This is a genomic window from Citrobacter youngae, assembly GCF_003818115.1.
Classification (GTDB): Bacteria; Pseudomonadota; Gammaproteobacteria; order Enterobacterales; family Enterobacteriaceae; genus Citrobacter; species Citrobacter youngae.
On the sequence record NZ_RPOI01000004.1, the window covers coordinates 57,028 to 287,713 of the forward strand.

The following is a 230,686-nucleotide window of genomic DNA, read 5'->3' on the forward strand; positions in this document are numbered from 1 at the left end:
GGTTGGGCACATGCGCACGCAGGCCGGACCAAGCTCGTCAAAACTGCACAGATCGCATTTCACCGCGATGGCGCGAACGCCCGGAACCCAGTCCAGCAGCGTGCTCACACGCGCAGGCGCTGGCGGAGCCGGAGGCGCTTTTGGCGTATTGGCGTTCGCCGGGATGTGCAGCGGACGGCTGCCGGAAAACTCAATCGCGCCGAACGGACAGGCGATCCCGCACAGTTTGCAGCTTACGCACAGGCTTTCATTCAGCTGTACGGCGCCATCAACGCGGTTAATGGCATTAACCGGACACACGGTGGCGCAAGGCGCATCTTCACACTGGTGGCAAAGCTGCGGCGCGGATTCTTTTTCATTTAACATCACTTTCAGGCGCGGCATTGACTGCAGGCCATGCTGGCGATGTGTCTCTGAGCAGGCGGCTTCACATGTGTGGCAGCCAATACAAAGAGTGGAGTCAGCAATTACAAAACGATTCACCAGGCATTCCTCAGGTGATAGTCATTTTTGACGAAAACATGTCTGTAAAATGTCATTTCGACATTTTTCGACATGCCCATTCCCTAAACCGTCGTGATGCAGAACAAACCGCATCATGACTCAAGTGGGCAACACCCGAGGCTTAAGCCGGGTTATGTCCTTCAACCAGCTGGCTTAAATTCATCGGCATATTGTTTTCAACCGCGGTGTACAGGCTGTCGTAGACGCTGGCGATTTTTTCGAGATAGTGCTCCAGCACCTGCTCGCGATCGCGGTTGCTGATGCGCTCATCGACTTTACCGTCGAGGGTCAACTCTGCCTGTGCAATCAGTTGCTTATCATCACCGTCTTTCGTTTCAACGTAGTACTCGATGGTGTGGCTGTTAAAGCCGTCCGCCAGCGTGACGTAGATAGTGAAGTGTTCAAAAAGGACAAAGCACAAATCCTTGTCCGGCGCGCAGCTCATCGCATGATGCAAACGCGCTTTTGACAGGGTGATCCCCTGAACCAGCGAGTTGCAGTAGATACGCCACTGGTCCTGTAGGCGACGATGCCGTTCAGCGATGTAATCGGCTTTTTCGCTTATTTCCCAAATAGTCATGTCAGGTTACCCGTTTAGCAGAGATGAACAGCCTTAAGCACATTTCATGCCAAAATTAATATTGTTTATTTTCATATGGTTATGGATTCATGGTGCGATGACGACATGTCATTTCGTCATCGTCGACATTGTCACGAACGTGAAAATTCAACCTGGCATGTTTATTGCTTTTAAAACGGCAACATCTTAGGAGGCGATATGCACGAAATAACCCTCTGCCAACGGGCACTGGAATTGATTGAACAACAGGCCACCCAACACGGCGCAAAGCGGGTAACTGGGGTCTGGCTCAAAATTGGCGCATTTTCTTGCGTAGAAACCAGCGCTCTCGCCTTTTGTTTTGATCTGGTATGCCGTGGCACCCTTGCAGAAGGTTGTAAACTCCACCTCGAAGAACAAGAAGCCGAATGTTGGTGCGAATCTTGTCAGCAATACGTCACGTTGCTGACGCAGCGCGTGCGTCGGTGTCCGCAATGCAATAGCGATATGCTGAGAATTGTGGCCGACGATGGCTTACAGATTCGAAGAATTGAAATAGGCGACGCCGAAGACTAATTCCGGTGACACCTGCCAGGCCGGATAAGGCAAAGCCGCCACCCGGCAACAGATATACCGCAAGATAAAGATCAGGAGTGAGCGATGTGTACGACATGTGGTTGCGCTGAAGGCAACCTATATATAGAGGGTGATGAACATAACCCCCACTCGGCGTTCCGCAGCGCGCCATTTGCCCCGGCGGCTCGCCCGGCACTGAATATTACCGGTGTGAAAACCTCCAGTTTCGCACCGAGCCAGACCGCTGAAGGCGATCTGCACTACGGTCACGGTGAAGCAGGCACCCACGCGCCAGGCATGAGCCAGCGCCGCATGCTGGAAGTCGAAATAGACGTGCTGGACAAAAACAATCGTCTGGCCGAGCGCAACCGCGCCCGCTTTGCTGCCCGTCAGCATCTGGTACTGAACCTTGTCTCAAGCCCTGGCTCCGGTAAAACGACGCTGCTGACCGAAACGCTGATGAAGCTGAAAGACAGCGTGCCATGTGCCGTCATTGAAGGCGACCAGCAGACGGTTAACGATGCCGCCCGTATTCGCGCCACCGGCACCCCCGCAATCCAGGTCAACACCGGTAAAGGTTGTCACCTCGATGCGCAAATGATTGCCGATGCCGCGCCACGTCTGCCGCTTGATGACAACGGCATTCTGTTCATTGAGAACGTTGGTAACCTGGTCTGCCCGGCCAGCTTTGACCTTGGCGAGCGTCATAAAGTCGCCGTGCTCTCTGTTACCGAAGGCGAAGATAAGCCGCTGAAGTACCCGCATATGTTTGCGGCTGCATCACTGATGCTGCTCAACAAAGTGGATCTGCTGCCTTACCTCAATTTTGATGTTGAAAAGTGCATCGCCAGCGCCCGGGAAGTGAACCCGGATATTGAAATCATCCTGATTTCCGCCACCAGTGGTGAAGGGATGGATCAATGGCTGTCATGGCTGGAGAATCAGCGATGTGCATAGGTGTTCCGGGTCAAATCCGCACCATTGATGGCAACCAGGCTAAGGTCGACGTTTGCGGTATTCAGCGCGACGTCGATCTGACGCTGGTCGGTAGCTGTGATGAACATGGCCAACCGCGCCTCGGCCAGTGGGTACTGGTTCACGTCGGTTTCGCCATGAGCATCATTAATGAAGCTGAAGCGCGCGACACGCTCGACGCGCTGCAAAACATGTTTGACGTTGAGCCGGATGTCGGCGCGTTGCTGTATGGCGAGGAAAAATAATGCGTTTTGTTGACGAATACCGCGCACCAGAACAGGTGATGCAGTTGATAGAGCACCTGTGTGAACGTGCCGCCCACCTCCCCTACACTGCTGAACGCCCACTGCGCATCATGGAAGTTTGCGGGGGTCATACCCACGCAATCTTCAAGTTCGGTCTCGACCAGTTACTGCCTGAAAACGTCGAGTTTATTCACGGTCCAGGCTGCCCGGTGTGCGTTCTGCCGATGGGCAGAATTGACAGCTGTGTCGAAATCGCCAGCCACCCGGAAGTGATTTTCTGCACCTTTGGCGACGCGATGCGCGTCCCGGGTAAACAAGGTTCTCTGCTACAAGCCAAAGCGCGCGGCGCGGATGTCCGTATCGTCTATTCCCCAATGGATGCGCTGAAGCTGGCCGAAGAAAACCCAACGCGCAAAGTGGTGTTCTTTGGCCTGGGTTTTGAAACCACCATGCCGACAACCGCCATCACTCTGCAGCAGGCCAAACAGCGCGATGTGCAGAACTTTTACTTTTTCTGCCAGCACATCACCTTGATCCCAACGCTGCGCAGTCTGCTGGAACAGCCGGACAACGGTATCGACGCCTTTTTGGCGCCGGGTCACGTCAGTATGGTGATTGGCACTGACGCCTATAATTTCATTGCCTCAGATTTCCATCGCCCGCTGGTGGTCGCCGGTTTCGAGCCGCTTGATCTACTGCAAGGCGTGGTGATGCTGATTGAGCAGAAAATAGCGGCCCAAAGCCAGGTTGAGAACCAGTATCGCCGCGTGGTACCGGATGCCGGTAACGCGTTAGCCCAGCAGGCTATCGCCGACGTATTCAGTGTGAACGGCGACAGCGAATGGCGAGGTCTGGGCGTGATCGAATCATCCGGCGTTCACCTGACGCCTGACTATCAGCGTTTTGACGCCGAAGCGCATTTCCAGCCTGCGCCGCAGCAGGTCTATGACGATCCGCGCGCCCGTTGCGGAGAGGTACTGACTGGTCGATGCAAACCGCATCAGTGCCCATTATTTGGTAAAACCTGTAACCCGGAGACCGCATTTGGTGCCCTGATGGTCTCCTCCGAAGGCGCATGTGCCGCCTGGTATCAGTATCGTCAGCAGGAGTGTGAAGCATGAACAGCGTACAACTCGCCCACGGTAGCGGCGGTCAGGCTATGCAGCAGTTGATCAACAGTCTGTTTATGGAAGCATTTGCGAATCCGTGGCTGGCGGAACAAGAAGATCAGGCGCGTCTGGAACTGGCGCAACTGGTCGCGGAAGGCGATCGTCTGGCGTTTTCAACCGACAGCTACGTTATCGATCCGTTGTTCTTCCCTGGTGGCAATATCGGCAAGCTGGCTATCTGTGGTACGGCTAACGACGTGGCGGTCAGCGGCGCGATCCCACGCTATCTCTCCTGCGGTTTTATCCTCGAAGAAGGTTTACCAATGGAGACGCTGAAAACCGTCGTTAACAGCATGGCGGCCACCGCGCGCGAAGCGGGCATTGCCATCGTCACCGGCGACACCAAGGTTGTACAGCGCGGCGCGGCGGACAAACTGTTTATCAACACCGCCGGAATGGGCGCGATCCCGGCTAACATTCACTGGGGTGCCCAGACCCTGAGCGTGGGCGATGTGCTGCTGGTCAGCGGTACGCTTGGCGATCATGGTGCAACTATCCTTAACCTGCGCGAACAGTTGGGTCTTGATGGCGAGCTGGCCAGCGACTGCGCGGTATTGACGCCGCTTATCCAGACGCTACGTGATATTCCCGGCGTGAAGGCGCTGCGTGACGCGACCCGTGGCGGCGTGAATGCGGTCACGCATGAATTTGCCGCATCATGCGGATTCGGCATTGAGCTGTCTGAAGCGGCCCTGCCCGTGAAGCCCGCGGTGCGTGGCGTTTGCGAACTGCTGGGTCTGGATGCGCTCAACTTTGCTAACGAAGGCAAGCTGGTGATTGCCGTTGAGCGTCAGGCCGCTGAAACGGCACTTGCCGCACTGCGCGCGCATCCGTTAGGACGCGATGCCGCAATGATTGGCGAAGTGGTAGAACGCAAGGGTGTGCGTCTTGCCGGACTGTACGGCGTGAAACGAACACTCGATTTACCACACGCCGAACCCTTACCTCGTATATGCTAATAGCCCATTAGCGGCAACGTGTAGGCCGGATAAGCTGAAATCGCTATCCGGCAACAATTTACGACTTATACCTATAATTCATTTACCGTTTTCGCACCGTTCTGCGGTGCTTTTCCTGGAAAAGCAATATGTCGTATACACCGATGAGTGACCTCGGACAGCAAGGCCTGTTCGATATTACTCGTACATTATTACAGCAGCCCGATCTCCCGTCTCTTAGCGAGGCGCTTTCGCAGCTGGTCAAGCGTTCAGCGCTGGCCGACTGTGCGGCTATTGTCTTATGGCAGGCACAAACGCAGCGTGCGCGTTATTTTGCGACGCGTGAAAATGGTAAACCCATCGATTATGAAGACGAAACGGTACTGGCCCATGGCCCGGTACGCCGTATTTTGTCTCGCCCCGATGCGCTGCACTGCAACTATCATGAGTTTACGGAAACCTGGCCACAGTTGGCTTCAGGTGGACTGTATTCTGAATTTGGCCACTACTGCCTGCTGCCGCTGGCGGCGGATGGACGCATCTTTGGCGGCTGTGAATTCATCCGCAACGAAGATCGTCCGTGGAGTGAAAAAGAGTACAACCGGCTGCAGACCTTCACCCAGATAGTCGGCGTCGTTGCGGAACAAATTCAGAGCAGAGTCAGCAACAACGTCGATTACGATTTGCTGTGTCGCGAACGTGACAACTTTCGTATCCTCGTCGCCATCACCAATGCGGTGCTCTCCCGCCTGGACATTGACGAGCTGGTCAGCGAAGTCGCCAAAGAGATCCATCACTACTTCGACATTGATGCCATCAGCATCGTGTTACGCAGCGATCGCAAAAACAAGCTCAGCATTTATTCCACCCACTATCTGGATGAACATCATCCGGCGCACGAACAAAGTGAAGTGGATGAAGCAGGTACGCTTTCTGAACGCGTTTTCAAAAGCAAAGAGATGCTGCTGATTAATCTGAGCGAACGCGATACGCTCGCCCCTTACGAACGGATGCTGTTCGAAACCTGGGGCAACCAGCTACAGACTCTGTGCCTGCTGCCGCTGATGTCCGGCAACACGATGCTTGGCGTGCTCAAACTGGCGCAGTGTGAAGAAAAAGTTTTCACCACCGCCAACCTGAAACTGTTGCGCCAGATTGCCGAACGCGTAGCCATTGCGGTAGATAACGCGCTTGCCTATCAGGAGATACATCGCCTGAAAGAACGTCTGGTCGATGAAAACCTGGCGCTGACCGAGCAACTGAACAATGTGGACAGTGAGTTCGGCGAAATTATCGGTCGCAGCGAAGCCATGTACAGCGTACTCAAACAGGTCGAAATGGTGGCGCAGAGCGACAGCACCGTATTGATTCTGGGTGAGACAGGTACGGGTAAAGAGCTGATCGCCAGAGCGATTCATAATCTGAGTGGCCGTAACGCCCGCCGGATGGTGAAGATGAACTGCGCGGCAATGCCTGCCGGATTACTGGAAAGCGACCTGTTTGGTCACGAACGCGGCGCGTTTACCGGGGCCAGCACACAGCGAATTGGGCGTTTTGAACTGGCGGATAAAAGCTCGCTGTTCCTCGATGAAGTAGGTGACATGCCGCTGGAGCTACAGCCTAAGCTGCTGCGCGTACTGCAAGAGCAGGAATTTGAACGCCTGGGCAGCAACAAGCTGATCCAAACCGACGTTCGGTTGATCGCCGCCACTAACCGCGATCTGAAAAAGATGGTTGCCGATCGGGAATTCCGTAACGATCTGTATTACCGGCTGAACGTTTTCCCAATCCATTTACCTCCGCTGCGCGAGCGCCCGGAAGATATCCCACTGCTGGTGAAAGCCTTTACCTTTAAAATTGCTCGCCGGATGGGACGCAATATCGACAGTATTCCTGCGGAAGCGCTTCGTACCTTGAGCAGCATGGAGTGGCCGGGTAACGTGCGCGAACTGGAAAACGTGGTGGAGCGCGCGGTTCTGCTTACCCGAGGCAACGTGCTACAGCTGTCCCTGCCGGATATTGCCGCGTTGACGCCGTCCGCACCGCCGGTAGCCACCGAAGTTGCGCAGGACGGCGAAGATGAATACCAGTTGATTATGCGCGTCCTGAAAGAGACCAACGGCGTGGTTGCCGGTCCTAAAGGTGCTGCGCAGCGATTGGGGCTAAAACGAACCACGTTGTTGTCGCGTATGAAGCGATTAGGTATTGATAAGGATGCGCTGGTTTAGCCATTGTGGCTATACTGGGTGATAACTCAACGAAAGGAGGCAGTATGGCGGTATCAGCACGTAATCAATTAACCGGTACAGTCAGTGCAGTTGCCACTGGTGCAGTGAATGATGAAGTTGAACTGACGCTGGCTGGCGGCGCAAAACTGGTCGCGATTGTGACCCATAGCAGCCAGCAGGCACTGGGTCTGGCGAAAGGAAAAGAAGCCATTGCGCTGATTAAAGCGCCGTGGGTGACGCTGGCAACTGAAGACTGTGGCCTGAAATTCTCTGCCCGTAACCAATTTGCCGGTAGCGTTTCACAGGTAACCGAAGGCGCCGTTAACGCCACCGTACACATCAAAACTGATGCCGGTTTTGACATTGTCGCGGTCGTGACGAACGAAAGTCAGCAAGAGATGAAACTGAGCCAGGGAAGCCGGGTCATCGCGCTGATCAAAGCCTCGGCCATTCTTATTGCCACCAAAGCGTAACCGCCATCCGGTACCGGATAGTTAAATTGCCCGATGGCGCTACGCTTATCGGGCCTACGCGATAGGTGAGCCTGCGCTTGCTGGCCGGATAAGGCATCGCCGCCATCCGGCACAAAATAACCAGATTACTTCTTGCGCTGATATTTCTCAGGTAATTCCGGGACGGGACGCTTGTCATCAATCAGATGGCGAACGGTCAGAATCGGGTGACGCCAGAGCATTCTCGGCCCGGCCCAACGCATAATTTGCTTCATCTCTTCGCGTTTAGCAGGTTGATAGCAGTGTACCGGACACTGTTTGCAGGCCGGTTTTTCCTCGCCAAACACGCACTTGTCCAGGCGCTTTTGCGCATAAGCAAACAACGCATCGTAATGCCCCTGTTCATCTGAAGCTTCCGGACACTGGCTTTCGTACAGCGAGATCATCTTTTGGATCGTCATTTTTTCACGAGCAATACGTTTGCCGGACATGATGCCTCCATAATTAAGTTGCATAAATAATACACCTTAATCATGAAGGCAACCAAGACCCGAGTACCGCTTACTCGTCACAACGGCTAAATAGCCCTGCGTTTATAAGGACGGTAGTGCGGTAGCCAAAAGTTATCTTTAATACTCTGCGACAGCGCGTCGTCGCTCATCTTCTCTGCCACACCCGACTGCTGTGCCGCCTTACCGACCTCAAAGGCAATGCTGCGGGTCACCTCGCAGATTGTCCCAATCTCCGGCAACAGAGCGCCTTCCCCGTTACGCACCAACGGGGAAGCATCGGCCAGCGCACGGCTTGCCGCCATCAGCATAGCCTCTGTTACGCGTGTCGCGCCGCTGGCGATAGCCCCCAGACCGATGGCCGGGAAAACATACACGTTATTGCACTGCGCCACCGGAATGGAGCGTCCATTAAATTCAATCACACCGCAGGGACTGCCGGTCGCAATGATGGCCTGTCCCTCGGTCCAGCGAATGATATCTTCTGGTCGCGCTTCCATTCTCGAAGTGGGATTCGACAACGGCATAACAATCGGACGGTCGCAGTATTGGTACATCGTGCTAATTACCTCCTGCGAGAACAATCCAGCCTGACCCGACACCCCCAGCATAACCGCCGGTTTGGCATTGTGGATCACCTCCAGTAACGACGGTGCCGGCCCCTCATACTGCCAGTCAGAAATTTCCTCGGGCGACTGCGCCAGCGGTTGCTGGAAATCAGCTAAGGCATTATTGGTGGTCATCACCAGACCGTCGCGATCCACCATAAAAATGGTCCGTCTGGCTTCAGCCTGGCTCATTCCTTCACTGATGCGACAGGCAATAATATGCCGGGCAATCCCACATCCCGCAGCCCCCGCCCCCACAATTACGATTGATTGCTGACGGAAGTCACGACCGCTGCCTCGGCAGGCAGCAACCAAAGTCGCCAGAGCCACCGACGCCGTGCCCTGAATATCATCGTTAAAACAGCACAGCTCATCGCGATAACGGTCCAGCAGCGGTACCGCGGTATGCTGGGCAAAATCTTCAAACTGCAGCAGAACGTTAGGCCAGCGCCGTTTTACGGCAGCAATAAACATTCCAATAAATGCGAAATAGTCTTCACCAGTTATGCGCGGATGACGCCAGCCGATATAGCGCGGATCGTCCAGCAGTCGCGCATTATTCGTGCCGACATCCAGTAAAATAGGTAGCGTATTCGCCGGATTTACCCCGCCACAGACGGTATAGAGCGACAGTTTCCCGATAGGAATTCCCATACCGCCAACGCCCTGGTCGCCCAGACCCAGAATGCGCTCACCATCGGTGACGACGATGACCTTGATATGGTGCCGTGGAATATCATGCAAAATATCGTCAATACGATCGCGATCGGGCCAGGAGATAAAAACACCGCGCGCACGACGATATATCCACGAGAATTTTTCACAGGCGGCCCCGACTACCGGGGTATAAACGATGGGCAGCATCTCTGGAAGATACTTTTTCAGCAGGTAATAAAATAACGTTTCGTTGGTATCCTGGATATTACGCAGGTAAATATGTCGAGCGTTGTGGGACTCAGCCTCAAGATATTGTTGATACGCCCGTTCGGCTTGTTCATCAATATTCTCAATGGCGCAAGGCAGTAGCCCACTCAGGTTAAAGTCGTGCCTTTCTTGCTGCGTGAAGCTGCTTCCCTTGTTTAATAACGGAGATTCAAGCAGTAACTTCCCCGTAAACGGGACGTATAAAACATCGTTTGTCACGTTGCCATCCATAAATTACAACCAGATAAAAAATAAGAGCCTGCATTAGCAGGCTCTCGGGATTCAAATTAGGACATAGTTGGCAACCAGCATCGCCGCAATACCGGCCAGCGCTGGAAGCAGCGTTCTTCTGACGATCATAAACGGTGAACATTCTCCTGCTTTACTCACCGCAATAATGATTCCAGCCACTGGGGACATTGAGCGCCCCATTCCCGCCATTAACTGCATAGGCAGGATCATATTGACGGCGCTCTCACCAAATTTTGCTGCAATGGAGGGGGCCAGTCCGGAGAAGGAGAAAAAGGCGGCAACACCAGAGCCGGTCAGGACGGCGGTGACGCCCACCAGCGCGGTCATCACCAGCGTCATGCTGGTAAAGCCCAGACCTGCGTTTTGCACTGACTGCAACAGGTAGTCCACCGCGCCAATTTTCTGCAGCCCCTGGGCATAGATATCCGCACATACCAGCAAGGAAACGATACTGGTAAACATGCTGCCCATGCCTTTGAAAAAGACCTGTATTCCTTTACAGCAGCTTTTAAAATCGCGAGTGGTCGCCAGTTCGAAGAAAAATGCGACAACTGCGCCGAGGATCATCGCCGTGACCACATCAATTTTGATGGATTTGATAACCAAAGGGCTAAAGACCAGCACCAGCACCACAGGCAGGACCGGCAGCAGCGCATAAATCGCCGGCACTTTGCGGCCCTCTTCTTCCGCTTGCGCGACGCTTTGCTCGCCCGGTACGAAGCCATCTTTTTTGTCGAAATACTTCGCGGTGAAGTAAATCACCACCGCCACGGCCAGCATAACCGCCACCGCAACCGGCATCTGGTAATGCGCGAAATAGATAGCGCTTTCCATGCCGGCATGCTTCGCCGCCAGATTCGCCGTGCCTACCGCAGGCCCCAAATCCATAAACGCGCACAGGCCAATCATCGCGGCCGCAGAGGCTTTACTGACCCCGAGGCGAACCAGAACCGGGAAGAATGTCACCAGCAGCAACATCGCCAACCCCGCCGCACTTGAAATTGCCACGTGCAGAAGCTGCGCGCAGATATACCCCAGCGCAAGGATCAGGTAAGGTGCTTTAATCACCTGTAGCGGACGAATGCACATATTGACCATCGCATTCGACGCTTTAATGTGATCCATATAGCTGGCAAATCCCCCCGCCGCCATAATGATAAGACCGATACCCGCAATTTGTGTGGTAAGCGACTCTTTGGCAAAGCTAAAGATATCCAGCCAGGTTGACCCCGTGGATTTCGCTTTATCATAGAGAATGCTGTTTTCTGGATAAAACAGTACTGTGATGGTCAATAATGCCAGTCCAGCGAGTAATAAAACAGTTTGCGGCTGATAATTTTTAACAATTAACCATGCAGCAATAACTGTTATCACTATTGCTATAATAAACGCCGTCATAATAACAATTCCTATGCCATACAAATCTGGTAGGGTTACCCGTCATATCATCATAGCTTATGCAGGATACCGGGAAATCACATCCATATATAAGCAGTTATAATATGTACGTAAATTTATCGTATTACATACTCAAATATTGAGATTTAATTGTAATGGGTTGTGTGGTTGTAAAATACGGGAAAGGTGTTTTCCCACCTCTTTTTGTGAGTAAGATCGCAACTCATCTGAATACGGTCACATCCTCCAAAAAAGGCTGGATGCGGGTTTCCAGGATATTCATTCAATGATTGACGTCGAAAGCGTATTACCCTATAACAGCGTTGATATACAACAGCCATCGGGTGTTATCTATGTACAAAAAAAACACGTTAAGTCTGGATGAGTATAACTCACTTACTCTTAATATGGGCGATCTTACAGAATCTGAGTGCCGACTTAATGAGTACATTAATAAGCACTTCAATGAACTCCCCTATCATGGCATTGTTGATCTCTCGCAGAATGCGATGGTAAGTAAAGCTACTATCGGTCGATTCCTGAATAAAATAGGTTTTACCGGTTATGCCGCTTTCCGTAAAGCATTAGACATTACACTGTCAAAAAATAAACTATCAGCACCTTTTGAGAAAAACATCAAACTGCGTAACAATTCCAGCATCACGACAGAAAGTATTGTTACTGATTTCACGCATAAAATATCAACGTTATTTAGTCAATTTAAAAATAATATCGATATTGAAAGCCTGAATGCGTTTATCGATCTGGTATTAAACAATCAACGCCATATTTATGTCGTCGGTCCTTCATCTTCTCATGCCATGGCGACGCATTTTTGTACGTTGCTAAAGTACTTTCGCAGCGATATTACCCTATTACCAACAGACATCAGCGAACTCCCCAAATGCCTCATCAATATCAAGGAGGAGGACGTCCTGATTGTGTTCTCTTACTATCGATTTAACCGGGTCGCGCTCAATATTGCAAAATGGTTCAGAAAAAAGAATGCCGTCGTAGTGTTGGTGACCAACTCAGAGGCGAACCCTTACGGTAAGTTCTGCGATCTGCAGTTTGTTCTCCCAAGCGACGTACATTCCATTTTTCAAAGCCGTATTCTTGGCTTCTTTTTTATCGAACTCATTCTGCATCTGGCTTATGAGAAAGGAGATAGCGAGGGGAATTTTGCCCAACTGGAAGAATTGTTCGTCTTCTTCGAAACATTTTCTGCATCGGCTCATAATACTTAGCGCTGCCAGCCGCCAGGAGAGTTATCCCGCCCGGCAGCATGACGAATCAGGCAATCTCTGCGGTTTTCACGCGATCGAACTCAGCAATTGTTTCCGCAATGAGCGCATCGTTAGCCCCGATATATGACAGCGGCTCACAGGCGGCGGTAATTTCTGCCACAGACAATGACGCGCGGATTTCCGGGCTAGCCTGTACGATCTCCATGAAGCAGTGCTCGCCGGTTGCATGCTTCAGCAGGTTTTTCACCAGGTTATAAGCGGACTCTCTGCCAATTTTGGCGGCAAGTTTCATCGTCAGCGATTCCGACATAATAAAGTGCTTCGAGCAGTCAAAATTAGCGCGCATCTTCTCTTCATTAACAATGAGATGCGAAAGCAGATTTTTTGCGCGCATCAGGCTGGTCGATAACGCATTAGAGGCCTCCGGGAGGATCGTCCAGTTCAGTACCCGCATTGAGGCGGCTCGCACATCCTGTTGATCCAGCATTGCTGGCGCGCCGGAAGCATACATCCACCCCATCCTTGCCAACGTTTGCATCATGTTACTGGCGCGCGGATTCACTTTGTGCGGCATCGTGCTTGACCCGCCGCCGCCTTCTCCTTCAAGCACTTCGGCAATCGGCGTGCGTCCCATGGTTTCGACATCGTTAGCCAGGCGACACAGCGTGCCGTGGATAAGAGCAAAAAACTGCACAACCTCAACAACCGCATCCTGGCTGGCATTATTAATCCCGCAGGGCACGTTCAGACCCAGCGCTAACATCAGCCGCTTGCGCGTTTCCATTCCCTGCTCGCCCACAGAAGCCAGGTTGCCTACCGCACCGCCAAAGAGTCCGGTAACGGCGCGCGGATACAGCTGCTGGAGCCTTGTCAGGTGGCGGTTTATCTCCGCCAGATAACTGCAAACATGCAGCCCCCACGTCGTTGCAGAGGCATCCACCGAATTGGTGCGAGCAACCATTACCGTACGAGCATGTCGTAACGCCATCGTTTTCATGGTTTCGCCAACATCAAGCAATTGCTCACGCAATAGCCGCAGCGTTTGCTGCAATCTCATCGCCATGCCTGAGTCGAGTAAATCCTGAGTGGTGCATCCCCAATGCAGAAACTGACTTACCAGCGGCGTTCCGCTGGCGGAGATCTGATCGATCAGCGGTTTTATCGCCATGCCGACCGTCTGTGTTTCCTGCGCCAGCGCTGGCCAGTCTATCTGTATTTCCCGACAGGTTTGTTCAATTTCAACGGCCGCCTGTTCAGGGATAATCCCCAACTCACTTTGCACGCGAGCGACCGTCGCCTCAAAGCGCAACCAACAACGCAGCAGATTGTCGTCAGACCATATTTCCCGCATCCTGGCCTGAGTGAACAATGATGAATAAAGGTCAGAATCAAATACCGTTGTTTGCTTCCCGTACATACAGCGCCTCTCCGGCCAATGAATGCGTGATAATCGAAAATGTGATTAATCAATTTTGCGGGATCTGTCTGCCAATTTATAGGGGAAAATAGTATTCCCACCCCAAAAATAATTATGAGAATACAACTTTCCCATTTTAGCTTTTCTATCCAGTAGAAATGCGATGCACTTCACAGTAATTTTTAAAATGTAGATCAAATAGCCGTAATATTTCAAAAGAATCGTTCATAAAATATTAGAATCATTAATATAATAGCAAATATAGAGATATTTATGCGTGAATAATCACATTTCATTACGAGAAAAAATGATTCCCATACCGCTGCCATTCCTTTTCCACAAACAATTATCCCGCTGTGAACTTTATTTTATGGTCAGGAAATTAATGCAAGTTTGAGGGATGACATGAAGCTAAAAAATTATTCACTAATATTACTAATGGGTATGAGTTCCTCGGCGTTCGCCTTAAACGTCTATAATAAGGACGGAAATACGCTGGATATTTATGGCCGCGTTGAGGGAAAAATTGCGAGTGGCCAGAATTCATTTGCTGGTAGCGAAAGCCGAAGCGATCTGGGTGGCCGTGTCGGTATTTATCTCACCCGGGATCTGGACCTTCTGCCAGAAACTAAAATCGTGGGGCGCCTGGAATGGCAGGTGCGTACCGAAAAAAATGATAACAATACCGGTGAAAGCGATATGGAGGCCCGTTATTCCTATGTCGGCCTGTCAAATAAAACATGGGGCGAGCTGATCACCGGGAGAACCAAGAACCCGTTGTATCAGGTGATGAAAATGACCGATAAGTATAAAAACTTCACCCCCAATATCTACAGCTATGGTATTACAACCATTGATGATTCTTACCAGTTCAACCGACAGGACGGCACCGTTCAGTGGAACGCCAAATTTGCCGGTAACGAAATCCAGCTGGCATGGGTCTCCGGTAACGGCAACAGTGATAACGAAGCGCTGGATTACGGGGCAATGGCCAGCTATCGTAAGTCTTTCAAATTTGGCGATTTTAGGATTACACCTGCGATAGCGGCCAGTCGTTACAAACGACAGGATGGCGTAGTGACCACCGATGGGCGTAATCAAAACGATCAAATTATGGGAGGATTACAACTCAGCTATAAAGCCTATGAAGTCGCGGTAACCGCATTGCGTACTTCTATTTCTCGCGATAACAAAAGCGATAATAATTATAAAGGGATGGATTCACTCATTTCCTACAATTTTGGCACCGTCAAGGTTCTCACCGGATATAGTTTTTTAAATGAAGATGGTAAAGATATTGCTGAAAAAGAAGACTGGCGTGCTGAAGCGCAATTAACATTGGCTGAAGATACGTGGTTATCATTTACTTACGATAAAGAGTTCGCCAGTAAGAACAAAAAAACCAATGATGACGCGCTCATCGTTGGGCTCCGTTATGATTTCTAAGAGATAAAAAATGAAAAAGATAACATTGCTTGCCGCAGCGACGACCCTCGCATTAAGTAGTCTCTGTGCTCACGCGGATACGTTATTAGCACCTTCCGCACATGCGAAAATGGATGGCGAGAATAAAATTGTCGCGCTTTATGGTAACTCTTTCACTTTCTATAACAATAATATTAATACCCGCCTGCGGGATTTAACGCAGTCCCTACTGCCAGACCATGCCAAAGGCTATAAGTATCGGGGGATCACGATTTCCAGCGGTCATTTAGGCTGGCAAATTGAGAATATGCGCTATCAGAACACGCTACAGAAATGGGATGTCGTCATCCTGCAGGGGAACTCAACAGAAACGATTTCAAAGAAAGAAAGTACCCGACAAAACTTCGTGGACTCTGCAACCCAAATGGCTGAGATGGCGCATAAAGCCGGTGCAAAAGTTGTCTATTTCATGACCTGGCCGAAAAAAGACAAACCCGAAGATAGCCAAAAACTGGCAGATGCTTATATCTCGATTGCGCAAAAAACGGGGGGATATGTGGCTCCGGTAGGTCTGGCTTTCGAGAAAGCACGTAAAACGCACCCAGAAATTAACCTGTATTATCATGATGGTGTACATCCTTCGATTTCTGGAACGTATCTCGCTGCCTGCGTATTCTTCGCTACCCTGTATAACCAGTCTCCAGTCGGCGGCGCGCTCCCTGTTGATACGGACATGACCCCAGCCACCGCCAAAGTGTTACAACAGGTAGCATGGGAAACCGTCACCGAGTTCCAAAAGTCATAATCACCGGGTTATTCGTTCCCAACACGCCGGCAATCGTACCGGCGTAAAACACATTATCCCCCATCTATTCCTTAGCACCCTACGCAAATAAGAATTATTTTCATTTATTTATGCCATGTGCTATATAACATAGCAAAGGCTATATTCGATGATAAATTAACCACTTTGTTGTGAGGGATACTATGCCGCATCTGCCTCGTCTGAAGTCAGTTCTCCTTGCCAGCCTGTTGACGGCACTTACGCTGTCGCCTGCCTGGGCGAAAGAAAAGTTCAAGGTCATCACGACGTTTACGATCATTGCTGATATGGCAAGCAATGTGGCAGGCGATGCGGCAGACGTCAGTTCAATCACCAAACCCGGGGCAGAGATTCACGAATACCAGCCCACGCCAGGCGACATTAAGCGGGCGCAGGGCGCGCAGTTAATTCTCTCTAATGGTCTCAATCTGGAACTCTGGTTTACCCGCTTCTACCAACATCTGTCCGGCGTACCGGAAGTGATGGTCTCAAACGGCGTAAAACCGATGGGCATCAGCGAAGGGCCATACAATGGAAAACCCAATCCGCATGCCTGGATGTCAGCAGACAACGCACTGATTTACGTGGATAACATTCGCGATGCGTTAATGAAATATGACCCGGAAAACGCAGCGACCTACCAGAAGAATGCCGATCGCTATAAAGCAGAAATTCAGCAAACGCTCGCGCCGCTCCAGGCCGAACTTGCCAAAATTCCTGCCGATAAACGCTGGCTGGTCACTAGCGAAGGGGCGTTCTCCTATCTGGCGCGCGATAACGACCTGAAAGAACTGTACTTATGGCCGATCAACGCCGATCAACAAGGTACGCCGAAGCAGGTACGCAAGGTGATCGATACCTTACGTGCGCATCAGATCCCCACGGTATTTAGCGAAAGTACCGTGTCCGACAAACCCGCGCGTCAGGTAGCCCGGGAGTCTGGCGCACATTACGGCGGCGTGCTGTACGTCGATTCACTCAGCGCTGCCGACGGCCCGGTCCCGACCTATCTGGATCTACTGCGCGTCACCACACAAACCATTGTTAACGGCATCAATAACGGCCTTGGGAGTCAACCATGAGTCAATCTGCGATTACCGTGAATCAGGTTACGGTGACGTATCGCAACGGCCACACCGCACTGCGGGATGCTACGTTTCAGGTTCCGGGCGGCTCGATTGCCGCGCTGGTTGGTGTCAACGGTTCCGGGAAATCAACACTGTTTAAGGCGTTGATGGGGTTTGTCCGGCTGGCACAGGGGGAAATCTCTATCCTGCAACAGCCGGTCAACAAGGCGCTAAAACAGAATCTGATTGCTTATGTGCCCCAGTCTGAAGAGGTGGACTGGTCATTTCCGGTACTGGTGGAAGATGTGGTCATGATGGGACGTTTTGGCCATATGGGCTGGCTGCGTCGGCCAAAGGCGCACGATCACGCCTGCGTGGATGCTGCACTGGCGCGGGTCGATATGCTGGAATATCGCCATCGCCAGATTGGTGAACTGTCCGGTGGTCAGAAAAAACGCGTTTTCCTGGCAAGGGCCATTGCACAAGATGGGCAGGTCATTTTACTGGATGAACCCTTCACCGGCGTGGATGTAAAAACCGAGGCCCGTATCATCGACCTGCTGCGCGAATTGCGTGATGAGGGCCGAACCATGCTGGTCTCCACCCATAACCTGGGCTCGGTCACCGAGTTTTGTGATTACACGGTAATGATTAAAGGCACCGTGCTGGCAAGCGGTCCAACTGACACCACCTTTACCACCGAGAACCTTGAACAGGCATTTAGCGGCGTTCTGCGTCACGTCGCATTGAGTGGGGGTGAGCAGCATGTGATTACCGATGATGAGCGCCCGTTTATTTCGCGCCGCGCGGCACGCGAGGGGGAATAGTCATGAACTGGCTGACAGAACCCTTTGGTTACCAGTACATGCTCAACGCCATGTGGGTTTCGGCGATGGTCGGCGGCCTGTGCGCGTTCCTCTCATGCTACCTGATGCTCAAAGGCTGGTCGCTTATTGGCGATGCGCTATCGCATTCCATCGTCCCCGGTGTTGCCGGGGCATATATGTTAGGGCTTCCCTTCGCGCTGGGGGCATTTCTTTCCGGGGGACTGGCTGCGGGCAGTATGCTGTTTCTCAATCAGCGCTCACGCCTGAAAGAAGATGCGATTATCGGACTGATTTTTTCGTCTTTTTTCGGTATCGGGCTGTTTATGGTGTCGCTCAATCCGATGTCGGTGAACATCCAGACCATTATTCTCGGTAACGTGCTGGCGATTGCGCCGGAAGATATTTTGCAACTGGCGATCATCGGCGTCATCTCACTGACTATCCTGCTGCTGAAGTGGAAAGACCTGATGGTGGTCTTTTTCGATGAAAACCATGCACGCTCTATTGGTCTGAATCCTGGTCGGCTGAAGCTGCTATTTTTTACGCTGCTCTCCGTTTCCACCGTTGCTGCACTGCAAACCGTCGGCGCATTTCTGGTCATTTGCCTGGTGGTCACGCCTGGCGCGACCGCATGGCTGTTGACCGATCGTTTTCCTCGTCTGCTGACGATCGCTGTAGCTATCGGTAGCCTGACCAGCTTTTTCGGCGCCTGGCTGAGCTACTGGCTGGACGGCGCAACCGGCGGAATTATCGTCGTACTGCAAACACTGTTATTCCTGCTGGCGTTCGTTTTTGCGCCCAAACACGGTCTGCTGGCAAACCGCCGCCGCGCCCGGCAGGTGAACAAGGAGTCCTCATGTTCTTAACCACATTACTGGAACCCTTTCAGTTCAGCTTTATGGTCAACGCGCTGACCATCTCCGTTATCGTCGCCGTCCCCTGCGCGCTGCTGTCGGTATTTTTGGTGTTGAAAGGTTGGGCGCTGATGGGGGATGCCATGAGCCATGCGGTCTTTCCGGGGATTGTACTGGCCTGGATTGCGGGTATTCCGCTGGCGATTGGCGCTTTTGTCGCCGGATTGTTCTGCGCGGTCGCCACCGGGTATCTTGACGATAATAGCCGTATCAAGCGCGATACCCTGATGGGGATCGTCTTTTCCGGTATGTTTGGCGCCGGACTGGTGCTGTATGTGTCAATCCAGTCTGAAATTCATCTGGACCATATTTTGTTCGGTGACATGCTGGGCGTTTCGCTGGGCGACATTGCGCAGACTGCGGTTATCGCTTTGGGGATAGCGCTTATCATCGGGCTTAAATGGAAAGATCTGCTACTGCATGCGTTCGATCCGCACCAGGCAAAGGCCAGCGGTCTTAACACCACACAGCTGCATTATGGTCTGCTGTGTATGATAGCCCTGACTATCGTCGCGACGCTAAAGTCGGTAGGTATTATTTTGTCGATCTCCTTGCTGATTGCCCCCGGTGCGATTGCGATTTTAATGACGCGCAGGTTCGCCCAGGCATTATTACTGGCTACCGCCATATCGGTTGCAACGTCATTTCTGGGTGTATACCTGTCATTTTTCATCGACAGTGCCCCCGCGCCGACCATAGTCGTTTTATTTTCCCTGCTGTTTGTCATCACCTTTATTTATTCAACGCTGCGCGATCGGCGTTTAGAGAATCAACTTCAGCTGCATGATGTATAAATAATGCTTCATGATATGTCAGCTAATGATGCTTATGCCTCTAAAACCTCGTTTCCGCATCCTGACGGGTATTATCGATATTCAATAAGATAAAAAAGAGTAACCACGAAATGAATGAGTAATTTGATACAAACTTCACCAGCCACACTTCAATGGTACATTGGGGTGTGGTGTAAATAGACCCGTTTTAGTTCCAGGCATTTTTTGAGATCCCGGCCAGATAATAGTGCTGTCGGTATTCCTCCGGTGTCATATTGTTCAGTGATTCATGCGGGCGTTCACAGTTATATTCAGATAACCATTTCTCCGTGATTTCCCGCACTTCATTCAGCATTCTGAACAGATAAAAATCGGGTATTTCTGTACGGTATGTTCGGTTAAAGCGCTCAATAAAAGCGTTCTGTGTCGGCTTACCCGGCTGGATAAACTCCAGTTTTACTGCATGTTTCTCTGTCCATTCAGCCAGTGCCAGTGAGATAAATTCCGGACCATTATCCATGCGTAGCGTGACCGGATCGCCGCGATTTGCCGCGATCCTGTCGAGCACACGGACCACGCGCAGAGCTGGCTGATTCAGTTCGATTTCAATCGACAACGCCTCACGGTTAAAGTCATCAACGACATTGAACGTGCGAAAACGACGGCCACAGACCTGGGTATCAGGCATAAAGTCGACAGACCAGTTCTGGTTCAGACTCCGGCAGGCCCGACGGAGAAGCTTTAATTCGTGGAGTTTAAAACGTGCAGCAAACGAGAGAAGTTGTGGAAAGTTACCAATTTTAAACTGAACAAGTTTACCAGTCGGGGACTCGCGTAACGGTAGGAAAAAGACTTCATCCAGGTGGCACCACATGAGAGACGTAAACCACGATTTTCGCCCACGTCAGCTTCATCTTTGCCACCAGGCTTCATCATTTTTACCGCTTTAAACGAAAGTGGCTTTCCCTCTTGTTTTACTACCATAAAGACTCCGTTATCATGCACCTTATGCAGTCATGAATTCCTACTGTTAACTGTAGGATTTCATGATATTCGATGAGACAACGTGAAACCTAATGATAACCATAAAATTCACTAACTCATTAAAAATTAAGAAATATGGACATCACACTCCAATGAGTACAATAGAAAATCTAGACTCTCACACCCCCATGATGCAGCAGTACAAATCAACAACCTTAACCTATTGATTTTAAATCAATATAAATTCTATTATTAAATTCAAGCTACAAATGAGCTACAAATTACAAAAGCGATATACATATCGCTTTTACATAGGTTTTATTAAATTATGAGTATGATATTCTCCATGGATTCAGAAAATATTTATCAAAAAATATCAAAGTCTTTTCTTGCTCTGTTTTATTTCACTTTTTAAATTTTCTGACATAACTGGAGAAAGAACGCTTTCTTCTTTTTTTGCAATTAAAGCCGGTATATTTATATTATCACAATCAAGATTATCTCCCCACCAATGCATGAATTTGTTCACTGCAGGTGTCATACCCTCTTTAACCTCATGATATTCATCATTAGTAAAAATAGAGGATATTAACTTCAAGTTATCAACTTCGATTTTCCTTACAACTATTATAAATATATCTTCTGTAGGAAACAAATCAGTTTCTTCCAAGGTAATATTTAAGTTATCAAGTATCTCACTCATAAGTACATTAACCTCATTGAATGCTTTTTCATATTTACCCATTATGACGCTCCTTTTATTTGCATTATTGCCAAACATTAGATAGAGGATATATTTTAAATGTCAAGTATAAAACAATAAAAAATTTATAAATATTTTTATTATTACAGACATGAAATACAAAATCTTAATTGAGGTATAATCTCATATGGATAGCCTCCTTTGGTTTTACACCCTGATCCAGATATCATATATAAATGTTTTTTTGCTCGTAATGCACACAATCGAAGCAGAAATTTCAGCACTTCGCCTGCACTACAGGAGAAGCTTTTAAAAACATTACAAGCGAAGCTTTCAGCATTTTTGAAAACACAACTGCTACATTATTTTTTCTTTATTATAACTGAAGCAAGGGCTAACTCTGCGAAGCCGCTGCGCTTGCTTCTTCGAGTTCCCCTTGCTTTTCTTCCCTTCGGTTAGAAAAGACAGCAAACCTCTGCCAACCTTGCATATCAATAATTTTACTCAGGAAAATATCATATATACTTCTCTTAAGCATTTCTTCCAAAAATAACCCCCTCACTTTACAAACGACTTGACACATCATTTTAGCTTGCCCCCCTATTCGTTTAGAATATTAACACCCGATGAATTTTAATGACCAAGTAAAGATTTTCACCATGACAAAAAAATTAATAACTAAACGTGATGTAAGTATATTAAGACAGTTTTTTGATTACAAATTTTTGTATCTTTTGCTTTATCTTCCTGTAAATATGCAAGAAGAGGATAGAGTGAAGGATACAGAAAATTCTCACAGTTATGTAGTATGGAACTCACTTGGTGTTAGTCCGAGTAGTAGAAATTCACCCAGACAAACATTAACAGCTATACAGCAATTATGCCTATGACCGTGACTCCATTGAGGACCGACGACTGACATCAACAACCCTGTTACAAGGCACTTACCCCATGAGTCATTGCACTTGCTGAGCTAAACGAACACACTAAAATCAGATAATAATTAATCGCTTTCTAAGCTCGTAACAAGCGGAACTTTAAGGCAAAATAGGGCTACCATCCTAATTCACGAAGTTACGCTAATGGCAAGAAAACCTAAAGAAATCAAAACAGATCCGTTAGAGGTCATCCTGTGGAAAGCGGCAGACAAACTGCGTAAAAACATTGATGCAGCCGAGTACAAGCATGTCGTGCTGGGCCTCATTTTCCTTAAGTATATTTCTGATTCTTTTGAATCTCATTATGAGTTGCTGAAGGCTGGTGAAGGCGAGTTCGCAGGCGCTGACCCGGAAGATAAAGACGAGTACACCGCTTACAACATTTTCTTTGTCCCTGAGCTTGCACGCTGGAACTATCTAATATCTAAGGCCAAGCTACCCGAAATCGGTAAGCTGGTTGATGATGCGATGGAGCTTATCGAAGCGGGTAACCCACAGCTAAAAGGTGTGCTGCCGAAAGTCTACGCCCGCCAGAACCTCGACGCCACTGTGCTGGGTGAACTGATAGATCTGATTGGCAACATTGCACTGGGAGATGCCAAAGCGCGTTCTGCTGATGTATTAGGCCACGTATTCGAATACTTCCTTGGTGAATTTGCACTGGCAGAAGGTAAACAAGGTGGTCAGTTCTATACACCAAAATCCATTGTAAGCCTGCTTGTTAACATGCTTGAACCTTATAAAGGCCGTGTCTTTGACCCTTGCTGCGGTTCCGGTGGTATGTTCGTTCAGTCAGAAAAATTTGTTGAAGCGCATCAGGGAAATATTGACGATATTTCGATTTACGGTCAGGAATCCAACCAGACCACTTGGCGTCTGGCAAAAATGAACCTAGCTATCCGGGGTATCAATTCAGAACACGTCCGCTGGAACAGTGAAGGCTCATTCCTTAACGATGCCCACAAAGATCTAAAATCTGATTTTATCATTGCCAATCCACCGTTTAACGTGTCTGACTGGTCCGGTGAGCAGCTTCGTGGCGATGCCCGTTGGCAATATGGTATCCCACCTACCGGGAATGCTAACTTTGCCTGGATGCAGCATTTTCTGTATCACCTGTCGCCAAAAGGTCAGGCTGGCGTTGTGCTGGCAAAAGGGGCTTTAACCTCTAAAAGTTCGGGTGAAGGTGATATTCGTGCTGCACTGGTGAAAGACGCTAATGTAATTGACTGTATCGTTAACTTACCTGCAAAACTGTTTCTGAACACCCAGATTCCTGCCGCATTATGGTTTATGCGCCGTGACAGGGAAAACAGCAGTCAGTATCGAGATCGCAGTAAAGAAATTCTGTTTATTGATGCCCGTAACTTAGGCCATTTAATTAATCGTCGTAGCAAAGTGCTTTCTGACGAAGATATCAAAACTATTTCAGATACCTACCATAACTGGCGTAACAAAGGTGGTGACTACGAAGATGTGGCGGGTTTCTGTGCATCTGTCGATATCAATGAAGTCGCTAAACTTGATTATGTGCTGACTCCTGGCCGTTATGTTGGCCTTGCTGATGAAGAAGACGATTTCGACTTTAAAGAACGGTTTACAGCTCTTAAAGCTGAGTTTGAGGCACAACTCGAAGAAGAAGCGCGTCTGAATAAGGCTATCGCTGATAATCTGGCGAAGGTAGTGTTATGAGTGAGTGGAAGAAAGTTTTATTAACGGACGTGTCAGTTAAAATTGGTGATGGTTTACATGGAACACCAATTTACGATGAAAGTGGAGATTATTACTTTATAAATGGTAATAATTTACTCCACGGTAGGGTTTTTATTAAACCTGAAACAAAAAAGATCACTAAGGCTGAGTTTGATAAAATAAAAAAAGATTTAAACAGTTCAACCTTATTAATATCGATTAATGGCACTATTGGTAACGTGTCAAAATATGCATACGAAAAATGTGCTCTCGGTAAAAGTGTTTGCTATATAAACTTGGATGAAAATATCATCCTTAGAGACTACTTTTACTATGAATGCTTATCAGATAACTTTAAATCCTATCTGGATAATATAGCTACTGGAACAACTATACCTAACGTTCCTTTGAAAGGGTTACGTTCTTATGAGTTTAGGATCCCACCGATTACAGAGCAAAAAGCCATCGCCTCTGTACTGTCCTCTCTTGATGACAAAATAGATCTGCTTCAACGCCAGAATAAAACGCTGGAATCTATGGCTGAAACGCTGTTTAGGCAGTGGTTTATTGAGGAAGATGCGGACGATTGGGAAGTAATACCATTAGGCAAGGTTGTCAATATTGCATATGGCAAGAACTTACCGACTTCGAAACTTACAGAATCCGGTTATCCTGTATTTGGTGGAAACGGGCAGATAGGCTTTTACCATAAGTATTTATATGAAAAACCACAGGTTTTAGTTTCATGTCGAGGAGAGGCTTCTGGCAAGGTAAATATAAGTTTACCGAATTCATTTATCACTAACAACTCCTTAATCCTCGAACTTATAGATAATGGAATTACTTTTGAATACTTGAAGTATTACAGCCTTAATTATGATTTCAAATTGCATGTTTCCGGTTCTGCCCAACCACAAATTACCATTAATGGCTTGTTTAATGCAGATTTTAAATTCCCGCCATTAAATAAAATATTATTTTTTTCTTCCATAGTTAAAAGCTCAGAGTTAAAGATATTCCAAAACTCTGTCCAAATCAATAAAATTGAAAACCTTCGAGACACGCTTCTTCCAAAACTAATGAGTGGTGAAGTACGAGTTCAGTATGCAGAAGAAGTAATCTCGGCAGTAGTATAAAATAATTAAGCGGGTGTGCAGCCCGCCCTCTGGTTAAACAGCAATAAGGACAGTACGCATGGCAAAGATGACCGAATCCGATATCGAAGTAATGGCGATTGAGTACCTGCAAGGGATGGGCTATGAATATGTTTACGGCCCGGACATTGAACCCAGTGGAATCAATCCGTTACGTAGCTATCAGCAGGTTGTCCTTGAAGATAAGGTGCGTACTGCCTTGCAACGACTAAATCCACACCTCAGTGAGCAGAAATGCGAGGAAACTCTAAAACAGATGATGCAGATCAGCACACCTGATCTGATGGCAAACAATCTGGCCTTTCATCGCCTGTTGACCGAAGGAATCAATATCGAAGTCAGCAAGGATGGTAATGCACAAGGAGAGCTTGCCTGCCTGATCGACTTTAACGATCCCACTAATAATGAATTCCTGGTCATTAATCAGCTCACCATCAAAGAAGGCAACCATACCCGCCGACCGGACCTTATTTTATTTATCAACGGTCTGCCATTAGTTGTTATTGAACTAAAAAATGCTACTGACGAAAATGCTACGGTATTAGGTGCTTATAACCAGATTAAAACCTATCAGAACCAAATATACAGCCTGTTTACCTACAATGCGTTTAATGTGATATCTGACGGATTGGAAGCCAAAGCGGGAACAGTTTCTGCTGATTTCAGTCGTTATATGACGTGGAAAACCGCTAATGGTAAAACTCCAGCTACCAGTACCCAACCGCAGCTTGAGGTTTTATTACAGGGGTTGCTTAATCCTATAACGCTCTTGGATGTGATCCGCCACTTTATCGTGTTTGAAGCCAGTAAACATGAAGACAGCAAAGGCATTATCAGTATCCGCACTGTTAAAAAAATGGCTGCTTATCACCAGTACTACGCTGTCAATGCAGCAGTACTTTCCACTATTCGTGCCTCGGCTGTAAATGCAGATTCCCCCTCTGCCGAAGTGGCACTGCGCCAGCAGGGACGTAACAGTAAAGATCTCGTTAATGCACAAAAGACCGGAGATCGCAAAGCGGGCGTAGTCTGGCATACCCAAGGTTCCGGTAAATCGCTTTCGATGGTGTTTTATACTGGGAAGATTGTACTGGCGCTGAATAATCCAACAGTGGTAGTGATCACTGACCGTAACGATTTAGATGATCAGCTATTTGGTACGTTTTCTTCTGCCACTCAGCTACTTCGTCAGACACCAAAACAGGCCAACAACCGGGAAGAACTCAAAGAAAATTTGCGTGTCGCCTCTGGTGGAGTGGTGTTTACCACTATTCAAAAATTCCAGCCTGATGAAGGCGGCAATATCTATGAGCTACTATCAGATAGAACCAATATTGTCGTTATCGCTGATGAAGCACACCGTTCTCAGTACGGTTTCAGTGCCAAAGAAGTTGACGTAAAAGACAGTGAAGGCAACGTAACAGGTAAACGCACTGTTTACGGCTTTGCCAAATATATGCGTGATGCCTTGCCCAATGCGACCTATCTTGGCTTTACCGGAACCCCCATAGAAAAAACGGACGTAAACACACCTGCTGTTTTTGGTAACTACGTTGATATCTACGATATCTCACAGGCAGTAGAAGACGGTGCGACCGTGCGTATCTTCTATGAAAGCCGTCTTGCCAAAATTGCCATCAGTGACGAAGGTCGCCAGCTAATTGAAGACTTCGACGATGAGTTTAACGAAGACGAACTGACGCTTACCCAGAAAGAACGGTCTAAATGGGCCAGAATCGAAGGTTTGATTGGCAGTTCAAAACGTATTAAAGCCATTGCGGTGGATATGGTTCAGCACTTTGAACAGCGCTTAAAATCTAATGCCGATCATGGCAAGGGCATGATTGTCACCATGTCCCGTCGTATTGCTGCTGAACTTTATAAAGAAATCATACAGTTAAAACCTGAATGGCACAGCGATGATCTAAATGATGGCGTGATTAAGGTCGTCATGACCTCTTCTGCTGCTGACGGACCAGAAATCGCTAAACACCACACCACAAAAAAAGAACGTCAGGTTTTGGCTAACCGTATGAAGGATGACGACGACAAGCTGAAACTGGTGATAGTGCGTGATATGTGGTTGACCGGCTTCGACGCTCCCAGCATGCATACGCTGTATATCGACAAACCAATGAAAGGCCACAACCTCATGCAGGCGATTGCCCGTGTGAACCGTGTGTATAAAGATAAGATAGGCGGTCTGGTTGTTGACTATCTGGGCATTGCCTCTGATTTAAAAGAAGCCCTCTCCTTTTACTCTGATGCAGGTGGACGTGGTGATCCTGCTGAGGTTCAGGAAGAAGCCGTAACGCTCATGCAGGAAAAGCTGGAAATCTTGGAAGGCATGATGCATGGCTACGATTACAAAGCTTACTTTGCCGCAACGACCTCACAACGCCTGACAATTATTCTTGAATCAGAAAACCATATTTTAGGGCTGGATAACGGTAAAGGTAAAATGCGTTTCCTGGCTGCGGTTGCAGCCTTGTCGCAGGCATTTGCATTGGCGACACCGCACGATAAAGCAATGGAAGCGGCACCCGAAGTAGCATTCTTCCAGGCCGTAAAAGCCAGACTGAATAAATTTACTGAAAACTCAGACGGATCAGAAGAAGAACACAATGACAGTCTGGAAGTTCGGGTAAAACAGACTATCGATCAGGCTCTGGTTACCGATAAAGTTGTTGATATTTTTGACGCTGCTGGGATACAAAAGCCAGATATTTCCGTTCTTTCTGAAGAATTCCTTCAGGAAATGAAGGATTACCAACACAGAAATATTGCTTTGGAAACGCTTAAAAAACTGCTTTCTGACGAGATTAAGGTTCGCTCGAATCAAAGTATCACCCAAGGCAAAAAACTGATTGATATGCTGACCTCTGCAATCAATGGCTACCAGAACAAGGTACTGACCGCAGCGGAGGTAATTGATGAGCTAATCAAGCTTGCCAAGACTATCCAAGAATCTGACAGCCTTGCCAGCCAGTTAAACCTCAGCGCTTATGAATATGCCTTCTATTCTGCTGTTGCAGATAACGACAGTGCTCGCGAGTTAATGGAAAAGGAAAAACTACGAGAACTGGCAGTCGTACTTACAGAGGCTATCCGCAACAATGTCAGTCTTGACTGGACAGTGAAAGAAGCAGCAAGAGCAAAAATTCGCGTGGTGGTAAAACGTCTGCTCAAAAAATATGGTTATCCACCCGATATGTCCTTGCTCGCCACAGAGACCATTTTGAAGCAGGCTGAACTTTTAGCTGGAGAATTAGGAAAATTATTCCCCTAAATTTTTAACATACAAACTATTTTAAGTTATACAGGAGAAGCTAATGGATAGCAGGCCATATCTTAAAACAGTACTATATATACTATCACTATGGCTTCTATTTTTATCATTATTAATTATGTCCTACGATAAGGTTTTGATAAAAAATGTGTGGGACTATATTTTTACTGAAAACTTTACTTTCTCAATCTCGTCATTGAAAGTGAGAAATATCGTTTTCATAGTTAGTTTGATTTTCATTTTTATTGGTGCAATTATTTTAATAGTCCTTGCAAATAGCTTTGGTTCGGGTTGGTCTGTTGCATGCACTGTCTCGGATATTAGCAATGAAAACCATGAACATTTAGAGTTTTTAACCACTTATATAATGCCCTTAGTTTTCACTGATGTCGATAGTAAGAGAACTGTATTAAATTTAGGGTTGATGATATTTGTAATCGGCGCAATATACGTAAAGACAAACCGGTTTTATTCTAACCCATCACTTGCAATACTCGGATTCAGAATATACAAAGCTAATGTTCATGACCGTGGAGTGAAAAAATGCACAATAATCTGCCGCAGTGTTCTAAAGAGTACAGATAATATAAAGTATATAAAAATCGACGATGAAACTTATTTGGCTAAAATAGTGTAGAGGTCATGACATGTTCACTAACATTGAAAATATTTTAAAATCGAAACGCATCTCTGGTGAAGCTTTTTTTGTTGCTGATGTTCAAGGTACGATAGATATATTTAAGGTTAACCTTGAACCTGATGCTGAAAAAGATCTGACCACTTCATTTTCTAAAAGCTTAATCAATAATATTATTGAACCTAACAGAGGTAAAGTGGCCGTTCCACTTGTATCCACTTTATTAGAAAGAGATAAGCAAGTTTTCGAATATGATCACTTAACAATTAATCACCTCCCAATTGAATTTACTAAAATGAACAACGTGCTAAATTTCGGTGTCAATGGGAATGCAACACAGTTTGATTTTGCAACACAAAGCCTCACATCGGTAAAAGCCGTAATTTACCACCTTTGTGATGGTAATGGAAACAGCGTAGTCATTTACCAACATAAATATCCTGTTTCTCTACATAAGAAAACAAAAAAATCTTTCTTGAGTCTAAATGGCAGAACCTTAGATAAGATCACTCATGACAGTATTGATATAAATGACACTATTGACTTCTTCTTTTTTCAGAATAAGTACTATGCGCTAAACATTAAGCTTCTTGAAAGAATGTATGGATTAGAAAGTGTAATAGATAATCTTGCAAATAACTCAACGCCATTAATAATAAACCTTGGAATTGTTAATACACAAGGTATGCCAGTGCCACTAGATATTTTCAAGGATATGTATAAAGACAGAGCATTTATGCGTAGACTTGCTATGGTTTCAAAAGGGAACTTAGTAAAAACGGGAGTTTCAGTCCCTCAAATACAACAAGTCATGCAAAAATTCCCTGTATTTCAACGGAATATTGATCTAACAGGAGGATTAATAAACCTTAATACTAAAGATCAAAAGAGATATTTTATCCGACTTCTAAATAATGAAGCATCTTTTGCAGCACTTGATAACTCGCCCTTCCTGGCTGTTGAAAAAGACTCCGCTGCATAAATTTTAAATGAGCATCCTCAAGCCGAATAACTTAAAGGATGCTCTTCCAATTTTAATAAGCATTATCAACAGCAAAAAACCTCATAAAAAACACTACTCATTTAATTTCCAATATCAATAAGAACACGAATAATCACCATTATATTACTTGATCTTTTATATATCCTATAGCATAACTTTCCAAAGTATTAATATCTTAGCCTCTAATTATGTTCTTTATGCAGGGCAGCTCCCATCTGCAATATTCTTCCATACATTTAAAATATCTTTTTACTTACTTAAACAATCCAAACACAAACCAAAACATAGATAAATAATCTTATGAAAATAATTAATCCACATCACATAGGATAACCTTATCGGCCCATGTTCCATTAAGCTAAGAATAACCTCAAACAAACCAAATTAGATACATCCTTAATAAAACAAAAATAAATTTGAATACCGTAAAATCTGGTGTTATTAATATCTTGAAAACAACAGAAAGGAGATAAAAAAATGAAACCAAACGAAAGTAATAAAAATAACCTCTTCCGTGTAAAGTCAAAAAATGGTGTCCTTCGTTGCCTTAAGGCTGGCGTGGATATAAATATCTGTAATGATAAAGGTCAAACTGCTCTTTTTACCTGTAATGTACCCGAAGCTATACAGGCAATGATTGACGCTGACATTGACATTCACCACTTAGACAATGACGGAAACAATGCATTGTTTTATGCTCAAAATATAGAGACGGTGGAACTTCTTGTCAGCAATGGAATTAATGTAAACCACAGAAACAAGTCAGGCACCCTTGCCATACAGCATATTAATGTTTCACCTGGGTTAATAAAATATCTTATCAAAGCAGGACTAGATATCCATGCCAAAGATAGCTATGGCAATTCCTTTCTTTTCATTCCATTTGAAGGATATGTGTACGATGCACTAATTGAGGCTGGTTGCGACATTAATCATAAAAATATAAGTGGACAGACAGCATTCGATCACTGGCAGTCAGAAAATAATAGCATAGTTGGTAAATATACGCACTGGGAATCTAAAAATGATAACTACATGCGCTTCCTTATCCGTAATATTCACCTTACAAACAGTTCAAAAATTGTATTCAAGAACATTACATTTAAATCAATTGAGCTGTTGTCATTGCTTATAAAACAAAAAAATGAATTTGAGATAAGTGATAAATGTATCATAACACCAACAAATGCCGACGCTAAAAAATTAATTTTACAACTAAAGAAGCTGACAGACATTAGTCATGTTTGGTTTTACATAAGCAGTACATATCTACTGACGCACTATGCAGGAAGACTGCTAATTAAATGGTTAATACGTAATGATATAAAAGTTGATATAGAATCGCTAAAAGAACGCTACTTCTATGAAGAAATCCTCCAGGAAAAATCACAGAGAGAGCAAAAGGTTTTACGAACAACGCTTCAACCAGTTACCTGTAAAGCAATTGCAAAAAAAAGATTATGAATTGAATCTGCCTGAACACTCTCCCCTTGGCTTTAACCTTTAGTCAGATAGCCAAGGGGCGCTAACATCATTAATTTAATACAAAGCCCCACATTGCACCTTAGCACTTTGATAAATTTATTTTTTAAAACACCCTCATCGCCAATTCATACAATATCAATCACTACTCTCAAACCAAATCAATCAAATAAAACACAGCACTTTTTGATAAAAACAATATAACAATGAAAAACAACACCTTATATGAAATATAATAAAAATATAACTATTTAATTAAATAAATATAAAAATATATTTGCATTTTGTTTATTTAATAATATATATTTCCTTTGTTAATTAAATAAAGGAGAACTAAAATGAATAAAACAAACTATCCAAGCCTGACTAACTATCTCGCCAAAACAAAAAAGAACGCAGATCTTTATAGATTATATAATCCACAATTTTCTTTTTTCTGCAAAAGTGACACTCAGGAGCAAAGATTTTATTTCGATTATTTCTCAAGACATATGGTCTCGAAGAGAAATATTTTAACCGTATTCTCTATCTATACATTCACCTCTTATAACATGAACAAAAAAGAGACAATAAAAAATTTCATTCGATTTCTCAAAACGACGAATGAAAGTACATTCCATAATGCTTTTTCATTTCGCGGTGGTAACATTTTGTATGTAAGCAACAAAAACATGTTGAAAGAGATCTCATGGTTTTCACTCGCTCGAATTTACGAAGACATTAAAAAAATAAAGGAATATAAAACCAACCATGACAACTATATCAGATTAGTCGCTTAACAGAGGAGAAAAATCATGAATAACAACGCAATAAATGCATTACTCTCTTGTAAAACTCCAAAAGACATTCAGGCTTGCATTAATGCAGGCTCCGATATTAATACACTGGATTCGTTTGGAAGAAATATACTGTTTTACTGTAAAAACCCAAGAATGATTGACACTCTGGTTAAAGCAGGAATAGATTTTAACCATGCTGACAACTATGGTCACAATGTTTTGTTTAACCAGCGAAATCCTCACATACTGAAAAAATTGATTGATTCCGGCGTAGATATACACCACAAAAATGGTCTCGGCCAAACCTGTTTATGCTCGTTAGCTGATAATATATCCTGTTGCAAAACCCTGATCAATGCTGGAATTAATGTCAACAATGTGGATAAATGCGGAAGAACAATACTTTTTTACGTAAAAAATCACTCTATCTTTGATTTGATGGTACAGGCCGGTTGCGATATAAACCACAGAGATAACCAGGGTCACGGTATTTTTGAAATTTGCCATTCATTAGGCGATTTCAAAGCCAAAATGCTCATTCGTCATATTAGTATGAAGGATAGCAGTCCAGTAATTTTCAACTACCTCAACAGCGAAAGTCTGCAGATAATGGATTTGCTTCAGAAGAAAAACCTTAACTTTACTATCTCTGATAACTGTCAGGTTTATCTAAGTGCCAATGAAAATGAAATGAGCTCTTTCTTCAGTGAACTAAAGAAGAAGACAGATATCAGCAACACACATTTTCGCCATATTGTACTGCGAGGTTATGATTTACGCGGGGACATTGAAACCATTAAATGGTTTATCCGCAATGACATCAAAATAGATAAAAAACAACTGGAACAGCATATTCGACATGATGAGATTTGTAAATATATAGCAGAACATGAGAGAAAGAAACTTAGCGAAATTATGAAACAAACAATCTCTTTAATGCCAGTAAAACGTAGATTGTAACCTCCGCCCCTCCTCACTGTCATAATGAATTTAATATGAACCCTATTTTTACCCAGAGCAGATTACCTAATTAGCAATCTGCTCCACCTCTCTTATTTATAAATTTCGACACTGCCTTGACTTATTTTACCAATGCGCTAACTGTAGATCATGAACACATTTTAAAAAAGGTTAGATATGCATAAAAATGAAAGTAAAGAAGATCTATCAAGAAGCTCAAGAAGAGGTAAATTCCATACAGCAAAATATTCACCTAATGAAGTTCGAACTCACTGCGTCAGCGTTCGGTTAAACGAAGAAGAATTATCTATTCTCGATAGTAAAAGAGGCCCTTATAAAAAAGGGGAATGGCTAAGAATGGCATCCCTCAACAAACTCCCACCGGTATTACCTGAAATCAATCGTGAAGCATGGATTAAACTCGGCAACCTTTCACAGGATTTAAACCGCCTGCTGAATCATCTCGACAGCAAAAGCCCTGACAGCGAACTGACCCGTACAGAACTCTTTGCCCTGCGCAGACAAATAAAAACTCTTCGCGATCACCTTATTCCTACAACCTTTCTGGAGTCAGACCGATGAAAGGCATGCAGAAAATAAAAAGGGGTAAACAATTCGCTGGTGTGATTCTCTACAGCCTGAAGCCAGGTTCTCACCACAAAATCACGCCTTATGTTATCGGTGGCAACATGACGGGCAGCGCTGCTGCAGAGCTTATAAATGAATTTGAAGGCACCCGACTGCTGCGTCCCGATGTCGCCAAACCTGTCTGGCATAATTCGCTTCGCCTGCCAAAGGGTGAGAATCTGTCAAACAGACAGTGGGCAGCATTCGCTGACGATTATATGGCCCGAATAGGCTTCACTGACACCCATCTTCGCTGCTATATCATGCACGATGATCCGGATGGGCAGCATATTCATATCATTGCAAGTCGTATTAACATGGTCGGTGGAAAACTCTACCTGGGGAAAAATGAAAATCTTATCAGCACGCGGATTATCAGTGAGCTGGAGAGAGTACACGGTCTCACCGAAACTACGAGTGTAACGGGTAGTCACCGCCAGGATAATAGGAAGCCTTCCCGTAATGAACTGATGATGGCAGAACGCACAGCAGCTCCCTGCCCTAAGTCACAGTTGCAGGCCCTTATCGACAATGCATTAACCCCCCGTCCCGATTTACTATCCTTTGTCCGCTTACTGGAACAGGAGGGAGTGAGCTGCAAACCCAATATCGCCACAACGGGTAAAATGAATGGATTTTCATTTCAGTACCAGGGCATCGCCTTTAAAGCCTCTCAATTGGGTAAAAAATATGGCTGTCCTTCCCTGCAAGCACTGATTGATTTTACGCCAGAGCATCTTACTGTACTGAAAGAAGCACAAAAGCCGACAGAACCTAAAATTGCGCCAGTGCCAGTACCAGTGCCAGTGCCAGTGCCAGTGCCAGTGCCAGTGCCATCATGCGAGTCTGAAGAACAGGCTGCAAACCGGGAAACGATTCTTGAGAAAATCCATCAGCTTGAAGAAAAAATTCGACTGGAAAGACAACAGGAGACAGTGGGTATCATTCAGCTCAGGAGCAAGCTGCACAATACAACCCGTCAGATACCCCGCCAGCGTCGCCTGAAGGCGTGGCTTTTACTACTCAGCCAAATTGTTGTACTTCTAAGGCGCAAGGGACTGTCACTGCTGCATGCCACAATACATCATTTCCGCAAGATTCTTCATCTGCACCTATTAGAACCCATTCCTTTCACAGCCGGTCATTCCCTTCAGGAACAATCAGTTAGTAATAACCAGCACCTCACACCATAAGAATCACTAGTTTATAATGTAATGATAGTCAATAAATTATTGATCGTTTATATAGATCGATAATTTGATTACGATAGCTAAAATCTATCACAAAGCAATCATCGATCGGTACAAGCAATTTTACTAAAGCGGGTCATTCATCGAAAATGTTCAAAAATACATCACCTTAAATCAGGCCATGGAGTCATGATGGATAATAAAACGATTAGCTGCCCCTTCTGCTTTACACAAAGCCCACATGGTGTGCGGGTTTGCAAAGGCTGTCATGCAAAAGTGGCCTATGGTGAAAGCCCGCTCAGTGTGGCATTCCTGTTTCAATTCGTGGCATTAGCTATCGCTTGGTTAGTATTTTCATTGACCGGCAGTACTCCTGTCTCAGTCATTACGTTTTTTGCCAGCGTCATTATTCTTATCTGCATTATTAAACAGAAATATGCAGACAGAGTTGTTTTTATACGGTGATATTAATTTCATACCACCGCAAACATAAAAAATTAATATGAGAGAACTTATGAACAGATTCATGATTTCTGTGTTTTTTATTTCTTCTTTACTTATTTCTGGCTGTTCAACATCAGGCAACCAGCATCTAAAAAAAGAAACATCACAAAGTCTGCAGTCGAAAATCATCAAAAATAAAACAACGAAATCAGAAATCATTACCGCATTCGGTCAGCCCGAAACCAAAACTACACTTGATAGTGGCAATGAAGAATGGACTTACTCGATGGACAACAATCAGTTTGATGCCACCACATTCATTCCCGTGATTGGACTGCTGACAGGGGGTTCACAGACGCAGGCCAAAACGCTGGAAATCGAATTTAAAGGCGAAACGGTCAGCAATTGGACGTTCTCTGAAAACAGCAGCAAGATGAAAACCGGTCTTATTCAATAACGTACTCTACAGTCTGGGATTATTTTATGAAAACATATGCATTTACCACACTCATTGCGTCCATTTTTTTGCTGAGTGGCTGTACCGGTGAACCGTCTGAGCAGGATATTTACACTGCGATGAATAAGGTCGTGGAGCAGACGAATGCCATCGTTAAATCCATAGCAGGTAAAGATGTCCCGAAAGACGCACTGCGCGAATTAAAATCAGTCAAAAAGCATGACTGCGTAGAAGTCTCTGATAAAAGCTATAAATGCAATGTGACGGCTATTGTCGATAACGAAAAGCGTACTGCTGCTGTAACCCTTGTCAAAACGGATGATGGCTGGCAGGTCGTTGATAAGTAAACCCACCTTAAAACCATCACGACAGGCGGGACGCCAACTGGGTGGCTCCTGCCTTTTTAATACTCGATTATGACCTGCCGGAAACGCCAGCTCCATTTCTCTCCACCATTCAGCATCCCATTCCTTGTACACGCTGCTGCCGCTATCAAAGTCTTTTCCTGATCACTGAGACTGGCGGAGTATAAGCCAGAGAGCCTGCAATGCGTTTCTTTTCATACTGAGCCAGCAAATCAGCATAAATATGCTCTGCTTCGTCCAGATTGCCTGAAATATAATTCACAAGTGAATTCAGGCAATGCAGCAACGTGTCGCTATTTGCAAGCTTCCTGAGCAGCGTTGTGTTCAGAGTCGAAACGACTCCTGTAAACATCTGCATAATATTATCTACGTGATAACATGAATTACGGTACTGCGCCCGTGAATAAAAATACTTCAGATGATACCCTGCGAAGAGAACATAAAGTTTTTTATAAAAGGCATTGTTATTAACGCTGTTGTGATGATGGGTTATAAATTTATCAACAACATGTATAAATTTTTCCTCCTGTGATAAAACATTAATAGCACTCATGATTTCCTCCATTCTTTTGTTTTTATAATTAAGTACTATCATCTTAAAAATTAAAATCAATAGTAAAATTAAAATATTTTATTATTGATATATATTTTACCCCCATAAGTAAAAATAGCTTTTACTGTACTATGGTGTGTCTACCCGACTGTATTACTATTTCATATTTCAATTATCAGAGTTATTTCCCTATTGCTGATAAGAAACCCACAGGAATATTTTTTGAGAGCGTGCTACGCACTGGCTTACGCCCCTACTACCGATAAATGTTAATTATTTTTACCAAACAGTTGAAAAATCGTAATTTTGTCTCCCTGGCAGCGCCGCTGAGTGCCCACAGCACTCACTCGCTGAAGCAGAAAGGATTTTTCCGAAGGGTCCCGGCGTGAGCCGTAGTCAGCAGACGGGTAAAATCATGTATCTGTGTTCGCTTTCCCGATCAACTCAGACTCCTGATTTTTTTGCGCGAAGCGTATTTGTAATGACAGTTAACCTCAGTTCTATGAACTCGTGCGCGAAGCGTATTTATACTTTCAGAAAATACTGTAGTAATGTTCTGAAGCCCAATGGCGCAACATACAGTTGCGCAGGCTTCATTTCAGAAATGATATTATGTAAGAAAAACAACAATAAAAGTATTTTCATCAGGTACACCAAGGCCTTGAGTGTCGATCTAATGTAAAACTGTGGTTTCTTATTTCTTTATCACTCTTTTATCTTGCAGATCAAAATAGGAAATTAATCAATAAAATCATATCATTACGCAAAATCTGCTGTTGTTAATTTCAGCACCAAAAATCATTAATTACATACCAGGTGATGGTGAAATTTAGTACCCCTTGTTTTAAATCTGATAACCCATTACCCCCTACTAAATAATAAACTTAAAATTTAAAAGTAAATATAATTAAAATAATATCACTAACCAAGTTGACAAATGAATTAAACATGCCATATCTGTAATTACAAAAATAAAAAAGGAGCCATTATGTCAATCACAAGTGTTGTATTAACTAAAGAACAGAAATCCATTATTGCAGAAGCATTAGAGGTTATGCCCGAAGATCTGGAAGAGATAAAAATTAAAGCAACCAGCTATAAAAAGACGTCCTTCAGGGACGATTTCTCAATGATCTTTAAAGGTAATATGGCGACACTCGCCAGAATGGATTTGACGCCCACAGCATTTAAAATTGTGCTTTATCTCTTCTCAGCCATTGATTACGGTAATATTATTCCTGATTTTTCACAGTCACGTACTGCTAAAGAGCTTGGACTGAATAAATCAAATGTTTCACGTGCATTCAAAGAGTTATTTGGTAGGAAAATACTTATTCGTGACACCATAGATAATCAGGTATATCTGAATTCAAACTTGTGCGTTAAGGGAATTCCTCGTCGTTTCAATGAAGATCTGATGGATAAATTCAGAAAATCCAGACTGGAGACAGAAGACTTTGCCAATTCGTTTAATTTTTATCGTGCCGGGAGTAAAACAAAGCCGGTTAAAAAATCCAGAAGAAGATATCCTGAAGACGGAATTCCATTTGATTGAAATAATAAACAATGCTGTTGAAAATTTACACTTCCGCAGATAATGATTTCCCAATACAAATTCAACTTTATATTGGGAATAAAACTAATCATAAGATATCATTAAGTATATGACGTTCTTGTTCAACTTCACATGATTTAATCATCCCACTTAGTACTCTAACAAAAACGTCATTCCATTTCTGACGCTCTCTCGAAGTATGCCAGTTCTCAAACAACACTTTTTCAAGAGAGATCCAAATAACTTCTGCGCGAGAGGTATTTAATAGCTCCTTGAATACTTCGTCAGATACAGTAAGAGCATGAGAATAGATTTTATTATCAATAGTCCAGAAAGGCTCTGGCTTGGTAAAATCAGTCAAAGAAGCAAAAGCCAACCCACGGATCTGTGCTGCTTCCATTGTGCTGTTCACTTTATGATGATCCCGCCATGTTCTTAAATCACCTAAAAGATAATTTACTCGTTGATTCCTTGCCTTGCTGTCTTCTGCCTGGTATTGAATATAAGCAGGGCCATTACCAGTCTGGCGATAACGAGCCAATGTTTTGACACTTACACCAAGATAAAGGGCCGAAACTTCAGCACTCAGGGTTGCATCATCTGGCATACTACCAAATAGCCGCCATACTTCGGCGTATTCCCTTAAAGTATCAATAGTACTCATTCCTTATTCTCCTGATTTTCTGGCAATGGTGGGTACTTCGCCGAAGCCAAAAGTGTATTATACAATTCTGGTGACGTCATCAGCATATGAAGCTCAATCAGTTGAAGAGCTTCAAATACCCGCTCTTTATCAGGCTCAGCATATCTTTCAGTAGGGTCTGTGGTATTACGGTGGTTAAGCAATCTTTTCACCACTGCATACGAAGTAAGCCCTTCTGCAACTCGACCAAAGGTTCTTCTTAGATCGTGCATTCCCAGCTTCATTATTCCAGCTTCCTGGCAGATATACTCGCGCAAGCTTTTACTGTCAGAATAATGTCCAACCTTGCTTCGTGATGAACGAGCCGGAAAAACCCATTTGCGTTTATCTGCCCGTATTTCGGTATCGTTGACGATATCTCGTCGGTCTTCCAGAATTCTCTTTGTAGCATCACAGATTGGAAGCTCATGGTCGTTACGATTTTTCGTGTCGTAAAAGCGAATAACCCGGTTTTCGAGATCGACATAGCTTGTCGTTCTGACTTCCTCTTCTGTCAGGGCCTCTCGCCAGCACAGTGTTGCTGTCTCTTCTTTCCTGGCTCCTGTCAAAATGGTCAGCAACAGATAATCACAACCCAAACGATTAAAACCTCGCTTATTGTGTAATGCACCTAGAAACCGTCCCAAAGTATCTTTGGGGGACAATGGATTTCGTACGCCCTTGGCACGATAGCTATCTTCCAGCTCAGATCGTGTTCTGAACTTCTTCTGTACCTTTAAAATTGAAAAAGGATTATAGGACAACGAAGGTTGTCGTTGCTGGGTCTGAGCATTCCCAGCTTCTATCTCGATTGCGTGTTTTACAGCAACATTGGCCCACCTAAAAGTCTGTTCTGCTGCTGTTCTGGCTCTTGAAGCAATCTCGTCAAACTTCCGAAGGATTTCATTACCAGTAAGATCCTTGATTCGAAGGTTCCGCCATTCTTTTAACCGACTCTCAGCTTTGTCTAACACATTGAGAGTGTTTGGTTTAGCAGGTTTTGTTCTGCCAAGTAAGTGACTCCTGTATTGGGCAAAAGCTTCACTCACAGTCAATTCAGCCAGATCGAGTTCCCTTTTAATCTTGTTGGGATTTCTCTTTGTTGCAATCATTGTCTGAACCAACTGCCGAGCTGCCTCACGGGCTTGATCGATACTTGGAAAATCAGACACATTTCCAACCTTTACTTTCAAGACAGAGCTTGGCTTCTTACCCTCACTGACATTACGATCTGACGAGGCTACTCTTCGCTGGATTACATAGGTTTTTTTCGTCAAACTGACCTTCACACCGAAACCAACAGGCGAATCTCGATGATCGTCAAAAACTATGTAAGGTTTTTGGTCAGGGTTAGCTTCGAAAACGACTTTTCCAGAGCTACTGAGCTCAGGCTTAACATTGATACTTAACTTATTGATAATAAAAGCCTGATTGAGAGTTGTTTTCAAAGTATCACCACCATTTGTAGCCCAGAGAAGGAGTAAAACCAATCTATCACGTCTTGGGCTACAAGTGAGCTACAAATTTATGGGTTTATGTGGGTTTAAAAGGGTTTTACCTGGGGCCACATGAGCACTTGAAAGAATTAAAAAACGAGCAAAATCAATATGAATGAGTCTATTGACAAGGATCTATCAGACCACACGCCAATGATGCAGCAGTATCTCAAGCTGAAGGCTCAGCACCCGGAGATCCTGCTGTTTTACCGCATGGGCGACTTTTACGAACTGTTTTATGACGACGCGAAACGTGCGTCGCAGCTGCTCGATATCTCGCTGACCAAACGTGGCGCATCGGCAGGCGAGCCCATCCCGATGGCGGGCATTCCCCACCATGCGGTGGAAAACTACCTCGCTAAGCTGGTCAACCAGGGGGAATCTGTCGCTATTTGCGAGCAGATTGGCGATCCAGCAACCAGCAAAGGGCCGGTTGAACGCAAAGTGGTACGCATCGTCACACCGGGCACCATCAGCGATGAAGCACTTTTACAGGAACGTCAGGACAACCTGCTGGCCGCCGTCTGGCAGGACAGTAAAGGCTTTGGCTACGCCACACTGGACATCAGCTCCGGGCGTTTTCGCGTCAGTGAACCCGCAGACCGTGAGACGATGGCTGCGGAACTACAGCGCACCAATCCTGCCGAATTGCTGTATGCCGAGGATTTCGCAGAAACGTCGCTGATCGAAGGCCGTCGCGGCCTGCGTCGTCGTCCGCTGTGGGAGTTTGAAATTGATACCGCCCGCCAGCAGTTAAACCTGCAGTTTGGCACACGGGATCTGATCGGCTTTGGTGTGGAAAACGCGCCGCGTGGATTATGCGCTGCCGGCTGCCTGCTGCAATATGTAAAAGATACCCAGCGCACCTCACTGCCACATATTCGCTCCATCACCATGGAACGCCAGCAGGACAGCATCATTATGGATGCCGCCACGCGCCGCAATCTGGAAATTACCCAGAACCTGGCCGGTGGCGTAGAAAACACGCTGGCATCGGTGCTCGATTGCACCGTGACGCCAATGGGTAGCCGTATGCTCAAACGCTGGCTGCATATGCCAGTCCGCGATACGCAGATACTGATCGAGCGCCAGCAGACCATCGGCGCGCTGCAGGATTCCACCAGCGAATTGCAACCCGTACTACGTCAGGTGGGCGATCTGGAACGTATTCTGGCACGTCTGGCACTGCGTACCGCGCGCCCACGCGATCTGGCGCGGATGCGTCACGCCTTCCAGCAATTACCGGAACTGCGCGCTCAACTGGAAAACGTAAACAGCGCTCCCGTACAGATGCTGCGCGAGAAAATGGGCGAGTTCACGGAACTGCGTGAACTGCTGGAGCGTGCCGTGGTTGATGCCCCGCCAGTGCTGGTACGCGACGGTGGCGTTATCGCACCGGGCTATAACGAAGAGCTGGACGAATGGCGAGCGCTGGCTGATGGCGCAACCGATTATCTGGACAGACTGGAGATCCGCGAGCGCGAGCGCACCGGCCTGGACACATTGAAAGTTGGATTTAACGCCGTCCACGGTTACTACATTCAGATCAGTCGTGGACAGAGTCATCTGGCACCGATTAACTACGTACGCCGTCAGACGCTGAAAAATGCCGAGCGCTACATTATTCCTGAGCTGAAAGAGTACGAAGACAAAGTTCTGACCTCAAAAGGCAAAGCGCTGGCACTGGAAAAACAGCTGTATGACGAGCTGTTCGACATGCTGTTGCCGCATCTGGCTGATTTACAGCAGAGCGCCAGCGCACTGGCAGAGCTTGACGTGCTGGTCAACCTGGCCGAACGCGCTTATACCCTGAACTACACCTGCCCGACATTCAGCGATAAGCCCGGTATCCGTATTGCAGAGGGTCGCCATCCGGTGGTGGAACAGGTGCTGAGTGAGCCGTTTATCGCCAACCCACTTAACCTTTCCCCGCAGCGGCGGATGCTGATTATCACCGGGCCAAATATGGGCGGTAAAAGCACCTATATGCGCCAGACCGCGCTGATTGCGTTGCTGGCCTACATCGGTAGCTATGTGCCGGCACAAAAGGTAGAAATAGGTCCAATCGACCGTATCTTTACCCGTGTGGGCGCAGCGGATGACCTCGCATCCGGTCGTTCAACCTTCATGGTAGAAATGACCGAAACGGCCAATATTCTGCATAACGCCACTGAGAACAGCCTGGTGCTGATGGATGAGATTGGGCGCGGGACCTCAACCTATGACGGTTTATCTCTGGCCTGGGCTTGTGCTGAAAATCTGGCGAATAAAATCAAAGCACTCACGCTGTTTGCTACCCACTACTTCGAACTGACTCAGTTACCGGAAAAAATGGAAGGCGTAGCGAACGTACATCTGGATGCGTTAGAGCATGGCGATACCATCGCCTTTATGCACAGCGTACAGGATGGCGCGGCGAGTAAGAGCTATGGTCTGGCGGTCGCGGCACTGGCTGGCGTTCCGAAAGAGGTTATCAAACGCGCACGGCAAAAACTGCGCGAGCTGGAAAGCATCACGCCAAACGCCGCGGCAACGCAGGTTGATGGGACGCAGATGTCACTGCTCAGTGCACCGGAAGAGACATCACCTGCCGTTGAAGCACTGGAGAATATTGACCCGGATTCGCTGACGCCGCGCCAGGCACTGGAGTGGATCTATCGGTTGAAGAGTCTGGTGTAATACTCGTGATGCCGGATGACGGCTCCGTCTCATCCGGCCTACGGCCTGATTTGTAGGCCCGATAAGCACAGCGCCATCGGGCAAATTTACCGGGCGGGGCTTCGCCTCGCCTGCATTTTTGATTAGCGCTTATCTTCCGCCAACAGAGGGGGGATACTTGGCACCATCGGTGCTTCATCAATATCCTTCTGCGTCATGCGAAACGCCTGCGGGTAGTGCTCACGGCTGGTGCGACGTAGCGGTTCAGTATTACGCCAGGTGTACAGACAATGCTGGCACTGATATACCGTCCAGACGCCTTTTACCGGCGAGTTCGCCATCACTTCAATATGTTCATCGGCACAACGTGGACAAATCATCTACAACTCCTTATTTACGGTTAGCCAGCATGGCGGTCAGCTTTTCAGCCCAGGCTTTCGTTTCCGGTAAATCACATACCGGCTGGCTGTAGTGCCCACGGTTATCCGGCGCGACCGGCGTGGTGGCATCAATAATTAACTTGTCGGTAATCCCCGCCGGACTGGAACCCGGATCAAGCTCCAGCACCGACATATTCGGCAATTGCACCAGATCCCCCGCCGGGTTAACCTTCGACGACAGCGCCCACATCACCTGCGGTAAGTTGAACGGATCAACATCCTCATCAACCATAATCACCATTTTCACGTAACCCAGACCGTGCGGCGTGGTCATCGCCCGCAACCCTACCGCACGGGCAAAGCCGCCGTAGCGTTTTTTGGTGGAGATAATCGCCAGCAAACCGTGGGTGTACATGGCGTTCACCGCCTGCACTTCCGGGAATTCTGCCTTCAACTGTTGATACAGCGGTACACAGGTTGCTGGCCCCATCAGATAGTCGATTTCCGTCCACGGCATCCCGAGATACAGCGATTCAAAAATAGGTTTACTGCGATAAGAGACTTTATCAATGCGCACCACAGTCATGTTGCGCCCGCCAGAGTAGTGCCCGGTAAATTCACCAAATGGCCCTTCTATTTCACGCTTGCGGCTTTCAATGACCCCTTCGAGGATCACTTCTGAACCCCACGGTACGTCAAAACCGGTGAGCGGTGCGGTGGCGATCGGGTACGGGCTTTCTCGTAGCGCCCCCGCCATTTCGTATTCAGATTGATCGTACTTCAGCGGCGTTGCCCCCATCAGAGTGATGATCGGATCGTTGCCAAGGGTGATCGCAATCGGTAGATCCTCGCCGCGCTCTTCAGCCTTATGCAGGTGCAGCGCAATATCGTGCATCGGCACCGGTTGCAGGCCCAGCTTACGCTTGCCTTTTACTTCCATACGGTAAATACCGACGTTCTGCTTACCGAAATTGTCGACATCCAGCGGATCGCGCGAAACCACGCAGGCTTTATCAAGGTAGAAACCACCGTCGCCATCGTTCAGACGAAACAGCGGCAGAATATCAAACAGGTTGATATCGTCACCGTCGACGCTGTTTTCCGCCCACGCCGGGTTGGCACGACGCTCCGGCGTAACCGGAAATTTATCCCAGCGGCGAATGAATTCATCGATCTGTTTTTTCACCGGCGTATTCGGTGGTAAACCCAACGAGATTGCATGGTTCTGCCAGGAGCCGATAGTGTTCATTGCCACACGGGCATCGGTAAATCCACGAATGTTGTCAAACCACAGCGCAGGCGCCCCGTCGCCAATACGTCCGGTGGCATTGGCAGCCGCTGCTAAATCCGGTTCGGCGTTCACTTCTTCACTGATTTTCAGCAATTGTCCCTGGTCGTCCAGCGCCTGCAAAAAGCTACGCAAATCATCAAATGCCATTACTCATTCTCCTGTAAAAAATTCTGCGCCTGCCGTAACCCCTGCCAGCGACGGGCGTTTGGGTGTTCCAGACCAAACTGATCGAGAACGCGAGCGACAATGTGCTGCGTAATGTCATCGACCGTTTGCGGATGGTTGTAAAACGCGGGCATCGGCGGAACCATTGCGACGCCCATACGGGAAAGTGCGAGCATATTTTCCAGATGAATGGTGCTCAGCGGCATTTCACGCGGAACCAGCACCAGCTTGCGCCCTTCTTTCAGCACCACATCAGCGGCGCGCCCCACCAGGCCTTCCGCGTAGCCTGCGCGAATACCGGCCAGGGTTTTCATGCTGCAGGGGATAATGATCATGCCGTCAGTGCGAAACGAGCCAGAGGAAATACTCGCTGCCTGGTCCGCCGGATGGTGGCAATAGTCCGCCAGCGCAGACACATCGTTAACGCTGTACGGCGTTTCGAGCTCAATCGTCGTTTTAGCCCACTTCGATAACACCAGATGCGTTTCCACTTCCGGCATTTGCCGCAGCGCTTGTAGTAGCGCCACACCAAGCGGCGCTCCCGTTGCCCCGGTCATTCCTACGATGAGTCTCATTCAACCTCTCAATATTGTTCGTGTACGAACATTTTGCATAACATACTCCCACAACCGACTCCGGGCAAGGACACCTGGCACAGATAGCTAAAGTCGCGCTTATTAAAAAATCACGCGTTACCCGCTATGATAGAGACCGATCGTTTGCCCGGAGTTCCCATGGAGTTACGAAATACCGCGTTTCACTTACTACGTCAGCTTTTTCAAAAGCATACGGCTCGCTGGCAGCATGCATTACCGGAACTGACCAAACCTCAGTACGCAGTGATGCGGGCCATCGCTGAACAGCCCGGCATTGAGCAGGTTACCCTGACCGAGGCTGCAGTCTGTACCAAGGCGACGCTTGCGGAAATGCTGAGCCGGATGGAAAAACGCAATCTGGTCAGGCGTGAGCACGACCCGGCGGATAAGCGTCGGCGGTTTGTTTATTTGACCGCGCAAGGAGAAGCGTTACTGGCCAGCGCAACCCCGTTGGGAGATAGCGTGGATGATGAGTTTCTGGGCCGACTTAGCGGGGAAGAGCGCGAACAGTTTACGCAGTTGGTGCGTAAGATGATGAACTGATTTGCCGGATGGCGACGTAAACGTCTTATCCGGCCCACAAAGCCCTGCTCTCCGTAGAGCCTGATAAACGCAGTGCCATCAGGCAACAAACAAAGAAAAAGGCCAGCCTCACCGAGACTGGCCTTTCTTGATAGAACTTGTGCTTACTCGCGGAACAGCGCTTCGATATTCAGCCCCTGTGTCTGCAGGATTTCACGCAGACGACGCAGGCCTTCAACCTGAATCTGACGAACACGTTCACGGGTCAGGCCAATTTCACGGCCCACATCTTCCAGTGTCGCAGCTTCGTACCCCAGCAGACCAAAACGACGTGCCAGCACCTCACGCTGTTTGGCGTTCAGTTCGAACAGCCATTTGACGATGCTCTGTTTCATATCATCGTCTTGCGTGGTGTCTTCCGGACCGTTTTCCTTTTCGTCGGCCAGAATATCCAGCAACGCTTTTTCGGAATCGCCACCCAGCGGGGTGTCTACCGAAGTAATGCGCTCGTTGAGTCGGAGCATACGGCTGACGTCATCAACCGGTTTATCCAGTTGTTCCGCAATCTCTTCTGCACTCGGTTCGTGATCCAGTTTATGCGACAACTCACGCGCGGTACGCAGATAGACATTCAGCTCTTTTACAATGTGAATCGGCAGTCGGATCGTACGGGTTTGATTCATAATCGCCCGTTCGATCGTCTGGCGGATCCACCAGGTTGCGTATGTTGAGAAGCGGAACCCGCGTTCCGGGTCAAACTTCTCGACGGCACGGATAAGCCCCAGATTGCCCTCTTCAATCAGGTCCAGCAATGCCAGACCACGATTGCCATAACGACGAGCAATTTTCACCACCAGACGCAGGTTACTTTCAATCATGCGGCGGCGAGAAGCGACATCTCCACGCAGTGCGCGACGCGCAAAATAAACTTCTTCTTCGGCTGTTAACAGTGGCGAATAACCAATCTCACCAAGGTAAAGCTGAGTCGCGTCCAACACACGCTGTGTGGCCCCCTGCGATAACAGCTCTTCTTCAGCCAGGTCGTTATCACTGGGTTCCTCTTCACTCAAGGCTTTCTCATCAAAAGCCTCTACTCCGTTCTCATCAAATTCCGCATCTTCATTTAAATCATGAACTTTCAGCGTATTCTGACTCATAAGGTGGCTCCTACCCGTGATCCCTAACGGAACTAGCACGTGAAAGCCTGGTTCCGCCGAATTATCGCTGCGGTAAATAGCGCAGCGGGTTTACGGATTTCCCCTTGTAACGAATTTCAAAATGCAAGCGTGTAGAACTGGTTCCGGTGCTACCCATGGTAGCTATCTTCTGCCCCGCCTTGATTTCTTGTTGTTCCCGGACCAGCATTGTATCGTTATGGGCGTAGGCACTCAGGTAATCATCGTTGTGTTTGATGATAATAAGATTACCGTAACCACGCAGCGCATTACCGGCATATACGACGCGTCCATCTGCGGTCGCGACAATAGCCTGTCCTTTGCTGCCTGCAATGTCGATCCCTTTATTGCCACCTTCGGTAGCTGCGAAGTTTTCGATCACTTTGCCGTCAGTCGGCCAGCGCCAGGTAGAAATCGGCGAACTGGTAGAAGTTGAGCTTGCAGTCGATTCGGTTGCACTAACTGCCGGAGCCGTTACAGGCGCTGTGACGACGGTCCCAGCAGGCTTGTTGTTCGGCAACATTTTGTTAGCACTTTGTTCACCTGAATCCTCAGAATACGTAATTGTTGGTTTCGAAGCAACAGCAACGGTGGAATTTTGTGCAGGGTTGGTCACAACTCCTTGCTGTGCTGCATCCGCCTGGGTGATGGCATTACCACCGGTAATCGGTGCACCCGACGCGTTGCCCACTTGCAGAGTTTGTCCGACATTCAGGCCATACGGGGCCGGAACGTTATTGCGTTGTGCGAGGTCACGGAAATCGTTCCCGGTAATCCAGGCAATATAGAAAAGCGTGTCGCCTTTCTTAACAGTATAGGTACTGCCACCCGTATAGCTACCTTTCGGAATATTCCCATACTGACGATTGTACACAATCCGCCCGTTTTCCATCTGGACAGGCTGTTCTGCAACCGGCTGAACCTGTGTTGGCTGAGTCGCCGGGCGTTGCACCGGTTGGATCTGTGGCGTTTGTTGTACTGTCGCCGTTGATCCCATTTTTGGTGGAGGCGTGATCAGCATGCCGGAGCTGGTGTTCGATGATGCATTGCCGCCAACAGAGCTGACTGGCGCTGGTGGATTCGAGGTGTTTGAACAACCTGCCAGCCATAACGAAACCAGTGACAATGCCGCCATGCGGCGAACGGTAAATTTGTGGCTTCCCGCGCTCATTTATCCCCCAGGAAAATTTGGTTAATACCCAGTGACGTAATCACCGTGCAAGGCATCGGACTGGACACTGGAAAACGTGACCACGATACGCTTACTAATTCCAGAATATCCAGGAAAACTCCAGGTATTCAGCAGCGTTAGCTACGCCAGCTCCCCTTTGACTAAGGGAACAAAGCGTACGGCCTCCACGGTGTCGATAATAAATTCGCCTCCCCGACGACGCACCCGTTTCAAAAACTGGTGCTCATCGCCCACGGGCAAGACGAGAATGCCGCCTTCATCCAACTGCATCATCAATGCCGTTGGGATCTCCGGCGGTGCTGCCGTCACAATGATAGCGTCAAACGGAGCTCGCGCCTGCCAGCCTTGCCATCCATCACCATGACGGGTCGAAACATTATGTAAATCAAGCTGTTTCAGGCGACGACGCGCCTGCCATTGCAAACCTTTAATGCGCTCAACAGAGCACACGTGCTGCACCAGATGAGCCAGGATCGCCGTCTGGTAGCCAGAGCCGGTACCAATTTCCAGCACCCGAGACTGCGGTGTTAGCTCCAGCAGCTCGGTCATGCGAGCCACCATATAGGGCTGTGAGATAGTCTGCCCCTGGCCAATCGGCAGGGCGATATTATCCCAGGCCTTATGTTCAAACGCCTCATCAACGAACTTTTCACGCGGCACGGCGGCGAGCGCATCCAGGACATGCTCATCTCTGATGCCCTGCGCACGTAATTGTTCAAGAAGAGTGTGTACGCGTCTGCTTACCATTGCGTGTCGGCTCCCACGCTGTCTAACCAGTCAGAAACCACCTCATGCGCGCCATATGCGGTTAAATCGACATGCAGCGGCGTGATGGAAACATAACCTTCATCAACGGCAGCAAAATCCGTATCCGGACCGGCATCGCATTTTTCGCCCGGTGGTCCGATCCAGTACAGCGTATTGCCGCGGGGGTCCTGCTGTGGAATCACCTGATCCGCCGGATGGCGGCTGCCGCAGCGGGTAACGCGAATACCTTTGATCTGATCCAGGGGTAAATCCGGCACGTTGATATTCAGAATGCGACCGGTGCGCAGCGGTTCGCGGCTTAACGCGCGTAAAATCCGGCAGGTTACTGCGGCAGCAGTATCGTAGTGTTTATGCCCATCGAGTGAGACCGCCAGCGCAGGGAACCCCAGATGACGACCTTCCATCGCCGCCGCCACGGTACCAGAATAGATAACATCATCACCCAGATTAGGACCCGCGTTAATACCAGAAACGACAATGTCCGGACGCGGACGCATTAATGCGTTCACGCCCAGATAGACGCAGTCGGTGGGTGTCCCCATTTGTACAGCGATATCGCCATTATCATAGGTAAACGTGCGAAGTGAAGACTCCAGCGTCAGCGAGTTAGACGCGCCACTGCGGTTACGATCCGGGGCAACCACCTGTACGTCAGCAAACTCACGCAGCGCTTTCGCCAGCGTTTGTATACCGGGCGCGTGGACCCCATCATCGTTACTCAGCAATATACGCATAATCACCCATTGTGTTAATAAGTTCCCTTACAACACTGGTGGCGAAGCTACCTGCCGGTAGCCAGAAGCGCAACTCAACGGTTACGTCATCCCACCAGTTCCAGCTTAATTGTTGTGGATACAGCAACATAGCGCGGCGCGATGCCTCAACTTTCTCGCGCAATAACAGAGACTGTAGCGCGGTTTCGTCAGCAATAGCGGCTTCTTCAAACGCCAGCGCATCGCGCTGAGTTCCCCACTCACCGCTGCCCGGCAATGCCGCTGTTATCATCAATTCTTTCTCATCGACGCGACGCTGTAATTCAGTTTGTTCTTCCTGTGTGGCGACAAACCAGCTTCCGCGTCCCGACAATTGTAGCGCATCGCCGTCAACAACTTGATTAAAGTCTGTTTTTTTCAGGCGTTCACTGACTATCTGATTAAACAACGCGCTACGGGCCGCCGACAACCAAAAACTGCGTTTATTGCGATCGCGCACCGGCGCATCGCTTTGCGCCCAGCGCAACGCCCCTTGCAGGTTGCTGCCGCCGATACCAAAACGCTGAGCGCCGAAATAGTTCGGTACGCCGCGCTCGCTAATCGCCTGTAAACGCGCTTCAACATCATCACGCTCGCTCACTTCACGCAACACCAGCGTAAACGCGTTGCCTTTCAGCGCCCCTAAACGCAGCTTACGCTTGTGGCGCGCGTACTCCAGCACTTTACAGCCTTCAAGCTCAAATTTGCTTAAATCAGGCATCGCATTGCCCGGTACACGCGCGCACAGCCACTGTTCCGTGACCGCATGCTTGTCTTTCTGGCCAGCAAAGCTGACTTCCCGGGCGTGAATTTTCAGGAATTTCGCCAGCGCGTCAGCGACAAAACGGGTGTTACAGCCGTTTTTCAGGATACGCACCAAAATGTGCTCGCCTTCGCCATCCGGTTCAAAGCCTAAATCTTCGACGACGACAAAGTCTTCCGGATTCGCTTTCAGAACGCCATGGCCTTGTGGTTTGCCATGGAGATACGTCAGATCTTCAAACGCAGTCATTTCGTTGCCTTAATGAGTAACGCCACCGCTTCACAGGCAATCCCTTCCCCACGCCCGGTAAAACCGAGTTTTTCCGTGGTGGTCGCTTTCACGTTAACATCATCCATATGGCAGCCGAGGTCTTCGGCAATAAACACACGCATTTGTGGAATGTGCGGCAGCATCTTCGGCGCCTGGGCAATAATTGTCACATCCACATTACCAAGCGTATAGCCTTTGGCCTGAATACGCCGCCAGGCTTCACGCAATAATTCACGACTATCTGCACCTTTAAAGGCCGGGTCGGTGTCCGGGAATAGCTTACCGATATCCCCCAGCGCAGCCGCGCCCAGCAGAGCATCGGTTAACGCGTGTAACGCCACGTCGCCATCAGAATGCGCCAGCAATCCTTTTTCATACGGGATGCGCACACCACCAATGATAATTGGGCCAACTCCTCCAAAAGCGTGTACGTCGAAACCGTGTCCAATTCGCATTATGCCTTCTCCTGATATACACAACATCCTGCAGGCTGCCTCGTTGCAGCGTGAAGGATGAGGTGTCTAGATAGTTCGGGTCAGATAAAATTCCGCCAGCGCCAGATCTTCCGGGCGGGTGACTTTAATGTTGTCAGCGCGTCCTTCGACCAGCAGCGGATGAAAGCCGCAATATTCCAGTGCCGAAGCCTCATCCGTAATGGTTGCGCCTTCGTTGAGCGCTCGCGTCAGGCAGTCGTGCAACAGCTCGCGTGGGAAAAACTGCGGCGTCAACGCGTGCCATAAATCGGTGCGTTCGACCGTATGAGCAATCTCGGTCTTACCAGGCTCGGCACGTTTCATTGTGTCGCGTACGGGAGCCGCCAGGATACCGCCGATACGGCTGGCTTCACTTATTGCCAGTAAGCGGGCTAAATCATCCTGGTGCAGGCACGGACGTGCGGCATCATGCACCAGTACCCACTGAGCCTCCCCTGCGGCTTGCAAACCGGCAAGGACAGAATCAGCACGCTCGTTGCCGCCATCCACTACGGTAATTTGCGGGTGCGCAGCAAGTGGAAGTTGGGCAAAGCGACTGTCGCCTGGGCTGATAGCGATGACGACTCGCGTCACCCGGGGATGAGCCAGCAGCGCATCCACCGAGTGTTCAAGAATGGTTTTATTGCCAATAGAGAGATACTGCTTAGGACACTCTGTTTGCATTCGGCGGCCAAACCCGGCAGCCGGCACCACGGCGCAAACGTCCAATAAAGTGGCTGCCATGTTAAATCCCTGGACGGTTTATCGATTGTTTTGCCCTGCAGTCTGAGCACGTTTAGACGCGTCAGGCACCAGACGATAAAAGGTTTCGCCCGGCTTAGTCATACTGAGTTCGTTGCGCGCACGCTCCTCAATAGCCTCTTGTCCGCCATTGAGATCGTCAATTTCAGCAAAGAGCTGATCGTTACGCGCTTTAAGTTTCGCGTTTGTAGCTTGCTGCGCAGCAACATCATCGTTGACGCGACTATAGTCATGTATGCCGTTCTTACCGAACCACAGCGAATACTGCAGCCAGACTAATAAAGCCAGCAACAGCAGCGTTAGTTTACCCATCCTGCCCCCTGAAAAACGGCATTTACATCCCATAACTTCCGCAGACAACTTTACATCAACGGTCGGGAATGCCGCGACAACGCGGGCAAATGTACCACATTTGCCCGTTGTTACGTATACCCCGTGTAAGGAGAACATAATCTCATTGTTGGTTACGGTTTGAATTAGAGCTGCCGTTATGCGGCACCACTCACCATGAAAAAAGGGAAGTGAACCTAGCCCAGTAGCCACAGGAACAATGCGCCAAACATCGACCCGACCACCAGCAGGGTAAACGTAACGCTTAGCAGCAGCCGTCCCTGCATAAGCGAATGCAGGGCAATACCCGCCACAATGGCGACGGGCAGCAACGCGAGGAAAAAGGGCCAGGTATAAATGAAAAAAAACAGTGTATTAGGGCCATACATCAGACACGGGAATCCCAGCGCCAACAACCACGCAATAAAACCGACCACGGCCCCCGGTAGTGACCAGGTGGTTTCGTCGTCGGCGGCGAAGGTATCTGACTCTGTAATAGTAATGTTATGGCTGTTACGCATATCTAATCCTGTGACCGTGACTGACCGGGCATGTGAGCTCGGGTGTCTCAGGATCTGATAATATCTTCCTGCCTCAGCAGGTCTAATAATTGGGGTACCAAATTTGTTACCAATTGTTCACCATCAAGATGAATTTCTGGCGATTCAGGCGCTTCGTATACCGAATCAATGCCAGTAAAATTGCGCAACTCACCCGCCCGCGCTTTTTTATACAGCCCTTTTGGATCACGTGATTCACAGGTCGCCAGCGGCGTATCGACAAACACCTCTATAAAACGCCCTTCGCCAACCCGCTCACGAACCATTTTGCGCTCGGCGCGATGCGGTGAAATAAAGGCGGTCAACACCACAAGGCCCGCATCCACCATCAGGTTAGCCACCTCACCAACCCGACGAATATTCTCCTTACGATCGGCATCGCTAAATCCAAGATCGCTACACAGACCGTGGCGCACGTTATCGCCATCCAGCAGATAAGTGCTAACCCCCAGCTTGTGCAACGCTTCTTCCAGCGCTCCCGCCACCGTGGATTTACCCGAACCAGAGAGTCCGGTGAACCACAGCACAACACCACGATGCCCGTGGTGTTGCTCCCGCTGTTGCGGCGTAACAGGATGGGCATGCCAGACGACGTTTTCGTCATGCAGCGCCATTATTTTCCTCCCAGCAGATCGCGCGCACCCCAGTGTGGGAAATGGCGACGCACCAGCGCATTAAGCTCCAGCTCAAACGCGCTGAACTGGGATGTCGTGGCCTGCTCCTGGACGATCGGCTCGCGTACCAGTCCAGCCCCGACGGTAACGTTAGTCAGACGGTCAATGATAATCAGGCCGCCCGTGACCGGATTATGCTGATAGGTATCCAGCACCAGCGGTTCATCAAAGGTCAGATTAACCAGGCCGATGCCGTTTAGCGGCAGCGCTTCAACGTCACGTTGGGTAAGGTTATTAATATCGACCTGATACTCCACGCTATCAACACGCGCACGCGTCTTCTTGCCCGCCACTTTGATGTCATAGCTTAGCCCTGGCGACAACGGTTGTTCCGCCATCCACACCACATCAACGGCAGCGCTTTGTACCGCCGGCAACGCTTCACCGGCATCAAGTAACAGGTCGCCACGGCTGATATCGATCTCATCTTTCAGCACCAGGGTAATGGCTTCACCCGCGTGCGCTTCCTGCAAGTCGCCATCGAAGGTCACGATCCGCGCTACGCTGGACTCAACGCCGGACGGTAGCACTTTGACGCGCTGTCCCACCTTCACTCTACCGGAGGCCAACGTTCCGGCATAACCACGAAAATCAAGATTTGGGCGGTTCACATACTGCACCGGGAATCGCATCGGCTGAGTATCGACAACGCGCTGGATTTCAACAGTTTCAAGCACTTCCAGCAGCGTCGGGCCGCTGTACCACGGCATGCTGAAACTTTGCGACGCCACGTTGTCACCTTCCAGTGCTGAAAGCGGTACAAAACGGATATCCAGGTTGCCCGGCAACTGCTCTGCAAAGGTCAGATAATCTTCACGAATCCGGTTAAATGTCTCTTCGCTAAAATCCACCAGATCCATTTTGTTGATCGCAACGATCAGATGTTTTATTCCCAACAGCGTGGAGATAAAGCTGTGACGACGCGTCTGATCCAGCACGCCTTTACGTGCATCGATCAGCAGGATCGCCAGATCGCAGGTCGACGCACCGGTTGCCATATTGCGGGTGTACTGCTCATGGCCGGGGGTATCCGCAATGATAAATTTACGCTTCTCGGTAGAGAAATAACGGTAAGCCACGTCGATGGTGATGCCCTGCTCACGCTCGGCCTGCAAGCCATCAACCAACAGCGCCAGATCGAGCTTTTCGCCCTGGGTACCGTGACGTTTACTGTCATTGTGCAGCGATGAAAGCTGATCTTCGTAGATCTGTCGGGTATCATGCAACAAACGTCCAATCAGGGTACTTTTCCCGTCATCCACGCTACCGCAGGTTAAAAAGCGCAGCAGACTTTTGTGTTGCTGGGCAACCATCCAGGCTTCAACGCCGCCTTCATTAGCAATTTGTTGTGCAAGTGTCGTATTCATGGCGGCTCCTTAGAAATACCCCTGACGTTTCTTCAGCTCCATGGAGCCCGCCTGGTCGCGGTCAATCACGCGCCCCTGACGTTCACTGGTGGTTGAGACCAGCATCTCTTCGATAATTTCCGGCAGCGTCTGCGCGTCTGACTCCACCGCGCCAGTGAGCGGCCAGCAGCCGAGCGTGCGGAAACGCACCATGCGTTTTTTAATCACTTCACCGGGTTGCAGATCGATTCTGTCGTCATCAATCATCATCAACATGCCATCGCGCTCAAGCACCGGACGCTCTGCGGCAAGGTACAGCGGAACAATGTCGATGTTCTCCAGCCAGATGTACTGCCAGATATCCTGTTCCGTCCAGTTAGAGAGCGGGAATACGCGAATGCTTTCGCCTTTGTTAATCTGGCCGTTGTAGTTATGCCACAGCTCCGGACGCTGGTTTTTCGGGTCCCAGCGATGAAAACGATCGCGGAAGGAATAGATGCGCTCTTTCGCGCGCGATTTCTCTTCATCACGGCGTGCGCCACCGAATGCTGCGTCAAAACCGTATTTGTTCAGCGCCTGCTTCAACCCCTCGGTTTTCATAATGTCGGTATGCTTGGCGCTACCATGGACAAACGGGTTGATGCCCATCGCCACCCCTTCCGGGTTTTTATGCACCAGAAGTTCGCAGCCGTAGGCTTTTGCCGTACGGTCACGAAACTCATACATCTCGCTGAATTTCCAGCCGGTATCAACGTGTAGCAGAGGAAACGGCAGTGAACCAGGATAAAACGCTTTGCGCGCCAGATGCAGCATTACGCTGGAATCCTTGCCGATGGAATACATCATCACCGGATTCGAAAACTCGGCGGCCACCTCACGAATGATATGGATGCTCTCCGCTTCCAGTTGCCGCAGGTGGGTAAGTCGTTTTTGATCCATAACCGTTCCTATGTATTGCCGTTATTTTGCTAACGAAGTTCAGATAACCTGACTATAGGGAGGGCAAGAGAGCGAATGAAATTACGAATTGGAATGAGTAGTTCCTCAAAGGAATAACGATTTGGAAAAGCAAAGTTCAAAAAGTGCTTAAGCCGCCGGATTTCGGGCATTTAGGAGCAAATGAAATTGTTTTACCTCGATCACAGTTTCATACTAGCGGCTGAAAATTTCTGCTTGGTATTTAAGGACTCATTATGTTTTCCGCAACGCGCCACCTTATTGCTGCCATGGCGCTCGGCGCGTGTTTTATCCTTCCTGCACAGGCAACATCCTCCAGACCTGGAGATATCGCAAATACTCAGGCCCGATATATCGCAACATTCTTCCCTGGCCGCGTGACGGGCTCTCCGGCAGAAATGCTATCTGCTGATTATTTACGTCAGCAATTTCAGCAGATGGGCTATCGCAGTGATATTCGGACGTTTAATAGCCGTTATGTTTATACCGCCAAAGACAACCGTAAGAACTGGCATAACGTTACGGGCAGCACCGTCATTGCAGCGCATGAAGGCAAAGCGCCGCAGCAGATTATTATCATGGCGCACCTCGACACTTACGCCGCGCTGAGCGATGCCGATTCCGATGCTAATCTGGGCGGATTAACCTTACAGGGCATCGACGATAACGCCGCAGGTTTGGGTGTCATGCTGGAATTGGCTGAAAAACTTAAAAATGTGCCGACACAGTACGGCATTCGGTTTATCGCCACCAGCGGCGAGGAAGAAGGCAAACTCGGCGCAGAAAATATCCTCAAGCGCATGAGTGCGGCTGAGAAGAAAAATACGCTGCTGGTTATCAACCTCGATAACCTGATCGTCGGGGATAAGCTCTACTTCAATAGTGGGAAAAGAACCCCGGAAGCCGTACGAAAACTGACGCGCGACCGGGCGCTGGCAATTGCACACAGCCGCGGTATCGTCGCCAGTACCAACCCGGGCCTGAACAAAGACTATCCGAAAGGAACCGGATGTTGTAACGATGCCGAGGTCTTCGACAAAGCGGGAATCGCCGTGCTCTCGGTAGAAGCAACCAACTGGAACCTGGGTAAAAAAGACGGCTATCAGCAACGCGCTAAAACCGCCTCTTTCCCCGCAGGTAACAGCTGGCACGACGTGCGTCTGGACAACCAGCAGCATATTGATAAAGCGCTTCCAGGCCGGATTGAACATCGCAGCCGCGACGTCGTACGCATCATGCTGCCGCTGGTAAAAGAACTGGCGAAAGCAGGTAAATCCTGAAGAAGAAGCCCGGTAAAATGTAAACGTTACCGGGCTTTTAGCCGTTACCCTTCGTGCAGCCCGCACTCTCTTTTCAGCCCAAAGAACCGCGTCTCTTCTTCCGCCATCCCCGGCTCCCATTTGCGGGTGGTATGGGTATCGCCGACTGACAGATAGCCTTGATCCCACAGTGGATGATACTTCAGACCGTGTTTTTGCAGATACTGGTATACCGTACGGTTGTCCCAGTCGATAATCGGCAGCACTTTAAATACGCCACGCTGAATAGCCAATACCGGTAAATGTGCACGGCTACCGGACTGTTCGCGGCGCAGACCCGCAAACCAGGTTTGTACATTCAGTTCTTTCAGCGCCCGGTTCATGGGTTCGACTTTGTTGATGTCATTGTATTTCTCAATGCCTTCGACGCCCTGTTCCCACAGCTTACCGTAGCGTGCCTCCTGCCAGGCGGCGCTCTCTTTCGCGCGATAAACCTGGAGATTCAGCTTGAGTTTGTCCGTTAACTCGTCAATAAACTGGTAGGTTTCCGGGAACAGATAACCGGTATCGGTCAGGATCACCGGGATATCCGGGCGAACCTGGTTCACCAGATGCAGGCTGACCGCCGCCTGAATACCGAAGCTTGATGACAGAACATATTCGCCGGGCAGGTTTTCCAGCGCCCACGCCACACGATCCTCGGCACTCAGTTTTTCCAGTTCGGCGTTGGTTTCTGCCAGTGCTAATACGCGTTCGACTTTCGGCAGTTCATTCAGCGTGTTTAGATCGAGTTTGGACATAAGTTCCTCGCTGTATGCCTTGCCTGATGGCGCTGCGCTTATCAGGCCTACCGTCTGCGTAGGCCTGATAAGGCATTTATGCCGCCATCCGGCAATTCATGTTATTCCCAGAAATCACGCGCTGGATCGAGCACCGGGCGAATGATGCCCGCACGCACCGTAAAGTCGCCGAAGCCTTCACCCGCTTCACGCTCTTTCGCCCAGCGCCCAACCAGTTCGTCAACGGCGTCGAGAATTTCCGATTCCGTAATGTTTTCGCGATACATACGCGGAATACGTGTTCCCATGCGGTTACCGCCCAGGTGCACGTTGTAGCGCCCCGGCGCTTTGCCCACCAGCCCCAGCTCGGCCAGCATTGCGCGGCCACAGCCGTTCGGGCATCCCGTCACACGCATCACGATATGCTCGTCAGGAATGCCGTGTTTTTCCAGAATCGCTTCCACTTTGTCGGTGAACGACGGCAGGAAACGCTCGGCTTCGGCCATCGCCAGCGGACAGGTCGGGAACGACACGCAGGCCATCGAGTTTTCACGCTGCGGTTTCACCGAATTCATCAGCCCATGATCGCGCGCCAGCTTCTCTACCTTCGCTTTCTGGCTTTCCGGTACACCGGCAATAATCAGGTTCTGGTTAGCGGTAATACGGAAATCGCCTTTGTGGATCTTCGCGATCTCCAGCAGGCCGGTTTTCAGCGGACGGCCCGGGTAATCCAGAATACGGCCATTTTCAATAAACAGCGTCAGATGCCAGTTATTGTCGATCCCTTTCACCCAACCAATCCTGTCGCCACGACCGGTGAACTCGTATGGGCGGATCGGCTCAAATTTGATCCCCGCACGACGCTCCACTTCCTCTTTGAACGTGTCGATACCAACGCGTTCAAGGGTGTATTTGGTTTTAGCGTTTTTACGGTCGGTACGGTTGCCCCAGTCACGCTGCGTCGTCACCACCGCTTCCGCCACCGCCAGCGTGTGTTCAAGCGGCAGATAGCCAAATTCGCTCGCCGTACGGGCGTAGGTTTTCTTATTGCCATGCTCAATCGACAAACCACCGCCGACCAGCAGGTTAAAGCCTACCAGCTTGCCGTTTTCGGCAATCGCCACGAAATTCATATCGTTGGCGTGCAGATCGATATCGTTCTGCGGCGGGATGACGACTGTGGTTTTAAACTTACGCGGCAGATAGGTCGCCCCGAGGATCGGTTCTTCGTCGGTGGTCGCGACTTTTTCCTGATCGAGCCAGATCTCCGCATAAGCGCGGGTGCGCGGCAGCAGATGTTCAGAAATTTTCTTCGCCCACTCGTAGGCTTCGGCGTGCAGCTGCGATTCATACGGGTTGGAGGTGCACAGCACGTTACGGTTCATGTCGTTGGCGGTCGCCAGTGCGTCCAGCCCCACCGAATGCAGCATCTGATGCACCGGCTTCACGTTCTTCTTCAGAATGCCATGGAACTGAAAGGTCTGACGGTTGGTCAGACGAATACTGCCGTAAATGGTGTTATCAGCGGCAAATTTGTCGATGGCCTTCCACTGGGTTGGGGTGATCACCCCGCCCGGCAGACGGCAGCGCAGCAGCATCGCGTGGCGCGGCTCCAGCTTCTGCTCGGCACGTTCGGCGCGAATATCGCGGTCGTCCTGCTGGTACATGCCGTGGAAACGGATCAGCAGGAAGTTATCGCCATGGAAGCCGCCGGTCAGGCCGTCGTTCAGGTCTTCCGCGATGGTGCCGCGCAGGAAATTACTTTCACGCTTCATGCGCTCGGCGTCAGTCAGTTTGCCTTCGACCACTAAAGGCCCTGGGTATTTTTCGCTCATTAGTAGACATCTCGCTGATAACGGCGCTCAACGCGCAGCTCACTTAAAAATTCATCCGCCGCTTCGATGTCCATTGCACCGAATTCAGCAATCACTTCCAGCAATGCCTGCTCAACGTCTTTCGCCATGCGATTAGCGTCGCCGCAGACATAAATGTGGGCACCGTCATTGATCCAGCGCCACAGTTCCGCGCCCTGTTGGCGCAGTTTGTCTTGTACGTAGATTTTTTCTTTTTGGTCACGCGACCAGGCGAGATCGATCCGGCTCAACACGCCCTCTTTGACGTAGCGCTGCCATTCCACCTGATACAGGAAATCCTCGGTAAAGTGCGGGTTGCCGAAGAACAACCAGTTTTTACCTTCTGCGCCATCGGCAGCACGCTGCTGCATAAAGGCACGGAACGGTGCGATACCGGTACCCGGGCCAATCATGATAACCGGCGTCTGCGGGTTCGCCGGCAGGCGGAAGTTATCGTTATGTTCGATGAAGACGCGAACTTCGCCTTCTTCTTCCACACGATCGGCGAGGAAGCTGGAGGCACCACCGGCGCGGGCGCGGCCTTCAATGTCGTAACGCACGACGCCAACAGTCACGTGCACTTCACTTTCGACTTCCGCCTGGGAGGAAGCAATGGAGTACAGACGCGGGGTCAGCGGGCGCAGAAGATCAACTAACGCCTGAGCGTCCAGTTGTGCCGGGGAGAAACGCACCATATCGACGATTGGCGTGGTGGCGGCGTAATGCTGCAACTGCGCTTTATCGCCCACCAGCGGCAGCAGCGATTCACTGCGCGTCAGCGTGGCGTAGTTTTCCACGATATTGGCGGTGTTGACCGTCAGCTCAAAGTGCCACTGTAAGGCTTCTGCCAGCGGCAGCGTTTTGCCATTAACCGTGACCGGTTCATCACCCTTCAGCCACAGCAGCTCTGCCAGCTCTTTGACCAACGCGGGATCGTTCTGATACCACACGCCCAGCGCGTCGCCCGGCTGGTAGCGCAGGCCGGAATCGCCGAGATCGATTTCGATATGGCGCACATCTTTTAGCGAGTCGCGACCGGTGATTTTCTGATTCACCGCAAGTGACGCCGCCAGCGGCGCTTCTTTGGTGTACGGGCTGGTGTGTACTTCGTTTACCGCACCACTCGCAGCAACTTGCACAGACGGTGCAGCCGGCGCACGCGCTTTCAGAACCTCAACCAGACGCTCACGCCACTGCGCGGCAGCGGCCTGGTATTCGACATCAGCATCCACCCGATCCAGCAGGCGCTCGCCACCCAGTTCAGCCAGCCTGCTGTCGAAATCTTTCCCCGCCTTGCAGAAGAACTCATAGGAGGTATCGCCCAAACCAAACACGGCAAAAGCGGTGTTCTCAAGCTTCGGCGCTTTTTTCGAAAACAGGAATTTATGCAGCGCCACGGCTTCTTCCGCCGGCTCACCTTCCCCTTGCGTCGACGCCACCACGATCAGTAATTTTTCATTGGCGATTTGTTTGAATTTATAGTCGCCAGCGTTGATCAGAGTAACGTTGAGCTTCGCAGCGATCAAATCATCGCGCAGGGCTTCCGCCACACGACGCGCATTACCGGTTTGCGAGGCGGAGATAAGCGTAATACCGGGCATTTCAGCAGCAGGCGCAGGGGCCGCCGCATTGCTGCCAGGCTGCTGATTCAGCACGCCCCAGAAATAGCCAGAAACCCACGCGAGCTGTGCGGGAGTGAAGTCAGTCGTGGCTGCCTGAAGGCGTGCCAGTTGCTCCGGATTTAGCGGTAGCAAAGCGGAAGGTGGGGCCTGTGTCGTCATGCGTTGTCATGTTCCAGTAAGCAAAGCGGATTTCAGCAATAAAACCCAAACTGAAGATAAGGTTAACGGCGGGGATAGTAACAATTAAAGAAGGGATAGAAATAACAAATAACCAAATGGACTAACCTGTTTTAGTTATAGTCATTAACGACAAAAACGATTTAATAACTATATGATATATAAATAGTTATCAAACATTAACAGCGTAAATATGACGTTCTGATGCTTAGCGCCCTTTTAACTAATGATAAAAATTGTACTTTACGGTACCCTACGGCGGTTTTTCGCATTCTTGAGAGTAAAAAATGTCCACCACCTTGTTTAAAGATTTCACCTTCGAAGCCGCTCACCGCCTGCCGCATGTACCAGAAGGGCATAAATGTGGCCGCCTGCATGGTCACTCATTTATGGTGCGTCTTGAAATTACCGGTGAAGTCGATCCGCATACCGGTTGGATCATGGATTTTTCTGAGTTAAAAGCGGCGTTTAAGCCGACCTACGACAGACTCGATCACTACTATCTGAACGATATTCCGGGCCTCGAAAACCCAACCAGTGAAGTGCTGGCAAAATGGATTTGGGAGCAGGTTAAACCGGTGGTTCCACTGCTGAGCGCAGTAATGGTAAAAGAAACCTGCACAGCAGGCTGCGTGTATCGCGGCGAGTGATCCCGACCTTGCCGGATGGCGACGCACCGCGACTGATCCCGGCCTACCTTATTAGCAAGCGTAGGCCGGACAAGCGAAGCGCCCCGGCAAAACTTATCAGGCAATATTCAGATATTTGTGGGTTTGCATCGACAAACGCCAGTTACGCGCAATACAGGTATCAATACACAAACGCGTCGCATCTTCTTTCTGACTGATTGGCTGTAGAGCGATGATGCGTGGTTTTTCGTCGCTCAACGTGGCCAACAGTTCATCCAGTGCTTCAATATCGCGAACGCGACCAACCGGATGTTTGATTTCATTCGCGCGCTCCAGTGCCTGCGACAGCACATCATAACCGCCGCGCATATTTACCTTCGGCGATACGGTCACCCAGGTATTCGGCGTACAGCGCACTTCATGGGTGCCGCTGGTTTCAATCTGGCAGCTAAAGCCGTTCTTTTCCAGCAGGTCAGTCAACGGCATCAGATCATGAATGCAGGGCTCACCACCGGTTATCACCACATGACGGGCGGTATAGCCCTGACGCTGAATAACAGCCAGCAGATCTTCACTGCTCGCCGCACCCCATTTATCACTCTCTTTCGTCTTAGCCAGGATGCTGTACAGGGAGACTTCCCGATCCTCAAGCTTATCCCAGGTGTGTTTGGTATCGCACCAGGCACAGCCAACCGGGCATCCCTGTAAACGAATAAAAATGGCGGGGACGCCGGTAAAGTAACCCTCACCTTGCAGGGTCTGGAACATCTCGTTAATCGGGTACTGCATAGTCATCTCTGTTTAGGGTTATGGACGCGTATTATTGCAGATTTGCACGCTCAGGTCTTGCCCCCGGCTGCGCTGTCCCCTGAGTTAAAAATCATGAAACATGATCTCGTGTTTGCACCTGCAATGATCGAAGAGCTGTGATCTAATTTCATAGCTGTTCAGGCAGCGTTTTGATGTAACAAAATATTATTGATAATAACCTTATAAAAATAGTATAAATATTTTAAAAGTAAAATATTTCAAGCATGTACAAACGGAAACATGAAATTATGAATTTATTAGCATCACGCATAGTCAAATTCGATCCGCGGTATCTTTTTATATTAGAATAGGCTTAAGAAACCTAAACTTACGCTAATTTTCCATTTAATCTCCGTTTAATTATCCGCGCCTAGAATCCAGTCAACCACCCCTAATGAGACTGCATTCATGAATACACTATTAATTACTGGCGCAACCGGTTTTTTGGGCGGAGCCGTTTTAGAAAACATTCTGAATCAGACAAATGGATTTAATCTGCTGCTTTTAGTTCGTGCCAGTAATGATGTATCTGCGCTGGAACGGATAAAGGAAAATCTGCGCAAATTCAATATTGCAGAAGAAAAATTGGCAACACTTAGCCCGCGGAATATCCTGTTGGGTGATTTAGTAGAACCTGAAGCGTTTCTTAACGACCCGCGTCTGGGCCAGGTTACTCATGTCATCAATTGCGCCGCCGTCGCCTCTTTTGGCAACAACCCGCTTATCTGGAAAGTCAATGTCGAAGGAACGCTGAAGTTCGCCCGGAGAATGGCCTGTGTCGGCAGCCTGCAGCGTTTTCTTCACGTTGGTACAGCAATGTCATGCTCCCCAGACCCCGATTCACTGGTGGCCGAAAGTGCAGAGTTTCGCGAGCGTGCTGAGCATCTGGTTGAGTATACGCACTCTAAATCCACGATAGAACGTCTGATACAACAGGAATGCCCAACATTACCACTGGTTATCGCGCGGCCTTCGATCGTTGTTGGCCATACTCATCACGGCTGTAAACCCTCCAGCAGTATTTTCTGGGTATTCAGCATGGGTCTGATGCTACAAAAATTTATGTGTTCGATGGAAGACCGTATTGACGTGATCCCGGTTGATTATTGCGCCGATGCATTGCTGATGTTACTGAGCAGTCCACTTGCTCGCGGTGAAGTGGTGCACATCTCAGCAGGAGAAGAAAATAGCGTGAGGTTTGCAGATATTGATAACGCGATGGCATCTGCGCTGGAACAAGCTCCCGTCGGCAATAAATACGCACAGGTCAGCTATGAAACGCTGGTCCAAATGCGCCGTGAACTGAAGAATATTTTTGGCCCCTGCAACGAACGACTAATGCTGAAAGCCATGCGTCTTTACGGCGCGTTCGCAACGCTGAACGTGCGATTCAGCAATGATAAGCTGCTCAGCATGGGGATGCCGAAGCCGCCGCGTTTTACCGATTACATTGAGCGCTGTGTACAGACGACACGTGGGCTGACTATTCCACAGCAAATGGCAGTGGACTTTAAATAGGTTGCTATTGTGCAGGCAAAAAAATGCCAGCCCGAAGGCTGGCATTTTTAAATCAGAGAAAGAACAGGATTACGCCTGACCTTTGATCTCTTTACGACCGTTGTACGGAGCTTGTTCACCCAGAGCTTCTTCGATACGAATCAGCTGGTTGTACTTAGCAACGCGGTCAGAACGGCTCATAGAACCTGTTTTGATCTGGCCTGCAGCGGTACCAACAGCCAGGTCAGCGATGGTAGCGTCTTCAGTTTCGCCAGAACGGTGAGAGATGACAGCGGTGTAGCCAGCGTCTTTCGCCATTTTGATCGCAGCCAGAGTTTCGGTCAGAGAACCGATCTGGTTGAATTTGATCAGGATGGAGTTAACGATGCCTTTTTCGATGCCTTCTTTCAGGATCTTGGTGTTGGTTACGAACAGGTCGTCACCAACCAGCTGGATTTTATCGCCCAGTACTTTAGTCTGGTATGCGAAACCGTCCCAGTCAGACTCGTCCAGACCATCTTCGATGGACACGATCGGGTACTGTTTGGTCAGTTCTTCCAGGAAATGAGTGAATTCTTCGGAGGTGAATGCTTTGTTGCCTTCGCCAGCCAGAACGTATTTACCGTCTTTGTAGAATTCAGACGCTGCACAGTCCATCGCCAGAGTGATGTCTTTGCCCAGCTCGTAGCCAGCTGCTTTAACCGCTTCAGCGATTACCGCCAGAGCTTCAGCGTTGGAACCCAGGTTCGGCGCATAGCCGCCTTCGTCACCCACTGCAGTGTTCATACCTTTGGCTTTCAGAACTTTAGCCAGGTTGTGGAACACTTCAGAACCCATACGTACAGCTTCTTTCAGGGTTTTAGCGCCAACAGGCTGAATCATGAATTCCTGGATGTCGACGTTGTTGTCAGCGTGCTCACCACCGTTGATGATGTTCATCATCGGAACCGGCATGGAGTATTTGCCCGGAGTGCCGTTCAGTTCAGCGATGTGTGCATACAGCGGCAGGCCTTTAGCAGCAGCTGCTGCTTTGGCGTTCGCCAGGGACACAGCCAGGATGGCGTTTGCACCGAAGTTGGATTTGTTTTCAGTACCGTCCAGATCGATCATGATCTTGTCGATGCCAGCCTGATCTTTAGCATCTTTACCCAGCAGAGCCTGAGCAATCGGGCCGTTAACAGCTGCAACAGCTTTCAGTACGCCTTTACCCATGAAGCGGGATTTGTCGCCATCGCGCAGTTCCAGTGCTTCGCGGGAACCAGTAGAAGCACCTGACGGAGCTGCTGCCATACCAACGAAACCACCTTCCAGGTGTACTTCGGCTTCAACAGTCGGGTTACCACGGGAGTCGATGATTTCACGACCGATGATTTTAACGATTTTGGACATTAGGTTTTCCTCAGTACAAGTTAAACTAAAACTCCAGACAAACAATGCACCCTGATGGGTGCATTGCCGTTCTAACTTTTTACTTCTTACTTCGCCTGACGCTTCTGATGTTCACTGGCGGCTTTCACAAAGCCGGCGAACAGCGGGTGTCCATCACGTGGCGTGGAAGTAAATTCCGGGTGGAACTGACAGGCCACGAACCACGGATGATTCGGTACCTCAATGATCTCGACCAACTGATCATCACCGGAACGGCCTGCAACACGCAGACCCGCAGCTTCAATCTGTTTCAACAGCATATTGTTGACTTCGTAGCGGTGGCGATGGCGTTCAACAATTGTCGGCGTACCGTACAGTTGACGAACCAGACTCTCATCGCTCAGCTGACACTGTTGCGCACCAAGACGCATTGTGCCACCCAGATCGCTCTTCTCGGTACGGACTTCGACGTTGCCGTCTTCATCACGCCATTCAGTAATCAGGGCCACCACCGGGTACTTACAGTCTGGCACAAATTCTGTGGAGTTGGCGTTGTCCATTCCCACGACGTTACGAGCAAACTCAATCAACGCAACCTGCATACCCAGGCAAATGCCCAGATAAGGAATATTGTTCTCACGCGCAAAGCGCGCTGTCGCGATTTTACCTTCAACACCACGGTAGCCGAAGCCGCCAGGAATCAGGATTGCATCAAGACCTTTCAGGATCTCAACGCCGCGCGTTTCGACATCTTGCGAATCAATCAGCTTGATGTTGACGGTGACACGATTCTTCAAGCCACCGTGCTTCAGCGCTTCGATAACTGACTTATAGGCATCCGGCAGTTCAATGTACTTGCCGACCATACCAATAGTCACTTCGCCTGCCGGATTCGCTTCTTCGTAGATAACCTGTTCCCATTCTGACAGATTCGCTTCCGGACAGTTCAAGCTGAATCGTTTACAAATATAATCGTCAAGGCCCTGAGATTTCAACAGGCCCGGAATTTTATAGATGGAATCGACATCTTTCAGAGAAATCACCGCTTTTTCCGGAACGTTACAGAACAATGCAATTTTCGCACGTTCATTAGCCGGAACTGCGCGATCGGAGCGACAAATCAGGATATCTGGCTGAATACCGATAGAAAGCAGCTCTTTTACCGAGTGCTGAGTCGGTTTAGTTTTGACTTCACCTGCCGCCGCCATGTACGGAACCAGCGTCAGATGCATAAACAACGTGTGCTCACGGCCAATTTCTACGGCCATCTGGCGAATCGCTTCAAGGAACGGCAGAGATTCGATATCGCCAACGGTTCCGCCGATTTCAACCAGAACAACATCATGACCTTCGCCGCCTTCCAGAACGCGTTCTTTAATGGCATTCGTGATGTGCGGGATAACCTGAACGGTCGCGCCCAGGTAGTCGCCACGGCGTTCTTTACGCAGAACGTCGGAGTAGATACGACCGGTGGTGAAGTTGTTACGGCGGCTCATTTTCGTACGAATGAAACGCTCATAGTGACCCAGGTCCAGGTCGGTTTCAGCGCCGTCTTCGGTAACGAACACTTCCCCGTGTTGGATAGGGCTCATAGTACCTGGATCGACGTTGATGTACGGATCCAGTTTCATCATGGTTACATTGAGGCCACGGGCTTCAAGAATGGCTGCCAGGGAGGCTGCGGCAATGCCTTTTCCCAGAGAGGATACGACCCCGCCGGTCACAAAAATATAGTTCGTTGTCATGCTGGACCTGAGAAGTTAGGGTGAAACGATGGAATTACCAAGACGGGAAAGTAGTATACCCGAACATGACGAGCGCCACAAACTTTCATTATTCCTCCTCTTCACCAGGCTCACATTAACATCGGGAGTGAGAAAATAGCCCCTTTGGGGTAAATGTTTTTGACGTAAATCAAGCGCTTGTTATTTAAAAAATCACACAAATCGCCCTTGACCGACGAAATCCCTTAGAGATCAATTTCCTGTCGTTTTACCTGTTGCCAGACTTCTTCCATTGTTTCCAGATCAACACCTGTCATTTCCAGACCGCGGGCAGCCACAATTCGCTCAACCTCACGAAAACGGCGCTCGAATTTTTCATTCGCTTTCTGCAAAGCAGTCTCTGCTTTAGTGCCTAAATGACGGGCCATATTGACCGTGGCAAACAGCAGGTCGCCCATTTCCTCCTCCAGTTTAGCCTGGTCAACTACAGCCTGCTTCGCCTCGAACATGACTTCGTCAATCTCTTCGTAAACCTTGTCGACAACCGGCCCTAATGTTTTCCAGTCGAAGCCAACATTTGAGCAACGTTTCTGGATTTTCTGGGCGCGCATTAGCGCCGGTAAACTACGGGGAATATCGTCCAGCGCGGAATGCTGTGACTTCTCGGCACGTTCTTCTGTTTTGATTTGCTCCCAACGGGTTAGCACCTCGGTGCTGTTACTGGCAGAAACATCTGCGAAAACATGCGGGTGGCGGCGTTCAAGCTTATCGCTTATCGCAGCACAGATATCATCAAAGTTGAAGCGCCCTTCTTCCTGTGCCATCTGGGCGTAAAACACCACCTGGAACAACAGATCGCCTAATTCACCACGCAGATCGTCGAAGTCTTCGCGCGCAATGGCATCAAGTACTTCATAGGTTTCTTCGAGGGTGTAAGGGGCAATAGTGGCGAATGTCTGCTCTTTATCCCACGGACAACCGTTTTCCGGGTCGCGCAGGCGCTGCATAATACCGAGCAGTCGATCGATTTGGTTCATTGGAATATCCTGAAATTTCAATATGGCAGGCCGGATAAGGCGACAGCCAACATCCGGCGATATAGCAATGCCTGATGGCAACGCTGACGCGTTTTATCAGGCCTGCAAGATCATCCGGCCTACAAAATAATTAATTACCGTGCAGACGGCGTGCGTCGATCACATCCGGCACCTGGTTCAGCTTGCCGAGCACACGTCCGAGTACCTGCAGGTTATAGATTTCGATGGTCATATCAATGGTGGCCAACTGTTGTTTGGTATCACTCCGGCTGGCAACCCCCAGCACGTTCACCTTTTCGTTGGCAAGAATCGTCGTGATATCACGTAACAAGCCGCTGCGATCGTTAGCCTGGACGCGAACCACCAGCGAATACCCTGCCGAGTAGCTTTCGCCCCAAACCGCGTCAACAATACGTTCCGGCGCATGCGAGCGCAGTTCATTCAGCTGTTCGCAATCCGCCCGGTGGACGGAAATACCGCGTCCCTGGGTGATAAACCCGACAATCTCATCGCCGGGAATCGGCTGGCAGCAGCGAGCGATGTGGTGCATCAGGTTACCCACCCCTTCAACCACCACGCGACCGTCGTCTTTTCGGCGACTCTGCGGCGCCTGCGTTTTCTGCTGAAGTTGTTTCAGCGCGGCGGCATCCTGTTCGGCAGCGCTTGGTTTATTAAACTGCGCCTGCAGGAAGTTCACCATCTGGTTGAGGCGGATGTCTCCTCCGCCAATCGCCGCCAGCAGCTCATCCAGCTCATTGAAGCTATAGCGCGGCAGCAGATGTTTTTCCGCTTCTTTCAGGCTAATACCTAAATGTGCCAGCTCATCGTCGAGGATCTGGCGGCCCGCCAGGATGTTTTTGTCGCGATCCTGTTTACGGAACCAGGCGTGGATCTTCGAGCGCCCCCGGCTGGTGGTCACATAGCCCAGGTTAGGGTTCAACCAGTCGCGGCTTGGGTTTGGCTGTTTCTGAGTGATGATTTCAATTTGATCGCCCATCTGCAGCTGATAGGTAAACGGTACGATGCGCCCGCCAATTTTCGCGCCAATGCAACGATGCCCCACATCACTGTGGATGTGATAAGCAAAATCGAGCGGCGTTGAGCCCGCCGGTAAGTCCACAACATCGCCTTTTGGCGTAAAGACGTAAACTCTGTCATCAAAGACCTGGCTACGCACTTCATCCAGCATTTCACCGGAATCCGCCATCTCTTCCTGCCAGGCTATCAGTTTACGCAGCCACGCAATGCGGTCTTCATGACCAGAGCGCGCCGCGCCTGAAGCAGTACCTTCTTTGTACTTCCAGTGCGCGGCAACACCCAGCTCAGCATCTTCGTGCATCTGTTTGGTACGGATCTGGATTTCAATGGTTTTACCGCCAGGCCCCAGCACAACCGTATGGATTGACTGGTAACCGTTAGGCTTTGGATTGGCAACGTAGTCGTCGAACTCATCAGGCAGATGGCGATAGTGAGTATGCACAATCCCCAGCGCGGCATAGCAATCCTGTAAACGCTCAGCCACGATACGCACCGCACGCACATCGAACAGTTCGTCAAAAGCCAGCTGCTTTTTCTGCATTTTGCGCCAGATGCTATAGATGTGCTTCGGACGTCCGTAAACTTCGGCTTTGACGCCTTCCGTTTTCATCTCTGAGCGCAAATGACCGACGAATTCATCAATGTAATGTTCCCTGTCGATACGACGTTCATGCAGCAGTTTGGCAATACGTTTGTATTCAGCCGGGTGCAGGTAACGGAAGCAGTAATCTTCCAGTTCCCATTTTAATTGCCCGATGCCTAATCGGTTAGCCAGCGGGGCGTAGATATTGGTGCACTCTTTTGCCGCCAGTACGCGTTCATCTTCCGGCGCATCTTTCACTTCTCGCAAATGGGCAATACGTTCCGCCAGCTTGATGACCACGCAGCGGAAGTCGTCGACCATTGCCAGCAGCATGCGACGAACGTTATCGACCTGCTCGGAAGAGACTGAATCGGTATGCGTGGCTTTAAGTTGGCGTATCGCCGCCATATCACGCACACCATGGATAAGGTTAACGATTGACGTGCCTACGCTCTCGCGCAGGATGTCTTCACTCACCACATTGGCATCCGCCAGAGGGAACAGCATCGCCGCTCGCAGCGTGTCGATGTCCATGCTCAGCATGGAGAGTATTTCCACCATTTCGACGCCACGCCACAGCAGCAGATCCGCATCCGGATGCCCCTGTGTCTGCTGCAGGCAATACGCCCAGGTTTCGGCTAAGCGTTCACACGACTGCTGGCTGGAGATCCCAAGACTCGCGATCCATTTCTTAGGATCAAACTCACCAGCTTTATTTATATGTGCACTTCTTACCGCAACCATCGTCCTCTCCTTAAGGGGCATGGCCTGTCGAAGTCGACAAGCCGTACCCATTGTCTTTCACGTTGCATTACAACCCGAAATCCAATGGGTATAAAATTCATTACAAACGCTCAAACAGGACCATCGATTCCAGATGTCCAGTGTGCGGGAACATATCGAGCATCGCCAGTCGCCGAACGGTATATCCTGCATTGAGTAACGCTTCGCTGTCACGAGCCAGCGTAGCAGGATTACAGGATACATAAACAACGCGGCCAGGGTTTAACTTTATAATATGTTGCATCACGCCGGCAGCCCCCGCACGCGCAGGATCGAGCAATACTTTATCAAATCCGTTCTTTGCCCATGGTTGTTTGGTGACATCTTCTTCAAGGTTTTCATGAAAGAATGTCACATTGTGTAGTCCGTTATTCCGCGCATTTTCCCGGCCTTTTTCCACCAGCGCAGGGACACCTTCAACACCCACAACGCTCGCTGCTCGTACGGCCAACGGCAACGTAAAATTCCCCATACCACAGAACAAATCGAGCACCCGGTCCTCTCGCTGCACATCCAGCCATTCCAGCGCACAGGAAACCATTTTTTGGTTTACCCCTTCATTGACCTGGATAAAATCACGCGGGCTGAAGGTTAAACGTAGTCCATTTGAATCATACCAGGGCGATTCTTCTGAATTTGATTCCAGTATCTCGCTTTGCGGAGCCAGAAACAAAGACAGTCCCTGAGAATGCGAAAAGTGTTCCAGTTTTTCTTTATCCGCGGCACTCAATGGTGAGGTGTGGCGCAAAATCATCAGAGTTCCACTTCCAGCCTGCACCAATTCGACATGCCCCAAGTGACGCAGCCCCTGCAGACTCTGCAGGCATGCCCGAATTTCAGGCAGCAACGCCTCAAGTTGGGGCACCAAAATAGGGCATTGCTTCACATCAATAATGTCGCTGGAGCCGGACTTGCGAAATCCCATCTGCAATTGCTGCTCTTTCGAGCGATAGTTCAGACTTAAACGCGCGCGGCGTCGATAGCCCCACGGGGTATCGGCGATAACTTCTGTCACCTCACATTTCATTAAACGCGATAACGCTGCACTTTTGCTACGCTGCTGCAACGAGATGCTGGCGTGCTGCTGTTGACAGCCACCACAGACCCCAAAATGTGGACAACGTGGCACTTCACGTTCCGAACTGTCGTTTAAACGACGTTTGACTTGCGCGCGGGCGAACTGTTTTTTATCTTCAGTTATCACCACTTCTGCGCTTTCCTGAGGCAGCAATTCCGGTATAAACAGGGCTTTCCCGTTATGACGAGCAACGCCCTGACCAAAAGAATCAAGGTCATTGACGGTAACGGTTATGATCTGACGCGTCGTCACGCGTCGTTTTGCAGAGTAGAATTGCGCCATCGACGAGATATTTCTCTATTTAACAGTGTGACCCTAATTGTCCCATAACGGAACTCCATGACCAACTACAGCCTGCGCGCACGCATGATGATTCTGATCCTGGCCCCGACCGTCCTGATAGGTTTGCTGCTCAGTATCTTTTTTGTTGTGCATCGCTATAACGACTTGCAGCGTCAACTGGAAGATGCTGGTGCCAGCATCATCGAGCCACTCGCGGTTTCCAGCGAATACGGCATGAACTTGCAAAACCGGGAATCCATCGGCCAGCTTATCAGCGTGTTGCATCGTCGCCATTCCGATATTGTGCGGGCAATTTCCGTCTATGACGAAAATAACCAACTGTTCGTCACCTCCAACTTTCATCTTGATCCGTCAGAGATGCAATTGGCTACCGGATCGCCGTTTCCGCGAAAGCTGAGCGTAACCCGGCACGGGGATATCATGATCCTGCGTACCCCTATTATATCGGAAAGCTATTCACCTGATGAATCTGCCGTTAGCGATGCCAAAAACACCAAAAATATGTTGGGGTATGTGGCGCTTGAGCTGGACCTCAAGTCCGTGCGATTACAGCAGTACAAAGAGATCTTTATCTCCAGCGTCATGATGCTGTTTTGTATTGGCATTGCGTTAATTTTCGGCTGGCGTCTGATGCGCGACGTGACCGGACCAATTCGCAACATGGTGAATACCGTTGACCGAATACGTAGAGGTCAGCTCGATAGCCGCGTGGAAGGTTTCATGTTGGGCGAACTGGATATGCTGAAGAATGGCATCAACTCGATGGCAATGTCTCTCGCCGCCTACCATGAAGAGATGCAGCACAATATCGATCAGGCGACTTCAGATCTGCGCGAAACGCTGGAGCAGATGGAAATCCAGAACGTTGAACTGGATCTGGCGAAGAAACGCGCCCAGGAAGCTGCACGTATTAAATCAGAGTTCCTGGCGAACATGTCTCATGAGCTACGTACACCGCTAAACGGTGTCATTGGCTTTACACGCCTGACACTGAAAACCGAGTTAAATACCACCCAGCGCGATCACCTGAATACAATTGAGCGCTCTGCTAACAACCTGCTTGCTATCATCAATGATGTGCTCGACTTCTCTAAACTGGAAGCGGGTAAACTGATTCTGGAAAGCATACCGTTCCCGCTGCGCAGCACACTGGATGACGTCGTAACGCTGTTAGCGCACTCCTCCCATGACAAAGGGCTGGAGCTAACACTGAATATTAAAAATGACGTTCCGGACAATGTGATTGGCGATCCGCTGCGCCTGCAACAGGTCATTACCAACCTGGTCGGCAATGCCATCAAATTTACTGAGAGCGGCAATATCGACATTCTGGTTGAAAAACGCGCGCTCAGTAACACCAAAGTCCAGATTGAAGTTCAAATCCGCGATACCGGTATTGGCATCCCGGAACGCGATCAGTCCCGTCTGTTCCAGGCTTTCCGTCAGGCTGATGCCAGCATTTCGCGCCGTCACGGCGGTACCGGACTTGGCCTTGTGATCACACAAAAACTGGTCAATGAAATGGGTGGGGATATCTCGTTCCATAGCCAACCCAATCGCGGTTCCACTTTCTGGTTCCACATCAGTCTTGATCTCAATCCTAATGTTATCAGCGATCGTTCAACCACCCGCTGTCTGGCCGGAAAACGACTAGCTTACGTTGAACCAAATGCTACCGCCGCGCAATGCACGTTAGATATCTTGAGTGAAACGCCGCTGGAGGTGATTTACAGTCCTTCATTCTCTGCATTACCGGCAGAACACTACGATATTCTGCTACTTGGTGTCCCCGTCACTTTCCACGAGCCGCTCACCATGCAGCATAAACGTCTGGCAAGCGCAGCCGCAATGACCGATTTCCTGTTGCTGGCGCTGCCTTGCCATGCGCAGATTAACGCTGAAAAATTAAAGCAAGGCGGCGCGGCGGCATGTCTGTTAAAACCGCTCACCTCAACCCGATTGCTGCCTGCGTTAACCGAATATTGCCACCTGAACCAGGGTGCAGAACGCCAGTTGTTAGATGAAAGCAAGATTGCGATGACCGTGATGGCGGTGGACGACAACCCGGCGAACCTGAAGCTTATCGGCGCATTACTTGAAGATAAGGTTCAGCACGTCGAGCTGTGCGACAGCGGGCAGCAGGCGGTGGACAGAGCCAAGCAAATGCAGTTTGATCTGATCCTGATGGATATTCAGATGCCAGACATGGACGGTATTCGTGCCTGCGAACTGATCCATCAGCTTCCACACCAGCAGCAGACACCGGTTATTGCGGTAACAGCACATGCCATGGCAGGGCAAAAAGAGAAGTTACTCAGCGCCGGAATGAATGACTACCTGGCTAAGCCGATTGAAGAAGATAAATTGCACAGTTTGCTGTTGCGCTATAAGCCCGGTGCCGGCACATCAGCCCGGGCTATCGTGGCGGCCCCCCCTGACCCCGTGGTCAACCCGAATACGACCCTCGACTGGCAACTGGCTTTGAGACAGGCTGCCGGTAAAAACGATCTGGCGCGGGATATGCTGCAAATGCTGATCGATTTCTTGCCTGAAGTCCGTAACAGAATTGAAGAGCAACTGGTGGGTGAAAACCCTGAAGGGTTGGTGGATTTGATTCATAAACTACACGGCAGCTGCGGTTACAGCGGGGTTCCCCGCATGAAAAACCTGTGCCAGCTTATTGAACAGCAGTTACGTAGCGGGACCAAAGAAGAAGATCTGGAACCAGAGTTTTTAGAGCTTCTTGATGAGATGGACAACGTCGGGCGAGAAGCGAAACGGATATTGGGGTGATATTCGCCGAATGCGGCGTAAACGCCTTATCCGGCCGACAGGTTTCGCTGTTTACCGTAGGCCCGATAGGCGTGGCGCCATCGGGCACATCGCCGGAGCGGCGTAAACGCCTTCTCCGACCTACAACTCAGCGTAATTGCTGCCCTGCTTTAAGCGTTGCGGCCACGTTTCGTGCCGTCATCCGCACATTTTCACTCGCATTATCCAGCGCCTCATCCAGCGTGCAAATGGTATAAATCACGCTAAAAACAGCATCAATTCCATGCTCATGCACCACGCTAACATCTGGCGTCAGGCTGCCTGCAATACCAATGACGGGCTTATTATATCGCTTTGCAACGTTCGCTACGCCTACCGGGACTTTGCCATGGATCGTCTGACTGTCAATACGCCCTTCCCCGGTCACAACTAGATCTGCATCCGCAACGCAGTCGTCGAGGTGTAACGCATCCGTCACGATCTCGATACCACGGCGTAGCTGCGCGCCGCAAAACGCATACAGTGCAGCTCCCATGCCTCCGGCAGCGCCTCCACCGGCCAGATCCAGCACGTTAACGTCCAGATCGCGGGCAATCAGTTGTGCATAGTGCGTCAGCGCATTATCCAGACGGGTGATCATCTCTGGCGTTGCCCCTTTTTGTGGGCCAAATACTGCAGAAGCGCCCTCTTTACCGGTCAGCGGGTTCGTGACATCACAGGCCACTTCGATACGACAGGTGGCAAGGCGCTTATCTAACGCTGAAATATCGATCCTGGTGAGCGCTTCCAGACCGATCCCGCCTTGTGCAATCTGGTTATTCTGTGCATCAAGCAATTTGGCGCCCAGTGCCTGCACCATACCGGCACCACCATCATTGGTCGCACTACCGCCAATCCCGATGATGATGTGTTCTACACCCGCATCCAGCGCATGGCGAATCAACTCTCCGGTCCCCCATGAGGTGGTTTTCAGCGGGTCGCGTAACCCTGCCGGAACTCGCTCTAACCCACTGGCGGCCGCCATCTCGATAAACGCTGAGCGCTCATCTCCTGATACCCCATAAAATGCCTGTACCTTACTTCCCAGGGGCCCCGTAACATCAACATGCACAAGGTGGCCCGCCGTAGCGGCAACCATCGCCTCGACCGTTCCTTCACCACCATCAGCGACCGGTATCTTTACGTAATCCGCATCAGGCCAGATCTCACGAAAACCCTGCTCAATGGCAGTTGCCACCTCAAGCGCACTCAAACTCTCTTTATAAGAATCCGGTGCAATTACTATTTTCATAAGCCGTCCTTACGCATGTTGATTCTGTTAATCATACACCTGGAGATGTGCCGGTTCCTGTCAGAACCGGCATAACACTTAGCGCACCATGCATGGGCGTTTATTATCGAAGGTCCAGTTCGGGATCAGGTACTGCATTCCCATCGCGTCATCACGCGCTCCCAGGCCATGTTGCTGGTACAGTTCGTGCGCTTTCATCACCTGGTCCATATCCAGTTCTACACCCAGACCCGGCTTCGCTGGTACCTGTACCATGCCGCCTTTAATGTCGAACGGTTCTTTGGTCAGGCGTTGGTTACCTTCCTGCCAGATCCAGTGGGTATCAATGGCCGTAATTTTACCCGGCGCAGCAGCAGCCACATGAGTGAACATCGCCAGCGAAATATCAAAGTGGTTGTTAGAGTGTGAACCCCAGGTGAGGCCAAACTCATGACACATCTGCGCTACGCGAACAGACCCCTGCATGGTCCAGAAATGCGGGTCAGCCAGCGGAATATCCACAGACTGCAACGACAGCGTGTGCCCCATCTGACGCCAGTCGGTAGCAATCATATTGGTCGCCGTCGGCAGGCCAGTAGCACGGCGGAATTCCGCCATCACTTCACGCCCAGAGAACCCCTGCTCTGCGCCACATGGATCTTCAGCATAAGCCAGCGATCCTTTCAGATACTTACCGATCTTGATCGCTTCATTCAACGACCAGGCGCCGTTGGGATCGAGCGTTACGCGGGCCTGCGGAAAACGCTTCGCCAACGCGACGATAGATTCCGCTTCCTCTTCCCCTGCCAGCACGCCACCTTTCAGTTTAAAGTCGTTAAAGCCATATTTTTCATACGCGGCTTCAGCCAGGCGCACAACCGCATCCGGGGTCATCGCCTCTTCATGACGCAGACGATACCAGTCGCACGTCTCATCCGGCTGACTCTGGTACGGCAGCGGCGTTGCCTTACGGTTACCCACGAAGAACAGGTAACCCAGCATTTCTACTTCGCTACGCTGCTGTCCATCACCCAGCAGAGAGGCGACGTTTACGCCCAGATGCTGACCTAACAGATCCAACATGGCCGCTTCGATCCCAGTAACCACATGAATAGTGGTACGTAAATCAAAGGTCTGCAAACCGCGACCGCCCGCATCACGATCGGCAAAAGTATTGCGTACCGCATTCAGCACGTTTTTGTATTCACCTAACGTTTTGCCCACCACCAGCGGAATCGCATCTTCCAGCGTTTTACGGATTTTTTCTCCGCCGGGAATTTCACCCACGCCGGTATGACCGGAGTTATCTTTAATAATCACAATATTGCGCGTGAAGAACGGAGCATGTGCGCCGCTCAGGTTCATCAACATGCTGTCGTGGCCCGCAACCGGAATAACCTGCATAGAGGTAACCAGTGGGGTAGAAAATTGTGCGCTCATAATTAAGTCCTTATTCAAAATTAGTGGCGGCCGAAAACGGGACGTTTACGGTCAAAAGTCCATCCGGGGATCAGATACTGCATTGGGCCTGCGTCATTACGCGCGCCGCCGGGCAGCGCCTTATAGGCTTCATGCGCTTTCTGCACCTGATCCCAGTCCAGTTCCACGCCCAGACCGGGCGCATCGGGTACCGCAATTTTTCCGTTTTTAATCTCCAGCGGATTTTTGGTCAGGCGGCAATCACCCTCCTGCCAGATCCAGTGGGTATCAATAGCCGTTGGATTACCCGGCGCAGCCGCACCGACGTGGGTGAACATCGCCAGCGAAATATCAAAGTGGTTATTAGAATGGCATCCCCAGGTCAGGCCCCAGTCATCGCACAACTGCGCCACGCGTACCGCGCCGGAAAGCGTCCAGAAGTGCGGATCGGCCAGCGGAATATCGACTGCATTCAGCATTACCGCGTGGCCCATTTCGCGCCAGTTGGTAGCAATCATGTTGGTCGCCACCGGCAAACCAGTCGCGCGGCGGAACTCGGCCATCACTTCGCGCCCGGAAAAGCCCTGTTCAGCGCCGCACGGATCTTCGGCATAGGTCAGCACATCATTCAGGCCTTTGCACAGGGAGATGGCTTCATCCAGCAGCCAGGCACCGTTTGGATCGACGGTAATACGCGCATCCGGGAAACATTTTTTCAGCGCACGAGCGGTGTCGATTTCCTGCTCGCCCGGCAGCACACCGCCCTTCAGTTTGAAATCTTTAAAGCCATAACGATCCTGTGACGCCTGCGCCAGACGCACCACCGCGTCGCTGGTCATCGCTTGCTGGTGACGTAATTGATACCACTCATGTTTACCCGGCGTACTTTCCAGATACGGCAAATCGGTTTTGCAGCGATCACCTACATAGAACAGATACCCGAGCACGGTCACTGCATCACGCTGCTTACCCGGACCTAACAGCTCGCAGACCGGTACATTCAGCGCTTTGCCCAGCAGATCCAGCAGCGCGGCCTCCAGTGCCGCCACCGCATTGACGCGCAGCTCAAATGTCCAGGCACCTTTGCCGAAAGTATCAAAGTCAGCAGCCTGATTGCCTTTATGTACCTGCTGGACCACCTTATTCAGGCGGGCCACTTCCTGACCCAATACCATCGGGATAGCGTCAACCAGAGTCTGATAAATCACTTCACCGCCCGGCGCTTCACCGACGCCGGTATTACCGGCGTTATCGGTAAGAACCACAATATTGCGAGTGAAATATGCGTTGTGCGCACCGCCAATATTGAGCAGCATGCTGTCATGCCCGGCCACCGGGATGACCTTCATATCGGTAATAACGGGGCTTGATTGTGTTGTCATCATCATTGTCCTGCGACAGGTTTCAGTTCGATACGTTTAATATCACCGACCAGCACCAGATAGCTCACCACAGCAATCAGCGCATGCACCCCAACGTAAATCAAGGCACCATTAAACGACCCCGTCGTGCCCACAATGTAGCCAATAGCAATCGGTGTCACGATGCCGGAGATATTACCGAACATGTTGAACAGACCGCCGCTCAGGCCGCTAATCTCTTTGGGGGCCGTGTCTGCCATTACCGCCCAGCCCAGTGCACCAATACCTTTACCGAAGAAAGCCAGCGCCATAAAGCCGATAATCATCCACTCAACGTTGACGTAGTTACAGAACACCATCACCATTGACAGCAACATACCCAACACGATTGGCGTTTTGCGGGCGATATTCAGCGAACCGGTGCGACGCATCAGCCAGTCGGAAATAATGCCGCCGAGCACGCCGCCTGCGAATCCGCAAATAGCCGGGACCGACGCGACAAATCCCGCTTTCAGAATCGACATACCGCGCGCCTGTACCAGATAGACCGGGAACCAGGTGATAAAGAAGTAGGTCAGCGCGTTAATACAGTACTGACCGATGTAGATACCAATCATCATGCGGGAACCCAACAACTGTTTGATTTGTCCCCATTTCACGCTGAACGGAACTTTAGCTTTAGCGGCTGCCTGATCCATGTTGATCAGTGCGCCACCTTCGGCAATGTAATCCAGCTCTTTTTGGTTTACATCCGGGTGCTGGTTTGGTTCATGAATCACCTTCAGCCAGACAAAGCTGATGATGATCCCGAGTCCGCCCATAAAGAAGAATACGTGTGACCAGCCTACTTCGTGGGTCAGCCAGCCCATGATTGGCGCGAAGATAACGGTGGCAAAGTACTGCGCAGAGTTAAAGATTGCGACCGCCGTGCCCCTCTCCTGTGCCGGGAACCATGCAGCAACTATGCGACTGTTGCCGGGGAAGGATGGCGCTTCAGCTAACCCCACAAGGAAGCGCAGGGTAAACAACGCAACGATAATGCCGAAGCCGCTAAAGATATCGACAAAGCCCTGCAGCAGGGTAAACATGGACCAGATAAAGATGGACCAGAAATAAACGCGTTTTGAACCAAAGCGGTCAAGCAACCAGCCGCCGGGGATCTGGCCGATAACATAGGCCCATGAAAAAGCGGAAAATACATACCCCATCCCGACGGCATCAAGGCCAATGTCTTTGGCCATCTCCGAACCGGCAATGGATAAGGTGGCGCGATCGCCGTAGTTGAAGGATGTGACGATAAACAACATCACCACTATCCAGTAGCGAGCGTTAGTGCGTTTTTCCGCGCTGCTCGCCGCCTGACTTAATGAACTCATTGTTGCACTCCTGAATCGTGGCTTTCGCCAGTTCATTCTGTACAGCACCTGTAGGGTGATCAGAATGAGAGGTTAGTGTGTGGCAGTTTTGGTACAGCTCAGGGCCGTTTTATTCTGACTCGCTGCCTTTTCGGGAACTGACGGGAAAAGTATATGAAGGAGTGCCTCTTACCCTCACCGTGCAAAAACACAACATTGCGAGGGGTGAATGAGGTTGTTTATGGCATAAGCCTAAGGGAATGGAAGATGCTTCACGAAATTGGCGTTTGAGGGGGATTTATTGCCGGGTAATGGCGACGCCTTACCCGGCTTATGATTCGAACTGTGCGGATGGTTGGGTAATATTCTATTTGAGGAGCGTTGCCCAGTGTTCTACCCAAGGGTTGGATTCGCTTTCCGGTTCCGGATGTTCACCGGCATCAATCAGCAGCATCTCACCTACACGCTGGGCGCTCTGTTCCTGCAAAAGCGCATCAAACTGCTTACCACCGCCGCAGAAATTGGCATATGAACTGTCACCGAGCGCAATAATGCCGTAGTGAACGTCGGGCTGAAAACCCAGTTGGTCTTTAATTCCCTGAAACAGCGGCACGATGCTGTCCGGCAGATCGCCTTGTCCCGTCGTTGACGTTACGACCAGGATGTACTTGTCTTTGTACTTTTCCCAGTCAGCCAGTTCCGGATCTTCATAAACCGTAGCTTTATGCCCCTGATTTGCGAGGATAGCTTCGGCCTCTTCGGCAACCAGCAGCGCGTTTCCGTACATCGTGCCGACAAAAATTCCAATTTCCGCCATAACCGTAATCTCCTGGGACTTAAGAATCTATCTGCTTATCCTGACCTGACAGCTCGCTGAACTCAACCCTTTCATTCTCAGGGAGAAGTCCACGCCAGCCAAACTGTGATAGCGCCTGCATCCAGACGTCATCCAGCCCGGCGCGAATAACCAGAGGTTCACCGGTGAAGGGGTGCGTAAGTTCAAGCTGGCTGGCATGCAACATCAGGCGCTGGCAGCCAAAATGCTCTGCGGCGCTGCGGTTTTGTCGCAAATCACCGTGCTTGCTGTCGCCAATAATCGGATGACGCAAATGCGCCAGGTGACGTCTGAGCTGGTGTTTTCGACCGGTTTTAGGATCCAGCTCCACCAGCCCGTAACGGGTGGTCGGATAACGTCCGGTCGCCACCGGCATTTCAACCGTCGCCAGGCCGCGATAATGGGTTACCGCAGGCTGTGGGCCTTTGTCGTCACGGGCAAATTTATCGGCAATCTTGTCCAGCTCTTCCACCAAAGGATAATCCAGCACGGCATCATCCATCAGCCAGCCACGCACAATCGCATGATAGCGTTTTTGGATTTGATGCTGCTCAAACTGCTGTGCCAGCCGTCGTCCGGCCTCGCTGGACAGCCCCATCAACAGCACACCGGATGTCGGTCTGTCGAGTCGGTGGGCGGTAAAAACGTGCTGACCAATCTGGTCGCGCACCGTTTGCATTACCACCACTTTCTCATCGCGGTCGAGCCAACTGCGATGAACCAGCCAGCCCGAAGGTTTGTTGACTGCAACCAGCCATTGGTCCTGATAGAGAATCTCCAGCATCAGGCGTTATCACTGGTAAATAGCGCATCCAGATCCTGCAATGCAATCAGGATCACATCGCGCTGTGGATGATCGGCTGCCAGCGCCATTTCATAATATGGCGCAATAGCGAACGCTTCTGGAAGTGGCTGCGCATTATCAAGCAGCGCATACATGCGGGGAATCAACACCCACTGCAGCCATTCAACCGGCTCCATGGTATCCATACAAAAAGGCTGCGTGCTGGAAAACAGATGCGCTTCTGGCTCATCCATCCGCCAGTGATTATGTTCACGCAGCAGTGCTTCAAGCGCATGCAACTGCTCGCGCACACGGTCATGAGTCGTCATGAAATTAACCTCAATGATGAAAAATCTGGCGCGAAGAATAGCACCAGTAGAAAGGAAATAAAAAAAAGGGAGCACTGTAAAAACAGTGCTCCCGGTTCGTTTCGCAGCATTCCAGCTACTTTTAGTGCTCCCTGCTCATCCGTGACAACTTTTCCTGTGGTCTTGCGACCGCGTTCATCCTGAACTTTTGCATCCTGCTCACATCACCCCGATGTGAAAACTTCATCCTGAAGTTTCCTGGCCATCCTGACCCGCCGAACATCCTGACCGGCTCTCGTTCTCCATCCTGGAGGTGTCCTTTAACGCTTCCCGCGTTTTCCTCTTTGCTTCATCCTGAAACCTGTCCTTGCAGCACCGTCCTGGTGTGTCCTGCCGAAGTGTCATCATCCTGATGTTCACTTCGTTGTGCGACTCCTTGTCGACAGAGATAGAATCGCCTGTTTCGCATTGTCTTACAAGACACTTACAGACATACCCTAATGATTATTTTCATATGAAAGTTATCAATAAAACATTAACCAATTGAATTATAAATAGTTAACATTATATCGGTCGATGAAGTCTTTACTGAACACCTGGCAATCTCCTACAGGGTTTGTAAGAGATCTCTCACACGCCCTAGGGCAAACTGGATTACAGAACAGGCTTAAGTTGAGTAAGAAATTCCGCAAGCGAGGCCGCCAGAACCGTCCGTTTACGGGTTCCCAGCGTCTCCTTGCAGACTTCCCCAGACAAGTTGCACACTGAAATAACATCAAGTTCATTGTCCAGTGCGGCAATAAAAAGCGTAGGAGAGAGCTTAAGGCGTTTTTGCGTAACCAGGTGGCCGATCAGGTTTTCCTGTACGCGCCTGAAGTCATCTTCAGACCAGGTTTGCAGCAGAGTAAGTTTCTCATCCGCAAATTGTGCGTGCATGTCCCCGGCAAACTGGGTGGTATAAAACGCATGAACAGCGGGTTGTACCACAATATCAAAGGCGCGTTCAACCGCGTTTACATTCGGCTCGCCCACAAAAGGCTGCGGTTGCCAGTACACCGCATCGTTCGTGGAGGAGATGATGCACGGAGACGGTACGCCATACAGCTCTTCACTCAGCGGCCAGCTGCCGTTTTTTTCATGCCATGCATCGCAATAACGCGTCGTAAAGGCTGCCAACGCCTGTGCTGTCAATTCGTCCACTGATTTCTCTCTTCACAAAAGCCAGGATACACTTGTCGCATAGTGTATCTGGTTTATGACGGTGAAACATGTCCTCTTATGAAAATCATCAGGCGCTTGACGGCCTGACTCTCGGAAAATCAACGGATTACCGGGATATTTACGACGCCAGCCTGCTGCAGGGTGTTCCGCGCAGCCTGAACCGCGACCCGCTGGATCTAAAGGCCGATAATCTGCCTTTTCACGGCGCCGATATCTGGACGCTGTATGAACTGTCATGGCTGAATGCCAACGGCTTACCGCAGGTTGCGGTCGGCCATGTGGAGCTGGATTACACCAGCGTTAATCTGATTGAATCAAAAAGTTTTAAGCTGTATCTGAACAGTTTTAATCAGACGCGTTTTGACTCATGGGAACACGTCCGTCAGACGCTGGAACACGATCTACGCGCCTGCGCGCAAGGTGATGTCAGCGTAGCGCTCTATCGTCTTGACGAACAGGAAGGGCAGCCGATAGCCCACTTCAATGGCACCTGTATCGACAATCAGGATATCGTCATCGATAACTACCAGTTCAGCACCGACTATCTGGAAAATGCCGTAAGCGGTGAAAAAGCGGTGGAAGAGACGCTGGTCAGCCATCTGCTAAAATCCAACTGCCTGATCACCCACCAGCCTGACTGGGGTTCCATACAAATTCAGTATCGCGGTCGCAAAATCGACAGGGAAAAGTTGCTGCGCTATCTGGTCTCCTTCCGCCACCACAATGAATTTCACGAGCAGTGTGTGGAACGCATTTTCAATGACCTGCTGCGTTTCTGTCAGCCGGAGAAACTGAGCGTATACGCACGCTACACGCGACGCGGCGGCCTCGATATCAACCCATGGCGCACCAACACAGATTTCACCCCCGCAACAGGCAGACTGGTGCGTCAGTAATCTTTTTTCTCAATTTTGCGTGTCGGATTCCGCGCGCAGGGTTGTGAAAGGTCATAAGCCAGGGCTATTGTAATCAGTAGAGGATGATATCTCTCGTCCCGTAAGGAGTTTACTTGATTACACATATTAGCCCGCTTGGCTCAATGGACATGTTGTCGCAGCTGGAAGTCGATATGCTTAAACGCACGGCCAGCAGCGACCTGTATCAACTGTTTCGTAACTGTTCGCTTGCCGTTCTGAACTCCGGCAGTTTGACAGACAACAGCAAAGAGCTGCTGTCTCGTTTTGAAAGTTTCGACATTAACGTGCTGCGCCGTGAACGCGGCGTGAAGCTGGAACTGATCAACCCACCTGAAGACGCGTTTGTCGATGGGCGCATCATTCGCGCGCTGCAGGCTAACCTGTTTGCCGTGCTGCGCGACATTCTGTTCGTCAATGGCCAGATCCATAACGCCGGTCGTTTTCAGCATCTGGATCTCGAAAGCTCGGTCCATATCACCAACCTCGTATTCTCGATCCTGCGTAATGCCCGGGCGCTGCACGTCGGTGAAGCGCCGAACATGGTCGTCTGCTGGGGCGGTCACTCAATCAACGAAAATGAGTACCTGTACGCCCGTCGCGTCGGCACCCAGTTGGGCCTGCGCGAACTGAACATCTGTACCGGCTGCGGTCCAGGGGCGATGGAAGCGCCAATGAAAGGCGCCGCGGTCGGCCACGCTCAGCAGCGCTACAAAGACAGCCGCTTTATTGGCATGACCGAACCGTCAATCATCGCCGCTGAACCGCCTAACCCGCTGGTAAACGAACTGATCATCATGCCGGACATTGAAAAACGTCTGGAAGCGTTCGTACGTATCGCCCACGGTATTATCATCTTCCCGGGTGGCGTAGGGACAGCAGAAGAGCTGCTGTATCTGCTGGGGATCCTGATGAATCCGGCCAACAAAGATCAAGTTCTGCCATTGATCCTGACCGGGCCAAAAGAGAGCGCCGATTACTTCCGCGTGCTGGACGAATTTATCGTGCACACGCTGGGAGAAGAGGCGCGCCGTCACTATCGCATTATCATTGACGATGCAGCGGAAGTCGCTCGCCTGATGAAAAAAGCGATGCCGCTGGTGAAAGAGAACCGCCGAGACACCGGTGATGCCTACAGCTTTAACTGGTCAATTCGTATCGCACCTGATTTGCAGATGCCGTTCGAACCGTCCCACGAAAACATGGCGAATCTGAAACTGTATCCAGACCAGCCTGTTGAAGTGCTGGCTGCAGACCTGCGTCGCGCATTCTCCGGGATTGTCGCGGGGAACGTGAAAGAAGTCGGCATTCGCGCCATTGAAGAGTTTGGCCCGTACAAAATCCACGGTGACCCTGAGATGATGCGCCGCATGGACGATCTCCTGCAGGGCTTTGTTGCACAACATCGTATGAAGTTACCGGGCACTGCGTATATCCCGTGCTACGAGATCTGCGCATAACCTTCAACACCCGCTAGCAGCGCTATAGCGGTGACAGTTTTGTCCATATCAAAGCCGGATTTGGCGCATCAGCCAACCGGCTTTTTTAGTGATACCAGTCACATAGCTCACGCAATAACATAAATATCAATTATCTTTCGTCTGGCGAGCCCCAAAACGCAAACGATTACCTCCCAGGGGAAACCGTGATTTATCACCGCAAATTATAATTAGTCATCAGAATTCACTAAAAACAACAGTTTTTATAGCGCAACCCTCGTATCTTCGCGCCCTGTCTTTCATGCCATATGTCGTTAATGTTAGCCTTCACGCCCGTAAATTCGCTTTGACTATTTTTTAACAGATTAATGGTCCAAATTTATCCACATAAAAGGTGGATTATTGCATTTGAGATCGCGATCACTGATACATTCATTACTTAAATGTATCTTTCCGCCCGAAAATTATTACGGCGAAAAATTATATAAAAATCGCTAAACGAATTTCGTTTTACAGTCGGGTATTTTTTCATTGGATTGAACCCAAACCCGACTTTTTAAGCTTCCTCCAGGAGAAACAGATGGAAAACACGCAAACCAGCACTATCGTTACGGGCCAGACCCGCAGCGCATGGCGCAAGACAGACACCATGTGGATGCTGGGCCTTTACGGCACGGCGATTGGCGCGGGTGTATTATTCCTGCCAATTAACGCAGGCGTTGGCGGTATGATCCCGCTGATCATCATGGCCATTCTTGCCTTCCCAATGACCTTCTTTGCTCACCGTGGTCTGACCCGCTTCGTGTTGTCCGGTAAAAATCCGGGTGAAGACATCACTGAAGTTGTAGAAGAACACTTTGGCGTTGGCGCAGGTAAACTGATTACTCTGCTCTACTTCTTCGCTATCTACCCCATTCTGCTGGTTTACAGCGTAGCAATCACCAATACCGTTGAAAGCTTCCTGACCCATCAGCTGGCGATTACTCCGCCGCCGCGTGCAATCCTCTCTCTGATCCTGATTGTCGGCATGATGACCATCGTGCGCTTCGGTGAGCAGATGATCGTTAAGGCGATGAGCATCCTGGTATTCCCGTTCGTTGCGGCTCTGATGCTGCTGGCGCTGTACCTGATCCCTCAGTGGAGCGGTGCGATTCTGGAAACCATGTCTTTTGACTCTGCGGCAACCACCGGCAACGGCCTGCTGTTGACCCTGTGGCTGGCGATTCCGGTAATGGTGTTCTCCTTCAACCACTCCCCGATCATCTCCTCCTTCGCCGTGGCGAAGCGTGAAGAGTACGGTGATGAAGCAGAGAAGAAATGCTCCAAGATTCTGGCATTCGCTCACATCATGATGGTACTGACCGTTATGTTCTTCGTCTTCAGCTGCGTATTCAGCCTGACTCCGGCGGATCTGGCTGCAGCGAAAGAACAGAACATCTCTATCCTGTCTTACCTGGCAAACCACTTTAACGCACCGATTATTGCCTGGATGGCACCGATCATCGCGATTATCGCTATCACCAAATCCTTCCTCGGCCACTACCTGGGCGCACGTGAAGGCTTCAACGGGATGGTGATTAAGTCTCTGCGCGGCAAAGGCAAATCCATCGAAATCAACAAACTGAACAAAATCACTGCACTGTTCATGCTGGTAACCACCTGGATTGTGGCGACGCTGAACCCGAGCATCCTCGGTATGATTGAGACCCTGGGTGGCCCAATCATCGCGATGATTCTGTTCCTGATGCCGATGTATGCGATTCAGAAAGTACCGGCAATGCGTAAATACAGCGGCCATATCAGCAACGTGTTCGTTGTGATTATGGGCCTGATCGCTATCTCCGCTATTTTCTACTCTCTGTTCAGTTAATTCCCCTGCGCCGCTCTTCGGGGCGGCGCACCTCGATACACAATGGACGCCTCATGATTAGCGTATTCGATATTTTCAAAATCGGCATTGGCCCTTCCAGCTCCCATACTGTTGGCCCGATGAAAGCAGGCAAACAATTCACGGATGACCTGATTGCACGCGGAATTCTCACTGACGTAACCCGCGTAGTGGTTGATGTCTATGGCTCTCTGTCCCTGACCGGGAAAGGTCACCATACCGACATCGCGATTATTATGGGCCTGGCGGGTAATCTGCCGGATACCGTAGACATTGATGCTATCCCGGCCTTTATCCAGGATGTGAATACTCATGGACGTTTGCTGCTGGCGGACGGTCAACATGAGGTCGAATTCCCGGTTGATAAGTGCATGAATTTCCATGCGGACAATCTGTCCCTGCACGAAAACGGGATGCGTATTACCGCACTGGCAGGCGAAAAAGCCATTTACAGCCAGACGTACTATTCCATCGGCGGTGGATTTATCGTTGATGAAGAACACTTTGGTTTGCCGAATAACAATCCGGTAAACGTGCCGTATCCGTATACATCCGCAGCCGATTTGCAACGACACTGTCAGGAAACCGGACTATCACTTTCCGGCCTGATGATGCAGAACGAACTAGCCCTGCACAGCAAAGAAGAGCTGGAACAGCACTTTGCAAACGTCTGGGAAGTGATGCGCAGTGGAATTGAACGCGGTATCACCACCGAAGGCGTATTGCCGGGCAAACTGCGCGTTCCGCGTCGTGCGGCAGCACTGCGTCGTATGCTGGTTAGCAGTGACAAAACCACGACTGACCCGATGGCAGTTGTAGACTGGATCAACATGTTTGCGCTGGCCGTGAACGAAGAGAACGCTGCCGGTGGACGTGTAGTTACCGCCCCGACGAACGGCGCATGCGGGATTGTTCCTGCAGTGCTGGCGTACTATGACAAGTTTATCCGCGAAGTGAACGCTAACTCACTGGCACGCTATATGCTGGTCGCGAGCGCCATCGGTTCCCTGTACAAGATGAATGCCTCAATTTCGGGTGCTGAAGTGGGCTGTCAGGGTGAAGTCGGCGTGGCGTGTTCTATGGCGGCGGCGGGTCTGGCAGAACTGCTGGGCGGTAGCCCGACGCAGGTATGTATCGCCGCAGAAATCGGTATGGAACACAACCTGGGTCTGACCTGCGATCCAGTTGCCGGACAAGTTCAGGTTCCGTGCATTGAGCGTAACGCCATTGCATCGGTGAAAGCGGTGAACGCTGCTCGTATGGCGCTGCGCCGTACCAGCGAGCCTCGTGTATGCCTCGATAAAGTTATCGAGACCATGTACGAGACAGGTAAAGATATGAATGCCAAATACCGCGAAACCTCGCGTGGCGGTCTGGCGATGAAGATCGTTACCTGCGATTAATCCCTGGCGCAAACTTATCCGGCCTACAGTGCCACAGTCATTTGTAGGCCGGATAAGGCGTCAGCCGCCATCCGGCAAAATGTTGTTTCAGATCTTCGCCTCCCCCCACTGTGAATGTTACCCTACAGCCTGATTTATCAGGGAGAACACCGTGGCCGTCCATCTGCTCATTGTCGATGCACTCAATCTCATTCGTCGCATTCACGCCGTCCAGGGGTCGCCCTGCGTGGAGACGTGCCAGCACGCGCTCGATCAGTTGATTGTGCACAGTCAGCCCACACACGCCGTGGCGGTATTTGATGACGAAGCGCGCAACAGCGGCTGGCGTCACCAACGCTTACCTGACTACAAAGCCGGTCGCCCGCCAATGCCTGACGATTTACACAAGGAAATGCCCGCCTTACGCGCCGCTTTTGAACAACACGGCGTCTGTTGTTGGGTCTCGAGCGGGAATGAAGCCGATGATTTAGCCGCAACGCTGGCGGTGAAAGTCACCCAGGCGGGACATCAGGCCACCATCGTTTCGACAGATAAAGGTTATTGCCAACTGCTCTCCCCAACATTACGCATTCGCGACTATTTCCAGAAGCGCTGGCTGGACGCGCCGTTCATTGAGAAAGAATTTGGTGTAATGCCTCAGCAATTGCCAGATTATTGGGGACTGGCCGGGATCAGCAGCTCAAAAGTGCCGGGCGTTGCAGGTATTGGTCCCAAGAGTGCAACACAGCTACTCATGCAGTTTCAGCATCTGGAAGGGATTTACGCACATCTGGAAGACGTGCCGGAAAAGTGGCGCAAGAAACTGGAGATGCACCAGGAGATGGCGTTTCTGTGCCGTGATATCGCGCGGCTGCAAACGGACTTACATATTGACGGAAATCTCCAGCAGCTACGGCTGGCACGGTAGTCTTATTGCCGGATGGCGCTGCGCTTATCCGGCCTACGCATCGTCCCTCCAGTAGGCCGGATAAACGCCAGGTGATTACCAGGCGGTATGGTAAAGCTCGACAATATCGGCAATGCTTGCTTCACGCGGATTACCGCCAGTGCAAACATCGTCAAATGCCGCCTGCGCCAGCGCAGGAATATCTTCCTTACGTACCCCCACATCACGTAAGTGCGGCGGGATCCCCACATCACGGTTAAGCGCAAACACAGCATCTACCGCAGCCTTACGCGCCTCTTCCAGCGTTAAACCTTCCACTTTCACCCCCATCACCCGGGCGATATCGCGGAATTTCTCTCCGGTGTATTCGGCGTTGTAGTGCATCACGTGCGGTAACAAAATGGCATTGGCGACGCCGTGCGGAGTGTTATAAAAGGCCCCTAGCGGGTGTGCCATCCCGTGCACGAGCCCCAGACCGACGTTTGAAAATCCCATTCCGGCAACGTACTGACCCAGCGCCATTGCCTCACCAGACTGGCTGTCACCATTAACAGAGCCGCGCAACGCCCCGGCAATGATCTCAATGGCTTTGATGTGCAACGCGTCAGTGAGTGCCCACGCCGCCCGCGTAATATAACCTTCAATAGCATGGGTCAACGCATCGACCCCGGTCGCCGCTTTTAACGCGGCAGGCATACCATCCATCATATCGGCATCAATAAACGCCACCTGCGGAATGTCATGCGGATCGACACAGACAAATTTACGCCGATTTTCTTCGTCCGTGATCACGTAGTTAATGGTCACTTCCGCCGCCGTCCCTGCCGTCGTAGGGATTGCCATCACCGGTACGCTCGCAGCACGTGTTGGCGATAACCCTTCAAGGCTGCGTACATCGGCAAACTCAGGGTTATTGTGGATAATGCCAATCGCTTTGCAGGTATCCTGCGGGGAGCCGCCGCCTATAGCTATCAGATAATCTGCGCCACTTTGCTGAAAGACTTCCAATCCCTCCTTCACCACTGCAATTGTAGGATTTGGGATCACACCGGAATAGATTTCCCACGGCAAACCGGCGGCATCCATACGGGATGTCACCTTATCGACAACGCCGCACTGTACCAGGTTTGCATCGGTGACAATCAAAGCCTTGCGATAACCCCGACGGATGACCTCGTCCGTTAATGCCCCAACAGCTCCCCGGCCAAACCATGCCGTTTCATTCAGAATCATTCTGTTCGCCATCGTATTTCTCCTTTTCGCTATGCGAAATTACTCTTCAATTCGTAATCCGTAAGATTTGAATTTCTCCAGCACAATGGCGATCTCTTCGTCATCCAGCACCGGCACCGGGTCGACAATCGCCAGGGTGCTTAGATAAAGGCGGGCCAGGACTTCGACTTCATGCGCCAGCCATAGTGCTTTTTCCAGATTCGCTTCACAGGCAATCAACCCGTGGTGCTGCAACAACGTTGCCTTACGGCTTTTCAGCGCGACGCTCACATGCTCTGACAGCTCTCGTGTACCAAACGTCGCATACGGCGCACACGGGATAGAGTTCCCCCCAGCCGCGGCAATCATGTAATGGATTGCCGGAATAGGACGGTTCAAAATCGACACGGCGGTGCAATGAATCGCATGGTTATGAACGACTGCATTGGCATCCGGGCGCGTCTGATAAGCCGCCAGGTGAAAACGCCATTCACTGGAAGGTAATTGTCCTTTATCATATTTGCCGTCGTTATCTACGAACACGATCATGTTTTCAGTGAGTCTTTCGTAAGGGATACCGCTGGGTGTGATCAGCATTCCATTTTCATAGCGCGCACTTACATTTCCTGCGGTCCCCTGATTCAACCCAAGACGGGTCATTTCAAGGCAGGTTTCGATGATTTCACGTGATAAACGCATTCTTTCCATAATGATTCTCCGGGTACAGTTGCCCCTCGTCTTTATTGCGAAAAAATGCAGCCGCAGAGTAAGACGGGTCAGGTTTCAGGTATGAGCAGCCACTGAACACATTTATTCAGATTCAGTTGGCCGATTTAGTTAGTGCGACGAATTATTGTTGTCTTACGCGCTTAATTAGTTTCATCTCAACTTTTACAGTTTCTTTAATGGGCTGGTCATCAATAGCACTCATCATCATAGCGAAAGCTTTTTCCGCCCAGACATTTTCATCCTGCTGCATCGACCAGACATTATTCGCGAGGAATCCCAGCATGGGATGTTCATCAAATGTCCCGATATTAATATCCGGTGGAATCACACCGAAACGATTGCGAATAGCAATGACGGCACCTTCCAGTACAGGTAATGATGAGGCAATAAACGCCTGCGGACAGCCCTGTTCGTTGATCAATTTATCCATCAACCGATAACCACCATCCGGCGTATTATCCGGACCTTCACGCACCCAGTCACGATGAGAAATTCCATTATTGTTCAACGCGTTAAGGTAACCTTTTAAACGATCGCCAATACTGGGCAATCCGGTATCCCCGACTAAAAACCAGATCGGAGATTTGCCTGCATCAAACAAACTTTGCGTCAGCTTTTCACCGCCTAAAATGTTATGACTTTCAACCAGCGCGTTATCGGTATACTTAAAATCCCTGTCGAGTAGCACCATCGGTTTTCTGACCTGACGCAAATGGTGTTGCTGATTCTCTAATGTTGAAGGAACAATAAACAGGCCATCAACATTACGAGCTATTAACGCTTTCGTTAATTTGTTTTCGTAATCAACATCATCGTAGGTACAACTAATCGTTAATTGATATCCAGAACGACGACAACGTTGTTCAAGTTTCTCGGCCAGTGTGGCAAAAAAGACGTTAGATATATTGGGTACAATCAGCCCCAACGTATCTGTTTTATTCAGTTTCAGGCTGCGGGCTGAATGGTTTATGACATAACCATACCGTTCAACGTATTCATTAATACGCGTTTGGGTTTTGACACTGATACGATATTGCTCAGCCTTCCCGTTCAGCACCAGTCGCACGGTCGTCACCGATAAATTCAGATCGCTGGCTATCTGTTCTACTGTTTTAGCCATTTATATGTCCCAGTTCACATCCAAAAACGTCAATTCACAATCATAAAAGTATTTTAAACTTTTGTCTTACTGCATAACCTGGTTAAGCGCCTGCTGTTGATCCCACATCATCAGATATGCCTGGTATTTACGGTCATAGAAGTCCTGTCGTGCCGGATTCGCTTTAATCACCCCACCTGGGCAAACCATCGCCCGGCAGGCGGAGGGAACATCTGCCCACACCCCGCTGGCCACTGCACCGGTGATAGCCGCACCTAACGTCACCGCATCTTCTTCCTGCATAAGATGAATATCGCATCCGGTGGCGTCTGCATACTCTCGCAACCACAGAGGATTGTGTGTTGCACCGCCACATAGCGTCAGTCGAGAAATGGTATGACCGTTTTCGCGCATCACTTCCATAATGTGTCGCGTGCCGCAGGCAATCGCCTGTAATGTCGCCAGATACAGACGAGCAACCTGCATCTCACCTCGTTCAAGCGTCAAACCGCAAACGCTGCCCCGGGCATCGGGTCGTGCACGCGGGGAACGGTTACCGTGGTGATCGGCCAGCACATGCAGATAACGACCAGGCTCAGACTCTTGCTCCTCAAGTGCGGCAACCCATTCATTAACTAAAACGATGGGATGGCAACCCCGGGCCTCAGCTTTGTGAAACAGCTCAGCGCTGGCACCCGACTCCTGAAGCGTCCAGTCAACCAGCGCCCCAGCCGCGCTTTGCCCCCCTTCCGTCAGCCAGTAACCAGGCAGCATAGCGGACCAGTACGGCCCCCATACACCCGGTGTATGAATCTCCTGCTCGCTGCACAGCATATGGCAATTTGATGTTCCGCTGATCAACGCCAATGTTCCCGCAGGCTCGGCACCGGCAAGCGCCACGCCACCCGCATGCGCATCAATCATGCCACTGGCGACTACCACCGCTGTCGTCAGTCCCAGCGCCTGTGCCGCATCGGGGCTGAGCGTCCCAACGGCCGCGCCCGGGGGCAGGATCCGTGACGGAATTTTGTTGAGTAAATCAGTTAATTCAACCGCATCCAGCAGGGAGTGGCTAAAGCGTTGCTCATGTGCCAGATAGTTCCATTTACAGGTTAAAGTACACAGACCAGCAACATCACAAGCGGTGGCTTTCCAGACCAAAAAATCCGCCAGATCGTAGAAGCGGTGTGCACTCTGCCAGGTCGCGGGGAAATGTTTTTTTAGCCACAACACTTTGGGTAGTTCCATTTCGACACTGACTTCACCACCGACATAACGCAACGCCGGGTCCTGTGTAGCGTTGATACGCTGCGTCTCCTGCACCGCACGATGATCCATCCACATGATGATGTTATGGTCTGACGGTTCACCAGGTGAAACCGCCAGACCCTGCCCCTGTTCATCCAGAGCCACTAACGAACAGGTGGCATCAAACCCCAGCGAGCGGATCTCCTCAACGCTAACCCCGGCTGATGACACAGCCTCCTTCACGGCATGGCAAACCTGCTGCCAGATTTCGGCAGATGACTGCTCTACCCGCTCGGGGCCAGGTCGAAACTGCGAGATAGGGAATGTCGCAAAAGCCAGCCGTTTGCCACTGGCATCAAAAACACCAGCCCTGACACTGGCGGAACCGACATCCACTCCGAGGAAATATCCACTGCTCATAGTAGCTCCCTGACGCTGGCTAATAATGGGGCGAATGTACCGCCCCCGCGGTCTTATTTTTTACCGAATGGGTGCAACAGCTTGTCGATTTCCGGTGTATCAATGTTCTGCGCATTAACAAATTTCACCGGAATATCAATTTCTTTCGGTACTGACTGACCTGACACGGCCGCATTCAGCGTCTTAATACCCTGATAGCCAATCTGGTACGCATCCTGTACAACAAAGCCCTGGATCACGCCAGATTTCAAGAAGGCAATGATTGCTTCGGTGCTATCAAAACCAATCACCTTCACTTTACCTTTCAGGTTTTGGCTATCAATGGCGTTCGCCACACCCAGCGTTGAGCCTTCATTGGTGCCGTAGATCCCGGCAATATCGGGGTTTGCCTGGATCATATCGATGGTTTTATCCATCGCTTTTTGCGGATCGCCATCACTGTACTGAACCGGCAGAACTTTGATATCCGGATATTTTTCCTTCATTCTGGCCACAAAACCTTCCGAACGTTCAATTGCGGAAGAGGTTCCAGCCACGTGCGCAATAATGCCGACTTTCCCTTTGCTACCCACTTGTGCAGCGAGAGCATCTGCCGCTTCAGCCCCTGCTTTACGGTTATTCGTTGCCACAAAGCTGACAGGAATGTCAGAATTTACGCCTGAGTCAAACGTCACCACCTTGATGCCGCGTGAATTCGCTGTTTCCACTAATGGCGCAAGCGCATTGGCGTCTAATGCCGCCAACAGCAACCCATTAGGTTTTTGCGCCATTGCGTTTTCAACCAACTGAATCTGCTCGGCAATCTGAGTTTCATCGGCAGGCCCAACATAGCTGGTCTTATCGCCCAACTCTTTCGCTGCCGCTTCGGTACCCATTTTTACGGTCTGCCAGAATTCATGCTGGAAGCCTTTACTGACCACAGGAAGGTTCATATCTTTAGCCAGTGCGCTGGATGTCATGCAGGCCAGCAGGGATAACGCATAGACAAAATTCCTGGTTCTCATTGTTTTACTCCGTTCTGAGTGAGTCACCCTAAACGTCAGGGTTATGTTGTCCCGTGACTTCCGGGTGCGTAAATCAACGAATTTTTTTGCGTAAAGTGTCGAGATAAACCGCGGCGATAACGACTACGCCCATGGCCACCATTTGCCAGAACTGCGAGACGCCCATCAGGTTCAGACCATTTTTCAACACGCTCATAATGAATGCGCCGATAATGGTGCCGCCAATAGTGCCAATCCCCCCCATCAGGCTGGTACCGCCAATGACCACCGCAGCAATGGCTTCCAGTTCATAGCCCACGCCGACGGTCGGCTGGCCCGAGTTCAAACGAGAGGCCAGAATGACCCCGGCAATCCCGGTCAGCAGACCACAAAATGCGTAGACGAAAATTTTCACGCGCTGGACTTTAATCCCGGAAAGATGTGCAGCAACCTCATTACTGCCCACGGCATAGACATAGCGGCCAATCACCGTTTTCTTGAGGATATATGCGGCGATCAGTGCGACAACCACGAGGTAAAAAACGGGGTAAGGCAGCACATCGAACAAGCGTCCCTGCGCCAGCATCTTGAAGGTGGGATAATCAGCAAAGTAAATTGCCCGGCCGTCAGTCATTACCATATTGATGCCTCTGACGGACATCATCAGACCCAGGGTGGCAATAAAGGGCGGAATAGTCATTTTAGTAACCAGCAATCCATTGATATAGCCGCATAATCCACCCGCCAGCACACCCGCCAAAATACATACGGGCAGAGGTAATCCCAGCGTGGCGCTGATACCTACCGCAACACCAGAAAAGGCCACTACCGAGCCAAGAGAAAGGTCGATTCCTGAAGTGATAATGACGAAGGTAACGCCAATCGCCATGATGCCAATCACCGAGGTTTGCAGGGCAATTGTCATAATGTTTTCAGTGTTAAAGAAGAAAGGTGATCCAAAACTAAAAAATATCACCAGAATAATCAGACTCAAAAGCGGCGCCAGGCGCATTAAAAGCTCTTTGTTAATTTTTATTTTCTTATTATTGCTGTCTGAAGAGGTTACAGAGATAGTCATAAATTAGTCCTCTAACGTCGCATATTGCATGATTTTTTCTTGTGTGGCGTCATCAGAAGCTAACTCTCCGGTAATACGCCCATTACGCATAACTAAAATGCGATCGCACATACCCAGCACTTCCGGTAATTCAGAGGAAATCATGATAATTGATTTCCCTTTTGCCACCAGTCGATTCATTAATTCATAAATTTCAAGTTTGGCTCCCACATCAATACCGCGGGTGGGTTCATCAAAGATGAGAATGTCGGTGTCTTTGCATACCCATCTGGCAATAATAATTTTTTGCTGATTACCGCCACTTAAATTCAACGCAGCCTGTTCAAGATGCGGCGTCTTAATACGCAGTGCTTTCACCTGCTCTTCGCTGGTTTGCTGACAACGTTTGCTGTCCACATTGCCATATCGGTTGGAATATTCGGGGTAATTTCCTAGCATAATATTGCGTTCAACGGACAATCCTAATGCCAGGCCCTCTTTTTTTCTGTCCTCGGTTAAGTAGCTAATACCCTGCTGGATGGCATCAGGAATATCCTTGATTACCGTCTCTTTACCGTTCAACTTGATGGTTCCGCTGTCGATAGGATCGGCACCAAAGATAGCCCGTGCCAGCTCAGTACGCCCGGCCCCCATCAGCCCGGCAAAACCTAAGATTTCCCCCTGATGCAAGGTAAAATCGATATTGTTCAGTACGCCTTTGCGCGTCAGTCCACTGACTTCCAGCACCGGTTTACGCTGGGGTTGCGGCTCCCGACGGGGATAGATATTGCCAAGGTCACGCCCAACCATCATGGCAATCAGGTCGCTGATTTTGACCGAATCATAATCCACGGTGGCAATAAACTGTCCATCACGCATGACGGTAGCGCGATCGGCTATCAGCGCCAGTTCCTCCAGTCGGTGCGAGATATAAACGATGCCCGTTCCCTGTTCTTTAAGTAAGCGTGTAACCCGGAATAAACTGTCAATTTCGGTTTCCGTCAACGCCGCCGTTGGTTCATCCATAATAAGAATCTTGGCATTCACCGATATCGCTTTCGCAATCTCAACCATTTGTTGCTGAGCAACAGTAAGATCGGCAACCAGCGTGTCTGGGGAGATATTCAGGTTTAATTTTTGCAAAATATCGATCGCAGCCTGCCGCTGTTGTTTCTCATCCAGGCGCCAGCGATTATTTTTGCAAAACTCCCTGCCAATAAATATATTGTCTTCGACCGTCAGTTCAGGAAAAAGGTTAAACTCCTGATGAATAATGGTGATACCTACGCTTTGTGCGCTCAATGGGTTTGCAAACGAAACGGGTTGGTTCTCAAAAATAATATCCCCTTCATCAGGTTGATATACACCGGATAAAATTTTCATCAGGGTAGACTTTCCCGCGCCATTCTCCCCCAACAGCGCATGAACCTCACCTTTGCGTAAAGTAAAATCCACATTACTCAACGCTAATACGCCGGGAAAACGTTTCGTAATATGACTCATCTGTAAAAATGTTTCAGACATTGCTGCTTTCCTCAATATACAGAAACTGTAATCAGTGAATCAGGCGAAAAACAGCGTTGCCAGGAAGCCATCGTCACCGTTAATGCGAATGTGTCTACAAGATCATATGCGTTTTATCAACGATGCTAACTCGAGTTAGCGATTGCCTTTTAAAGCTATTTTAGCTGCCAAAAATAGCCAAATCATTTGGTTTAAAACTGTGACACTGAACAGACAATTTATTTTATCTTATTAATTTAAAAAGAATTTAATGAAAAAAACTGTATTTGTTTATTTGACGCAGATCGAATTTTAACCACTTCTCGTGAGGCTTCTCACAGTTCCATAACAAAAAAGTTGTGCAAAAAACTCTCTAATACCTAAGCTAACTCGAGTTAGCAAAAATGGGTAATTCAGCCAACTGCGACAGTGGTGTCCGACATCCGCTTTTGCAGCACGGCATAAAGTGAGATGAGGAACCTCGAATGAAAAAAAATAGTTTACCGAAAATCGGTATTCGTCCGGTGATTGATGGGCGTCGTATGGGTGTACGCGAGTCGCTCGAAGAACAAACCATGAACATGGCAAAAGCCACTGCCGCACTGATTTCCGAGAAACTTCGTCATGCCTGCGGGGCACAGATCGAGTGCGTTATCGCAGACACCTGTATTGCCGGATTGGCTGAATCTGCCGCCTGTGAAGAAAAATTTAGTAGCCTGAACGTCGGCGTGACAATTACCGTCACGCCGTGTTGGTGCTACGGCAGCGAAACTATCGATATGGACCCTATGCGCCCGAAAGCCATCTGGGGTTTCAACGGGACGGAGCGTCCAGGTGCCGTGTATCTGGCTGCAGCACTGGCTGCACATAATCAAAAAGGGCTTCCCGCCTTCTCTATTTACGGTCATGACGTGCAGGATGCAGGTGATACCACTATCCCTGCCGATGTTGAAGAAAAACTGCTGCGTTTCACTCGGGCAGGTTTAGCCGTTGCCAGCATGAAAGGTAAAAGCTATCTGTCCGTCGGCGGCGTTTCAATGGGAATTGCAGGCTCTATTGTCGACCATAACTTCTTTGAATCCTGGCTGGGAATGAAGGTTCAACCTGTTGATATGACCGAATTGCGTCGTCGCATTGACCAGAAGATCTATGACGAAGCGGAGCTGGAAATTGCCCTGGCATGGGCGGATAAACATTTCCGTTATGGCGAGGATCAGAACGCACAACAGTATAAGCGAAATGAAGAACAGAGCCGTGCAGTGCTGAAAGAGAGCCTGCTGATGGCCATGTGCATTCGCGACATGATGCAGGGTAACCAGAAACTGGCAGAGAAAGGCCGGGTTGAAGAGTCGATGGGGTACAACGCGATTGCCGCCGGTTTCCAGGGCCAGCGCCACTGGACGGATCAATATCCAAACGGCGACACCGCCGAAGCGTTGCTCAACAGCTCATTTGACTGGAATGGCGTGCGCGAACCGTATGTCGTCGCCACCGAGAACGACAGCCTGAACGGTGTCGCAATGTTGTTTGGCCACCAGCTCACCGGCACGGCACAGGTCTTTGCCGATGTGCGTACCTACTGGTCGCCAGAGGCGGTAGAACGCGTCACGGGTAAACCGCTGACCGGCCTTGCTGAGCACGGCATTATTCACCTGATTAACTCCGGTTCAGCAGCGCTGGACGGCTCCTGCAAACAGCGCGACGGCGAAGGGAAACCAACCATGAAGCCGCACTGGGAAATCTCGCAGAAAGAAGCGGATGATTGCCTGGCGGCAACCGAATGGTGCCCGGCTATTCACGAATACTTCCGCGGGGGCGGCTACTCTTCTCGCTTCCTGACCGAGGGCGGCGTGCCATTCACCATGACCCGCATCAACATCATCAAAGGCCTGGGACCGGTGCTGCAAATCGCCGAAGGCTGGAGCGTGGAATTGCCGAAAGACATGCATGACCAGCTTGATGCGCGCACCAACTCCACCTGGCCGACCACCTGGTTTGCTCCACGCTTAACCGGTAAAGGCCCGTTCAGCGATGTCTATTCCGTGATGGCTAACTGGGGCGCAAACCACGGTGTGCTGACGATTGGTCACGTCGGCGCAGACTTTATTACGCTCGCCGCCATGCTGCGTATTCCGGTGTGTATGCACAACGTGGAAGAAGAGAAAATTTACCGCCCTTCCGCATGGGCAGCCCACGGTATGGACAGCGAAGGCCAGGATTACCGCGCCTGCCAGAACTATGGCCCGCTGTATAAGCGTTAAACATCGAGCGATTGCCTGATGGCGACGCTTACACGTCTTATCAGGCCTACGAAGTGGAAGGTTTTGTAGGCCGGATAAGCGCAGCGCCATCCGGCTACGTTTGGGGAGCAATTATGAAACAAGACGTTATCCTGGTCCTCGACTGTGGCGCGACCAACGTGCGGGCTATCGCCGTTGACCCTCAGGGAAAAATCGTTGCCCGCGCCTCAACCCCCAATTCCAGTGATATCGCCACAGAAAATAGTAGCTGGCATCAGTGGTCGCTGGAGGCCATTCTGCAACGTTTTGCCGACTGCTGTCAGCGGCTCTCTGCGCAACTGACCGCCTGCGAGGTTCGCGGGATCGCAGTCACCACCTTTGGCGTAGACGGCGCGCTGGTTGATAAAAACGGCAAGCAACTGTATCCGGTGATCAGCTGGAAATGCCCACGTACCACGGCGGTCATGGAGAATATCCACCGCTACATGTCACCGCAGCAGCTGCAGGAAATTTCCGGCGTCGGCGCGTTCAGCTTCAACACGCTGTACAAGCTGGTATGGCTTAAAGAGAATCACCCACAATTGCTGGAACAGGCACACGCCTGGCTATTTATTTCATCACTGCTCAACCATCGCCTCACCGGCGAGTTCACCACCGATATTACCATGGCGGGCACCAGCCAGATGCTAAACATCCAGCAGCGCGATTTCAGTGATGACATTTTGCAGGCAACCGGCATACCGCGCCGACTGTTTCCACGTCTGGTGGAAGCGGGCGAACAGATTGGGGTACTGCAACACGAGGCCGCCAGCCTGCTCGGTCTTCCCGCTGGTATTCCGGTCATCTCTGCCGGACACGACACGCAGTTTGCGCTATTTGGCGCGGGAGCTCAGCCAGACGAACCGGTGCTCTCTTCCGGCACATGGGAAATTCTGATGGTGCGCAGTGCGCAGGTGGACACCGCCCAGCTTAGCCATTATGCGGGTTCCACCTGTGAACTGGATAGCCAGCCAGGACTCAATAACCCCGGCATGCAGTGGCTGGCTTCCGGCGTCCTCGAATGGGTACGTAAGCTGTTATGGACTACCGATACGCCCTGGCAAACGCTAATCGATGAAGCGCAGGCCGTTCCGGCAGGGGCTGATGGGGTAAAAATGCAGTGCGATCTGCTCACCGGCGCGAACGCGGGCTGGCAAGGCGTGACGCTCAATACCACCCGCGGGCATTTTTATCGCGCCGCGCTGGAAGGGCTGACAGAACAACTGCAGCGAAATCTGCACTCGCTGGAAAAAATCGGTCACTTCCAGGCGACCGAGCTGCTTTTGGTTGGCGGGGGAAGCCGCAACGCATTGTGGAATCAGATCAAAGCGAACGTGCTCAAAATCCCGGTCAAAGTGCTGGATGATGCCGAAACCACCGTGGCGGGCGCCGCGATGTTTGCCTGGTCAGGTATTAGGGAATTTACCTCACCGGAACAGGCCCGTGCACAGGTGCGGTATCAGTACCGTTACTTTTATCCGCAAACCGAATCCGAACTGACAGGAGTCGAGTAACATGCTCAAAACGATATCTCCCTTAATTTCGCCCGACCTGCTGAAGGTGCTGGCGGAAATGGGTCACGGCGATGAGATTATCTTTTCCGATGCCCACTTCCCGGCCCACAGCATGGGACCGCAGGTGATTCGCGCCGACGGCCTGCTGGTCAGCGACCTGCTGCAGGCGATTATTCCACTGTTTGAACTGGACAGTTACGCCCCACCACTCGTGATGATGGCCGCCGTCGAAGGAGACTCGCTCGACCTCGACGTAGAAGCGCGATATCGGCAGGCACTGTCATTACAAACACCTTGCCCGGACATCACTCGCATTGACCGTTATGCATTTTATGAACGCGCACAAAAAGTATTCGCAATCGTTATTACAGGGGAGCGGGCAAAGTACGGAAATATCCTGTTAAAAAAAGGGGTAACGCCATAATCTCTTACCTGAATGCCCGACAGGTACGGGCATTCATCGCATGATGGGGTGAGAAAACATGAAAGCAGCGCGCCTGCAAGCAATCCTGGATCTGTTGAGCAACCATAAAAGTCTGACGACTGAAACCTTATCCTCACAGCTCAATGTCAGTAAAGAAACTATCCGTCGCGATCTTACGCAACTGCAGGCGCAGGGTAAGGTACTGCGTAATCACGGGCGCGCCAAAGTGATACATCGGGTAAACCAGGACTGCGGCGAGCCGTTTCATATCAGACTGAAAAGCCATTATTCCCACAAAGCAGATATCGCCAGAGACGCGTTAACGTGGATAGAGGAAGGTATGGTGATCGCGCTGGATGCCAGTTCTACTTGCTGGTACCTGGCTCGCCTGTTGCCAGACATTAACATTCACGTATTTACGAATAGCCAACCGATTTGCCTCGAATTGGGTAAACGTGAAAATATTCAGTTGATCAGTTCCGGCGGTCGCCTTGAGCGTAAATACGGTTGCTACGTTAATCCATCGCTCATCTCACAGCTAAAGTCACTTGATATCGACCTGTTCATCTTTTCCTGCGAGGGGATCGACCGTGGCGGTACACTTTGGGATTCCAACGCTACCAACGCCGATTTTAAATCCATCCTGCTTAAGCGTGCGGCGCAGTCATTATTATTGATTGATAAGAGTAAATTTAATCGCTCGGGTGAGACGCAGATTGGGCATCTGGAAAATGTGACGCATATTATTTCAGATACAGAAATGATTGAAACAACCCACGCCGGATGAGGCGTTCACGCCGCCATCCGGCATATAAGTATTATCGTTCGTCGCGACGACCGCCGACGGCAGCCCACAGACGACGCACGTGCACGGTGACTTCTTCACGGTCGTGATAAAGCTGACGCGCCTGAATCTGGGCATTTACGCCATGTTCATCAAGCTGGGCCTGAATGTAAGCCAGGTTCTGTGATACCTCTTCGTAGCGTTTTTTCATCGGCAGCTTGAGGTTGAAAATCGTCTCACGACACCAGCCGTTGACCAGCCATTGTGCCATCAGCGCGGCAACCTTCGCTGGCTTCTCCACCATGTCGCACACCATCCATGAGATGTTGTTGCGATTCGGGCGATACTTAAATCCATCCTCCCGCAGCCAGGTGACCTGCCCGGTATCCATCAGGCTTTGCGCCATCGGACCATTATCCACCGAGTACACCCACATATTGCGTTTAACCAGCTGATAGGTCCATCCGCCCGGGCAGGCCCCTAAATCCACCGCATACATTCCATTGGCCAGACGCTCATCCCACTCATCGGCAGGGATAAACACGTGCAGCGCCTCTTCCAGCTTCAACGTTGAACGGCTCGGCGCATCCGCCGGGAATTTCAGACGCGGAATCCCCATGTAGAACGGGGAGTTATTGTCAGGCCAGGAATAGCCGGTATAGCAACAGCCTGGCGCAATAAAGAAGACGTGCACTACCGGACGTTTTGGCGTTTCATGTTTTGCCAGCACGCCCGCTTCACGCAGCGCGGCGCGCAGCGGTACGGTAAATTTGCGGCAAAACTTAACCAGCTCTTTGCTTTCATTCGTGTCGGCAACTTCGACACGCAAATCGCCGCCTTTCTCCACCACGCCCTGCAGCATACCGACGATCGGTGTGATGCGGTCTTCCGGCGGCAAATATTGCAGTAACTCGCCGACAACAAACATTTGGCGAGCAAAAATCAGCGAGCTAAACGGCAACTCTTTAACCAGCTTTTCCGCATCTTCCTGCTGATAGCATTCAAAGATGACATAACCCGCATTTTCTTTGACGCGGGCGAAACCAAAGATTTCGCGACGCCCTGCTTTATCCGTAATTTCTGCGGCGCACTCTTTTTCAAAACCCGGGCGACACAACAATACAACCTTATTCATGGCTTACGCCCTTACGTTTCAATCGAATAGCGCCCACTAACATCAGTGCCCAGCCTACAAGGAAGCTAAAACCACCGACAGGGGTAACAAACGCCCACAGGCGTAAATGAGAAAGCGCGAGGCAATACAGACTGCCGCTAAACAGCACAGTCCCTAACGCCAGAAACACGCTACTCCAGTAAAACCAAATGCTGATGCGTCGCTGCATGGCGACGGCCAGACCAAAAATAGCCAGCGTATGAAATGCCTGATACTCAAGGCCAGTCTGGATCCACCCCATTTCAACAACGCCGAGGGTTTTACTCAGAACATGTGCCCCAAAGGCTCCCAGAGCTACAAAGATAAAGCCACTGACGGCGGCAAAAATCAGCATAAAACGGCTGGTCATGTTAATACCCTACGTAAATTATTGTTCATAACGAAAGCGGAATTTTTCTTGTTCCGTAGCCGCTTTCGCCAGTATCCACTGACGGAAGGCGGCTATTTTACCCAGTTCTGCCTGACTGTCATGACAAACCAGATAAAATGCGTTTTTGCTGACCAGAACATCATTAAATGGACAAACCAGACGTCCGGCTTCAATTTCGGACTGCGCCATAACGTTATTGGCCAACGCAACGCCCTGTCCATGGATAGCGGCCTGTAGCACCATGGCGCTATGGCTGAAGATAGGTCCCTGCTGTACGTTGATATGATTCAGCCCAAGCTGGCGTGTATAAGCTTGCCAGTCACGCCGTGACGCATCGTGCAACAATGTGTGTTTAGCCAGATCGTCGGGCGTCTTCAACGGCTTATCACCGGTGAGTAATAGCGGCGAGCATACCGGCAATAAATATTCTGCGTACAATTTTTCAACGCGCAGACCCGGCCAGTTGCCGCGTCCGTAGAAAATCGCCACATCCACATCGTCAGCCAGTTTGTCTTCCTGACGGTCCACCGCCTGGATCCTGACATCGATTCCCGGATAAGCTGAGTTAAAGCTAGAGAGTCTGGGCACCAGCCATTGGATCGCAAAACTGGGCAATAAACTGACCGTAAGCGCACCTTTTGCACTACGTGCCTGAAGTTTACGCGTCGCGTCGGTTAATTGCGAAAAAATCTCTTTGATGTCGAGGAAGTAGCTTTGGCCTTCTTCCGTCAACAGTAAAGATCGATTGCGTCGACGAAACAGCTTCAGCCCAAGGAAATCCTCGAGTGACTTGATTTGATGACTTACTGCGGCCTGCGTCACAAAAAGCTCTTCTGCTGCACGCGTAAAGCTCAAATGACGCGCTGCAGCATCAAAAACACGCAACGCATTTAAGGGTGGTAATCGTTTTGACATGACTTTTAGGCTTTGATGTTAAATGAATTTAACAATTAGCTAACAGGTTGTAACCTATTAGTTTTTTTTATCTGAGCCATTATAAATTGTCCGTTGAGGTTCTACCAGCAAATACCTATAGTGGCGGCACTTCCTGAAGCCGGAACGAAAAGTTTTATCGGAATGCGTGTTCTGGTGGGCTTTTGGCTTACGGTTGTGATGTTGTGTTGTTGTGTTTGCAATTGGTCTGCGATTCAGACCATGGTAGCAAAGCTACCCTTTTTCACTTCCTGTACATTTACCCTGTCTGTCCATAGTGATTAATGTAGCACCGCCAAATTGCGGTGCTTTTTTTTGTCCGACTCTTTGTCGATGGATGACCGGTTAGTTATCCAGTTCTACCATCTCTTTCACGTCAGTGCGGTTAATCTGCTGTTTGTTGCCGTTAGCGTCTTTATACGAAATCATCCCCGTTTCATTATCGGTCTTTGGCTTACCGTCAGACACGATTGTCCGGCCATCGTTGGTGTGCATCACGTAATTCGGACCGGAACAGGCGCTCAGGGTAAAAGTCAGCATACAGGCAGAGATTATGGCGGTAGTCTTTTTCATATTCTTCTCCTCACAGCAATTTATGCCAGATAAAACGAATTTCATAACAGGCAAAATTATTCGCCTAACACTATCTAGCATAAGACACTGCACAGACTTCGCGGGGATATCCAGAGGATTCCGATGGTTAGCGCAACCCTTGTGTCTGCGCCCTTTTTGCGCCACGATCCGTTTACTGAACTGAGGAATACCATGAACGCTTTTAACCCCACGCAGTTTCGCGCACAATTTCCCGCACTCAACGATGCAGGTGTCTATCTCGACAGCGCCGCGACGGCATTGAAGCCGCAGGCGGTGATTGAGGCGACCCATCAGTTTTATAGTCTGAGCGCCGGGAACGTCCATCGCAGCCAGTTTGCTGAAGCCCAGCGTCTGACCGCGCGCTATGAAGCCGCGCGGGAAAAAGTCGCACGGCTGATTAACGCGCCGGATGACAAAACAATCGTCTGGACCCGTGGCACGACGGAAGCTATCAATATGGTTGCCCAAAGTTATGCGCGTCCGCGCTTACAACCGGGCGACGAGATTATCGTCAGCGTAGCGGAACATCACGCCAACCTGGTTCCCTGGCTGATGGTGGCGGAGCAAACGGGGGCCAACGTCATCAAGCTTCCGCTCAATGCCCATTTGCTGCCTGACACTGAGCGTCTGGCGGACCTCATCACCCCACGCAGTCGCATTCTGGCTCTCGGTCAGATGTCGAACGTCACCGGTGGCTGCCCTGACTTAGCCCGCGCGATTACGCTTGCTCATGCGGCAGGCATGGTGGTGATGGTGGATGGCGCTCAGGGAATTGTACATTTCCCCGCTGACGTTCAGCAGTTAGATATTGATTTCTATGCCTTTTCCGGACACAAATTATATGGTCCGACGGGCATTGGCGTATTGTATGGTAAACCAGAACTGTTGGAGGCCATGTCACCGTGGCTCGGCGGCGGTAAAATGATTAGCGAAGTCAGCTTTGATGGTTTCTCCACACAAGCGGCACCGTGGAAGCTTGAGGCAGGCACGCCGAACGTTGCGGGCGTCATTGGATTAAGTGCGGCGCTTGAATGGCTTGCGGATATTGATATCGTGCAAGCCGAAAACTGGAGCCGCAGTCTGGCGACGTTGGCAGAAGATATGCTGGCAAAGCGGCCAGGATTTCGTTCCTTCCGCTGCCAGGACTCCAGTCTGTTAGCCTTTGATTTCGCAGGCGTTCATCACAGCGACATGGTGACGCTACTGGCCGAATATGGCATTGCGCTGCGAGCGGGGCAGCACTGCGCACAACCGCTGCTGGCGGAGCTGGGCGTCTCCGGGACGCTGCGCGCCTCATTTGCACCTTATAATACGCAAAGCGATGTGGATGCGTTGGTCGCAGCCGTTGACCGCGCACTGGAAATATTGGTGGACTAATGACAAGCCCTCTGCTCGCCGGACACCCGTTTGGCACAATCGTAACGGAAGAGACGTTACGGAATACTTTTATCCCGCTCACCCAGTGGGAAGATAAATATCGTCAACTTATTTTACTGGGCAAGCAACTTCCGGCCCTTTCAGATGATCTGAAAGCGCAGGCAAAAGAGATTGCCGGATGCGAAAACCGCGTTTGGCTGGGGTACAGTCTGCATGAGAATGGCACACTTCACTTCTTCGGTGATAGTGAAGGCCGAATTGTGCGCGGCCTGCTGGCGGTACTACTCACGGCTATCGAAGGTAAAACTACCGCGGAGTTACAGACGCGTTCGCCGATGGCGTTATTTGATGAGTTGGGCTTAAGCGCACAACTGAGCGCGTCACGTAGTCAGGGGCTGAATGCGCTCATTGAGGCAGCTCAGGATGCCGGATGGCAACGCTGATGCGTCTTATCCGGCCTACAACGCTGCGTGAACCGTAGGTCGGATAAGCGTCACGCCATCCGATACAATCAGGCCTGACGCGCGGCTTTCGCCATCATTTTCTTCAGCGCGTGAGAGACCGCAACAAAACCAAATGTCGCCGTCACCATGGTGGCAGCGCCAAATCCGGATGCGCAATCCATACGCTTCGGCCCTTCCGCCGTAGCCTTCATTGCACATACCGAGCCATCTGCCTGCGGATACACCAGCGCTTCGGTCGAGAACACACAGTCCACGCCCAGTTTGCCTTTGCTGTTTTTCACCACTCCAAAATCGCTTTTCAGTCGCTCACGTAGCTTCGCCGCCAGCGGGTCCTGGATGGTTTTTGCCAAATCAACCACCTGAATCTGCGTCGGGTCGATCTGCCCACCCGCGCCACCGGTGGTGACCAGCGGAATTTTATTGCGCCGACAATAAGCGATCAGCGCCGCCTTCGGGCGCACGCTGTCGATAGCATCGATGACATACGAAAAGCCCGCGTTCATATACTCTGCAACGTTATCTGGCGTAACAAAATCATCAACTACGTTCACCCGGCACTCCGGGTTAATCTGACGGATACGTTCAGCCATCACTTCAGCTTTTGCCAGGCCAACGTTATCGCGCAGAGCATGGATCTGGCGGTTAGTATTAGTGACACACACATCATCCATATCGATAAGCGTGATGGCGCCAATGCCGGTTCGCGCCAACGCTTCCGCCGCCCATGACCCCACTCCGCCAATCCCAACCACGCAAACGTGCGATTGAGCAAACAGTTGCAGCGCATTTTCGCCATACAGACGCGCCGTACCGCCAAAACGCTGACGCCAGGCATCACTTATAACCACAGACATAGAACCTCAGATATAGAAAACAAAAAGAGCGGACAAATGCCGCCCTTGATGACTGCATCACTGCCTGATGGCGGCTACGCCTTATCAGGCCTACTCAATAATCCAGGCCGGATAAGCGAAGCGCCATCCGGCAATTAACCGCTGAATACGTTACCCGCGTTGGCCGCTGTTTTCAGCACCCACACGCGTCCGTAGTGATTATACCACCCCGCACGGTGTCCGGCGTCTGCGCCAATGCCCTGGTAGATATCGAAGTGTTGCCCTTTGATCGCGCCCCCCACATCTAACGCCACCATCAGGCGCAGTTCGTACTGACCGGTAAACTTGCCGTTATTGTCCAGTAACGGGACTTCCGCCAGTAACGTTGTGCCCGCAGGAATGATGCTGCGGTCAGAAGCCACGGATGCGCGACCAATCAGCGGTACCGCGCTGGCCCCTTTCACCGGCGCAAAAGATTGCGGTTTAAAGAAGACAAACGATGGGTTCTGCTCCAGCAGCTCACGCACTTCGGCTTCGCTGTGCGTTTCACCCCAATGGCGAATGGCCTGCATCGACATATCTTCTTTTTTCACTTCGCCACGGTCGATAAGCACCTTACCAATACTGCGGTAGGCATGACCGTTTTTCCCGGCATAGCTAAAGAAGTTCAGCGGGCTGCCATCGCCAAAATCGATGTAACCACTGCCCTGAACATCCATAATGAAGTTATCCATCAGGGAGTTGCTGTACGCCAGAATGTAATTGTCGCTCAGCGCGCCAGCATAGATCTCGGCACGGCTTGGTAAGCGCCCACGTTTTGGCGGCATACGATAGATAGGATACTGAAACTCGCCCTGGCGCGTATGGCGCGCCTGAATAACCGGTGTGTAGTAACCGGTAAACTGAACGTTACCGTAGTTGTCCGCCCCTTCCATTTGCCAGGCGTCAATACCAAACTGGCGCATACTGCGCGTATCACCGCCCGCACGTAGCCACTGCTGGATAGCGTTGTAAACGTTACTCTGGTTACCGTACAAACGTGGCGATGCGCTGCGAATTTGATTAACCTGCTCGGCGAAATCACCGGCGTTAATTGGCGCGCCAACCGCATCAGGCTGGTTCACCAGTGAGAAAGGCTGGGTAAATTTCCCGTCTTTATACTGCTGCCCACGATCGGTGGGTTTTGAGGAACACGCGGCGAGCATCGCGACGACTGCTCCCGCCAGAAGATATTTTGCCCAACGTCCTTTCATTGTTCTCGTCTTATGTTGCCCGAATGCGAGACGAAGATAACAAACCCCTGAACCTAATGAAATGCGAATGCATACCCCAACGCAAATTTTGCGCAAAAAATAGTCCAAAGGGTGTTGTTTTTGTTCATCTTCACCTCAAAAACGTGATCAAGGTGAAAAAAGGGTTGCATGAAATCGTTAGCAGAGTATAGTGCGCATCCACGGACGCGGGGTGGAGCAGCCTGGTAGCTCGTCGGGCTCATAACCCGAAGGTCGTCAGTTCAAATCTGGCCCCCGCAACCAATTAAAATTTGATGTAATATTTTTGCAAAGTAGTTCGAATCACAGCAAGGCGGCAACGCAGTGAATCCTTAGGAGCTTACTCCAGTAAGTGACTGAGGTGAACGAGGAAAGCCAACGCAGGTGTGGTTTGAAATACGAAGCAAAAAGACGGACGCGGGGTGGAGCAGCCTGGTAGCTCGTCGGGCTCATAACCCGAAGGTCGTCGGTTCAAATCCGGCCCCCGCAACCAATTAAAATCTGATGTAATATTTTTGCAAAGTAGTTCGAATCACAGCAAGGCGGCGACGCAGTGAATCCTTAGAAGCTTACTCCAGTAAGTGACTGAGGTGAACGAGGAAAGCCAACGCAGATGTGGTTTGAAATACGAAGCAAAAAGACGGACGCGGGGTGGAGCAGCCTGGTAGCTCGTCGGGCTCATAACCCGAAGGTCGTCGGTTCAAATCCGGCCCCCGCAACCAACATAGTTTGTTAAGGCTATTAAATAAGACCTTAAAAAATAAAACCGCAAAAGCGTTTCGCTTTATGCGGTTTTTTTGTGTCTGCCGTTCTGTCATCCGCCCGTATCGATCAAAGACACAGGCAGTGGTCGTTCATTGGGGTTAATAGTAGCTGACGTTAATAGTAGCGGTAGCCTCGAATTTCCCATTCCTTAGCGGCGTACCGTCTGGCTCAAGATATAAGTAAATAGGACCAGAGGTATCAAACTCTTTCGGCGCGGAAGTGAACGGGCCACGAATGTCTCCGTTCCCCGAAAGAGCATCAATGATAAGGGGATTGTAAAAAGTATAAAGCGCCACACCAAAACCGCTGGCGGCATCATCACCAGCCAGTTTGTTTAGCAACAAATACTGGTCAGAACTCACCGGATTCCCATTACTCAGTATACGAGTCTCAATTTTAGTCGTCATCTTGCAGTTATTGTTACTAACACTTATCTCTTGATACGGCCCATTTTTAACTCCCCCCGTTCCGCCATAGAGCAGAAAGTTAAACGAACCAAAATCGACTTTTGACCTGTCAATAGACAAGTTACAAGTGGTTGGCGTAATCGGAATGGCAGGGGAATTAAAAAAAACCCCTTTCATAGCATTACTAAAGCCCACTCTAAAATACGTAGTATTCACTGCCGCAATCTGACTCGCTTTAACCCGATCGCTATAGTATCCCCCCGCATACCATAATTCGGCCTGAAACTCCCACCTGGCACCATTAAGCTGGGCAGGCGTCGCACTGAACATCCCCCCTTTTTTAAGATGCCCCGAAACGCTTCCACTGCCATCGCCATAGGTCACGGTGTACCAGAATCCATAACCAAACCCATTGGCGCTAGTGCCAGTGCCAAGCAGCAAACCACCATCAGGCATCGTTTCAGACAGTGAAGCCGTAGAAAAAGTATCCCCCGATACGGTGATGGCAGATCCCGTGGACGGATTACAGGTGGAAATAATCGGCCCACCGGCCAGTAATGAACTTTGGAATAACTGCTGCAAATTTGTGCTTGTCAGCATGACCGCCGTTACGGGCGACGATGCCATAGTTTGCTCAATATTTGTTCCCGTTGGCGTGGTAAATGCACAACTCGCCAATGCGCCGCGAACGCCACATAAGCCCAGCAATAACAGCATGATAAATCCATATTTTTTCAGCATAACATATCCTTTTTATTCATACGCTGCGGTCACGGAAACTTTCGCTGCATACAATCCGCTTGCGACGCCACTTTCGCCGTTGCCCACTTTCTGAAAACGCGTCGCGAAATGGAAGACTTGTTCACTATTCGTAGCAATTTGATTAGTGAATATAATTTCATCCAGCAGGACATTTCTTGCGCTGGCGCCATCCGTATTAAAAATAACAATGCCAACGTTGGTACTGTTTTGTAAATAATCGCTGAATACGCCATCAATAATAGGTTCGGCACCTATATTGCGAAGCGTTAAACGCATTGTTCTGGATATTGACGCCGTTTCGCTGCCACAGTTGGTGAGCGTAATATTAAACGGCGTATAGATATCTCCTCCACTGTAATCAGTAGGAGCTAAAGCGTTCAATACACCGCCGGCAGCAAACTGGCTTATATCTGTATCAGGAAGGGTTATCTCCTGTGCAACACTAACATTACATACGGGTAATACGGTTGTTGCCGTTACAGTAACATCCATCGTAGGTGCAACAATAAACGTTTCTGCCGCCAGCGCTGGAGAAGACAGGATTAACGTGAACAGGTAAGGAAGATAATAGCGCATGATAACCCCAGGTATTTAGTTATAACGGACAATGATTTGAAACGATTCCTCGAAATAACCAGAACTACTTGTAGCCCCCCCAAAGGCTGCGATAATATATATATCGTAAATCGTGAAATACCCCTCACCATTACTATTCAACGTCATATCCCTCTCGCTGTTGAATGTAATAAAATCTCCCTTGACTCGATCCTTAATTTTTAATCCCAACATTGTCCCCATCCCGAGGCATGTTTTATGGGGATCTGAACAGAGATCAGCACTGTTTATGGAAAAAGTCACCTTTGCTTTATTAAGCATATTGTCACAACCAGTTAAAAATATACCTAAAGGACGGTTATAACGTTCATCATTAGAATCCAGATCACGCGCTATAATCTGACCAAAATCAATAACGAGAGACTTTCCTCCCAGATTACTCTCTCCCCCTAAAGAAACATTGCACGAAGGAGTTTGAAGAGTTGCAGTAAAGGTTACATCAACCGTCTTGGTACTCCCCATACATTTCAACGGATCACTTTTTTCCAGGCAATCAGCAAAAGCAGCAGCGCTAAAGCAAAATGAACACAGGCCTAATACTACATGGCGAAAAATTCGATGATGGATCATGGCGTCACCTTCACGCTGGTTGAGGACATCCGGCAGCGCAGACCGGAGATAAGCGGCGTTTTACCGATCATGCTGGCATTGCCATCTAACTGATAGCTCACCTGACAGCGGCTTTCTGCGCCACTGCCCCAAATGACGGAGAGCGTACCGCTGTCATCCATGCCGCGCACAAAGGCAATCCCCGCCTGGCCTACGGTGCCGACCGAGCTGCCAGCACTATCCTGCACATCTGCCGCCAGCGGAATAAACCCGCCATCGTCGCGCGTCAGTTCCAGCATAAACGCTTTACGGGCGTCGGTTTCGATATCCACACGCACCAGCGCCCCGCTGGTCGGCACCACGACACCGGTGGTATTACTAATCGCCACATCGTTTTCCATCGTGTCAATATTCAGACCGACGGTGTTTTCCCGGTAGGGACTCAGGCTGGTGACGACCATATTGCCAAAACCGTCTATCTGCCCATTGCCCATTGAGGCGGACGCGCCTTTCGCCCCGCTGGCGTGCACCAGCGCCATCGTCGAGTCTGGCGTTAAATAGCCGGAGGCCAGCGTCAGCCCGCCGCTGTGCAGCACCACGCCACCGGTTGTACTTAGCGAGTACTGTTGATCGCCGTTAAGCCCCTGCGTCGCCGACAATGAGGTGGTACTGTACGCGCCGTTGCGCGTCACCCAACTGCCTATCGTGGTGAGGTCTTCGCTGTCTTTGTTGCGGCTGCTCGTGGTGTTCAGGGAGTAGTTATACATATTGTCCCGAGAACTCCCTGTCGCCATCGCGCTGACGCTGTCGTTACCTTTAAAGTCGCTACTGCTGTTGACGCTCATACTGGAGAACGGACGATAGCCCACGCTGGAGCCTGACCCCAACGGAATAGAGAAACCGAGGTTGATGCTATCGTCTTCTTCGCCAAATTCGTCATAGCTGCGCTGGGCGGAAATGCTGTAACTCACGCTCCCCACAGAGTTGCTATAACCTACGGAATACTGCGAGGTATTGCCATCATCGCCCCAATAGCTACGCCAGGTTCCATTCAGATAAAACGAGCCATAACTTTCACCATTGATAGTCACATCCTGATAGACGTTGGCCTGTATCTCGTTGCGCGTACGTGTATAGGCGTGATACGCCTCCTGCGTCGTGGTGTTTTTATCGGAAGCATAATTATTCAGCGTATTTTTGAGTGACAGCGCATCGTTCATCGACATGTAGTTTTCAGAGGAAAAACGATAGCCAACCACGCTGAAGGTGGTCCCCGTCGCCGTGAAATTTTTGCTGTAGTTAAGGCTGTAGCTCTGCCCTTTTAAGGTACCAACGTCATCGGCGGTGGTTTGTGAGTGCGTCACGTCGAATGAAAACGCCCCGATACTGGTATTCATTGCCATGCCGAGCATTCCGGCGGTGTATAAGTTTTCTGCCATTTGTACGCCGCCGTAGGCGGTAAACATATTGCTCAAGCCGTAAGAGGCGGTGGCGACTCCCGCCCACAGGGTTTCATCAACTGTGTCTTTATCCACCGTGCCGATACCGATATCCCAGTCCACTTCACCAGGACGCAGCAAATGGGCAATAGAGGCATAGGGCATAGAAAATACGCGCGTACTACCGTCAGACTCCTCAACGGTAACATCCAGATCGCTGCCGTTTTGTGCGGCATAGTAGTCGCTGATGGCGAACGGCCCCGGCGGGACGGTGACCTGCGTAACAATACGACCTTCCTGGCGTACCGTTACTTTGGCATTGCTGTTCGCGACGCCGCGAATCACCGGCACATAGCTGTTAGCCGAGGGGTCCATCTGCGCATCGTTGTAAAGGTGCACACCGTCCAGCGAAATGGAATCCATCATGTTGGCGTTGGTGCGTACGTCCCCGGCTTCCAGTTTTGCACGCAGCGGCACAATGTCGCGTGCAATAAAAAGATCGTAGCTGCTGTACTCTCCGCCGTTATCGTTATCCCAGTTGTATGCGCCATTTGAGCGCAAACGCCATGCGCCAAGGTTCAAACCCAACATCAACCCGGAGTAAAAGGTGTCCTGCGTGGTATTGTCGCTTTTGGAATGCCAGGCGTTGGCGTTATAGGAGAGCAGCGCCATCGGGATCCCAGAATCCCAACGCGAAGGAGGAATATAGCCGGCAGGATGACTGACCAGATAGACCTGCGGGATGGTTACATTCAGCTCCTGCGTCAATGGGTCGTAGCGGCTGGAAGACTTCGGCAGGGTGGCGGCCAGATCATAACAGCCATCCTCATCCTCCTGATTTAGCGACTCGGGATCCACATTGAGCTGTTCCAGCAGCGCATGGGTAAAACACGCCGACGCATAATCCGTATTGTTTTCGTGAAAAGTCAGCGGAGTTTTGAACATTTCCTTGCCATTAAGGAAAACTTTAACGTTGTATGTTCCGGCAAGAACAGGATTACCACGTGAAAAACGCTTCAGGTCAAGCTGGCTGCCCGCATCACCCATTAAAAAGGCGTCACTAAACTCCACCATCTCGGTGCTGGCGCTTTCATCGGGCGTACCTTCATCTGCCTGTGCGGATATCAGCGAAAAAAAGCCAGTCAGAAACGTCGATAAATAAATAGATCGCGATAATCGGCGCACCATCATTCCCTTTTAATTAATAATCCTGTTACTCTGCGGGTATTTTTTATTTAACCGTTTTGACAACTTCCGCATCCGCGCCGTAATCATTCAACGCAACCCATGACACTTTATTAATGGAAGTTGTGGTTAATTGCGGTACGACAAAGCGTTCCTCACTAAAAGGGCTCAACATTTTCGGTTTGTAGTCATATTTTTTCGCCCCTGCCCATACCGCGCCACCAATCAGCGAGAGATAATAAGGCGATTCATTTTTCAGGACGATCGCCACGTTACCCGCGTCATTAACCAGCGACCACTTAACATTATTTAAACCATCAATAAAACTGCCCTTCAGTGAGGCCGGACGATAAAAGAATTTAATCCGCGAACGTAAAGCCAGATTAAGCTTGCTTTTCCCTTCCGCATTCTTATCTTTAGGTGGAATTTCCAGCACGTTAAACCAAAAAATACTCTCTTTATCCTGCGCTAACGCCTGACCGGTCCAGGTAATACGCACACTCTGGCCTTTTTGTGGATCAAGACGCGAGACGGGGGGAGTGACAATAAACGGTAGCTTCATTTTGGCCGGGTCGCCGTTTTCATTACCATCATCCAGCCAGGATTGGACCAATAAAGGCGACTTACCCTCATTGACCATTTTCACCGTTACTTCTTTCGCCGATTCAGGGTAAATAACCCGCGTTCCCTGAATCACCACGCTGGCCAGTGATGAGGTTGTAGTAAGCGTCATTAAACACGCAATAAATAACGAACATGAATACCTTTTCATATAAATCCCTTTGACAGAAACAATATTTTTACACTATGTAAATCTGATATATAAACCAAACAAATATATTTTAGCTATTTTATTCAACATTAATAATTACGGTAGCATCGGCAGTAACAATGCCCGCGCCGGGCGTACCGTAGGCGATATAACCAACGGAATAGGTTGACGCCCAGTTATAGCAACCTTCCTCATCGTCAGATAATCTATAACAGCTCCCGGAGCTTACATATTCGTAATCTTTTCGGCTACCCGTCTGGAAATTCACGACTGAGCCCGGTGGTGTTGATTGATCCTGTACCAGGAAACCAACGTTTACCGCGCCTGATAAGGTAGTATTTTTTAGCGCATAGGTTGCAGGGTCGGTCTCTCCGCTCGTCACCCAACGAATATTCGGCTGATAGGCCTCGGCATGAGTGCACTCAGAACGTATAGCGAAATTCTTTTGATGCAGCGCGCCTGAAGTCGCCCCCTGAAGTTCCTTCAGGGAAGCCGTCTCTAACGCAATAGTGGTGCTGCTCACGCCATCCACCTCGACCCATACTTTACATTGTGTGGGTATAGGGTCGACGAAAGCCGAAACAACAATTTCAGGCGTCTGTATCGTGTCGTCAATCGTCACGGTGCCATAAGCACTGAAGGCCAGCAGAGAAAAAAGGAATGATAAATATTTCATTTTCTTCCCCGATTACTGAAATGTGGCTGTAAACATAATAGAAGCTTGCAGGCCACCGTAGTTCACGTTCACACCGTAAGGCACAACCCCCACGATAAAATTAAAATCAGCCCTTTTTACATCGCCATCCTGGACAAGGGTCTGCGTATTTTCCACTGTGCTAAAATCAATCATCATATTCTGATCGGTATCTTTAAAAACGAAGCCAAACTGATTATTTCTATCTTCAGATTTTATTGCGAGGGTGGCGGCATCAACCTCCTGCGATGTACTTATTTTTCCGGTCACTACTGACGCCTTATACCCGGACGGGCAGGAAACGCGGAAATAATACTCTCCCATTTTCGATAACCACCTAATATCGCCTATGGCTGGCATAGTATTGACCTCGAGGCTCAAATAAATAAGACTATATACGCCTGCCCAATTGTAAAGTTCCACCTTACAAGTTAACTCCGTCACCCGACCGGTAAATTCATATTCCAGCGTATCAGCAGCACGCGCTGAATTAACCCACGTCAGCCCAGAAAGCAGCAGAACAATTAATTTATTCACAGACGCTCCGTCAGGCATAGGTCAGGGTAAAGGTCGCTGCCGCATGTACATCACCTTTTTCCGGCACACCATAAGGCATATAACCCACTTCAAACTTAAATGAGGCGCTGTTCTCATTGCTAAAAGCTAACGTGAACTGCTGCGTTGCACTGAAATCAACAACAGTATCGGTAATTTTATCTTTAATTTGTAGGCCGACATATTTTGCGCCAGTCGTATCGGTAATCGTATTTTTTAAATGAGCAGAAACATTGGAACCTTCGATCTCCCCGTCAGTGGTAAATTTGCCCGTCACTTCATGCCACCCGGAAGGCGTGGAACAACTGATATTAATGGTAAATTCCTTCGGCGAAACAGGAAAGCTTCGTGCATCAAGTAATGCCTGTGTGGTCACCTCCTCCAACGCTATCGAAGTACCGTCTCCCGGCGTTTGTACGGTACAGGTCGTTTTATAAATACTCCCCCGTACGATAAATTCGGCACCGGTATTAGCAAAAGATATTTGCCCGCTTAACAACCCGAATATCATCAGGAGCAACAATAACGGTTTTCCTTTACGCATACTCCCTCCTTTCAGGACGAAAAGCAGGGTTCAACGACCCTGCCTGGTATTATTTTGATATTACTGATACGTTGCGATAAACATGGCGTCAGCCGCCACCAGACCGCCGCTGACAGTACCGGTTTTCAGGTAGCCGACGTTGTAGTTAAACAGCATTGGCGCCGCAGTATCGATCACTTTCGCCTGGCGATCCGCGGTGGTAAACGTCTGGACTGCATTGCTGCTGTCTTTGTTTTGCACCTGGAAACCAACCCCTTGCGCACCCGCAGCAGAAACGTCGGTGTTATCCAGCGCAGAAGTGCTGGCATTAACCGCTGTACCTTTTGCCGCCGCCAGATAGCCTGTTACAGTGGCATAGCTCGCACCGGTAATTTTGTCTTTAGCGCCCTGAGCAGTACAATCCAGAGAGACAGTGAAGTCTTTTTTCATTACCGAGTCAGTGGTGGCTGCCGTTACGGTTTTAACGTCAGTCGGATCCAGTTGCACTGAAGTTCCTCCCCCTAAAAGCTCCGCCGTACAGATATTAGTCTGCACTTCACCTGCAAAATGAATATCCGCAGAGTCCTGATCGCCCGCAAAAGCGCTTCCTGCAAATGCCATAGCAATGGCTGCAATAGTGAATTTTTTCATTTTTTTCCCTTGGTGATAAATATCCAATACCATAATTTATGGTGTCTGCATTCCTGCCAGAGGTAATGCGATAAAATTATATCCCAAGTGAAGAGACACTATGTGCCAGAAAACATCATCAGATTTATTTTTAGGAAAACATCAATATAAAATAATTATCAATTAATAAATAAAATAACACCGCCAAATAATTAAAAATAAACTTCAAACAGATATATTAATTTTAAAATTATATAATCAACCAGATACTTTATGAATATACGTTATCGGTAATTTATCCGATAATATTAGATGAACCAGTAAATATTCCCACTATAATATTTCGTCCTGGACAATCATTCTTTATATCGCATCAGAATGCCAGGACGTGTATTTATCCCCTTCTCGCCAGCGTCGCCCCATCGGCAAAGTAGGCTTTAATCCCCGCCAGAATCGACTCTGCCACTTCCTGCTGGAAGGTCGCCGTTTTGAGTTTGCGCTCTTCCTCAACGTTACTGATAAACGCTGTTTCTACCAGAATGGACGGGATATCCGGCGCTTTTAGCACCGCAAACCCGGCCTGTTCAACCTGATTCTTATGCAGGTTGTTGATTTTACCAAGCTTATTCAATACCGCTTTACCAAACTTCAGGCTGTCGGCGATGGTCAGCGACTGCACCATGTCGAACATGGTGTGGTCGACGTAACGGTCACCGCTCTTACTGACGCCACCAATGAGATCCGAGGCGTTCTGGGTCTGCGCCAGATATTTCGCTGCGGTACTGGTCGCGCCTTTGGTCGAGAGCGCAAACACTGAAGAACCGCTGGGTTGTCGACTGGTAAAGGCATCGGCGTGAATCGAGACAAACAGGTCTGCACGCTGCTTCTGCGCTTTCGCCACGCGGACTTTAAGCGGAATGAAGATATCTTCATTTCGTGTCATAAAGACCTTCATGTTGCCCTCTTTCTCTATGAGGGCTCGCAGACGGCGGGCAATCTGCAGCACCACATCCTTTTCACGCGTCTTGTATTTCCCCACCGCACCGGAGTCTTCTCCGCCGTGGCCTGGATCCAACATAATGACAATGGGACGATCGCGCCCCGCTTTACCCGGCTGCGGGCCACTTTGTGCAGGTGGCACCTGTTTATCCAGATCGCCCTTGTTGTAATCTTCCAGCAATGCCAGCAGCGGGTCCTGAACGTCCTGGGCATTCGCGGGATAGAGATCCATCACCAGACGCTCTTTAAAGCCTGCCACCGGAGCCAGGGCAAAAAGTTGCGGCTTCACATTCTGTTTCAGCTCGAACACCATCCGCACGGTTTGTGGATCAAACTGGCCTACGCGCGCCGACTTAATATACGGGTCGTCAGGACGAATCTGCGCTCCCATGCCCTTGAGCACCGAGTTCAGATTAACGTCTTCAATATCCACAACCACACGCTCAGGATTACTCAGGGCAAACTGTTTGTATTTCAGCAGACGGTTAGATTCTACCGTGACGCGGGTATAGCTGGATGCAGGCCAGATGCGCACCGCAACGACCTGACTCGTGGCTGCCAGACCAACCTGGCTGACGCTTAAAAGCCACATAGCACCCGCACCTTTCAGTAAACGGCGGCGACTGATTGCTGAGTTGGATCCCGACATGCTTCTCCCGAGCAAAAGAAATCTGTATTGAGGTAATACGTAAAACGTCCGAATTGACCGGAAACTTTAGCGAATGACGCATAATCTGTCATCTATAAAAGGGTAAACATTCTTTTTATATTCACAGTATTACTGATAAAAATCTTCGGTATGGGTAAAAATTACGCTTGCGCACAGAACCAAAACAGAATAAAAATACACAAATTACGAATAATAATGCAATGAGGGTGTGCCGTGGTGAAGGAGCGTAGAACCGAACTGGTACAGGGATTCCGCCATTCTGTTCCCTATATCAATACCCATCGGGGAAAAACGTTTGTCATTATGCTGGGCGGCGAAGCCATCGAGCATGAAAACTTTTCCAGTATCGTCAATGACATTGGTCTTCTTCATAGCCTCGGCATCCGCCTGGTCGTGGTCTATGGCGCACGACCGCAGATTGATGCCAATCTTGCGGCGCATCATCATGAGCCGGTGTACCACAAAAACACGCGCGTCACCGATGCGAAAACGCTGGAGCTGGTCAAACAGGCTGCAGGGCTACTTCAGCTTGATATTACCGCCCGCCTGTCGATGAGCCTGAATAATACGCCATTGCAGGGTGCACACATCAATGTGGTCAGCGGTAATTTTATTATCTCCCAGCCGCTGGGCGTTGATGACGGCGTAGATTACTGCCATAGCGGGCGTATTCGTCGCATCGATGAAGATGCCATTCACCGCCAGTTAGATAGCGGCGCGATTGTGTTGATGGGCCCGGTCGCCGTTTCCGTCACTGGTGAGAGCTTTAATCTGACGTCAGAAGAGGTCGCCACGCAGCTGGCGATCAAACTGAAAGCAGAAAAGATGATCGGTTTTTGCTCGTCTCAGGGTGTCACCAACGATGATGGCGATATTATTTCCGAACTGTTCCCCAACGAGGCCCAGGCACGCGTTGAAGCACAGGAAGAGATCGGCGATTACAGCTCTGGCACCGTGCGCTTCCTGCGTGGTGCGGTCAAAGCCTGTCGCAGTGGGGTACGTCGCTGCCATCTGATTAGCTATCAGGAAGACGGTGCGCTGTTGCAGGAACTGTTCTCACGCGATGGGATAGGGACGCAAATCGTGATGGAGAGTGCCGAGCAGATCCGTCGCGCCACCATCAATGATATCGGCGGGATTCTGGAGCTGATCCGCCCGCTGGAGCAGCAAGGTATTCTGGTTCGTCGCTCCCGCGAGCAGCTGGAAATGGAGATCGACAAGTTCACCATTATTCAGCGCGATAACCTGACCATCGCCTGTGCCGCCCTGTACCCCTTCCCGGAAGAAAGAATTGGCGAAATGGCCTGCGTGGCGGTACACCCTGACTATCGAAGCTCTTCGCGCGGCGAAGTTTTGCTGGAGCGGATCGCCGTGCAAGCCCGGCAAATGGGGCTTAGCAAGCTGTTCGTGCTGACCACGCGCAGCATTCACTGGTTCCAGGAGCGTGGCTTCACGCCGGTGGATATCGACCTGCTGCCGGAAAGCAAAAAAGAGATGTACAACTATCAGCGACGGTCAAAAGTGCTGATGGCGGATTTGGGGTAGTGGTCGTTGCCGGATGCGGCATAAATGCCTTATCCGGCCAACAAATGTTATTGATTAAACAACGCCGACAGTCCGCTGCGGCGTTCGGTGCGGGTAGCAATGGCGCTACTCAATATCCGTTCATCGGCATACAGCGACAAACGACGGCGTGCGCGGGTGACGGCGGTATAGACCAGCTCACGGGTCACCACGGGTGAGTGCTGGTTGGGTAAAATTAACGCCGCGTGGTCAAACTCAGACCCCTGCGATTTATGGACGGTCATTGCCCAGGTCGTTTCATGTTCAGGCAAGCGACTGGGCTGGACCGATTTGATAGAACCGTCCGGCAGCGCAAACCACACTCTCAGGCTCTGCCCACGATCGAGGGCAATACCAATATCACCGTTAAATAATCCCAACGAACTGTCATTGCGCGCGATCATCACCGGCCTTCCCTCATACCAGCGGCTATGCGTCGAACGGTGAATTTTGCGCTTTTGCGCCATCACCTGCTCAATGCGTTCATTCAAGCCACCCACGCCAAACGGACCTTCTCGCAGGGCGCACAATAGCTGATACTCATTGAAGGCCTGAATGATAACATCCGGCTCGGCGCGCTCGCGCAGTAAATCGAGATAGTGTCCATAACCCGCCAGCGCTTCCTCCAGCATCGCGGCGTAATCTTCGCCGCTGTGCAGAGCGCGTTTTTCGATGTCGCTAAATCCCTGCAGGAAGACCGTTTTTATCGCGGCTTTGTCGCCACGATTAATCGCCGCAGCCAACTGACCGATTCCGGAATCGCTGCCGAAACGGTAGCTCTTTTGCAACAGACACAAACTGTCACGCAATGCAGCCGCCTGAGTTCCCGAACCTGCCGGAATAGCGCTTTCGGTCAGGCGACTAAGCTGGCGGGCACGTTCCGGGGTAAAGCCATCACCGACGAAAGCACAGATATCCCCCAGCACCGCCCCCGCTTCAACGGAAGCAAGCTGGTCGCGATCGCCCAGAAAAATCACCCGCCCGTGTGTCGGCAGCGCATCGATAAGGCGCGACATCATCGGCAAATCGATCATCGAGGCTTCATCCACCACCAGCACGTCCAGATGCAGTGGGTTTCCTGCATGATGCCGCAGGCGTTGGCTTCCAGGTTGAGCGCCCAATAATCGGTGCAATGTACTGGCATCATCGGGAATGCGCTTCTTTTGCTCATCGGTCAGCGGCAGTTCTCGCAGCGCCGCGCCCAGCGAGGCGGTCAGACGGGCTGCCGCTTTTCCCGTTGGCGCCGCCAGACGAATACGACAGCGTTCACCGTCCGCCATCTGAATCAACGCCGCCAGAAGCCTCGCCACCGTTGTCGTTTTTCCGGTCCCCGGCCCGCCGGAGATCACCGATATACGGCGGGTCAGCGCTACGGCTGCGGCCACTTTTTGCCAGTTAACGCCTTCAACGGGCGGAAACAGCGCCGCCAGCGTGTGGGTCAGCCGTTGTTCATCCACCTCAATGGCGTGGTTAACTTCACCGAAAAAGCGCGCCACCGCGCGTTCGTTATGCCACATGCGGTTCAGATACAAACGATCGCCGTACAGCACCAGCGGTGTGGGCTGCTCGCCACGGCTTACCGCCCCGGAGGCCAGCAGGCATTCCGACCAATCTTCCGGTTCACCGACCTCACACAGCCAGGCGCTCAACAGCGGATGGGCATCTTCGCGTAAAGACAACCGGGAAAGCGGTAAGCAAACGTGCCCCTCGCCCGCCTCACGGCTAAGCAGAGCCGCCGCCAGCGCAACGGCAGGGTTATCATTTCCGGCAACCGCCAGCGCGAACTGGGCATCCAGAGGGCGGAGCTGCTTTTGCTCAACGGCCTCCAGCAATCGTTTCTGGATTGTCATGGCATCTCCTCCAGAGCCGCACCTGCAAACAACTCGTCCATCAACGAGATCAATTCCCCATCGGGTCGGGTAGCGTAAATTCCCTGCTGCGGATTTTCACGGTCAACGCCACGCAGGAAGAGATAAATAACGCCGCCAAAATGGCGTTCATAATCGTAATCAGCAATGCGATGGCGTAAGTAGCGATGCAGCGCCAGGGTATAAAGTTGATACTGCAGGTCATAGCGATGCGCCTGCATGGCAGCGGCCATTGCCTGCTGGGTATAGGCTGAGCTGTCTTCGCCCAGCCAGTTCGATTTGTAATCGAGCAGGTAATAACGTCCCTGGTGGCGGAATACCAGGTCAATAAACCCTTTCAGCATGCCGCGCACCTGCATAAAATCCAGCGCAGGGCACCCTGCCGAGAGCGGATCGTACTGGCGGATCAACGCATCAAGCTGGCTGGCTATCAGCGGCTGCGAAATTGGCAGATAAAACTCCATCTCCACCTGTTTTTCACGCGCGGAAAGCTGACTCAAACTCACGCCGGTCTCGTTGAGAGGCGCCTGCAAAATGGCGTCCAACCATGCGGTCAAAACCGGCGTCCAGTGTGCATCATAACCGCCCAACGCCAGTTTTTCTTCGACCCAATGCGGCTCTACCGGTTGGGTGAAGTCGAGATCTTCAAACAGGCTATGCAAAAATGTACCCGGCGAAGCGCCGCGCGGAAACTGATGCGGCGTGAGTCCTGACTCTTCAATAACCTCACCGACGCCTGCGGCATCGATATCCAGTCGCGGGATCAGATCCTGCGCAATACCATGCCCACGCTGTTGCAGACCGGAATAGCTGGTCACGCGCCAGCTGTCACCAGGCGTACGCTGCAGAATTTTTGCACTCAGTTCGCTGCTAACAGCCTGCGCAACCTGCCAGGGTTCGCCGTCAGGCTTAGCTGGCGTCAGGCAGGCGATATCCTCACCGCACAGCGCCTCAATAGCGCCACGCAGACCCGCGGCATCCATCGGCTCGCCTTTTTGCAGCAGGCGGCCAAGGGCGCTCTGATGCACATCGGTATCCCCTTTCTTATCGCCCCGACGGCGTACCAACGGCGCCACGCCAAGGCTGCAGTGCCATACCGAACGGGTGAGCGCAACATAGAGCAAGCGCAAGTCTTCTGCCAGACGTTCCGCTTCGGCCAGCTCAACGCTCTCCGCGGCATCGCTGAGATCCAGCACCGCTTCAAAGGAGCTGCGATCGTGGTAGAAAGCCTGATCCTGGACGCGGAAATTAGTGATAAACGGCAGCCAGACCAGCGGATATTCCAGCCCTTTCGATTTATGGATGGTGACGATTTTAACCAAATGCTTGTCGCTTTCGAGCCTGAGCTGCTGACTGGACGCATTGCTGTCGGGTTCAAGAATATGCTGAGATAGCCAGCGCACCAGCGCATGCTCGCTTTCCAGTTGCGATCCGGCTTCCTGGAGCAGTTCGCTGATATGTAAAATATCGGTCAGGCGGCGTTCGCCTCCCGCCGTCGCCAGCAGGTTTTCCGCAATATGGCGGGCTGACATCAGCGCGCGCAGCATCGGCATCACGCCGCGTTTATGCCAGATCTGACGATAGCCATCGAACTCCTCGACTACCGCATCCCAGGCATTTTCGTCGTTATTTAACGCTTCGAGATCCTGCGCATTCAGCCCCATCATTGAGGTTGCCAGCGCGCTACGCAGCGTGTTCTCACGCTCCGGCGTCATCACCGCTTGCAGCACCCACAGCAGTTCCTGCGCTTCCAGCGTTTCAAACACGCTGTCACGGTTGGAGAGATAAACAGAGGGAATGGCCAGTTGCGTCAGCGCATCGCGGACCAGCGCCGCCTCCTGACGGCTACGAACCAGTACGCTGATGTCCGAGGCGCGTACCGGCCTGGACGTTTTACCGCTGACCAGTTGCGCAGCGCCAGAATACCCGGCCTTAAGCCAGTCGCGAATTTGCGTGGCGCACACCTGCGCCATGTAGTTCTGATAGTCGCCGACGCCACAGCTTTCCCCTTCCATCAGCCACATACTCATGGCTGGCTGCGTTTCACCGTGTAAAACAAACTGAAGCGACTGGTTTTTCTCTGCGGATTTTACCGGGCTGAAGGGGATGTCGCGGAACATAAAGGCGTCGTTCATCTGGCTGAAAATCGTATTCACGCTATTGACCATGCCAGGAGCCGAACGCCAGTTAGTATCGAGCGTATAGTGCGCGCTGACTTCGCTGCGCGCCTTCATATAGGTAAAGATATCCGCGCCGCGAAACGCGTAAATCGCCTGTTTCGGATCGCCAATCAGCAGAAGTGTGGTATCCGGCTGATGCTGCCAGATACGGCGGAAAATACGGTATTGCTGCGGGTCGGTATCCTGGAACTCATCAATCATCGCGACCGGAAAACGGGTACGAATAGCCGTCGCCAGTGCATCACCGCTTTCACTGCGCAACGCCGCATCCAGACGGCTGAGCATATCGTCAAAACCCAGCTCGCCGCGGCGGCGTTTCTCCTCGGCAACCGCCGTGCGGATCTCCGCCAGTGCCCGGGTGATCACCAGATCGCGGATTGTCAGCGGTTGGCCAAGCAGTTGATCAATAGCGACGAAAAGCGGGTGCTGAGGCGTTACGCCGCCCGCTTTGGTTCGCTCTTCTAAAAAGCGCTGGGAGAATTTCTCCAGCGCATCAGGCAACTGATAGCTTTGGGTTTCTTCCTGCGCCCACGCGCTGATCTTTTCGATCCACTTACCCTGGTTACCGCGATTAAATTTACGCCGGTCGATCCCGGAGGCTTCCAGCAGGCCATCCAGCTCATCAACGGCATCGCGCCATTGCTGCTTAATTTGATTAATGCGCGCGAGGATTTGTTCGTGCCGGGTTGCCAGTGTTTCGTCATCGGGCGGTGGAGCCTTGATAACCGGTGCTTCCCCTTGCAGATAGCGATCGATATCTCTCAGCAGCGCCTGCGGTCCTTTCCACGTTTCAAAAATCACCTGCGCAATGTCACGGGGCAGCGGATAGCAGTGTCGACGCCAGAAGTCCGCACAGGCCTGATAGCGCAGCAGCGATTCATCTTCGATCAGTTGTTGCTCAAACAGCATGCCTGACTCAAAAGCGTTGAGGCTGAGCATACGCTGGCAAAAGCCGTGAATGGTAAACACCGCCGCTTCATCCATCTGTCTTTCTGCCAATAGCAGCCACTGGGCGGCCTGTTTTTTATCGGCGATTTCATCTAACAGACGGGCGTATAGCGGGTTATCGGTGGTTTCACGCAGGCAGGCAATACGCAGTTCATGGATGTTGCTACGAATTCGACCGCGCAGCTCTTCAGTAGCCGCCTCGGTGAAGGTGACCACTAACAGTTCTTCGACGGTCAGCGGACGAGGAAAGGCGGCAGAGCCGCCCAGTCCAAGCAGTAAACGTAAATACAGGGCGGCGATGGTAAAGGTTTTACCGGTGCCCGCAGAGGCTTCAATCAGGCGCTCGCCCGTCAGGGGCAAGCGGAGTGGATCAAGGGACTCAGCGGCATCATTCATTCTTATCACTCATCAGGGGTAAGGTTTGCTGCAACGCGCTGACGGTCTGCCACACTTTCCAGCCTTCCGGGTGCACATATTCTGCTTTCCCGTTCTGACTGCCGGAAACCTGTGACAGTATCGCCATGCCTTGCGGCTCAACCACCGCCTGATGGAAGAAGTCGGCAAGCTTTTGCGGCGTCAGCAGTTTAATCTGAGCCACTATTTTATCACGTGAATCGAAGCGCATATTGCCGCGATCAAAATCTTTGCTTAACTGCGAGGCTTCTGCCCCAAGCGTTTGCGGGGCCTGGAGCATTTGCGCAATAATCGCCTGCTGAATTTGTGCGAACTCTTCAGGTTTCATCGCCCGCAGCTTCGCTTCCGCCGTGGGGAAAAATGCCTTATAGCGTTCCCAGAGATAGGACGGTTGCTTGTCGCTGCTTTGCAACAGGAAGCCCATTCCCCACTGGCGGCCAACGCTCATTGGGAAAGCAAAGACGGCATAACCTAATTGCTCTTCAGTACGCAGTTGATTGTAGAACCACGGTTGAACAATCTGCCCTAACATGGCGCTATAGGCTGAACTGGTGTACTCATCGTATCCAGTTGGCACAAATACCGCCGCCAGCGCGGAATCCGTACTACTGCCCGCTTTTTCAAAGATGACAGACTGCTTCTTGTCTACCACAACATCTTTGTTTCGGCACCACTGTGAGCCGTTCGCACCAAGCTGCTTCTGGATATCCCGCGCCATGGTTTTCGCCTGAGCTTCGCTCATATTACCGACCACCAGGAATTCGGGACGCGCCCCGGTTTTCAAGGCGTCGCGATAGGCCATTACCTCTTTCAGGGTGATGGAAGGCAGCAGCTTACGGCGCTCATCGCGTGAGAAGTACGGTACCTGAGACAGCATCTGAACCGGCATGATCGCCTGATCGTAGGCTTTGCCTTTCTCCGCCGAGTCCATCATCTGGGCGTACCAGGATTTCGCCTGTTCCAGCTGTTCATCTGTTGAGGTGTAACTGAAATAACCGCTCAGCAGCGCCTGGAAAAGCTGCGGCAAACGCTGAGTATAGCCGTTGGCGTTAAGCATCAGGCCGTTATTCGCGTTAGTAGAAAAACCAATACCTCCCACTGTGGCCTGGTTACTTAACTGGTCGAGTGCAATACCCGCCAGATAATCGTTCAGGGCGAATAAGACCTGATTGCGGGCGCTGTCCATCGCTTTCGGGTTACGCAGTATCACGCTGACATCAACCTTTGGCTCGCTGGCAAAATACTGGCTCGGCGCATACACCACGCGTAAATCCGGCTCATCAACGATCAGTTCCGGGTGAGCGTATTTTTTATCCGCCTTAATCAGCGTGAAATCATCAGGAATGTAGGGGTTCAACTCCGGTAATGACAACGCAATGCCCTGCGCTTTTTGCTGCCAGTCGGCAAAGGTTTTGTCGCTGATTTTATCTACCTGATAAGGCGCATCGACAAAGTAAGCAGTTTTATTATGCGGCTCTTTCGCGCTGATATACCAGATACGCGCATTCTGCGGCGTCATCATTGCCAGACGTTGCTCAACGGCTTTGGCATCGTACTGGTCGGCAATATTCACCGCATCCAGAGTATGCTCGACGGGAACGCGGATCATGGTATCCGCCAGCCATTCAACGTAGTCCATATCACGGGTGATAGAGGGATAACGAAAATCGAGATCCAGCACGTGCGCCAGTTCGTCAAAATAGCGTTTATCGATACCTTTTTCACGTAACAGGTTGAGATAGCTAAAGATTGCAGCAACAACTTCATCGCGATTCGCCAGCCCTTTGTCGGTTAACGTCGCGGAAATGGCTAATACGCCGCTATTCCCATTGACCACCGGATCGGAGTCCGCACGAATACCTTCAACCAGCCCCTGCTTTTGCAACCAGTCAGACAATGTGCCCGGACTACGATTGCCAATCAGGTAGGTCACCAGCTCATCGGTTTTACTGCGGAACTGCGCGCTATTGTTATCAATACGAAACTCGACGCGCAGCACTTTACGCGGCATTGCCGGAACATAGTGGATGATGACGCCCTTTTGCGCGTCGGTGACAACCGGGACGGTTATTTCCGGTTTTTCGATATTTCTGTTTGGCACGCGACCAAAGGTGTCAGCCGCTATCCGCGCCAGCTCTGGCAATGGTTTATTGCTATAAATCACCGCCTTCATCAGGTTCGCGGAGTAGTACTTTTCATGAAATTTGTGTAACGCCTGTACCACCGGATTACCCGGTTTATCGCTTAATGTTTCCAGATTTCCGCCGGAGAAGCGCGAACCAGGGTGCGCCGGGTTAATAGTCTCCGCACTCACCTGCGCCATACGCATCCCGTCTCGGGTACGCGCCAGCGTCAGCTCGGAGTTAACCGCGTTACGCTCGCGATCGGCATATTTTTTATCCAGTAACGGATCGGCAATAGCGTCTGCCAGGCGATCTACAGCCCCCACCAGCGCGTCGTTTTCAACCTCAAGATAGAAAGCCGTACGATAAGGCGCGGTGCTGGCATTATGGCTGCCGCCGTGCATTTTCAGAAATTCAGACAGGCTGTCCGGCTGCGGGTATTTTTTCGACCCCATCAGACACATGTGTTCGAGATAATGCGCCAGCCCCTGATGATCGTCCGGATCTTCCAGCGAACCCACGGGGACCACCAGTGCAGAAAGGGATTTCACGGCCTGCGGATCGGATACCAGCAATACGACCATACCGTTATCAAGGCGCACGGCCTGATACTGACGGGTGTCTTTATCGCTTTTACGGATGGTTTCAGCTAAAGGCTGCCAACCGGTATCAGCCTGACTTACGGGAACCCAAAGGGCGACGAACAACAGTAATGCGCTAAACCAGGTGCTGCGGGGCATTCACAAACCTCATCATTAACGTATTCACCTGTTCACTGCAAACAACGCATTAAGCGTGTTCTGAACAGGGCAAGACTCTGTGCTGAACGCGTCAGCCTCTTCTCTTTGTAAGAATCAGTCCGTGACAGAAAGCGCATCATAGTGGAAGCCATCAAATTGCGCAATTTTTATACAATCATCACGACTGATTAAATCGAAAAATCGGTAACAGGTAACGCTGAGACTGTAAAACAATGGTCTCCAGCGTATCAGCATCCAGTTGACGCCACAGACGTTGATACCAGATGTCATCACCTTCACCGCGTACCATCATGTTGCCTTCATAGGCCTGCAGAAACTTACTGCGCGCTTTTTGCAACGTATCATCGTCATCTAACATGGCATCATTTACGGCGTCATAACAGGTTTTTATCCACGCCCCACCACTTTCCGGTAATACCAGTAGCGGCGATGACATGCCTTCCCGATATCCCTCAATAAGTTGCGACAGATACTGTAACGCCTGTTCGGCCTCCAGTGGAGGGAAACGCCACTCGCCGTCTTTGCGTAAGAACAACCGGCTTTCTCCCGTACCGCCACTCGCACAATAGACAAGATGTTCCAGCCAAAGTTGCACACCCTGCGCAATGCTGATCAAAGATGGGCGCCAGCGCAACAAACCGTCCTCTTGTACCTGCGGCAACCAACCGGTGATTTGCACGCCGTTACAGGTAAGATCGATTTCCATGCTCTGACAAGGCTGACGACAGGCGATAATGCGTTCAGCCAGCGTCTGCATCTCCTGACGCTGCGTATCCCACAGAATTTCACCAAATGGCCCATAGGGAAGCGCACCCGCCGCACGAAAACGGCGAAACAATCGTTCAGCGTCGTTCTCTTCAACCAGGGTATTAAGCAACTGCTGATTAAGCTGATAGCGGCTGAGCCCTTCGAGGATAAAGGGTTCTGTTTCCGGGATTTCGCTCTCTTCAGAGCGGAAATTTACCCTCAGGCGCATCTGGAAAAACGCCCGCACCGGATGAGCCCAAAAGCGTTGCAGCGTTTCCAGCGTCAGGGTTTCAGGCATTGTAAAGGGGAGCGGCTGGACAAAATCCGTGTGCGCTTTGCCTGACAGGCTTGCCGCTGGCAACCACTCCCGGGCATAGCTTTGCTGCTCACCTGGCAGATAGTTTTGTGCATCAAAGGGCATACGGGTATGTAAACGGGTAATGTGCACTTTTACTTTCGCTTCACTTTGATCGCTAGTGAGTAATTCATCGCCCGGCAAATAGTGGCTTTGCCCAATGTAATCCATAAGTTCCTGCACCAGCACCGACGGGAAGCGTTCACTGTTATCCTGGATTGAGCGGCCGATATAGCTGATATAGAGCGTTTGTTGCGCCGAAATCAGGGCTTCGAGGAACAGATAGCGGTCATCATCACGGCGGCTTCGGTCACCACGCCTCGGTTTTTGGCTCATCAGATCAAATCCCAGCGGCGCAAGCTGGCGCGGATAAACGCCATCGTTCATGCCCAACAGGCACACCACTTTGAAAGGGATAGAGCGCATCGGCATCAGCGTACAGATATTGACAGGCCCTGCCAGGAAACGCTGGCTGATGCGCTCCTGGTCAAGACGCTGCGCCAGTTCGTCACGTAACAGAGACAGCGGTATGGCCTCGCCATACTCGGCCCCCAAACCTTCAGTGATAATGGCCTGCCACTGCTGTTCAATCAGCGTCATCGCCGCTTCGGTGTCCGCGTCCGGCAGGAAGAAATCATTAAGCATGTCCCGGCAAACGGGTAACCACTCTTCCAGCGGGCGTTCCTGTGCTAACCCTCTGCGCCAGATGTTTAGCTGCATCAGCAACGAGGCCAAATGCCCGACTAACTCGGCAATCAAACCACTGGACTCATCATAGGGCAATACCGACTGCCACTCCCCCTGTGCGCTTTCCATCGCATAGCCCAGCAGCATACGTGTTAAACCAAATTGCCAGGTATGCTGGCCAGTTGGAGGAAGCGCGAGTTCGCGCACGTTGTCGTCGTCAATGCCCCAGCGAATTCCAGATTCATTGACCCACAAACGAAGATAGCGCAACCCTTCTTCATTGATGTTGAAACGCGCAGCCAGCACAGGCACATCCAGTAATGCCAGGACATCCTCTGAGACAAAACGGCTGTCCGGTAGCGAAAGCAGGCTAATAAACGCCTGTAAGACGGGATGAGACTGACGCGCCCGGCGATCGGAAATAGCATACGGCAGGTAACGATCGGCCGGTGCACTGCCAAAGACAGCCTGAATAAATGGACTGTAGCTGTCGATATCCGCCACCATCACGATGATGTCGCGCGGCGTCAGTGTTGGGTCCGCTTCCAGCATTGCCAGCAACCGGTCGTGGAGTATTTCCACTTCGCGTTGTGGGCTATGACAGACATGAAACGTCACACTAGTATCATTCGGCTCAAGCAACCGTTTATTGTCGCTACGCGAATACTCCTCCAGGCTGACTCCCGCCACCGCATGGTTTTCGAGTTCCAGAATATCCGCTTGAATATTATGCAAAAGATTGTCAGGAGTAATGTCGACAAACGCATCCAGCTCCTGGCTGTTTTCCAATTCCGAAAGCAGATATATGTAGTCACGTCCTAGTTTTCCCCATGAGGCCAACATCGGATTCCCCACATCCTGCTCACCATCGCTGTTAAACAGTCCTTCAGCATTCTGACTATCGCGAAACAGCGGTAAATGTCGTTCTTCAAAGCTATGCCTACGCTGACGCGCCAACAGTTTAGCCAGATAAGCGGGGTCTTTAATATCCCCCCAGTAGTAACGACAGGGATTGGTAAAAAGCAGATGAATATCAATGTGCTTACCCAGCGCTTGTAATGCCTGCAGATACACGGGCGGTAGCGCGGAGATACCACAAATAAAGACGCGCGAGGGCAAGCCTTGTGGGCAGTCAGACGTATTCTCCAGGGTCTGAATAAACCGCTGATATAAATTGGCACGATGCCAGCCTGGCTGTCCCAGTTCAGCCGTGTATTCCACCAGTGCTTTCCACAATGGCGCTTGCCAGGCCTGAGCATCTCCTAGTCCTTCCACCTGCAGCCCCACCTCCCACTGCGTCAGCCATTCAGGACGGTAGACTAAATACTGGTCGAACAGATCCGCAGCGCGTGATGAAAGCTGAAACAGCTTACGTTTGTCTGTGTCGTCGGTGAGATAGTGGCGTAGCAGTGCGAAATCGTCGTTATCCAGCAATTGAGGTAGCAGCGTCATCAGCTTCCAGCTCATGCTCTGTTTGCTAAATGCGCTCTCTTTTGGGATATCCGGCAATACACGCACAAACATATCCCAGATAAAACTCGCTGGCAGCGGGAAATCAATGTTAGCGGCAATACCAAACTTCTGTGCCAGAGTCATTTGCAACCACTGCGCCATACCGGTGCTTTGAACCAGGATCATCTCGGGTTCAAAGGGGTCGTCCAGCCGCTCGCGCTCAACGATATATTCCATCAACGCTTCCAGCACATCCAGACGATTGGAGTGGTAGACCCTTAACATAGCAACTCCTGACTACTGACGATTTGGGCAGTGCAGTCGTGTCATCTGACCCTGCCTGCTCAGAGGGGAAGTAATTTTAACATTGATGCTGACACATCCCGCTATCGTTGTCTGCATTCGGTTAATTTGCCAGTTTAAAGGTGGTGAATACATATGCAACTGCGTTTGCTGCCAGGCGTGATGCCACAATTGTTGATACTGGCTTCTGACTAAAAAGCTCTTCATCAGCGCCCGCTGATATCCGGAAAGCGCGGTCACGATCATAATCATCAGCACCATTGCCAGCATCACTTCCGGCAGGCTAAAACCACGCTGTCTGTTCAGGGTATCAGACATAACGCCAGCACCTTTAACGGGCAGAAATCGCTCCAGCCATGCGCTGAGAATTCGATAGTACCCTCGATAATCATCCCCTGACGCCATAGCGATATACCTTCATATTGCGCAATAAGCAGCACAAGATCGTCGTCGAGCACACGCAGGCAGACTGTCGCACCCTGTGTGGAATAGCGTCGACACTGCGTTGCCATCTGCAAACTCCAGGGCTGCATACGTGCCCATTCCATGGCGGATTGCACCACTGCCTGATGTTGTAGCGACTGGCTTTCCGTTGCCACCCGCGACGCAAAACTCGCCTCCTGTCGGCTTACGCCTTGCAGCAACAGACTGCCAAGTACCAGGAGTAAAAGCACCATTGCAAGCGATGAAACACCTCGCTCACGGTTCACAGGTTGAATCCTGTGACGTCATAGAATACCTCAATGACCTTTTGAGGTTCGGCGTTGCTTCTCCCGCGCAGGTGCAACGAAAGCACTGGCGCAAATCCGCTGATATTCAGGCGCTCCACCTGAAATACCTCAATCTGAATAGAATCCGGATCGGTCATTTTATCCCAACCTTTTCCCACGCAGGTTGTTGCGCCACGCAAGGTTTCCAGCACCTTATCTTGAACACGAAACCCAACGGCATCGGCCTCCTTTGTCGGAATATCGTCCCAAACACCGTTGCTATTGGCATCCCAGCGTACAATCACACAGTCTCCCGCGGCTGATATCATCAGCCCTTCTCCGATACAGTTTCCCCGACAATAACCAGCCCGCTGGAGATGCTTCGCCACGGTATAGATCCGCTGCCAGAGCTCATCTTCAAGCACTAGCTGACGAGTGTTCTGCAAAATTTCTCGCTGCAGCGCAGGTAAAAATCGCGCAGCGCTGAGGAGTAAAATGCTGCTTATCACCATAGCGATAAGCACCTCAAGCAGTGAAAAGCCACGTTCACTTACCGACATTGATCCGCCTCACCGCGTTCGCAAAGTCTGATTCGTCCCCAACCAGACACCACCACACGCCATTCACCTGCAGCATTCTTCAGGTAGATATGCCCGGCCCATGCGGTATTACGTAAGCCAAAAAAAGCCAGTGACGGTGTTATCTCTGCCATCTCGACATCAGCCCAGAGTGGCGTAAAAATCAACGGTGAAACCGGCTGACACGAAGTTTGTGACGTCGCTGAGCTTGCCAGACACCATGTTCCTCCATCGCGGAGCACGTTGATGACGTGATCACGATTACGCCAGTTAGCATCTTCGCGCAATTGCAGCAGGTAATCCCGCACCTGGCTGGCTGTTTGCCATAACCGCTGCTGTTGTTGCCAGCGCTGCCAACCGTACAACCCTGATGCGCCAAGCGCCGCGATAATCAGCATTGCAATCAGGGTTTCGAGAAGCGTGTAGCCTTGTTGTTTTTTCATGTCGCCAGTATGGCGTGAGAGAAATTAATAACGAGGGGGAAATTCAGCTTCTTCGGCAAGCTACGGAGAATATTTATCGCATTACATCACGTTGCAAAATTTCAGGAATCAACGCCGCAGAATAGAATGTAAGGCAAAAAAAAACCGACGCATAAGGCGCCGGTTGTGACAGGATTAGCCTCGATCAGATAGCGACCGGTGCTTTAATGCCTGGGTGCGGATCGTAACCCTCAATTTCGAAGTCGTCGAAACGATAGTCGAAAATTGAATCTGGTTTACGCTTGATAACCAACTTCGGCAGCGCACGTGGCTCGCGGCTAAGCTGCAGATGTGTTTGATCCATATGGTTGCTGTACAGGTGCGTGTCACCGCCTGTCCAGACAAAATCACCGACTTCAAGATCGCACTGCTGCGCCATCATGTGAACCAGCAAGGCGTAGCTGGCAATGTTAAACGGCAGACCGAGGAACACATCGCATGAACGCTGATACAGTTGGCAAGAGAGTTTGCCATCCGCCACGTAGAACTGGAAGAACGCGTGGCACGGCGCCAGCGCCATTTTATCCAGTTCGCCTACGTTCCACGCGGAAACGATAATACGACGGGAATCCGGGTCGTTTTTCAACTGGTTCAGCACCGTCGTGATCTGGTCGATATGGCGGCCATCCGGTGTTGGCCATGCACGCCACTGTTTACCGTACACCGGACCTAAATTACCGTTCTCATCAGCCCATTCATCCCAGATTGAGACGTTGTTTTCATGCAGGTAGGCAACGTTGGTGTCGCCCTGCAAAAACCACAACAGCTCATGGATGATCGAGCGTAAATGGCAGCGTTTAGTCGTAACCAGCGGGAACCCTTCCTGCAGATTAAAACGCATCTGATGACCAAAAATGGAAAGCGTTCCGGTTCCGGTGCGGTCGTTTTTCTGTGTGCCTTCATCCAGCACTTTTTGCATCAGTTCTAAATACTGTTTCATGGTTCCTCAGGAAACGTGTTGCTGCGGGCTGCGACGGTACGCCCAAACCATCATAATAATACCTGCGACAATCATCGGGATAGACAGGATCTGCCCCATGCTGATGTACTGGACCCATGTGCCGGTAAACTGCGCATCCGGCTGGCGGAAGAATTCGACGATAATACGAAACGCGCCATAGCCAATCAGGAACAGACCGGAAACCGAGCCCATCGGACGAGGTTTGCGAATAAACAGGTTAAGAATGATAAACAGCACAACCCCTTCCAGCGCCATCTCATAAAGCTGTGAGGCATGGCGAGGCAAAGAGCCGTATGTGTCAAAAATAGACTGCCACTGCGGATTGGTTTGCAGCAATAAAATATCTTCAGTGCGGGAGCCAGGGAACAGCATGGCGTACTTAAAGTTAGGGTCAACGCGTCCCCACAGTTCACCGTTGATAAAGTTACCCAGGCGGCCTGCGCCCAAACCAAACGGAATCAGTGGAGCAATAAAATCAGAGACCTGGAAGAATGTACGCTTGGTGCGTTTGGCGAAGATAATCATCACCAGAATCACCCCGATAAGCCCGCCATGGAAGGACATGCCCCCATCCCAGACGCGGAACAGATACAGCGGGTTATCAAGGAACAGCGGGAAGTTATAGAACAGCACGTAGCCAATACGCCCGCCGAGGAAGACCCCGAGGAAGCCTGCATAAAGTAAGTTTTCTACTTCGTTTTTGGTCCAGCCACTGCCCGGGCGATTAGCCCGGCGCGTCGCCAGCCACATCGCGAAAATAAACCCCACCAGATACATCATGCCGTACCAGTGAAGCGCGACGGGTCCAATTGAGAAAATGACCGGATCGAAATCCGGAAAATGCAGATAGCTACTGGTCATCTGTCACCACAAGTTCTTGTTATTTCGCTGAAGTCAGACAGCAATTGATAAGCGCGCCTGCATAATGCAGGCGCTCCAAAGGTGCGAATGATAGCACAAGGGGATCGCAGCGGATGCCGGGAAGATGTAAAAGATCTGTATAGGTAATCTTTACCCCCCGTATTGCCTGATGGCGCTACGCTTATCAGGCCTACAATCCTCCGCGAATCAATCCTCCCATGCCACGGCGCTCCATAAAGGCCGCCACCTGATGGCGTACCTCTGCCGCCATCTGCGCTTCCAGGCTGCGCTGCGCCAGCGTTTGCGCCTCATCAAAATCGATATGACGCAGCAGGTATTTCACACGTGCTACAGAACGCCCGTTCATCGATAAATGACGGAAACCAAGCCCAATAAGGATGGTGACACACATCGGGTCACCCGCCATTTCACCACACAATCGCAAATCGATGCCGCTTTTCTCCGCCTCCTGCGCAATCATTGCCAGCGCACGTAACATCCCCGGATGCAGGCTGTCATAAATACTGGCAACGCGTGTGTTGTTCCGATCGACAGCCAAAATATACTGGGTCAAATCGTTGGTCCCAACTGAGATAAAATCGATCCTGTTTGCTAAATGCGGCAGCATAAACACCATCGACGGAACTTCCAGCATGATGCCAATGCGCGGTTTCGGGATCTCGTAGCCGATCATCTCTTCCACTTCGCGTCCGGCACGTTCAATCAAACGTCGCGCTTCGTCCACTTCATCAATGCTGGTTACCATCGGTAGCAAAATGCTGAGGTTGCCGGTTGCCGCGTTGGCACGCAGCATGGCGCGAACCTGGATCAAAAAGATCTCTGGCTGATCGAGCGTTATGCGGATCCCTCGCCAGCCAAGGCACGGGTTCTCTTCACTGATGGGCATGTAGGGCAGTTGTTTATCGGCACCGACATCCAGCGTACGCAGAGTTACGGGCTTATCGTTAAACATCTGCAGCATACCCTGATACTGCGCAACCTGTTCTTCTTCCGAAGGAAAACCGCTTTGCAGCATGAACGGGATTTCGGTGCGATACAGGCCAATACCGTCGATCCTGCTACCCAGCTTTTCTTCATGTTCCGGGCTGAGACCCGCATTGAGCATCACCTTCACGCGCTCGCCGCTTTTCAACTGTGCTGGCTGGTTGACGTCGTCTTCCGCCAGGCGGCTCAGTTCGATCTCTTCACTAATGAGACGCTGATATTCCTGGATTAATACCGGCTCCGGATCAACCAACAGTTCGCCACGATAGCCATCCACCACCAACGTGCGGCGGTGCAACACAGACGGCTGGATATCGGCCCCCATAACGGTAGGGATACCCAGCGCACGAACCATAATCGCCGCGTGAGAGTTGGCGGCACCATCCCTGACGACAACCCCTACCAACCGGTCCTGGGGAAGTTCCGCCAGCGTAGTGGCAGACAGCTCATCCGCCACCAGCACGAAACGTTCCGGCCAGGCATTCGGCCCCTGAACAGAGTCGTCAAGATGGAACAGCAGACGCTGCCCCAACGCGCGCAAATCCCCGGCGCGTTCTTTGAGATAGTTATCGCTTAGCGCGGCAAACTGTTCGGCAAACTTCTCGATGATCGTTTTAACCGCCCACTCGGCCACCGAGCCGTTATCCACTTCCGCGAACAACTCGCGGCGCAGACGGGTATCGGAGAGCAGGTGCGAATAGAGATCAAAAATTGCCGCCGTCTCTTTCTGTGCCCCGGCAGCAAAACGCTTACTGTAGCGGCGAAATTCATTTGCGGCTTCTTCCAGTGCGCCAGTCAGACGTTCACGCTCAAGCACTGGATCCAACGTTGAAGCCTGATACACCTGTTCCATCAGCGGTAACGTGGCATCCTGCCAGCCTTCAGCGATCGCCACGCCGGGGGCGGCAGGCAATGCGCGGATACGCGTTTGCCGGTATTGCCCAAATAGCGCGGTTAACTGCGACTGAGACAGAATAGCGGCCATTTGTGTGGCAAGCGTGACCAGAAAAGATTCTTCGCTTTCGTCGTACTGGCGCAACTCACGTTGCTGTACCACCAGGACGCCTAATAACTGGCGTCGCTGGATGATCGGTACGCCTAAGAACGCACGAAAGCGTTCTTCTTTCACCGAAGGAATATATTTAAAGCTGGGGTGTTTTTGCGCATCGGCAAGGTTGATAGGTTCCGCCAGCCTGCCAACCAGGCCAACGATCCCTTCATCAAACGCCAGTGCAACAGTGCGACCGCGTGGTTTTTTAAGTCCTCGGGTCGCCATCAGGTAATAACAGCGTCGGTCGTGATCGGCCAGGTAGACCGAGCAGACCTCTGTATCCATCGCAAGACAGATGTCAGTAACCAGAATATTCAACGCCTCATTGAGACGTGGGGCACTGGCCACCTTTTCGACTATTTCGCGCAGGCGGGTGAGCATAATTTGCGTAGCTTAACCTCTTTTACGTCTGTACGCAGGTGCGCTTTGCGGCTTAGGAGTGCTCTCCTGAAGCGCCATCACAACACTTGCGAATTCTTTCATCACCCTGCGATAGACATCGCGTTTAAATGACACCACCTGTCGAACCGGATACCAGTAACTCACCCAGCGCCAGCCGTCGAACTCAGGTGTACTGCTGGTTTGCATATTGATTTCAGCATCGCTGCTGACCAACTGCAAAAGAAACCATTTTTGTTTCTGGCCGATACAAACCGGCTTTGTGTCCCAACGCACCAAACGTTTCGGTAACTTGTAACGCAACCAGTTACGAGTAGAAGCAAGGATCCGCACATCTTTACGACTCAGACCTACTTCTTCAAAGAGTTCCCGGTACATCGCCTGCTCTGCTGTCTCTCCTGCATTTATCCCGCCTTGCGGGAATTGCCAGGAGTGCTGACCAAATCGCCGGGCCCACATGACCTGCCCCTGGCGGTTACAAATTACTATCCCTACATTCGGGCGGTAGCCATCGTCATCAATCACCGGACTACCTCAACATAAACCTTATATACAAACGATTGTTTCACACTCCAGAGGGGCGGTAAACCACTCTGTTAAGGGCGCGATATTCTAATAACAATTGAATAACTCACAGCAAAGGGCCGAGTTATAAACAGAAGATATGCTACATAGGCGATTTTATTCACCTTTTCTGTGGATATAGTTGTGAAGAAGTACGGAATTACTATGGGAAAACCCGGAGCAGTCTGAATAAGACATCCGTCACACTCAAAAAATAGTCTTATATATTCATTAAGTTAAAAGCAACAACTGTAGCTAAACATGCAGAAATGTGATGCACGTCACGCATACGATCTTCGAGCTGATGAAAGATCGACCAGCGTTGGTTTTATCCACAGATTATGCCAATAAGTTAGGCACAATTTGTGTGAAAATTCGATTTTCGTCGCACGTCAAGGCTGTAAATTGAAACAGTAGTGGGGGTTTTTCACAGTTATCCCATCTTTCTGTGGATAACATGGTGTAAGATCCTGTTCATTGTCAGTGACCAGAATTGGAAAACCCGGTTTTCTGTTGCGCAACCCTTTACATCAAAATATAAAAATCACTATAAATCATGCAATTGGATAAAGCATGTGGAAAAAGATAAACTCTGTCCACACGGTATAAAATCATTGCTCATTTTTTAACCCAAGGGTAACTCTGATGCCAGAACTCCATCCATTGATTTCTCCGCCTGAATCCGAAGCCCAGTTGCTGCACCAGGCACGGCAACTTTCGGGCTACACGCTGGGAGAACTGTCGGCGATGGCAGGACTCGTCGCGCCAAAGGATCTGAAGCGGGACAAAGGCTGGATTGGCGTGCTGCTGGAAATTTGGCTTGGGGCCAGTGCGGGCAGTAAACCGGAGCAGGATTTTGCCGCGCTGGGTGTGGAGTTAAAAACGATCCCTGTAGATAGCCTTGGCAGACCGCTGGAAACGACCTTTGTCTGCGTGGCACCGTTAACCGGTAATACCGGCGTGACCTGGGAAACCAGCCATGTTCGACACAAGCTTAAACGCGTGTTGTGGATACCCGTAGAAGGTGAACGCAGCATCCCTGTGGCTGAACGGCGCGTTGGCTCTCCGTTGCTGTGGAGTCCGAATGAAGAGGAAGATCGACAACTGCGTCTGGACTGGGAAGAGTTGATGGACATGATAGTGCTAGGCCACGTCGAACGCATCACCGCTCGCCATGGGGAAGTGCTGCAACTGCGTCCTAAAGCCGCTAACGCCCGGGCGCTGACCGAGGCCATTGGCGCCCATGGCGAACCGATCCTGACTCTGCCCCGCGGGTTTTACCTGAAAAAGAACTTCACCCGCGCATTGCTGGAACGGCATTTTCTATTCCAGGCTCAATAACACACCCTGACCTTTCGCCCGTCGCGTTACGCGCCTATAATTACCGCTTCTTTTTTTTGGCAGGACTTTGTTTGATGTTATTTGCATGGATAACCGATCCTAACGCCTGGCTGGCGCTCGGTACGCTGACGCTGCTGGAGATCGTTCTCGGGATCGACAATATTATTTTCCTTTCTCTGGTTGTAGCAAAACTCCCAACAGCACAACGCAATCATGCCCGACGAATCGGGCTGGCGGCAGCGATGGTGATGCGTCTGGCGCTGCTGGCATCCATCGCCTGGGTAACGCGGCTCACTAACCCGTTATTCGAACTGTTTGGCGAGGCGATTTCAGCACGCGATCTGATCCTTCTGCTCGGCGGATTGTTCCTGATCTGGAAAGCGAGTAAAGAGATCCACGAGTCCATTGAGGGCGAAGAGGAAGGACTGAAAACCCGCGTCTCTTCTTTCCTGGGCGCGATTGTGCAGATCATGCTGTTGGATATTATCTTCAGTCTGGACTCAGTAATCACCGCAGTAGGCTTGTCCGATCATCTGTTTATTATGATGGCAGCCGTCGTGATTGCCGTGGGCGTAATGATGTTTGCAGCCCGCCCAATCGGTGAGTTTGTTGATCGTCACCCTTCGGTAAAAATGCTGGCACTCTCTTTCCTGATACTGGTTGGCTTCACGCTAATCCTGGAAAGCTTCGATGTCCATGTTCCGAAAGGATACATTTACTTCGCTATGTTCTTCTCTATCGCTGTAGAGACCCTGAACCTGTGGCGCAATAAAAAAAATCCACTCTGACTGACACTATCGCTCCCCCCATGGGGAGCGAATACTCCCCGCGCACCTTCCTTCTCTCACAGATTAAGATTTTACTGCTTTCGCCCTGCACAACTTCGCGTTATTACTAAACTAGTGTCAGACGCAGGCCATGTGAGGATAAGCAGATGAAAAAATGGGCAGTTTTAATTTCCGCCGTCGGGCTGGCTTTTGCCGTTTCCGGATGCAGCAGTGATTATGTGATGGCAACAAAAGATGGTCGAATGATCCTGACCGATGGTAAACCAGAAATTGACGATGATACCGGTCTGGTGAGTTACCACGATCAGCAAGGCAATGCGATGCAAATTAACCGCGACGAAGTCTCTCAAATCATTGAGCGTTGATGGTTAAGGTCAGCAGCGCGCTGGCCTTAACAATTTTGCTTCCCTTTTTCCCTTCCCTCAGCCATTTTTATAATCCTTATGTCGTGATTATAAAAAGGAAACGGCTATGCAATATCACCGTATACCCCACAGCTCGCTGGAAGTCAGTACACTGGGGCTGGGCACAATGACGTTTGGTGAACAAAACAGCGAAGCCGACGCACATGCACAGCTCGACTATGCCGTTGCACAAGGCATAAATTTAATCGACGTTGCCGAGATGTATCCGGTACCGCCTCGTCCAGAAACCCAGGGACTCACCGAAACTTACGTGGGCAACTGGCTCGCCAAACACGGCAGCCGCGAAAAGCTAATCGTGGCGTCGAAGGTCAGTGGACCATCACGTAACAACGACAGCGGCATTCGACCGAATCAGGCGCTGGATCGTAAAAACATCCGTGAGGCACTGCACGACAGTCTGAAAAGACTGCAGACCGATTATCTCGATCTCTATCAGGTCCACTGGCCGCAGCGTCCGACCAACTGCTTTGGTAAGCTGGGATATAGCTGGACGGACTCCGCGCCGGTCGTTTCCCTACTGGATACGCTGGACGCGCTGGCAGAGTTTCAGCGTGCAGGTAAGATTCGTTACATCGGTGTTTCCAACGAAACCGCGTTTGGCGTAATGCGTTATCTGCACCTGGCAGACAAACATGACCTGCCGCGTATCGCCACTATCCAGAACCCGTACAGCCTGCTAAACCGCAGCTTTGAAGTTGGACTGGCCGAAGTGAGCCAGTATGAAGGCGTTGAGCTACTGGCCTACTCGTGCCTTGGTTTTGGCACCTTAACCGGTAAATACCTGAACGGTGCGAAACCTGCCGGCGCACGCAATACGCTGTTTAGCCGTTTTACGCGCTACAGCAGCGAACAAACGCAAAAAGCGGTAGCTGCCTATGTGGATATCGCCAAACGCCATAACCTCGATCCTGCGCAAATGGCGCTGGCATTCGTGCGTCGTCAGCCGTTTGTCGCCAGCACACTGCTGGGTGCCACGACGATGGAGCAGCTAAAAACCAACGTTGAAAGCCTGTATCTGGAATTGAGCGAGGAAGTGCTGGCAGAGATTGAAGCGGTGCATCAGGTGTATACCTATCCTGCACCTTAACAGTTAGCGCCTGATGGCGCTGCGCTTATCAGGCCTACAGACAGCGTTCCCTGTAGGCCTGGTTGCAACAGCATATAACAGACTAATGGCGGCGCTGCCAAATCCACAGCGCCGTAATCGCCAGGGCAAACAACGCACCAAATCCAACGCCAATGGCTACTGCAGGAATACCCACCAACACCGCCAGTGAGTAGATACCGAGCATCAGCAACATCGCGCTGTTTTCACCCAGGTTTTGCACCGCAATAGCGTTGCCCGCACCCACGCTTTTTTTGCCCCGCTCCTGCAGTAACGCATTCAGCGGTACCACAAAGAACCCACCACACACGCCGATAAGCAGCAGCAACGCGTAGGCCGGAAGCAGCGAATGTTGAAGAGAGAAAATCAGCACCACGACGCCGATCAGTATCCCTGCAGGCATACAGCGCGACACGGTTTCCAGCGTCACCAGTTTCGCAGCCGCCCCCGCGCCGACAACAATCCCGATAGCCACCATAGCGTTGAGATAGGTCGGTGTGGCGTTATCGGTAATGCCGAGCGCAACCGGCACCCACAGCACCAGAAGAAAACGCAGCGTGACGCCCGCGCCCCAAAACAGGCTGGTTCCTACCAACGAGAAACGTGTTTCACCGTTGCGCCACAGCGAGGAGGCGGCACAGAAAAAACTACGCGTCATTTTGCCCAGATGCCAGGACTGACCGGGGCGAGCCGCGGCGAGCTTGGGAATATACACGTTAGCGACCACCGCGCCTGCATAAGCCAGCGCACAGGCGGAAAGCGCAGCAATCACATGCCAGTCGGCCAGCACACCGCCGGCAACAGAACCCAGCAAGATAGCGGCAATGGTTGACGCCTCCATCAGGCCATTCGCTTTCACCAGTTTGTCGCCGGTCGTCAACTCACCCAGGATGCCATACTTGGCCGGAGAATACGCCGCCGCGCCAATCCCCACTAGCGTATACCCGAGAAACGGATTAATGCCGAAGCAAATACTTGCCGCACCCAGCAGTTTCAGGGAGTTCGCGAACATCATCACTCTGCCTTTGGCAAAGCTATCCGCCACCTGTCCAACAAACGGCGCAAACAAAATGTAAGCGCCCACAAACACCATTTGCAGGATTGGCTGGCTCCAGTCCGGGTAGAACTGCGCCTTGAGCAAAGCCAGGGTAGCAAACAACAACGCGTTATCGCCAAACGCTGACAAAAACTGCGCGGCGATAACGGACATCATCCCTTTTGACCAGATTGACGTGCTAGTGTGTACTGACTCACGCATGTTGTTTTTCCGGTTCATCGACCCAGTTTTTCAGTGTCACAAAATCTGGCTTACCGCTGCCGAGCAGAGGGAGTTGTTTCAGGTGGCGGATATCACGCGGTACGGCAAGCTCTGGAATGCCGTGGATGCGCGCATACTGGAGTAATCTTTCACGGGTCAGCTCGCTGTCGGTAGTAAACAGCACCAGCGCTTCCCCTTTATTGGCATCGCTCTTGATAGCCGTGGCATGCATTTTGTCAGCAGATACTGCCAGCGCCAGCTGTTCAACCATCTCCAGTGACACCATCTCACCGGCAATTTTGGCAAAGCGCTTGGCACGCCCTTGAATCTGTACAAAGCCATTTTCATCAAAGCGTACAACATCACCGGTGTCGTACCAGCCGTGTTCTATCTGACCCTGCGCATTTTCTGCGGTTGGGACTTCCAGTACACCTGGCTTTTCGACGCGCAGATAGCCGCTCATAATATTAGGGCCTTTCAGCTGTAAACGCCCGCCATCTTCAATACCAGGAACCGCCAACAGTCGGGCATCCATACCAGGCAGAATGCGCCCTACCGTTCCCGATTTCGCCGCCATCGGTACGTTAATCGACACCACCGGCGCACATTCCGTCACGCCATAGCCTTCAAGGACGCGCAGGCCAAACTTCTCCTGCCACAACTGCTTTGTGCTGTCTTGCAGCTTTTCGGCTCCGGCAACAACATAGCGCAGACGGTGGAAATCGTACGGATGAGCAAACCGCGCATAATTGCCGAGGAACGTTGAGGTACCAAACAGTACGGTGCAGTTACGGTCATATACCAGCTCAGGAACGATGCGGTAATGCAGCGGACTGGGGTACAAAAACACTTCAGCACCGGTCAGCAACGGCGTGAATAACCCTACCGTCAGGCCAAAAGAGTGAAATAGCGGCAATGCTGACATAAAGCGATCGTCGGCAGTGAAATCGGCAATCGTCTTAATCTGCTCGACGTTCGCCAGAATGCTCTTATGGCTGTGTACGACACCTTTCGGGTGGCCTTCTGATCCTGAGGTAAAGAGGATCACCGCAGCTTCTTCCGGCTGCTGCTTCACCTGTGCCAGATGCGGCGCCAACAGATGAGAAAAAATCCACAGCTTATCGCCAAAGGTCACATCGGCCTTCAGATCTTCCAGATACACCCAGCGCACCTGGGTGAGCTGTTCCGGTAGGTGCCAGAGTTTGCCTTTATCGAGAAATCGTCGGGAAGTGAAGATCGTTTTGATTTCAGAGGCTGTAATGGCGCTGGTTAATCCCTTCACGCCCGCCGTATAGTTCATCATCGCCGGGATGCGTCGACGCGCAATGGCGCCAAAAATGACCGCCGCGCTGATCCCCGCATTTGGCAGCATCAGGCCGATTTTTTCACCTTCCGCGCTATATTTCTCCAGAATACGAGCCACAAAGAGTGTCTTCGTCAGCAGTTTGCGGTAGCTGTCCGGCGTAAAGTTAACATCTTCAATGCAGTTTTTGCCTGCGCCAAACCGGTATTTTGCCGCCAGTAGCGACTCGTATAACGTTTCACGCGGGCGGACGGCCATACGCGCTTCCATCATAATCTGGTGCAGCATTTCACCGGCGATTTTGCGGCGATCGCGAGCACGCGGCGCTTCCGGCATCGGCATTTGGGTCGGCGGCAGGATATGCAATTGAATACGCGGAAAAAATCGCTGTTTAACCAGACCTTTCAGGCGGCTAAATTGGGTCAGTTCCGCGCCTTCAATACGCACAGGCACCACCGTCGCCTTTGATTTTGCGGCAACGAACCCGGCACCATCGTAGATTTTCATCAGTGAACCGGTGGTCGAAATACGTCCTTCCGGGAAAATAACCACCGGGCGCCCCTGCTCGACCAGGCGTACCAGATGTTTAATCGACATCGGTTTGGTTGGGTCTAGCGGTACGAAATCAATCAGTGGAGTGAGCCAGCGCATATACCATTGCTGGCTGATCGAGGTGTAAACGGCAAAAACGGGGCGAATCGGTAAAAAGAGCGCCAGCAGGATACCATCGATAAATGAGACATGGTTGGGCGTGATTAAGACGCGTTCTCCCCGTAGCGCGCTGACATCGCCCGTGACGCGAACACGAAACAGCACGCGAAACAGATTTCGAAAAAAACCAAATAGCATCTCAACTCCCTGTGCCATTAATTATATAAACATCAATGATGGGAGAGTATACGAGTTGGGGAATGGGCGCGACAGATAACGGGTAAATAGAATCCGAAAAAAAACCTGCGCATCCGCGCAGGTCGGTGCAAGAGACAGGTACGAAGTGCGTACCGAATAATCTCACCAATCAATACCTCTGGGATCTTGATTGTGGTCGTCACCGCACCGTTCCGCCAGTTGGAAAACGCAAAGGAATGAACCCAAGTGCAACGAGTTGTGTAAATTATCGGTTACTGTTACAGATACGCCGTACGCAAAAAAAAACCTGCGCATCTGCGCAGGCTGGTGTAAATTTTGTGATCAACCCGAAAGTTGATTTCACCTATCAATACCTCTGGGATCCCAACTCTATCAATCCGCTCTCTCCCCTCACCAGCGAACAATCGCAACAGCACATCGCAAAGTGTAAGCAAAGGTTTTCATTTTCTATTTTCTGTCTTACTTCGCTCGTGTCCGCTCACATTTGCGACGTCCTGACGGGCAATCTGCTTGAACAGACAGCCGTTTTCCGTAACACTGGCGGGATGTAAGCGTTTACCCACAACAGGTACTATCATGGCGACCATAAAGGATGTAGCCCGACTAGCTGGTGTATCAGTCGCCACCGTTTCTCGAGTGATCAATGACTCCCCCAAAGCCAGCGAAGCATCGCGTCTGGCTGTAATGAGTGCAATGGAATCACTCAGCTACCACCCCAACGCCAACGCGCGTGCGCTGGCACAACAATCTACTGAAACCGTCGGTCTGGTAGTCGGTGATGTGTCCGATCCGTTCTTTGGGGCAATGGTTAAAGCTGTCGAGCAGGTGGCCTATAACACCGGTAACTTTTTACTGATTGGCAACGGCTATCATAACGAGCAAAAGGAACGTCAGGCGATTGAGCAGCTTATTCGCCACCGCTGCGCAGCCCTCGTGGTCCACGCTAAAATTATCCCGGATGCCGAGCTGACATCATTGATGAAACAAATCCCCGGGATGGTACTGATCAATCGAATCTTACCGGGATTCGAACAACGCTGCGTTGCGCTGGACGACCGTTACGGTGCCTGGCTGGCAACCCGTCATCTTATTCAGCAGGGCCATACGCGCATCGGTTATCTGTGTTCCAACCACAGCATTTCAGATGCGGAAGATCGTTTGCAAGGCTATTACGACGCGCTGGCGGAAAGCAATATTCCGGTAAACGATCGACTGGTCACGTTTGGCGAGCCCGATGAAAGCGGCGGCGAGCAGGCAATGACTGAGCTGCTTGGTCGCGGCAAAAACTTCACGGCTATCGCCTGCTATAACGACTCAATGGCGGCGGGCGCTATGGGTGTATTAAATGATAACGGCATTGATGTGCCGGGAGAAATCTCGCTGATTGGTTTTGATGATGTACTGGTTTCTCGCTACGTGCGCCCACGGCTGACGACGGTACGCTACCCTATCGTGACGATGGCAACCCAGGCCGCCGAACTGGCGCTGGCGCTGGCCGAAAAACGCCCGGTCCCGGAAATCACTCACGTCTTTAACCCAACGCTGGTACGTCGGCATTCCGTTTCGGCGCTGACTGAGCCGGGAAATTCTTTGTCAAACGATTAATCAGGATTGCGTCATGACAACGATGTTAGACGTTTCACGACATGCTGGCGTATCGAAAGCGACCGTTTCACGCGTACTGAATGGTACGGGGCAGGTTAAAGAAAGCACGCGCCAGAAAGTCTTCAACGCCATGCAGGCATTAGATTATCGGCCTAATTTTTTAGCGCGCTCACTGGCAAACCGCACCAGCAACAGCATTGGTTTAGTGGTATCTACATTTGATGGCTTCTACTTTGGTCGCCTGCTACAACAGGCTTCGCGCCAGACGGAGTCTCACGGTAAACAGCTGATTGTCACCGACGGCCATGACACACCAGAGCGTGAGCAGGAAGCCGTTCAAATGCTGGCCGACCGACAGTGCGACGCCATTATTCTCTACACCCGCTACATGAGCGAAAAGGCGATTATGTCGCTGATGAGCCGCATTGATATGCCATTGCTGGTCATTAACCGCGACGTCAGCCAGGCCCGCGACCGCGCAATTTTCTTTGAACAGGAAGACGCGGCGTTTCAGGCCGTCGATTACCTCATCTCGCAAGGACATCGCGATATTGCCTGCATCACCGTACCAGGCCATACACCAACCGGTAAATCTCGGTTAATGGGATATCGTAAGGCGCTGGAAAAAAACGGTATTCCCTGGGAACCCGCCAAGGTCAAATACGGTGATTCAACGATGACCAGAGGCTATGAAGCCTGTCGTGAACTGTTGGATGAAGGAGTGATATTCAGCGCACTGTTCGCCTGTAACGATGACATGGCGTTAGGTGCATCGAAAGCATTACATCAGGCTGGACTAAAGATCCCCGAGGATGTTTCGTTGTTTGGTTTTGATGATGCGCCCAGCGCGAAATGGCTGGAGCCGGGGCTGTCTACCGTTTATCTGCCGATCGATACCATGATAACCACGGCAATCGATCAGGCTATCCGTCTGGCCAACGGCGAAAGCGTGGAGCCGATCCCACCGTTTACCGGCAAACTGGTGTTACGGGAATCGGTGACAACGGGGCCGAACTTCACGTAATCAGATGCCGGATGGCGGCTTCGCCTTATCCGGCCTACAGGCCCCACCGTTTATTTCGTAGGCAGGATAAGCATAGCGCCATCCGGCGTTTCATAACGCTGTAATCAGATTAATTCCAGCGCTAACAGCTCATCAATGGTCTGGCGACGGCGAATCAGCCGCGCCACGCCGTTATCGAACAGAACCTCCGGCAGCAGCGGGCGGCTATTGTAGTTCGACGACATCGACGCGCCATACGCACCGGTATCATGCAATACCAGGTAATCTCCCGGCACTACCGCAGGTAATAGACGGGTTTCGACTTTACCGCCTCCCTGTTGGGTAAAAACATCGCCCGATTCGCACAGCGGCCCGGCAACCACCGTCTCAATCTGCGCCGCATTATCCAGCGAGCGGCCATCCCCGGCCAATGCGGAGATATGGTGATAGCTGCCGTACATTGCTGGCCGCATCAGATCGTTGAAGCCCGCGTCGATCAGCACGAAGTGGCGACTGCCCATCTCTTTCACACTGCGCACCTGCGCCACCAGCACACCCGCTTCGGCCACCAGAAAACGTCCTGGCTCGATCTCAAGCTTCACCGGATGCCCCAGATGTTTGGCGATTTGCTCTCGTGCGGCGTTCCACAGTCCGAAGTAGTGATCGGTGTTGATCGCCTCTTCTCCTTCGCGATATGGGATCGACAAACCTCCGCCCGCAGATATAGCCTCCAGATCCTGACCTAATTCAACAACCTGACGCACCATCGCGCCACACACTTGCTCCAGATGGCCGTAGTCCACACCGGAGCCGATATGCATATGAATGCCCACCAGTTTCAGTTGATAACGCTGAATCACCTCCAGCGCCGCCGGAAGGTCGCTATACCAGATACCGTGCTTGCTGTTCTCGCCGCCGGTATTGGTTTTCTGACTATGCCCGTGACCAAAACCTGGGTTGACGCGCAGCCATACACGATGCCCTGGCGAAACCTGACCCAGTTGTTCCAGCATATCAACCGACCCGGCGTTTACTGGAATACGTAGCTCATGCACCCGGGCCAGCGTCGCCTGGTCAATCATATCGGCGGTAAAGACGATTTCATCATTCTCCGGCACAAAACCTGCTGCCAGCGCACGTTCAATCTCACCCAGCGAGACGGAATCCACCTTCACGCCCTGCTCACGCATCAGACGCAAAATATGAATATTCGAGCAGGCCTTTTGGGCAAAACGCACCACATCAAACTGACTCAGTTTGGCTATCTGCGCGCGGATAATCTGCGCATCGTAAACCCATACCGGACAACCGAATTCGGCGGGCAGACGCAGCAGGTTATCTGCGGTCAGGTCAGTATCAGTGCTGTTGAGTGGACGTGGCATGGCGTGCTCCGGTATTGGCTTTTTTATGATTACGCCACAGCCCGAAGAGAATAAAAAATATCGTTTTATCGCGAGTCTATGCAAAAATGATATGGAATGTTTATTTGAGGATCGCCGATGCCTGCCGTTAACTTGCGCCACATTGAAATTTTTCACGCCATTATGACAGCAGGCAACCTGACGGAAGCCGCACGGATGCTGCACACGTCGCAGCCTACCGTCAGTCGCGAGCTGGCAAGATTTGAAAAAGTTCTGGGGTTAACACTGTTCGAACGTACGCGAGGCCGGCTGCATCCCACAGTGCAGGGGCTACGCCTGTTTGAAGAGGTGCAACGTTCGTGGTATGGCCTGGACAGAATTGTGAGCGCCGCAGAGAGCCTGCGTGAATTTCGTCAGGGTGAGCTGTCGATTGTCTGCCTGCCAGTGTTCTCACAGTCCTTTTTACCGCCGCTGCTGCAGCCATTTCTCGAGCGCTATCCGCAGGTCAATATTCAGATAGTGCCGCAGGAGTCGCCGCTGTTGGAAGAGTGGCTGTCGGCACAGCGCCACGATCTCGGGTTAACTGAGACCCTGCATACCCCCGCCGGGACTAAACGCACTGAATTACTGTCGCTGGATGAAGTTTGCGTGCTGCCACAGGGACATCCGCTGACCGGGAAAGCAGTATTAACACCGCAAGATTTTCAGGGGGAAAACTATATCAGCCTGTCGCGCACCGACAGTTATCGCCAGTTGCTGGATACCCTGTTTAATGATCATCAGGTCAAGCGCCGAATGGTCATAGAAACGCACAGTGCCGCATCAATTTGTGCGATGGTACGTGCCGGCGTGGGGATCTCGGTAGTGAACCCGCTGACCGCCCTGGATTACGCAGGCAGCGGGATTGTAATCCGGCGTTTTAGTGTTTCGGTGCCTTTTACCGTCAGCCTGATCCATCCACTGCATCGCCCGGCATCCGCGCTGGTTGATGCTTTTACAGCACATCTACAGGCCCATCTCCACCGGCTTACTGACCCGCTGGAGGCTATTTTGCAATCTCAGGTGAAAGCATAAACGTCACGGCATCCTGCGCATGGATCGCCGCGGTATCGAAGACCGGCAACGGGCTCATTTCAGTGGGAACCAGCAGGCCAATTTCGGTGCAGCCAAAGATCACCCCTTGTGCCCCCTGACGAGCCAGTCGCTCAATCACGCTCAGGTAATAATCGCGGGAAATTTCGCTAAATTCACCAAGGCACAGTTCCTCGAAAATAATCTGGTTTATTTTCTGTCGGTCGTCAGCGTCAGGGATTAGCGTGCTAATGCCAAATTCCATCTGTAAACGCCCACGATAGAAATCCTGTTCCATGGTGTAACGCGTGCCCAACAGCGCGACGTTACTCATCTTCTGTTGTTGTATGGCCCGACCTGTTGCATCGGCAATGTGCAAAAACGGGACATCGCAGGCCGTTTCAATGGCCTCGGCCACTTTATGCATAGTGTTGGTACACAGCACAATTCCCTCAGCTCCCGCTTGCTGTAACCCCACCGCTGCCTGCGCCAGGATCTCCCCTGCCCGCTGCCAGTCACCGTTCGACTGACACGCTTCAATCTCATGGAAATCGACGCTGTGCAGCAGAATTTTCGCAGAATGCAGACCGCCCAGATTCTGCTTAACCCCTTCATTAATCAGACGATAATAAGGAATAGTAGATTCCCAGCTCATTCCGCCTAACAGACCGATCGTTTTCATCATTTACCCTTATTCGTGGTTGTCCTCCCAGTGAACCAAAGATGTGATCAACTTTCCACATCTGCCGGCGCACATTTCCTTTTTTTATTTTCTGATATAAATTTAATGAAATAATGTTTCATTTTATTGCAAGGATATCGAATGTTTATTTTTCATAAAGAAACCACGCTTGAAGATCTGGGTAACGGCGTTACCCGGCGTATTCTGGCTCACGATGGCAAAATGATGGCCGTGGAAGTCAATTTCGAGCAGGGCGCAGTTGGCCCGATGCACAGCCATCCGCATGAACAACTCACGTACGTTTTATCGGGCGAGTTTGAATTTACGATTGGGGAAGAAAAGCATGTCGTCAGTGCAGGAGACACCCTGTACAAGCAACCCAATATTATGCACGGCTGCGTCTGTTTACAGCCGGGAACATTACTCGATACCTTCACCCCGGTACGCGAAGACTTCCTGCAGGCGTAATCTCTCTATTCTCGAACCTTGTTATACAAAAATGCCGGGTATCGCTTACGCTTACCCGGCCTGCACGAGACGTCATCCGACACTGCGCCTCACTACTTACACCCCAATATCTCTTAACTTCTCGCCAGCCATCAGCTTACGTTCGATATGCTCAAGCGTAACGTTTTTGGTTTCAGGAATAAGCCAGAAGGTAATACCAATAAATACGACGTTCAGTGCGGTATAAAGCCAGAACGTACCGGCTGCGCCAATGCTGTCGAGCAGCGTCAGGAACGTTGCGCCGATAATCATGTTCGACACCCAGTTGGTGGTGGTGGAGCAGGTAATACCAAAATCGCGACATTTCAGCGGCTGAATTTCCGAACACAGGATCCACACCACCGGCGCGGCGCTCATCGCATAGCCTGCAATACACATCATCGTCATGCCAACTGACAGCCAGGATAGTCCACTGGAAGCCGTGCCGTTATCAAACTGCATCAGGCAATATCCGAGCACCAGCGTCCCGATGGCCATTACGCTGAACCCAATTTTCAGCGCCGGTTTACGTCCTGCTTTGTCGACCGTGAAGACGGCAATAAAGGTAGCGAACATAAACGTTAAGCCAACCACCAGCGTGGCAATCATCTGCTGCTCTGTGGTGGTAAAACCCGCCATTTTGAAAATGCGCGGCGCGTAATACATGATGATGTTCATCCCGGTGAACTGCTGCATCGCCTGCAACAACATCCCAAGGAAAACCGCGCGGCGCACGTTACGGTTAATTTTAAACAGCGCCCAACCGCCCTGCTTCAGCTTCAGGCTTTCACGAATTTCGTTCAGTTCATCGCGGGCCTTTTCTGACGTATCGCGCAGCATGCGCAATACTTCTTCTGCTTCAATGTGGCGACCTTTTTCCGCCAGCCAGCGCGGGCTGTTGGGCAGGAACACAACCAGGATAATCAGTAACACCGCCGGAAGCGCCAGCACGCCCAGCATAGCGCGCCAGTTACCGCTGTAGCTAAACGCCGTATCAGATAAAAAGGCCAGTACGATCCCCAGCGTTACCATCAGTTGATACATGCTGATCATCTTGCCGCGCACGTTCTCACTGGCCATTTCGGAGAGATAGAGCGGCGCGGTGTAAGAGGCGATACCTACGGCAACGCCCAGTACCACGCGGGCAAAAATGAGCATTTCCACGCTTGAAGCAAATGCTGACCCCAGGGAACCAACGACAAACAGGATCGCCCCGGCCATCAGGCTGTATTTGCGTCCCAGTCGGAATGACAACCAGCCGTTAAACAGCGCACCAATTGCCGCGCCAAGCATCATACTGCTGACCACCCACTCCTGCAGGCGACTGGTCAGGACAAAGTGATCGGTGATGAAAGGCAACGCGCCGGCAATTACGCCGATATCGAGGCCAAATAACAACCCTGCGACAGCCGCAGAAATAGAGACAAACAAATTCATACGTCGCGTATCGCGCTGCGTACGCGGTGTTAAAACAGCTTCATGATTAATTGAGACCATTTTTTCCTGCCAGATACAGAGTAAGCCATGTCGATGAAAGTAAGGGATCCCTTGCAGGAAGCGTCAGGCGGGAAACGGCAAAAACATGGATAAAATTGCTGCACCACATCGTTATGTGATGGATATTCCAATTTTAAAATTTATCGCTAATTACTCAATTAAATTTAATGCACTGATATTAAAGAGTATTAATTATTGCAAACCCATACATATATAATTATGTATGGATTAATTTATAAACAGAATATGGATTAAAATAACTTAATACCAAAAAAAACCCTGCCATTGGCAGGGTTTGTTGATGCTGGACGGTAAATTAACGCGCCAGCCACCCACCGTCGACCGCAACGGTATAACCGTTAATGTAGTCAGATGCGCTGGACGCCAGGAACACTACTGGCCCCATCAGATCGCTTGGCAGACCCCAACGGCCCGCCGGGATACGATCGAGAATTTCGGCGCTACGCTGCTCATCAGCACGCAGTTGCTGCGTGTTATTGGTCGCCATATAACCCGGCGCGATCGCATTCACGTTGATGTTATGTTTTGCCCACTCGTTGGCCATCAGACGGGTGACGCCCATTACGCCGCTTTTAGACGCGGTGTAAGACGGCACTCGGATGCCGCCCTGGAAGGAGAGCATAGAGGCGATGTTGATAATTTTGCCGCCATTACCCTGCGCGATAAAGTGCTTCGCCGCCGCCTGAGACATGAAGAACACGCTCTTAATGTTCAGGTTCATCACGTCGTCCCAGTCTTTTTCGCTGAAGTCGATAGCATCGTCACGACGGATAAGACCGGCGTTGTTGACCAGAATGTCGATATGACCGAATTCTGCGACCGCACGCTCCAGCAGTGCCGGAATACCATCAATCTGACGCAGATCGGCGGTCAGGCTTAAAAAACGGCGGCCCAGGGCGGTAACACGTTCGATGGTTTCAGTCGGCTCAACAATGTTGATACCCACGATATCGCAGCCCGCTTCCGCCAGGCCCAGCGCCATACCCTGACCCAGACCGGTGTCACAACCCGTCACAACGGCGACTTTACCTTCAAGAGAGAATGCATTCAAAATCATTATAAATCCTTAAATTTTTATAATGCCCGCCACAGGCAGGCAAGGCTGTCGCCCGCAACTAGCGCAGATCTTTGACTGCAACATGGTCCATATCATCAAAGACCTGGTTTTCGCCGACCATGCCCCAAATGAACGTATACGCTTTTGTGCCGACGCCGGAGTGAATTGACCAGCTCGGAGAAATCACCGCCTGCTCGTTGTGCATCACAATATGACGCGTTTCCTGAGGCTGCCCCATCATGTGGAAGACACAGGTGTCTTCTTCCATATTGAAGTAGAAATAGACTTCCATACGGCGTTCATGGGTATGGCACGGCATGGTGTTCCACAGGTTGCCCGGCGCCAGTTCGGTCAGGCCCATGCTCAGTTGGCAGGTTTCCAGTACGTCCGGCACAAAATACTTGTTGATGGTACGGCGGTTACTCGTGAGATCATCACCCAACGTCACTGGCGCAACGTCGGCTGGGGTCACTTTTTTGGTTGGATAAGTCATGTGTGCCGGCGCGCAGTTATAATAGAACTTGGCGGGTTTTGCAGGGTCAATGCTTGCAAAAACAACTTCTTTTGCCCCTTTACCGATATACAGCGCATCGCGATGACCAATTTCATAGCACTGACCGTCAACGGTAATCGTGCCCGGTCCACCGATGTTGATCACGCCTAACTCACGACGCTCCAGGAAGTAGGTTACGCCCAGCTGTTTGCCAACTTCACCACCCACAGAGACGGTTTTGCCCACAGGCATAATGCCGCCAACAATGATGCGGTCGATGTGGCTGTAGACCATGGTGTATTCATCTGCGACAAACACTTCTTCTACCAAAAACTCATTACGCAGCGCCTGGGTATCCAGGGTTTTCGCATGCGCACTATGGATGCTTTGTCTTACGTCCACATTTACCTCCAGTGATAAATTGACCGTGAATTCTTGAGCGATAGCAAAACGCCGTTCCGTTTTACCTAATGCGTTCATGATATCCCTCCCGGGACGGGTTTTCAATTATAACTAAAACGATGTTTCACTTTTTCCGCATCTTATTATCAAAAGTGTAAGTGCGATCACGCCAGCGCGTATAAATAGCGAAATAGGTTTAAATAAAATCATTTAATAACAATAAGATAAATTTATTCATTCACTAGAGGTGGGGATAAAAAATGGAAAATTCAGCCGAGTTTATAGGCCGATAAGACACCTTTTCTAACAAAGTGCGCAGTTAATCACATGAAATGAAACAATGTTTTGATAAGTTGACTGTGTTTAGAGTGTATGTTTCTGTAACTGGCCTTGCCCTCCTGCTGGAGGGCTTTTTTATAGAGGAAGAGATAACACGGCAGAAAACTGTTTGAGGAGAAAAATATAAACCCTAAATAATTCGAGTTGCAGGACAAAACTTCCCGGCCGTTTTGAACAGCGCTTGCGCTGGCCCCGAAGGGGCGAGGCCAAAGGCCGAGTAAAGCCAACGCACATGCAGCTTGAAGTATGACGGGTATTAATCTCGTTCGATAGCGAGTGCCACCCCCTGGCCGCCGCCGATACATAACGTTGCCAGCCCTTTATGCGCCCGACGCTTCACCATTTCATGTACCAGTGAAACCAGAATCCGGCAGCCTGATGCGCCAATCGGATGACCGAGCGCAATGGCTCCGCCGTTCACATTTACCCGCCGTTCATCCCACTCCAGCATTTTCCCAACGGATAATGCCTGCGCGGCGAAGGCTTCATTGGCTTCAATCAAATCGACATCCGCCAGTTGCCAGCCGACGCGCTCAAGGCAGCGGCGCGTCGCATACACTGGCGCAATCCCCATCAGCGCAGGGTCGACCCCGACGCTGGCAAAGGCGCGAATGCGCGCCAGTACCGGTAAGTTCAACTCTTGCGCCTTGGCCTCACTCATCATCATCACCGCAGCGGCGCCGTCATTGATGGATGACGCGTTACCTGCCGTTACCGAACCGAGCCTGTCAAAGGTAGGATCCAGACGCGCCAGTCCTTCGGCGCTGGCATCGGTACGCGGCTGCTCGTCGGTATCCACCACCAATGATTGCCCGTTACGCTGCGTTACCACCGGCACGATTTCATCTTTAAAGCGTCCGGCATCAATTGCCATCCGCGCTTTATGCTGCGAGTGCAGCGCGTAAGCATCCTGCAATTCGCGGCTGATACCGTATTCTCGCGCCAGGTTTTCCGCGGTAACGCCCATGTGATAATCGTTGAAGGCATCCCACAGACCGTCATGTACCAGGCTGTCGACCAGTTGGCTGTTCCCCAGCTGTGCACCGGTGCGGCTATCGGTAAGGACATGCGGGGCACGGCTCATATTCTCTTGCCCGCCCGCAATCACAATGTCGGCTTCGCCACACTGGATAGCCTGGGTCGCCAGGTGCAGCGCTTTCAGGCCCGAGCCACAGACATCGTTAATAGTGATGGCGGAAACGGTATTGGGTAGCCCACCATTGATGGCAGACTGACGTGCCGGATTCTGCCCGGCACCTGCAGTAAGCACCTGTCCGAGGATCACCTCATCCACGGCATGAACGTCCACGCCCGTGCGTTCCAGTAACGCCCTGACCACCATGCTACCTAATTCAACGGCAGAGTGGCGCGCCAGCGTCCCCTGGAAGCAGCCAATCGGTGTCCGTAACGCCCCGACTATCACAACCTCTTTCATCACCACCTCAGCGCAAAATAACACCGCAATAGTAGATGATTGTTAAAAAGAGTTATCAAGGTTGTTTAAAAACGGTGATTTTTATCACAAAGGAAATTCGTATCATTTATTGGTCATCTGAACGCCACTCTGCTGTAAATGGTCGCGCAACCAACTTCCCGCCACGCCTGGCGGGGATTTCTTATTCCACAACAGATCGATAGAGATAGCCTTTGGCCAACCGGGCAGCGTCAATGGAACCAGCGGCTTTTCTGCGGCAAATTCTTCAACCAGCGCGCAAGGCAGCGCGCACCAGCCGAATCCCTGAACCGCCATACTCAGCAGCAACAAATAGTTGGGAGCAGACCACACAGGGCCGCGCGCCACGTTGGTACGGCTTTCCAGATAGGTGTTCAGACGCAGCTCGCGCCAGGTATGCAGCTGCTCCCACTGCAGTTTTTCTTGAGCTGCCAACGGATGCGATGCCGCCACGTATAATCCCATCCAGGTTTGCATCGGCAGGCGCGTGACGCCCATGTCGGTCGGGTAATCCTCCCGCGCTTCGATCAACCCCACCTGAGCACGTCCTTTTTGCAGCAGATCGATCACGTCCTCGTCTTCACCAATCAGACATTCAAACTCGGTATGAGGAAACTTACGGTCAAACTGCACCATAAGTTCTTCCAACACATCCGGATGCAGCGTATCTGACAACACGAAGGTCAAACGCGCTTCCGTTTCACCCGACAGCGAAATCGCCGCTTCGTCCAGACGATCGCTCGCTGACAGAATGGCCTGCACATAACCCAGCACCCGCTTACCTTCTTCGGTCAGCGTTGGCTGGCGTGATGAACGGTCAAACAGCGCAAAACCAAGGTCGGCTTCCAGATGCGCAATGGCCGTACTGATGGTGGACTGGCTTTTGCGCAGCCGCCGGGCCGCAGCAGAAAATGAGCCGCAGGAAACGGTCTCTACAAATGCCGTTAACGCTTCGGGAGAGTAACGCATGAACTATCTACTTTATCGATGGATACTATCTTTTAGATATCACATAAAACGATAAAATTGCCACCATTCCGTTATTCGGGCATCAAAGAAGGTTTTAGGTTATGCAACACGATACAGTCCAACGTCGCTCGTTAATGGAGCGCATTTTTCATGCCGTCTGCTTTGAAGGCATTGCCACCGCTGTTCTCGCACCAACCACCGCATGGTTGATGCAGCGCTCGGTACTGGAAATGGGCGGGCTGACCATTCTGCTGGCAACGACAGCAATGATCTGGAATATCATATATAACGCCCTGTTTGACCGCTTATGGCCGTCACATCTGGTGAAACGTACGGCGAAAGTACGCGCATTCCACGCGTTAGGTTTTGAGAGTGGTTTTATTGTGATCGGGGTGAGCATCGTGGCGTATGTGCTGAACGTCAGCCTGTTTCAGGCATTCACGCTGGAAATAGGTTTCTTCCTGTTCTTCCTGCCGTACACCATGTTCTATAACTGGGCTTATGACACGTTACGCGAGCGTGTTATGAAGCGTCGCCAGCAGCGCGTTACTGCCTGATAATTAAAATAATAGTCGGAATCTTCTCGGTTCCGGCTATTCATCCATTCACCAGCCCGCTTGTTCACACCTCCCCCAGCCCCTCTTATTTGTGGTAAATTGCGCTTCTTTTTGTTTATTTTATAGTTGATACGTTCAAATAATGTCGAAATTTTGGTCAAAAGAAGAGACTCTCTGGAGCTTCGCACTATATGGGACTGCCGTCGGCGCAGGAACCCTCTTCCTTCCCATACAGCTGGGTTCTGCAGGCGCGGTGGTACTGTTTATCACCGCACTCGTCGCCTGGCCTTTAACCTACTGGCCGCACAAGGCGCTGTGCCAGTTTATCCTGTCGTCAAAAACCTCTGCAGGTGAAGGGATCACCGGCGCGGTCACCCACTACTATGGCAAGAAGATAGGCAGCCTGATCACGACGCTTTATTTTATTGCCTTCTTTGTGGTGGTGCTGATCTACGCCGTGGCGATAACCAATTCACTCACCGAACAGTTGGCAAAACATATCGAGATTGATCTACGCATTCGCATGCTGGTAAGTCTCGGCGTGGTACTGGTGCTGAATTTAATTTTTCTGATGGGTCGCCAGGCCACCATCCGGGTGATGGGCTTTCTGGTGTTCCCGCTCATCGCGTATTTTTTGTTCCTTTCACTCTACCTGACCGGAAGCTGGCAGCCAACGCTACTCACCGGCCAGATGTCTGTCGATCAGCACACGCTTCATCAGGTTTGGATATCTATTCCCGTGATGGTTTTCGCTTTTAGCCATACGCCAATTATCTCCACGTTCGCCATTGATCGACGTGAGAAATACGGCGAGCAGGCCATGGGTAAATGCAAAAAAATCATGAAGGTAGCCTACGTCATCATCTGCCTGAGCGTGCTGTTTTTCGTTTTCAGCTGTTTGCTTTCGATTCCGACAAACTATATCGAGGATGCAAAAAATGAAGGCGTGACCATTCTGTCAGCACTATCGATGATGCCAAACGCGCCGGCCTGGCTGTCAATCTCCGGGATTATTGTTGCCGTCGTGGCGATGTCAAAATCGTTCCTCGGCACCTACTTTGGCGTAATTGAAGGGGCGACAGAAGTTGTAAAAACGTCGCTGCATCAGGTAGGTGTGAAGAAAAGCCGGGCCTTTAACCGCGCCCTGTCCATTATGCTGGTCTCGGCTATCACGTTTATCATCTGCTGCATTAACCCTAATGCCATTTCAATGATTTACGCGATCAGTGGGCCGCTGATTGCCATGATTCTGTTCATCATGCCGACATTATCGACCTATCTGATCCCGGCGCTGAAGCCGTACCGTTCAGTGGGTAACCTGATAACGTTGATTGTCGGTCTGTTGTGCGTATCCGTGATGTTTTTTGGCTAAATGACGTTATCAACGGCTCATTCATCAGTGCGTGGATGAGCCGCCCTCCGCCTTACTTAATGTACGAATCCAGTACCTTCAGGACAACGTCCAAATCCTCTTCACGCTTTATTTCATCGCCCTGATGCACAATGTGCTCGGTCAGATGACCTTTAATCACTTCGCGCATTAATCCATTTACCGCCCCGCGGATCGCCGCTATTTGCTGCAATACCGCCGCGCATTCATGCGGTTCATCCAGCATGGTTTTCAACGCCGCTACCTGGCCCTGAATCTTACTGGTTCGGGCTTTCAGCTTTTGTTTGTCGCGGATCGTATGTGACATTGCAATACCTTTTTTAACGTCTGACTGTAGGGACAATACCATCGACATTCTACTGGGGGGTAGTATTTGATACTGGGGGGGAGTAGAATCAGGCGAAATTAAACAACTAAGAATCATTCTCATGGGTGAGTTTTCTACGCTTCTTCAGCAAGGCAACGCCTGGTTTTTCATTCCCAGCGCGATTCTATTAGGTGTGTTGCACGGTCTGGAACCAGGGCATTCCAAGACGATGATGGCGGCCTTTATTATTGCTATTAAGGGGACCATCAAACAGGCGGTGATGCTGGGGCTGGCAGCAACGCTGTCGCATACCGCCGTAGTATGGCTGATTGCGCTCGGCGGGATGTATATCAGCAAAGCGTTTACCGCCCAGGCCGTTGAGCCCTGGCTGCAATTTGTCTCGGCGATAATTATTCTCGGGACCGCATTCTGGATGTTCTGGCGCACCTGGCAGGGAGAGCAGAACTGGCTGGCCCAGACGCATCACGACCACGATCACGGGCATCACCACCACCATGATCATGACGATCATCACCACCACCATCATGACCACGATGACGATCATCACCATCACCATGACCACGATCATAACCATGCCGCGTTAGCAGGGCTGAGCGAGGGTTCGAAAGAGTATCAGGACGCGCACGAACGCGCACATGCCACCGATATTCAGCGCCGCTTTGCGGGCAAAGAGGTCACCAACGGCCAAATTTTATTGTTTGGCCTGACCGGCGGGTTAATCCCGTGTCCTGCGGCCATTACGGTACTGCTGATTTGTATCCAGCTCAAAGCCTTTACGCTGGGGGCAACGATGGTGCTGTGCTTTAGCCTCGGGCTGGCGATAACGCTGGTAACGGTGGGCGTGGGCGCGGCAATCAGCGTGCAGCAGGCGGCCAAACGCTGGAGCGGATTTAACACGCTGGCACGCAAAGCGCCCTATTTTTCCAGCGTGCTCATCGCGATGGTCGGCGTATATATGGGGATTCACGGCTATATGGGGATCGTCGGTTAATATATGGGAGCGCAGCAGCGATAGCCGCTGCGCGGAAAACCAAACTAGCTTGCGACATTCCCCCACACCAGTTGCCCTTTGTGGAAGGTCGCAGTGCGTGGGGAGATTCGCGCGACCGCTTCCGCCGAGCAGGAGGCATCCACCAGCACAAAGCTGGCTTCATCCTGCGCTTTCGGCCAGATGCGTTCGCCTTTATCGTTGAGCGGCAGCACATCGCCGGTGGCGAGAAACAGCGCCCGCGACAGGTTGAGTTCATTCGGGCGAATATAGAGCTGCGCGTACAGATTCGCCTTCTCCAGCATGTCTCCCAGGCCGTACGGCGACCAGTGGTCAATCACGCTGTCGGTGCCGGTAATCACTTCCACGCCTTTGTCGCGCAGCTGTTTTAGCGGCATGTGCATCGTGCCAATCGGCACCGTCGAGGCAATGGTAATTTGCTGCGCCGCCATGCGGGTTGCGAGTTCATCCACCTGCTGTTCGTTCAGCGTAGACAGCGCAAACGCGTGGCTGATGGTCAGTTTGCCCTTTAACTGCGGCGTTTTCTCCACCGTTTCTACCATGTAATTCACCGCCGCCACGCCCGCCGGACTGGTTTCATGCAGATGGATATCCACGCCTTTGTTGTAATCGAGCGCAATCTGGAACATGGTGTCGAGGGATTTTTCCATCGCCCCATCCACGCTGGTTGGGTCCAGACCGCCGACATACTGCGCTCCCGCCTGCATCGCTTCACGCATTAACGGTTCAGATTTTGATAACAGCAGACCATGCTGTGGAAATGCCACAATTTCACAGGCAAAACCCGGCTGGCGACGCGCCAGCACCGCCTGCAGGTTCTCCAGGTTTTTCAGTCCGGAAACCGGTTCTATATTGCAGTGGCTGCGGGCAATCGAGGTGCCTTTTGATTGCAGCAGATCGATAAGCTTTTCCGCCCGCTCCTGCGTATAAGGCTGGAGTTCAGGCAGCAGCTTTTGTTCCAGGCGGATCATATCCTGAATGGTGGTACCCGCCGGACGGTTCAGCGAACGCCAGGGACCACCGTAAAAGGTTTTATCCAGATGGATGTGCATGTCGCGCATGGCGGGCAGCATCAGCTTTCCACCCGCATCGTAGTGCGGCAGCGCCGCATCCGGATGCTGCTTATTCTCGCGCAGCGCAACAATTTTCCCGTCCTGGATTTCAACGGTTTGCAGCGCGGTACGGGTATGTACCACCACCGAGTTTTCGTAATCAAACCCCGCTTCCAGCAGGACGTTATCCAGGTAATAGTGCTTATCGTTAATCGTCATAGTGCTCTTCGACCCGCAGGTGTTCCCGACAGGATTAGCAGCATACGTGACCGGAGCCACTGCGCCAAACAGCGCAGCAGCAGTGACCATTTTCCCGCTCTGACTTAAAAACTCGCGGCGGCTGTTACTTTCCTTCATTCGCATCTCCTCTCAGGAATGGACAATATGGGTGCCCGTTTCACCGCGCAGTGCGGCGGGCAGGCATTCCGGCGTGGTGATGATTACCCGCTTACCGCCGCGCGCCAGGAACGTCAGGCTGGCAACGATTTTGGGTAACATACTGCCCGGCGGGAAGTGACCTTCCTGCATGTAGCCGGTCATTGTCGCAATATCCACCGTATCCAGCGCCTGCTGGTTGGGTTTGCCGAAGTGAATACACACTTTCTCTACGCCGGTGGTGATCACCAGAATGTCGGCGCGGATCTCCTGTGCCAGCAACGCCGTGGAGAGATCTTTATCAATCACTGCATCCACGCTCTGGTAATCCCCCTGATCGCTACGCACCACCGGGATGCCACCACCACCCGCACCAATCACTACAAACCCCTGCTGGGTCAGCGTTTTGATCGCCTCTGCTTCAACAATACGTTTTGGTTCAGGGGAAGCCACAACCCGGCGGTAGCCACGCCCCGAATCCTCAACAAAGCGCCAGCCTGGATTGACCCGCAGCAACTCATCGCGCTGCGCTGCACTAAAGAACGCCCCGATAGGCTTGGTCGGGTTAGCAAAACCGGGATCGTTTTTGTCGACCTCCACCTGCGTGACCACCGTGACCGCCTTCTGCTCGCCGCGTCGTGCCAGACGGTTGTTCAGCGCCTGTTGGATCAAATAGCCGATGCCCCCCTGCGTATCTGCGACGCAGTTTGCCAGCGGGGTGAGTGGCAACCCTTCACGCTCGTGCGCGATTTCCGCACGTCGGAGATCCAGCCCCACCTGCGGCCCGTTACCGTGTGTCAGCACAATGTTGTAGTCCGATGCCAACATCTCCAGCACCGTATCCGCCACCGCCTTCACCGCTTCAGCCTGGTGCTCAATCGACTGGCTGGCGTTATCTTTGATAATGCTGTTGCCGCCAATGGCAACGACCACAAGTTCTTTCATAGTGTTATCTTCCGCTTACAGGCGATTCAGGTCGTTTTCGTCGGTTCCTGCTCAGGCGCAGTCACCGCTTCACGGCTATCAAGAACATGCTTGAGGACAAACATGCCGCTCATCATCAGGTAGGCCACAACAAACATCATCGAGCTGCCCTCAGCAAAGCCAACTGCCGGGGAGTGGATCACGCCAAACAGCGACAGCAGTGCCCCAAAGGCTGCGGCAATCGCCCCGCGCAGCGGCTTATTCATAATGGCGAAGATAGCGACACAGCCCCACAGCATGCTGGCCAGCGGCGCGCCGCTTCCCAGATGCACCAGTCCGTCGTAATAGACGCCTTTGCTGTGCAGCAGGTCACTGCCCAGTTTCCCCGCAGAGGTTCCGGCGGCGCCCATCACGCTGTTAACGATGGTCAATGCCCAGTTGGCAATCCACGGGAACAGACAGATGAAGATGACGGGAACCTCTACTTTGGGTGTTTCTCGTACCACCTGGTTGGCGGTCACCACACCGATAAACACCAGAATCGGCACTATCGCAGTCATCGGAATAATGGCGAGCATAAACGCGCCCAGCCCAAACAGCGGTACCAGGAACATGGTGATGCCTGAAGCGAGGGTATAGCCGATGCTGGCGCCCATCGCTTTCCAGCCCGCATGCCCAACATACACGGTCACCGGGAACGGATTGCCCAGCATGCAGCCGAGCATGGAGGCAAAGCCATTCGCCATCATCACCTTACGGGTGTTGTACTCATCCCCCGCCGCGTGCGCACTTTCAATGTTCTCAAGGTCGAAAATGTAGTTCGCCAGACCCAGAGGAACCGCAGAAGCCAGATACGGCAGTGCATGCGGCAAGCCTTGCAAGAAGCTGTCGACATGAATTTCCGGCGGGTTGAAGCCAAAGGAAGACATCGACGCTTTAATGGCTTCCGGGCTTTGTAAACCGGAGATCCACGCCAGGGCCGTACCGGCAATCAGCAGCAGCAAGCCGGTAGGAATGCGGGCAAAAATCGGCTTCTTACCGAACCAGTTAATGAAGATCAGCAACAGGACGATGAAGGAGACGGTCGGCGCTTCGAATGCCTGCAGCATCGGGTTCATCGCCAGCAGCAACAGTCCCAGGCCGGACAGACAAGAAAGCAGTACCGTACGTGGGATCATCTTGCGGATGGTCTCGCCCAGGAAGGAGCCGCCGACCAGGATCAACGCTTCGACAAAGCACCACACCAACGCTATCTGGATGGCAAAGTTGGCATCTTTGGTTTGCTGATAAACCGGCATCAGTACCAGGAAGGTGACGGTAAAGATTGACGGTGCGCTCGGTCCGGACGGCAGCGCCGTCACGTCTTTACGCCCGGTGTGCTTTGCCATCTGCAGGCCAAACCAGGCGTAGCAGACGCTGGCCACCAGCACCGCCAGACCAAAGGCAGGCGCAATGCGACCATAGACAATTTCGGTAGGGATCCCGACGACAAAAATGAGCAGCCCCATCATTGTCAGCAGGTTAGTCAGGTTGTTGGTCATCAGCCCAAAGTAAGCTGCCCAGTCACCACGTTTCCATTCTAGTTTTATGCTGTTCATGGAATATCCTTAACAGGTTAAGCATCGTTTGCGATCGCGAAGATCGCCCAGCCCTGCAGGTAAGCAACGTTTTTCGCTTCGCTACTGTGGGGCTAACCGCGTTAGCCCCGATTGTTGTTATTGGCAGTAGCGGTCGCGCCAGTTGAGGATCGCCTTTTCAAAACAGGCGAACGGCGGGTGGACTATTCCGGCGCCGATCATACCGATCCCCGCGTCTTTGTGCGCAATTGCGGTGTTAATCACCGGCAGAATGCCGGTGCTGCCCACGCGCGTAATATCGATAGCGGTCGGTACGCCCATGAAACCCAGCAGCGGAATGGTGACGTTGGGGTTTTCGCCGAGAGTGATTTCACGCATCTGGCGAGAGAAATCAACGGCCTCTTCGACCGTACCACCCACCAGTGCCACGATGGCCGGCGCCGTCGCCATGGCGAAACCGCCAATGCCGTAGGTTTCGGTGATCGCGCTATCGCCAATATCACGTCCGGAATCTTCCGGCTTGTAGCCTGCAAACATCGGGCCAATCACCTGCTGCGCCGGACCGGTAAACCACTGACCCGGTAAGCCGCTAATGCGCAGACCGAACTCAACGCCGTTACGCGCCATCGTCGTCACCACGGTGCTGTATTCAATACCGTGGGCGGCGTCCATTGCGGCTTTACACATCGCCATCCAGGTCGGCCCGGAGAAGTAATCGCTGCTGAGGACGAACTCGAACACCTCACGCTGCTGCTCAACCGGATAACCGGTCTGAATGATCCACGGCGTCAGCGCCTGAATCAGCAGCGCCGTCCCAGCGTTATTGCGGTTATGACACTCATCGCCCATGTGCAGCGCCTGCGCCAGCATCAGGCGCAAGTCTATTTCTCCCGCCAGCTTCATGGCATCGCGCAGCATTAGGCCCAGCACATCACGCATCCAGTTCAGACGATCGATAACGCTCTGATCGTTCGCGCCCATGCGCAGGATCTTCGCCATCTGCTCGCTCATATTGGTATATGCGCGGTTGCCGTAGGTTTTGTTCTCAACGATGTGCATAAACATGGATGCTGACGTCACACCCGCCATCGAGCCAACGCAGTCATGCTCGTGGCACGGAGAGAAGATAATTTCGCCCGAGGCGGCCAGTTCGGCGGCTTCATCCAGATCTTTCGCCAGGCCTTCAAACACCAGCGCCCCGGTGACCGCGCCCTTCATTGCGCCGCACATTTTTTCCCAGCGGATTGGCGGCCCGGCGTGCAGGATGGTGTTACGGGTCATCCCCGGCACGACATTGATTGCCTGGTCATAACCAATCAGCACCGGATGCGACTGGATAATACGTTCCAGCGCCTGCTGGTTAGCTGCAGCGATTTTGTCTGCCAGCGGCGAATCGGCAATCTCGTCCAGTGCCGCAACCACCTGCATGTTGCCCTGGCCCGGCGGCGTCCAGTCGAGCTGGGTCACGGGAACGTTCTGCTTTTTCAGGTCATCGCTGAACATCGCGATACCGACGTTAATCACATTCAGCGGCTGGTTAAACAGCGTCTGGCTCATCAGGCTTCCTCCCCTTTACAGATAAATTCACGCGCCAGCAATCCGGTGTTGGTGCTACTGCTCGCCCAGATAACACCAGCATCAGTCAGCATCTGACACTGTTTTTCCAGCGATGGCGTATCCTGATCGGTTCCCAGCACATAGCCGAGGATCTCAAGCGGACGACCGTCTGCGGCGGCGATCGCTTTGGCTTCAACGATCGCGTCGAGCATTACGCCAACCGGATCTTCATGCGATCCAAAGCCGAGGACGAAATCCATCACGATCACGCCAACTTCAGGATCGCGCGCTTCCTGCAACAGACGACTAATGCGGTTGGTGGGATCGATCATCGGGTGCGGTTTACCGTTGGTGAAATCATCATCACCGAAATCAAGGAAGGTATGCGCGACGCTGCGATTGAGATCCGTGAGGCGGAATGCCGGGTCCGGATGAATGTTGCTGTACACTTCAGCATGTTTTTCCATGGCGGCAAACATCGCTTCATCGCACAGCGTGCCACCGCAGAACAAGCCACGGATGTACTTTTGCTGTGGCGTCAGACGGGCGCGAACCTCTTCAATCAGCGGCCAGTTGAGCGGATGCAGATCCAGACTCTCTTTTTTCACGCCTGTCAGCAGTACCGCTTTCAGCGCAGCTTCTTTGGTGCCACGTGCGAACTGCAGCCCCACTTCATCCGCAGGCGCGGCATCACGTCCAAGGAAACACACCACCACGGGCTTATGACAGGCGCGTGCACGTTCCAGTACCTTGCGGGCCACCGCAGGTGCAGGCGGTTTGGAGATCAGTGCAATGATTTCGGTTTGCGGATCGGCTTCCAACATGCCAATCGCGTCAAGCATCATCAGGCCGCCAATCTTTTCACTCAGATCGCGTCCACCGGTGCCAATCAGTTGGGAAATCCCGCCGCCAAACTCGTGAATGCGTACGCTCAGTTCCTGGCTACCGGTACCGGACGCACCAATAATTCCGATGTTGCCGCGACGCACTGCGTTGCCAAAACACAGCGCCGCGCCGTTAATAATGGCGGTTCCGCAGTCTGGCCCCATCATCAACAGCCCTTTTTCGTGCGCCAGTTGCTTAAGCGTCAGCTCGTCTTCAAGAGAGACGTTGTCAGAGAACAACATCACGTTGAGGTTATTTTGCAGCGCCTGACGCGCTTCACGCGCGGCAAACAGGCCATTGACCGAGATCACCGCCAGGTTGCTGTCAGGAACATGTTTCTTCGCGCTGGCCAGCGTGGCATAGCGCGCTTCGTGCTGGCCGCCCTGCTCTTTATGCGTGAACAGATCCTCAATCGCCACCAGCGTCTGCTCGTTCGCCGCTTCGCTGGCGCCTTTAATGACAATCATCAGATCGCCACTTTTCGCCTCTTCCAGTTCAGGCGTGAGCAAGCCGAGATTCTTCAGCACGCCCTTATTCATTTCTGTCGCCATCGCCACGAACGCCTGCTCCACACCATCGAGCTTATTTGCGCGTGTTGAAATAGACATCAGTGAGACAGAATCAAAGTACGTATTCTTTTTAACAACTATCCTGATCGACATAATTCCCTCCGGATCTGTGGCTCAGGGCGCAGGCATCTGCCATGCCGTACAGCATGTCGCAGCCAGAACTTGAGCCGATATTTTTAATATCAGTTATATATTGCGTAGAAACGGGTTGTTGCTCATTAATAATATGGTTCAGCAGTCGTGCGACACTTTCCCGATAGCGCTGATGAAAAGCCTCCTCCAGCGTAATTTTACTGAGTAATGTCGTATTATTTCCGTCACGCTGCAAGGCGGCTAAAAACTCTCCCCGATATTTTCCCAGCGGGTGTCCTGGAATAAATAAGATGGTACTTAGACCAACTAAATAATCATCCGATGATGGCGTCAGCCCAATCCCCAGACCAATTAAATGGCTGACCGCTGTAGAGATATTTTCTCCTGTACGCAACGCCGTCAGTAATGTTTGTCGGCGGTTGCGTAATTGACGGGTGATTTCCTGAAAAAACGGATTGTCACCCAGGTACAGAAATAATGTGTCGTCGCTTCTTAGCTGTTGGCGGATAACCCCTTCCCAGCGCTGCCAGTAAACTGCGGCGAGGCTTACTGTATCTGGCGTCCACCGTGGTATGTGCCACGGCAGACAACCGGAAGTTTCTATCCATTTATCGTTGCCAACGGCTATCCCCGACTCGGTAAAACTGACCCGTTCACCAGGGTAAAACAGGTCTTCACAATGCGTCAGCGCCAGCCGACAGCTGTTAGGCGCGTTATCACAATCTTCACTCAATAACGTCAGCAGCCGCTGCTGTTCAGGTATCAACAGGTTTACCGCGTGGGAAAAAACCTGTTCAACCCGCCCCGTTCCCCGGAAAGCGAGAAACGCGCCGTCGGCGGTTAGCGCCCGAACGCATCGCCGTGATGGCGTGGCGATAGCGGCGCTCCTCTGTCAGGCTCCGGCGGCAATCAGCAGCTCGGCAATTTCGTGGTAACCTTTCTCCCGCGCCAGTTCCAGCGGGGTTTTACCGTATTTATCCGTCATGTGCGGGTTCGCGCCATGGTCGAGCAGCAGCTTGACGATCTCCTGCTGCTTCGCGCCGCCGTCGTTAAGTACGATAGCTTCCAGCAGCGGCGTCCAGCCAACGAAATTGGTGTGGTTGACATTAATATCGGTATGCAGCAGCAGCTCGCGCACGATCTCAACATGACCTTTTTCGCTGGCAGGCGTAATGCCGACACCGCCAAAACGACTCAGACGCTCAAGATCCGGGTTAGCCGGTAATACCAAACGCAGTAGCGTTAAGTCATTTGTCAGGCAGCTAATCAGGAATGGATTAAAGCAGGTTTGATCTTGCTTATTAATATCAGCACCGGCGGCAATCAATAAAGAAACACAATCGTAATGCTTATTCAGGCTGGCAATAATTATGGCAGTACGGCCCTGACGGTTGGTGGCATTAATATCCACATTTTTTTCCAGACAGGATTTTAATCCTTCGACGTTACCCTGTTCTGCCGCCAGCAGAAATTCAGTAATAAGTTCTTTCTCTGACATAATCACTCTCCTGCAGTTTTTTAGACTCTTCATATTTCCGATAACCTGAGAATAGCAACAGAGTTTAGAGAATAACATCCGCTTAAATTTCATTCATCGTAAGCGTGTCGATTGTTGAATCAAATTTAATAATGAGAGTAAAACGTGCTGTAGTGCAATCTTTCCCTTATGACGGAAGCCGTTTTAGCGATGAATCAGAGCCTGGGGAAATCAGGCGGTATGCAGCACGGATAGCGGGTCGCAACTAAAATACAGAAGTGTGATTGCCTTCAAATCAAATGTAACCCTAGTGTTAAATTCTGTTCAAAACTGATTGCTCTCGATAAGGATTACAAATACATTCAACAATCATCGTATCGTGGACATCGCAGCATGGTCTGAGGGGAGAACGGATGAATTCAATTTTTACCGAGGAAAACCTGCTGGCCTTTACGATGGCAGCGCGCTACAGCAGTTTCAGCAAGGCCGCTGAGGAGCTTGGCTTAACAACGTCGGCCATCAGCTACACCATCAAACGTATGGAGATGGGGCTCGATGTGGTGCTGTTTACTCGCAGTACCCGCAGCATTGAGCTCACCGAGTCCGGTCGCTACTTCTTTCGCAAAGCAACCGACCTGCTGAATGACTTCCACGCCATCAAGCGCAGCATCGATACTATCGCCCAGGGAATTGAAGCGAGGGTACGCATTTGCATTAACCAGTTGTTGTATACCCCACAGCATACTGCACGGCTGTTACAGGTACTCAAAAAGCAGTTTCCGACCTGCCAGATAACCGTCACCACCGAGGTGTATAACGGCGTCTGGGATTCGATCATCAACAACCTCGCCAACATCGCTATCGGCGCGCCCGATACGTTACTGGACGGCGGCGGCATTGATTACACTGAGATTGGCGCGATCCGCTGGTCGTTTGCGATTGCCCCGGATCATCCGCTCGCCTTTATGCCTGAACCTATTTCTGAGAGCCAGCTGCGCCTGTACCCGAACATCATGGTGGAAGACACCGCGCACACCATTAACAAGAAGGTCGGCTGGCTGTTACACGGACAGGAGTCGATTCTGGTTCCTGATTTTAATACCAAGTGTCAGTGCCAGATTCTGGGTGAAGGCATCGGCTTTTTACCGGACTATATGGTACGCGAAGCGATGGAAAAGTCGCTGCTGGTCACGCGGCAGATCCACAACCCGCGTCAGGATTCACGCATGCTGTTGGCAACCCAGCACGCAGCAACCGGTCGCGTAACGCAGTGGATTAAAAAAGAGTTTGGCCCACAAGGGGTACTGACGGGGATTTATCAGGATCTGCTGCATCGGCAGTGATGCGCCGGATAGCGGGGATGCGTTCCGGCGCTCGTGTGATAATCAGGCGCGAATATCGTCGTACTCGCGAGTTTTATCGAACTCATGTTTGGCAAACGGACACAGCGGAATAACTTTGCGGTTTTCAGCGCGCATTTTCTCCACCACCTTCGCTACCAGCAGCTTACCCACGCCCTGACCTTTCAGACTGGGGTCGACATCGGTATGCTCAATGATGCTCAGATGCTCGCCCGTCGGCACAAAAACAATCTCGGCGACCTGCTTGCCTTCAGCATCGTTCACATAAAATTTGTTGTGGCCTGCAAGAATTTCCATGGTTCCCTCACTTATTTCTGGCGATACTTCAGTGCACCACTCGGACAGGTATCAATAACCCTGATAACCGTCGCAACATCGACTTCATCCGGGATGATCCACGGTTTACGCTTCAGGTTAAAAAGCTTTGCGCTTCCTCGTACGCAATTACCCGAATGTTGGCACATCCCCGTGTTGAAATAGACATCAATCTTCTCGCCGGTATAGGCCCGGTAACCTGCATCCAGTAGTTCCTTATCCACGACATTGCCTCACATTTTTTTATTGTCTGGGTCTAATCATAGACCGATGCGAGGCTGAAGGAAGCCGCTGAAAGCAGAAATATCACTCAGACCGTCTCTGCCACGACGGCTGCTGCTCTGGTGGCAAATACTCCAGCATCGCAGGCGTCGGTGGCGGCAGACGGTTATCGGCGATATCCCTGTCCACATCGATATGACTGATCTCACCACTTTCATGATGGTGAACCGTCAGCACCCTCGCCTTGTTCAGCTCGGTCACCAGCTCGCGGGTAATGCGTAAACTTTCCGCCAGCTCATGCTCTTCCAGACCCGGTCTGCGACTGCGGCGTTCCACCCGGAAACGAAACTGGTTGTACTTAGCCCAACCAATTAGCACCAGACCATTGACCAGGGCAATAAGAATGTAAAACGTCACCGTATCCAGGGTCGTGAAAAAGGGGCGAACCCCTATATGCGGTGAATGCGCCAGTGCGACGATCAACCCTTTATAAATCAGGTATAAGAACCCAATCCAGGCAATAAGCGTCAACACGACGTCGATCACCCGCGGCAGCAGACGCCGTTCGGTAAAAATCAGCGGTTGGTTCATGATTCAATCCTCCCGATACCGCGATCAGGACTGACCCAGCGTGCCCTGCCGCGTTTGCGTTTGAGCATCACTTTGGGGAACGCCACCAGCGTGGTGAACAGACTCAGCATCCAGTACACCACCGGGAACCAGATGATCCAGAACAATGAGGCCCCAATCCCTTTTTCATAGCGCCGTTCAATCATCAGGCTCACCGCGAACTGCAACAGGCAGACCACGCCGAGGATAAGTCCAGTGAAGGCTGGCGGGAACAGATGCTGAACATACAGCGTGTCTGGCATCGGGAATAGCAGCCCTAACAGGAACAGCACGATACTAACCGCATACGCAAATGCCCACGCGGTAGAGAAACAGAACTCAAGGAACAGCGGCCACATACGGCGGAATTCCCACGACCACAGGCGGCGCATGTTAACGATAAACACCTCCGCACCACCTTGTGCCCAGCGCAGGCGCTGTTTCCACAGTCCTTTCAATGTTTCAGGCATCAGGATCCAGCACAGCGCGCGCGGCTCAAAGAATACCGACCAGTGGCGTAATTGCAGCTTCCAGCTGATGTCGATATCTTCGGTGATCATGTCCGGGCTCCAGTAGCCAACTTCAGCCAACGCCCGGCGACGAAACGCGGCAACGACACCTGAAACAGTAAATATCTGCCCGTAGACTCGCTGGGTACGCTTGATTAAGCCGATAATCGACGAGAACTCACCGACCTGTACGCGGCCAATTAACGTCGAGCGGGTACGAATACGCGGGTTACCGGTCACCGCACCAACGCGCGGGAACTGGATAAGCGGAGCCACGATATAGGCGACGGCATCACGATCCAGTAACGCATCCCCATCGATGCACACCAGGTAATCACTGCGCGCTGCAGCTGCGCCGGTCTTAAGAGCCAGGGCTTTCCCCTGGTTTTCCGCTAAGTGAATCACTCGCAGGCTTGGGTACTCTGTTGCCAGCTGTTCCAGAACATCGTGCGTGTCATCCGTCGAACCATCATTGATGGCAATAACTTCAATATTCTTATATCGCTGGGCCAGTGCGGCCTCGATCGTTTCGCGCGCGTTGATCCCTTCGTTAAAACACGGGATCAAAATCGAGACCAGCGGATTTCCCTCCAAAGTAGGCGGCGGCGTTTCATCTCCCCATTTCCAGTGACGCTCACGGTAAAACCAGAAATAGACCCCGCCGCTTATCCACAATGCAGACATGAACAAGGGCCAGAAGAAGACAAAGTTCAACATCACTTCACCCGTGAAGACGACAGCCACGCCAAACGGCAGGCTGAACATCAGGCAAAGTATCAGGAAAGCAATTATGCGATCGGTCATTTTTGCGGGTACCAGTATGAGGAGAACGTCGAACGAATCTCTGACATCTCAGGTTTATCGCTGATGAAATCATCCGGGTAATAGCCGTAGTTGCCTGCGCCGCTTAACTTAAGCTGACGCATCCATTCGGCGAGCTGTTTACCGCTGATTTCGGCCTGTTCCCCGGATTTACGCCAGTCGCGTGCCTGCAGTTCAAACACGGTTTTATCCAGCGCGCCGGGCGTCTGTGCGACAGCATTCACCAGTCGATCAAGCCAGGCGTTAGCATCATTGGCCGGGATCTGCTCCATAAATGGCATCGCCATGGGTGCCGTCCAGTCATAGGTATTCAGGAAATCATTCAGGTTTTGCGCAAACCAGGCTTCACTTTCAGGCTCCAGTACCGGCATGGCGTAAATATTGCGCGCAGTTTGCACCTGTGGACCGCGAATATTACGCACAGACTGAGTCAGCTGTTTGGTGAAGTCGATCAGCATCTTACTTTTCAGGCGAGTCCAGCGCTCAAACGCCTGAGGGTTATTACGGATTTGCTCGATGCTTCCCGGAAGTCCTGCGGCACGGTAGGCGGCTAACGCCTCCGGCGACGCATCTTCAAAATCCGTCAGGAAGGCATCGTCATGGAACAAGATGCCTTTGAAGCTGGCGTGCTTCGCCAGGTCTTCGTAGATCTCGGTAATGCGCTGACGCGCTTCACTGCTCCAGGGTGAAAGACGGACATAGTTCTCGCGGTTGATCGCAGTACGTCCGGTTTTCGGATCCCATGCCGTTACACGCGGAATTGAGGCATCCAGATCGAAAGCCAGCACCGGCATCCAGGCGTACACGGTAACCCCTGCACGGGTTTGTAACTGCCAGGAGATATAGTTAAACAGATCGGCGCGCATCGGCAGCCAGCGGTTAGGGAAATAGACCTCGCGAATGTTCCCGTCGCCTTTAGGGTCGGCATACGCCTGCAGGAAGACATGAGAGATACGCATGTCGTAGACACGCTGGATCAGCTTATCGATGTTGCGCTTCTGCTGGGCGGGGTCTTTGTCATAGACGTAATCCAGATCGACATGCATCACGCGCATCGTCTGCGGTTCACGCACCTGAGCAACCTGACTGGCAAAACGCTTGAGCGATGGGTTATCAGAAATCAGTACACGCGGGATATCATCAAGGAATGCCGCATTCGCCAGCCCTTCATTAAGCGTAAACGCCATCTTATAACCTTGCTCTTTGGCCAGGTTTAAGGTCGTACCGCTGGCGGCACCGTAAGGCCATACCCACGCACGTGGCGATTTCCCCGTTACCGCTTTAATTTTATTGGTGATCAAAGAGATATCGGTATTAATACGGCGATAGTATTGCTCGTCCGTTTCGTAAGTGCCGGTTTTCTTATCGTAGAGACGGTTTGCCACTGCAGGTTCTTTACTTCCCTGCGGGTTCGCCTCAGCACCGAAATGCGAGTTCCAGGTATGCGCGCCGATTTCCACCAACGGCGATTTGCCCATTTCCTCGACCATCTTCCAGGTGGCGAATTTGTCGCGCGCCGTCATCAGGCCACCAAAATCGACTTTTTTGTCCGCAGGGGCATCCACCCAGCTTCCAACCGGTGCCCAAAGGGCTGGCCAGTTGTAAGCTTTCAGCAGCGGCCAGACGCGGGTATAGAAACTGCTATACCCGTCATCAAAGGTGAGCAGAACCGCTTTTTCCGGCAGCACGATTTTACCGTCATGAGCATCCAGAATTTGCTGAACGCTGATCGGGTTATAGCCATTATCACGGAGCCAGGCTATTTGATCGCTCAGCGCGCTGGTACGCACAGAGAGGTAGCGCTGATCGGCTGCATCATCCTCTACATCGTGATAACCCAGAACCAAAAAACTATTTTTCGGCCACGGGTGATCGGCCGTCAGCGGCGTTCTCTCATCAGGAGGAACGTAGCGAGGCGTCGTATTGTGCGCACTGCTGCACGCGGTAATCATCAACCAGCCAGCGATGAGTGCGCTAAGCCATAGGCATCTTTTCAGCATGAACAATCCTTAAAACCTGACATTCAAATCGAAAGCGAGGGAGATATTCCGCTCACGTTTACCGTCGTAGGGGCGTTTATCCCACACCAGCATCACCCCGCCATCTACGACGTTGTTCCATTTAAGCCGTTGGCCGTAACCCAACTGGACGATAGCCCCTGCGTCTTCACCTTGTTGCCAGTAGCCGCCCACACCAGCCACTCCCTGCTGTGTCCACACGGTGTCATAGTGTCGGTAAAGCACCTGCTCCGCGGTCAAGCCGGGAACTACGGAGAAATCACTTTTGGGGTTGTAATACGGCACATTCTCTTTGGTGTTGGTGCTACCGCCGATACCCGGGGTAAAGTCCAGCGTGAAGCGCGGTGTCGTCCACATACGCTCTTTTCCGCTAAGTCCGTATTCGAGACGATCGTTACCATCCGAGAAATGTGAGGCCGCAAACGACAATTGATACTCTCGCCGTTCGTTTTGGTACCAGCGGACATACATGTCGCCGCCGTTTGCATATACGCCGCTACGCAGCGCACGCAGTGGCGTATTGCGGGAAAGACGCTCTGCTGACCCACCCACACGCCAGTTATCATTGAAGTCATGCCAGGCTGAAAGACGGCCCCCCATTTTCTGCCCGTCGCCATAATTACGGCCAGACAGTTCCATTTCGGCCCAGTAATCACGTGAAGTCCATTCAGCACCAGCCGCCAAATCGCGGCTGATGCCCTTTCCTTCTTCAAACTCGCCGGTGGCAAAGTTGAAACCGGTAAACAGTCGCCAGTTGTCATTAATCGGCGGGCTGTAAATCGCTGTATTGATGTTGAAGTCATTCTTACCGCTGACCGGACTATCGGAGGAGATCCCCTGCGTACCGCTGATACGCACTTCCGACATTTTGTGCACATCACGGATCCGTGCCAGGCGCAGCGTCGCTTCGTCATCCGGGCTACGGGCGATGACATCATCGGTCAGCTCATCGGCCTGTTTCCACTCCTGAAGATCCAGCGCCACATAGGCCTGCTGACGCTCCAGCTCCAGGTTGCTGGGCTCGATCACTTCCGCAAGCTTTAACTCTTTTTCCGCCGCATGTGGCAATCCACGGGCTTCCAAAACGGAAGCATAGGTTATGCGCAACCCCTGGTTACCGGACCCCGTTCGTGCCAGATGTTCTGAGAGTTTTTCTGCCTCAGGCAGTTCATTGGCAGCAAGATGATATTGCGTCAGCAGCGTCTGCCCGAGCAGCCAGTTATCGTTAGGCTGTGGCGTTGGCGAGCCGTAGATACGACGCAGATACGGGCTCTCTTTGATCAAGTCATCAACTTGTTTTTTAGCGGCATCAAAGTTTTCATTATCAATATGCGCATAGAACAGATCCTGTTGATCTTCAGGACTGAGCGGCGTCACAGGGATAGGTCCGTTCGGATAATAGATGCTCGCCAGCATTGCTTCGGTCTTTTCCGGCTGACGTTCGCTGAGCCACGCCGAAGCCACCCAACGTTTGGCATAGTTGGGCACTTCACCGTCCGCGGAAAGGGATTCGTACTCCTGAATCACGTCGGCAGTGCGCTTACGCACCAGCAGGGCCCCCATGCGGTCAATCCTCGCCCGACGCACATCCCCCTGAGCTGCGGGTTCATCTTTCCAGGCTGCCAGCAACTGGTCATAGCGGGCAAGCGCTTTATCCGCCACGATAAAACGCTCATCTTCATTTCGTGCAGAAGTATAAGAAGCGCGCACCTTTTCGGCTGCAGCATCAAGCGCCAGACGCCGCTTAACGGGGTCAGATGTCGGAACCACTTCCGTCAGTCCCAACGCCGGTTCAGCAACACGGTTGGCTGACAGCGCTGACAACAGCGTGGATTTCGCATTTTTGTTACCCGGATCAACTTCATCCGCCTGGCTGGCGACTAACAGCGCATCCCAGTTTTTACCCTGTGAATGATACACATAGGCAAGCAGTGCATCAGAGTCAGCCCCCGGATGCGCGCGTGCCCATTTATTCGCTTCAGTCAGGGCCTGCTGATTGTAACGTGCATCCGCCAGCGTCATGATCCAGCCAGTACGCACATCGGCGTTCTCAGGCTCTTCCTGTACAACGCTCTCCCAGAGCGCTAATGATTCATTCCAGCTCTTCTGATTGCGATACGCACGTGCAGCGGCCACTTTGCCGCGTGCGGGCACTTCCATCTGTCCACGATACCTTTGCCAGATATCAATGGTTGCTTTATCGTTGTTATCAACCCAACTGGATACTTGCAGCCAGTCAGCCACCTGATTTGGCGTTAACGCACTTTTCTTTCCCTGCTCCTCAAGGTAGCGCAATAACGGTGTGCTATTACCACCTCGCGCTTCAATAATCAACGCATCGTAATCTGATACTGCTGCAGAGGCTTGCATTGGGAAAAAAACGCTTGCCGTAAATAAACAGGTTACTGACTTGAAGCGTTTAATAAAGTTGGCATGTCGACGCATACTGAACATATCTGCCCTTATATCTTACATCATAGTAAAAATAAGCGTTTTCAATAAGTTATAGTCATTCCATGACGGTTGCCGACCATGTAAAGTGCACTGCCGCTTATTTCGTAATATGGCTAAAAATCATTTAATTCTTTCGTCTTATTGACTCCCTATGACTCGTCCACTCGTCGTTGAGAGGCTGGCGAAAGCTCAGGAATTTTATCACTCAGTGTGGGGTCTTGCTATGTTATAAGAAAACTCTTAGGCAAAAAAAGTATTTTAAACCAAATTATCCTAATACTCTTGGGATCGAATACTGGATTTAGATTAAGTTTCCGTGACGAAACCACGTAACGATGATAACTATTATCAGCAAATATAGAAACACCAGGTAACTGTTTGCCTGATAAGCATTTTGAAAATTGACAGGAAAAACCTGATAATTAACAGTAACTGATAACACTATAAATAACATCAGTTAATTTTAAACGGCTAAGTTTCAGGGTTAAATCGGCAACATAACACCAGGCAAAAAGAATTAGGTAAAGATATAACAAAATGAAATTAAAGGGCTTTATGAGCAGTATGTTTATCACCTACCAAAAATGGCATTGTGGAATACCTCAATGAACTACCACAGGCAATTGTTAATTCCACTACGCCCAAGTGTATTTATCATTCCGTAAAACTGTACTTATCTATTTGTTAAATTATTGGCGATATCAACGACAATCAATTTTACCCTTACAAAATACAAGCCTAATACTATTGAATGATGTCCATTGAGCCATAAGCTTTTACGCTTACCCTTTCCGCATTCTTTCAGGTAATCTGGCAAAAGATGCCAACGGGAACTGGTCAATGAAAATCGTTAACGCAGAAGAAAAGCACATCCCCGCTATCCATACTATCTACGCACATCATGTTCTTCACGGGACGGCCAGTTTTGAGACTAACCCGCCAGATTCTCACGAAATGCTTGTTCGCCTGACTAAGATCCGCGAGCTGGGGTTGCCGTGGGTTGTGGCCCTGCAGGACGAAAAAGTCATCGGCTACTGTTATCTCACTCGCTACCGTGAACGCTATGCCTACCGTTATACGCTCGAAGACTCGATTTATATTGATCCGACAGCACAACGTCAGGGCGCGGGCAAAGCGCTACTACACCATGTCATTACATGGGCAGAAACACACGGCTACCGACAGATGATTGCCATCGTCGGCGACAGCAATAATCAGGGATCGCTGAAAGTCCACCAGCAGGTCGGATTTATGGAGGTCGGCACGCTAAAGAATATTGGCTTCAAGCATGGTCGCTGGCTCGATACCGTATTGCTACAACGTAATCTGGGTGAAGGTAACAGCACACTGCCGCCCGACGCTGGCATGATGCTCTGAGGGAAAACGGAGGAGCCCCCCTTAATACTTATTTCAGTCGTTTGCCTGCTTTATCTACCTGCTACTCGCCATCTTCCTTTACGAAAATGCCTTTTTGCGCACAACAACACGATACCCAGAGGGGTTTCATCAGATAGATTTCTGTGGTGCAGGACTGGCAAGATGGAATGATAAGGTAGATGATTGTTACACTTGAACATGTCAGTATAAACGATTAGAAAATAAAGCTAACCGACTAATTTTATTAGCTAAGCCACATTAAGGAATATGGGATGTTAAATGCCATTCTGGAAGGTAAAGCGGGAAGAATAACGCTAAATGAAGGGATGCGACAAAGCTGGCGAACTGTTTTTCAGTCCTATGAAGATCTACTCACAGCTGCAATCTGGAGCCGGGTTAACTATTTATCACCTGCTGCAATGAGTCATTTCTTTTCTGCATTGACCGGGAAATCCAGGGATGATTGGGGAGCTTATGAAGCTATCGCTTTCTGGCCAAAATTCGCTTTTCCCGATTCCATTGATGAAAAAATGCAGCCATACACATCTGGTCTGGAACAATTTTCTGAACCGGATGTGGTCATCACTTTCGAACATGCGGCACTGATTGTCGAGGTAAAACCACCTGCTGGAGGGATGCAATATCAACAGCAATGGCGAAAAGAACTTTATACTTATTTACACGATGATGACGCCAAACCTGTTGTCCATTTTTTAGCTCTGGGCAACTTGCCCGCCGCCGCAAAAACCTGGTTTCACGAATTAGCGACAGAGTTTCCCCAGGTTGAATTTCATGGACTGGAATGGCGTAGACTCAGAGAAATTTTCCAGCATTCAGAATGGAATGCCCCTCAGGATAAGCGCATCGTTGCTGATTGCCTGAAAGCCCTTGCTCTGTACGGCATCCGCGAACCACTGCTTCCCTGGCACAGATTTAGTCAATTTCTGACAGAGAATCCCCTCTCCGGCGATTTATCACTTATTAAGGAACAATAATGACACATGATCCCTTTGCTCAGGTTCGTCAGGCTCACCGCATCTGCGGGGCGTATTACCAGCAAATTCTGCCAATGATCAATGAGGTTGCGCAGAAAATAGAAACCTCTTTTCTCCTCTGGGATACATGGAGTTTCAATAAACCTCCTCGTCGTGGCGTGAATCCACTGGAGAGTTGGAAATGGGACTACCTGCCAATGATGGATGTATCATTCGTCTTTGGCAAACAAAAGCAGCCTTCTTTACCGATGTTGATGACCGATTATGTGATTGATTTTAAATTGGTTACTGACAGCGAATTAGAATATCACCAGCGCACATCACAGTACCCAAAAGATGAAGAACCACTGGCAACCCGACTGAAAACACCCGCCGACAAATCCCAAAGTTATCTGAATATTTATCTCTTCTCAGCAGCAAACAATGACACACCGTATTCCTCTCCAGAAGAGATGTGGGACAGCTATGAGGGCTATCCTGATACCCATTCCAAAGTACAATTTTCTGACAATAACCAAATTCGCGGTATCGGATTTTCAGTGCCGCTGATAGATATCGCGAACGACAATGGAGTGAATCTACTGGTGGAAAAAATTTTGGAACATAGAGAATATCTCATGCAAGGATAACCTGTTATCGCAGGATAACTTAATTTTTATAAGTGTTATCAGAGATTGAGCGGGTAATATTAAATCCAATATATCCTTATAATTCCAAAGTGATGCAGGGGGATTATTCAATAGAGAATAGTCCCCCTGCATCTCCCTATCGTTCTATAAATGGGACACTGCTTCCCACTTTTCAATCTGGACGGGTTATAACACATGAATTATAAATGCATCTGTTTTTTATCTCTGAGGTTACACCATGAACAAGAACATATTGATCGCAATATGCGCATTAGGTTTTGTGAATATTGCACATGCCGAAGTATATAAATTGGATAGTACGCATACGAATGCGACATTTAATATCGACCATTTTCAGACATCAACCAACCATGGTGGCTTTTACTCCATCAGCGGAGAAGTGAAATATCTTCCAGAGAAACAGCAAGGTGAAATGCAGGTAACCATTCCTGTTAAGTCTCTAAATACCGGTCTGGAAGCATTTGATAAACATATCCGTAGCAGCGATATACTCGATGCAGAAAAACATCCGAATATTGTATTCAAATCAACAAAATGGAACTTCTCTGAGGGCAAACCCGCCTCTATTGAAGGGATGTTGACGATGAAGGGTGTTACTAAACCTGTCACGTTAACGACGACCAAATTCGGCTGCTATATGAGTCCGGTTTTCAATGCTCAGGTCTGCGGTGGCGATTTCTCTGCAAAAATTGATCGTACCCTATGGGGTGTTGATTATCTCGTCAACATAGGAATGAGCAAAACAGTTGATATTAGTATTCAGGCTGAAGCAATACGCCAATAACAAGGAAGTAAGAGTGAAAGTGAATAAAACAGTTCTGGCCATAGCCTCTATGGCTATGATGATTTCATCGGGTATGGCGCAAGCCGAAGCATATAAAGCCAGCACCGAAGAGCACCCCATTAAAATGGTCAACATTGACGCTCTTGAAGATCAAGTAAAAGCCAGAATGGAAAAGGGAGCATTTGGTTATATTCGTGGAGGCGCGGAAGATGAAAATAATCTGCGCAGCAATACCGAGAGCTTTGATAAGAAATTTATCGTTCCTCGAGTATTGCAAGGTATTGAATTAAAAAATATCAATCTTTCAACCAGCTTGCTGGGCATTCCGCTAAAAACCCCCATAATCCAGGCGCCAATGGCAGCCCAGGGTCTGGCGCACGAAGCCGGTGAACTTGCCACAGCCCGAGGAATGGCCCAGGTAGGTTCAATTTTCTCTTTAAGCACCTACGGAAATAAAACCATTGAAGACGTTTCCAGGGCATCAGAGGGAAATCCGTTTTTCTTCCAGCTTTATATGAGTAAAAACAATAAGTTTAACGAATTTATACTGAGTGAAGCAGTTAAGCATGGTGCAAAAGCGATCATTCTGACAGTCGATTCACCTGTTGGTGGATATCGTGAAGACGATATAAAAAATAATTTCCAGTTCCCTCTCGGCTTTGCAAATCTTGAGATGTTTGCGAAGCAGAGTGATGACGGTTCAAAAACAGGCAAAGGTTCTGGTATCAGCGAAATTTACGCACAAGCCAAACAAGCCTTCACACCGGAAGATATTAAATACGTTCACCAAATCTCCGGTTTGCCGGTCATTGTGAAAGGAATTCAATCGCCGGAAGATGCAGAGATTGCTATTAAGGCCGGAGCTGCAGCTATCTGGGTTTCTAACCACGGGGGAAGGCAACTCGATAGTGGGCCATCCTCATTTGATGTATTGCCCTCTATCGCAAAAGTGGTAAATAAACGCGTACCCATTATTTTTGATAGTGGTGTACGTCGTGGCTCACATGTATTTAAAGCTATCGCTAGTGGCGCTGATATCGTGGCTATTGGGCGTCCTGTCCTGTACGGTCTAAACCTTGGCGGGGCTCAGGGTGTTGCTTCTGTTGTCGAGCAACTCAACAAAGAATTAGTCATCAATATGATGCTCGGTGGAACCAAAGATATCGAGCAGGTGAAAAAAAACAAATTGTTGACCTTACGTGATCTGGAAGAATAAGAGCATACTTTGGGTTAACGGTGTGGAATATTAACCCCTCTACTCTACTCACCAGAGACATTATTAAAAAATAGATAATAATGCTGAATACCGGCCACTATGGCCGGTATTTTATTTATTCACCATGGAGGAAAAATACCTTAATAGCCAAAGTGCAAGCCGACCCCGTAAAGCGCATATCCCATAGTGAAATCACTCAGTCGCCCTGAGGGAGTACAATTGAGTTCAATAGACTAATAGAATGCTATAACTGCTGATTTATCAAGAGAAAATTGAGTTTGGTAGACTTCAGTAGACTTGAGTTTGGAGCGGGCGAAGGGAATCGAACCCTCGTATAGAGCTTGGGAAGCTCTCGTTCTACCATTGAACTACGCCCGCGAAGAGGTGCGTGGGCCATTATAGACCTTACGCACCCTCTGACAAGCCCAAACTATGCTAACTGCTGATAAAATAGCCTGTTAGCACTTAGGTTTACTCCCCTGCGGCGGTAAATAACGTAGCGGATCAATCGCCGTTGCGCGATAGCGAATCTGGAAGTGCAGGCGTACAGATGCCGCATCAGTGCTACCCATGGTGGCAATTTTCTGCCCGGCCTTCACGCTCTGCCCGTTGTTCACCAGTAGCGTATCATTATGCGCATAAGCGGTAATGTAATCCTCACTGTGCTTAATCATGATGAGGTTGCCATAGCCCCGCAGCTGGTTGCCGACATAAACTACCTTCCCTGCTCCCGCCGCATAAACCGGTGTGCCGCGCGCAGCTGAGATATCAATACCCTTGTTGCCGCCATCCGCCGTTGAATAAGGCAGGATCACTTTACCGCTGGCAGGCCACAACCAGCAGCGTTGCCCCACCGGCGGCCAGGATGACTGCGGCACGGATGAAGATGGTCTGACAGTTGCCGTTTTAGTCGAGGATTTCTTGGTTGTTTTGCCAGAGCTTGAACTGGTTTTCGCGCCGCCGCTGACCTTCAGCCTTTGCCCTACTTCGATGGTATAGGGTGGTGAAATGTTATTCAGACGGGCAATCTCTTTCACGCTGGTGCCGGTGGCGCGCGAAATACGGTATAGCGTATCTCCCCGCTTCACGGTATACACGGAGCCGGAATAACTTCCTGTATCAGACGACTTACTCCCGGAACAGCCCGCTAACAGCAGACCGGCACACAGCAGCATCACGATACCCAAGCCATTTTTCTTCAGGCGTCCTGCACTCAAAACAATACCTCGCAACATTTTCAGACGCTTTATCATAGCAGCCAGAAACCGGATGCCAAATCATATCGCGTAACGAAGCGTCGGCTCTGGCATTTCACACCCTCTGTTAATCAATATGACTTAATTAAGCATATAATGTAGGCGCTTAAGATTGAGGGTGGACGCAATGCGACAGGAACATGTCATTTTATTGAACGAACAGGGCCAACCCTGTGGAACGCTGGAAAAGTATGCGGCGCATACCGCCACAACGCCCCTGCACTCCGCTTTCTCATGCTGGATATTTAACGGGCAGGGTCAACTACTGGTCACCCGCCGGTCGCTGCATAAAAAAGCCTGGCCGGGTGTCTGGACAAACTCGGTGTGCGGTCATCCACAATCAGGGGAAACAACTGAAGACGCCATTATCCGTCGCGCCCGCTTCGAGCTGGGAGCTGACATTCGCGCACTCACGCCCGTATACGCTGGTTTTCGCTATTGTGCCGCAGATCCCAGTGGAATTGTGGAAAATGAAGTTTGTCCGGTATACGCCGCACAGCTAATCAGCACGCTGCAGCCGAATGCGGAGGAAGTGATGGATTATCGGTGGAGCAATCTTGAGGATGTGTTATGCGGGATTGACGCTACACCGTGGGCCTTCAGCCCGTGGATGGTAATGCAGGTTTCAGACGATAAGGCGCGAAAATTGTTGCGCGCATTTTCCAGCGGTCATTAATTGCCGGATGACAACGCAAACGCGTTTTATCCGGCCTACGAATCGTCTTCCGCGTAGGCCGGATAAGGCATCAGCCGCCATCCGGCAGTTCACATCTTACTTAACCGGACGCATTGCCGGGAACAGGATCACGTCGCGGATGGTGTGGCTGTTAGTGAACAGCATAACCATACGGTCGATACCAATACCCAGGCCCGCAGTCGGCGGCAGACCGTGTTCCAGAGCGGTAACGTAGTCTTCGTCGTAGAACATCGCTTCGTCATCACCCGCATCTTTAGCGTTAACCTGATCCTGGAAACGCTGCGCCTGATCTTCGGCATCGTTCAGCTCGCTGAACCCGTTACCGATTTCACGTCCGCCGATGAAGAATTCGAAGCGATCGGTGATTTCCGGGTTTTCGTCATTACGACGCGCCAGCGGAGAAACTTCTGCCGGGTACTCGGTAATGAAGGTCGGCTGAATCAGGTGCGCTTCCGCAACTTCTTCAAAAATCTCGGTCACGATACGGCCCAGACCCCAGCTCTTCTCAACTTTGATACCGATAGATTCAGCAATCGCTTTTGCAGAATCGAAGTTATCCAGATCGGCCATATTGGTTTCCGGACGGTATTTCTGAATCGCTTCGCGCATGGTCAGTTTTTCAAACGGCTTACCAAAGTCGAAGACTTCTTCGCCGTAAGGCACTTTAGTTGTTCCCAGAACGTTCTGCGCCAACGTACGGAACAACGATTCGGTCAGTTCGATCAGATCTTTGTAGTCCGCATAAGCCATGTAGAGTTCCATCATAGTGAACTCTGGGTTATGGCGAACAGAGATGCCTTCGTTACGGAAGTTACGGTTAATTTCGAATACGCGTTCGAAACCGCCCACCACCAGACGCTTGAGGTACAGTTCCGGCGCAATACGCAGGTACATGTCCAGATCCAGCGCGTTATGGTGGGTGATAAACGGACGTGCTGCCGCACCGCCGGGGATCACCTGCATCATCGGGGTTTCAACTTCCATAAAGCCGCGGCCCACCATGAACTGACGGATACCCGCCATGATCTGTGAACGCACTTTAAAGGTGTTGCGGGATTCATCATTAGAGATGAGATCCAGGTAACGCTGGCGGTAACGCGCTTCCTGATCCTGCAGACCGTGGAATTTATCCGGCAGCGGGCGCAGCGCTTTGGTCAGCAAACGCAGTTCGGTGCAGTGGATAGACAGCTCACCGGTCTTGGTCTTGAACAACTTACCTTTCGCGCCGAGGATATCGCCCAGATCCCACTTCTTGAACTGCTCGTTGTAGACGCCTTCCGGCAGATCGTCGCGCGCAACGTACAGCTGAATACGGCCGCCCACGTCCTGCAGCGTAACGAATGATGCTTTACCCATAATACGACGGGTCATCATACGGCCAGCAACGGATACCTCAATGTTCAGCGCTTCCAGCTCTTCGTTTTCTTTTGCGTCGAAGTCAGCATGCAGTTGGTCTGAGGTATGATCGCGACGGAAATCGTTCGGGAACGGGATCCCCTGCTCACGCAGGCTCGCCAGCTTCTCACGACGCGTTTTCAGTTCATTGTTAAGGTCGGCTACCGCGTCAGCGCCCTGTACGTGTTGTTCAGACATGTTGGTTCCTCATAACCCTGCTTTCAAACTTGCTTCGATAAATTGATCCAGGCTGCCATCCAGCACCGCCTGCGTGTTACGGGTTTCAACCCCGGTACGCAGATCTTTGATGCGGGAGTCATCAAGGACATAAGAACGAATCTGGCTACCCCAGCCGATATCTGACTTGGTGTCTTCCATCGCCTGTTTCTCGGCATTCTTCTTCTGCATTTCCAGTTCATAAAGCTTCGCTTTCATCTGCTTCATGGCCTGGTCTTTGTTCTTGTGCTGGGAACGGTCGTTCTGACACTGCGTCACAATCCCGGTCGGGATGTGGGTAATACGCACCGCAGATTCCGTACGGTTAACGTGCTGACCGCCTGCACCGGAGGCACGGTAAACGTCAATACGCAGATCCGCCGGGTTGATATCGATATCAATATCATCGTCAACTTCCGGATAAACAAACGCCGAACTGAACGACGTATGGCGACGTCCGCCGGAGTCGAACGGACTCTTACGAACCAGACGGTGTACGCCGGTTTCAGTACGCAGCCAACCGTAAGCATACTCGCCAGCAATTCTGATGGTCACGGATTTAATACCCGCCACTTCACCTTCAGACTCTTCAATAATTTCGGTCTTAAAGCCGCGCGCTTCAGCCCAACGCAGATACATACGCATCAGCATGCTGGCCCAATCCTGCGCTTCGGTACCGCCGGAACCCGCCTGGATATCGAGATAGCAATCTGCGCTGTCATATTCACCGGAGAACATACGACGGAATTCCAGCTGTGCCAGTTTATCTTCCAGCGTATCGAGTTCTGCTACGGCTTCGTTAAAGGTTTCTTCGTCGTCGGCTTCTACAGCCAGTTCCAACAGGCCGGAGACATCTTCCAGGCCCTGGCTCATCTGATCGAGCGTATCAACGATGGCCTCAAGGGAAGAACGTTCTTTACCCAGCGCCTGTGCACGTTCGGGTTCGTTCCACACGTCCGGCTGTTCCAGCTCGGCGTTTACTTCTTCCAGACGCTCTTTCTTGGCATCATAGTCAAAGATACCCCCTAAGAACGTCTGAGCGTTCCGTGAGGTCCTGAATGCGGTTATTTACCGGATTAATTTCAAACATGGTCTGATTTCTTTTATTGAACGAGTCAAAATGCGGTTATAAGAGCGGGATTGTAACCAATCCACACCCTTTTTTATAGCGAATATACACGTCATCCTTCAAGCTGACTCTTTGTTGGCTGCGCGAATTCACCCCAGTCACGTACTCGTTGTACGCTCCTGGGGACTCATTCACTTGCCGCCTCGATGCAGCTTGAATGATTATGTGTATTGTGACGCTAAAGTGGCCAGATATTATCGATTATAATCTGCAGGCTGCGGTTACCGCGAAACTCGTTAATATCCAGTTTGTAGGCAAGCTGAACTTCGCGAACACCGTTATCCGGCCAGCATGTGGTATCGACATTAAACGCAATTCCGTCCAGCAGTGGGCCGCCGCCAACAGGCTCCACCATCACCTTCAGATGACGCTCACCGACCAGGCGCTGCTGAAGCAGGCGGAAATGCCCGTCAAACAGCGGCTCCGGGAACATTTGTCCCCACGGGCCGGCATCGCGCAGCATTTGCGCGACCTCCATGGTCATCTCTGCCACACTCAGCGGACCATCAGAGACTACCTCACCCTGCAGTAAGGCGGGATCCAGCCACTCGGTTACCAGTTCGCCAAAACGCTGCTGGAAATGCTCGAACTGCGCTTCTTCCAGCGACAGACCTGCTGCCATCGCATGCCCACCAAACTTAATGATCATGCCGGGATAAAGCGTATCCAGACGCTCCAGCACATCACGCATATGCAGTCCCTGGATCGAACGTCCGGAGCCTTTCAGCGTACCGTCACCGGCAGGCGCAAACGCAATCACCGGACGATGGAAGCGCTCTTTGATGCGCGACGCCAGAATCCCCACCACGCCCTGATGCCACTCAGGGTGGTACATTGCCAGGCCGCCTGGGAGTGTGTCACTACTGCGTTCCAGCTTTTCACACAGGGTCAGTGCTTCTGCCTGCATCCCCTGTTCAATCTCTTTGCGCGTCTGGTTTAGCGCGTCCAGCTCGTTGGCCAGCACGCGCGCTTCGCCAATGTTGTCGCACAGCAACAGCGCCACACCAACGGACATATCGTCCAGACGGCCCGCCGCGTTCAGCCGAGGGCCAAGCGCAAAACCTAAATCACTGGCGGCCAGTTTGAGCGGGTCACGATTGGAAATCTCCAGTAGCGCCTTAATGCCAGGGCGGCACTTTCCAGCACGAATGCGGCTTAAACCTTGCCACGTCAGGATACGGTTATTGGCATCCAGCGGCACCACGTCTGCTACTGTGCCCAAAGCAACCAGATCGAGCAAATCCGCCAGGTTCGGCGGTGCAATGCCTCGTTCATCAAACCAACCTTTGTCACGCAGGAAAGTACGCAGCGCCAGCATCAGATAGAAGGCTACACCAACGCCTGCCAGCGATTTCGACGGGAATTCACAGTCGGGCAGGTTAGGGTTGATGATCGCCTCTGCGCCCGGCAGCGTGTCACCGGGCAGGTGGTGATCGGTCACAACGACCGGGATCCCCAACGTTCTGGCATGTTCGACTCCCGCGTGAGACGAGATGCCGTTGTCTACGGTGACAATTAGCTGAGCGCCCCGGGCATGGGCCTGATCCACGACTTCCGGGCTTAAACCATAGCCGTCTTCAAAACGATTAGGCACCAGGTAGTCAACGTTGCTGCAGCCCAACGCACGCATTGCCAGGATGCTCAGCGCCGTGCTGGTCGCACCATCGGCATCGAAATCCCCCACCACAATGATGCGGGTTCCTTCGCGAAAGGCGTTATAGAGGATCTCAACCGCTTTTTCGACGCCGTTCAAATGCTGCCACGGCAGCATGCCTTTCACGCTACGCTCAAGCTCCTGCGCGCTGCGCACGCCGCGACTGGCGTACAAACGACGCAGCAGCGGCGGCAAGTCGGCTGGTAGCTCGGCGGTCTCGTCGGCTTCACGCCGACGAAGTTGTATCTGTTGTTTCACGCGAATTATTTACCGCTGGTCTGTTTTTCGTGTGCGTCGAGGAATTCTTTCATCTCTTTCGGCCCCTGATAGCCCGGAACAACATAGCCGTTGCTCAGGACAATCGCCGGTGTGCCACTGACGCCAAACTGTACGCCCAGCGCGTAATGATTCGCGATATCCACATCACAGGTCGCCGCTTTCACGCCCTTGCCCGCCATTGCATCGTCAAAGGCTTTGTTTTTATCTTTTGCACACCAGATTGACTTCATGTCCTGCTCGGCCTGGCTTTCCAGCCCCTGTCGAGGGAAGGCCAGATAACGGACGGTGATCCCTAACGCATTGTAGTCTTTCATCTCTTCATGCAACTTGTGGCAGTAACCACAGGTGATGTCGGTGAAAACGGTGATGACGTGTTTTTCCTGCGGCGCTTTGTAAACGATCATCTCTTTTTCCAGCGCATTCAGATGCTTCATCAGCAATTGATTAGTGACATTCACCGGACTTGCGCCACTTACGTCATACATCGGCCCCTGAATAATATGCTTGCCGTCTTCAGTCACGTACAGCACACCGCTATTGGTCAGTACGGTTTTCATGCCCGCAACCGGAGCAGGTTGAATTTCGGTGCTCTGCACGCCCAGCTTCGCTAATGACTGGCGAATAGCTGCATCGTCTGCATGCACCATGCCTGAAAACGCTGTGGCCAGCAGGGTGAGCATCATAAAACGTTTCTTCATAACCTATCCTTTACTGTCAGCACTCACGCTCGTGGGTGATGCTGTTGATGTAGTTGACGCAAGCGCTCCGTTGCGACATGTGTATAAATCTGCGTAGTCGAGAGATCGCTATGCCCCAGCAGCATCTGCACCACGCGCAGGTCAGCGCCGTGATTGAGCAGATGCGTGGCAAAAGCATGCCGCAATACGTGCGGTGACAGTTTCTCGCTGTCGATCCCTGCTAACACAGCATAGTGTTTAATACGATGCCAGAAAGTCTGACGGGTCATCTGCTGCGCACGCTGGCTGGGAAACAGTACGTCAATCGATACGCCGTTGAGCAACCACGGACGACCGTGTTCCAGGTATGTTTCCAGCCAGTACACGGCTTCTTCGCCCAACGGCACAAGCCGCTCTTTGTTGCCTTTACCAATCACCCGCACAACGCCCTGGCGCAGACTAATATCGCTCATCGTCAGCCCCACCAACTCTGATACGCGCAACCCCGTAGCGTACAAAACCTCCAGCATCGCTTTGTCGCGTAGCTCAAGCGGTTGGTCAATAAGCGGAGCCTGCAGCAGCCGTTCTACCTGCGCTTCGCTGAGATCTTTTGGCAAACGCTGCGGAAGTTTAGGTGAAGCAAGCGAGGCGCTTGGATCGTCTTCGCGAAATTTTTCGCCGTAAAGATGCTGAAAAAAACGCCGCATGGCACTGAGCAAACGAGCTGAACTGGTGGCTTTATACCCGCCATCCATCCGCTCAGCCAGCAATGCCTGCAAATCATCGCTCTGCGCCGTCGCCAGTGAAATGCCACGATGGTGCAACCATTCAACAAGCATTGTCAGATCGCGACGATACGCACTTAACGTGTTCTCTGCCAGATTTCGTTCCAGCCACAGTGCATCAAGAAACTGCTCGATGCGCGCCAGATCCTGTTCCACTCGCGCCCCTTATTCCACTCTCATTTTTGATGCATTATGCCTCATTGTGCCGGGATTGCGGCGATTCTGTTACACTACCCGCAACGCTACAGCAGAATTGAGATGTTTACGTCATGAACATGGGTCTTTTTTACGGTTCCAGCACCTGCTACACCGAAATGGCAGCAGAAAAAATCCGCGATATCCTGGGTCCCGAACTGGTGACACTGCACAATCTCAAGGATGATTCCCCGGCTCTAATGGAGCAGTATGACGTGCTCATTTTGGGCATCCCAACCTGGGATTTCGGTGAAATTCAGGAAGACTGGGAAGCGGTCTGGGATCAACTGGACAACCTCAACCTGGAAGGCAAGATTGTCGCGCTTTACGGCATGGGCGATCAACTGGGGTACGGTGAGTGGTTCCTTGATGCACTGGGTATGCTGCATGATAAACTGGTCACCAAAGGCGTTAAGTTTGTCGGTTACTGGCCAACAGAAGGTTATGAATTCACCAGTGATAAACCCGTGATTGCCGATGGGCAGTTGTTTGTCGGTTTAGCTCTGGATGAAACGAACCAGTACGACCTCAGCGATGAACGTATCCAGGCATGGTGTGAGCAAATTCTCGGTGAAATGGCCGAACACTGGTCCTGATAGCCAGTTTGCCGGATGACGGCGTGAATGCCTTCTCGGCTTACATAGCGCGCTAAACCGTAGCTGCTCGCCATCAGTCATTCGCCGGCGTTAACCCTGCTTTACCTGTTGCAGCATTAACCGCCGCAAATCCCGCCACTCAGCGTCATCCATGCTGTCCGCTGCCAGCCACAAATGCTGACGTTTTCCCGCATCTGAACGCAAACGCAGCATCATGCCCGTTTTAATCATCCAGGGTGCACAAACGATAGACCACTCTTGCCCCTGCCAGCGCAGGCGACCGTCCATTAACAGTCTAATCTCTCCCTGACAAGCGTTAATGCGACGCTGACTGCGTACGCTATCAAACACCACCAGAGAGAGCAGCACCAACCATAATGGGGTGTAGCTCAATGGCCAGGGCATCAATAAAATGAATACCGCAACCAGCCCATGAATGAGCAGAGAGAGCCACTGTGCGCGCCATGAAACGCGTAAATCAGATTGCCACTGGACCACGTTCCCGATTCCGTATCTGGATGAGTCGCACCATCTGCTCCAACTGCTCATCAGCCGGTTTCCCATGATTCATCAACCAGTTAAATAAGTCTGGATCATCACATTCCAGCAGACGGATAAAGATGCGTTTTTCTTCGTTACTTAAGTTGTCATACTCATGTTCGAAAAACGGCATGATAGAGATGTCCAGTTCACGCATACCGCGGCGGCATGCCCAATGAATACGTGCTTTGTTGTTAATATCCATGTTCTTTTCCCTGTCTCGCGAAAACGAAGTATCCGGCTATTGTAACGTGTTTTTCACGCTCTTTTACGGGAATATCAGTAAACGGAAGCGCGATCGCTAAATAAAACCACATTAAGTCAAAGGGTTCACTTTTTTGGATGTCTCCTCGCAAAGCTTAATATAAGGCACAAACAGGATGTTTAAACCGCTTGCAATAGCCTATAGCTCTTTTACCATTAGTCATTATTACCGCGTTAAGCAAATCAGGACATTATTATGGCTTTTACATCGTTTCCTCCTCGCCAGCCGTGTGCGTCGGCACGTTTGCCTCTGACGCTAATGACGCTCGACGACTGGGCTCTCGCCACCATTACCGGCGTCGACAGTGAAAAGTACATCCAGGGCCAGGTCACCGCTGATGTCAGCCAGATGACCGAACAGCAACACCTGCTGGCAGCTCACTGCGATGCCAAAGGTAAAATGTGGAGCAACCTGCGTCTCTTCCGTCAGGCTGATGGTTTTGCCTGGCTTGAACGCCGTAGCCTGCGTGATGCCCAATTGACCGAACTGAAAAAATACGCCGTCTTCTCGAAGGTCGTGATTGCCCCGGATGACGAGCGCGTCCTGCTGGGCGTAGCGGGCTTCCAGGCGCGCGCGGCGCTAGCCAATCTCTTTAGCGAACTGCCAACCAGCGATAAGCAGGTCGTTACCCACGGCGCTTCCGCCCTGCTGTGGTTCGAGCATCCATCTGAACGCTTCCTGCTGATCGTTGATGTCGCAACAGCTGAGATGATTGCGGAGAAACTGCGTGGCGAAGCAGAATTGAATAACAGCCAACAGTGGCTGGCGCTGGATATCGAAGCGGGTATTCCGGTTATTGATACTGCCAACAGCGCACAGTTTATTCCGCAGGCCACCAATCTGCAGGCATTGGGCGGTATCAGCTTTAAAAAAGGCTGCTATACCGGTCAGGAAATGGTTGCCCGCGCAAAATTCCGCGGCGCCAATAAACGCGCCATGTGGACTCTGGCAGGTGCGGCCAGTCGGGTGCCGGAAGCGGGTGAAGACCTGGAGCTGAAAATGGGCGAGAACTGGCGTCGTACCGGCACCGTACTCGCCGCGGTACAGCTGGCTGATGGACAAGTGCTGGTGCAGGTTGTGATGAATAACGACATGGAAGCCGACAGCGTGTTCCGCGTTCGCGACGATGCAAAAACGCTACATATCGTACCGCTGCCGTATTCGCTGGAAGAATAAATGAATAATGCCTGATTGCGATGCGTCTATCAGGCATGCTGGCTTTTGTTTTGTAGGCCGGATAAGGCGCTAGCCGCCATCCGGCATCAAGGGTTAAGCCTGACCAACGTACAGATAGATTGCCAGGAAGTGGCAAACGCTGCCGCCCAGCACAAAGCCATGCCAGATCGCGTGGTTGTAAGGAATGCGCTTACAGACGTAGAAAATAACGCCCAGCGAATACACGACGCCGCCAACGGCCAGCAACGTCACACCACCCGCCGACAGCTTAACCGCCAGTTGATACACCACTATCAGCGATAGCCAGCCCATTGTCAGGTAGGTCACCAGCGACAGAACCTTAAAGCGGTGCGCAATAGTCAGTTTGAATAAAATACCGATTAGCGCCAGGCTCCAGATAACAATCATCAGTCCGCGTGCCAGCGGCGAATCCAGCCCCACCAGCAGGAATGGCGTGTAGGTCCCGGCAATCAGCAGATAAATCGCGCAGTGGTCGAATTTTTTCAGCCAGACTTTCGCTCTCTGATGGGGGATCGCATGATACAAGGTTGAGGCAAGGAACAGCAGGATCATGCTGCCGCCGTACAGGCTATAGCTGGTAATAGCCATGGCGCTGGCGTTGGTATCCACTGCCTGAACCAGTAACAGCACCAGTCCGACAATCCCAAACACCAGCCCGATACCGTGACTGATGCTATTGGCTATTTCCTCTGCCAGCGAATATCCCTGCGCGATTAATGGCTTCTGAACCATAAGTTACTCCCCAGAAACGAACACTTTCGTTATTGCGCCTCTAGCGTAACTGAGAATGGTTCCAGTGAACACATGTTAGCTAAAATATTTATCAAATAATAAATAATTAATAAAAATCATATAATTGCATTTTATATTTCAGCTAACAGCTGTACCTGTAAAGTTAAAGGCATTTAAAATCAATCACATAAAATTGCGTTTGATCCGGGTAAATCTCGGCGATCACCTGTTTAAGCTCATCGAGCGCCATGTTTTCCTGCTGGGCATGTTTTTCCGTTAGCGTATCCAGCGTAACCGTTGAGGTGCCGACAACTTCAATCGTGCAGAAGTAGCCCTCATCTTCAAAGCGTCCAACCCGTAGAATGTCCCCGGCTTTAAAGTGTGATTCGGACTCGTCACGAATGGTGATGGTTTTGCGTCCGGCCAGAATGTCATCCTGGAAACGCTGAAAAAAAGTGATGTCATTTGGCTGCATGTTATTATTCCCTGTAGATAAAGTCTGATGAGTGAGTTTTGCCATTGTGAGTATGTTCTCCCACGCTGCCATCGCCAGTCTCAACAATCTTGAGATGCTGGTCTACAACTATGTCATCAAAAACCGTGACAAAGTCATGTACATGACCATTCGCGAACTGGCTGATGCCGTGGGCGTTTCCACCACCACCGTACTGCGCTTTTGCCGCAAGCTTAAGTGTGAGGGTTACTCAGAATTTCGCTTACGCTTCAAATTATATTTAGAGCAGAATGAACCGCAACAGGCTAATTTCGGTGCCAGCGAAATTATCAGTTTCTTTAAAGGCGTCAATAACGACGAGTTCGATAAACTGCTCGATCAGGCTGTTGATATTATATTATCGTCCGAACGTATTATATTCGTCGGAGCGGGAACGTCTGGAGCGCTGGCAAAATATGGCGCACGTTTTTTCTCAAACGTCGGTAAATTCAGTAATCACATTGACGATCCTTATTTCCCGGTAACTAACGACATGGCCAGAAACGCGCTGGCGATCGTGCTTTCCGTGTCTGGTGAAACAGAAGAGATCCTGCGCTTTGCCAGCCAGTTCAGTCTGCACAACTGTAAGGTTCTGTCGGTCACCAGCCATGAACACTCTCGCCTGGCGAAACTCGCCGACTTTAATCTCTCCTGGCATGTTCCACAAACACGTATTGCCGGGGTATACGATATAACCACGCAGATCCCCGTTATTTATATTCTGGAATCACTCGGTCGCAAGCTGGCGAAAAGAATAGCGTAAAAAAACACTCTGTTTTTTTGATGTAACAAATCACATTTACGCTATTTTGTTATATCGTGACATTTATCTTTCCTTTGTTAGACTCAAAATCAGATTGTATTAATTTGAGACTGAGCGCAGATGAAAAAACTTACCTTACCAAACGATTTTTTATGGGGCGGCGCGGTGGCGGCGCATCAGGTTGAAGGCGGCTGGAACAAAGGTGGCAAAGGCCCCAGCATTTGCGACGTACTGACCGGAGGGGCACACGGCGTTCCGCGAGAAATCACTCAGGAAGTTGAGCCCGGTAAGTACTACCCCAACCACGAAGCTGTCGATTTTTACAGTCATTACAAAGAAGACATCAAGCTGTTTGCCGAGATGGGCTTCAAATGCTTCCGTACGTCAATTGCCTGGACCCGCATCTTCCCGAAAGGGGACGAAACCCAGCCAAATGAAGAAGGGTTAAAATTCTACGACGACATGTTTGATGAACTGCTGAAGTACAACATTGAACCAGTCATCACCCTTTCCCACTTCGAAATGCCGCTGCACCTGGTTCAACAGTACGGTAGCTGGACCAATCGTAAAGTCGTCGATTTCTTTGTCCGTTTTGCTGAAGTCGTTTTTGAGCGCTATAAGCACAAGGTCAAATACTGGATGACCTTCAATGAGATCAACAACCAGCGTAACTGGCGCGCGCCGCTGTTTGGCTATTGCTGCTCCGGCGTGGTGTATACCGAGCATGAAAACCCGGAAGAGACTATGTACCAGGTGCTGCACCACCAGTTCGTGGCCAGCGCTCTGGCAGTAAAAGCCGCACGTCGCATCAACCCGGAAATGAAAGTCGGCTGCATGCTGGCGATGGTGCCACTGTACCCGTTCTCCTGTAAGCCTAAAGATGTGATGTTCGCGCAGGAATCGATGCGTGAGCGTTACGTTTTCACCGATGTTCAACTGCGCGGTTACTACCCGTCTTATGTGCTAAACGAATGGGAACGCCGTGAATTTAACATCAGGATGGAAGACGGCGACGAGCAAATCCTGCGCGAAGGCACCTGTGACTATCTCGGATTCAGTTACTACATGACCAACGCGGTAAAAGCGGAAGGCGGCAGCGGCGATGCCATTTCTGGTTTTGAGGGCAGCGTACCGAACCCGCACGTAAAAGCCTCCGACTGGGGCTGGCAGATTGACCCCGTCGGTCTACGCTATGCCTTATGTGAGCTGTATGAACGCTACCAGAAGCCGCTGTTTATCGTTGAAAACGGGTTTGGCGCTTATGACAAAGTAGAAGAAGACGGCAGCATCAACGACGACTATCGCATCGACTATCTGCGCGCCCACATCGAAGAAATGATGAAAGCGGTGACCTATGATGGCGTAGACCTGATGGGCTACACGCCATGGGGCTGCATCGACTGCGTATCGTTTACCACCGGTCAGTACAGCAAACGTTACGGCTTTATCTACGTGAACAAACATGACGACGGCACCGGCGATATGTCGCGTTCACGAAAGAAGAGTTTTGACTGGTACAAAGAGGTTATTGCCAGCAACGGCGAGAATCTGTAATTTTTGCCGGATGGCGGCGTAAACGCCTTATCCAGCCTACAGGTTATACTCCCGTAGGCTGGATAAACGCAGCGCTATCCGGCAATTAAATCCCTACTTCCCGCCCGCCAGTTCCAGAAAACTGCCCGTTACGTAAGATGCCTTCTCGCTCAACAGCCAGGTAATTGCCTGCGCGACTTCTTCCGGCTGCCCGCCACGCTGCATAGGCAACATAGATTTCACGCGATCGACTCTTCCCGGCTCGCCGCCTGACGCATGCATTTCAGTGTAGATAAGACCCGGTCGCACACAGTTCACGCGGATGCCCTGCGCCGCAACCTCCAGCGCCAGGCCGGTGGTGAGCGTGTCCACAGCACCTTTCGAGGCCGCGTAATCAACATATTCGAATGGCGCACCAAGCCGCGATGCCGCTGAAGAGACATTCACAATCGACCCGCCCTGACCACCATGCTTAAACGACATTCGCTTTACCGCTTCCCGACAGCACAGAAAATAGCCGGTAACGTTGGTTGCCAGTACGCGATTAATTCGTTCGGCGGTTAAGTTTTCGACCGTGCTTTGCTCAAACAAGATCCCGGCATTATTCACCAGGGCAGTCAGCGGTTCGCCTTCACGGTCAATAGACTCAAACATTGCTACAACCTGGCTTTCATCGCTGATATCCGCCCGTAAAGCAAACGCCTTCCCGCCAGCAGCGGCGATGCTGTTCACCACCTCCGTTGCCGCACGAATATTGTGATGAAAGTTCACCGCGACCATGTAGCCCTCTTGCGCCAGTTGCAGCGCGGTTGCCCGACCAATGCCACGACTGCCGCCCGTCACCAATGCTATAGCCATAACGTTTCTCCCAAAAAATAAAGGCGCCGAAGCGCCTTTAAAAGATAGTTGAATCAGCAGATTACTGATATTCGCTCATCGGTACGCAGGAGCAGAACAAGTTACGGTCACCGTAAACGTCATCAAGGCGTTTCACGGTTGGCCAGTATTTGTTCGCCACACCCGCCGGGAAGACGGCGATTTCGCGGCTATAACCGTGATTCCACTCCGCTACCAGCTCGTTTTGCGTGTGCGGTGAGTTAACCAGTGGGTTATCTTCCAGTGACCATTCGCCGGCTTTCACGCGATCGATCTCAGCGCGGATTGCCAGCATCGCATTGATAAAGCGATCCAGTTCCACTTTGCTTTCAGATTCAGTCGGTTCAACCATCAGGGTACCCGCGACCGGGAAAGACATGGTCGGCGCATGGAAACCGTAATCGATCAGGCGCTTGGCAATATCCAGTTCGCTGATACCGGTCTCTTCTTTCAGTGGGCGAATGTCGAGAATACATTCATGCGCCACGCGACCATCGCGACCGGTATACAGTACCGGATAAGCATCTTTCAGACGGCTGGCAATGTAGTTAGCGTTAAGAATCGCCACCTGGCTGGCCTGCTTCAGACCTTCTGCGCCCATCATACGGATGTACATCCAGCTGATTGGCAAAATGGATGCGCTACCGAACGGCGCCGCAGAAACTGCGCCCTGACGGGTCAGCATCCCTTCAATCTGCACTACGCTGTGACCCGGTACAAACGGCGCCAGATGTGATTTCACGCCGATCGGTCCCATACCTGGGCCGCCGCCGCCGTGCGGAATGCAGAATGTTTTATGCAAGTTGAGGTGCGAGACATCTGCACCAATAAAGCCCGGCGTGGTGATCCCAACCTGAGCGTTCATGTTCGCGCCATCAAGGTAAACCTGGCCGCCGAACTGGTGCACAACGTCGCACACTTCACGGATCGTTTCTTCATACACGCCGTGAGTAGACGGATAGGTCACCATGATGCAGGAGAGGTTCGCAGCATGTTGTTCTGCTTTTGCTCGCAGATCGTCCAGATCGATGTTGCCGTTCTTATCACAGGCGACAACCACGACCTGCATACCCGCCATCTGTGCAGATGCCGGGTTAGTACCGTGGGCAGAGGCTGGGATCAGGCAGATATCGCGATGACCTTCGTTACTGCTTTCGTGATAATGACGAATCGCCAGCAGACCCGCATACTCGCCCTGCGCGCCGGAGTTCGGCTGCATGCAGACGGCATCATAACCGGTCAGTTTTACCAGCCACTCGGAAAGCTGGCCGATCATCTGGTGATAACCTTCAGCCTGCTCTGGCGGGCAGAACGGATGCAGCTCAGCGAATTCAGGCCAGGTGATAGGGATCATCTCGGCAGCGGCGTTGAGTTTCATGGTGCAGGAACCCAGCGGGATCATTGCCTGGTTCAGCGCCAGATCTTTGCGCTCCAGCGAGTGCATATAACGCATCATCTCGGTTTCGCTGTGATAGCGATTAAACACCGGATGACTGAGGATCGCATCGTCACGCAGCATGCTTTCCTGAATAGAACGGCTGTCGAGCGCCACGTCTTTATCCAGCGTATCGATGTTCAGGCCGTGATTGTCGCCCAGCAGAACATTGAACAACTGCACCACGTTTTCACGGGTGGTGGTTTCATCGAGCGTAATACCTACCGCGTTATGGATATCGCTACGCAGGTTGATTTCTGCTGCTTCGGCACGCGCCAGCACTGTGGCCTTATCGGCTACTTCAACGCACAGGGTGTCGAAGTAATGCGCATGACGCAGCTTCAATCCTTTCTGTTGCAGACCGGCTGCCAGGATATCAGTCAGGCGGTGGATGCGATTAGCAATGCGTTTCAGGCCAACCGGACCATGATAAACGGCATACAGGCTGGCGATGTTGGCCAGCAGAACCTGCGAGGTACAAATGTTGGAGTTCGCTTTCTCGCGGCGGATATGCTGCTCACGAGTCTGCATCGCCATGCGCAGTGCGGTATTGCCCGCCGCATCTTTGGAGACGCCGATAATACGGCCTGGCATGGAGCGTTTGAATTCGTCTTTAGCGGCGAAAAATGCCGCGTGTGGGCCACCGTAACCCATCGGTACGCCGAAGCGTTGTGCAGAACCGAAAACGATATCCGCGCCCTGTTTGCCCGGAGCAGTCAGCAGTACCAGCGCCATAAAGTCGGCAGCGACACTGACCACAACTTTACGGGATTTCAGCTCGCTAATCAGTTTGCTGTAGTCATGCACTTCACCGGTGGTGCCAACCTGCTGCAACAGCACGCCAAACACATCCTGGTGATCCAGTGCTTTCGCCGCGTCATCAACAATCACGTCAAAACCAAAGGTTTGTGCACGGGTACGCACGACGTCCAGCGTTTGCGGATGAACATCAGCCGCAACGAAGAAGCGGTTGGCGTTTTTCAGTTTGCTGACACGTTTGGCCATCGCCATGGCTTCAGCGGCCGCGGTGGCTTCATCCAGCAGAGAAGCGGAAGCCATATCCAGCCCCGTCAGATCCAGTGTGACCTGTTGGAAGTTCAGCAGAGCTTCCAGACGCCCCTGAGAGACTTCCGGCTGATACGGCGTGTATGCGGTGTACCAACCTGGGTTTTCCAGCATGTTGCGCAGGATTACCGGTGGCAGCTGCACGGCGGTGTAGCCCATGCCAATGTAGGACGTGAAGCGCTTGTTACGCCCAGCGATGGCTTTTAATTCAGCCAGCGCAGCGTATTCGGTCGCCGCCTCGCCCACCTGTGGCGGGGTTGCGAGCTGAATGTCTTTCGGCACAATCTGGCCGATCAGCGCGTTTAACGACTCGGCGCCAACCGCATTCAGCATCTCTTGCTGCTGCGCGGCGTCCGGTCCGATGTGGCGTTCAATGAAAGCGCCGCTGTTTTCAAGCTGGCTTAACGTCTGTGTCATGGGCGATGGTTCCTGAAACGTGCAGTGAATCGTAGGTGTCTCTACTTACCTGAATACGCAAAATAATTCGCGTTGCAGGACGGCGGCGACGCAGCACATCCCCAGGAGCTTACATAAGTAAGTGACTGGGGTGAGCTAGGAAGCCAACACACCTGCAACGTGAAGGATGAAGCGTATTTACTCGTCTTCTAACAATGCTTCATATGCGGTCGCATCCAGCAGCGATTCAATTTCGCTTTCATCGCTGGCTTTGATTTTGAAAATCCAGCCGCCCGCATACGGTTCGCTGTTGACCAGTTCCGGGGAGTCGCTGAGCGCGTCGTTAACCGCCACAATCTCACCGCCTACTGGCGCATAGATATCGGATGCCGCTTTTACGGACTCCGCAACGGCACAATCATCGCCCGCGCTGACGGTGGCGCCAACTTCTGGCAGGTCAACGAAAACCATGTCACCTAACAGCTCCTGAGCGTGTTCGGTGATACCAACGGTGTAAGAGCCGTCAGCTTCTTTGCGCAGCCATTCGTGTTCTTTGCTGTATTTCAGTTCTGCAGGTACGTTGCTCATCAATCAATCTCCAAAAAAGGATGAATTACGCAACGGCTTTGCCGTTACGCACAAAAACAGGTTTAGTGACTTTAACTGGCATTTCGCGGTTACGAATTTGCACAATCGCCGTGTCGCCGATACCCGCAGGGACACGAGCCAGCGCGATGCTGTAACCCAGGGTTGGGGAGAATGTCCCGCTGGTGATAATGCCTTCCTGCTGGTTGCCGGAAGCATCGGTGAAACGCACCGGCAGTTCATTACGCAGCACACCTTTCTCGGTCATCACCAGCCCGACCAGTTGTTCGTGGCCTTTTTCACGCTGCATTTCCAACGCTTCACGACCGATAAAGTCGCGGTCAGCCGGTTCCCATGCGATGGTCCAGCCCATGTTAGCTGCCAGCGGAGAAATGCCTTCGTCCATCTCCTGACCATACAGGTTCATACCAGCTTCTAAACGCAGCGTATCACGCGCGCCCAGACCGCAAGGTTTGACACCTGCTTGTACCAGCGCACGCCAGAAATCCGCGGCCTTTTCATTCGGCATGGCAATTTCATATCCCGCTTCGCCGGTATAACCGGTGGTTGCGATAAACAAGTCACCCGCCTGAACGCCGAAGAAAGGTTTCATACTTTCAACTGCATGGCGTTGCTCGTCAGTAAACAGGGTGGCTGCTTTTGCCTGCGCGTTTGGTCCCTGCACCGCGATCAGCGACAGGTCGTCACGAACGGTGATGTCGATAGCGTATGGTTCAGCGTGTTGGGTAATCCAGGAGAGGTCTTTTTCGCGGGTGGCGGAGTTTACAACGAGGCGGAAGAAATCTTCAGTGAAGTAATAGACAATCAGGTCATCTATCACGCCGCCCGAAGCGTTGAGCATACCGGAGTAGAGGGCTTTGCCTGTCTTCGTTAGCTTCGCGACGTCGTTTGCCAGCAGATAACGCAAGAACTCCCGGGTGCGGCTGCCGCGCAGGTCGACGATGGTCATATGCGACACATCGAACATACCGGCATCGGTGCGGACAGCATGGTGCTCATCGAGCTGAGAGCCGTAATGCAGCGGCATCATCCAGCCATGGAAATCAACCATGCGCGCGCCACATAGCGTGTGTTGTTCGTACAAAGGAGTCTGTTGAGCCATCTTTTCCTCGTTGAATAAGCGGGGCTATCAACTCTTTCGCGGTGAAATTGTCGCCACGAAACCCAGCACCACAGCCGCTCCAGGGGCTGCGACGCAAACGTTCTCTTTGTCCTGAACTTACCACCGAAACAGACGCTAAACCATAAGTCAAAATTAACCATCACATTAGCTTATGGCGAAAAACAGTCAGATCGCCAACAGAATAAAACTCCATACATATAGTAAGTAATCAGAATAACAAACAAAGATAAGCGTAAACTTACAGCACCAATCCACATTAAATGTGGAAAAAATGTCAAAAATGGCGTTATGAAAAAAACGTGATATTAAAAAAACTAATGCGAAAAAAGGCGTGGAATTAGATTATTTCAAATGAGAGAAGCCCCCCGGCGCGCAGGCCGGGAGAGGAAAGTGTGACGGGTCTCAAACTCTTAAGATTGCCCTTGCGGACACTAACGTAACCACTCGGGAAGATCGTTCAGTCCCATCGCCTGACGGATGAGTTGTGGTTTTACGCCCGGGAGGGTATCGGCCAGTTTCAGCCCAATATCGCGTAGCAGTTTTTTCGCCGGATTCTCACCTGCAAACAGTTCACGGAAACCCTGCATCCCCGCCAGCATCAGCGCTGCGCTATGCTTACGGCTGCGCTCGTAGCGGCGTAAATAGAGATACTGCCCAATATCTTTACCCTGACGCTGTAGCCGCTTAAGTTCATCGATCAGCTCCGCCGCATCCATAAAGCCAAGGTTAACCCCCTGACCCGCCAGCGGGTGGATGGTATGCGCCGCATCCCCCACCAGCGCCAGACGATGGGCGGCGAACTGACGGGCATAACGTCCCGTCAGCGGAAACGTCTGACGTTCGCTTTCAAGGCTGCACAGCCCCAGACGATTATCAAAAGCGATATTCAGCGCCTGATTAAACTCGTCAACGCTTGCCTGCTGCATACGTTCTGCTTCCTGCGGCGAGAGCGACCAGACGATAGAACACAAGTGTGGATCGCTGAGCGGCAGGAATGCCAGGATCCCCTCGCCGTGAAACGCCTGACGCGCAACCGCACCGTGCGCTTCCTGCGTACGGATAGTCGCCACCAGCGCATGATGACGATAATCCCAGAAGGTGAGAGGAATATCCGCTTTGTTGCGCAGCCAGGAGTTAGCACCATCAGCACCGACGACCAGGCGGGCCGTCAGCATTGCGCCATCTTTCAGGGTCAGAAATGCTTCGTTCTCACCCCAGGCCACCTGCTGTAATTCAGCAGGTGCCATCAGCGTAATATCCGCTGAACGCTGCGCCTTTTGCCACAGCGCATAATGAATCTGTGAGTTTTCGACAATGTGCCCCAAATGGCTGTAGCCCATGCTCTGGTCATCAAACGCAATACGTCCAAAGCTGTCTTTGTCCCAGACTTCCATGCCGTGGTAGCAGCAAGCGCGACGGGCAACAATGTCGGACCAGACTCCAAGACGGGTAAGCAGTTTTTCGCTGGCGGCATTAATGGCCGAAACGCGAAGCTGAGGAGGTGCATCCGCCGCCAACGGCTGCGGAACATGTTGTTCTAATACAGCAACGCGCAACCCGCTGCCCTGTAAGCCACAGGCAACCGCCAGTCCTACCATGCCGCCACCAACAATTGCTACATCAACACTTTGCACTGTTTGCTCCTGAAAATAGGACAATCAAAAACCGTAGGCCGGATAAGGCAAAGCCGCCGTCCGGCATCAATTCCGCGACATTGCCTGATAGCGCTGCGCTTATCAGGCCTACTTCTTTAATTCGGCCTACAGGTTATATTTAGCGCGCAACCCAGCCCAGGGTCCGCTCCGCCAGCGCATCGCGCGCAGGGGGGAATAATTCCATCGCCATCAGCCCGGCATTACGCCCAACAACCAGCGGGGCCCAGTGATTGGCAAACAAATACACTAAATTATTGGTCACACCAATCGTCGTATCACGATCGCTTTCGCGGCGCTGCTGATAGCGTGCCAACACCGCATAATCACCCACATCTTCCGCGCCGTTTTCCGCCTGCGTCAACGTCTCAGCCAGGCTCATTACGTCACGCAGACCCAGGTTGAAACCTTGCCCGGCAATGGGATGCAACGTCTGGGCGGCGTTCCCTACCAGCACGGTACGATGGGTAATCGCTTTCAGCGCTGTAGTTAACGAAAGCGGATAGGCGCTGCGTTTACCGGCCTGGGTAATACGTCCCAGTCGCCAGCCAAAAGCGGTTTGTAGTTCACGGCAAAACTTTTCGTCGGACCAGGCCATAATCTCATCACGCTGATCCAGCGGATGGCACCACACCAGCGAACAGCGACCGTCAGACATGGGCAACATTGCCAGCGGGCCATATTGCGTGAAACGTTCAAACGCTCGACCGTCGTGCGCAACGGAGGTCGTGACGTTGGCAATCACCGCCAGTTGCTCATAGGGCTGCTGCTGCCAGTCAACGCCGCATGCTGTAGCCAGTGCGGAGCGCGTACCGTCGGCGGCCACCAGCAGGCGGCCATCAATCATTTCGCCATTTTCCAGCGTAACTTCTACGCGCTCCTGCGTGCGTGACACGCTGGCTACGCGGTCGGGGCAGTGCAGCGTAACGCCAGGCGCTTTACGCAGTAGCGCAAACAGACGTAGCCCGACATCGTGCAGCTCTACAACTTGCCCCAGCGCAGGAATACGGTATTCCTGCGCATCCAGCGTTACAAATCCGGCATGGCCGCGATCGCTGACGTGAACAGTTTTGATCGCCGTTGCGCAATCGGCAATCGCCTGCCATATGCCAATTCGCGCCAGCTGTTGGCAGGTCCCTGCCGCCAGCGCGATCGCCCGGGCATCAAACCCCGGATGGCGATCGTTGTCAGGCGCGCTTGCTTCTATCAGATGAACTGGCAGCGTCCCATGACTAAGCTGGGAAATGGCCAGCGCCAGCGTCGCGCCGACCATGCCACCACCGACGATAATCACGCTCATTGCAGTCGCGCCGCAGCCATCAGGGCTTCAATGTCATCCGCTTTCTTCACCACGCTGGCGGTCAGGTTTTCATTGCCGTCTTCCGTGATAAGGATGTCATCTTCAATACGAATGCCGATACCACGATAGGCAGCCGGTACGTCGGCGTCCGGCGCGATATAGAGTCCCGGTTCAACGGTAAGCACCATTCCCGGCTCAAGAATACGTGAGCGGTCCTGACCATAAACGCCGACGTCGTGTACATCCAGACCCAGCCAGTGACTAAGCCCGTGCATGAAGAAAGGTCGGTGTGCATTTTCGGTAATCAGTTGATCGACCTCGCCGTGCAGAATGCCAAGCCTCACCAGGCCGGTAATCATGATACGCACCACTTCGCTGGTGACTTCCTGGATGGATGTCCCGGGACGATACAGGCGCAGGCTGGTCTCTAAGGATTCCAGTACGATGTCGTAGATTTCACGCTGTGCAGGGGTAAATTTGCCATTTACCGGAAAGGTACGCGTAATGTCGCCCGCATAGCCTTTGTATTCACACCCGGCGTCAATCAGCACCAGATCGCCATCGCGCATTTCACTTTCATTTTCGGTGTAATGCAGGATACAGCCGTTTTCGCCGCTGCCGACAATCGTGTTATAGGACGGATAACGCGCACCATGGCGGGTAAATTCGTGGTGAATCTCCCCTTCTAACTGGTATTCAAACATTCCCGGACGGCATTTTTCCATCGCACGGGTATGCGCCAGCGCGGTGATTTCTCCGGCACGACGCATGACCGCAATTTCTTCCGCTGATTTGAACAGGCGCATCTCATGCACCATTGGACGCCAGTCGATAATCGCGGCAGGCGCGCGCAAATTTTGCCTGGAACCTTTACGCAGTTTATCCAGCGCCGTGCACACAATCTCGTCGGCCCAGGCATATTCGCCCTGTGCGTGGTACACCGCGTCCAGGCCATTGAGCAACAGGTGCAGCTGTTGGTTAATTTCGCTGAAGGCCAGCGCCCGGTCAACGCCGAGTTTTGCCGGTGCGGCATCCTGACCAAGACGACGGCCAAACCAGATCTCCGCCGTCAGATCGCGAACCCGATTAAACAAAACGCTGTGGTTATGAGTGTCATCGCTTTTAATCAGCACCAGCACGGCTTCAGGTTCGTTAAAACCGGTGAAGTACCAGAAATCACTGCTTTGGCGGTACGGGTATTCACTGTCCGCGCTGCGCGTCGCTTCAGGCGCGGCAAAAATCAGCGCGGCGCTGCCGGGCTGCATTTGTGCCAGTAAAGCCTGGCGGCGGCGCTGGAATTCTTGCTGAGATATTTCGCTCATCACACTCTCCTTGGCGTTTTGTTCTTAATGCAGAGTCGGTTTACGGACTTCAGGCGCGGTCGGCTGTTGACGCGTAAACGTGTCATGACACAGCAAGGCGGCTACGCGCACGTATTCGATGATCTCTTCGAGCGACATTTCCAACTCTTCCTGATCTTCGTCTTCGTCATATCCCAACTGAGCGATATTACGCAGGTCGTCAATCGCCTCCCCGGTTTCGCCGGTCACTTTGTCGAGCTTCGGTTGTGTCACACCGAGGCCCAGCAAAAAGTGGTTTACCCAACCAGCCAGCGCATCGGCGCGATCGAACACGCTAACGTCATCGCCTTCAGGCAGATAAAGCTGAAAAAGGAAACCATCATCTTCCAGCGCATCGCTGGTGGCAGAGTGCATTTTCAGCAGCGCCTGAGCCAGCTCGTGACCGAAGGCCAGACCTTCGTTCGTCAGGTCGTGCAGCAGCGGCTGCCATGAGCTGTCGTTGTTGCCGCCACAAATCATTCCGCTGATTAAGCCGTGCATTTCGGCCGGGGTTAATCCAGCCCCTTGTTGGTTCAAAAACTGGCTAACGTCGTTGTAGCCAGGCATTTCGTTCTGTATAGACATAAGCATTCGTCATCAAAGGGAGGAATATTCATGGTATGCTACCACTTTGGACCCTGGTGAACCAGAAAAGGGCTTGTATCTTGATACCAGGGTAGCTATAGTGTCGCCCCTTCGCGGACCCAAGGTCTGGAGACGAAGGCAGCGCAGTCAATCAGCAGGAAGGTGGCATGTCTGCACAACCCGTCGATATCCAAATATTTGGCCGTTCACTGCGAGTGAATTGCCCGCCTGAACAAAGGGATGCGTTGAATCAGGCTGCGGACGATCTCAATCAGCGATTGCAAGATCTGAAAGTTCGCACTAGAGTCACAAATACTGAGCAGTTGGTTTTCATCGCCGCGTTGAACATCAGCTATGAATTAACTCAGGAAAAAGCGAAGACGCGTGAGTACGCGGCGAGCATGGAACAACGTATTCGGATGCTACAACAGACCATCGAACAGGCGTTGCTTGATCAGGGTCGCATAACCGAAAAAACGGGCCAAAACTTTGAATAACACTTTTCGGTTTACTGTGGTAGAGTGACCGTGAAGACAAAATTTCTCTGAGATGTTTGCAAGCGGGCCAGTCCCCTGAGCCGATATTTCATACCACAAGAATGTGGCGCTCCACGGTTGGTGAGCATGCTCGGCTCGTCCGAGAAGCCTTAAAACTGTGACGACGCATTCACCTTGAACCAAGGGTTCAAGGGTTACAGCCTGCGGCGGCATCTCGGAGATTCCCTTCTACCTGGCAACAGCCATGACACTACTTTCTGAACTCCCTTTATCCCGGCAAGAAATTCGTCAACTGATTCGTCAGCGTCGACGTGCGCTTACCTCTGAGCTGCAGCATCAGTACGGTCAGCAGGCCGCGACCCGAATGCTCAGTTTTCCTCCAGTTGTACTCGCACATACGGTGGCAGTATTCCTCTCGTTTGATGGCGAACTCGATACTCAGCCGCTTATCGAACAGCTGTGGCGAGCGGGCAAGCGCGTCTATCTTCCGGTGCTTCATCCCTTCAGCCCCGGTAATTTACTGTTCCTGCACTATCATCCGCACAGCGACCTGGTGACCAATCGCTTAAAAATTCAGGAACCACGGCTTGATGTACGCGACGTATTGCCGCTGTCAAAGCTGGATGTACTGATTACACCGTTAGTGGCGTTTGATGAATACGGGCAACGCCTGGGCATGGGCGGCGGATTTTACGACCGTACGCTACAAAACTGGCAGCAGCATAAGATCCAGCCAGTAGGCTACGCGCACGACTGTCAGTTAGTCGAGAAGTTGCCGGTTGAAGAGTGGGATATCCCGCTGCCTGCGGTGGTGACGCCGTCAAAAATTTGGCAATGGTAGCCGTTTTTTAGCGATTGACAGCGTCGTTTTTTTGACCTAAATTCCTCGGTGAAGGGTGAGGGAGGCTAACCTCCCTCCTGCGTACTCTCTGTTAATATGCTGGGTAAGCGATGATTAACAGAATCAGCAGCATGATGACGTATCTCATCATCGTCCCTTTCCTTTTTAAAGCCCCTGCTTCGGTAGGGGCTTTCCCGTTTCAGCACGATGCTGAGCCCCTATCGTAAATTCCTTTTATTGATGTACAACGCAGAGCGCAGCCTTTAATTACCAATTGCGGCAAGAGCCGAAAACAGAATGTATGCGTTACACAAAGAGATAGTAAGGCAGGAAAATCAGAGGAAAGATGGGCAGGTCAACCGCCTGCCCATGTAGAGGAAATCAGTACAGCAGACGAGCACGAATAGTACCCGGGAGGGCTTTCATCGCCAGCAGCGCTTTCTCCGCCACATCTTCATCCGCTTCAATATCAATAACCACGTAACCTACCTGTGCGGAAGTCTGCAGATACTGTGCGGCAATGTTGACGCCCTGCTCGGCAAAAATCTGGTTCAGCGCGGTCAGTACGCCCGGACGGTTTTCGTGAATGTGCATCAGACGACGACCGCCGTGTAGCGGCAGCGACACTTCCGGGAAGTTAACTGCAGATAGCGTAGAGCCGTTGTCGGAATACTTGGTCAGTTTCCCAGCCACTTCCAGACCGATGTTTTCCTGCGCTTCCAGCGTTGAACCACCAATGTGCGGCGTCAGGATCACGTTGTCGAAATCACACAGCGGCGAAGTGAAAGGATCGCTGTTGGTTGCCGGCTCGGTTGGGAATACGTCGATTGCCGCCCCAGCCAGATGCTTGGTCGCTAACGCGTCGCACAGCGCAGGAATATCAACAACCGTACCACGTGCGGCGTTAATCAGCAGCGCGCCTGGTTTCATCAACGCAATCTCACGCGCGCCCATCAGATTTTTGGTGGAGGCATTTTCCGGTACGTGCAAACTGACCACGTCGCTCATATTGAGCAGGTCGGAAAGATGCTGCACCTGTGTGGCGTTGCCGAGCGGGAGTTTATTTTCAATATCATAGAAATAGACATGCATCCCCAGCGATTCCGCCAGAATGCCTAGCTGAGTACCAATGTGGCCGTAGCCGATGATCCCCAGTTTTTTGCCACGCGCTTCAAATGAGCCGGTAGCCAGTTTGTTCCACACGCCGCGGTGTGCTTTGGCGTTCGCTTCAGGTACACCGCGTAGCAGGAGAAGCAGTTCGCCAATCACCAGTTCCGCAACGGAACGCGTGTTAGAGAATGGCGCGTTAAACACGGGGATCCCGCGCTTTGCCGCAGCGGTCAGATCAACCTGGTTGGTGCCGATACAGAAGCAGCCAATCGCGACCAGTTTCTCTGCGGCGTCAATCACATCTTCAGTCAGATGGGTACGGGATCGCAGGCCAATGAAATGGGCATCACGGATGGACTCTTTCAGTTGCTCAGTGTCCAGAGCGCCTTTGTGAAACTCGATGTTGGTATAACCTGCTGCACGAAGGCTTTCGAGCGCTTTTTGATGCACGCCTTCAACCAGCAGAAATTTAATCTTCTCTTTCTCCAGTGATACCTTTGCCATTTCCCGACCCTGTCTTTTTTGTTCAAACTGATGTGTTGTGTGTGGGATTTTCATCCTCCTCTTCAACATATCAAAAAATAATATTGCGGCAATATGAACGTTTGCGTCGCCGTGCTGAGGAAATGTCATTCAGCGGGAATTGTCAGAGGAATATACTGGCGATAACTTTTTCTTTGGAGGGATCGGCAGGACAATATTATAAACGTGACACAAGTCACCAAATTTGCCCTGCCAAAATTTTTTTAACGGGAGAAGACACTCCCATCAGATCATTTTACGATAGTTTTCACGCCGTCTGGGGTACCGATCAGCGCCACATCCGCACCACGGTTGGCGAACAGACCTACGGTTACTACGCCCGGAATCGCATTGATGGCGTTTTCCAGCGCCACGGCGTCAAGGATCTCCAGACCGTGCACATCGAGGATCACGTTACCGTTGTCCGTCACCACGCCCTGACGGTATTCAGGACGGCCGCCCAACTTCACCAGTTGACGCGCGACTGCGCTGCGCGCCATTGGGATCACTTCAACCGGTAGCGGGAAGTTACCAAGAATATCGACTTCTTTGGACGCGTCCGCGATGCAGATAAATTTCTTCGCCACCGAAGCAATGATTTTTTCACGGGTCAACGCTGCACCGCCGCCCTTGATCATCTGCATGTGGCCGTTGATTTCATCCGCGCCGTCAACGTATACGCCGAGACTATCAACTTCGTTAAGATCGAACACGTGGATACCGAGGCTTTTGAGTTTTTCGGTTGAAGCGTCCGAGCTGGACACTGCGCCTTCAATCTGACCTTTCATTGTGCCCAGCGCATCAATAAAGTGTGCGGCTGTTGAACCGGTACCTACGCCCACAATGGTGCCGGGCTGTACATACTGAAGTGCCGCCCATCCTACTGCTTTTTTCAGTTCATCCTGCGTCATGATCGTTTCGCCTGTGGTGTGAATATGGTGGGAAAATTCACGCGCATTATAGAACATTGTGCAGAAAAATGTTCCCACACCCGCTCGCAAGCGGCGGATTTCGTCTTTACCCAACCTAAATTTGTGTCATAGTGCAGAACAAGCAAAATTTTCAGGAGTGCGTCAAAGCAATGAAACGTCCGGACTACAGAACACTACAAGCACTGGATGCGGTTATTCGTGAACGAGGATTTGAGCGCGCGGCGCAAAAGCTGTGCATCACGCAATCCGCGGTTTCACAGCGCATAAAACAGCTTGAGAATATGTTCGGACAACCGCTGCTGGTGCGTACCGTCCCCCCGCGCCCTACCGAACAAGGACAAAAGCTTCTGGCACTTCTGCGCCAGGTTGAACTGCTGGAAGACGAGTGGCTGGGTGATGAACAAACCGGCTCGACGCCGCTGCTGCTTTCTCTGGCGGTGAACGCCGACAGCCTGGCAACCTGGTTACTTCCGGCGTTAGCCCCGGTACTGGCCAATTCGCCGATTCGGCTAAACCTGCAGGTTGAGGATGAAACGCGCACTCAGGAGCGTCTGCGTCGTGGTGAAGTGGTCGGTGCGGTGAGTATCCAACATCAGGCGCTGCCAAGCTGTCTGGTGGATAAACTCGGCGCGCTGGACTACCTGTTTGTTGGCTCGAAACCTTTCGCCGAACGTTATTTCCCTAACGGCGTCACCCGCTCCGCCCTGCTGAAAGCCCCGGCAGTAGCGTTTGACCATCTTGATGATATGCACCAGGCGTTCCTGCAACAAAACTTCGACCTGCCGCCGGGCAGCGTGCCGTGCCATATCGTTAACTCGTCTGAAGCTTTCGTCCAGTTGGCACGTCAGGGCACCACCTGCTGCATGATCCCGCACTTACAGATTGAGAAAGAGCTGGAAAGCGGCGAGCTGATCGACTTAACGCCAGGTCTGTTCCAGCGTCGGATGCTGTACTGGCACCGTTTTGCACCGGAAAGCCGCATGATGCGCAACGTTACCGACGCGCTGCTGGAATACGGGCACAAGGTGTTGCGTCAGGATTAAACCATTTATTGCTCCAGAGTGCCGGATGGCGGCGTAACGCCTTATCCGGCCTACAAGCCTTTACCCTCTTTTCATGCTATTCCCGCCACGTCTTTGAAATACATCACAAAATAAAACACGCCACGCGGCAAAAAACGACGTCCTGTTGGCTATTTTTTGCTGGCGACAAGCCAAATGAAAAAGCTCACCGTATCCGCAAAGATTCAACTTATTGCGTAATACGGAGCAAAAAATGGCAAACGTGCAGGAGTGGCAAACACTCGCCAACAAAGAACTCAGTCGACGGGAAAAAACCGTCGAATCGCTGGCAAGACAGACGGCGGAAGGGATTGCCATCAAACCGCTGTACACCGAAGCGGACCTCGATAATCTGGAAGTCACGGGCACCCTCCCCGGTCTGCCGCCTTACGTGCGTGGCCCGCGCGCCACCATGTATACCGCGCAGCCGTGGACCATTCGCCAGTACGCTGGTTTCTCTACCGCCAAAGAGTCCAACGCCTTTTACCGCCGCAACCTCGCCGCCGGGCAAAAAGGGCTTTCCGTCGCCTTTGACCTTGCCACCCATCGCGGCTATGACTCTGACAACCCGCGCGTGGCAGGTGACGTCGGCAAAGCGGGCGTGGCGATCGATACTGTCGAAGATATGAAGGTACTGTTCGACCAGATTCCGCTGGATAAGATGTCGGTATCAATGACCATGAACGGCGCGGTGCTGCCAGTACTGGCGTTTTATATCGTCGCTGCAGAAGAACAAGGCGTAACGCCGGAGCAACTCACCGGGACCATTCAGAACGATATTCTGAAAGAGTACCTGTGCCGCAACACCTACATTTACCCGCCAAAACCTTCAATGCGCATCATCGCCGACATCATCGCCTGGTGTTCCGCCAATATGCCGCGCTATAACACCATCAGTATCAGCGGTTATCACATGGGGGAAGCCGGGGCGAACTGCGTCCAGCAGGTGGCGTTTACGCTGGCTGACGGCATTGAGTACATCAAAGCCGCGCTGTCTGCCGGGCTGAAAATTGATGACTTCGCGCCGCGCCTGTCATTCTTCTTCGGCATCGGCATGGATCTGTTTATGAACGTCGCCATGCTGCGCGCGGCTCGCTATTTGTGGAGTGAAGCAGTCAGCGGTTTTGGTGCGACTAACCCGAAATCTCTCGCTCTGCGTACCCACTGCCAGACCTCCGGCTGGAGTCTGACCGAGCAGGATCCTTACAACAACGTGATCCGCACGACCATTGAAGCGCTCGGCGCTACGCTTGGCGGCACTCAGTCCCTGCATACCAACGCCTTTGATGAGGCGCTCGGTCTGCCCACCGATTTCTCCGCCCGCATCGCGCGTAATACACAGATCATCATTCAGGAAGAGTCAGAGATCTGCCGCACCGTCGATCCGCTGGCCGGATCGTATTACGTCGAGTCGCTCACCGATCAAATCGTGAAGCAGGCGCGCACGATCATCAAACAAATTGATGAGGCAGGCGGCATGGCGAAAGCGATCGAAGCCGGGCTCCCTAAACGGATGATCGAAGAAGCTTCCGCGCGCGAGCAGTCGCTGATCGACCAGGGTAAACGCGTTATCGTCGGTGTGAATAAGTACAAGCTGGATAAAGAAGACGAAACGTCGGTACTGGAAATCGACAACGTGAAGGTGCGCAACGAGCAAATTGCCTCGTTGCAGCATATCCGTGCAACTCGCGACACTGATGCCGTCAATGCCGCACTCGCGGCGCTGACCCACGCCGCACAGCATAATGAAAATCTGCTGGCCGCCGCCGTCAACGCCGCCCGCGTTCGCGCCACGCTCGGTGAAATCTCCGACGCGCTGGAAACCGCTTTTGACCGCTATCTGGTTCCCAGCCAGTGCGTCACCGGCGTGATTGCGCAAAGCTATCACCAGTCCGAAAAATCCGCCGATGAGTTCGACGCCATCGTTGCGCAAACCGAACAGTTCCTCGCGGAAAATGGCCGCCGACCGCGCATTCTGATCGCCAAGATGGGTCAGGATGGCCACGATCGCGGCGCTAAAGTGATCGCCAGCGCCTACTCCGATCTCGGCTTCGATGTCGACCTCAGTCCGATGTTCTCCACACCAGAAGAGATCGCCCGTCTGGCGGTAGAAAACGATGTGCATGTAATAGGCGCATCGTCACTGGCGGCGGGTCATAAAACGCTGATCCCGGAACTGGTTACCGCGCTCAAAAAATGGGGGCGTGAAGATATCTGCGTGGTAGCAGGAGGCGTTATTCCGCCACAGGATTACGCTTTCCTGCACGAGCATGGCGTGGCCGCCATTTATGGCCCCGGCACACCAATGCTCGACAGCGTTCGCGACGTATTAACCCGTATCAGCCAGCATCATGATTAACGCCGCCACGCTTGAGGATACCGTTCGTCGCTTGCGGCTTGGCGAACGGGCTACGCTCGCCCAGGCAATGACGCTGGTCGAAAGCAGCCACCCGCGCCATCAGCCGCTGAGTACGCAGTTGCTGGACGCGATTATGCCGTTCACCGGTAACGCCCTGCGTTTGGGGATAACCGGTACGCCGGGCGCGGGCAAAAGCACCTTTCTGGAAGCATTCGGCATGCTGTTAATCCGTCACGGATTACGGGTGGCGGTGATCGCCGTCGATCCCAGCAGCCCGGTCAGCGGCGGCAGCATTCTTGGCGATAAAACCCGCATGACGGAGCTGTCTCGCGCAGAATCTGCGTTTATTCGCCCGGTTCCCTCCAGCGGTCATTTAGGTGGTGCCAGCCAGCGCGCCCGCGAATTAATGCTGCTGTGCGAAGCGGCTGGTTTCGACGTGGTGATTGTGGAAACCGTCGGCGTTGGGCAGTCAGAAACCGAAGTCGCAGGCATGGTGGATTGCTTTATCTCACTGCAAATCGCCGGCGGTGGTGATGATTTGCAGGGCATCAAAAAAGGTCTGATGGAAATGGCGGATCTGGTCGTCATCAATAAGGACGACGGCGAGAACCATACCAACGTGGCCATCGCCCGCCATATGTACGAATCCGCCCTGCATATTCTGCGCCGCAAATATGACGAGTGGCAGCCGCAGGTTCTGACCTGTAGCGCACTGGAAAAACGCGGTATTGAGGAAGTTTGGCAGGCGATAACCGACTTTAAAACGTGCCTTACCGCCAGCGGTCGACTGGAAAAAGTCCGCCAGCAGCAGGCGGTGGACTGGTTACACCAGCAGGCTGAAGAAGAAGCCCTACATCTGCTGTTTGCGCGGACTGATTTCGACCGCTATTTCCAGCAGACGCTACAGGCCGTCAAAAATAACGATCTGTCGCCGCGCACCGGTCTGCGGCACATCAGCGAATTTATCCAGCATCATTACTTTCAATAAAGAGAACATTATGTCTTATCAATACGTCAACGTGGTCATCATCCAGAAAGTCGCGGTTATTGAGTTCAACTACGCCCGCAAGCTCAATGCCCTGAGTAAAGTGTTTATTGACGATCTGATGCAGGCGCTGAGCGATCTCAATCGTGCGGACATTCGCTGCATCATTTTGCGCGCTCCGAGTGGAGCCAAAGTTTTCTCTGCCGGGCATGATATTCATGAACTCCCGACCGGACGTCGCGATCCGCTCTCTTATGACGATCCGCTGCGTCAGATAACCCGCATGATCCAAAAATATCCAAAACCGGTGATCTCTATGGTCGAAGGCAGCGTCTGGGGCGGCGCGTTTGAGATGATCATGAGTTCCGATCTGATCATCGCCGCTGAAACATCCACCTTCTCGATGACCCCGGTCAACCTTGGCGTGCCGTATAACCTGGTCGGCATCCACAACCTGACTCGCGACGCCGGTTTTCACATCGTTAAAGAGCTGATTTTTACCGCTTCGCCGATTACCGCTCAGCGTGCGATGGCCGTCGGGATCCTCAACCATGTGGTTCCTGTAGACGAACTGGAAGATTTCACCCTGCAAATGGCGCACCACATCTCGGAAAAAGCGCCGCTGGCAATCGCCGTCATTAAAGAAGAGCTGCGCGTGCTGGGTGAAGCGCACACCATGAATTCCGATGAGTTCGAGCGCATTCAGGGCATGCGCCGCGCGGTGTACGACAGCGAGGATTATCAGGAAGGGATGAACGCGTTTATGGAAAAACGTAAACCTAATTTTGTCGGCCATTAATCACGTCCGAGGAAGGAGACGGCCATGAAACGCATGAGCGCCGAACAGGCGGCAGAAATTATCCAGCACGATGATATGGTGGCGTTCAGCGGCTTTACCCCCGCGGGTTCGCCAAAAGCGTTGCCCACCGCAATTGCCCAACGCGCCTGCGAACAGCATCAGAACGGACAGCCTTTTCAGATCCGCCTGCTGACCGGAGCATCAATTGGCGCCGCCGCTGATGATGTACTATCCGCGGCGGATGCCGTTTCCTGGCGTGCGCCTTATCAAACGTCATCGGGCCTGCGCGACAAAATTAATCAGGGCCAGGTGAGGTTTGTCGATCTCCATTTGAGCGAAGTGGCGCAGATGGTTAATTACGGCTTTTTTGGCGAGATCGACGTTGCCGTCATTGAAGTCTCAGCCATCGCGCCGGATGGCCGGATTTGGCTGTCCAGCGGTATCGGTAATGCCCCCACCTGGCTGCTGCGGGCGAAAAAAGTGATCATTGAATTGAATCATTACCATAATCCGCGCGTGGCAGAGTTTGCCGACATCGTGATACCCGGTGCGCCGCCGCGGCGTAACAGCGTACCCATTTTTCATACCATGGATCGCGTAGGCAGTCAGTGCGTGCAGATAGACCCGAAAAAGGTCGTTGCGATAGTGGATACCGAGCTGCCAGATGCCGGTAATGCGTCAGATAAAACCAATCCAGTCAGCCAACAAATTGCCGATAACGTGGTCACCTTTCTGCTGGCAGAAATGGCGCACAAACGCATTCCAGCTGAGTTTCTGCCCTTACAAAGCGGCGTGGGTAATATCAACAACGCGGTAATGGCTCGACTGGGCGAGAACCCGGATATCCCGCCCTTTATGATGTATTCGGAGGTGTTGCAGGAGTCGGTAGTGCATCTACTGGAAACGGGTAAGATAACCGGTGCCAGCGCTTCCAGTCTGACCATTTCAGCCCCGTCGCTACAGAAGATTTACGCCAACATGGACTTCTTCGCCAGCCGGATTGTGTTGCGCCCGCAGGAGATTTCCAATAACCCGGAAATCATTCGTCGGCTGGGTGTCATTGCGCTTAACGTTGGTCTGGAGTTTGATATCTACGGCCATGCTAATTCCACCCACGTTGCGGGGGTGAACCTGATGAATGGCATCGGCGGCAGCGGGGATTTCGAGCGCAACGCCTACCTGTCTATCTTTATGGCGCCGTCGATTGCCAAAGGCGGGAAAATATCCACCATCGTACCGATGTGCAGCCATGTCGACCACAGCGAACATAGCGTTAAAGTGATCGTGACCGAACAAGGGATTGCCGATCTGCGTGGGCTATCTCCGATGCAGCGGGCGCACACGATTATCAATAACTGTGCGCATCCGCTTTACAGAGATTATTTGCACCGCTATCTGGAAAAAGCGCCCGGCGGGCATATCCATCACGATCTCAGCCATGCGTTCGATCTGCATCGCAACCTTCTCGAAACAGGCTCGATGCTAGGTTAACTTGCACTACCGTCACGATCTTCAGCAATATGCTGGAGCATGGTGGCGGTATAGCGATGATTTTTCAGCGAATAGAGAAACTCCTGCATATACATGGGACTGCCGGGCGCGTCGAAATATTTCAGCGTCGACGGATTCACCAGCCGCCAGGCGAAGTGAGGGATCACCGTCAAAAACTGCCCGCGCTCCACCGCGCTAATCTTGGCCATAAAGCTGTACGGACGATAGATTATCGTCGGGTTGATCCCGCAGGGCCGCATGTATGCATCCAGCATCGCCTCAAAGTTGGCGCGATTCTGGAAGCGCATTTGCAGCCAGGGCAGCTCGCGCAGCAGATCCTGCGGCTGTTTTTCTTCATAGCGCCGGGAAACGAGAAACCCCAGACGCAGCGGAGGTAGTTCGCTGATCGCCAGATTTTCCAGCTCCTGCACGCGGGGGGAAACGTGCTGCGGCGAGATAATAAAATCCAGTTTGCGATCGAACAGGTTATCAATCACCCCATTCTCGCTGAATTCAACGGCCTGAGCCGTTACACCGTCATACTTGTCACCCAGGCTAATCAACTGGTCAAAAATAATCGTTGGGTAGGTATTGTCGATGCCGATAACGATTTCCCGCGAGCGGCGAGAGGCGTTATGGATTTCGTTATCAATGGCAGAGAGGCGCTGATAAACGGGAAACAGCTTCTGATACAGCTCTTGTCCTGCTTTATTCAGGCTGATGTTGTTATCTTTGCGGGTAAACAGCGTATAGCCGATTTGATCTTCCAGTGCGGCAATGCTTTTACCGAAAGGTGATGCGGTCATATGTATTTTTTCTGCCGCTCTGGCGATGTTATTGGTTTGCGCCAGCAGAATGAAATTACGCATCTTTTTCGAGATAAAAATATCCATAGCGTCCCCTTAAAAATCGCTATGGCCTATCCTCATTACGGCGAAAAAAAAGACCGGATGTGAAGTCTCATTTTTACAGTTGCTCACAGAAAAAACCCGGCTGGAAAGCCGGGCCTGCAAGGATTACTGAGTTTTGGCAGGCGTTGCCGCTGGTTGCCCCGCCGTCGGCTCAATCTGGAAGACGACATCAACCTGATCGTCAAACTGAATAACCGGCTGTTCGTAGGTTTCCTGAGCAGAGGCAGCAGGTGCCGCGTCTGCCTTCATCATCCGTACCATCGGGCTAGGCTGATAATTGGAAACGTGGTAGCGCACACTGTACACCGGGCCAAGTTTGCTATTGAAGCCCGCAGCCAGCTGTTCCGCCTGATGAATGGCATCATCAATTGCCGCTTTACGCGCTTTATCTTTATAAGCATCCGGTTGGGCAACGCCCAGTGATACCGAACGGATCTCATTCAGACCAGCCTTCAGCGCGCCATCGAGCAGCGCGTTGAGTTTGTCCAGCTGACGCAGCGTGACTTCTACGGTGCGCACCGCACGATACCCTTTGAGGATACTTTTACCGTTCTGGTAGTCGTAGTCCGGCTGGGTACGCAGGTTTGCAGCGTTAATATCCTTCTTCGCTATCTGGTTTTGTTCAAGGAAGGACAGATATTGCGCCACGCGCTCATCGGCCAGCTTCTTAGCTGAGGCCGCATCCTTGGCAGCAACGTTCACTTCAATTGCCAGCGTGGCGATGTCTGGTGTCGCATCCACGCTTGCTGTTCCGGAAGTCACGATGTGCGGTCCATTTGGCAACTCATTTGCCTGTACCGATAGTGCGCTGAATCCGACTAATGCCGCCAGGGCCATTATTTTGAACTTCACGGTCGTTCCTCCATGTTTCATTAATTACCCCGAAACTCAGGGCACATGCAGGCAAGCTTAGCCGATCTCGCTGCGTTGTCCATCAGACAACACTTAGTTGAACAACGCATGAACGTGCGCAACACCTTCTTTTGCCAGTTGAAAAGCGATAAACCACATCACTAATCCTACCAGGGTATTGATGATGCGCTGTGCTTTAGCCGTGCGCAGACGCGGAGCCAGCCAGGCCGCCAGCAATGCCAGACCGAAAAACCACAGGAACGAAGCGCTGACGGTTCCCAGCGCAAACCAGCGCTTAGGCTCAACGTCCAGTTGGCCCCCCAGACTCCCCAGCACCACAAAGGTATCCAGATAAACATGTGGGTTTAGCCAGGTTACCGCCAGCATGGTGGCGATGATTTTCCAACGTCCCTGCTTCATTACCTCGGCGCTGGCCAGTTCCAGATTACTGCTCATCGCCGTTTTTAACGCGCCAAAACCGTACCAGAGCAGAAACGCCACTCCGCCCCAGGTGACCAGCGCCATCAACCACGGCGACTGCATCAGCAAAGCGCTACCGCCAAAGATACCGGCGCAGATCAGCACTAAATCGCTGATAGCACAGAGTAAAGCAATCATGATGTGATACTGGCGGCGAATGCCCTGGTTCATCACGAAGGCATTTTGTGGACCAAGCGGAAGTATCATGGCCGCACCAAGTGCAAGCCCTTGAAAGTAATACGATAACACGTTAATCATCCCGAACTGTTTCTCTTAGGAGCAGACTATAGCGCGGGAAAATCATTAGCGGAAATTGATAATTTTAATCGCAGATTAGAGAAAATAATGGGAAGGAAGTTTTATCGGCCCGGAAAGCGATAGCGCCACCGGGCACGCGATTACTCTGCCGCGCGCTCTTTCACACGCTTGAAGTTCACATCCATCTGCGGATACGGGAAGCTGATGCCGTTGGCATCGAACTCGCGCTTAATGCGTTCCAGCACATCCCAGTAGACGCTTTGCAGATCGCTGCTGTTGCTCCAGACGCGTACGACGAAATTAATTGAGGAAGCCCCCAGCTCATTCAGGCGCACCGTCATTTCACGGTCTTTAAGAATGCGATCTTCCGACTGAATGATATCAGTGAGGATTTTTTTCACCTGATCGATATCAGAGTCGTAAGCCACACCGATAATAAATTCGTTACGACGAACCGGCTCGCGAGAGAAGTTAATGATGTTCCCGGCAATAATTTTACCGTTTGGGATCACAACAATCTTACCGTCAACGGTGCGCATAGTGGTGGAGAAAATCTGCACGTTGAGTACGGTTCCCGCTACGCCGCCGAGGTCTACATACTCACCTGCGCGGAACGGACGGAACATCACCAGCAGGACACCTGCGGCGAGGTTAGACAGCGAGCCTTGCAACGCCAGACCGACGGCTAAACCTGCGGCACCGAGAACGGCGATCACGGAGGCAGTTTGCACCCCAACGCGGCCCAGAGCGGCAATCAGCGTGAAAGCGATAATACCGTAACGCACCAGTGCAGAGAGGAAGTCGGCAACGGTGGCATCAATTTTACGCGCCAGCATCAGGCGGTTAACGGTATTTGATACGATGCGCGCCACGATCATACCGATAATGACAATTGCGATGGCCGCAACGATGTTGACGGCATAGCTCAACAGCAGTTCCTGGTTACGCACCAGCCAGGTGCCCGCACCGTTTATGCTGTCGACAACATTCAAATCTTCCATTTAGTATTCCTTGGTCATGTCAAAAAAATTCATGAGATCATTCTCACAAAAATACTGTACTAAAGGTAAACAAAAAAGACCGAACATGCCATTTTTCAACATGATCCAATAAAAGCATTCGTAAATTCAATGATCGGTTGGTTGATCAATCATCCGCAAGAACCCGCTGACCAGTGGATCTTTCTGCTTAAAGATTTCGGCAATTTCACTGACCACCTTTCCGCTACCTGCATTCTTCCAGGCGATAGAGAGCGGTGACGGTTGGCGTGGATTGATTACCTCACGGGCAACCAATGCTCCGGACTCAACATAAGGACGACACATCCGCTCCGGCAAGAAACCGACCCCGAGGCCGCTTAAATGACAGGCCAGCTTGGTACTGAGATCCGGAACTTTGATCTCCTTTTGACCACTGAGCAGCCAGGCAACGCGGCGCGTAAGCGTGCGCGAGGTATCTTCAATATTAATCGCCGGGTAACGACGCAGCATATCGTCTGACAGTACAGGCGCGGGGTGGCGAGCCAGAGGATGATTCTGCGCCACCACAAACTGCCAGCTGATGTCACCGAGTGACAACAGAGAAATATTATTGGACAACGACTCCGATCCGGTGACGCCAATGGCTAACTGGAAATCGTCATACAACAGTGAATCCCACACGCCCATATAGACCTGTCGGGAAATCTGAAAGCGGGTAAAGGGAAATTGTTGATGCAGCCAGGTCAGTAAATCCGCCGTGGTCTGTGGCTGGTACAGCAGATTATTGATAACGATATTCACCTGCCGTTCAACGCCCGCATTGATTTGCTGAAGCTCATCCGGCATCGCATCCAGCCAGTTGAGCCACTGCCGGCAATGCTCAAGCAGATGCTGTCCGGCCAATGTCAGACTGACAGTGCGCGTAGTGCGCATGAAGAGTTGAGTCCCCACCTGCTCTTCCAGCGTTTTGATACGATAGCTAATCGCCGCTGGCGTTTTATGGAGTGAGCTGGCTGCGCGGGAAAAACTCTCCGTCTCCGCAACCCGAATAAACGTGCGTATTGTTTCCTGATCGAGCATGCATTCTCCTTGGATCGTTCCTCTGTAACCACTGTTGAGCTATTGCTATCCCTAGCAATATATCTGCTCCCGAGGTATGACCAACAGCAAGCAGATGCGCAATTGCAAAATGAGACTCGCGCCCCGGTTGTAAAGCGCGTATGACCTTCTGCACTGATGTAGAAAACTCCCCCACTCTGGCGCTGTTCAAATAGCTGCAACTGACTGATGTAGTGAGTTTTGCCAGCTGTTTCGCCGGAGGTAAAAAATACTGAAGTTGCGCAGAAAACCCTGCGGCATACAGTACGGCCAACATGCCAGTCAGCATGTCATCACCGCTAGGCGTCAGCCCAGGTCCACATCCGATCAGCCAGCTCCAGTCGGGGGTCATGCCGCAATACCAACAATCAAGCTGCTTAATAATCTCAGAATAGTGCGACATCGTGTGAACCGGTTGATTTAGCGCTCCGCAGAGGCCACTGTGTTGCGTACAAAAAGAAAGATCGACTGGGGCAATGGCGATGGAGCTTATTGGCAATTGCAGTATGCGACGCGGGCAAATTGTGATGTTTTTCCCTCGCAGGATATTTCCTTGTTTGCTTAGCCATTCAATCTGAGCCACGTGGGGAAACTGCACGGTACTCAGCAATACGGCTGTCGGCCCCATTCCTTTTCCGTGGCGAAGCAACGTCAATAACTCACCGTCTGGACGGCAAAAGTTAATCGCCTGCGTAAAACAGCTATGCCGTCTCCATTCGCCATCGGGTAGCCGATAAAACCCGGCGCAGGCTAGAGCATTAATTGTCTTCATCAGTAATACTCAGGGGCGGCCTTGCCGCCCCTTCAATATCAGGCGGTGATGTGATGTAGTTCGGCCAGAGCTTCAAGTGCTTTTTCAAAACAGAGTAGCGGTGCGCGTACGGTTCCCGCTCCCACCTGACCAATCCCCGCATCTTTATGTGCGATACCGGTGTTAATTAGCGGCGTAATCCCTGTTTCGACTACACGGCGGATATCCAGCCCCAGACATGCCCCCTTGAAATCCCATGAGGGGATCTGAAACAGCGGGTTGTTGGCAAGATAAATCTCCGCCATCTCTTCTGAGGTTTCCAGCGCCGCGCCCATACCACCCGCGCCGACGAAGCGCGTTACGCCGGGTGCCGCAATCATTGCTGCACCACCAATCCCCAACGTTTCTGTGATGGCGCTGTCGCCAATGTCCGGATTCGCGTCAACCTGACTATAGCCGGTAAAAAACAAACCCTGCGGCGTATTTACCGGCGCGGTAAACCAGCGATCGCCAGTTCCGCTCACGCGAATGCCGAAATCACGACCGTTACGCGTCATCGCAGTGACCACTGAGCCTGCCTTAATTTCCGCCGCGGCATCCATCACTGCCTTACTATAGGCCATAGCCAAATTGAGGAAGAATTGGTCTGTTACGCTCAGGAACTGCAGTACCTCAGTGATTTCCGTCTTCGGACGATCCAGACCCGCGATCACCGGAGAGAGTGTACGCAGTAACAGAGAAGAGGCGGCAATATTACGCTGGTGGAACTCATCGCCCATGGTGATGGCCTGCGCCATCATTGCCGTCAGATCGACGCCATTTTCCATCAGCGAGAGCGCTTCCTGTAGTACTGGCGCCAGCGTGTCGCGCATCCAGCGCAAGCGCTTTTGCACGTCATCGCCGTAGGCGCCAAAACGCATCACTTTGCCAATACCTTCATTGAGGTTGCAGCAGGACTGGTTACCATGCACAACGTCGCGCACCACCAGCACCGGCATATTAGCGGAGGTGATTCCTCCCATCGGACCTACCGCGCCAACGTGATGGCAGGGGATAAAATCAACCTCACCCTGCTCCAGCATCCGCACGGCATCTTCTTCCGTCACCGCCCAGCCTTCAAACAATGATGCGCCAATGCAGGCTCCGCGCATTGGGCCGGTCATCTCTTCCCAGGCGATCGGCGGACCAGCGTGCAATAATTTGCGTCCAGAAGACAATTCGGCCACCGCTTCTTTTGCAGGGCGCACAGCAACCCAGTGGGGACGCGCGGCTTTAATTCGTTCGATAATGGCTTCGTTGGCCTGTGCAATAGATGAATACATATCCGTACCTCTGAACTTAATGTAACTGTTTGAGTAAACTGGCAAGACGGGCGTTGCCACCGGCAACAGGTGCCCACTGATAATGCACAACCGGCGTACCGCTGCTTTGCAGATCCAGTGCAAAGCTGCGTAATCCAGCGTTAATGACCTGTACGCCATCAAGGAGTGCGCTATGGGATGCCGGGATGCTACGTTCCTGGTGATGTGTCAGGTTGACGGCGAGTAAAACTGCCTCTTCCAGCGTTTCCACCACCGCTATCCCAGCCTCGCGAAGTATCTCCGCCTGCCCACAGCGCCCCTGCGGATCGGCATCGGTTCCGGTCAAAGTGGCAATCACCACCAGCGGGGCGGCACGTTTGGCTCGCACCTGCTCTACCGCCTCAACAACCGCTCCAGCTGGGTCAGCACAGGCGCCATAGCCCAGCACCACATCCAGAAGCAGTACGCCCACATCCGGCAACGCGGCCAGTTTTTCGATCTCAATGCTGCGAGTCGTCGGGTCAATCATCGGATGCGGTCTGCCCAGGGTGTAGCTGTCGTCCCCCAGGTCGACAATGCGATGGCCACCGCCTTCCAGCATCACTCCCTGGTCATGGCTTTCGCTAACGGGTACTCCCAGCCCGGCAGAGAGCAACATAGCGGCTTCAGCTGCCAACGTGCCGCCGGCGTACAGACCGTAAATACCTTTACCGGCCACTTCCGGTTGAACCTGTCTCTGCAGTGCCACACGCATCAGCAATACCGCCAGTTGTGCAGCATCAGAAAGTGAATTCGCCAGCCAGACGTTACCTTCGCGACGCTGCTCCGGCTTGCTTCCCAGAAACAGCGCGACAACCGGTTTACCCACGTTTTGCATCGCGGCAATAATGCAGGTTCGCACCTGCGGTGACGGTGGTTTAGAGACAAACGCAATCACCCGCGTGGCATCATCCGTAGCCAGCATTTCCAGTGCGGTCAATGCGCTGATGCCGCCAACATCAGCACTCAGGTCGCGACCCCCCAGACCGATAGCGTGGCTCACACCCTGCTGGTGTAGTGCAATCTGCGAAGTAATTTCCTGAATCCCGGTGCCTGACGCGCCAATCACGCCAATCCCGCCTTCAGGGAGTACGTTGGCGAAAGCTAATGGACTTCCGGCTATCATCGCGGTTCCGCAGTCTGGTCCCATGACGAGAAGCCCGCGCTCGCGCGCCAACGTTTTCAGCTCAACTTCTTGCTCCAGCGGCACGTTATCGGAAAAGAGCATCACGTTTTTGTTCGCCAACAGTCCCTCTTTAGCAACGGACGCGGCATATTCCCCAGCGACCGATATCAGCAACAGATTAGCCTGAGGCAATTTCTGGCACGCACTTTCGAAGCGACGTGCTTTAACCAGTTGATGCGAACTCCCTGACGCATTGGTAATCGCGTTCAGCTCTTTTTCCAGTTGCTCACGGATCAAATCCAGTATCCCGGGCTCTTCGCCTTCGGTTCGGACTGCGACACAAATATCGTTTGGCGTGGCGTCAGCAAAGTCGTCGTGCCAGAATCCGGTGGAATCCAGCATTGATTTATTGGCTGGCGTTCCCATCATGACTGAAACCTGATCGACTTCCGGGCGTTCACTGAGTTTTCGGGAAATGATCATCAGGCTGACGGAATCCTGAAAACTTCCCTTTTTAATAAAGGCGTAAATCATTACCGCTACCTCTTTATGTGCGTTTTTCTTTTAAAAACAGCATTGCAACTAAACCGATAGCCAGCAGAGTGGCTGAAACATAGAAGCTGGAAGCCAGGCTTCCGGTCATATCACGTGCCGCGCCGGCAATAATGGGGGCAAGAATAGATGAGCTCATGCCGATGAAATTAAATAAACCAAATGCGGTGCTGTAGTTATTTTCATCCACGCTGTCGGCAACCAGCGCAACCAGTACTGGATCCAGCGCCAGTTTACCCACCAGACCATAGACACACAGCGCAATGATTACCCCTGTCATATTCGGCATCCAAATAATTGACAGCATGCTGATAATCGCTACCGGCACCAGAAACATAATTAATGGTTTTCGCTTGCCTAATTTGTCAGAAAGGCTGGAGAATAACAGCGCGCCAGGAATTGAAATCCAGGCCACCAGCGAAGAGATAAACCCGGTTTCGCTACCGGCAATACCACGTTCATTTTGCAAATAATAGGGAAGCCAGGTCAGGATTACGAAGAAACCGAACAGGCTACAGAACACCATTATATAAGTAATAATTAAGTTACGATTTTTTAGCAGGTCGCTGAACTTACCTTTTTTCACCGGCGCACCATCGACATCAGCGGTGCG

The 230,686-nt window shown here is 51.3% G+C and carries 205 protein-coding genes, 4 tRNA genes, 1 other RNA gene and 1 pseudogene (2 of these 211 running past the window's edge); 79 read left to right on the forward strand and 132 right to left on the reverse strand.

Annotated features, from left to right (window positions below; translation table 11 throughout):
* Both hycB and hycA read right to left on the reverse strand, forming a co-directional pair.
* On the reverse strand, positions 1-483 hold the 5' portion of the coding sequence (hycB, locus tag EHN13_RS02590; protein ID WP_043017341.1) for a formate hydrogenlyase subunit HycB. 129 nt of this gene lie to the left of the window's left edge; the window shows 483 of its 612 coding nt (coding positions 1-483); it begins with the start codon at positions 481-483; its stop codon lies beyond the left edge, outside the window.
* Between the two features lie 142 nt (positions 484-625).
* On the reverse strand, positions 626-1,084 hold the full coding sequence (hycA, locus tag EHN13_RS02595; RefSeq protein ID WP_124020830.1) for a formate hydrogenlyase regulator HycA: 459 nt from the start codon (positions 1,082-1,084) through the stop codon (positions 626-628).
* Positions 1,085-1,282: 198 nt separating this feature from the next.
* On the opposite strand from hycA, the gene hypA reads away from it, so the two are divergent.
* From hypA to EHN13_RS02630, 7 genes are all read left to right on the forward strand, one after another.
* Complete coding sequence (gene hypA, locus EHN13_RS02600; RefSeq protein WP_101741655.1) at positions 1,283-1,639, forward strand: hydrogenase maturation nickel metallochaperone HypA; 357 nt, start codon at positions 1,283-1,285, stop codon at positions 1,637-1,639.
* Between the two features lie 84 nt (positions 1,640-1,723).
* Positions 1,724-2,596, forward strand: coding sequence for a hydrogenase nickel incorporation protein HypB (hypB, locus tag EHN13_RS02605; RefSeq protein ID WP_124020831.1), 873 nt, complete (start codon positions 1,724-1,726; stop codon positions 2,594-2,596).
* Positions 2,587-2,859 (forward strand): hydrogenase 3 maturation protein HypC, encoded by a 273-nt coding sequence (gene hypC, locus EHN13_RS02610; RefSeq protein WP_003037411.1) that lies wholly within the window; start codon positions 2,587-2,589, stop codon positions 2,857-2,859. The genes hypB and hypC overlap by 10 nt, the downstream gene beginning before the upstream one ends.
* Positions 2,859-3,980: a hydrogenase formation protein HypD gene (gene hypD, locus EHN13_RS02615; RefSeq protein WP_101741653.1), complete on the forward strand. Its 1,122-nt coding sequence runs from the start codon at positions 2,859-2,861 to the stop codon at positions 3,978-3,980. The genes hypC and hypD overlap by 1 nt, the downstream gene beginning before the upstream one ends.
* The gene (hypE, locus tag EHN13_RS02620; protein ID WP_124020832.1) at positions 3,977-4,987 is read left to right on the forward strand and encodes a hydrogenase expression/formation protein HypE; all 1,011 of its coding nucleotides are present in this window, start codon (positions 3,977-3,979) and stop codon (positions 4,985-4,987) included. The genes hypD and hypE overlap by 4 nt, the downstream gene beginning before the upstream one ends.
* A 128-nt stretch (positions 4,988-5,115) precedes the next feature.
* A complete protein-coding gene (gene flhA / locus EHN13_RS02625; RefSeq protein ID WP_061068462.1) occupies positions 5,116-7,194 on the forward strand; it encodes a formate hydrogenlyase transcriptional activator FlhA in 2,079 nt (692 codons plus the stop codon).
* A 44-nt stretch (positions 7,195-7,238) separates the two neighbouring features.
* A complete protein-coding gene (locus tag EHN13_RS02630; protein WP_003037421.1) occupies positions 7,239-7,667 on the forward strand; it encodes a TOBE domain-containing protein in 429 nt (142 codons plus the stop codon).
* Positions 7,668-7,792: 125 nt separating this feature from the next.
* Here EHN13_RS02630 and EHN13_RS02635 read toward each other — a convergent pair whose 3' ends face one another.
* The 3 genes from EHN13_RS02635 to dcuC all read right to left on the reverse strand — a co-directional run bounded on the left by EHN13_RS02635 (position 7,793) and on the right by dcuC (position 11,337).
* Complete coding sequence (locus EHN13_RS02635) at positions 7,793-8,137, reverse strand: nitrous oxide-stimulated promoter family protein (protein WP_048213037.1); 345 nt, start codon at positions 8,135-8,137, stop codon at positions 7,793-7,795.
* A gap of 86 nt (positions 8,138-8,223) precedes the next feature.
* Complete coding sequence (locus EHN13_RS02640) at positions 8,224-9,918, reverse strand: NAD-dependent malic enzyme (protein WP_061068463.1); 1,695 nt, start codon at positions 9,916-9,918, stop codon at positions 8,224-8,226.
* Between the two features lie 51 nt (positions 9,919-9,969).
* A complete protein-coding gene (gene dcuC, locus EHN13_RS02645; RefSeq protein ID WP_124020833.1) occupies positions 9,970-11,337 on the reverse strand; it encodes a C4-dicarboxylate transporter DcuC in 1,368 nt (455 codons plus the stop codon).
* Between the two features lie 353 nt (positions 11,338-11,690).
* Between dcuC and EHN13_RS02650 the strand changes: the two genes are divergently transcribed.
* On the forward strand, positions 11,691-12,584 hold the full coding sequence (locus EHN13_RS02650) for a MurR/RpiR family transcriptional regulator (RefSeq protein ID WP_061068465.1): 894 nt from the start codon (positions 11,691-11,693) through the stop codon (positions 12,582-12,584).
* Positions 12,585-12,630: 46 nt separating this feature from the next.
* On the opposite strand, the gene EHN13_RS02655 is transcribed toward EHN13_RS02650, so the two are convergent.
* Entirely contained in the window at positions 12,631-14,001 is a 1,371-nt protein-coding gene (locus tag EHN13_RS02655; protein WP_124020834.1) for a class-II fumarase/aspartase family protein, read from the reverse strand.
* A gap of 405 nt (positions 14,002-14,406) precedes the next feature.
* Between EHN13_RS02655 and EHN13_RS02660 the strand changes: the two genes are divergently transcribed.
* The 6 genes from EHN13_RS02660 (at position 14,407) to sitD (ending at position 19,851) form a co-directional block, all read left to right on the forward strand.
* On the forward strand, positions 14,407-15,447 hold the full coding sequence (locus EHN13_RS02660) for a porin (RefSeq protein WP_061068467.1): 1,041 nt from the start codon (positions 14,407-14,409) through the stop codon (positions 15,445-15,447).
* A 10-nt stretch (positions 15,448-15,457) separates the two neighbouring features.
* Positions 15,458-16,231: an SGNH/GDSL hydrolase family protein gene (locus EHN13_RS02665; RefSeq protein WP_061068468.1), complete on the forward strand. Its 774-nt coding sequence runs from the start codon at positions 15,458-15,460 to the stop codon at positions 16,229-16,231.
* 182 nt (positions 16,232-16,413) lie between these two features.
* A complete protein-coding gene (locus tag EHN13_RS02670; protein ID WP_048213038.1) occupies positions 16,414-17,331 on the forward strand; it encodes a metal ABC transporter substrate-binding protein in 918 nt (305 codons plus the stop codon).
* Positions 17,328-18,143: an iron/manganese ABC transporter ATP-binding protein SitB gene (gene sitB / locus EHN13_RS02675; RefSeq protein ID WP_048213039.1), complete on the forward strand. Its 816-nt coding sequence runs from the start codon at positions 17,328-17,330 to the stop codon at positions 18,141-18,143. The genes EHN13_RS02670 and sitB overlap by 4 nt, the downstream gene beginning before the upstream one ends.
* Positions 18,144-18,145: 2 nt before the next feature.
* Complete coding sequence (gene sitC / locus EHN13_RS02680) at positions 18,146-19,009, forward strand: iron/manganese ABC transporter permease subunit SitC (RefSeq protein WP_048213040.1); 864 nt, start codon at positions 18,146-18,148, stop codon at positions 19,007-19,009.
* Entirely contained in the window at positions 19,000-19,851 is an 852-nt protein-coding gene (sitD, locus tag EHN13_RS02685) for an iron/manganese ABC transporter permease subunit SitD (protein WP_101741647.1), read from the forward strand. The genes sitC and sitD overlap by 10 nt, the downstream gene beginning before the upstream one ends.
* A 187-nt stretch (positions 19,852-20,038) precedes the next feature.
* Here the strand turns inward: sitD and EHN13_RS02690 are convergent.
* The 3 genes and pseudogenes from EHN13_RS02690 to EHN13_RS02700 all read right to left on the reverse strand — a co-directional run.
* Positions 20,039-20,548 (reverse strand): annotated as a pseudogene (locus EHN13_RS02690) (transposase); the annotation flags it as partial.
* 23 nt (positions 20,549-20,571) lie between these two features.
* Positions 20,572-20,814, reverse strand: a complete 243-nt coding sequence (locus EHN13_RS24205; protein ID WP_306308101.1) for a DUF4102 domain-containing protein — start codon at positions 20,812-20,814, stop codon at positions 20,572-20,574.
* Positions 20,815-21,190: 376 nt separating this feature from the next.
* Positions 21,191-21,559 carry a hypothetical protein gene (locus tag EHN13_RS02700; RefSeq protein ID WP_085541166.1) on the reverse strand — a complete coding sequence of 123 codons (369 nt, stop codon included), beginning with the start codon at positions 21,557-21,559 and terminating at the stop codon, positions 21,191-21,193.
* Between the two features lie 1,040 nt (positions 21,560-22,599).
* Between EHN13_RS02700 and EHN13_RS02705 the strand changes: the two genes are divergently transcribed.
* The 13 genes from EHN13_RS02705 to EHN13_RS02765 all read left to right on the forward strand — a co-directional run bounded on the left by EHN13_RS02705 (position 22,600) and on the right by EHN13_RS02765 (position 36,516).
* Positions 22,600-24,147, forward strand: a complete 1,548-nt coding sequence (locus EHN13_RS02705; RefSeq protein WP_124020835.1) for a type I restriction-modification system subunit M — start codon at positions 22,600-22,602, stop codon at positions 24,145-24,147.
* Positions 24,144-25,283 (forward strand): restriction endonuclease subunit S, encoded by a 1,140-nt coding sequence (locus EHN13_RS02710; protein ID WP_124020836.1) that lies wholly within the window; start codon positions 24,144-24,146, stop codon positions 25,281-25,283. The genes EHN13_RS02705 and EHN13_RS02710 overlap by 4 nt, the downstream gene beginning before the upstream one ends.
* Before the next feature lie 58 nt (positions 25,284-25,341).
* Positions 25,342-28,590 (forward strand): type I restriction endonuclease subunit R, encoded by a 3,249-nt coding sequence (locus tag EHN13_RS02715; RefSeq protein ID WP_124020837.1) that lies wholly within the window; start codon positions 25,342-25,344, stop codon positions 28,588-28,590.
* 43 nt (positions 28,591-28,633) lie between these two features.
* Positions 28,634-29,227 (forward strand): anti-phage protein KwaA, encoded by a 594-nt coding sequence (gene kwaA, locus EHN13_RS02720; RefSeq protein ID WP_124020838.1) that lies wholly within the window; start codon positions 28,634-28,636, stop codon positions 29,225-29,227.
* Between the two features lie 10 nt (positions 29,228-29,237).
* A complete protein-coding gene (locus EHN13_RS02725; RefSeq protein ID WP_016239773.1) occupies positions 29,238-30,209 on the forward strand; it encodes a Kiwa anti-phage protein KwaB-like domain-containing protein in 972 nt (323 codons plus the stop codon).
* A 498-nt stretch (positions 30,210-30,707) separates the two neighbouring features.
* A complete protein-coding gene (locus tag EHN13_RS02730; protein ID WP_124020839.1) occupies positions 30,708-31,694 on the forward strand; it encodes an ankyrin repeat domain-containing protein in 987 nt (328 codons plus the stop codon).
* A gap of 356 nt (positions 31,695-32,050) precedes the next feature.
* A complete protein-coding gene (locus tag EHN13_RS24480; protein WP_001044498.1) occupies positions 32,051-32,491 on the forward strand; it encodes a hypothetical protein in 441 nt (146 codons plus the stop codon).
* A gap of 15 nt (positions 32,492-32,506) precedes the next feature.
* Complete coding sequence (locus EHN13_RS02740) at positions 32,507-33,451, forward strand: ankyrin repeat domain-containing protein (protein WP_124020840.1); 945 nt, start codon at positions 32,507-32,509, stop codon at positions 33,449-33,451.
* Positions 33,452-33,628: 177 nt separating this feature from the next.
* On the forward strand, positions 33,629-34,033 hold the full coding sequence (locus EHN13_RS02745) for an ATP-binding protein (RefSeq protein ID WP_124020841.1): 405 nt from the start codon (positions 33,629-33,631) through the stop codon (positions 34,031-34,033).
* Complete coding sequence (locus EHN13_RS02750; RefSeq protein WP_124020842.1) at positions 34,030-35,271, forward strand: relaxase/mobilization nuclease domain-containing protein; 1,242 nt, start codon at positions 34,030-34,032, stop codon at positions 35,269-35,271. The genes EHN13_RS02745 and EHN13_RS02750 overlap by 4 nt, the downstream gene beginning before the upstream one ends.
* A gap of 189 nt (positions 35,272-35,460) precedes the next feature.
* On the forward strand, positions 35,461-35,733 hold the full coding sequence (locus tag EHN13_RS02755; RefSeq protein WP_124020924.1) for a hypothetical protein: 273 nt from the start codon (positions 35,461-35,463) through the stop codon (positions 35,731-35,733).
* A gap of 49 nt (positions 35,734-35,782) precedes the next feature.
* Entirely contained in the window at positions 35,783-36,169 is a 387-nt protein-coding gene (locus EHN13_RS02760; protein ID WP_124020843.1) for a hypothetical protein, read from the forward strand.
* A 26-nt stretch (positions 36,170-36,195) separates the two neighbouring features.
* Positions 36,196-36,516, forward strand: a complete 321-nt coding sequence (locus tag EHN13_RS02765; RefSeq protein ID WP_057058078.1) for a hypothetical protein — start codon at positions 36,196-36,198, stop codon at positions 36,514-36,516.
* Between the two features lie 145 nt (positions 36,517-36,661).
* Here the strand turns inward: EHN13_RS02765 and EHN13_RS02770 are convergent, their stop codons facing one another.
* Positions 36,662-37,087 (reverse strand): hypothetical protein, encoded by a 426-nt coding sequence (locus EHN13_RS02770; protein ID WP_080917259.1) that lies wholly within the window; start codon positions 37,085-37,087, stop codon positions 36,662-36,664.
* 988 nt (positions 37,088-38,075) lie between these two features.
* Here EHN13_RS02770 and EHN13_RS02775 point away from each other — a divergent pair.
* Positions 38,076-38,642, forward strand: a complete 567-nt coding sequence (locus EHN13_RS02775) for a helix-turn-helix domain-containing protein (protein WP_080917262.1) — start codon at positions 38,076-38,078, stop codon at positions 38,640-38,642.
* An 88-nt stretch (positions 38,643-38,730) separates the two neighbouring features.
* On the opposite strand, the gene EHN13_RS02780 is transcribed toward EHN13_RS02775, so the two are convergent.
* Together EHN13_RS02780 and EHN13_RS02785 are read right to left on the reverse strand one after the other, a co-directional pair.
* Positions 38,731-39,306 (reverse strand): hypothetical protein, encoded by a 576-nt coding sequence (locus tag EHN13_RS02780; protein WP_016239676.1) that lies wholly within the window; start codon positions 39,304-39,306, stop codon positions 38,731-38,733.
* Positions 39,303-40,772 (reverse strand): tyrosine-type recombinase/integrase, encoded by a 1,470-nt coding sequence (locus EHN13_RS02785; RefSeq protein ID WP_124020844.1) that lies wholly within the window; start codon positions 40,770-40,772, stop codon positions 39,303-39,305. Before EHN13_RS02785 ends, EHN13_RS02780 begins: the two co-directional genes overlap by 4 nt.
* A 159-nt stretch (positions 40,773-40,931) precedes the next feature.
* Between EHN13_RS02785 and mutS the strand changes: the two genes are divergently transcribed.
* Complete coding sequence (gene mutS / locus EHN13_RS02790; RefSeq protein WP_124020845.1) at positions 40,932-43,499, forward strand: DNA mismatch repair protein MutS; 2,568 nt, start codon at positions 40,932-40,934, stop codon at positions 43,497-43,499.
* Between the two features lie 122 nt (positions 43,500-43,621).
* Here the strand turns inward: mutS and EHN13_RS02795 are convergent, their stop codons facing one another.
* Genes EHN13_RS02795 through EHN13_RS02805 form a run of 3 tightly spaced genes read right to left on the reverse strand, consistent with a single transcriptional unit; the run spans position 43,622 to position 45,889 of the window.
* Positions 43,622-43,858, reverse strand: coding sequence for a non-oxidative hydroxyarylic acid decarboxylases subunit D (locus EHN13_RS02795; RefSeq protein WP_061068471.1), 237 nt, complete (start codon positions 43,856-43,858; stop codon positions 43,622-43,624).
* Between the two features lie 10 nt (positions 43,859-43,868).
* On the reverse strand, positions 43,869-45,296 hold the full coding sequence (locus EHN13_RS02800; protein WP_061068472.1) for a non-oxidative hydroxyarylic acid decarboxylases subunit C: 1,428 nt from the start codon (positions 45,294-45,296) through the stop codon (positions 43,869-43,871).
* A complete protein-coding gene (locus EHN13_RS02805; RefSeq protein WP_124020846.1) occupies positions 45,296-45,889 on the reverse strand; it encodes a non-oxidative hydroxyarylic acid decarboxylases subunit B in 594 nt (197 codons plus the stop codon). Before EHN13_RS02805 ends, EHN13_RS02800 begins: the two co-directional genes overlap by 1 nt.
* A 159-nt stretch (positions 45,890-46,048) precedes the next feature.
* On the opposite strand from EHN13_RS02805, the gene EHN13_RS02810 reads away from it, so the two are divergent.
* Positions 46,049-46,453, forward strand: coding sequence for a MarR family winged helix-turn-helix transcriptional regulator (locus tag EHN13_RS02810; protein ID WP_048213054.1), 405 nt, complete (start codon positions 46,049-46,051; stop codon positions 46,451-46,453).
* 143 nt (positions 46,454-46,596) lie between these two features.
* On the opposite strand, the gene rpoS is transcribed toward EHN13_RS02810, so the two are convergent.
* The 12 genes from rpoS to cysD all read right to left on the reverse strand — a co-directional run bounded on the left by rpoS (position 46,597) and on the right by cysD (position 56,436).
* Positions 46,597-47,589: an RNA polymerase sigma factor RpoS gene (rpoS, locus tag EHN13_RS02815; protein ID WP_000081498.1), complete on the reverse strand. Its 993-nt coding sequence runs from the start codon at positions 47,587-47,589 to the stop codon at positions 46,597-46,599.
* A gap of 61 nt (positions 47,590-47,650) precedes the next feature.
* Complete coding sequence (nlpD, locus tag EHN13_RS02820; protein ID WP_306308092.1) at positions 47,651-48,733, reverse strand: murein hydrolase activator NlpD; 1,083 nt, start codon at positions 48,731-48,733, stop codon at positions 47,651-47,653.
* Between the two features lie 186 nt (positions 48,734-48,919).
* Complete coding sequence (locus tag EHN13_RS02825) at positions 48,920-49,546, reverse strand: protein-L-isoaspartate O-methyltransferase (RefSeq protein WP_048213056.1); 627 nt, start codon at positions 49,544-49,546, stop codon at positions 48,920-48,922.
* The gene (gene surE / locus EHN13_RS02830) at positions 49,540-50,301 is read right to left on the reverse strand and encodes a 5'/3'-nucleotidase SurE (RefSeq protein WP_003825728.1); all 762 of its coding nucleotides are present in this window, start codon (positions 50,299-50,301) and stop codon (positions 49,540-49,542) included. The genes EHN13_RS02825 and surE overlap by 7 nt, the downstream gene beginning before the upstream one ends.
* A complete protein-coding gene (gene truD / locus EHN13_RS02835) occupies positions 50,282-51,331 on the reverse strand; it encodes a tRNA pseudouridine(13) synthase TruD (protein WP_124020847.1) in 1,050 nt (349 codons plus the stop codon). The genes surE and truD overlap by 20 nt, the downstream gene beginning before the upstream one ends.
* Positions 51,328-51,807, reverse strand: a complete 480-nt coding sequence (ispF, locus tag EHN13_RS02840) for a 2-C-methyl-D-erythritol 2,4-cyclodiphosphate synthase (RefSeq protein ID WP_003034167.1) — start codon at positions 51,805-51,807, stop codon at positions 51,328-51,330. The genes truD and ispF overlap by 4 nt, the downstream gene beginning before the upstream one ends.
* A 66-nt stretch (positions 51,808-51,873) precedes the next feature.
* Complete coding sequence (gene ispD, locus EHN13_RS02845) at positions 51,874-52,569, reverse strand: 2-C-methyl-D-erythritol 4-phosphate cytidylyltransferase (RefSeq protein ID WP_048213058.1); 696 nt, start codon at positions 52,567-52,569, stop codon at positions 51,874-51,876.
* Between the two features lie 18 nt (positions 52,570-52,587).
* The gene (gene ftsB, locus EHN13_RS02850; RefSeq protein WP_003034163.1) at positions 52,588-52,899 is read right to left on the reverse strand and encodes a cell division protein FtsB; all 312 of its coding nucleotides are present in this window, start codon (positions 52,897-52,899) and stop codon (positions 52,588-52,590) included.
* 215 nt (positions 52,900-53,114) lie between these two features.
* Entirely contained in the window at positions 53,115-53,438 is a 324-nt protein-coding gene (locus EHN13_RS02855) for a DUF3561 family protein (protein ID WP_048213060.1), read from the reverse strand.
* 47 nt (positions 53,439-53,485) lie between these two features.
* Positions 53,486-54,091: an adenylyl-sulfate kinase gene (cysC, locus tag EHN13_RS02860; RefSeq protein WP_048213061.1), complete on the reverse strand. Its 606-nt coding sequence runs from the start codon at positions 54,089-54,091 to the stop codon at positions 53,486-53,488.
* Complete coding sequence (gene cysN, locus EHN13_RS02865; RefSeq protein WP_124020848.1) at positions 54,091-55,518, reverse strand: sulfate adenylyltransferase subunit CysN; 1,428 nt, start codon at positions 55,516-55,518, stop codon at positions 54,091-54,093. The genes cysC and cysN overlap by 1 nt, the downstream gene beginning before the upstream one ends.
* A gap of 9 nt (positions 55,519-55,527) precedes the next feature.
* Positions 55,528-56,436, reverse strand: a complete 909-nt coding sequence (cysD, locus tag EHN13_RS02870) for a sulfate adenylyltransferase subunit CysD (RefSeq protein ID WP_005130891.1) — start codon at positions 56,434-56,436, stop codon at positions 55,528-55,530.
* Positions 56,437-56,690: 254 nt separating this feature from the next.
* On the opposite strand from cysD, the gene EHN13_RS02875 reads away from it, so the two are divergent.
* Positions 56,691-57,734 carry an aminopeptidase gene (locus EHN13_RS02875; RefSeq protein ID WP_061068477.1) on the forward strand — a complete coding sequence of 348 codons (1,044 nt, stop codon included), beginning with the start codon at positions 56,691-56,693 and terminating at the stop codon, positions 57,732-57,734.
* 44 nt (positions 57,735-57,778) lie between these two features.
* Here EHN13_RS02875 and cysH read toward each other — a convergent pair whose 3' ends face one another.
* The 3 genes from cysH to cysJ all read right to left on the reverse strand — a co-directional run bounded on the left by cysH (position 57,779) and on the right by cysJ (position 62,126).
* Positions 57,779-58,513: a phosphoadenosine phosphosulfate reductase gene (gene cysH / locus EHN13_RS02880; protein WP_048213065.1), complete on the reverse strand. Its 735-nt coding sequence runs from the start codon at positions 58,511-58,513 to the stop codon at positions 57,779-57,781.
* 101 nt (positions 58,514-58,614) lie between these two features.
* Entirely contained in the window at positions 58,615-60,327 is a 1,713-nt protein-coding gene (cysI, locus tag EHN13_RS02890) for an assimilatory sulfite reductase (NADPH) hemoprotein subunit (RefSeq protein WP_124020849.1), read from the reverse strand.
* The gene (cysJ, locus tag EHN13_RS02895; RefSeq protein ID WP_124020850.1) at positions 60,327-62,126 is read right to left on the reverse strand and encodes an NADPH-dependent assimilatory sulfite reductase flavoprotein subunit; all 1,800 of its coding nucleotides are present in this window, start codon (positions 62,124-62,126) and stop codon (positions 60,327-60,329) included. Before cysJ ends, cysI begins: the two co-directional genes overlap by 1 nt.
* A 305-nt stretch (positions 62,127-62,431) precedes the next feature.
* On the opposite strand from cysJ, the gene queD reads away from it, so the two are divergent.
* Complete coding sequence (queD, locus tag EHN13_RS02900; RefSeq protein WP_048213068.1) at positions 62,432-62,794, forward strand: 6-carboxytetrahydropterin synthase QueD; 363 nt, start codon at positions 62,432-62,434, stop codon at positions 62,792-62,794.
* A 96-nt stretch (positions 62,795-62,890) separates the two neighbouring features.
* On the opposite strand, the gene queE is transcribed toward queD, so the two are convergent.
* On the reverse strand, positions 62,891-63,562 hold the full coding sequence (queE, locus tag EHN13_RS02905; protein WP_048213069.1) for a 7-carboxy-7-deazaguanine synthase QueE: 672 nt from the start codon (positions 63,560-63,562) through the stop codon (positions 62,891-62,893).
* 429 nt (positions 63,563-63,991) lie between these two features.
* On the opposite strand from queE, the gene EHN13_RS02910 reads away from it, so the two are divergent.
* Complete coding sequence (locus EHN13_RS02910; RefSeq protein ID WP_115601559.1) at positions 63,992-65,101, forward strand: SDR family oxidoreductase; 1,110 nt, start codon at positions 63,992-63,994, stop codon at positions 65,099-65,101.
* Between the two features lie 69 nt (positions 65,102-65,170).
* On the opposite strand, the gene eno is transcribed toward EHN13_RS02910, so the two are convergent.
* The 5 genes from eno to rlmD all read right to left on the reverse strand — a co-directional run bounded on the left by eno (position 65,171) and on the right by rlmD (position 72,973).
* Entirely contained in the window at positions 65,171-66,469 is a 1,299-nt protein-coding gene (gene eno, locus EHN13_RS02915) for a phosphopyruvate hydratase (protein WP_003034129.1), read from the reverse strand.
* Positions 66,470-66,555: 86 nt separating this feature from the next.
* Positions 66,556-68,193 (reverse strand): glutamine hydrolyzing CTP synthase, encoded by a 1,638-nt coding sequence (gene pyrG / locus EHN13_RS02920; protein ID WP_005130912.1) that lies wholly within the window; start codon positions 68,191-68,193, stop codon positions 66,556-66,558.
* Between the two features lie 224 nt (positions 68,194-68,417).
* A complete protein-coding gene (gene mazG / locus EHN13_RS02925) occupies positions 68,418-69,209 on the reverse strand; it encodes a nucleoside triphosphate pyrophosphohydrolase (RefSeq protein WP_048213071.1) in 792 nt (263 codons plus the stop codon).
* Between the two features lie 130 nt (positions 69,210-69,339).
* Complete coding sequence (gene relA / locus EHN13_RS02930) at positions 69,340-71,574, reverse strand: GTP diphosphokinase (protein WP_048213072.1); 2,235 nt, start codon at positions 71,572-71,574, stop codon at positions 69,340-69,342.
* Between the two features lie 100 nt (positions 71,575-71,674).
* Positions 71,675-72,973 carry a 23S rRNA (uracil(1939)-C(5))-methyltransferase RlmD gene (gene rlmD / locus EHN13_RS02935; RefSeq protein WP_124020851.1) on the reverse strand — a complete coding sequence of 433 codons (1,299 nt, stop codon included), beginning with the start codon at positions 72,971-72,973 and terminating at the stop codon, positions 71,675-71,677.
* A 57-nt stretch (positions 72,974-73,030) separates the two neighbouring features.
* Here rlmD and barA point away from each other — a divergent pair, with 57 nt between their 5' ends.
* Positions 73,031-75,787: a two-component sensor histidine kinase BarA gene (gene barA / locus EHN13_RS02940; RefSeq protein ID WP_048213074.1), complete on the forward strand. Its 2,757-nt coding sequence runs from the start codon at positions 73,031-73,033 to the stop codon at positions 75,785-75,787.
* A 127-nt stretch (positions 75,788-75,914) separates the two neighbouring features.
* Here the strand turns inward: barA and EHN13_RS02945 are convergent, their stop codons facing one another.
* From EHN13_RS02945 to syd, 8 genes are all read right to left on the reverse strand, one after another.
* Entirely contained in the window at positions 75,915-77,057 is a 1,143-nt protein-coding gene (locus EHN13_RS02945) for a glycerate kinase (RefSeq protein ID WP_115642959.1), read from the reverse strand.
* Between the two features lie 78 nt (positions 77,058-77,135).
* Entirely contained in the window at positions 77,136-78,476 is a 1,341-nt protein-coding gene (gene gudD, locus EHN13_RS02950; protein WP_124020852.1) for a glucarate dehydratase, read from the reverse strand.
* Positions 78,477-78,496: 20 nt separating this feature from the next.
* Positions 78,497-79,837, reverse strand: coding sequence for an enolase C-terminal domain-like protein (locus tag EHN13_RS02955; RefSeq protein WP_061068485.1), 1,341 nt, complete (start codon positions 79,835-79,837; stop codon positions 78,497-78,499).
* A gap of 2 nt (positions 79,838-79,839) precedes the next feature.
* The gene (gene gudP / locus EHN13_RS02960) at positions 79,840-81,192 is read right to left on the reverse strand and encodes a galactarate/glucarate/glycerate transporter GudP (protein ID WP_124020853.1); all 1,353 of its coding nucleotides are present in this window, start codon (positions 81,190-81,192) and stop codon (positions 79,840-79,842) included.
* A gap of 346 nt (positions 81,193-81,538) precedes the next feature.
* The gene (locus EHN13_RS02965; protein WP_101741634.1) at positions 81,539-81,988 is read right to left on the reverse strand and encodes a flavodoxin; all 450 of its coding nucleotides are present in this window, start codon (positions 81,986-81,988) and stop codon (positions 81,539-81,541) included.
* Positions 81,989-82,007: 19 nt separating this feature from the next.
* The gene (gene truC, locus EHN13_RS02970; RefSeq protein WP_101741633.1) at positions 82,008-82,790 is read right to left on the reverse strand and encodes a tRNA pseudouridine(65) synthase TruC; all 783 of its coding nucleotides are present in this window, start codon (positions 82,788-82,790) and stop codon (positions 82,008-82,010) included.
* Positions 82,790-83,119: a YqcC family protein gene (locus EHN13_RS02975; protein ID WP_124020854.1), complete on the reverse strand. Its 330-nt coding sequence runs from the start codon at positions 83,117-83,119 to the stop codon at positions 82,790-82,792. The genes truC and EHN13_RS02975 overlap by 1 nt, the downstream gene beginning before the upstream one ends.
* 633 nt (positions 83,120-83,752) lie before the next feature.
* Positions 83,753-84,298 carry a SecY-interacting protein gene (gene syd, locus EHN13_RS02980; protein ID WP_124020855.1) on the reverse strand — a complete coding sequence of 182 codons (546 nt, stop codon included), beginning with the start codon at positions 84,296-84,298 and terminating at the stop codon, positions 83,753-83,755.
* Between the two features lie 68 nt (positions 84,299-84,366).
* Here syd and queF point away from each other — a divergent pair, with 68 nt between their 5' ends.
* From queF to xni, 5 genes are all read left to right on the forward strand, one after another.
* Positions 84,367-85,215 (forward strand): NADPH-dependent 7-cyano-7-deazaguanine reductase QueF, encoded by an 849-nt coding sequence (queF, locus tag EHN13_RS02985; RefSeq protein ID WP_048213082.1) that lies wholly within the window; start codon positions 84,367-84,369, stop codon positions 85,213-85,215.
* 113 nt (positions 85,216-85,328) lie between these two features.
* Complete coding sequence (gene ppnN / locus EHN13_RS02990) at positions 85,329-86,693, forward strand: nucleotide 5'-monophosphate nucleosidase PpnN (RefSeq protein ID WP_005130941.1); 1,365 nt, start codon at positions 85,329-85,331, stop codon at positions 86,691-86,693.
* 559 nt (positions 86,694-87,252) lie between these two features.
* On the forward strand, positions 87,253-88,542 hold the full coding sequence (locus EHN13_RS02995) for an HAAAP family serine/threonine permease (protein ID WP_003034073.1): 1,290 nt from the start codon (positions 87,253-87,255) through the stop codon (positions 88,540-88,542).
* 53 nt (positions 88,543-88,595) lie between these two features.
* Entirely contained in the window at positions 88,596-89,963 is a 1,368-nt protein-coding gene (locus EHN13_RS03000; RefSeq protein ID WP_101741631.1) for an L-serine ammonia-lyase, read from the forward strand.
* Between the two features lie 151 nt (positions 89,964-90,114).
* The gene (xni, locus tag EHN13_RS03005) at positions 90,115-90,870 is read left to right on the forward strand and encodes a flap endonuclease Xni (RefSeq protein WP_061068492.1); all 756 of its coding nucleotides are present in this window, start codon (positions 90,115-90,117) and stop codon (positions 90,868-90,870) included.
* A 75-nt stretch (positions 90,871-90,945) separates the two neighbouring features.
* Here xni and fucO read toward each other — a convergent pair whose 3' ends face one another.
* The 7 genes from fucO to EHN13_RS03040 all read right to left on the reverse strand — a co-directional run bounded on the left by fucO (position 90,946) and on the right by EHN13_RS03040 (position 99,121).
* Complete coding sequence (gene fucO, locus EHN13_RS03010) at positions 90,946-92,094, reverse strand: lactaldehyde reductase (protein WP_124020856.1); 1,149 nt, start codon at positions 92,092-92,094, stop codon at positions 90,946-90,948.
* 27 nt (positions 92,095-92,121) lie between these two features.
* Complete coding sequence (gene fucA, locus EHN13_RS03015) at positions 92,122-92,769, reverse strand: L-fuculose-phosphate aldolase (protein WP_005130946.1); 648 nt, start codon at positions 92,767-92,769, stop codon at positions 92,122-92,124.
* Between the two features lie 142 nt (positions 92,770-92,911).
* Positions 92,912-93,910 carry a LacI family DNA-binding transcriptional regulator gene (locus tag EHN13_RS03020; protein WP_061068493.1) on the reverse strand — a complete coding sequence of 333 codons (999 nt, stop codon included), beginning with the start codon at positions 93,908-93,910 and terminating at the stop codon, positions 92,912-92,914.
* A 66-nt stretch (positions 93,911-93,976) separates the two neighbouring features.
* Positions 93,977-95,557, reverse strand: a complete 1,581-nt coding sequence (locus EHN13_RS03025) for an FGGY-family carbohydrate kinase (protein WP_124020857.1) — start codon at positions 95,555-95,557, stop codon at positions 93,977-93,979.
* 53 nt (positions 95,558-95,610) lie between these two features.
* Positions 95,611-96,561: an ABC transporter substrate-binding protein gene (locus EHN13_RS03030; protein WP_061068495.1), complete on the reverse strand. Its 951-nt coding sequence runs from the start codon at positions 96,559-96,561 to the stop codon at positions 95,611-95,613.
* Between the two features lie 73 nt (positions 96,562-96,634).
* Positions 96,635-97,618, reverse strand: coding sequence for an ABC transporter permease (locus tag EHN13_RS03035; protein ID WP_003034055.1), 984 nt, complete (start codon positions 97,616-97,618; stop codon positions 96,635-96,637).
* Positions 97,619-97,621: 3 nt separating this feature from the next.
* Complete coding sequence (locus EHN13_RS03040; RefSeq protein WP_061068496.1) at positions 97,622-99,121, reverse strand: sugar ABC transporter ATP-binding protein; 1,500 nt, start codon at positions 99,119-99,121, stop codon at positions 97,622-97,624.
* Positions 99,122-99,585: 464 nt separating this feature from the next.
* Here EHN13_RS03040 and fucI point away from each other — a divergent pair, with 464 nt between their 5' ends.
* The 4 genes from fucI to fucR all read left to right on the forward strand — a co-directional run bounded on the left by fucI (position 99,586) and on the right by fucR (position 104,104).
* On the forward strand, positions 99,586-101,361 hold the full coding sequence (gene fucI, locus EHN13_RS03045) for an L-fucose isomerase (protein ID WP_124020858.1): 1,776 nt from the start codon (positions 99,586-99,588) through the stop codon (positions 101,359-101,361).
* Positions 101,362-101,474: 113 nt separating this feature from the next.
* Positions 101,475-102,893, forward strand: coding sequence for an L-fuculokinase (gene fucK / locus EHN13_RS03050; protein ID WP_124020859.1), 1,419 nt, complete (start codon positions 101,475-101,477; stop codon positions 102,891-102,893).
* A 1-nt stretch (position 102,894) separates the two neighbouring features.
* Complete coding sequence (fucU, locus tag EHN13_RS03055; protein ID WP_124020860.1) at positions 102,895-103,317, forward strand: L-fucose mutarotase; 423 nt, start codon at positions 102,895-102,897, stop codon at positions 103,315-103,317.
* Positions 103,318-103,375: 58 nt separating this feature from the next.
* Positions 103,376-104,104 carry an L-fucose operon activator gene (gene fucR, locus EHN13_RS03060; protein ID WP_048213092.1) on the forward strand — a complete coding sequence of 243 codons (729 nt, stop codon included), beginning with the start codon at positions 103,376-103,378 and terminating at the stop codon, positions 104,102-104,104.
* A gap of 31 nt (positions 104,105-104,135) precedes the next feature.
* Here the strand turns inward: fucR and rlmM are convergent, their stop codons facing one another.
* From rlmM to EHN13_RS03080, 4 genes are all read right to left on the reverse strand, one after another.
* A complete protein-coding gene (rlmM, locus tag EHN13_RS03065; protein ID WP_048213093.1) occupies positions 104,136-105,236 on the reverse strand; it encodes a 23S rRNA (cytidine(2498)-2'-O)-methyltransferase RlmM in 1,101 nt (366 codons plus the stop codon).
* Positions 105,229-105,624 carry a DUF423 domain-containing protein gene (locus tag EHN13_RS03070; RefSeq protein WP_003034037.1) on the reverse strand — a complete coding sequence of 132 codons (396 nt, stop codon included), beginning with the start codon at positions 105,622-105,624 and terminating at the stop codon, positions 105,229-105,231. Before EHN13_RS03070 ends, rlmM begins: the two co-directional genes overlap by 8 nt.
* An 18-nt stretch (positions 105,625-105,642) precedes the next feature.
* On the reverse strand, positions 105,643-106,560 hold the full coding sequence (gcvA, locus tag EHN13_RS03075) for a glycine cleavage system transcriptional regulator GcvA (protein ID WP_101741626.1): 918 nt from the start codon (positions 106,558-106,560) through the stop codon (positions 105,643-105,645).
* 363 nt (positions 106,561-106,923) lie between these two features.
* The gene (locus EHN13_RS03080) at positions 106,924-107,151 is read right to left on the reverse strand and encodes a YgdI/YgdR family lipoprotein (RefSeq protein WP_124020861.1); all 228 of its coding nucleotides are present in this window, start codon (positions 107,149-107,151) and stop codon (positions 106,924-106,926) included.
* A 192-nt stretch (positions 107,152-107,343) separates the two neighbouring features.
* Between EHN13_RS03080 and csdA the strand changes: the two genes are divergently transcribed.
* Positions 107,344-108,549, forward strand: a complete 1,206-nt coding sequence (gene csdA / locus EHN13_RS03085) for a cysteine desulfurase CsdA (protein WP_048213095.1) — start codon at positions 107,344-107,346, stop codon at positions 108,547-108,549.
* Positions 108,549-108,992, forward strand: a complete 444-nt coding sequence (gene csdE / locus EHN13_RS03090; RefSeq protein WP_048213096.1) for a cysteine desulfurase sulfur acceptor subunit CsdE — start codon at positions 108,549-108,551, stop codon at positions 108,990-108,992. Before csdA ends, csdE begins: the two co-directional genes overlap by 1 nt.
* Positions 108,993-109,060: 68 nt before the next feature.
* Here csdE and tcdA read toward each other — a convergent pair whose 3' ends face one another.
* A complete protein-coding gene (gene tcdA / locus EHN13_RS03095; RefSeq protein ID WP_003825630.1) occupies positions 109,061-109,867 on the reverse strand; it encodes a tRNA cyclic N6-threonylcarbamoyladenosine(37) synthase TcdA in 807 nt (268 codons plus the stop codon).
* 134 nt (positions 109,868-110,001) lie between these two features.
* Positions 110,002-111,099: a murein transglycosylase A gene (mltA, locus tag EHN13_RS03100; RefSeq protein WP_042310759.1), complete on the reverse strand. Its 1,098-nt coding sequence runs from the start codon at positions 111,097-111,099 to the stop codon at positions 110,002-110,004.
* 205 nt (positions 111,100-111,304) lie between these two features.
* Here mltA and EHN13_RS03105 point away from each other — a divergent pair.
* The 3 genes from EHN13_RS03105 to EHN13_RS03115 all read left to right on the forward strand — a co-directional run bounded on the left by EHN13_RS03105 (position 111,305) and on the right by EHN13_RS03115 (position 111,839).
* Positions 111,305-111,381, forward strand: a tRNA-Met gene (locus EHN13_RS03105).
* Positions 111,382-111,533: 152 nt separating this feature from the next.
* A tRNA-Met gene (locus tag EHN13_RS03110) sits at positions 111,534-111,610 on the forward strand.
* Between the two features lie 152 nt (positions 111,611-111,762).
* Positions 111,763-111,839, forward strand: a tRNA-Met gene (locus EHN13_RS03115).
* 141 nt (positions 111,840-111,980) lie between these two features.
* Here the strand turns inward: EHN13_RS03115 and EHN13_RS03120 are convergent.
* From EHN13_RS03120 to amiC, 10 genes are all read right to left on the reverse strand, one after another.
* Positions 111,981-113,030: a fimbrial protein gene (locus EHN13_RS03120; RefSeq protein ID WP_124020862.1), complete on the reverse strand. Its 1,050-nt coding sequence runs from the start codon at positions 113,028-113,030 to the stop codon at positions 111,981-111,983.
* A gap of 12 nt (positions 113,031-113,042) precedes the next feature.
* Positions 113,043-113,627, reverse strand: a complete 585-nt coding sequence (locus EHN13_RS03125) for a fimbrial protein (RefSeq protein WP_101741622.1) — start codon at positions 113,625-113,627, stop codon at positions 113,043-113,045.
* Between the two features lie 15 nt (positions 113,628-113,642).
* Positions 113,643-114,236, reverse strand: coding sequence for a fimbrial protein (locus tag EHN13_RS03130; RefSeq protein WP_124020863.1), 594 nt, complete (start codon positions 114,234-114,236; stop codon positions 113,643-113,645).
* A complete protein-coding gene (locus EHN13_RS03135) occupies positions 114,233-116,842 on the reverse strand; it encodes an outer membrane usher protein (protein WP_249039288.1) in 2,610 nt (869 codons plus the stop codon). Before EHN13_RS03135 ends, EHN13_RS03130 begins: the two co-directional genes overlap by 4 nt.
* Before the next feature lie 43 nt (positions 116,843-116,885).
* Positions 116,886-117,572, reverse strand: a complete 687-nt coding sequence (locus tag EHN13_RS03140) for a fimbria/pilus periplasmic chaperone (protein ID WP_124020865.1) — start codon at positions 117,570-117,572, stop codon at positions 116,886-116,888.
* 118 nt (positions 117,573-117,690) lie between these two features.
* Positions 117,691-118,287, reverse strand: a complete 597-nt coding sequence (locus EHN13_RS03145; RefSeq protein WP_124020866.1) for a fimbrial protein — start codon at positions 118,285-118,287, stop codon at positions 117,691-117,693.
* A gap of 12 nt (positions 118,288-118,299) precedes the next feature.
* Positions 118,300-118,842: a fimbrial protein gene (locus EHN13_RS03150; protein ID WP_124020867.1), complete on the reverse strand. Its 543-nt coding sequence runs from the start codon at positions 118,840-118,842 to the stop codon at positions 118,300-118,302.
* Between the two features lie 10 nt (positions 118,843-118,852).
* Complete coding sequence (locus tag EHN13_RS03155) at positions 118,853-119,404, reverse strand: fimbrial protein (protein WP_124020868.1); 552 nt, start codon at positions 119,402-119,404, stop codon at positions 118,853-118,855.
* Between the two features lie 60 nt (positions 119,405-119,464).
* The gene (locus EHN13_RS03160; protein WP_232034674.1) at positions 119,465-120,034 is read right to left on the reverse strand and encodes a fimbrial protein; all 570 of its coding nucleotides are present in this window, start codon (positions 120,032-120,034) and stop codon (positions 119,465-119,467) included.
* Positions 120,035-120,407: 373 nt separating this feature from the next.
* The gene (gene amiC / locus EHN13_RS03165) at positions 120,408-121,661 is read right to left on the reverse strand and encodes an N-acetylmuramoyl-L-alanine amidase AmiC (RefSeq protein ID WP_048213099.1); all 1,254 of its coding nucleotides are present in this window, start codon (positions 121,659-121,661) and stop codon (positions 120,408-120,410) included.
* A 234-nt stretch (positions 121,662-121,895) separates the two neighbouring features.
* Here amiC and argA point away from each other — a divergent pair, with 234 nt between their 5' ends.
* Entirely contained in the window at positions 121,896-123,227 is a 1,332-nt protein-coding gene (gene argA / locus EHN13_RS03170; RefSeq protein ID WP_124020870.1) for an amino-acid N-acetyltransferase, read from the forward strand.
* A gap of 47 nt (positions 123,228-123,274) precedes the next feature.
* Here argA and recD read toward each other — a convergent pair whose 3' ends face one another.
* The 12 genes from recD to rppH all read right to left on the reverse strand — a co-directional run bounded on the left by recD (position 123,275) and on the right by rppH (position 141,655).
* The gene (gene recD, locus EHN13_RS03175; protein ID WP_124020871.1) at positions 123,275-125,095 is read right to left on the reverse strand and encodes an exodeoxyribonuclease V subunit alpha; all 1,821 of its coding nucleotides are present in this window, start codon (positions 125,093-125,095) and stop codon (positions 123,275-123,277) included.
* On the reverse strand, positions 125,092-128,637 hold the full coding sequence (gene recB / locus EHN13_RS03180; protein WP_124020872.1) for an exodeoxyribonuclease V subunit beta: 3,546 nt from the start codon (positions 128,635-128,637) through the stop codon (positions 125,092-125,094). The genes recD and recB overlap by 4 nt, the downstream gene beginning before the upstream one ends.
* Positions 128,630-131,518, reverse strand: coding sequence for a pitrilysin (gene ptrA, locus EHN13_RS03185; protein ID WP_124020873.1), 2,889 nt, complete (start codon positions 131,516-131,518; stop codon positions 128,630-128,632). The genes recB and ptrA overlap by 8 nt, the downstream gene beginning before the upstream one ends.
* A gap of 178 nt (positions 131,519-131,696) precedes the next feature.
* Positions 131,697-135,065, reverse strand: coding sequence for an exodeoxyribonuclease V subunit gamma (gene recC / locus EHN13_RS03190; protein WP_124020874.1), 3,369 nt, complete (start codon positions 135,063-135,065; stop codon positions 131,697-131,699).
* Between the two features lie 12 nt (positions 135,066-135,077).
* Complete coding sequence (locus EHN13_RS03195) at positions 135,078-135,401, reverse strand: prepilin-type N-terminal cleavage/methylation domain-containing protein (RefSeq protein ID WP_101741609.1); 324 nt, start codon at positions 135,399-135,401, stop codon at positions 135,078-135,080.
* A complete protein-coding gene (locus EHN13_RS03200) occupies positions 135,386-135,793 on the reverse strand; it encodes a DUF2509 family protein (RefSeq protein WP_048213106.1) in 408 nt (135 codons plus the stop codon). Before EHN13_RS03200 ends, EHN13_RS03195 begins: the two co-directional genes overlap by 16 nt.
* Positions 135,790-136,353, reverse strand: a complete 564-nt coding sequence (locus EHN13_RS03205; RefSeq protein WP_101741608.1) for a prepilin peptidase-dependent protein — start codon at positions 136,351-136,353, stop codon at positions 135,790-135,792. Before EHN13_RS03205 ends, EHN13_RS03200 begins: the two co-directional genes overlap by 4 nt.
* Complete coding sequence (locus tag EHN13_RS03210; RefSeq protein ID WP_124020875.1) at positions 136,344-136,814, reverse strand: prepilin peptidase-dependent protein; 471 nt, start codon at positions 136,812-136,814, stop codon at positions 136,344-136,346. The genes EHN13_RS03205 and EHN13_RS03210 overlap by 10 nt, the downstream gene beginning before the upstream one ends.
* Before the next feature lie 184 nt (positions 136,815-136,998).
* A complete protein-coding gene (thyA, locus tag EHN13_RS03215) occupies positions 136,999-137,793 on the reverse strand; it encodes a thymidylate synthase (protein WP_005123418.1) in 795 nt (264 codons plus the stop codon).
* A 6-nt stretch (positions 137,794-137,799) separates the two neighbouring features.
* The gene (gene lgt / locus EHN13_RS03220) at positions 137,800-138,675 is read right to left on the reverse strand and encodes a prolipoprotein diacylglyceryl transferase (RefSeq protein ID WP_048213109.1); all 876 of its coding nucleotides are present in this window, start codon (positions 138,673-138,675) and stop codon (positions 137,800-137,802) included.
* A 190-nt stretch (positions 138,676-138,865) separates the two neighbouring features.
* Positions 138,866-141,112 carry a phosphoenolpyruvate--protein phosphotransferase gene (ptsP, locus tag EHN13_RS03225; protein WP_124020876.1) on the reverse strand — a complete coding sequence of 749 codons (2,247 nt, stop codon included), beginning with the start codon at positions 141,110-141,112 and terminating at the stop codon, positions 138,866-138,868.
* Positions 141,113-141,124: 12 nt separating this feature from the next.
* Positions 141,125-141,655: an RNA pyrophosphohydrolase gene (gene rppH, locus EHN13_RS03230; RefSeq protein WP_003825602.1), complete on the reverse strand. Its 531-nt coding sequence runs from the start codon at positions 141,653-141,655 to the stop codon at positions 141,125-141,127.
* Between the two features lie 684 nt (positions 141,656-142,339).
* Between rppH and mutH the strand changes: the two genes are divergently transcribed.
* The 4 genes from mutH to EHN13_RS03255 all read left to right on the forward strand — a co-directional run bounded on the left by mutH (position 142,340) and on the right by EHN13_RS03255 (position 145,335).
* Positions 142,340-143,035 carry a DNA mismatch repair endonuclease MutH gene (mutH, locus tag EHN13_RS03240; protein ID WP_048213111.1) on the forward strand — a complete coding sequence of 232 codons (696 nt, stop codon included), beginning with the start codon at positions 142,340-142,342 and terminating at the stop codon, positions 143,033-143,035.
* 74 nt (positions 143,036-143,109) lie between these two features.
* Positions 143,110-143,823, forward strand: a complete 714-nt coding sequence (locus EHN13_RS03245; protein WP_040232169.1) for a TerC family protein — start codon at positions 143,110-143,112, stop codon at positions 143,821-143,823.
* A gap of 146 nt (positions 143,824-143,969) precedes the next feature.
* Positions 143,970-144,188 (forward strand): lipoprotein YgdR, encoded by a 219-nt coding sequence (gene ygdR, locus EHN13_RS03250; protein ID WP_005123410.1) that lies wholly within the window; start codon positions 143,970-143,972, stop codon positions 144,186-144,188.
* 106 nt (positions 144,189-144,294) lie between these two features.
* Complete coding sequence (locus EHN13_RS03255; protein ID WP_048213112.1) at positions 144,295-145,335, forward strand: NADP(H)-dependent aldo-keto reductase; 1,041 nt, start codon at positions 144,295-144,297, stop codon at positions 145,333-145,335.
* 82 nt (positions 145,336-145,417) lie between these two features.
* Here EHN13_RS03255 and lplT read toward each other — a convergent pair whose 3' ends face one another.
* Positions 145,418-146,611: a lysophospholipid transporter LplT gene (gene lplT, locus EHN13_RS03260; protein ID WP_124020877.1), complete on the reverse strand. Its 1,194-nt coding sequence runs from the start codon at positions 146,609-146,611 to the stop codon at positions 145,418-145,420.
* Entirely contained in the window at positions 146,604-148,763 is a 2,160-nt protein-coding gene (gene aas, locus EHN13_RS03265; RefSeq protein WP_124020878.1) for a bifunctional acyl-ACP--phospholipid O-acyltransferase/long-chain-fatty-acid--ACP ligase, read from the reverse strand. Before aas ends, lplT begins: the two co-directional genes overlap by 8 nt.
* 597 nt (positions 148,764-149,360) lie before the next feature.
* Between aas and galR the strand changes: the two genes are divergently transcribed.
* Both galR and EHN13_RS03285 read left to right on the forward strand, forming a co-directional pair.
* Complete coding sequence (gene galR, locus EHN13_RS03280; protein WP_048213115.1) at positions 149,361-150,389, forward strand: HTH-type transcriptional regulator GalR; 1,029 nt, start codon at positions 149,361-149,363, stop codon at positions 150,387-150,389.
* A 13-nt stretch (positions 150,390-150,402) separates the two neighbouring features.
* The gene (locus EHN13_RS03285) at positions 150,403-151,413 is read left to right on the forward strand and encodes a LacI family DNA-binding transcriptional regulator (protein WP_048213116.1); all 1,011 of its coding nucleotides are present in this window, start codon (positions 150,403-150,405) and stop codon (positions 151,411-151,413) included.
* 104 nt (positions 151,414-151,517) lie between these two features.
* On the opposite strand, the gene lysA is transcribed toward EHN13_RS03285, so the two are convergent.
* A complete protein-coding gene (lysA, locus tag EHN13_RS03290) occupies positions 151,518-152,774 on the reverse strand; it encodes a diaminopimelate decarboxylase (protein WP_124020879.1) in 1,257 nt (418 codons plus the stop codon).
* A 117-nt stretch (positions 152,775-152,891) separates the two neighbouring features.
* Here lysA and EHN13_RS03295 point away from each other — a divergent pair, with 117 nt between their 5' ends.
* Positions 152,892-153,827 carry a LysR family transcriptional regulator gene (locus EHN13_RS03295; protein WP_048213118.1) on the forward strand — a complete coding sequence of 312 codons (936 nt, stop codon included), beginning with the start codon at positions 152,892-152,894 and terminating at the stop codon, positions 153,825-153,827.
* On the opposite strand, the gene EHN13_RS03300 is transcribed toward EHN13_RS03295, so the two are convergent.
* Positions 153,799-154,506, reverse strand: a complete 708-nt coding sequence (locus EHN13_RS03300; protein ID WP_115642931.1) for an aspartate/glutamate racemase — start codon at positions 154,504-154,506, stop codon at positions 153,799-153,801. The genes EHN13_RS03295 and EHN13_RS03300 overlap by 29 nt on opposite strands.
* Before the next feature lie 141 nt (positions 154,507-154,647).
* Here EHN13_RS03300 and EHN13_RS03305 point away from each other — a divergent pair, with 141 nt between their 5' ends.
* Positions 154,648-154,974, forward strand: a complete 327-nt coding sequence (locus tag EHN13_RS03305) for a cupin domain-containing protein (protein WP_061068507.1) — start codon at positions 154,648-154,650, stop codon at positions 154,972-154,974.
* A 96-nt stretch (positions 154,975-155,070) separates the two neighbouring features.
* On the opposite strand, the gene araE is transcribed toward EHN13_RS03305, so the two are convergent.
* The 5 genes from araE to EHN13_RS03330 all read right to left on the reverse strand — a co-directional run bounded on the left by araE (position 155,071) and on the right by EHN13_RS03330 (position 161,223).
* The gene (araE, locus tag EHN13_RS03310; protein ID WP_124020880.1) at positions 155,071-156,489 is read right to left on the reverse strand and encodes an arabinose-proton symporter AraE; all 1,419 of its coding nucleotides are present in this window, start codon (positions 156,487-156,489) and stop codon (positions 155,071-155,073) included.
* A 316-nt stretch (positions 156,490-156,805) separates the two neighbouring features.
* A complete protein-coding gene (gene kduD / locus EHN13_RS03315) occupies positions 156,806-157,567 on the reverse strand; it encodes a 2-dehydro-3-deoxy-D-gluconate 5-dehydrogenase KduD (RefSeq protein ID WP_003033923.1) in 762 nt (253 codons plus the stop codon).
* A gap of 58 nt (positions 157,568-157,625) precedes the next feature.
* Positions 157,626-158,462 (reverse strand): 5-dehydro-4-deoxy-D-glucuronate isomerase, encoded by an 837-nt coding sequence (gene kduI / locus EHN13_RS03320; RefSeq protein ID WP_124020925.1) that lies wholly within the window; start codon positions 158,460-158,462, stop codon positions 157,626-157,628.
* Between the two features lie 595 nt (positions 158,463-159,057).
* Entirely contained in the window at positions 159,058-160,236 is a 1,179-nt protein-coding gene (locus EHN13_RS03325) for an acetyl-CoA C-acetyltransferase (protein ID WP_003033912.1), read from the reverse strand.
* 102 nt (positions 160,237-160,338) lie between these two features.
* Complete coding sequence (locus EHN13_RS03330) at positions 160,339-161,223, reverse strand: LysR family transcriptional regulator (RefSeq protein WP_048213122.1); 885 nt, start codon at positions 161,221-161,223, stop codon at positions 160,339-160,341.
* A 101-nt stretch (positions 161,224-161,324) separates the two neighbouring features.
* On the opposite strand from EHN13_RS03330, the gene EHN13_RS03335 reads away from it, so the two are divergent.
* Positions 161,325-161,780 carry a multidrug/biocide efflux PACE transporter gene (locus EHN13_RS03335; RefSeq protein ID WP_048213123.1) on the forward strand — a complete coding sequence of 152 codons (456 nt, stop codon included), beginning with the start codon at positions 161,325-161,327 and terminating at the stop codon, positions 161,778-161,780.
* Positions 161,781-161,922: 142 nt separating this feature from the next.
* Positions 161,923-163,152, forward strand: coding sequence for an amino acid permease (locus EHN13_RS03340; protein WP_115601522.1), 1,230 nt, complete (start codon positions 161,923-161,925; stop codon positions 163,150-163,152).
* A 52-nt stretch (positions 163,153-163,204) separates the two neighbouring features.
* Here EHN13_RS03340 and rcnR read toward each other — a convergent pair whose 3' ends face one another.
* The gene (rcnR, locus tag EHN13_RS03345) at positions 163,205-163,477 is read right to left on the reverse strand and encodes a Ni(II)/Co(II)-binding transcriptional repressor RcnR (RefSeq protein ID WP_003825567.1); all 273 of its coding nucleotides are present in this window, start codon (positions 163,475-163,477) and stop codon (positions 163,205-163,207) included.
* 121 nt (positions 163,478-163,598) lie between these two features.
* Between rcnR and EHN13_RS03350 the strand changes: the two genes are divergently transcribed.
* Entirely contained in the window at positions 163,599-164,489 is an 891-nt protein-coding gene (locus tag EHN13_RS03350; protein ID WP_048213125.1) for a nickel/cobalt efflux protein RcnA, read from the forward strand.
* A gap of 44 nt (positions 164,490-164,533) precedes the next feature.
* On the opposite strand, the gene EHN13_RS03355 is transcribed toward EHN13_RS03350, so the two are convergent.
* The 7 genes from EHN13_RS03355 to EHN13_RS03385 all read right to left on the reverse strand — a co-directional run bounded on the left by EHN13_RS03355 (position 164,534) and on the right by EHN13_RS03385 (position 173,037).
* A complete protein-coding gene (locus EHN13_RS03355; RefSeq protein WP_124020881.1) occupies positions 164,534-165,916 on the reverse strand; it encodes an amidohydrolase family protein in 1,383 nt (460 codons plus the stop codon).
* Positions 165,917-165,928: 12 nt separating this feature from the next.
* Entirely contained in the window at positions 165,929-166,879 is a 951-nt protein-coding gene (locus EHN13_RS03360) for a carbamate kinase family protein (protein ID WP_124020882.1), read from the reverse strand.
* 26 nt (positions 166,880-166,905) lie between these two features.
* Positions 166,906-168,456, reverse strand: a complete 1,551-nt coding sequence (locus tag EHN13_RS03365) for a hypothetical protein (RefSeq protein WP_003840986.1) — start codon at positions 168,454-168,456, stop codon at positions 166,906-166,908.
* Positions 168,457-168,573: 117 nt separating this feature from the next.
* A complete protein-coding gene (locus EHN13_RS03370) occupies positions 168,574-169,992 on the reverse strand; it encodes a YlbE family protein (protein WP_124020883.1) in 1,419 nt (472 codons plus the stop codon).
* Complete coding sequence (fdrA, locus tag EHN13_RS03375) at positions 169,992-171,539, reverse strand: acyl-CoA synthetase FdrA (protein ID WP_124020884.1); 1,548 nt, start codon at positions 171,537-171,539, stop codon at positions 169,992-169,994. The genes EHN13_RS03370 and fdrA overlap by 1 nt, the downstream gene beginning before the upstream one ends.
* Positions 171,517-172,305 carry an oxamate carbamoyltransferase subunit AllH family protein gene (locus EHN13_RS03380; protein ID WP_124020885.1) on the reverse strand — a complete coding sequence of 263 codons (789 nt, stop codon included), beginning with the start codon at positions 172,303-172,305 and terminating at the stop codon, positions 171,517-171,519. The genes fdrA and EHN13_RS03380 overlap by 23 nt, the downstream gene beginning before the upstream one ends.
* A 126-nt stretch (positions 172,306-172,431) precedes the next feature.
* Positions 172,432-173,037: an ankyrin repeat domain-containing protein gene (locus tag EHN13_RS03385; RefSeq protein WP_048213131.1), complete on the reverse strand. Its 606-nt coding sequence runs from the start codon at positions 173,035-173,037 to the stop codon at positions 172,432-172,434.
* 392 nt (positions 173,038-173,429) lie between these two features.
* Between EHN13_RS03385 and EHN13_RS03390 the strand changes: the two genes are divergently transcribed.
* Positions 173,430-174,359, forward strand: coding sequence for a LysR substrate-binding domain-containing protein (locus EHN13_RS03390; protein WP_005123372.1), 930 nt, complete (start codon positions 173,430-173,432; stop codon positions 174,357-174,359).
* 42 nt (positions 174,360-174,401) lie between these two features.
* Here the strand turns inward: EHN13_RS03390 and EHN13_RS03395 are convergent, their stop codons facing one another.
* The 6 genes from EHN13_RS03395 to pgaA all read right to left on the reverse strand — a co-directional run bounded on the left by EHN13_RS03395 (position 174,402) and on the right by pgaA (position 181,326).
* Complete coding sequence (locus EHN13_RS03395; protein WP_101741591.1) at positions 174,402-174,674, reverse strand: GNAT family N-acetyltransferase; 273 nt, start codon at positions 174,672-174,674, stop codon at positions 174,402-174,404.
* An 11-nt stretch (positions 174,675-174,685) separates the two neighbouring features.
* Positions 174,686-174,916 carry a 4Fe-4S mono-cluster protein YjdI gene (yjdI, locus tag EHN13_RS03400; RefSeq protein ID WP_005123368.1) on the reverse strand — a complete coding sequence of 77 codons (231 nt, stop codon included), beginning with the start codon at positions 174,914-174,916 and terminating at the stop codon, positions 174,686-174,688.
* Positions 174,917-174,998: 82 nt separating this feature from the next.
* Complete coding sequence (gene pgaD, locus EHN13_RS03405; RefSeq protein WP_048213134.1) at positions 174,999-175,505, reverse strand: poly-beta-1,6-N-acetyl-D-glucosamine biosynthesis protein PgaD; 507 nt, start codon at positions 175,503-175,505, stop codon at positions 174,999-175,001.
* Positions 175,502-176,836: a poly-beta-1,6-N-acetyl-D-glucosamine synthase gene (pgaC, locus tag EHN13_RS03410; RefSeq protein WP_040232145.1), complete on the reverse strand. Its 1,335-nt coding sequence runs from the start codon at positions 176,834-176,836 to the stop codon at positions 175,502-175,504. The genes pgaD and pgaC overlap by 4 nt, the downstream gene beginning before the upstream one ends.
* A complete protein-coding gene (pgaB, locus tag EHN13_RS03415) occupies positions 176,833-178,854 on the reverse strand; it encodes a poly-beta-1,6-N-acetyl-D-glucosamine N-deacetylase PgaB (protein ID WP_048213135.1) in 2,022 nt (673 codons plus the stop codon). The genes pgaC and pgaB overlap by 4 nt, the downstream gene beginning before the upstream one ends.
* Before the next feature lie 9 nt (positions 178,855-178,863).
* Positions 178,864-181,326 carry a poly-beta-1,6 N-acetyl-D-glucosamine export porin PgaA gene (gene pgaA, locus EHN13_RS03420; protein ID WP_124020886.1) on the reverse strand — a complete coding sequence of 821 codons (2,463 nt, stop codon included), beginning with the start codon at positions 181,324-181,326 and terminating at the stop codon, positions 178,864-178,866.
* An 840-nt stretch (positions 181,327-182,166) separates the two neighbouring features.
* Between pgaA and EHN13_RS03425 the strand changes: the two genes are divergently transcribed.
* From EHN13_RS03425 to EHN13_RS03445, 5 genes are all read left to right on the forward strand, one after another.
* Entirely contained in the window at positions 182,167-182,703 is a 537-nt protein-coding gene (locus EHN13_RS03425; protein WP_124020887.1) for a GNAT family N-acetyltransferase, read from the forward strand.
* Between the two features lie 272 nt (positions 182,704-182,975).
* Complete coding sequence (locus tag EHN13_RS03430; protein ID WP_048213138.1) at positions 182,976-183,698, forward strand: hypothetical protein; 723 nt, start codon at positions 182,976-182,978, stop codon at positions 183,696-183,698.
* Positions 183,698-184,327, forward strand: a complete 630-nt coding sequence (locus EHN13_RS03435) for a hypothetical protein (RefSeq protein WP_115601511.1) — start codon at positions 183,698-183,700, stop codon at positions 184,325-184,327. Before EHN13_RS03430 ends, EHN13_RS03435 begins: the two co-directional genes overlap by 1 nt.
* 238 nt (positions 184,328-184,565) lie before the next feature.
* Positions 184,566-185,132, forward strand: coding sequence for a YceI family protein (locus tag EHN13_RS03440; protein WP_061068516.1), 567 nt, complete (start codon positions 184,566-184,568; stop codon positions 185,130-185,132).
* Positions 185,133-185,181: 49 nt separating this feature from the next.
* Positions 185,182-186,348 carry a lactate oxidase gene (locus EHN13_RS03445; RefSeq protein WP_124020926.1) on the forward strand — a complete coding sequence of 389 codons (1,167 nt, stop codon included), beginning with the start codon at positions 185,182-185,184 and terminating at the stop codon, positions 186,346-186,348.
* Between the two features lie 304 nt (positions 186,349-186,652).
* Here the strand turns inward: EHN13_RS03445 and EHN13_RS03450 are convergent.
* A tRNA-Gly gene (locus EHN13_RS03450) sits at positions 186,653-186,726 on the reverse strand.
* Between the two features lie 80 nt (positions 186,727-186,806).
* Positions 186,807-187,565 carry an amidase activator ActS gene (gene actS / locus EHN13_RS03455; RefSeq protein WP_048213497.1) on the reverse strand — a complete coding sequence of 253 codons (759 nt, stop codon included), beginning with the start codon at positions 187,563-187,565 and terminating at the stop codon, positions 186,807-186,809.
* A 166-nt stretch (positions 187,566-187,731) separates the two neighbouring features.
* Here actS and idi point away from each other — a divergent pair, with 166 nt between their 5' ends.
* Positions 187,732-188,280, forward strand: a complete 549-nt coding sequence (gene idi, locus EHN13_RS03460; protein WP_124020888.1) for an isopentenyl-diphosphate Delta-isomerase — start codon at positions 187,732-187,734, stop codon at positions 188,278-188,280.
* A gap of 96 nt (positions 188,281-188,376) precedes the next feature.
* Here idi and lysS read toward each other — a convergent pair whose 3' ends face one another.
* From lysS to xerD, 5 genes are all read right to left on the reverse strand, one after another.
* Complete coding sequence (gene lysS / locus EHN13_RS03465) at positions 188,377-189,894, reverse strand: lysine--tRNA ligase (protein WP_124020889.1); 1,518 nt, start codon at positions 189,892-189,894, stop codon at positions 188,377-188,379.
* A 9-nt stretch (positions 189,895-189,903) separates the two neighbouring features.
* Positions 189,904-191,002, reverse strand: a protein-coding gene (gene prfB / locus EHN13_RS03470; RefSeq protein WP_096878465.1) for a peptide chain release factor 2 whose coding sequence is annotated in 2 segments (ribosomal slippage) — positions 189,904-190,926 and positions 190,928-191,002 — 1,098 coding nt in all. Because the reading frame shifts where the segments join, the coding sequence is not laid out codon by codon here.
* Between the two features lie 217 nt (positions 191,003-191,219).
* On the reverse strand, positions 191,220-192,953 hold the full coding sequence (gene recJ / locus EHN13_RS03475; protein ID WP_115601508.1) for a single-stranded-DNA-specific exonuclease RecJ: 1,734 nt from the start codon (positions 192,951-192,953) through the stop codon (positions 191,220-191,222).
* A gap of 5 nt (positions 192,954-192,958) precedes the next feature.
* The gene (gene dsbC / locus EHN13_RS03480; protein ID WP_101742745.1) at positions 192,959-193,672 is read right to left on the reverse strand and encodes a bifunctional protein-disulfide isomerase/oxidoreductase DsbC; all 714 of its coding nucleotides are present in this window, start codon (positions 193,670-193,672) and stop codon (positions 192,959-192,961) included.
* Positions 193,673-193,695: 23 nt separating this feature from the next.
* Entirely contained in the window at positions 193,696-194,592 is an 897-nt protein-coding gene (gene xerD / locus EHN13_RS03485) for a site-specific tyrosine recombinase XerD (protein WP_005123354.1), read from the reverse strand.
* Between the two features lie 113 nt (positions 194,593-194,705).
* Here xerD and fldB point away from each other — a divergent pair, with 113 nt between their 5' ends.
* Positions 194,706-195,227 carry a flavodoxin FldB gene (fldB, locus tag EHN13_RS03490; protein ID WP_048213164.1) on the forward strand — a complete coding sequence of 174 codons (522 nt, stop codon included), beginning with the start codon at positions 194,706-194,708 and terminating at the stop codon, positions 195,225-195,227.
* Between the two features lie 90 nt (positions 195,228-195,317).
* Here fldB and EHN13_RS03495 read toward each other — a convergent pair whose 3' ends face one another.
* Together EHN13_RS03495 and sdhE are read right to left on the reverse strand one after the other, a co-directional pair.
* Positions 195,318-195,725 (reverse strand): protein YgfX, encoded by a 408-nt coding sequence (locus tag EHN13_RS03495; RefSeq protein ID WP_048213165.1) that lies wholly within the window; start codon positions 195,723-195,725, stop codon positions 195,318-195,320.
* Positions 195,706-195,972, reverse strand: a complete 267-nt coding sequence (gene sdhE, locus EHN13_RS03500; RefSeq protein WP_124020890.1) for an FAD assembly factor SdhE — start codon at positions 195,970-195,972, stop codon at positions 195,706-195,708. The genes EHN13_RS03495 and sdhE overlap by 20 nt, the downstream gene beginning before the upstream one ends.
* Positions 195,973-196,227: 255 nt before the next feature.
* Between sdhE and ygfZ the strand changes: the two genes are divergently transcribed.
* A complete protein-coding gene (ygfZ, locus tag EHN13_RS03505) occupies positions 196,228-197,208 on the forward strand; it encodes a tRNA-modifying protein YgfZ (protein ID WP_048213166.1) in 981 nt (326 codons plus the stop codon).
* A gap of 93 nt (positions 197,209-197,301) precedes the next feature.
* Here ygfZ and trhA read toward each other — a convergent pair whose 3' ends face one another.
* Both trhA and yqfB read right to left on the reverse strand, forming a co-directional pair.
* The gene (gene trhA, locus EHN13_RS03510; protein WP_101742747.1) at positions 197,302-197,961 is read right to left on the reverse strand and encodes a PAQR family membrane homeostasis protein TrhA; all 660 of its coding nucleotides are present in this window, start codon (positions 197,959-197,961) and stop codon (positions 197,302-197,304) included.
* Between the two features lie 163 nt (positions 197,962-198,124).
* Complete coding sequence (yqfB, locus tag EHN13_RS03515) at positions 198,125-198,436, reverse strand: N(4)-acetylcytidine aminohydrolase (RefSeq protein ID WP_048213167.1); 312 nt, start codon at positions 198,434-198,436, stop codon at positions 198,125-198,127.
* 52 nt (positions 198,437-198,488) lie between these two features.
* Here yqfB and EHN13_RS03520 point away from each other — a divergent pair, with 52 nt between their 5' ends.
* Positions 198,489-199,217: a MurR/RpiR family transcriptional regulator gene (locus EHN13_RS03520; protein ID WP_061068520.1), complete on the forward strand. Its 729-nt coding sequence runs from the start codon at positions 198,489-198,491 to the stop codon at positions 199,215-199,217.
* 120 nt (positions 199,218-199,337) lie between these two features.
* The gene (gene bglA / locus EHN13_RS03525) at positions 199,338-200,771 is read left to right on the forward strand and encodes a 6-phospho-beta-glucosidase BglA (protein ID WP_124020891.1); all 1,434 of its coding nucleotides are present in this window, start codon (positions 199,338-199,340) and stop codon (positions 200,769-200,771) included.
* Positions 200,772-200,864: 93 nt separating this feature from the next.
* Here the strand turns inward: bglA and EHN13_RS03530 are convergent, their stop codons facing one another.
* The 8 genes from EHN13_RS03530 to EHN13_RS03565 form a co-directional block, all read right to left on the reverse strand.
* Positions 200,865-201,608, reverse strand: a complete 744-nt coding sequence (locus EHN13_RS03530) for an SDR family oxidoreductase (RefSeq protein ID WP_124020892.1) — start codon at positions 201,606-201,608, stop codon at positions 200,865-200,867.
* Positions 201,609-201,669: 61 nt separating this feature from the next.
* Positions 201,670-204,543: an aminomethyl-transferring glycine dehydrogenase gene (gene gcvP, locus EHN13_RS03535; protein WP_124020893.1), complete on the reverse strand. Its 2,874-nt coding sequence runs from the start codon at positions 204,541-204,543 to the stop codon at positions 201,670-201,672.
* A gap of 177 nt (positions 204,544-204,720) precedes the next feature.
* Complete coding sequence (gene gcvH, locus EHN13_RS03540) at positions 204,721-205,110, reverse strand: glycine cleavage system protein GcvH (protein ID WP_003026965.1); 390 nt, start codon at positions 205,108-205,110, stop codon at positions 204,721-204,723.
* Positions 205,111-205,135: 25 nt separating this feature from the next.
* Complete coding sequence (gcvT, locus tag EHN13_RS03545) at positions 205,136-206,230, reverse strand: glycine cleavage system aminomethyltransferase GcvT (RefSeq protein WP_101742751.1); 1,095 nt, start codon at positions 206,228-206,230, stop codon at positions 205,136-205,138.
* A 452-nt stretch (positions 206,231-206,682) separates the two neighbouring features.
* A complete protein-coding gene (gene ubiI, locus EHN13_RS03550) occupies positions 206,683-207,885 on the reverse strand; it encodes an FAD-dependent 2-octaprenylphenol hydroxylase (protein WP_124020894.1) in 1,203 nt (400 codons plus the stop codon).
* A 139-nt stretch (positions 207,886-208,024) separates the two neighbouring features.
* Complete coding sequence (ubiH, locus tag EHN13_RS03555) at positions 208,025-209,203, reverse strand: 2-octaprenyl-6-methoxyphenyl hydroxylase (RefSeq protein ID WP_124020895.1); 1,179 nt, start codon at positions 209,201-209,203, stop codon at positions 208,025-208,027.
* Entirely contained in the window at positions 209,200-210,525 is a 1,326-nt protein-coding gene (gene pepP / locus EHN13_RS03560) for a Xaa-Pro aminopeptidase (protein WP_124020896.1), read from the reverse strand. Before pepP ends, ubiH begins: the two co-directional genes overlap by 4 nt.
* Before the next feature lie 24 nt (positions 210,526-210,549).
* Positions 210,550-211,128: a YecA/YgfB family protein gene (locus EHN13_RS03565; RefSeq protein ID WP_086523442.1), complete on the reverse strand. Its 579-nt coding sequence runs from the start codon at positions 211,126-211,128 to the stop codon at positions 210,550-210,552.
* A gap of 167 nt (positions 211,129-211,295) precedes the next feature.
* Between EHN13_RS03565 and zapA the strand changes: the two genes are divergently transcribed.
* From zapA to EHN13_RS03580, 3 genes are all read left to right on the forward strand, one after another.
* A complete protein-coding gene (gene zapA / locus EHN13_RS03570) occupies positions 211,296-211,625 on the forward strand; it encodes a cell division protein ZapA (RefSeq protein ID WP_003026980.1) in 330 nt (109 codons plus the stop codon).
* 41 nt (positions 211,626-211,666) lie between these two features.
* Positions 211,667-211,850, forward strand: a non-coding RNA gene (ssrS, locus tag EHN13_RS03575) — 6S RNA.
* A gap of 19 nt (positions 211,851-211,869) precedes the next feature.
* Complete coding sequence (locus EHN13_RS03580; RefSeq protein WP_124020897.1) at positions 211,870-212,466, forward strand: 5-formyltetrahydrofolate cyclo-ligase; 597 nt, start codon at positions 211,870-211,872, stop codon at positions 212,464-212,466.
* 381 nt (positions 212,467-212,847) lie between these two features.
* Here the strand turns inward: EHN13_RS03580 and serA are convergent, their stop codons facing one another.
* Both serA and rpiA read right to left on the reverse strand, forming a co-directional pair.
* The gene (gene serA, locus EHN13_RS03585; RefSeq protein ID WP_115601500.1) at positions 212,848-214,080 is read right to left on the reverse strand and encodes a phosphoglycerate dehydrogenase; all 1,233 of its coding nucleotides are present in this window, start codon (positions 214,078-214,080) and stop codon (positions 212,848-212,850) included.
* Positions 214,081-214,349: 269 nt separating this feature from the next.
* Positions 214,350-215,009, reverse strand: coding sequence for a ribose-5-phosphate isomerase RpiA (gene rpiA / locus EHN13_RS03590; protein WP_086523812.1), 660 nt, complete (start codon positions 215,007-215,009; stop codon positions 214,350-214,352).
* Between the two features lie 170 nt (positions 215,010-215,179).
* Here rpiA and argP point away from each other — a divergent pair, with 170 nt between their 5' ends.
* From argP to EHN13_RS03615, 5 genes are all read left to right on the forward strand, one after another.
* Positions 215,180-216,073: a DNA-binding transcriptional regulator ArgP gene (argP, locus tag EHN13_RS03595; protein WP_003026988.1), complete on the forward strand. Its 894-nt coding sequence runs from the start codon at positions 215,180-215,182 to the stop codon at positions 216,071-216,073.
* Positions 216,074-216,305: 232 nt separating this feature from the next.
* Complete coding sequence (gene scpA, locus EHN13_RS03600; RefSeq protein ID WP_124020898.1) at positions 216,306-218,450, forward strand: methylmalonyl-CoA mutase; 2,145 nt, start codon at positions 216,306-216,308, stop codon at positions 218,448-218,450.
* Positions 218,443-219,438: a methylmalonyl Co-A mutase-associated GTPase MeaB gene (meaB, locus tag EHN13_RS03605; RefSeq protein WP_124020899.1), complete on the forward strand. Its 996-nt coding sequence runs from the start codon at positions 218,443-218,445 to the stop codon at positions 219,436-219,438. The genes scpA and meaB overlap by 8 nt, the downstream gene beginning before the upstream one ends.
* A gap of 10 nt (positions 219,439-219,448) precedes the next feature.
* A complete protein-coding gene (gene scpB / locus EHN13_RS03610; RefSeq protein WP_003026994.1) occupies positions 219,449-220,234 on the forward strand; it encodes a methylmalonyl-CoA decarboxylase in 786 nt (261 codons plus the stop codon).
* A gap of 24 nt (positions 220,235-220,258) precedes the next feature.
* Positions 220,259-221,725: an acetyl-CoA hydrolase/transferase family protein gene (locus EHN13_RS03615; RefSeq protein WP_124020900.1), complete on the forward strand. Its 1,467-nt coding sequence runs from the start codon at positions 220,259-220,261 to the stop codon at positions 221,723-221,725.
* Here the strand turns inward: EHN13_RS03615 and srsR are convergent.
* The 9 genes from srsR to EHN13_RS03660 form a co-directional block, all read right to left on the reverse strand.
* The gene (gene srsR, locus EHN13_RS03620) at positions 221,722-222,618 is read right to left on the reverse strand and encodes a LysR family transcriptional regulator SrsR (RefSeq protein ID WP_003026999.1); all 897 of its coding nucleotides are present in this window, start codon (positions 222,616-222,618) and stop codon (positions 221,722-221,724) included. The two genes, EHN13_RS03615 and srsR, sit on opposite strands and share 4 nt — an antisense overlap.
* A 123-nt stretch (positions 222,619-222,741) precedes the next feature.
* Complete coding sequence (locus EHN13_RS03625) at positions 222,742-223,488, reverse strand: oxidative stress defense protein (protein ID WP_124020901.1); 747 nt, start codon at positions 223,486-223,488, stop codon at positions 222,742-222,744.
* A 93-nt stretch (positions 223,489-223,581) separates the two neighbouring features.
* Positions 223,582-224,217, reverse strand: a complete 636-nt coding sequence (gene argO, locus EHN13_RS03630) for an arginine exporter ArgO (RefSeq protein ID WP_003027005.1) — start codon at positions 224,215-224,217, stop codon at positions 223,582-223,584.
* A 149-nt stretch (positions 224,218-224,366) separates the two neighbouring features.
* The gene (locus tag EHN13_RS03635; protein ID WP_003027007.1) at positions 224,367-225,227 is read right to left on the reverse strand and encodes a small-conductance mechanosensitive channel MscS; all 861 of its coding nucleotides are present in this window, start codon (positions 225,225-225,227) and stop codon (positions 224,367-224,369) included.
* 126 nt (positions 225,228-225,353) lie between these two features.
* Positions 225,354-226,286 carry an HTH-type transcriptional activator AllS gene (allS, locus tag EHN13_RS03640; RefSeq protein WP_061068532.1) on the reverse strand — a complete coding sequence of 311 codons (933 nt, stop codon included), beginning with the start codon at positions 226,284-226,286 and terminating at the stop codon, positions 225,354-225,356.
* Positions 226,204-227,076, reverse strand: coding sequence for an oxamate carbamoyltransferase subunit AllH family protein (locus tag EHN13_RS03645; protein ID WP_124020902.1), 873 nt, complete (start codon positions 227,074-227,076; stop codon positions 226,204-226,206). The genes allS and EHN13_RS03645 overlap by 83 nt, the downstream gene beginning before the upstream one ends.
* A gap of 38 nt (positions 227,077-227,114) precedes the next feature.
* Positions 227,115-228,377: a YlbE family protein gene (locus EHN13_RS03650; protein ID WP_124020903.1), complete on the reverse strand. Its 1,263-nt coding sequence runs from the start codon at positions 228,375-228,377 to the stop codon at positions 227,115-227,117.
* Positions 228,378-228,393: 16 nt separating this feature from the next.
* On the reverse strand, positions 228,394-230,055 hold the full coding sequence (locus EHN13_RS03655) for an acyl-CoA synthetase FdrA (RefSeq protein WP_124020904.1): 1,662 nt from the start codon (positions 230,053-230,055) through the stop codon (positions 228,394-228,396).
* Positions 230,056-230,068: 13 nt separating this feature from the next.
* Positions 230,069-230,686: the 3' portion of an MFS transporter gene (locus tag EHN13_RS03660; RefSeq protein WP_105242192.1), read on the reverse strand. Its footprint extends 606 nt past the window's final position; only the last 618 of its 1,224 coding nucleotides appear in the window; its start codon lies off the right edge, out of view; the stop codon is at positions 230,069-230,071.

Excerpts from the sequence above, each read along its gene's own strand:
- ptrA (WP_124020873.1), bottom strand. The coding sequence starts at position 131,518 with ATGCCCCGCAGCACCTGGTTTAGCGCATTACTGTTGTTCGTCGCCCTT.
- lplT (WP_124020877.1), bottom strand. The coding sequence starts at position 146,611 with ATGCGTGAGTCAGTACACACTAGCACGTCAATCTGGTCAAAAGGGATG.
- EHN13_RS02965 (WP_101741634.1), bottom strand. The coding sequence starts at position 81,988 with ATGGCGGAAATTGGAATTTTTGTCGGCACGATGTACGGAAACGCGCTG.
- gcvH (WP_003026965.1), bottom strand. The coding sequence starts at position 205,110 with ATGAGCAACGTACCTGCAGAACTGAAATACAGCAAAGAACACGAATGG.
- sitB (WP_048213039.1), top strand. The coding sequence starts at position 17,328 with ATGAGTCAATCTGCGATTACCGTGAATCAGGTTACGGTGACGTATCGC.
- EHN13_RS03335 (WP_048213123.1), top strand. The coding sequence starts at position 161,325 with ATGCAACACGATACAGTCCAACGTCGCTCGTTAATGGAGCGCATTTTT.
- EHN13_RS02910 (WP_115601559.1), top strand. The coding sequence starts at position 63,992 with ATGAATACACTATTAATTACTGGCGCAACCGGTTTTTTGGGCGGAGCC.
- aas (WP_124020878.1), bottom strand. The coding sequence starts at position 148,763 with ATGCTATTTGGTTTTTTTCGAAATCTGTTTCGCGTGCTGTTTCGTGTT.
- sitC (WP_048213040.1), top strand. The coding sequence starts at position 18,146 with ATGAACTGGCTGACAGAACCCTTTGGTTACCAGTACATGCTCAACGCC.
- hypA (WP_101741655.1), top strand. The coding sequence starts at position 1,283 with ATGCACGAAATAACCCTCTGCCAACGGGCACTGGAATTGATTGAACAA.
- pgaA (WP_124020886.1), bottom strand. The coding sequence starts at position 181,326 with ATGTTCAGTATGCGTCGACATGCCAACTTTATTAAACGCTTCAAGTCA.
- EHN13_RS03350 (WP_048213125.1), top strand. The coding sequence starts at position 163,599 with ATGGGTGAGTTTTCTACGCTTCTTCAGCAAGGCAACGCCTGGTTTTTC.
- ygfZ (WP_048213166.1), top strand. The coding sequence starts at position 196,228 with ATGGCTTTTACATCGTTTCCTCCTCGCCAGCCGTGTGCGTCGGCACGT.
- EHN13_RS03140 (WP_124020865.1), bottom strand. The coding sequence starts at position 117,572 with ATGACGCTTACTACAACCTCATCACTGGCCAGCGTGGTGATTCAGGGA.
- EHN13_RS03650 (WP_124020903.1), bottom strand. The coding sequence starts at position 228,377 with ATGTATTCATCTATTGCACAGGCCAACGAAGCCATTATCGAACGAATT.
- EHN13_RS02955 (WP_061068485.1), bottom strand. The coding sequence starts at position 79,837 with ATGACAACACAATCAAGCCCCGTTATTACCGATATGAAGGTCATCCCG.
- ptsP (WP_124020876.1), bottom strand. The coding sequence starts at position 141,112 with ATGCTCACCCGCCTGCGCGAAATAGTCGAAAAGGTGGCCAGTGCCCCA.
- EHN13_RS02945 (WP_115642959.1), bottom strand. The coding sequence starts at position 77,057 with ATGAAAATAGTAATTGCACCGGATTCTTATAAAGAGAGTTTGAGTGCG.
- recD (WP_124020871.1), bottom strand. The coding sequence starts at position 125,095 with ATGACAATCCAGAAACGATTGCTGGAGGCCGTTGAGCAAAAGCAGCTC.
- lgt (WP_048213109.1), bottom strand. The coding sequence starts at position 138,675 with ATGACCAGTAGCTATCTGCATTTTCCGGATTTCGATCCGGTCATTTTC.
- gudD (WP_124020852.1), bottom strand. The coding sequence starts at position 78,476 with ATGAGCGCACAATTTTCTACCCCACTGGTTACCTCTATGCAGGTTATT.
- fucI (WP_124020858.1), top strand. The coding sequence starts at position 99,586 with ATGAAAAAAAATAGTTTACCGAAAATCGGTATTCGTCCGGTGATTGAT.
- EHN13_RS02740 (WP_124020840.1), top strand. The coding sequence starts at position 32,507 with ATGAATAACAACGCAATAAATGCATTACTCTCTTGTAAAACTCCAAAA.
- dcuC (WP_124020833.1), bottom strand. The coding sequence starts at position 11,337 with ATGACGGCGTTTATTATAGCAATAGTGATAACAGTTATTGCTGCATGG.
- EHN13_RS02640 (WP_061068463.1), bottom strand. The coding sequence starts at position 9,918 with ATGGATGGCAACGTGACAAACGATGTTTTATACGTCCCGTTTACGGGG.
- hypB (WP_124020831.1), top strand. The coding sequence starts at position 1,724 with ATGTGTACGACATGTGGTTGCGCTGAAGGCAACCTATATATAGAGGGT.
- EHN13_RS03000 (WP_101741631.1), top strand. The coding sequence starts at position 88,596 with ATGATTAGCGTATTCGATATTTTCAAAATCGGCATTGGCCCTTCCAGC.
- EHN13_RS03205 (WP_101741608.1), bottom strand. The coding sequence starts at position 136,353 with ATGTCGGTAAGTGAACGTGGCTTTTCACTGCTTGAGGTGCTTATCGCT.
- EHN13_RS03145 (WP_124020866.1), bottom strand. The coding sequence starts at position 118,287 with ATGAAATATTTATCATTCCTTTTTTCTCTGCTGGCCTTCAGTGCTTAT.
- kduD (WP_003033923.1), bottom strand. The coding sequence starts at position 157,567 with ATGATTTTGAATGCATTCTCTCTTGAAGGTAAAGTCGCCGTTGTGACG.
- araE (WP_124020880.1), bottom strand. The coding sequence starts at position 156,489 with ATGGTCTCAATTAATCATGAAGCTGTTTTAACACCGCGTACGCAGCGC.
- EHN13_RS03300 (WP_115642931.1), bottom strand. The coding sequence starts at position 154,506 with ATGAAAACGATCGGTCTGTTAGGCGGAATGAGCTGGGAATCTACTATT.
- sitD (WP_101741647.1), top strand. The coding sequence starts at position 19,000 with ATGTTCTTAACCACATTACTGGAACCCTTTCAGTTCAGCTTTATGGTC.
- EHN13_RS24205 (WP_306308101.1), bottom strand. The coding sequence starts at position 20,814 with ATGGTAGTAAAACAAGAGGGAAAGCCACTTTCGTTTAAAGCGGTAAAA.
- mutH (WP_048213111.1), top strand. The coding sequence starts at position 142,340 with ATGCCAGAACTCCATCCATTGATTTCTCCGCCTGAATCCGAAGCCCAG.
- mltA (WP_042310759.1), bottom strand. The coding sequence starts at position 111,099 with ATGAAAGGACGTTGGGCAAAATATCTTCTGGCGGGAGCAGTCGTCGCG.
- kwaA (WP_124020838.1), top strand. The coding sequence starts at position 28,634 with ATGGATAGCAGGCCATATCTTAAAACAGTACTATATATACTATCACTA.
- EHN13_RS03030 (WP_061068495.1), bottom strand. The coding sequence starts at position 96,561 with ATGAGAACCAGGAATTTTGTCTATGCGTTATCCCTGCTGGCCTGCATG.
- rlmM (WP_048213093.1), bottom strand. The coding sequence starts at position 105,236 with ATGAATAAGGTTGTATTGTTGTGTCGCCCGGGTTTTGAAAAAGAGTGC.
- EHN13_RS02810 (WP_048213054.1), top strand. The coding sequence starts at position 46,049 with ATGGAGTTACGAAATACCGCGTTTCACTTACTACGTCAGCTTTTTCAA.
- amiC (WP_048213099.1), bottom strand. The coding sequence starts at position 121,661 with ATGTCGGGATCCAACTCAGCAATCAGTCGCCGCCGTTTACTGAAAGGT.
- rpoS (WP_000081498.1), bottom strand. The coding sequence starts at position 47,589 with ATGAGTCAGAATACGCTGAAAGTTCATGATTTAAATGAAGATGCGGAA.
- ispF (WP_003034167.1), bottom strand. The coding sequence starts at position 51,807 with ATGCGAATTGGACACGGTTTCGACGTACACGCTTTTGGAGGAGTTGGC.
- EHN13_RS02750 (WP_124020842.1), top strand. The coding sequence starts at position 34,030 with ATGAAAGGCATGCAGAAAATAAAAAGGGGTAAACAATTCGCTGGTGTG.
- EHN13_RS02755 (WP_124020924.1), top strand. The coding sequence starts at position 35,461 with ATGGATAATAAAACGATTAGCTGCCCCTTCTGCTTTACACAAAGCCCA.
- fucU (WP_124020860.1), top strand. The coding sequence starts at position 102,895 with ATGCTCAAAACGATATCTCCCTTAATTTCGCCCGACCTGCTGAAGGTG.
- cysH (WP_048213065.1), bottom strand. The coding sequence starts at position 58,513 with ATGTCCAAACTCGATCTAAACACGCTGAATGAACTGCCGAAAGTCGAA.
- mazG (WP_048213071.1), bottom strand. The coding sequence starts at position 69,209 with ATGAACCAAATCGATCGACTGCTCGGTATTATGCAGCGCCTGCGCGAC.
- ubiH (WP_124020895.1), bottom strand. The coding sequence starts at position 209,203 with ATGAGCGTGATTATCGTCGGTGGTGGCATGGTCGGCGCGACGCTGGCG.
- EHN13_RS02705 (WP_124020835.1), top strand. The coding sequence starts at position 22,600 with ATGGCAAGAAAACCTAAAGAAATCAAAACAGATCCGTTAGAGGTCATC.
- EHN13_RS02650 (WP_061068465.1), top strand. The coding sequence starts at position 11,691 with ATGTACAAAAAAAACACGTTAAGTCTGGATGAGTATAACTCACTTACT.
- EHN13_RS03330 (WP_048213122.1), bottom strand. The coding sequence starts at position 161,223 with ATGCGTTACTCTCCCGAAGCGTTAACGGCATTTGTAGAGACCGTTTCC.
- fdrA (WP_124020884.1), bottom strand. The coding sequence starts at position 171,539 with ATGTCGATCAGGATAGTTGTTAAAAAGAATACGTACTTTGATTCTGTC.
- fldB (WP_048213164.1), top strand. The coding sequence starts at position 194,706 with ATGAACATGGGTCTTTTTTACGGTTCCAGCACCTGCTACACCGAAATG.
- EHN13_RS02795 (WP_061068471.1), bottom strand. The coding sequence starts at position 43,858 with ATGATTTGTCCACGTTGTGCCGATGAACATATTGAAGTGATGGCGAAC.
- EHN13_RS02630 (WP_003037421.1), top strand. The coding sequence starts at position 7,239 with ATGGCGGTATCAGCACGTAATCAATTAACCGGTACAGTCAGTGCAGTT.
- EHN13_RS03155 (WP_124020868.1), bottom strand. The coding sequence starts at position 119,404 with ATGCGTAAAGGAAAACCGTTATTGTTGCTCCTGATGATATTCGGGTTG.
- lysA (WP_124020879.1), bottom strand. The coding sequence starts at position 152,774 with ATGCCACGTCCACTCAACAGCACTGATACTGACCTGACCGCAGATAAC.
- EHN13_RS03615 (WP_124020900.1), top strand. The coding sequence starts at position 220,259 with ATGAAACGCATGAGCGCCGAACAGGCGGCAGAAATTATCCAGCACGAT.
- cysI (WP_124020849.1), bottom strand. The coding sequence starts at position 60,327 with ATGAGCGAAAAATACCCAGGGCCTTTAGTGGTCGAAGGCAAACTGACT.
- cysJ (WP_124020850.1), bottom strand. The coding sequence starts at position 62,126 with ATGACGACACAGGCCCCACCTTCCGCTTTGCTACCGCTAAATCCGGAG.
- EHN13_RS03425 (WP_124020887.1), top strand. The coding sequence starts at position 182,167 with ATGAAAATCGTTAACGCAGAAGAAAAGCACATCCCCGCTATCCATACT.
- EHN13_RS03365 (WP_003840986.1), bottom strand. The coding sequence starts at position 168,456 with ATGAACAGCATAAAACTAGAATGGAAACGTGGTGACTGGGCAGCTTAC.
- EHN13_RS03135 (WP_249039288.1), bottom strand. The coding sequence starts at position 116,842 with ATGGTGCGCCGATTATCGCGATCTATTTATTTATCGACGTTTCTGACT.
- pgaB (WP_048213135.1), bottom strand. The coding sequence starts at position 178,854 with ATGCTGAAAAGATGCCTATGGCTTAGCGCACTCATCGCTGGCTGGTTG.
- EHN13_RS03635 (WP_003027007.1), bottom strand. The coding sequence starts at position 225,227 with ATGGAAGATTTGAATGTTGTCGACAGCATAAACGGTGCGGGCACCTGG.
- truD (WP_124020847.1), bottom strand. The coding sequence starts at position 51,331 with ATGACTGCGTTTGAAGATCTGACGTATCTCCATGGCAAACCACAAGGC.
- EHN13_RS02725 (WP_016239773.1), top strand. The coding sequence starts at position 29,238 with ATGTTCACTAACATTGAAAATATTTTAAAATCGAAACGCATCTCTGGT.
- ygdR (WP_005123410.1), top strand. The coding sequence starts at position 143,970 with ATGAAAAAATGGGCAGTTTTAATTTCCGCCGTCGGGCTGGCTTTTGCC.
- gcvP (WP_124020893.1), bottom strand. The coding sequence starts at position 204,543 with ATGACACAGACGTTAAGCCAGCTTGAAAACAGCGGCGCTTTCATTGAA.
- ispD (WP_048213058.1), bottom strand. The coding sequence starts at position 52,569 with ATGGCAGCCACTTTATTGGACGTTTGCGCCGTGGTGCCGGCTGCCGGG.
- serA (WP_115601500.1), bottom strand. The coding sequence starts at position 214,080 with ATGGCAAAGGTATCACTGGAGAAAGAGAAGATTAAATTTCTGCTGGTT.
- EHN13_RS02670 (WP_048213038.1), top strand. The coding sequence starts at position 16,414 with ATGCCGCATCTGCCTCGTCTGAAGTCAGTTCTCCTTGCCAGCCTGTTG.
- queF (WP_048213082.1), top strand. The coding sequence starts at position 84,367 with ATGTCCTCTTATGAAAATCATCAGGCGCTTGACGGCCTGACTCTCGGA.
- cysN (WP_124020848.1), bottom strand. The coding sequence starts at position 55,518 with ATGAATACGACACTTGCACAACAAATTGCTAATGAAGGCGGCGTTGAA.
- csdA (WP_048213095.1), top strand. The coding sequence starts at position 107,344 with ATGAACGCTTTTAACCCCACGCAGTTTCGCGCACAATTTCCCGCACTC.
- fucO (WP_124020856.1), bottom strand. The coding sequence starts at position 92,094 with ATGGCGAACAGAATGATTCTGAATGAAACGGCATGGTTTGGCCGGGGA.
- EHN13_RS03580 (WP_124020897.1), top strand. The coding sequence starts at position 211,870 with ATGACACTACTTTCTGAACTCCCTTTATCCCGGCAAGAAATTCGTCAA.
- gudP (WP_124020853.1), bottom strand. The coding sequence starts at position 81,192 with ATGAGTTCATTAAGTCAGGCGGCGAGCAGCGCGGAAAAACGCACTAAC.
- EHN13_RS02875 (WP_061068477.1), top strand. The coding sequence starts at position 56,691 with ATGTTTTCCGCAACGCGCCACCTTATTGCTGCCATGGCGCTCGGCGCG.
- EHN13_RS02765 (WP_057058078.1), top strand. The coding sequence starts at position 36,196 with ATGAAAACATATGCATTTACCACACTCATTGCGTCCATTTTTTTGCTG.
- EHN13_RS24480 (WP_001044498.1), top strand. The coding sequence starts at position 32,051 with ATGAATAAAACAAACTATCCAAGCCTGACTAACTATCTCGCCAAAACA.
- EHN13_RS03370 (WP_124020883.1), bottom strand. The coding sequence starts at position 169,992 with ATGAGCCAGACGCTGTTTAACCAGCCGCTGAATGTGATTAACGTCGGT.
- EHN13_RS03295 (WP_048213118.1), top strand. The coding sequence starts at position 152,892 with ATGCCTGCCGTTAACTTGCGCCACATTGAAATTTTTCACGCCATTATG.
- hypC (WP_003037411.1), top strand. The coding sequence starts at position 2,587 with ATGTGCATAGGTGTTCCGGGTCAAATCCGCACCATTGATGGCAACCAG.
- pgaC (WP_040232145.1), bottom strand. The coding sequence starts at position 176,836 with ATGACCGATCGCATAATTGCTTTCCTGATACTTTGCCTGATGTTCAGC.
- EHN13_RS03160 (WP_232034674.1), bottom strand. The coding sequence starts at position 120,034 with ATGAAAAAATTCACTATTGCAGCCATTGCTATGGCATTTGCAGGAAGC.
- recB (WP_124020872.1), bottom strand. The coding sequence starts at position 128,637 with ATGAATGATGCCGCTGAGTCCCTTGATCCACTCCGCTTGCCCCTGACG.
- EHN13_RS03565 (WP_086523442.1), bottom strand. The coding sequence starts at position 211,128 with ATGTCTATACAGAACGAAATGCCTGGCTACAACGACGTTAGCCAGTTT.
- hypE (WP_124020832.1), top strand. The coding sequence starts at position 3,977 with ATGAACAGCGTACAACTCGCCCACGGTAGCGGCGGTCAGGCTATGCAG.
- EHN13_RS02825 (WP_048213056.1), bottom strand. The coding sequence starts at position 49,546 with ATGGTAAGCAGACGCGTACACACTCTTCTTGAACAATTACGTGCGCAG.
- EHN13_RS03355 (WP_124020881.1), bottom strand. The coding sequence starts at position 165,916 with ATGAAGGAAAGTAACAGCCGCCGCGAGTTTTTAAGTCAGAGCGGGAAA.
- EHN13_RS02635 (WP_048213037.1), bottom strand. The coding sequence starts at position 8,137 with ATGTCCGGCAAACGTATTGCTCGTGAAAAAATGACGATCCAAAAGATG.
- meaB (WP_124020899.1), top strand. The coding sequence starts at position 218,443 with ATGATTAACGCCGCCACGCTTGAGGATACCGTTCGTCGCTTGCGGCTT.
- galR (WP_048213115.1), top strand. The coding sequence starts at position 149,361 with ATGGCGACCATAAAGGATGTAGCCCGACTAGCTGGTGTATCAGTCGCC.
- hypD (WP_101741653.1), top strand. The coding sequence starts at position 2,859 with ATGCGTTTTGTTGACGAATACCGCGCACCAGAACAGGTGATGCAGTTG.
- EHN13_RS02775 (WP_080917262.1), top strand. The coding sequence starts at position 38,076 with ATGTCAATCACAAGTGTTGTATTAACTAAAGAACAGAAATCCATTATT.
- EHN13_RS03445 (WP_124020926.1), top strand. The coding sequence starts at position 185,182 with ATGGCTATGATGATTTCATCGGGTATGGCGCAAGCCGAAGCATATAAA.
- rlmD (WP_124020851.1), bottom strand. The coding sequence starts at position 72,973 with ATGGCGCAATTCTACTCTGCAAAACGACGCGTGACGACGCGTCAGATC.
- recC (WP_124020874.1), bottom strand. The coding sequence starts at position 135,065 with ATGTTAAGGGTCTACCACTCCAATCGTCTGGATGTGCTGGAAGCGTTG.
- mutS (WP_124020845.1), top strand. The coding sequence starts at position 40,932 with ATGAATGAGTCTATTGACAAGGATCTATCAGACCACACGCCAATGATG.
- EHN13_RS03040 (WP_061068496.1), bottom strand. The coding sequence starts at position 99,121 with ATGTCTGAAACATTTTTACAGATGAGTCATATTACGAAACGTTTTCCC.
- EHN13_RS03645 (WP_124020902.1), bottom strand. The coding sequence starts at position 227,076 with ATGAAGACAATTAATGCTCTAGCCTGCGCCGGGTTTTATCGGCTACCC.
- EHN13_RS02995 (WP_003034073.1), top strand. The coding sequence starts at position 87,253 with ATGGAAAACACGCAAACCAGCACTATCGTTACGGGCCAGACCCGCAGC.
- gcvA (WP_101741626.1), bottom strand. The coding sequence starts at position 106,560 with ATGTCAAAACGATTACCACCCTTAAATGCGTTGCGTGTTTTTGATGCT.
- EHN13_RS02730 (WP_124020839.1), top strand. The coding sequence starts at position 30,708 with ATGAAACCAAACGAAAGTAATAAAAATAACCTCTTCCGTGTAAAGTCA.
- EHN13_RS03440 (WP_061068516.1), top strand. The coding sequence starts at position 184,566 with ATGAACAAGAACATATTGATCGCAATATGCGCATTAGGTTTTGTGAAT.
- EHN13_RS03125 (WP_101741622.1), bottom strand. The coding sequence starts at position 113,627 with ATGCGCTATTATCTTCCTTACCTGTTCACGTTAATCCTGTCTTCTCCA.
- EHN13_RS03340 (WP_115601522.1), top strand. The coding sequence starts at position 161,923 with ATGTCGAAATTTTGGTCAAAAGAAGAGACTCTCTGGAGCTTCGCACTA.
- EHN13_RS03080 (WP_124020861.1), bottom strand. The coding sequence starts at position 107,151 with ATGAAAAAGACTACCGCCATAATCTCTGCCTGTATGCTGACTTTTACC.
- tcdA (WP_003825630.1), bottom strand. The coding sequence starts at position 109,867 with ATGTCTGTGGTTATAAGTGATGCCTGGCGTCAGCGTTTTGGCGGTACG.
- sdhE (WP_124020890.1), bottom strand. The coding sequence starts at position 195,972 with ATGGATATTAACAACAAAGCACGTATTCATTGGGCATGCCGCCGCGGT.
- fucA (WP_005130946.1), bottom strand. The coding sequence starts at position 92,769 with ATGGAAAGAATGCGTTTATCACGTGAAATCATCGAAACCTGCCTTGAA.
- EHN13_RS03210 (WP_124020875.1), bottom strand. The coding sequence starts at position 136,814 with ATGAAAAAACAACAAGGCTACACGCTTCTCGAAACCCTGATTGCAATG.
- idi (WP_124020888.1), top strand. The coding sequence starts at position 187,732 with ATGCGACAGGAACATGTCATTTTATTGAACGAACAGGGCCAACCCTGT.
- pepP (WP_124020896.1), bottom strand. The coding sequence starts at position 210,525 with ATGAGCGAAATATCTCAGCAAGAATTCCAGCGCCGCCGCCAGGCTTTA.
- queE (WP_048213069.1), bottom strand. The coding sequence starts at position 63,562 with ATGCAGTACCCGATTAACGAGATGTTCCAGACCCTGCAAGGTGAGGGT.
- EHN13_RS02805 (WP_124020846.1), bottom strand. The coding sequence starts at position 45,889 with ATGAGACTCATCGTAGGAATGACCGGGGCAACGGGAGCGCCGCTTGGT.
- EHN13_RS03390 (WP_005123372.1), top strand. The coding sequence starts at position 173,430 with ATGAATTCAATTTTTACCGAGGAAAACCTGCTGGCCTTTACGATGGCA.
- EHN13_RS03385 (WP_048213131.1), bottom strand. The coding sequence starts at position 173,037 with ATGTCAGAGAAAGAACTTATTACTGAATTTCTGCTGGCGGCAGAACAG.
- csdE (WP_048213096.1), top strand. The coding sequence starts at position 108,549 with ATGACAAGCCCTCTGCTCGCCGGACACCCGTTTGGCACAATCGTAACG.
- yqfB (WP_048213167.1), bottom strand. The coding sequence starts at position 198,436 with ATGCAGCCAAATGACATCACTTTTTTTCAGCGTTTCCAGGATGACATT.
- fucK (WP_124020859.1), top strand. The coding sequence starts at position 101,475 with ATGAAACAAGACGTTATCCTGGTCCTCGACTGTGGCGCGACCAACGTG.
- EHN13_RS03325 (WP_003033912.1), bottom strand. The coding sequence starts at position 160,236 with ATGAAAGAGGTTGTGATAGTCGGGGCGTTACGGACACCGATTGGCTGC.
- pgaD (WP_048213134.1), bottom strand. The coding sequence starts at position 175,505 with ATGAACCAACCGCTGATTTTTACCGAACGGCGTCTGCTGCCGCGGGTG.
- rpiA (WP_086523812.1), bottom strand. The coding sequence starts at position 215,009 with ATGACGCAGGATGAACTGAAAAAAGCAGTAGGATGGGCGGCACTTCAG.
- gcvT (WP_101742751.1), bottom strand. The coding sequence starts at position 206,230 with ATGGCTCAACAGACTCCTTTGTACGAACAACACACGCTATGTGGCGCG.
- EHN13_RS03530 (WP_124020892.1), bottom strand. The coding sequence starts at position 201,608 with ATGGCTATAGCATTGGTGACGGGCGGCAGTCGTGGCATTGGTCGGGCA.
- queD (WP_048213068.1), top strand. The coding sequence starts at position 62,432 with ATGTCCACCACCTTGTTTAAAGATTTCACCTTCGAAGCCGCTCACCGC.
- EHN13_RS03285 (WP_048213116.1), top strand. The coding sequence starts at position 150,403 with ATGACAACGATGTTAGACGTTTCACGACATGCTGGCGTATCGAAAGCG.
- EHN13_RS02780 (WP_016239676.1), bottom strand. The coding sequence starts at position 39,306 with ATGAGTACTATTGATACTTTAAGGGAATACGCCGAAGTATGGCGGCTA.
- srsR (WP_003026999.1), bottom strand. The coding sequence starts at position 222,618 with ATGGATATTTTTATCTCGAAAAAGATGCGTAATTTCATTCTGCTGGCG.
- EHN13_RS02745 (WP_124020841.1), top strand. The coding sequence starts at position 33,629 with ATGCATAAAAATGAAAGTAAAGAAGATCTATCAAGAAGCTCAAGAAGA.
- EHN13_RS03035 (WP_003034055.1), bottom strand. The coding sequence starts at position 97,618 with ATGACTATCTCTGTAACCTCTTCAGACAGCAATAATAAGAAAATAAAA.
- argP (WP_003026988.1), top strand. The coding sequence starts at position 215,180 with ATGAAACGTCCGGACTACAGAACACTACAAGCACTGGATGCGGTTATT.
- EHN13_RS02760 (WP_124020843.1), top strand. The coding sequence starts at position 35,783 with ATGAACAGATTCATGATTTCTGTGTTTTTTATTTCTTCTTTACTTATT.
- cysD (WP_005130891.1), bottom strand. The coding sequence starts at position 56,436 with ATGGATCAAAAACGACTTACCCACCTGCGGCAACTGGAAGCGGAGAGC.
- scpB (WP_003026994.1), top strand. The coding sequence starts at position 219,449 with ATGTCTTATCAATACGTCAACGTGGTCATCATCCAGAAAGTCGCGGTT.
- scpA (WP_124020898.1), top strand. The coding sequence starts at position 216,306 with ATGGCAAACGTGCAGGAGTGGCAAACACTCGCCAACAAAGAACTCAGT.
- bglA (WP_124020891.1), top strand. The coding sequence starts at position 199,338 with ATGAAAAAACTTACCTTACCAAACGATTTTTTATGGGGCGGCGCGGTG.
- barA (WP_048213074.1), top strand. The coding sequence starts at position 73,031 with ATGACCAACTACAGCCTGCGCGCACGCATGATGATTCTGATCCTGGCC.
- EHN13_RS02655 (WP_124020834.1), bottom strand. The coding sequence starts at position 14,001 with ATGTACGGGAAGCAAACAACGGTATTTGATTCTGACCTTTATTCATCA.
- EHN13_RS03395 (WP_101741591.1), bottom strand. The coding sequence starts at position 174,674 with ATGGAAATTCTTGCAGGCCACAACAAATTTTATGTGAACGATGCTGAA.
- rcnR (WP_003825567.1), bottom strand. The coding sequence starts at position 163,477 with ATGTCACATACGATCCGCGACAAACAAAAGCTGAAAGCCCGAACCAGT.
- hycA (WP_124020830.1), bottom strand. The coding sequence starts at position 1,084 with ATGACTATTTGGGAAATAAGCGAAAAAGCCGATTACATCGCTGAACGG.
- eno (WP_003034129.1), bottom strand. The coding sequence starts at position 66,469 with ATGTCCAAAATCGTTAAAATCATCGGTCGTGAAATCATCGACTCCCGT.
- EHN13_RS03435 (WP_115601511.1), top strand. The coding sequence starts at position 183,698 with ATGACACATGATCCCTTTGCTCAGGTTCGTCAGGCTCACCGCATCTGC.
- EHN13_RS02710 (WP_124020836.1), top strand. The coding sequence starts at position 24,144 with ATGAGTGAGTGGAAGAAAGTTTTATTAACGGACGTGTCAGTTAAAATT.
- relA (WP_048213072.1), bottom strand. The coding sequence starts at position 71,574 with ATGGTTGCGGTAAGAAGTGCACATATAAATAAAGCTGGTGAGTTTGAT.
- EHN13_RS03520 (WP_061068520.1), top strand. The coding sequence starts at position 198,489 with ATGTTCTCCCACGCTGCCATCGCCAGTCTCAACAATCTTGAGATGCTG.
- EHN13_RS02770 (WP_080917259.1), bottom strand. The coding sequence starts at position 37,087 with ATGAGTGCTATTAATGTTTTATCACAGGAGGAAAAATTTATACATGTT.
- EHN13_RS02975 (WP_124020854.1), bottom strand. The coding sequence starts at position 83,119 with ATGACGACTCATGACCGTGTGCGCGAGCAGTTGCATGCGCTTGAAGCA.
- lysS (WP_124020889.1), bottom strand. The coding sequence starts at position 189,894 with ATGTCTGAACAACACGTACAGGGCGCTGACGCGGTAGCCGACCTTAAC.
- EHN13_RS02665 (WP_061068468.1), top strand. The coding sequence starts at position 15,458 with ATGAAAAAGATAACATTGCTTGCCGCAGCGACGACCCTCGCATTAAGT.
- EHN13_RS03305 (WP_061068507.1), top strand. The coding sequence starts at position 154,648 with ATGTTTATTTTTCATAAAGAAACCACGCTTGAAGATCTGGGTAACGGC.
- EHN13_RS03070 (WP_003034037.1), bottom strand. The coding sequence starts at position 105,624 with ATGACCAGCCGTTTTATGCTGATTTTTGCCGCCGTCAGTGGCTTTATC.
- truC (WP_101741633.1), bottom strand. The coding sequence starts at position 82,790 with ATGCTGGAGATTCTCTATCAGGACCAATGGCTGGTTGCAGTCAACAAA.
- EHN13_RS03360 (WP_124020882.1), bottom strand. The coding sequence starts at position 166,879 with ATGAAAGAACTTGTGGTCGTTGCCATTGGCGGCAACAGCATTATCAAA.
- EHN13_RS02715 (WP_124020837.1), top strand. The coding sequence starts at position 25,342 with ATGGCAAAGATGACCGAATCCGATATCGAAGTAATGGCGATTGAGTAC.
- EHN13_RS03245 (WP_040232169.1), top strand. The coding sequence starts at position 143,110 with ATGTTATTTGCATGGATAACCGATCCTAACGCCTGGCTGGCGCTCGGT.
- cysC (WP_048213061.1), bottom strand. The coding sequence starts at position 54,091 with ATGGCGCTGCATGACGAAAACGTCGTCTGGCATGCCCATCCTGTTACG.
- EHN13_RS03255 (WP_048213112.1), top strand. The coding sequence starts at position 144,295 with ATGCAATATCACCGTATACCCCACAGCTCGCTGGAAGTCAGTACACTG.
- zapA (WP_003026980.1), top strand. The coding sequence starts at position 211,296 with ATGTCTGCACAACCCGTCGATATCCAAATATTTGGCCGTTCACTGCGA.
- EHN13_RS02800 (WP_061068472.1), bottom strand. The coding sequence starts at position 45,296 with ATGGCATTTGATGATTTGCGTAGCTTTTTGCAGGCGCTGGACGACCAG.
- EHN13_RS03130 (WP_124020863.1), bottom strand. The coding sequence starts at position 114,236 with ATGATCCATCATCGAATTTTTCGCCATGTAGTATTAGGCCTGTGTTCA.
- allS (WP_061068532.1), bottom strand. The coding sequence starts at position 226,286 with ATGCTCGATCAGGAAACAATACGCACGTTTATTCGGGTTGCGGAGACG.
- EHN13_RS03195 (WP_101741609.1), bottom strand. The coding sequence starts at position 135,401 with ATGTCTGATACCCTGAACAGACAGCGTGGTTTTAGCCTGCCGGAAGTG.
- EHN13_RS03430 (WP_048213138.1), top strand. The coding sequence starts at position 182,976 with ATGTTAAATGCCATTCTGGAAGGTAAAGCGGGAAGAATAACGCTAAAT.
- EHN13_RS03120 (WP_124020862.1), bottom strand. The coding sequence starts at position 113,030 with ATGCTGAAAAAATATGGATTTATCATGCTGTTATTGCTGGGCTTATGT.
- fucR (WP_048213092.1), top strand. The coding sequence starts at position 103,376 with ATGAAAGCAGCGCGCCTGCAAGCAATCCTGGATCTGTTGAGCAACCAT.
- thyA (WP_005123418.1), bottom strand. The coding sequence starts at position 137,793 with ATGAAACAGTATTTAGAACTGATGCAAAAAGTGCTGGATGAAGGCACA.
- EHN13_RS02700 (WP_085541166.1), bottom strand. The coding sequence starts at position 21,559 with ATGGGTAAATATGAAAAAGCATTCAATGAGGTTAATGTACTTATGAGT.
- EHN13_RS02855 (WP_048213060.1), bottom strand. The coding sequence starts at position 53,438 with ATGCGTAACAGCCATAACATTACTATTACAGAGTCAGATACCTTCGCC.
- surE (WP_003825728.1), bottom strand. The coding sequence starts at position 50,301 with ATGCGTATATTGCTGAGTAACGATGATGGGGTCCACGCGCCCGGTATA.
- EHN13_RS02660 (WP_061068467.1), top strand. The coding sequence starts at position 14,407 with ATGAAGCTAAAAAATTATTCACTAATATTACTAATGGGTATGAGTTCC.
- trhA (WP_101742747.1), bottom strand. The coding sequence starts at position 197,961 with ATGGTTCAGAAGCCATTAATCGCGCAGGGATATTCGCTGGCAGAGGAA.
- EHN13_RS03655 (WP_124020904.1), bottom strand. The coding sequence starts at position 230,055 with ATGATTTACGCCTTTATTAAAAAGGGAAGTTTTCAGGATTCCGTCAGC.
- flhA (WP_061068462.1), top strand. The coding sequence starts at position 5,116 with ATGTCGTATACACCGATGAGTGACCTCGGACAGCAAGGCCTGTTCGAT.
- dsbC (WP_101742745.1), bottom strand. The coding sequence starts at position 193,672 with ATGAAGAAACGTTTTATGATGCTCACCCTGCTGGCCACAGCGTTTTCA.
- EHN13_RS03025 (WP_124020857.1), bottom strand. The coding sequence starts at position 95,557 with ATGAGCAGTGGATATTTCCTCGGAGTGGATGTCGGTTCCGCCAGTGTC.
- ftsB (WP_003034163.1), bottom strand. The coding sequence starts at position 52,899 with ATGGGTAAACTAACGCTGCTGTTGCTGGCTTTATTAGTCTGGCTGCAG.
- pyrG (WP_005130912.1), bottom strand. The coding sequence starts at position 68,193 with ATGACAACGAACTATATTTTTGTGACCGGCGGGGTCGTATCCTCTCTG.
- EHN13_RS03020 (WP_061068493.1), bottom strand. The coding sequence starts at position 93,910 with ATGGCTAAAACAGTAGAACAGATAGCCAGCGATCTGAATTTATCGGTG.